General features: G+C 44.3%; 197 protein-coding genes, 3 pseudogenes and 1 riboswitch (2 of these 201 cut by a window edge). Of the genes and pseudogenes, 101 read left to right on the top strand and 99 right to left on the bottom strand.

Annotated elements, in window-relative coordinates:
* From ACHFJ9_RS06535 to ACHFJ9_RS06505, 7 genes are all read left to right on the top strand, one after another.
* Positions 1–1,305 carry the 3' portion of a tetratricopeptide repeat protein gene (locus tag ACHFJ9_RS06535; protein ID WP_047009573.1) on the top strand. 180 nt of this gene lie to the left of the window's left edge, so the window shows 1,305 of its 1,485 coding nt (coding positions 181–1,485); the start codon falls outside the window, past its left edge; it ends in the stop codon at positions 1,303–1,305.
* Positions 1,289–2,872: a diguanylate cyclase gene (locus ACHFJ9_RS06530; protein WP_167427747.1), complete on the top strand. Its 1,584-nt coding sequence runs from the start codon at positions 1,289–1,291 to the stop codon at positions 2,870–2,872. The genes ACHFJ9_RS06535 and ACHFJ9_RS06530 overlap by 17 nt, the downstream gene beginning before the upstream one ends.
* 243 nt (positions 2,873–3,115) lie before the next feature.
* Positions 3,116–3,496: a DUF3302 domain-containing protein gene (locus ACHFJ9_RS06525; RefSeq protein ID WP_006741936.1), complete on the top strand. Its 381-nt coding sequence runs from the start codon at positions 3,116–3,118 to the stop codon at positions 3,494–3,496.
* Entirely contained in the window at positions 3,496–4,626 is a 1,131-nt protein-coding gene (locus ACHFJ9_RS06520; RefSeq protein ID WP_301577331.1) for an HlyD family secretion protein, read from the top strand. The genes ACHFJ9_RS06525 and ACHFJ9_RS06520 overlap by 1 nt, the downstream gene beginning before the upstream one ends.
* Before the next feature lie 337 nt (positions 4,627–4,963).
* Complete coding sequence (locus ACHFJ9_RS06515) at positions 4,964–5,512, top strand: ECF-type riboflavin transporter substrate-binding protein (protein ID WP_005375133.1); 549 nt, start codon at positions 4,964–4,966, stop codon at positions 5,510–5,512.
* A gap of 6 nt (positions 5,513–5,518) precedes the next feature.
* Positions 5,519–7,243 (top strand): ABC transporter ATP-binding protein, encoded by a 1,725-nt coding sequence (locus ACHFJ9_RS06510; RefSeq protein ID WP_395354343.1) that lies wholly within the window; start codon positions 5,519–5,521, stop codon positions 7,241–7,243.
* On the top strand, positions 7,240–8,079 hold the full coding sequence (locus tag ACHFJ9_RS06505) for an energy-coupling factor transporter transmembrane protein EcfT (RefSeq protein WP_053808305.1): 840 nt from the start codon (positions 7,240–7,242) through the stop codon (positions 8,077–8,079). Before ACHFJ9_RS06510 ends, ACHFJ9_RS06505 begins: the two co-directional genes overlap by 4 nt.
* A 124-nt stretch (positions 8,080–8,203) precedes the next feature.
* Here the strand turns inward: ACHFJ9_RS06505 and ACHFJ9_RS06500 are convergent, their stop codons facing one another.
* The 4 genes from ACHFJ9_RS06500 to napG all read right to left on the bottom strand — a co-directional run bounded on the left by ACHFJ9_RS06500 (position 8,204) and on the right by napG (position 11,702).
* Positions 8,204–8,485 carry a YrhK family protein gene (locus ACHFJ9_RS06500; protein WP_053808304.1) on the bottom strand — a complete coding sequence of 94 codons (282 nt, stop codon included), beginning with the start codon at positions 8,483–8,485 and terminating at the stop codon, positions 8,204–8,206.
* Between the two features lie 206 nt (positions 8,486–8,691).
* The gene (locus tag ACHFJ9_RS06495; RefSeq protein WP_053808303.1) at positions 8,692–9,873 is read right to left on the bottom strand and encodes an MFS transporter; all 1,182 of its coding nucleotides are present in this window, start codon (positions 9,871–9,873) and stop codon (positions 8,692–8,694) included.
* Between the two features lie 204 nt (positions 9,874–10,077).
* Positions 10,078–10,932 (bottom strand): quinol dehydrogenase ferredoxin subunit NapH, encoded by an 855-nt coding sequence (napH, locus tag ACHFJ9_RS06490; RefSeq protein WP_047009578.1) that lies wholly within the window; start codon positions 10,930–10,932, stop codon positions 10,078–10,080.
* Positions 10,932–11,702, bottom strand: a complete 771-nt coding sequence (napG, locus tag ACHFJ9_RS06485; RefSeq protein WP_256955552.1) for a ferredoxin-type protein NapG — start codon at positions 11,700–11,702, stop codon at positions 10,932–10,934. Before napG ends, napH begins: the two co-directional genes overlap by 1 nt.
* Before the next feature lie 395 nt (positions 11,703–12,097).
* Between napG and ACHFJ9_RS06480 the strand changes: the two genes are divergently transcribed.
* On the top strand, positions 12,098–12,598 hold the full coding sequence (locus ACHFJ9_RS06480; RefSeq protein WP_164665886.1) for a GNAT family N-acetyltransferase: 501 nt from the start codon (positions 12,098–12,100) through the stop codon (positions 12,596–12,598).
* Positions 12,599–12,641: 43 nt separating this feature from the next.
* Here the strand turns inward: ACHFJ9_RS06480 and ACHFJ9_RS06475 are convergent, their stop codons facing one another.
* A complete protein-coding gene (locus ACHFJ9_RS06475; protein WP_395355347.1) occupies positions 12,642–13,616 on the bottom strand; it encodes a phosphotransferase in 975 nt (324 codons plus the stop codon).
* Between the two features lie 2 nt (positions 13,617–13,618).
* Positions 13,619–13,894 (bottom strand): GNAT family N-acetyltransferase, encoded by a 276-nt coding sequence (locus tag ACHFJ9_RS06470; protein ID WP_182033283.1) that lies wholly within the window; start codon positions 13,892–13,894, stop codon positions 13,619–13,621.
* Positions 13,895–14,021: 127 nt separating this feature from the next.
* Between ACHFJ9_RS06470 and ACHFJ9_RS06465 the strand changes: the two genes are divergently transcribed.
* Positions 14,022–14,768 (top strand): flagellar brake protein, encoded by a 747-nt coding sequence (locus tag ACHFJ9_RS06465; RefSeq protein ID WP_043884593.1) that lies wholly within the window; start codon positions 14,022–14,024, stop codon positions 14,766–14,768.
* A 122-nt stretch (positions 14,769–14,890) separates the two neighbouring features.
* On the opposite strand, the gene ACHFJ9_RS06460 is transcribed toward ACHFJ9_RS06465, so the two are convergent.
* The 3 genes from ACHFJ9_RS06460 to ACHFJ9_RS06450 all read right to left on the bottom strand — a co-directional run bounded on the left by ACHFJ9_RS06460 (position 14,891) and on the right by ACHFJ9_RS06450 (position 20,532).
* Positions 14,891–15,850 (bottom strand): porin, encoded by a 960-nt coding sequence (locus ACHFJ9_RS06460; RefSeq protein ID WP_104972902.1) that lies wholly within the window; start codon positions 15,848–15,850, stop codon positions 14,891–14,893.
* A 398-nt stretch (positions 15,851–16,248) separates the two neighbouring features.
* Positions 16,249–17,877 carry a methyl-accepting chemotaxis protein gene (locus tag ACHFJ9_RS06455; protein ID WP_258635268.1) on the bottom strand — a complete coding sequence of 543 codons (1,629 nt, stop codon included), beginning with the start codon at positions 17,875–17,877 and terminating at the stop codon, positions 16,249–16,251.
* Between the two features lie 294 nt (positions 17,878–18,171).
* Complete coding sequence (locus ACHFJ9_RS06450) at positions 18,172–20,532, bottom strand: Lon protease family protein (protein ID WP_005394880.1); 2,361 nt, start codon at positions 20,530–20,532, stop codon at positions 18,172–18,174.
* 187 nt (positions 20,533–20,719) lie between these two features.
* Between ACHFJ9_RS06450 and ACHFJ9_RS06445 the strand changes: the two genes are divergently transcribed.
* Together ACHFJ9_RS06445 and ACHFJ9_RS06440 are read left to right on the top strand one after the other, a co-directional pair.
* A complete protein-coding gene (locus ACHFJ9_RS06445; RefSeq protein WP_395354336.1) occupies positions 20,720–21,217 on the top strand; it encodes a hypothetical protein in 498 nt (165 codons plus the stop codon).
* 85 nt (positions 21,218–21,302) lie between these two features.
* Positions 21,303–22,934 carry an ABC transporter ATP-binding protein gene (locus ACHFJ9_RS06440; protein ID WP_395354334.1) on the top strand — a complete coding sequence of 544 codons (1,632 nt, stop codon included), beginning with the start codon at positions 21,303–21,305 and terminating at the stop codon, positions 22,932–22,934.
* Positions 22,935–23,175: 241 nt separating this feature from the next.
* Here ACHFJ9_RS06440 and ACHFJ9_RS06435 read toward each other — a convergent pair whose 3' ends face one another.
* Positions 23,176–25,209: a prolyl oligopeptidase family protein gene (locus ACHFJ9_RS06435; protein ID WP_395354332.1), complete on the bottom strand. Its 2,034-nt coding sequence runs from the start codon at positions 25,207–25,209 to the stop codon at positions 23,176–23,178.
* 120 nt (positions 25,210–25,329) lie between these two features.
* A complete protein-coding gene (locus tag ACHFJ9_RS06430; RefSeq protein ID WP_193447771.1) occupies positions 25,330–26,229 on the bottom strand; it encodes a LysR family transcriptional regulator in 900 nt (299 codons plus the stop codon).
* Between the two features lie 162 nt (positions 26,230–26,391).
* Between ACHFJ9_RS06430 and ACHFJ9_RS06425 the strand changes: the two genes are divergently transcribed.
* On the top strand, positions 26,392–28,083 hold the full coding sequence (locus ACHFJ9_RS06425) for an L-lactate permease (RefSeq protein WP_006741952.1): 1,692 nt from the start codon (positions 26,392–26,394) through the stop codon (positions 28,081–28,083).
* Positions 28,084–28,398: 315 nt separating this feature from the next.
* Positions 28,399–29,538, top strand: a complete 1,140-nt coding sequence (gene lldD, locus ACHFJ9_RS06420) for an FMN-dependent L-lactate dehydrogenase LldD (protein ID WP_005383962.1) — start codon at positions 28,399–28,401, stop codon at positions 29,536–29,538.
* Between the two features lie 90 nt (positions 29,539–29,628).
* Here lldD and ACHFJ9_RS06415 read toward each other — a convergent pair whose 3' ends face one another.
* On the bottom strand, positions 29,629–29,976 hold the full coding sequence (locus ACHFJ9_RS06415) for a helix-turn-helix domain-containing protein (RefSeq protein ID WP_005375109.1): 348 nt from the start codon (positions 29,974–29,976) through the stop codon (positions 29,629–29,631).
* A gap of 300 nt (positions 29,977–30,276) precedes the next feature.
* Between ACHFJ9_RS06415 and ACHFJ9_RS06410 the strand changes: the two genes are divergently transcribed.
* Complete coding sequence (locus ACHFJ9_RS06410; protein ID WP_395354328.1) at positions 30,277–31,380, top strand: mechanosensitive ion channel family protein; 1,104 nt, start codon at positions 30,277–30,279, stop codon at positions 31,378–31,380.
* Between the two features lie 72 nt (positions 31,381–31,452).
* Here the strand turns inward: ACHFJ9_RS06410 and ACHFJ9_RS06405 are convergent, their stop codons facing one another.
* The 20 genes and pseudogenes from ACHFJ9_RS06405 to dpdA (ACHFJ9_RS06310) all read right to left on the bottom strand — a co-directional run bounded on the left by ACHFJ9_RS06405 (position 31,453) and on the right by dpdA (ACHFJ9_RS06310) (position 59,430).
* A complete protein-coding gene (locus ACHFJ9_RS06405) occupies positions 31,453–32,172 on the bottom strand; it encodes a carbonic anhydrase (RefSeq protein WP_395354326.1) in 720 nt (239 codons plus the stop codon).
* Between the two features lie 141 nt (positions 32,173–32,313).
* Positions 32,314–33,285 carry a spore coat protein U domain-containing protein gene (locus ACHFJ9_RS06400; protein WP_395354324.1) on the bottom strand — a complete coding sequence of 324 codons (972 nt, stop codon included), beginning with the start codon at positions 33,283–33,285 and terminating at the stop codon, positions 32,314–32,316.
* The gene (locus ACHFJ9_RS06395; RefSeq protein WP_395354322.1) at positions 33,282–35,702 is read right to left on the bottom strand and encodes a fimbria/pilus outer membrane usher protein; all 2,421 of its coding nucleotides are present in this window, start codon (positions 35,700–35,702) and stop codon (positions 33,282–33,284) included. Before ACHFJ9_RS06395 ends, ACHFJ9_RS06400 begins: the two co-directional genes overlap by 4 nt.
* Entirely contained in the window at positions 35,695–36,453 is a 759-nt protein-coding gene (locus ACHFJ9_RS06390; protein ID WP_395354320.1) for a molecular chaperone, read from the bottom strand. The genes ACHFJ9_RS06395 and ACHFJ9_RS06390 overlap by 8 nt, the downstream gene beginning before the upstream one ends.
* A 39-nt stretch (positions 36,454–36,492) precedes the next feature.
* On the bottom strand, positions 36,493–37,029 hold the full coding sequence (locus tag ACHFJ9_RS06385; RefSeq protein WP_237309164.1) for a spore coat U domain-containing protein: 537 nt from the start codon (positions 37,027–37,029) through the stop codon (positions 36,493–36,495).
* Positions 37,030–37,524: a spore coat protein U domain-containing protein gene (locus ACHFJ9_RS06380; protein WP_225461342.1), complete on the bottom strand. Its 495-nt coding sequence runs from the start codon at positions 37,522–37,524 to the stop codon at positions 37,030–37,032.
* Between the two features lie 432 nt (positions 37,525–37,956).
* Positions 37,957–38,112 (bottom strand): annotated as a pseudogene (gene tdh / locus ACHFJ9_RS06375) (L-threonine 3-dehydrogenase); the annotation flags it as partial.
* 99 nt (positions 38,113–38,211) lie between these two features.
* The gene (locus tag ACHFJ9_RS06370) at positions 38,212–39,435 is read right to left on the bottom strand and encodes a hypothetical protein (RefSeq protein WP_395354317.1); all 1,224 of its coding nucleotides are present in this window, start codon (positions 39,433–39,435) and stop codon (positions 38,212–38,214) included.
* Positions 39,416–39,979: a phospholipase D-like domain-containing protein DpdK gene (gene dpdK, locus ACHFJ9_RS06365; protein ID WP_395354315.1), complete on the bottom strand. Its 564-nt coding sequence runs from the start codon at positions 39,977–39,979 to the stop codon at positions 39,416–39,418. The genes ACHFJ9_RS06370 and dpdK overlap by 20 nt, the downstream gene beginning before the upstream one ends.
* Positions 39,976–44,409 (bottom strand): protein DpdJ, encoded by a 4,434-nt coding sequence (gene dpdJ / locus ACHFJ9_RS06360; RefSeq protein WP_395354313.1) that lies wholly within the window; start codon positions 44,407–44,409, stop codon positions 39,976–39,978. The genes dpdK and dpdJ overlap by 4 nt, the downstream gene beginning before the upstream one ends.
* The gene (dpdI, locus tag ACHFJ9_RS06355) at positions 44,409–45,143 is read right to left on the bottom strand and encodes a protein DpdI (protein ID WP_395354311.1); all 735 of its coding nucleotides are present in this window, start codon (positions 45,141–45,143) and stop codon (positions 44,409–44,411) included. The genes dpdJ and dpdI overlap by 1 nt, the downstream gene beginning before the upstream one ends.
* Positions 45,133–48,309, bottom strand: coding sequence for a protein DpdH (gene dpdH, locus ACHFJ9_RS06350; RefSeq protein ID WP_395354309.1), 3,177 nt, complete (start codon positions 48,307–48,309; stop codon positions 45,133–45,135). The genes dpdI and dpdH overlap by 11 nt, the downstream gene beginning before the upstream one ends.
* 5 nt (positions 48,310–48,314) lie before the next feature.
* Complete coding sequence (gene dpdG / locus ACHFJ9_RS06345; protein ID WP_395354307.1) at positions 48,315–49,304, bottom strand: protein DpdG; 990 nt, start codon at positions 49,302–49,304, stop codon at positions 48,315–48,317.
* A gap of 2 nt (positions 49,305–49,306) precedes the next feature.
* Positions 49,307–51,625, bottom strand: coding sequence for a protein DpdF (gene dpdF / locus ACHFJ9_RS06340; protein WP_395355345.1), 2,319 nt, complete (start codon positions 51,623–51,625; stop codon positions 49,307–49,309).
* A 95-nt stretch (positions 51,626–51,720) separates the two neighbouring features.
* On the bottom strand, positions 51,721–54,828 hold the full coding sequence (gene dpdE / locus ACHFJ9_RS06335; protein WP_395354305.1) for a protein DpdE: 3,108 nt from the start codon (positions 54,826–54,828) through the stop codon (positions 51,721–51,723).
* Between the two features lie 300 nt (positions 54,829–55,128).
* Positions 55,129–55,761 (bottom strand): GTP cyclohydrolase I FolE, encoded by a 633-nt coding sequence (gene folE, locus ACHFJ9_RS06330; protein WP_395354303.1) that lies wholly within the window; start codon positions 55,759–55,761, stop codon positions 55,129–55,131.
* A 7-nt stretch (positions 55,762–55,768) separates the two neighbouring features.
* Entirely contained in the window at positions 55,769–56,446 is a 678-nt protein-coding gene (gene queC / locus ACHFJ9_RS06325; protein ID WP_263147852.1) for a 7-cyano-7-deazaguanine synthase QueC, read from the bottom strand.
* Between the two features lie 9 nt (positions 56,447–56,455).
* Complete coding sequence (gene queE, locus ACHFJ9_RS06320) at positions 56,456–57,148, bottom strand: 7-carboxy-7-deazaguanine synthase QueE (protein WP_263147855.1); 693 nt, start codon at positions 57,146–57,148, stop codon at positions 56,456–56,458.
* The gene (gene dbpB, locus ACHFJ9_RS06315) at positions 57,105–58,214 is read right to left on the bottom strand and encodes a DGQHR domain-containing protein DpdB (protein ID WP_395354300.1); all 1,110 of its coding nucleotides are present in this window, start codon (positions 58,212–58,214) and stop codon (positions 57,105–57,107) included. Before dbpB ends, queE begins: the two co-directional genes overlap by 44 nt.
* Positions 58,180–59,430: a tRNA-guanine transglycosylase DpdA gene (gene dpdA / locus ACHFJ9_RS06310; protein ID WP_395354298.1), complete on the bottom strand. Its 1,251-nt coding sequence runs from the start codon at positions 59,428–59,430 to the stop codon at positions 58,180–58,182. Before dpdA (ACHFJ9_RS06310) ends, dbpB begins: the two co-directional genes overlap by 35 nt.
* A 96-nt stretch (positions 59,431–59,526) precedes the next feature.
* On the opposite strand from dpdA (ACHFJ9_RS06310), the gene ACHFJ9_RS06305 reads away from it, so the two are divergent.
* The 5 genes from ACHFJ9_RS06305 to ACHFJ9_RS06285 all read left to right on the top strand — a co-directional run bounded on the left by ACHFJ9_RS06305 (position 59,527) and on the right by ACHFJ9_RS06285 (position 65,421).
* The gene (locus ACHFJ9_RS06305; protein WP_263147865.1) at positions 59,527–60,459 is read left to right on the top strand and encodes a DUF6884 domain-containing protein; all 933 of its coding nucleotides are present in this window, start codon (positions 59,527–59,529) and stop codon (positions 60,457–60,459) included.
* Positions 60,456–61,868: a tRNA-guanine transglycosylase DpdA gene (gene dpdA / locus ACHFJ9_RS06300; RefSeq protein WP_395354295.1), complete on the top strand. Its 1,413-nt coding sequence runs from the start codon at positions 60,456–60,458 to the stop codon at positions 61,866–61,868. The genes ACHFJ9_RS06305 and dpdA (ACHFJ9_RS06300) overlap by 4 nt, the downstream gene beginning before the upstream one ends.
* Before the next feature lie 3 nt (positions 61,869–61,871).
* The gene (locus ACHFJ9_RS06295; protein ID WP_395354293.1) at positions 61,872–63,089 is read left to right on the top strand and encodes a DGQHR domain-containing protein; all 1,218 of its coding nucleotides are present in this window, start codon (positions 61,872–61,874) and stop codon (positions 63,087–63,089) included.
* Positions 63,090–63,523: 434 nt separating this feature from the next.
* Positions 63,524–64,408 carry a 6-carboxytetrahydropterin synthase gene (locus ACHFJ9_RS06290; RefSeq protein WP_395354291.1) on the top strand — a complete coding sequence of 295 codons (885 nt, stop codon included), beginning with the start codon at positions 63,524–63,526 and terminating at the stop codon, positions 64,406–64,408.
* A gap of 56 nt (positions 64,409–64,464) precedes the next feature.
* Positions 64,465–65,421 (top strand): hypothetical protein, encoded by a 957-nt coding sequence (locus ACHFJ9_RS06285; protein ID WP_395354289.1) that lies wholly within the window; start codon positions 64,465–64,467, stop codon positions 65,419–65,421.
* 141 nt (positions 65,422–65,562) lie between these two features.
* Here the strand turns inward: ACHFJ9_RS06285 and ACHFJ9_RS06280 are convergent, their stop codons facing one another.
* The gene (locus ACHFJ9_RS06280) at positions 65,563–67,155 is read right to left on the bottom strand and encodes a DUF4145 domain-containing protein (protein WP_395354287.1); all 1,593 of its coding nucleotides are present in this window, start codon (positions 67,153–67,155) and stop codon (positions 65,563–65,565) included.
* Positions 67,156–67,241: 86 nt separating this feature from the next.
* On the opposite strand from ACHFJ9_RS06280, the gene ACHFJ9_RS06275 reads away from it, so the two are divergent.
* The 3 genes from ACHFJ9_RS06275 to ACHFJ9_RS06265 all read left to right on the top strand — a co-directional run bounded on the left by ACHFJ9_RS06275 (position 67,242) and on the right by ACHFJ9_RS06265 (position 70,380).
* On the top strand, positions 67,242–68,270 hold the full coding sequence (locus ACHFJ9_RS06275; RefSeq protein WP_395354285.1) for a helix-turn-helix transcriptional regulator: 1,029 nt from the start codon (positions 67,242–67,244) through the stop codon (positions 68,268–68,270).
* Positions 68,271–68,645: 375 nt separating this feature from the next.
* Entirely contained in the window at positions 68,646–69,953 is a 1,308-nt protein-coding gene (locus tag ACHFJ9_RS06270; RefSeq protein WP_395354283.1) for a hypothetical protein, read from the top strand.
* 88 nt (positions 69,954–70,041) lie between these two features.
* The gene (locus tag ACHFJ9_RS06265; protein ID WP_395354281.1) at positions 70,042–70,380 is read left to right on the top strand and encodes a hypothetical protein; all 339 of its coding nucleotides are present in this window, start codon (positions 70,042–70,044) and stop codon (positions 70,378–70,380) included.
* 484 nt (positions 70,381–70,864) lie between these two features.
* On the opposite strand, the gene ACHFJ9_RS06260 is transcribed toward ACHFJ9_RS06265, so the two are convergent.
* Positions 70,865–71,173 (bottom strand): hypothetical protein, encoded by a 309-nt coding sequence (locus tag ACHFJ9_RS06260; RefSeq protein WP_395354279.1) that lies wholly within the window; start codon positions 71,171–71,173, stop codon positions 70,865–70,867.
* On the bottom strand, positions 71,170–71,736 hold the full coding sequence (locus ACHFJ9_RS06255) for a recombinase family protein (RefSeq protein ID WP_395354277.1): 567 nt from the start codon (positions 71,734–71,736) through the stop codon (positions 71,170–71,172). The genes ACHFJ9_RS06260 and ACHFJ9_RS06255 overlap by 4 nt, the downstream gene beginning before the upstream one ends.
* Before the next feature lie 429 nt (positions 71,737–72,165).
* On the opposite strand from ACHFJ9_RS06255, the gene ACHFJ9_RS06250 reads away from it, so the two are divergent.
* From ACHFJ9_RS06250 to ACHFJ9_RS06235, 4 genes are all read left to right on the top strand, one after another.
* Positions 72,166–72,324, top strand: coding sequence for a hypothetical protein (locus ACHFJ9_RS06250; protein ID WP_395354275.1), 159 nt, complete (start codon positions 72,166–72,168; stop codon positions 72,322–72,324).
* A gap of 78 nt (positions 72,325–72,402) precedes the next feature.
* A complete protein-coding gene (locus tag ACHFJ9_RS06245; RefSeq protein WP_395354273.1) occupies positions 72,403–72,831 on the top strand; it encodes a hypothetical protein in 429 nt (142 codons plus the stop codon).
* A 328-nt stretch (positions 72,832–73,159) separates the two neighbouring features.
* Positions 73,160–73,495: a multiprotein-bridging factor 1 family protein gene (locus tag ACHFJ9_RS06240; protein ID WP_395354271.1), complete on the top strand. Its 336-nt coding sequence runs from the start codon at positions 73,160–73,162 to the stop codon at positions 73,493–73,495.
* Positions 73,488–74,894: a HipA domain-containing protein gene (locus ACHFJ9_RS06235; RefSeq protein ID WP_395354269.1), complete on the top strand. Its 1,407-nt coding sequence runs from the start codon at positions 73,488–73,490 to the stop codon at positions 74,892–74,894. Before ACHFJ9_RS06240 ends, ACHFJ9_RS06235 begins: the two co-directional genes overlap by 8 nt.
* A 425-nt stretch (positions 74,895–75,319) precedes the next feature.
* On the opposite strand, the gene ACHFJ9_RS06230 is transcribed toward ACHFJ9_RS06235, so the two are convergent.
* Both ACHFJ9_RS06230 and ACHFJ9_RS06225 read right to left on the bottom strand, forming a co-directional pair.
* The gene (locus ACHFJ9_RS06230; RefSeq protein ID WP_395354267.1) at positions 75,320–76,096 is read right to left on the bottom strand and encodes a hypothetical protein; all 777 of its coding nucleotides are present in this window, start codon (positions 76,094–76,096) and stop codon (positions 75,320–75,322) included.
* Between the two features lie 92 nt (positions 76,097–76,188).
* On the bottom strand, positions 76,189–80,616 hold the full coding sequence (locus ACHFJ9_RS06225) for a hypothetical protein (protein ID WP_395354265.1): 4,428 nt from the start codon (positions 80,614–80,616) through the stop codon (positions 76,189–76,191).
* Between the two features lie 774 nt (positions 80,617–81,390).
* Between ACHFJ9_RS06225 and ACHFJ9_RS06220 the strand changes: the two are divergent.
* Both ACHFJ9_RS06220 and ACHFJ9_RS06215 read left to right on the top strand, forming a co-directional pair.
* Positions 81,391–82,062, top strand: a pseudogene (locus ACHFJ9_RS06220) (Arm DNA-binding domain-containing protein); the annotation flags it as partial.
* 207 nt (positions 82,063–82,269) lie between these two features.
* Entirely contained in the window at positions 82,270–82,446 is a 177-nt protein-coding gene (locus ACHFJ9_RS06215) for an integrase (protein ID WP_395355343.1), read from the top strand.
* 216 nt (positions 82,447–82,662) lie between these two features.
* On the opposite strand, the gene tdh (ACHFJ9_RS06210) is transcribed toward ACHFJ9_RS06215, so the two are convergent.
* The 5 genes from tdh (ACHFJ9_RS06210) to ACHFJ9_RS06190 all read right to left on the bottom strand — a co-directional run bounded on the left by tdh (ACHFJ9_RS06210) (position 82,663) and on the right by ACHFJ9_RS06190 (position 89,876).
* Positions 82,663–83,694 (bottom strand): L-threonine 3-dehydrogenase, encoded by a 1,032-nt coding sequence (gene tdh / locus ACHFJ9_RS06210; RefSeq protein ID WP_005394871.1) that lies wholly within the window; start codon positions 83,692–83,694, stop codon positions 82,663–82,665.
* 44 nt (positions 83,695–83,738) lie between these two features.
* On the bottom strand, positions 83,739–84,932 hold the full coding sequence (locus ACHFJ9_RS06205) for a glycine C-acetyltransferase (RefSeq protein ID WP_395354263.1): 1,194 nt from the start codon (positions 84,930–84,932) through the stop codon (positions 83,739–83,741).
* 212 nt (positions 84,933–85,144) lie between these two features.
* A complete protein-coding gene (locus tag ACHFJ9_RS06200) occupies positions 85,145–87,475 on the bottom strand; it encodes a putative bifunctional diguanylate cyclase/phosphodiesterase (RefSeq protein WP_047009591.1) in 2,331 nt (776 codons plus the stop codon).
* Positions 87,472–88,404, bottom strand: a complete 933-nt coding sequence (locus tag ACHFJ9_RS06195; RefSeq protein WP_395354260.1) for a transporter substrate-binding domain-containing protein — start codon at positions 88,402–88,404, stop codon at positions 87,472–87,474. The genes ACHFJ9_RS06200 and ACHFJ9_RS06195 overlap by 4 nt, the downstream gene beginning before the upstream one ends.
* 62 nt (positions 88,405–88,466) lie before the next feature.
* Positions 88,467–89,876 (bottom strand): aminotransferase class V-fold PLP-dependent enzyme, encoded by a 1,410-nt coding sequence (locus ACHFJ9_RS06190; protein ID WP_006741963.1) that lies wholly within the window; start codon positions 89,874–89,876, stop codon positions 88,467–88,469.
* 541 nt (positions 89,877–90,417) lie between these two features.
* Here ACHFJ9_RS06190 and ACHFJ9_RS06185 point away from each other — a divergent pair.
* Entirely contained in the window at positions 90,418–90,933 is a 516-nt protein-coding gene (locus ACHFJ9_RS06185; protein ID WP_005394862.1) for a superoxide dismutase family protein, read from the top strand.
* A gap of 30 nt (positions 90,934–90,963) precedes the next feature.
* On the opposite strand, the gene ACHFJ9_RS06180 is transcribed toward ACHFJ9_RS06185, so the two are convergent.
* The 4 genes from ACHFJ9_RS06180 to ACHFJ9_RS06165 form a co-directional block, all read right to left on the bottom strand.
* Positions 90,964–92,337 carry a histidine kinase dimerization/phospho-acceptor domain-containing protein gene (locus ACHFJ9_RS06180; RefSeq protein WP_395354257.1) on the bottom strand — a complete coding sequence of 458 codons (1,374 nt, stop codon included), beginning with the start codon at positions 92,335–92,337 and terminating at the stop codon, positions 90,964–90,966.
* Positions 92,338–92,439: 102 nt separating this feature from the next.
* A complete protein-coding gene (locus ACHFJ9_RS06175) occupies positions 92,440–93,171 on the bottom strand; it encodes a response regulator transcription factor (protein ID WP_395354255.1) in 732 nt (243 codons plus the stop codon).
* Positions 93,172–93,355: 184 nt separating this feature from the next.
* Positions 93,356–94,051, bottom strand: a complete 696-nt coding sequence (locus tag ACHFJ9_RS06170; RefSeq protein WP_124008078.1) for a spondin domain-containing protein — start codon at positions 94,049–94,051, stop codon at positions 93,356–93,358.
* 9 nt (positions 94,052–94,060) lie between these two features.
* The gene (locus ACHFJ9_RS06165; RefSeq protein WP_124008079.1) at positions 94,061–94,744 is read right to left on the bottom strand and encodes a spondin domain-containing protein; all 684 of its coding nucleotides are present in this window, start codon (positions 94,742–94,744) and stop codon (positions 94,061–94,063) included.
* 288 nt (positions 94,745–95,032) lie between these two features.
* Here ACHFJ9_RS06165 and ACHFJ9_RS06160 point away from each other — a divergent pair, with 288 nt between their 5' ends.
* The 3 genes from ACHFJ9_RS06160 to ACHFJ9_RS06150 all read left to right on the top strand — a co-directional run bounded on the left by ACHFJ9_RS06160 (position 95,033) and on the right by ACHFJ9_RS06150 (position 96,927).
* Complete coding sequence (locus tag ACHFJ9_RS06160) at positions 95,033–95,506, top strand: hypothetical protein (protein WP_395354252.1); 474 nt, start codon at positions 95,033–95,035, stop codon at positions 95,504–95,506.
* 77 nt (positions 95,507–95,583) lie between these two features.
* Positions 95,584–96,513 (top strand): LysR family transcriptional regulator, encoded by a 930-nt coding sequence (locus ACHFJ9_RS06155; RefSeq protein WP_042601221.1) that lies wholly within the window; start codon positions 95,584–95,586, stop codon positions 96,511–96,513.
* 30 nt (positions 96,514–96,543) lie between these two features.
* Positions 96,544–96,927, top strand: a complete 384-nt coding sequence (locus ACHFJ9_RS06150; protein WP_074190384.1) for a VOC family protein — start codon at positions 96,544–96,546, stop codon at positions 96,925–96,927.
* Here ACHFJ9_RS06150 and ACHFJ9_RS06145 read toward each other — a convergent pair.
* The 5 genes from ACHFJ9_RS06145 to ACHFJ9_RS06125 form a co-directional block, all read right to left on the bottom strand.
* Positions 96,907–97,272 (bottom strand): hypothetical protein, encoded by a 366-nt coding sequence (locus tag ACHFJ9_RS06145; RefSeq protein WP_080619260.1) that lies wholly within the window; start codon positions 97,270–97,272, stop codon positions 96,907–96,909. The genes ACHFJ9_RS06150 and ACHFJ9_RS06145 overlap by 21 nt on opposite strands.
* Positions 97,273–97,448: 176 nt before the next feature.
* Positions 97,449–97,838 carry a cytochrome b562 gene (locus ACHFJ9_RS06140; protein ID WP_005394852.1) on the bottom strand — a complete coding sequence of 130 codons (390 nt, stop codon included), beginning with the start codon at positions 97,836–97,838 and terminating at the stop codon, positions 97,449–97,451.
* Positions 97,839–97,993: 155 nt separating this feature from the next.
* Positions 97,994–98,746: a phosphatase gene (locus ACHFJ9_RS06135; protein ID WP_041853158.1), complete on the bottom strand. Its 753-nt coding sequence runs from the start codon at positions 98,744–98,746 to the stop codon at positions 97,994–97,996.
* Between the two features lie 83 nt (positions 98,747–98,829).
* Positions 98,830–99,276, bottom strand: a complete 447-nt coding sequence (locus ACHFJ9_RS06130) for an SRPBCC family protein (protein ID WP_005394850.1) — start codon at positions 99,274–99,276, stop codon at positions 98,830–98,832.
* 99 nt (positions 99,277–99,375) lie between these two features.
* Positions 99,376–100,299 (bottom strand): DMT family transporter, encoded by a 924-nt coding sequence (locus ACHFJ9_RS06125; RefSeq protein ID WP_395354248.1) that lies wholly within the window; start codon positions 100,297–100,299, stop codon positions 99,376–99,378.
* 129 nt (positions 100,300–100,428) lie between these two features.
* Here ACHFJ9_RS06125 and ACHFJ9_RS06120 point away from each other — a divergent pair, with 129 nt between their 5' ends.
* Entirely contained in the window at positions 100,429–101,319 is an 891-nt protein-coding gene (locus ACHFJ9_RS06120) for a LysR substrate-binding domain-containing protein (RefSeq protein WP_006741976.1), read from the top strand.
* Positions 101,320–101,444: 125 nt separating this feature from the next.
* Complete coding sequence (locus ACHFJ9_RS06115; RefSeq protein ID WP_242446585.1) at positions 101,445–102,458, top strand: S1 family peptidase; 1,014 nt, start codon at positions 101,445–101,447, stop codon at positions 102,456–102,458.
* A gap of 4 nt (positions 102,459–102,462) precedes the next feature.
* Here ACHFJ9_RS06115 and fliJ read toward each other — a convergent pair whose 3' ends face one another.
* From fliJ to ACHFJ9_RS06075, 8 genes are read right to left on the bottom strand one after another with little or no spacing between them, the layout of a single operon-like run.
* Entirely contained in the window at positions 102,463–102,903 is a 441-nt protein-coding gene (fliJ, locus tag ACHFJ9_RS06110) for a flagellar export protein FliJ (protein ID WP_005394844.1), read from the bottom strand.
* Between the two features lie 24 nt (positions 102,904–102,927).
* Positions 102,928–104,274 (bottom strand): flagellar protein export ATPase FliI, encoded by a 1,347-nt coding sequence (gene fliI, locus ACHFJ9_RS06105; RefSeq protein ID WP_005394843.1) that lies wholly within the window; start codon positions 104,272–104,274, stop codon positions 102,928–102,930.
* Positions 104,267–105,022, bottom strand: a complete 756-nt coding sequence (gene fliH / locus ACHFJ9_RS06100) for a flagellar assembly protein FliH (RefSeq protein WP_301645852.1) — start codon at positions 105,020–105,022, stop codon at positions 104,267–104,269. Before fliH ends, fliI begins: the two co-directional genes overlap by 8 nt.
* A 4-nt stretch (positions 105,023–105,026) precedes the next feature.
* Positions 105,027–106,040, bottom strand: a complete 1,014-nt coding sequence (locus ACHFJ9_RS06095; RefSeq protein ID WP_005394839.1) for a flagellar motor switch protein FliG — start codon at positions 106,038–106,040, stop codon at positions 105,027–105,029.
* Positions 106,009–107,757, bottom strand: a complete 1,749-nt coding sequence (gene fliF / locus ACHFJ9_RS06090) for a flagellar basal-body MS-ring/collar protein FliF (RefSeq protein ID WP_031780427.1) — start codon at positions 107,755–107,757, stop codon at positions 106,009–106,011. The genes ACHFJ9_RS06095 and fliF overlap by 32 nt, the downstream gene beginning before the upstream one ends.
* Positions 107,758–107,760: 3 nt before the next feature.
* Positions 107,761–108,117 (bottom strand): flagellar hook-basal body complex protein FliE, encoded by a 357-nt coding sequence (fliE, locus tag ACHFJ9_RS06085; RefSeq protein WP_005375045.1) that lies wholly within the window; start codon positions 108,115–108,117, stop codon positions 107,761–107,763.
* 15 nt (positions 108,118–108,132) lie between these two features.
* The gene (locus tag ACHFJ9_RS06080; protein ID WP_395354244.1) at positions 108,133–109,464 is read right to left on the bottom strand and encodes a sigma-54 interaction domain-containing protein; all 1,332 of its coding nucleotides are present in this window, start codon (positions 109,462–109,464) and stop codon (positions 108,133–108,135) included.
* Positions 109,464–110,483: an OmpA family protein gene (locus ACHFJ9_RS06075; RefSeq protein ID WP_395354242.1), complete on the bottom strand. Its 1,020-nt coding sequence runs from the start codon at positions 110,481–110,483 to the stop codon at positions 109,464–109,466. Before ACHFJ9_RS06075 ends, ACHFJ9_RS06080 begins: the two co-directional genes overlap by 1 nt.
* Before the next feature lie 384 nt (positions 110,484–110,867).
* Here ACHFJ9_RS06075 and ACHFJ9_RS06070 point away from each other — a divergent pair, with 384 nt between their 5' ends.
* From ACHFJ9_RS06070 to lafA, 9 genes are all read left to right on the top strand, one after another.
* Entirely contained in the window at positions 110,868–111,686 is an 819-nt protein-coding gene (locus ACHFJ9_RS06070) for a FliM/FliN family flagellar motor switch protein (RefSeq protein ID WP_074190374.1), read from the top strand.
* Entirely contained in the window at positions 111,683–112,054 is a 372-nt protein-coding gene (gene fliN / locus ACHFJ9_RS06065) for a flagellar motor switch protein FliN (protein ID WP_005398044.1), read from the top strand. Before ACHFJ9_RS06070 ends, fliN begins: the two co-directional genes overlap by 4 nt.
* A gap of 18 nt (positions 112,055–112,072) precedes the next feature.
* The gene (gene fliP / locus ACHFJ9_RS06060; protein WP_005398045.1) at positions 112,073–112,831 is read left to right on the top strand and encodes a flagellar type III secretion system pore protein FliP; all 759 of its coding nucleotides are present in this window, start codon (positions 112,073–112,075) and stop codon (positions 112,829–112,831) included.
* 13 nt (positions 112,832–112,844) lie between these two features.
* Positions 112,845–113,114, top strand: a complete 270-nt coding sequence (gene fliQ, locus ACHFJ9_RS06055) for a flagellar biosynthesis protein FliQ (protein ID WP_005375036.1) — start codon at positions 112,845–112,847, stop codon at positions 113,112–113,114.
* On the top strand, positions 113,114–113,890 hold the full coding sequence (gene fliR / locus ACHFJ9_RS06050) for a flagellar biosynthetic protein FliR (protein WP_006741982.1): 777 nt from the start codon (positions 113,114–113,116) through the stop codon (positions 113,888–113,890). Before fliQ ends, fliR begins: the two co-directional genes overlap by 1 nt.
* A complete protein-coding gene (flhB, locus tag ACHFJ9_RS06045; RefSeq protein ID WP_006741983.1) occupies positions 113,887–115,014 on the top strand; it encodes a flagellar biosynthesis protein FlhB in 1,128 nt (375 codons plus the stop codon). The genes fliR and flhB overlap by 4 nt, the downstream gene beginning before the upstream one ends.
* A gap of 31 nt (positions 115,015–115,045) precedes the next feature.
* A complete protein-coding gene (flhA, locus tag ACHFJ9_RS06040; RefSeq protein WP_395354237.1) occupies positions 115,046–117,136 on the top strand; it encodes a flagellar biosynthesis protein FlhA in 2,091 nt (696 codons plus the stop codon).
* Between the two features lie 19 nt (positions 117,137–117,155).
* Positions 117,156–117,926, top strand: a complete 771-nt coding sequence (locus tag ACHFJ9_RS06035; protein WP_047009608.1) for an EAL domain-containing protein — start codon at positions 117,156–117,158, stop codon at positions 117,924–117,926.
* Between the two features lie 304 nt (positions 117,927–118,230).
* The gene (gene lafA, locus ACHFJ9_RS06030; protein ID WP_053807553.1) at positions 118,231–119,085 is read left to right on the top strand and encodes a lateral flagellin LafA; all 855 of its coding nucleotides are present in this window, start codon (positions 118,231–118,233) and stop codon (positions 119,083–119,085) included.
* Between the two features lie 59 nt (positions 119,086–119,144).
* Here lafA and ACHFJ9_RS06025 read toward each other — a convergent pair whose 3' ends face one another.
* Positions 119,145–119,432, bottom strand: a complete 288-nt coding sequence (locus ACHFJ9_RS06025; RefSeq protein WP_053807552.1) for a hypothetical protein — start codon at positions 119,430–119,432, stop codon at positions 119,145–119,147.
* Positions 119,433–119,846: 414 nt separating this feature from the next.
* Between ACHFJ9_RS06025 and fliD the strand changes: the two genes are divergently transcribed.
* From fliD to ACHFJ9_RS05980, 9 genes are all read left to right on the top strand, one after another.
* A complete protein-coding gene (fliD, locus tag ACHFJ9_RS06020) occupies positions 119,847–121,184 on the top strand; it encodes a flagellar filament capping protein FliD (protein WP_395354234.1) in 1,338 nt (445 codons plus the stop codon).
* 19 nt (positions 121,185–121,203) lie between these two features.
* Positions 121,204–121,590 carry a flagellar export chaperone FliS gene (fliS, locus tag ACHFJ9_RS06015; protein WP_005375014.1) on the top strand — a complete coding sequence of 129 codons (387 nt, stop codon included), beginning with the start codon at positions 121,204–121,206 and terminating at the stop codon, positions 121,588–121,590.
* Entirely contained in the window at positions 121,574–121,894 is a 321-nt protein-coding gene (locus ACHFJ9_RS06010; RefSeq protein ID WP_005398525.1) for a hypothetical protein, read from the top strand. Before fliS ends, ACHFJ9_RS06010 begins: the two co-directional genes overlap by 17 nt.
* Positions 121,891–122,964 (top strand): flagellar hook-length control protein FliK, encoded by a 1,074-nt coding sequence (locus ACHFJ9_RS06005; protein ID WP_395354232.1) that lies wholly within the window; start codon positions 121,891–121,893, stop codon positions 122,962–122,964. The genes ACHFJ9_RS06010 and ACHFJ9_RS06005 overlap by 4 nt, the downstream gene beginning before the upstream one ends.
* Before the next feature lie 22 nt (positions 122,965–122,986).
* Positions 122,987–123,487, top strand: a complete 501-nt coding sequence (fliL, locus tag ACHFJ9_RS06000) for a flagellar basal body-associated protein FliL (RefSeq protein ID WP_005398533.1) — start codon at positions 122,987–122,989, stop codon at positions 123,485–123,487.
* 12 nt (positions 123,488–123,499) lie between these two features.
* Complete coding sequence (locus tag ACHFJ9_RS05995; protein ID WP_005396579.1) at positions 123,500–124,228, top strand: FliA/WhiG family RNA polymerase sigma factor; 729 nt, start codon at positions 123,500–123,502, stop codon at positions 124,226–124,228.
* A 10-nt stretch (positions 124,229–124,238) separates the two neighbouring features.
* Complete coding sequence (gene motA, locus ACHFJ9_RS05990; protein WP_005396580.1) at positions 124,239–125,096, top strand: flagellar motor stator protein MotA; 858 nt, start codon at positions 124,239–124,241, stop codon at positions 125,094–125,096.
* On the top strand, positions 125,096–126,088 hold the full coding sequence (locus ACHFJ9_RS05985) for a flagellar motor protein MotB (protein WP_005396581.1): 993 nt from the start codon (positions 125,096–125,098) through the stop codon (positions 126,086–126,088). Before motA ends, ACHFJ9_RS05985 begins: the two co-directional genes overlap by 1 nt.
* Positions 126,089–126,166: 78 nt before the next feature.
* The gene (locus ACHFJ9_RS05980; RefSeq protein WP_031780567.1) at positions 126,167–126,454 is read left to right on the top strand and encodes a hypothetical protein; all 288 of its coding nucleotides are present in this window, start codon (positions 126,167–126,169) and stop codon (positions 126,452–126,454) included.
* On the opposite strand, the gene ACHFJ9_RS05975 is transcribed toward ACHFJ9_RS05980, so the two are convergent.
* The 4 genes from ACHFJ9_RS05975 to ACHFJ9_RS05960 form a co-directional block, all read right to left on the bottom strand.
* Positions 126,451–126,669, bottom strand: a complete 219-nt coding sequence (locus ACHFJ9_RS05975; protein ID WP_048625402.1) for a DUF6500 family protein — start codon at positions 126,667–126,669, stop codon at positions 126,451–126,453. The genes ACHFJ9_RS05980 and ACHFJ9_RS05975 overlap by 4 nt on opposite strands.
* Before the next feature lie 10 nt (positions 126,670–126,679).
* Positions 126,680–127,057 (bottom strand): PH domain-containing protein, encoded by a 378-nt coding sequence (locus ACHFJ9_RS05970; RefSeq protein WP_005396583.1) that lies wholly within the window; start codon positions 127,055–127,057, stop codon positions 126,680–126,682.
* 118 nt (positions 127,058–127,175) lie between these two features.
* Entirely contained in the window at positions 127,176–127,391 is a 216-nt protein-coding gene (locus ACHFJ9_RS05965; RefSeq protein WP_047009614.1) for a TIGR02450 family Trp-rich protein, read from the bottom strand.
* 139 nt (positions 127,392–127,530) lie between these two features.
* A complete protein-coding gene (locus tag ACHFJ9_RS05960; protein WP_005462762.1) occupies positions 127,531–128,004 on the bottom strand; it encodes an HPP family protein in 474 nt (157 codons plus the stop codon).
* A 98-nt stretch (positions 128,005–128,102) separates the two neighbouring features.
* Between ACHFJ9_RS05960 and ACHFJ9_RS05955 the strand changes: the two genes are divergently transcribed.
* The 4 genes from ACHFJ9_RS05955 (at position 128,103) to ACHFJ9_RS05940 (ending at position 131,495) form a co-directional block, all read left to right on the top strand.
* A complete protein-coding gene (locus tag ACHFJ9_RS05955; protein WP_301948351.1) occupies positions 128,103–128,648 on the top strand; it encodes a TetR/AcrR family transcriptional regulator in 546 nt (181 codons plus the stop codon).
* Between the two features lie 104 nt (positions 128,649–128,752).
* The gene (locus ACHFJ9_RS05950) at positions 128,753–129,190 is read left to right on the top strand and encodes a MerR family DNA-binding transcriptional regulator (RefSeq protein WP_395209199.1); all 438 of its coding nucleotides are present in this window, start codon (positions 128,753–128,755) and stop codon (positions 129,188–129,190) included.
* A 253-nt stretch (positions 129,191–129,443) separates the two neighbouring features.
* Positions 129,444–130,388, top strand: a complete 945-nt coding sequence (locus ACHFJ9_RS05945; protein ID WP_395354225.1) for an SDR family oxidoreductase — start codon at positions 129,444–129,446, stop codon at positions 130,386–130,388.
* 24 nt (positions 130,389–130,412) lie between these two features.
* Positions 130,413–131,495, top strand: a complete 1,083-nt coding sequence (locus ACHFJ9_RS05940) for a trans-acting enoyl reductase family protein (protein ID WP_152813206.1) — start codon at positions 130,413–130,415, stop codon at positions 131,493–131,495.
* A gap of 49 nt (positions 131,496–131,544) precedes the next feature.
* Here ACHFJ9_RS05940 and ACHFJ9_RS05935 read toward each other — a convergent pair whose 3' ends face one another.
* A complete protein-coding gene (locus ACHFJ9_RS05935) occupies positions 131,545–133,968 on the bottom strand; it encodes a formate C-acetyltransferase/glycerol dehydratase family glycyl radical enzyme (RefSeq protein WP_395354223.1) in 2,424 nt (807 codons plus the stop codon).
* Between the two features lie 2 nt (positions 133,969–133,970).
* Positions 133,971–134,900, bottom strand: coding sequence for a glycyl-radical enzyme activating protein (locus ACHFJ9_RS05930; protein WP_395354221.1), 930 nt, complete (start codon positions 134,898–134,900; stop codon positions 133,971–133,973).
* A gap of 214 nt (positions 134,901–135,114) precedes the next feature.
* Here ACHFJ9_RS05930 and ACHFJ9_RS05925 point away from each other — a divergent pair, with 214 nt between their 5' ends.
* Both ACHFJ9_RS05925 and ACHFJ9_RS05920 read left to right on the top strand, forming a co-directional pair.
* A complete protein-coding gene (locus ACHFJ9_RS05925) occupies positions 135,115–135,789 on the top strand; it encodes a fructose-6-phosphate aldolase (protein WP_006741998.1) in 675 nt (224 codons plus the stop codon).
* 343 nt (positions 135,790–136,132) lie between these two features.
* Entirely contained in the window at positions 136,133–136,645 is a 513-nt protein-coding gene (locus tag ACHFJ9_RS05920) for a DUF2799 domain-containing protein (RefSeq protein ID WP_053808269.1), read from the top strand.
* A 10-nt stretch (positions 136,646–136,655) separates the two neighbouring features.
* Here ACHFJ9_RS05920 and ACHFJ9_RS05915 read toward each other — a convergent pair whose 3' ends face one another.
* On the bottom strand, positions 136,656–137,111 hold the full coding sequence (locus ACHFJ9_RS05915) for a GNAT family N-acetyltransferase (protein ID WP_395354218.1): 456 nt from the start codon (positions 137,109–137,111) through the stop codon (positions 136,656–136,658).
* A gap of 25 nt (positions 137,112–137,136) precedes the next feature.
* On the bottom strand, positions 137,137–137,607 hold the full coding sequence (locus ACHFJ9_RS05910; protein ID WP_395354216.1) for a GNAT family N-acetyltransferase: 471 nt from the start codon (positions 137,605–137,607) through the stop codon (positions 137,137–137,139).
* A 132-nt stretch (positions 137,608–137,739) separates the two neighbouring features.
* On the opposite strand from ACHFJ9_RS05910, the gene ACHFJ9_RS05905 reads away from it, so the two are divergent.
* The 10 genes from ACHFJ9_RS05905 to ACHFJ9_RS05860 all read left to right on the top strand — a co-directional run bounded on the left by ACHFJ9_RS05905 (position 137,740) and on the right by ACHFJ9_RS05860 (position 148,939).
* On the top strand, positions 137,740–138,930 hold the full coding sequence (locus ACHFJ9_RS05905) for an MFS transporter (RefSeq protein ID WP_395354214.1): 1,191 nt from the start codon (positions 137,740–137,742) through the stop codon (positions 138,928–138,930).
* On the top strand, positions 138,905–139,873 hold the full coding sequence (gene yidZ, locus ACHFJ9_RS05900; RefSeq protein WP_005484231.1) for an HTH-type transcriptional regulator YidZ: 969 nt from the start codon (positions 138,905–138,907) through the stop codon (positions 139,871–139,873). Before ACHFJ9_RS05905 ends, yidZ begins: the two co-directional genes overlap by 26 nt.
* Positions 139,874–140,014: 141 nt before the next feature.
* Positions 140,015–140,884, top strand: coding sequence for a DMT family transporter (locus ACHFJ9_RS05895; protein WP_395354212.1), 870 nt, complete (start codon positions 140,015–140,017; stop codon positions 140,882–140,884).
* A 388-nt stretch (positions 140,885–141,272) separates the two neighbouring features.
* Positions 141,273–143,447 (top strand): FUSC family protein, encoded by a 2,175-nt coding sequence (locus ACHFJ9_RS05890; RefSeq protein WP_395354210.1) that lies wholly within the window; start codon positions 141,273–141,275, stop codon positions 143,445–143,447.
* Between the two features lie 10 nt (positions 143,448–143,457).
* Positions 143,458–145,101, top strand: coding sequence for a TolC family protein (locus ACHFJ9_RS05885; protein WP_301641114.1), 1,644 nt, complete (start codon positions 143,458–143,460; stop codon positions 145,099–145,101).
* Entirely contained in the window at positions 145,101–145,304 is a 204-nt protein-coding gene (locus ACHFJ9_RS05880) for a DUF1656 domain-containing protein (RefSeq protein ID WP_005462724.1), read from the top strand. The genes ACHFJ9_RS05885 and ACHFJ9_RS05880 overlap by 1 nt, the downstream gene beginning before the upstream one ends.
* Before the next feature lie 12 nt (positions 145,305–145,316).
* On the top strand, positions 145,317–146,207 hold the full coding sequence (locus ACHFJ9_RS05875) for an HlyD family secretion protein (RefSeq protein WP_005499907.1): 891 nt from the start codon (positions 145,317–145,319) through the stop codon (positions 146,205–146,207).
* Between the two features lie 16 nt (positions 146,208–146,223).
* On the top strand, positions 146,224–146,910 hold the full coding sequence (locus ACHFJ9_RS05870; protein WP_005396612.1) for a potassium channel family protein: 687 nt from the start codon (positions 146,224–146,226) through the stop codon (positions 146,908–146,910).
* Positions 146,903–148,051 (top strand): AI-2E family transporter, encoded by a 1,149-nt coding sequence (locus ACHFJ9_RS05865; RefSeq protein WP_005396613.1) that lies wholly within the window; start codon positions 146,903–146,905, stop codon positions 148,049–148,051. The genes ACHFJ9_RS05870 and ACHFJ9_RS05865 overlap by 8 nt, the downstream gene beginning before the upstream one ends.
* Before the next feature lie 216 nt (positions 148,052–148,267).
* Complete coding sequence (locus tag ACHFJ9_RS05860) at positions 148,268–148,939, top strand: DUF2057 domain-containing protein (protein ID WP_054866817.1); 672 nt, start codon at positions 148,268–148,270, stop codon at positions 148,937–148,939.
* 134 nt (positions 148,940–149,073) lie between these two features.
* Here ACHFJ9_RS05860 and ACHFJ9_RS05855 read toward each other — a convergent pair whose 3' ends face one another.
* A complete protein-coding gene (locus ACHFJ9_RS05855) occupies positions 149,074–149,838 on the bottom strand; it encodes a ferredoxin--NADP reductase (RefSeq protein ID WP_074190359.1) in 765 nt (254 codons plus the stop codon).
* A 210-nt stretch (positions 149,839–150,048) separates the two neighbouring features.
* Between ACHFJ9_RS05855 and ACHFJ9_RS05850 the strand changes: the two genes are divergently transcribed.
* Entirely contained in the window at positions 150,049–150,501 is a 453-nt protein-coding gene (locus ACHFJ9_RS05850; RefSeq protein WP_005374933.1) for an acyl-CoA thioesterase, read from the top strand.
* 958 nt (positions 150,502–151,459) lie between these two features.
* Here the strand turns inward: ACHFJ9_RS05850 and ACHFJ9_RS05845 are convergent.
* Positions 151,460–151,678, bottom strand: a complete 219-nt coding sequence (locus tag ACHFJ9_RS05845; RefSeq protein WP_395354204.1) for a VF530 family DNA-binding protein — start codon at positions 151,676–151,678, stop codon at positions 151,460–151,462.
* A gap of 150 nt (positions 151,679–151,828) precedes the next feature.
* Here ACHFJ9_RS05845 and ACHFJ9_RS05840 point away from each other — a divergent pair, with 150 nt between their 5' ends.
* Positions 151,829–152,752, top strand: a complete 924-nt coding sequence (locus tag ACHFJ9_RS05840) for a LysR family transcriptional regulator (RefSeq protein WP_047725363.1) — start codon at positions 151,829–151,831, stop codon at positions 152,750–152,752.
* On the opposite strand, the gene ACHFJ9_RS05835 is transcribed toward ACHFJ9_RS05840, so the two are convergent.
* Together ACHFJ9_RS05835 and ACHFJ9_RS05830 are read right to left on the bottom strand one after the other, a co-directional pair.
* Positions 152,749–153,039 (bottom strand): putative quinol monooxygenase, encoded by a 291-nt coding sequence (locus ACHFJ9_RS05835; RefSeq protein ID WP_021450535.1) that lies wholly within the window; start codon positions 153,037–153,039, stop codon positions 152,749–152,751. The genes ACHFJ9_RS05840 and ACHFJ9_RS05835 overlap by 4 nt on opposite strands.
* A 68-nt stretch (positions 153,040–153,107) precedes the next feature.
* Complete coding sequence (locus ACHFJ9_RS05830; protein ID WP_005374924.1) at positions 153,108–153,761, bottom strand: oxygen-insensitive NAD(P)H-dependent nitroreductase NfsB; 654 nt, start codon at positions 153,759–153,761, stop codon at positions 153,108–153,110.
* 167 nt (positions 153,762–153,928) lie between these two features.
* Between ACHFJ9_RS05830 and ACHFJ9_RS05825 the strand changes: the two genes are divergently transcribed.
* Positions 153,929–155,392: a helix-turn-helix domain-containing protein gene (locus ACHFJ9_RS05825; protein WP_395354202.1), complete on the top strand. Its 1,464-nt coding sequence runs from the start codon at positions 153,929–153,931 to the stop codon at positions 155,390–155,392.
* A gap of 129 nt (positions 155,393–155,521) precedes the next feature.
* Entirely contained in the window at positions 155,522–158,179 is a 2,658-nt protein-coding gene (locus tag ACHFJ9_RS05820; protein ID WP_395354200.1) for an alpha-amylase family glycosyl hydrolase, read from the top strand.
* 84 nt (positions 158,180–158,263) lie between these two features.
* Here ACHFJ9_RS05820 and ACHFJ9_RS05815 read toward each other — a convergent pair whose 3' ends face one another.
* On the bottom strand, positions 158,264–159,421 hold the full coding sequence (locus ACHFJ9_RS05815; RefSeq protein WP_226421296.1) for a D-alanyl-D-alanine carboxypeptidase family protein: 1,158 nt from the start codon (positions 159,419–159,421) through the stop codon (positions 158,264–158,266).
* A gap of 210 nt (positions 159,422–159,631) precedes the next feature.
* On the opposite strand from ACHFJ9_RS05815, the gene ACHFJ9_RS05810 reads away from it, so the two are divergent.
* Entirely contained in the window at positions 159,632–160,927 is a 1,296-nt protein-coding gene (locus ACHFJ9_RS05810; RefSeq protein WP_395354197.1) for an alpha/beta fold hydrolase, read from the top strand.
* A gap of 58 nt (positions 160,928–160,985) precedes the next feature.
* Here ACHFJ9_RS05810 and ACHFJ9_RS05805 read toward each other — a convergent pair whose 3' ends face one another.
* Entirely contained in the window at positions 160,986–161,477 is a 492-nt protein-coding gene (locus ACHFJ9_RS05805; RefSeq protein WP_395354195.1) for a GNAT family N-acetyltransferase, read from the bottom strand.
* Between the two features lie 323 nt (positions 161,478–161,800).
* Between ACHFJ9_RS05805 and ACHFJ9_RS05800 the strand changes: the two genes are divergently transcribed.
* On the top strand, positions 161,801–162,781 hold the full coding sequence (locus tag ACHFJ9_RS05800) for a rhodanese-related sulfurtransferase (RefSeq protein WP_085342522.1): 981 nt from the start codon (positions 161,801–161,803) through the stop codon (positions 162,779–162,781).
* 70 nt (positions 162,782–162,851) lie between these two features.
* Here the strand turns inward: ACHFJ9_RS05800 and ACHFJ9_RS05795 are convergent, their stop codons facing one another.
* Positions 162,852–163,157 carry a DUF6482 family protein gene (locus tag ACHFJ9_RS05795; protein ID WP_134646142.1) on the bottom strand — a complete coding sequence of 102 codons (306 nt, stop codon included), beginning with the start codon at positions 163,155–163,157 and terminating at the stop codon, positions 162,852–162,854.
* Positions 163,158–163,265: 108 nt separating this feature from the next.
* Here ACHFJ9_RS05795 and ACHFJ9_RS05790 point away from each other — a divergent pair, with 108 nt between their 5' ends.
* From ACHFJ9_RS05790 to gbpA, 3 genes are all read left to right on the top strand, one after another.
* Positions 163,266–164,747 (top strand): deoxyribodipyrimidine photo-lyase/cryptochrome family protein, encoded by a 1,482-nt coding sequence (locus ACHFJ9_RS05790; RefSeq protein ID WP_395354192.1) that lies wholly within the window; start codon positions 163,266–163,268, stop codon positions 164,745–164,747.
* Positions 164,748–164,827: 80 nt separating this feature from the next.
* Complete coding sequence (locus ACHFJ9_RS05785) at positions 164,828–165,328, top strand: fasciclin domain-containing protein (RefSeq protein WP_395354190.1); 501 nt, start codon at positions 164,828–164,830, stop codon at positions 165,326–165,328.
* Positions 165,329–165,601: 273 nt separating this feature from the next.
* A riboswitch (cyclic di-GMP riboswitch) is annotated at positions 165,602–165,702 on the top strand.
* 106 nt (positions 165,703–165,808) lie between these two features.
* Positions 165,809–167,272, top strand: coding sequence for an N-acetylglucosamine-binding protein GbpA (gbpA, locus tag ACHFJ9_RS05780; RefSeq protein ID WP_395354188.1), 1,464 nt, complete (start codon positions 165,809–165,811; stop codon positions 167,270–167,272).
* A gap of 53 nt (positions 167,273–167,325) precedes the next feature.
* Here the strand turns inward: gbpA and ACHFJ9_RS05775 are convergent, their stop codons facing one another.
* Entirely contained in the window at positions 167,326–168,198 is an 873-nt protein-coding gene (locus ACHFJ9_RS05775) for a patatin family protein (protein ID WP_005397800.1), read from the bottom strand.
* Between the two features lie 179 nt (positions 168,199–168,377).
* Entirely contained in the window at positions 168,378–169,019 is a 642-nt protein-coding gene (locus ACHFJ9_RS05770) for a MarC family protein (protein ID WP_046875716.1), read from the bottom strand.
* 195 nt (positions 169,020–169,214) lie between these two features.
* Between ACHFJ9_RS05770 and nfsA the strand changes: the two genes are divergently transcribed.
* The gene (gene nfsA, locus ACHFJ9_RS05765) at positions 169,215–169,937 is read left to right on the top strand and encodes an oxygen-insensitive NADPH nitroreductase (RefSeq protein ID WP_395354185.1); all 723 of its coding nucleotides are present in this window, start codon (positions 169,215–169,217) and stop codon (positions 169,935–169,937) included.
* A 68-nt stretch (positions 169,938–170,005) separates the two neighbouring features.
* Here the strand turns inward: nfsA and ACHFJ9_RS05760 are convergent, their stop codons facing one another.
* Positions 170,006–170,905 carry a hypothetical protein gene (locus ACHFJ9_RS05760; protein WP_048625431.1) on the bottom strand — a complete coding sequence of 300 codons (900 nt, stop codon included), beginning with the start codon at positions 170,903–170,905 and terminating at the stop codon, positions 170,006–170,008.
* Between the two features lie 458 nt (positions 170,906–171,363).
* Between ACHFJ9_RS05760 and ACHFJ9_RS05755 the strand changes: the two genes are divergently transcribed.
* From ACHFJ9_RS05755 to ACHFJ9_RS05720, 8 genes and pseudogenes are all read left to right on the top strand, one after another.
* Entirely contained in the window at positions 171,364–172,482 is a 1,119-nt protein-coding gene (locus tag ACHFJ9_RS05755) for a polysaccharide export protein (protein ID WP_006740798.1), read from the top strand.
* A 130-nt stretch (positions 172,483–172,612) separates the two neighbouring features.
* Positions 172,613–173,053, top strand: coding sequence for a phosphotyrosine protein phosphatase (locus ACHFJ9_RS05750; RefSeq protein WP_031780663.1), 441 nt, complete (start codon positions 172,613–172,615; stop codon positions 173,051–173,053).
* A 55-nt stretch (positions 173,054–173,108) separates the two neighbouring features.
* Positions 173,109–175,274, top strand: coding sequence for a polysaccharide biosynthesis tyrosine autokinase (locus tag ACHFJ9_RS05745; protein WP_048625432.1), 2,166 nt, complete (start codon positions 173,109–173,111; stop codon positions 175,272–175,274).
* 366 nt (positions 175,275–175,640) lie between these two features.
* The gene (locus ACHFJ9_RS05740) at positions 175,641–176,906 is read left to right on the top strand and encodes a DUF1835 domain-containing protein (protein WP_395354182.1); all 1,266 of its coding nucleotides are present in this window, start codon (positions 175,641–175,643) and stop codon (positions 176,904–176,906) included.
* Between the two features lie 402 nt (positions 176,907–177,308).
* Complete coding sequence (locus ACHFJ9_RS05735; protein ID WP_395354180.1) at positions 177,309–178,613, top strand: dicarboxylate/amino acid:cation symporter; 1,305 nt, start codon at positions 177,309–177,311, stop codon at positions 178,611–178,613.
* A 110-nt stretch (positions 178,614–178,723) separates the two neighbouring features.
* Positions 178,724–179,091, top strand: a pseudogene (locus tag ACHFJ9_RS05730) (IS3 family transposase); the annotation flags it as partial.
* Between the two features lie 645 nt (positions 179,092–179,736).
* The gene (locus ACHFJ9_RS05725; RefSeq protein WP_234702581.1) at positions 179,737–180,210 is read left to right on the top strand and encodes a DUF6795 domain-containing protein; all 474 of its coding nucleotides are present in this window, start codon (positions 179,737–179,739) and stop codon (positions 180,208–180,210) included.
* Positions 180,210–181,403, top strand: a complete 1,194-nt coding sequence (locus tag ACHFJ9_RS05720; RefSeq protein WP_237284479.1) for a lipase family protein — start codon at positions 180,210–180,212, stop codon at positions 181,401–181,403. Before ACHFJ9_RS05725 ends, ACHFJ9_RS05720 begins: the two co-directional genes overlap by 1 nt.
* Before the next feature lie 9 nt (positions 181,404–181,412).
* On the opposite strand, the gene ACHFJ9_RS05715 is transcribed toward ACHFJ9_RS05720, so the two are convergent.
* The 4 genes from ACHFJ9_RS05715 to ACHFJ9_RS05700 all read right to left on the bottom strand — a co-directional run bounded on the left by ACHFJ9_RS05715 (position 181,413) and on the right by ACHFJ9_RS05700 (position 184,291).
* The gene (locus tag ACHFJ9_RS05715; protein ID WP_395354177.1) at positions 181,413–181,787 is read right to left on the bottom strand and encodes a YkvA family protein; all 375 of its coding nucleotides are present in this window, start codon (positions 181,785–181,787) and stop codon (positions 181,413–181,415) included.
* A gap of 165 nt (positions 181,788–181,952) precedes the next feature.
* Positions 181,953–183,077, bottom strand: a complete 1,125-nt coding sequence (locus tag ACHFJ9_RS05710) for a M20 family metallopeptidase (protein ID WP_395354175.1) — start codon at positions 183,075–183,077, stop codon at positions 181,953–181,955.
* Between the two features lie 9 nt (positions 183,078–183,086).
* The gene (locus ACHFJ9_RS05705) at positions 183,087–183,554 is read right to left on the bottom strand and encodes a YjiG family protein (protein WP_005374849.1); all 468 of its coding nucleotides are present in this window, start codon (positions 183,552–183,554) and stop codon (positions 183,087–183,089) included.
* The gene (locus ACHFJ9_RS05700) at positions 183,554–184,291 is read right to left on the bottom strand and encodes a nucleoside recognition domain-containing protein (RefSeq protein ID WP_395354173.1); all 738 of its coding nucleotides are present in this window, start codon (positions 184,289–184,291) and stop codon (positions 183,554–183,556) included. Before ACHFJ9_RS05700 ends, ACHFJ9_RS05705 begins: the two co-directional genes overlap by 1 nt.
* 448 nt (positions 184,292–184,739) lie before the next feature.
* Here ACHFJ9_RS05700 and ACHFJ9_RS05695 point away from each other — a divergent pair, with 448 nt between their 5' ends.
* Both ACHFJ9_RS05695 and ACHFJ9_RS05690 read left to right on the top strand, forming a co-directional pair.
* Positions 184,740–185,027, top strand: a complete 288-nt coding sequence (locus ACHFJ9_RS05695; protein WP_049872671.1) for a hypothetical protein — start codon at positions 184,740–184,742, stop codon at positions 185,025–185,027.
* Between the two features lie 96 nt (positions 185,028–185,123).
* Positions 185,124–185,840, top strand: coding sequence for a DsbA family protein (locus ACHFJ9_RS05690; protein WP_005384623.1), 717 nt, complete (start codon positions 185,124–185,126; stop codon positions 185,838–185,840).
* Positions 185,841–185,907: 67 nt separating this feature from the next.
* On the opposite strand, the gene ACHFJ9_RS05685 is transcribed toward ACHFJ9_RS05690, so the two are convergent.
* The 5 genes from ACHFJ9_RS05685 to ACHFJ9_RS05665 form a co-directional block, all read right to left on the bottom strand.
* Positions 185,908–187,968 carry an alpha-amylase gene (locus ACHFJ9_RS05685; protein ID WP_395354170.1) on the bottom strand — a complete coding sequence of 687 codons (2,061 nt, stop codon included), beginning with the start codon at positions 187,966–187,968 and terminating at the stop codon, positions 185,908–185,910.
* Positions 187,969–188,148: 180 nt separating this feature from the next.
* The gene (gene mtgA, locus ACHFJ9_RS05680; RefSeq protein WP_395354168.1) at positions 188,149–188,826 is read right to left on the bottom strand and encodes a monofunctional biosynthetic peptidoglycan transglycosylase; all 678 of its coding nucleotides are present in this window, start codon (positions 188,824–188,826) and stop codon (positions 188,149–188,151) included.
* Positions 188,827–188,977: 151 nt separating this feature from the next.
* Positions 188,978–191,173: a 1,4-alpha-glucan branching protein GlgB gene (gene glgB / locus ACHFJ9_RS05675; RefSeq protein WP_395354166.1), complete on the bottom strand. Its 2,196-nt coding sequence runs from the start codon at positions 191,171–191,173 to the stop codon at positions 188,978–188,980.
* 282 nt (positions 191,174–191,455) lie between these two features.
* Positions 191,456–193,636, bottom strand: a complete 2,181-nt coding sequence (gene malQ / locus ACHFJ9_RS05670) for a 4-alpha-glucanotransferase (RefSeq protein WP_005396760.1) — start codon at positions 193,634–193,636, stop codon at positions 191,456–191,458.
* A 117-nt stretch (positions 193,637–193,753) separates the two neighbouring features.
* Positions 193,754–196,207: a glycogen/starch/alpha-glucan phosphorylase gene (locus ACHFJ9_RS05665; protein ID WP_005396762.1), complete on the bottom strand. Its 2,454-nt coding sequence runs from the start codon at positions 196,205–196,207 to the stop codon at positions 193,754–193,756.
* A gap of 735 nt (positions 196,208–196,942) precedes the next feature.
* Between ACHFJ9_RS05665 and malT the strand changes: the two genes are divergently transcribed.
* The 7 genes from malT to sstT all read left to right on the top strand — a co-directional run bounded on the left by malT (position 196,943) and on the right by sstT (position 205,674).
* The gene (malT, locus tag ACHFJ9_RS05660) at positions 196,943–199,651 is read left to right on the top strand and encodes an HTH-type transcriptional regulator MalT (RefSeq protein ID WP_005396763.1); all 2,709 of its coding nucleotides are present in this window, start codon (positions 196,943–196,945) and stop codon (positions 199,649–199,651) included.
* 579 nt (positions 199,652–200,230) lie between these two features.
* Positions 200,231–201,148, top strand: coding sequence for a DUF368 domain-containing protein (locus tag ACHFJ9_RS05655; protein ID WP_041853110.1), 918 nt, complete (start codon positions 200,231–200,233; stop codon positions 201,146–201,148).
* A gap of 251 nt (positions 201,149–201,399) precedes the next feature.
* A complete protein-coding gene (locus tag ACHFJ9_RS05650) occupies positions 201,400–201,825 on the top strand; it encodes a hypothetical protein (RefSeq protein WP_182019588.1) in 426 nt (141 codons plus the stop codon).
* A gap of 9 nt (positions 201,826–201,834) precedes the next feature.
* Complete coding sequence (locus ACHFJ9_RS05645; RefSeq protein ID WP_006740812.1) at positions 201,835–202,449, top strand: SCO family protein; 615 nt, start codon at positions 201,835–201,837, stop codon at positions 202,447–202,449.
* Positions 202,439–202,747: a PTS transporter subunit EIIB gene (locus ACHFJ9_RS05640; protein ID WP_046875700.1), complete on the top strand. Its 309-nt coding sequence runs from the start codon at positions 202,439–202,441 to the stop codon at positions 202,745–202,747. Before ACHFJ9_RS05645 ends, ACHFJ9_RS05640 begins: the two co-directional genes overlap by 11 nt.
* Before the next feature lie 275 nt (positions 202,748–203,022).
* A complete protein-coding gene (rsgA, locus tag ACHFJ9_RS05635; RefSeq protein ID WP_395354161.1) occupies positions 203,023–204,099 on the top strand; it encodes a ribosome small subunit-dependent GTPase A in 1,077 nt (358 codons plus the stop codon).
* 357 nt (positions 204,100–204,456) lie between these two features.
* Positions 204,457–205,674: a serine/threonine transporter SstT gene (gene sstT, locus ACHFJ9_RS05630; protein WP_005396770.1), complete on the top strand. Its 1,218-nt coding sequence runs from the start codon at positions 204,457–204,459 to the stop codon at positions 205,672–205,674.
* Positions 205,675–205,750: 76 nt separating this feature from the next.
* On the opposite strand, the gene pdxY is transcribed toward sstT, so the two are convergent.
* The 6 genes from pdxY to ACHFJ9_RS05600 all read right to left on the bottom strand — a co-directional run bounded on the left by pdxY (position 205,751) and on the right by ACHFJ9_RS05600 (position 213,204).
* A complete protein-coding gene (gene pdxY, locus ACHFJ9_RS05625) occupies positions 205,751–206,620 on the bottom strand; it encodes a pyridoxal kinase PdxY (RefSeq protein WP_301583213.1) in 870 nt (289 codons plus the stop codon).
* Between the two features lie 101 nt (positions 206,621–206,721).
* A complete protein-coding gene (locus tag ACHFJ9_RS05620) occupies positions 206,722–206,910 on the bottom strand; it encodes an AbrB/MazE/SpoVT family DNA-binding domain-containing protein (RefSeq protein WP_005396772.1) in 189 nt (62 codons plus the stop codon).
* A gap of 147 nt (positions 206,911–207,057) precedes the next feature.
* Complete coding sequence (gene potE, locus ACHFJ9_RS05615; protein ID WP_005396773.1) at positions 207,058–208,368, bottom strand: putrescine-ornithine antiporter; 1,311 nt, start codon at positions 208,366–208,368, stop codon at positions 207,058–207,060.
* Between the two features lie 61 nt (positions 208,369–208,429).
* Entirely contained in the window at positions 208,430–210,577 is a 2,148-nt protein-coding gene (gene speF, locus ACHFJ9_RS05610; protein WP_005396774.1) for an ornithine decarboxylase SpeF, read from the bottom strand.
* Between the two features lie 443 nt (positions 210,578–211,020).
* Positions 211,021–211,467, bottom strand: coding sequence for a helix-turn-helix transcriptional regulator (locus tag ACHFJ9_RS05605; protein WP_031780583.1), 447 nt, complete (start codon positions 211,465–211,467; stop codon positions 211,021–211,023).
* A gap of 540 nt (positions 211,468–212,007) precedes the next feature.
* Entirely contained in the window at positions 212,008–213,204 is a 1,197-nt protein-coding gene (locus tag ACHFJ9_RS05600) for a tetratricopeptide repeat protein (RefSeq protein WP_395354157.1), read from the bottom strand.
* 546 nt (positions 213,205–213,750) lie between these two features.
* Between ACHFJ9_RS05600 and pulA the strand changes: the two genes are divergently transcribed.
* Positions 213,751–217,740: a pullulanase-type alpha-1,6-glucosidase gene (pulA, locus tag ACHFJ9_RS05595; protein WP_395354155.1), complete on the top strand. Its 3,990-nt coding sequence runs from the start codon at positions 213,751–213,753 to the stop codon at positions 217,738–217,740.
* A gap of 99 nt (positions 217,741–217,839) precedes the next feature.
* On the opposite strand, the gene ACHFJ9_RS05590 is transcribed toward pulA, so the two are convergent.
* The 5 genes from ACHFJ9_RS05590 to ACHFJ9_RS05570 all read right to left on the bottom strand — a co-directional run bounded on the left by ACHFJ9_RS05590 (position 217,840) and on the right by ACHFJ9_RS05570 (position 224,526).
* The gene (locus ACHFJ9_RS05590) at positions 217,840–219,456 is read right to left on the bottom strand and encodes an endonuclease (protein WP_394630795.1); all 1,617 of its coding nucleotides are present in this window, start codon (positions 219,454–219,456) and stop codon (positions 217,840–217,842) included.
* Positions 219,457–219,787: 331 nt separating this feature from the next.
* Entirely contained in the window at positions 219,788–221,401 is a 1,614-nt protein-coding gene (locus tag ACHFJ9_RS05585; protein WP_395354152.1) for an alpha-amylase family glycosyl hydrolase, read from the bottom strand.
* A gap of 120 nt (positions 221,402–221,521) precedes the next feature.
* Complete coding sequence (locus tag ACHFJ9_RS05580) at positions 221,522–222,028, bottom strand: glycosidase (protein ID WP_395354150.1); 507 nt, start codon at positions 222,026–222,028, stop codon at positions 221,522–221,524.
* 316 nt (positions 222,029–222,344) lie between these two features.
* On the bottom strand, positions 222,345–223,154 hold the full coding sequence (locus tag ACHFJ9_RS05575; RefSeq protein ID WP_395354148.1) for a MalM family protein: 810 nt from the start codon (positions 223,152–223,154) through the stop codon (positions 222,345–222,347).
* Between the two features lie 100 nt (positions 223,155–223,254).
* Positions 223,255–224,526, bottom strand: a complete 1,272-nt coding sequence (locus ACHFJ9_RS05570; RefSeq protein ID WP_005374784.1) for a maltoporin — start codon at positions 224,524–224,526, stop codon at positions 223,255–223,257.
* A gap of 446 nt (positions 224,527–224,972) precedes the next feature.
* On the opposite strand from ACHFJ9_RS05570, the gene glgX reads away from it, so the two are divergent.
* From glgX to ACHFJ9_RS05550, 4 genes are all read left to right on the top strand, one after another.
* On the top strand, positions 224,973–226,943 hold the full coding sequence (gene glgX, locus ACHFJ9_RS05565) for a glycogen debranching protein GlgX (RefSeq protein WP_395354146.1): 1,971 nt from the start codon (positions 224,973–224,975) through the stop codon (positions 226,941–226,943).
* 160 nt (positions 226,944–227,103) lie between these two features.
* The gene (locus ACHFJ9_RS05560) at positions 227,104–227,748 is read left to right on the top strand and encodes a recombinase family protein (RefSeq protein WP_109169267.1); all 645 of its coding nucleotides are present in this window, start codon (positions 227,104–227,106) and stop codon (positions 227,746–227,748) included.
* Positions 227,745–228,929: a multidrug effflux MFS transporter gene (locus tag ACHFJ9_RS05555; RefSeq protein WP_258622663.1), complete on the top strand. Its 1,185-nt coding sequence runs from the start codon at positions 227,745–227,747 to the stop codon at positions 228,927–228,929. The genes ACHFJ9_RS05560 and ACHFJ9_RS05555 overlap by 4 nt, the downstream gene beginning before the upstream one ends.
* Positions 228,930–229,008: 79 nt before the next feature.
* Positions 229,009–229,653: an START domain-containing protein gene (locus ACHFJ9_RS05550; RefSeq protein WP_395354143.1), complete on the top strand. Its 645-nt coding sequence runs from the start codon at positions 229,009–229,011 to the stop codon at positions 229,651–229,653.
* A 16-nt stretch (positions 229,654–229,669) separates the two neighbouring features.
* Here ACHFJ9_RS05550 and ACHFJ9_RS05545 read toward each other — a convergent pair whose 3' ends face one another.
* Positions 229,670–229,879, bottom strand: coding sequence for a DUF3955 domain-containing protein (locus ACHFJ9_RS05545; RefSeq protein WP_226421268.1), 210 nt, complete (start codon positions 229,877–229,879; stop codon positions 229,670–229,672).
* A gap of 506 nt (positions 229,880–230,385) precedes the next feature.
* Here ACHFJ9_RS05545 and ACHFJ9_RS05540 point away from each other — a divergent pair.
* Positions 230,386–230,686: the beginning of a CehA/McbA family metallohydrolase gene (locus ACHFJ9_RS05540; RefSeq protein ID WP_395354140.1), read on the top strand. It continues 1,946 nt past the right edge of the window; the window shows 301 of its 2,247 coding nt (coding positions 1–301); it begins with the start codon at positions 230,386–230,388; the stop codon falls past the right edge of the window.

Raw genomic sequence — 230,686 nt, 5'->3', positions numbered from 1 at the left:
ATGGATTACCGACAAGGCTTAAAGCTAGTCAAAGACGCCTACAGCAAGCAAACCCAACTTGAAACCGACGACCACCTGCCCGAAATTCTTCATTTATTTGCTCTTCAATATTGGGGACAAGCAAAGTATTACTCAGCCCAACAATATTGGATTAATGCACTCGAACAATCCGCCCTCGTTGATGATATTGAAATTCAAATCGAATCTCTAATTGGGCTTGGCAACGTATGGCGCATCACAAATGAGCATCAACTTGCCGCTTCCACTCATGAGTTGGCCGTGAAAGTGGCAAACAACGTCCGTATTGCTTGGTTGGAAGGCAAAGCTCGTATCCTGTTGGCTTGGGACTATTACTTACTGAATAAATTTGTCGAAATGCTCACTGTGCTGGATGGTGCAACCGAAGTACTAAAAGATCATGATGACAGCACATGGCAAGCCGAAATCTGGGACTTTAAAGGCCTAGCGCTACTTGGGCTAGAACGCCTTGATGCCGCAGAAGAAGCCACACAAAAGGCCCATAAACTCGCTATTGAACATGATCTAATTTGGATGAAAGCACACTCGTTTATTAGCCGCGCAAGGCTCGAACTCTTGCGCAAAAATACGGATAGTGCAGCAAAGTTACTACTCGCAGCAGAAGAGTCCGCGCTTAGTTTTGACAACGGCGAGCTACTAAGTCAGATCTGCTTTCAGCAATCTCGAGTTGCTGAAGAGCAAGGTGATTTTGAATCAGCGTTTAACGCGTTTAAAAAATACCGTAAACATGCACTTAAAATGCTCAAAGAACAGACTCATCGAGTCAGTATGGATAAAGCACGCGGCTCCAAACGCCAGCTAGAGCAACGAGCGCGTAAGCTGATTAATCGAATCCGTTCTCAACATGAATATGACCCTGAAAAGCAGTTTTCTAATGTTGTGTCCGAGACCTACTGGTGGGAACAGTTAGTTCTGTTTAAAACAGAGCTCAAACGCTCCAACCACGCGATCATTATGATTCAGCATGCAAACCCCGAATTTCTCGATGTTTGTACTGAGCTAGTTCATGCATTGACGACCTCAAGTGATCTCATCTCACGAATTTCCAGTGACAGACTAGCTATGTTAATTGCAGAGAAAGGTCAAGCAGCAGAAGATGTCTATCGTACGGTTCAGGCAATGTTAGACATCTATCCATGGAAACGTCGCGGGCTAAAAGGTCCCAAACCGATACTGTATTTGCAAGATATCCTGACCTTCCCATTCACTTTGGAGCAACTCGAAGAAAGCTATATTGAGGTAATGAAGCATGGAACAACTGCTTAGCAAGGTGACTGACGCAGGCATCGATCCTTCTTCCGTCTCTGGTGAAGAAGCGATTACGCTGTGGGAGCACATCGGGTTACATATTGCATCCACGAACCGAGAAAAAGCACATTGCTATATCATTAGTGCCGAGTATCGACGAGAAATTAAACAGCTCAACGACAGCATCGAAGAACTACGACAAGCCCTTGAGTTGCTCGTTTTACCCGACGATGTAGAAGATATTCTGTCTGTAAAAGCAAGCTTGAGTGATCGTTTAGTAGAAGTAGGTGACTACAACGCAGCATTAACCGAGTATGTCGCTGCAACGAATATCGCCGTCGAATATGGCTATATTGATGAGTACGTACTGGCTATTATTGGAATGGGCAATTTGTGCGATGCCTATGGGGATCACCATCGCGCCTTGCGTTATTACCAAAAAATCGATGCGATCGATCACGCCATTAGCAGTCGCTCCCTACGTCTGCGCTACAAACTTTACATGCTTGCCTGTTACATCAGTTTGAACCGTACCGCAGATGCACAAGAATTATTGAGTGAGTGTGAAGAGCTAAGTATCCTCGTCAGTGATAAAAACCTTGCTGCGCAAATTCATCTCTACCGAGCCAAACTGCATCGTTTGCAAGAGGATTACCCTAACGCATTGCTTGCTATCTCGAATGTTCAGTATACGACGGGCAGTGCTACCACGTACTGGTTGTCCACAATGGTCAAAATCGAGACCGCATATTGTCTAAACGGTGTCGGACACATCTCTTTAGCCAACTTAGTACTGGACTCTATCGGTAAACGAATTCAGAAGCACTCGTCTCCTCTTGTCGCTCAGCATTTTTACAACGCAATGAGTCAAGTTTACGCTTCTCAAGGGTTATTTCAGAAAGCATTAAACTGTGAAAAAAAAGCGTTTCGCATTGAATCTGACCTTGTCAAACACATTCCAATTGGTGAGTTGGGTTCTACTCAATTACGTCGAATTTCTCGTTTTGAGCTACAGCTCAAACTCATTTTGTCAGAACTTGAAAACAAAGAACTCAAGGAAACCACCAAACAACATAAGAATACGGTCGCCCAACTACAGCAAGATGTCTTTACTGACCCGCTAACCTCTTTGCACAACCGGCGCTGGTTAGAAGTCAAACTCAAAGACCTGCTTTTGCACGATACTGAATTTGCGTTGATGGTCATCGATATTGACCACTTTAAGTCCATCAATGACGAGCTCAGTCACCTTGTTGGAGACAAAGCGATTAAACGTGTGTCTCAAGAATTAGCAGGATACTTCAAATTTAAAGGTGCATCGTGTGTGCGATTTGGCGGAGAAGAGTTTCTTGTCATTCTAGAGAATAGCAATCTAGAACGGGCAGAAATGCATGCCGAGAATTACCGCGAACGCATTTATCAATATGGTTGGGACGATATTCTTGGCGAGCGGGGGTTGACCGTATCGATCGGGATTACCTTACATCGAGAAGGAGAGAATACCCAACGTACCTTCTATCGCGCCGACAAAGCCTTGTACCGCGCCAAAGCCAATGGCCGAAACCAAGTCTGTACCGAACTTTAAACCATGCCCCAATCTTCACTTGGGGCATAACCGTGGCTTTGATTCTCTATTCCTTCCTTTATTACTACTTAGTTTGAATATAGTCGCCTTCACTTCTTATTGTCCTCGAATCGCAATCGATACGGATATCGCATAAACATAATTCAAGTACAAAATAACTTGATTGAACGATAGTTAAGACAAATACTTAAACTGTTCATTTACGTAAGATTTTCCATTAGGTAACAAGCACAGGCAGGTAAGATGTTTCTAGACTATTTTGCACTTGGGTTACTCATCTTCGTTGCTTTGGTGATCTTCTACGGGATTATCGTTATTCATGATATTCCGTATGAAATTGCTAAAGAACGCGAACACCCTCATCAAGACGCAATTCATTACGCAGGCTGGGTTAGCCTTTTCACTTTACATGCACTGTGGCCATTTTTATGGATATGGGCAACATTGTGGCGCAAGGAGCGAGGCTGGGGCTTCAAACAACTTGAGCAAGAAACGCACGACATTCATCACCGTCTTGAAGAGCTCATCGACGAAGTCAACGAACTCAAAAACGAAGTATCGATGTTGAAACAACAAAAGATTCAGCAAAGGCCTTTGACTGAACAAAGTAAAGAGGACGAATAATGGATTTATTGCTGATTCTGACTTATACAGCCCTTTGTATCGCCATTTTTAAAGTCTTTAATATTCCTTTGAACAAATGGACCGTACCTACAGCCGTACTTGGCGGCGTAGTGTTGGTGGGCACACTCGTCCTTCTTATGAACTACAACCACCCATTTACTCAGTTAGGTAACCAAGTGTTCCCAACTACGCCTATCGTCTCTGGTGTACGTGGCCGCGTGGTGGAAGTACCAGTCCAGGCCAACCAACCGCTCAAAACGGGCGATATTCTTTTCAAAATCGATCCTGTGCCTTTTGAAGCGGAAGTCGCACGCCTTGAAGCGAAAGTGAAAGAAGCAAGCCAAGGTGCGTTGGGTTTAGAGTCTGACTTGAGAGAAGCAGAAGCGGCGGTTTTGAAAGCGCAAGCCGATAGAGATAAAGCGCAAAGAGAATTTAGCCGATATCAAAGGGGCTTTGATCGCGGCGCGTTTACAGAACAAGATCTAGATACTCGACGCCAAGCGTACAAAGCGGCAGAAGCCATGCTAGACGTTGCCATTTTGCAGCAAGAGCAAGCACAGATCGCATTAGAGTCGGAAATCGGCGGTGAGAATACCCAAGTCGCGCAACTACTCGCTGAGCTACGTAAAGCAGAGTTCAACCTTGAGCAAACCATCGTTCGTGCGCCAACCGATGGTTACGTTACGCAATTGGCTTTGCGCCCTGGTGTGATGGCTGTGCCGTTGCCGCTTGCCCCTGCAATGACCTTCGTTCATACCGAAGACATTACGTACACCGCAGCGTTCAGACAAAACTCGCTACAACGTTTGAAGGCAGGCTTTGAAGCGGAGTTTATGTTCCGTGCGATACCGGGCAAGGTATTCCGTGGCGAAGTCATCGACGTGATTCCAGCTATTGGTGAAAGCCAAATTCAAGCCAGAGGTGCTCTGCTTGGTACCGATGCCCTGCGCACAAGCGGACGTGTATTTGCGAAGCTGAAAATCACGGACGATTTGAGCGAATACCACCTACCAATGGGTACCGCGGTTGAAGTCGCCGTTTACTCAGACAGCTTTACTCACGTGTCAGTGATGCGCAAAGTGCTGATTCGCATGAAGAGCTGGCAGAACTATTTGTACCTAGACCATTAATGAACAGCTAGCTCATTCATTTATCGATGAAAATAGTATCAGAAAGTGTAATCGGGGGCTGACAATCAGCCTCCGATTTCATTCTAGCCATCCAGACAGATAGCATTCCCACTTTTATCAATATTCTGTATAATGCGCGCCTTATTTTTAATGCTTGCTAAAAAACAAAGCCAGTCAAAGGGATACGTGAATCAAATCACACATTTCCTGAAGAAAAATAGAGCAAACAATAAGCAACTTGGTTGTTTTGTATATATGTTACACAATCAAATAACCAATGCTTTCCAACAATATAAATGAACGTTCTTTAAAATCGACCATTGAACTGAGGTTATCTATGAATCTTTCTGCTAAAACCGTTGTGGTTATTGCAATCGGTGCTGCTCTTTACGGCATCGGTGGCTTACCTATGTTTGGCATCCCTGTGTTTGCAAACACAACGCTAAAACCAGCCATGGCAGTATTAGCATTGTTCTCAGTACTATTTGGCCCACTTGTTGGCTTTTTGGTTGGTTTTATTGGCCACTGGGTCACTGACCTATTCGCAGGTTGGGGCGTATGGCTCACTTGGGTACTTGGTTCAGGTATTGTTGGTTTGATTATCGGTCTATTCCCTTCTCTAACGCGCTACCGTTTAGAGAAAGGCGATTTCAATATGAAAGACTTCGCGTTATTCGTAGTACTTGCGCTATTAGGCAACGTATTTGGTTACGGTTGCTCTGCATTCCTCGACACGATTTTATACGCAGAACCGTTCACTAAAGTGTTTACCCAGCTTTCAATTATCGCGATCGGTAACACTATTCTTATTGCTATTGTTGGCTTCTTCATTCTTAAGTCTGTCGCTAAACGTAACAAGCAAAGCCGTAACTTAACAGAGGCTTAATGTCGAATGACAATCGAATTTTCTAACTTCTCTTTTAGATATGAGTCGCTGGACAAACCGACGCTAAAAAATATCAATCTAAGGATAGAGAAAGGAGAGAAAATCGTCATTATCGGTCCAAGTGGTAGTGGTAAATCTACCCTTGGGCAATGTCTTAACGGACTGATCCCACACGCAATCAAAGGGGAAACCAGTGGAACACTGACCATCAATGGTCAAGACACCGCCCCTTTCGACATGCACCAATACACTGAGCAAGTTGGCACCGTACTGCAAGATACGGACAGCCAATTTGTCGGCTTGAGCATTGGCGAAGACATCGCATTTGCGCTGGAAAACCAGCTGACTTCTAACATCGACATGTACCCATTGGTCAAAGCAACGGCCAAAATGGTCGACTTGGAACAGATGTTAGATCGCTCTCCCCACGATTTATCTGGCGGGCAGAAACAGCGTGTTTCTTTGGCGGGCATTCTCGTCGATGACGTCGATATCCTTTTGTTTGATGAACCACTAGCTGCGCTTGACCCTAAAACGGGTAAAAAAACCATCGAGATCATCGATGAGCTACACCGCGAAACAGGCAAAACCATCGTAATCATTGAGCATCGTCTTGAGGACGTTCTGCATCGCTCAGTTGACCGTATTATCTTGATGGAAAGCGGCGAAATCATTGCCGATACAACGCCAGATGAAATTTTAGCGTCGCCTCTGCTAGAAGATTACGGTATCCGCGAACCGCTTTATATTTCAGCTCTGAAAGAAGCAGGCTGCGCGATTGAGGGCGATGCAAAACCTTCTAGCTTAACCACATTACCATTAGAGCAATATAAACCAGCAGTACAAGCATGGTTTGATGGTTCAACAGCACAACGACCTAAAACACCAGCCGAGACTTTACTTGAAGTCTGTGGCCTCACCTATTCTTACGACGGTGAGAAAAACGCGTTAGAAGACGTGAGTTTTGACATCAAGCGTGGCGAGTTTGTCTCTGTACTTGGTAAAAATGGCTCGGGTAAATCGACCATCACCAAACTGATTATGGGCGTTATTGAAGCGGATAGCGGCTCAATGAGCATGAATGGTCAAGATCTTAACGAACTGACCATCTTCGAGCGCAGCCAGAAAGTGGGCGTGGTGATGCAAAACCCGAATCACATGATTTTCGACGAAGTGGCCTTCGGTCTCCGTAATCGTGGCATTGAAGAGAAACAGATCGAAGCTAAAGTACTTAAAGTCCTTGAGCTGTGTGGTTTGAGCAAATACCGTCACTGGCCAATCGAAGCATTGAGTTATGGCCAGAAAAAGCGCGTGACCATTGCGTCAATTCTTGTCTTGGAACCAGAGCTTCTGATCCTTGATGAACCGACGGCAGGTCAGGACTACCGGAACTACACATCAATGCTGAGTTTCATCGAAAAGCTCAATCGCGAGTTGGGCGTAACCGTGATGATCATCTCCCACGACATGCATTTAGTGCTGGAATACACCACACGCTCTATCGTGATTGCAGACAGTAAATTAGTCACGGATGCACCAATGACGCAGGTATTCAGCAGTCCAGAGCTACTAGACCAAGCAAACCTCACCACAACAAGTCTGTTTGAGTTGGCTACGAAAGTTTGCATCGAAGACACCAATGGCTTTATGCAGCATTTTATCAATGTAGAAAAAGTGCACCGCCAACAAAAAAGCAGCGAAGTAAACCAACCAGAGAAAGCGGTGGCATGAAAGACAATAAGATGAAGTTTGGTATCAACTACATCGATACCCAATCGCCACTTCATAAGTTGAATGGCATTACTAAGTTCTTGCTTTTCATTGCTTGGATAACGGTGGTGTTGACCACGTTTGACTTGCGAATCATTGCACTGTTGATCGTGCTTGGTTTGGGCTTATTGAAAATGACCAAAGTGCCATTTCATGTCTACAAACCACTTTTACTCGGTACAGGCACGGTATTGCTGATCAATGCCCTGTTTATGTTCGCGTTAGCACCGCAACAAGGTACTGAGTTCATCGGCTCATCGACGGTTTTACTCTCGTTACCCGGTAATTACTCGCTCACTCAAGAGACGTTGTTTTACTTAGTAACAGTGACGTTGAAATACTTCAGCATGTTCCCAATCGCGTTGGTGTTTGTATTTACCACTCACCCGACGGAGTTTTCAGCCAGCTTGAACCGCTTGGGTGTGCCTTACAAAATCGCCTATGCCGTGAGCTTAACGCTGCGCTACTTGCCGGAAGTGAAAAAGGACTTTGTTAACATCATGCACGCGCAACAAGCACGCGGAGTAGAACTGAGTAAGAAGGCTCCGTTGTTCACTCGTATGAAGAACGTGGCGAAGATTCTTGGCCCTCTGATTTTCTCTAGTTTGGACAGAGCCGACCAAATCTCAAACGCGATGACGCTACGTGGTTTTGGCCGTCACTCATCTCGCACTTGGTACAGCCTAAAACCACTTACCAAAGCCGATATGATCTGCATGGCGGGGATTGCGGTGATAGTGATTGCTGCGATCAGCAAGCGTGTTATGGACACACAACTGTTCTGGTATCCGTTTTAAATTCTAAAGCTTCAAACTGAACATAACGTGGTTAGTGTTGTGACCACGTTATGTTTCCCTCTTTCCCCTCGATAACCCGCTCATTAGCCTCTTGCTTGCAGGTGCTCAAAATAGGCGTGTAATCTCAGCGGCTCGTTGATGTGCCAGAAAGTTGCTTATTTAAGCGACCAACATGAACTAAACTCATCAGTTTTATCAGGGGCTTAATGATCAACTGCGCGCTGCCTACGATGAACAGCCAAGTACCACTTTCAATCAACGAATCATTCAAAAAGAAAAAGCTACCAATTAAAAACCAAATAGCAATGAGTAGGTCGTTTGCAGCACCTAACGCCTCATAGCGGCGCTGAATAACGATGTGACGGCTTCCTAGATCTAAATCCAACTCTCTGCCATGTATCTGCACTGTATAGCTCCCCTCTTATTGTTTCGCGTCAGTTATGCCCAAGTTATTTCGAAATACTTAGTTCTAAACCCTAACGGACGTGGCATGCATTGACAACCATTGGAGGGATTATCTATTTGCAATAAAAAGAAAAGGGCGCATAAGCACCCTTTTTAGCGAGTCTAATTACAGGTATTCGCTTTAATGATTAGATAGTGAGTGCCAACTTAACTCCACTTCAACAAGCGAGTTTCGTTGCCTTCTTCCGGCTTCGCTGGAATATTGAGTGACAACAGCAAGCTCACTGCTGCCATACCAGCGCCGATGTAAAATACGCTCGCAGGTGAAACAAGCCAAATGACACCAAACGTAACAGGTATTACAACCGCCGCAATATGGTTAATCGTAAACGCAACGCCCGCGGTCGACGCCATATCGGCAGGATCGGCAATTTTCTGGAAGTAGGTTTTGATAGCAAGCGCTAGCGCGAAGAACAAATGGTCGACAACATACAATGCAGCAGCCCACTCCGCGGTTTGCACCAAACCATAACCGACGAATACGAAGATCAAACCGACGTACTCAAACATCAGCGCTTTACGCTCACCAACAACGCCGATAAAACGGCCTATTCGCTTCGCAAACAAGAAGTTAAAGACATAGTTGATCAAAAACAACAACGTAATGTCTGCGGCGGAGTAGCCAAACTTCTCTACCATCAAGAAGCCAGCGAATACCGTGAAAATCTGACGGCGTGCTCCACTCATAAACGTAAGCGCATAGTATAACCAGTAACGTTTACGCAGGATGAGCTTCTTATTCTGAGGAACTTTTGTCTTAAATTGTGGGAAGGCAAATGCCATCAACAAAATGAGCACAAAACCTAAACCACCAGCCATTAAATAGACCGTTTTAAAATCAAGTTTGAGCTGTTCGAGCGAAACCCAAATGGCGCCGTAGGTAAACAGAGAAGCCAAAGCCCCAACAGAAATAAATTTACCCAGCATTTCCGGGGCTTCTTCTTTCGATAGCCATTGTAAAGACAAAGACTGCTTTAGTGTTTCAAAGTAGTGGAAACCGGTGGACATTAACAAGGTGGTAAAAAGTAGACCGTACAAAGTGGGAAAATAACCTGTTAATGCCGTACCAAGCGTAAGCATCGCCAAAGAGACGAGCATAAAGCGTTGTTCACGGATAAAAAGTAAAACGAATACCGCGGTGAAAGCGAGAAAGCCAGGTACTTCCCTAACACTTTGAAGTAAACCGATATCAGCGCCATCAAAGTTCGCTTTCTCGATAACAAAGTTGTTCAACAACGCCATCCAGGTAGAAAAAGCAATGGGCACGATAATGGAAATTAACAGGAGGAAATTTTGCGGCGTTCTCCAGCCTTGCGATGAGGTAGTCATGATGTTTCCTTTAAATATGAAGGCATCATCATAGCTTCAAATGTAACAAATTCGCAATATCATTATTATTTTCAGCCCAAACCAAGCAGATATGGCATAGGGATATTGTTATGAAGATAAACATCGCACTCAATTCCTTGGCTAAGCGCGATGTTGAAATATCGAGAGAAATAGGTAGAAACGCCAGTGATGAGGCTCAGTAACTTAATCGATATTCTTTACTGTTAGACGATTCTTAAATTCAAACACATGTTCTGGACACACATCCAAACAGCGGCCACAGCTGATGCAGTTTTGATCCATAACTCGACGATCCCCCTCTTTCAATGGTTGTCGAAGCACCTCAGGTTCTGGACAGACGTAAAAGCAATCCATGCATTTGGTGCAATCTTCGCGGCGAACAGCAGTAACGCGCAACAGGCTTTTTCGGCCTATCACGCCATAGGTAGCACCCAGTGGACATAAGTGCCCACACCACCCATGCTCAACTAAGAGTAAATCCAGTACGAACACCAGTGCGATCAACACCCAACCTGCGCCCATACCAAACACCAATCCGCGATGCAGTGCCGCCACTGGATCTAACCATGTCCAAAGAATCGCGCCAGATAGCGCACTACCCAACATCAAAACAGGGATCAGCCAATAACGAATAGTAGGAGACCAACGATAGCTCGCTTTAATGTTGAGCTTTCTGCGCAGCCAAGCCGCCAAATCTGTCACGATATTTAACGGGCACACCCACGCACAAAATGCGCGCGGCGCTAAAATCGCGTAAAACACCACGACAATCACTACGCCTAACAGCGCATTAAACTCCGGAACATGCCCTGTCGCCAAAGCTTGAAGTAAAATTAACGGGTCACTTAACGGCACTGCATCGAGCAACATACTTGATGACAGGTTACCGGTTAGAATTCCCAGTGTCGGCCCAGCCATAAACAGCGCAATGATGGTGAGCTGGCATAGTCTGCGTAAAATCAAAAACCGATGCGCGCGCCACCAGCCAAGCTTTTCAACCGCTTCTTTGCCAGCATTTTGAGCTAAGTTCTTTGCCATTACTTACCTCCTTTTAGCGATTCAAGCGCACCTTCCGGTACAGGCGTCTCACTAGGGAGGATATTTTCGAGTGGTTTGTCGATCTCTTTCCAACCAAAATTGTAGTGACTACCCACTTTGCCTTTCGCCAAATCCGTCGGGACGACTTTAATAGCAGCGACATCCAACACACACGCTTGTTCGCACTTGCCACATCCGGTACACACTTCGGAATTCACTGTAGGGATAAGTTTGGCGTGATAGCCAGTTCGATCGTTGTGAACCATCTCTAATGTGATGGCTTCATCAATCAGCGGACAAACGCGATAACAAACGTCGCATCGTAGCCCTTGCCAGTTAAGGCAAGTTTCATGGTCAATAAGAACCGCTGTACCCATTCGAGCATCATCAATATCGGTTAGTTTCGGATCCAGCGCCCCACTCGGACAAGCGACAACACAAGGAATGTCTTCGCACATTTCGCAGGGAATATCGCGCGCAGTAAAGTAAGGAGAACCAGTGGCTACAGGAGAAAGTAATGTCGCGAGTTTCAATGTGTCGTAAGGGCATGCTTGAACACACAAGCCACATCGAATACAGGCTGATTCGAAATCGCCTTCTGGCAAAGCACCGGGTGGGCGAATAGGCACACCTTTCGTTTCTCGAGCTTGGCTTTGCAGCGATTGTAAGCCCAACACACACGCCGCTGCGCCAACGCCTGCCGCAGTTCGGACAGTATCACGCAAAAATCGACGCCGACTGTTCGATGTTTTAGACTGAGAGGATTTCATGCTATTTCCTCAACGAAACTCCTTTATCAAGTTAAGCATAAATAGCGCTAAACGTACCTCTTCCCCATACCTCATAAGAGGTAACTCCACCCTCAATTGATTCAAGTCAACTGATATACAGTGCCGTCGTCACAGTTTGAATAATTCCATTTATTTCCTCCAACATGAAATTCACCACGATACTCTGCCGTGCACGCCATTTTCAGTACAATAATTCAACGCCTTTGCAATCTATTCGCTAAATTCAAAGATAAATGACTACTAAAATTTAGAAAAACATCGCTATAACAACCTAATTTAAAAGGTGTTTATCTCTCAAACTTAAAAAAATACTATCCAAAATAAGGAACTGTGGTTAGATTGAAAATTAATACTAAAAAGCGAAGGAGAGAAGCATGGAAATTATCGTACGTCCAACAACCGTTGAAGACGCAGCGGCACTCGTAGAAATCTATTCACAACCAAAAGCACAACGTGAAACCCTGCAACTCCCAAAACCTTCGCTCGCAATGTGGGTAGAACGATTGTCAAATATGCCCGCTGGCGTTTACAGCTACGTCGCTGAAATCGATGGTAAAGTAGTGGGTAACATTGGCTTTCATCACTCGCAGCGTCCAAGAACGGCGCACACGGCCGCGTTTGGTATTGGCGTTCACGACCAGTTTCACGGCCTAGGCGTGGGAAGTAAGTTAATTGAAACCATCATCGAGTTGGCGGATAACTGGTTGAATGTAAGACGCATCCAGTTAGAAGTTAATGCCGACAACGAGACCGCCATTGGCCTGTACAAAAAGCATGGATTTCAAATTGAGGGCGAAGCGATTGATGGCTCCTTCCGAGATGGCGAGTTCATCAATACCTATTACATGGCACGTATCAGGCCAAGTAAAAAGTAAATCAAAGCCTCCTAATTGGAGGCTTTTCTTTTTAAACTTCTACTCACTTTCGTAAGTGAGCCAGCGCTCTGCGAGTCAATGCTTCTGTGTAAGGATTGATCTTCCAGTGATCGGGGCTCCAACCTTTCACAAATCGTTGAAAGTCAGCCCACGCAACCGCAAACAAAGGACGCCATTCGCGCTCGACTTCATTGGGGTCGAGATTCGGCTGATAAACCATTAACGCCTGTTGCAACTGAGCAAAATACGTGTCCAAAACCCAAACTTCCATCTCTGCACAACGTTCTGGCTTGACGGCGCTACTCATAAACAGTGCCACGTCTTTCATCGCACAACCATGTCCAACGTATTGAAAGTCGACCGCAGCAACGCTTGATTCTTCTCGATCAAAACAGAAGTTAGCCAATTTGGCATCACCGTGTACAAGCGTCTTGAACTTGGCTTGCGAAAGCGTTTGATCAATTAATTGAGCGGCATTTTTTAGCTCGGTGTCTTGCAGCACCTCAAGCTCATCGGGTCTGGTTGCCAAGTGCCAATACGTGCCGCTATGCCACAGCTTATCAGAGCGAACACCGATGTAGCGCGCATGAAAGTTCGCCAACCAAGCAAGGCAGGCTCGTAGATGTTCTAGCTTTGCATCGGTGATGACTTTTGGAAAGCCCGCCTCGGCGAGATCTTCCATCACGATGAGCCATTCATTCTCCGATTGGAACGTTTTTAGACCTTGCGGTACTCGGCAGCGAGTGCTCACCTCTCTGGAAAAATGCGTATACCAATTCACTTCCACCTGATAAGAGTGCAGCTTTCTTTGGTGAGATCGGTCAGTATTCCAACCTCTTGGATGCTCTGAAGGCTTAGGGAGTTTTACATGCTTAATGATCACCGAACAAGTTGAATAAGTAACTCGGACTAACTCACCATAGCCTCCCCATAGCGATTGTATGACTTCTACCGATTGATAATTCCCGAGCTTTAGCTCCTGGCCAATGCTTTGGTAACGTTGGTGGTTGTCGTTCATCATCATGCAAGCAGATGTGACCACGCTTGGTTTTTCTCCATATAATGAATGACATATGGACAGACTGGTTTGATTTTATAACCGAGTGCCTCAATTTCTGGCAATACCGCTTCCATCATCACTTTTCCGTACCCTTTACCTCGTAATGCTTCAGGAACTACGGTTGATGTGATGTGCATGACATTGTTCTCAAGCTGATAAACCACCTTGGCTTTATAACCTTGTTCTAAATCAACCCAAAATGTGTTGTTTTCAACTTCATGAGTTACTTTATGCATATCTTGCTCTCTAATTTTTGTTACGGATTGATTGAATCAAACTATATCACTGAATAGAATCAACACCATGCGGAAGTGCTCTATCACTTCACGCCATTACCTTCTCAAATCAGGTACGACAATAATAATGAGAAATATGAGCCCTATTGCCAGAGACGGCAAACTACCTCTGCAAAGCAAGAAGGCACCCGAACGTCAGGCAAGTACACTAAATAGCACCGATGCAATGGCAATGGTCGAACATGGCAGTGAAGTAAGTTTAAACGTCACGACACCTGTTGGTACCAAGTTTATTACAACCAGCACATTTGTCGGCTGTCACTCAAATAATACCGCATTGATAGAGGTTCCGAACATCTCCGATGAGGACTTGAAATTCTATTTTCAAGAAGGCTTTTGGATCAATGTAAAAGCGTACTCTCATCGAGGGGAAGGTGCTGTCATTCCTTTTCGGGCGCAATTGCAGCACCGACTCGGCGACCCGTATCCAATTTTGGTGCTAAGTCTACCCAACACCATGCAGGTCTTTCAGCTTCGTAAAGAAGTACGTTACGAAGTGAATTTGAGGGCGCGCGTTTGTTTAGAAGCCTATCGAACTGAATGCGAGATAAGAGATTTATCTCGTAGTGGGTGCCGCTTTGTGACATCACCAATGAGCCGACCACTTCAGGTTGGTGATCGCGTTTCATTGGACCTAACCATGCCCGGTGAAAGCCACATGCTCGCGCCATTGCGAGGTCGTATTTGTAACTTACAAAAATCGACACACCATGCTCGCTATGGAATGGAGTTTGATGAGGTTGGTAAAACCAACGCTAAAAGTCTCCTGAGTCACCTAAAATTTGATGGGACTAAACTCACACTAAAAAGGTAGCTTTGATAACGAGCACCAAGCATCGGCCAGTTTTGATACCCGGAAAACAAGAAACCCCTTACTGTAAAGTAAGGGGTTTTGTTTACTAAGAATAAGGCAGAGTCTTAGATAACAGTTTCGACTTAGAAGTCGTAACGTAGACCTAGCGCTAGCTCATCTTTTTCATCAGCGCCTTCGTTATCCATTAGATCGAAGTTGTATGATGCGTAGCCACGGAAGTTAGGCTTGAAGTAGTAAGTAACATCAACAGCTAGGTTTTCTACAGTATCTGCGTCTTCTAGCTCACCTTTGTTGAACGTAGAAGTAAATACAGTTTGACCCATAGTGTATGATGCAGCTAGTTCGTAGCCTTTGTAATCCGCAGACTCACCTGCAACATCCACGTCTGCGCCTGTGTAGTTACCAGCGAAGTAGAAATCACCTACAGAGTATGCAGCAGCAAGCATGAACTCATCACTATCGTTTTGGTCTGCATAACCAGCACCTAGTTCAAGGCCAGTATTAGCAAATGCGTAGATACCAGATAGAGAGAAGCCATCTTCGTTGTTATCTGCAAAACCATTCACGTCTGTTGTACGGTCAGCAAAGCGGTAGCTAGCACGTACAGCTAGTTGCTCGAATTGGCCTTTGTAAGAAAGCATGTTGTCTGTACGGTCAGATACAGGCAGCTTAAGTGCTGCAGTGTTACCGTGGTAAGCCATAATATCGGTAAAGTCAGTAAGAACGAATAATGCACCGTCGTTTTTACCGTAAGTTACTTCACCGTACTTACCGCCTAGGCCTGCGTAAGCGTAACGAGTTTCAAGATCACTGTTGTTATCTACGGCACCTTCTTCTTTTGTTTCGAACTCACCTTCCCAAAAACCAACACCGTATAGGTTTTCATTGATTTCCTGTTTGCCTAGGAAGTTAAGACGGATGCGAGTACGGTCTTTTGCCTTACCATCCATCATAGAAAGACGCGCTTCAGCGCGGCCGCCCATCTCAAGAGAAGTGCCATCTTGGTTGTATAGTTCTGAAGCGACAACTTGAGATCCTGATGCCATTAGCGCCACTGCTACAGCTAAAGTTTTTAATTTCATTGTTATTTTCCATATCATTGTTTTATATGTATTTTCTCACCAGAAAAACAGGACTTTTCTGTACCAACGAGAAAACTGGCGGCATAGTAGCAGCTGTTATTTTTCACGCAACGCGTTGAATAAACAGCACTTATAGAAGAAAACACCAAGTAAAATGACGATATGAATACCTTTCAACCATCAAGTTATCGGTTGAGGTAAAAAAATCGTTCGCGTCAAAAAAAAATTGACGCTAAAAACGTAAAAACAATCTCATTATATGTGATTTTGCTCGCAAAATATTTTCACTAAATGACTGTTTTAGATAGACTTCCTGATTTTAAATCAGTTTCTCACAAACAAAAAAATCCCCAAGCAATAGCTCAGGGATTTATACATTTTGTTAGGCGAATAGCGAATTAAAGCTTAAAGAAGCTCAATTGCTCTTTCTGCTTCTCTGCAAGTAATGAAAGCTCAGTACTCGCGCTTGCGCTTTGACTGATACCCGCCACATTCTGGTTAACCAGTTCAGACATGTTAACCACGTTGCGGTTGATGTCTTGAGTGACTTGAGACTGCTCTTCGGCTGCGGTTGCCACTTGCGTGTTTGAATCGTTAATGTTGGCTACCGACTCGGTAATACCAACCAGTGCCTCATTCGCTTGTTGCGTCAGTTCGTTGTTACGACTGAGCATGTCAAGGCTGACTTGCATGCTGTCATTCGCAAGCCCAGACTGCGCTTGAAGTTCTTCAATAATCGTTTGGATCTCTTGAGTCGAGTCTTGAGTCCGTGCCGCGAGCATACGTACTTCATCCGCAACAACCGCAAAACCACGACCAGACTCACCAGCACGCGCAGCTTCAATCGCAGCGTTCAATGCAAGTAAGTTGGTCTGCTCAGAGACACCGCGAATCACTTCAATAACGTCGTTGATCTGAACCGACTGCTCTTTTAAACGCAGTACGACTTGCGCTGCATCGTTCAATGCCTGAGACATCTGTGCGCTTGCTTCTGCGCTCTCTTGGAAGATAGCCAGACCTGATTGCGCAAGACCATCAGCTTCGCGAGCTGTCGAATCCGCAGACGTTGCATTATCGCTCACGTTGTTTGCCGTGCTAGCAAGTTCATTAACAGCCGATGCAACTTGTTCTATCTCAGCGAGCTCTAGCTGAGCATTCGCTTCTGCTTGCGTCATTACTGCGGCAAGCTCAGTCGATGCCGATGCAACCTCTTCACTGATGCGAGTAAGCTGGTCGACCGTGTTATAAAGCTGTTCTGCTGTTTGGTTAACATCTTTGCTCAGCTTCGCAATTTCGTTATCACCATCTACATCTGCGCGAACTGATAAGTTGCCCATTGCCAACTGACGCATCACTTCTTGAAGTTTTTGAATAGGCGTAACAATCATGCCTGATAAGATCCACGCCCCGACCAATGAGAACGCAAATACCGCAAGAACTGTCAGCATAGCGTTGTTTTGTACACGCTCATTCTGTTGATGGCTTCTTATAGTTGACTGCTCTGCTTGGTCATTCACATGCTTCGACAGAGTATTGATTTGTTGAACCATTTCTCGGCCAACATTACGGTACTCTTTAATGAATGCACGGTACTCACTGTCCGATTTCAAGCCTTGATCGTACTGGTTAAAGAAAGCCACTGAGCGCTCTGAATATCGAACATAGGCTTCGATCGCTTGGCGAACTTTAATCGCATCTTCACGAAACAGATTACGAGATTCAATCGCACTTAAATCTGCTTCAACCTGCTTTAAGCCTTCTTTCAATTCATTAAGAAAATTTTCACGACGGGAAGCGTCGTAGATAGCGTAAACCGCTGTAATACGAAGTGGATAAATTTCATCGTCAATACGCGCCAAAGTGTCTTTATGGAAAACCAAAGACTCTTGGTTGGAAGCAATAACATCTTGCTCAGCTTGAAGATTGTTTTTAGTAATCCACAAAGCAATAAACAAAACAATCGCGGTAAATAATACCGGAACCAAAATTTGCGTTCGTACTGACAAATTTTTCAGTGATAACTGCATGACTGGACCTCAGTTGTATGCGTGATGCCTATATCCAAACGAACTCAAGCAACTCTCAATACTGAAGCTGCATTTCGGTTATTTGAATATCTATGCTTCCTTGCGACGGGAAAGTTCCCAGACGAATAAACAAGTGGCGAATATTAGAGGTCGATCACACTTTTGTCTAGTACAAAAAGTCCCCATTTTCAATCTGTTATTGACAATATCCCGACAGTAGTGTCGGGATATTGTCGTCATGATGAATTATGATCACTTATGATGAGATACATTCACATTTAGGGCGGTTTTAGGCTATTTTCTCAACGAATTGAGCTTAGCTTGAGCAAGGCCAAAAATCGTATCTATTGGATAAGAACCTTCATCGGTTGGCTCACCGGCGACTTTCCCCGTGAACAGCTCGATGGCTTCAGTGACATGATCAATCGCCCAAATATTAAACTCACCTTTTTCTACTGCTTTCACGATGTCGGAACGGAGCATCAAGTTATGAACATTAGATTGCGGGATAATGACCCCCTGCCCTTCATGACGACCTTTAATCACACACACATCGTAAAAGCCTTCAATTTTTTCGTTCACACCACCAATCGGCTGAGCTTCACCAAACTGATTCATCGAGCCTGTAATCGCAATGTCTTGTCGGTTTGGTTGCTTTGAAAAAGCAGACACCACAGCACATAGCTCTGCCATGCTGGCACTATCACCGTCGACACCACCATAAGATTGCTCAAACGTAATCGTTGTGGTTAATGGTACTCGCGCCGTTTTACCAAACACGGAAGACAAGTAGGCCGATAGAATCATCACGCCTTTAGAGTGAATACTGCCGCCCAAATCCACACTGCGTTCGATATCGATAACATCCCCATCGCCGTAACACGTCGTCGCGGTGATGCGATTCGGCGCGCCAAACATGTAGTCGCTGGTACTTAATACCGAGAGGGCATTCACTTGACCGATAGCCTTCCCTTCAGTGCGAATCAAGGTTGTACCGTTAACAAATGTTTCCATCACGTTGTCGCGTAATCGGCTCACTCGCATTTCTTGGTTCTTGAGCGCCTCTTCCACATGACCGATACGGATCATGTTGGAGTTGGCTTGACGAGCAACGTAGTTTGACTCACGTAATAAATTCGCAATATTCGCAGAGTGGAGTGATAGCTTGGTTTGATCACCAGACAAGCGTGAACTGTATTCGATAATCCGTCCCATGGACTTTCTATCACAGTGCAGCATATTGTTGTCGTTCACGACGCTAGAAATAAAGCGCGCATAGTGCAGTTCCGACTCTGGCGTTCGCTTCATCTCATCTTCAAAATCTGCTGTCACTCGGAACAACTCACTGAACTCTGGATCGTAATGCTGCAGCAATTGATAAGTTCGGTAGTCACCAAACAGAATGATTTTAATATCGAGCGGGATAGGCTCGGGATCGAGTGATACCGCCCCTGTCAATGTCACTTCTTTTTCTAGGGAGGTAAAGCTCAATTGACGAGCACGCAGTGCGCGCTTCAAACCATCCCAAACGTAAGGCTGCTCAAGCACTTTCTGTGCATCCATTAACAGAACGCCGCCATTCGCCTTATGCAAACTCCCCGCACGAATCAGCGAAAAGTCGGTAAACACGGTTCCCTTGAAAGTGGCTGTCTCAATCGAACCGAAGAGCGAATGGTAATTGGGGTTTTCTTCAACAACGATAGGAAAGTCACTGCTGTTGCGGCTTACCAAGACGTTCACTTTATAACGACGTGGTAATTTTTTATCCAACGACGCCGTCGCAATTTCGCCTTGCTCACCACTTTGATCAAGGAAGATATCTGCGTTTTCAACAATATCTTTTTGCAGCTCAGTTAAGTACGTTTTGATTTCAGAATATTCCGCGTAATCCACTTTGAGCTTTTTAATGAAGTGAGTAATCACATCGAGCGTCACTTCATCATTAAGCTTTTTGATTTTGTCGCTGTAAGTTTCTTCCCACTCTGTGAGTTCACGGACCATCGAACGTAATCGTACTTCGAGTTCATCAATGGCATCGCTGAACTGCTCTTGCTCTTTCTTACTTAGTGCATCAAAAGACTCTTCCGTATGAAGCTCATCACCATTCATGGCAACAAACTGATAATCGCCTTGTGTGGTAAGCGTCAAGCTAATGCCTTTCTCTTTTGCCTCTCGGCTAATGCGGTCCAGTTCGTTTTGTTGCTTCGCCGCTAATTGGTTTTTTAATCGCTCAGCGCGGCTAAAGTACATTTCGTTGTCGAACGCTAGGGGTAAAGCATTCAGTAGTTTGCCCATTAAGGCTTCAATATCAACACGTAACTTATTCCCGATACCACAAGGCAGCTTCAATACCTTGGGTGTACGGGTATCTTCAAAGTTCGCAACGTAACACCAATCAAACAAGGCTGCTGCATCGTGCTGGTGACGATTCAGATAGCGCAGGATCATGGTGCGTTTACCTAGCCCATTCTGACCAATGGCGTAGATGTTATACCCTTTCTCTTTGATGGACATCGCAAACTCGACCGCTTTTTGCGCGCGCTCTTGGCCCACAATCTCATCAATTGGAGGTAACTCCTTGGTCGACTTACATGGCATATTCTCTAGATCTGCTACAGAATATAGCTGCTTAGCTTCCAATCTTAGTATTGCCATATCCACTTCCTTTTTTCTTATTTTCGTCATTTGAGTGTAGAGATTATTTGCTTAATTTTAAGTGATTTACCTTCCACCCTAGTTTGATTGGACATTTTATGAGCACAAAAGTGATATCAATACGCACTTGCAATTGATAATCAATTTCATTTAATATCAAAACAAATCAACTCTTGTGGAGATGGACATGAATATTGAGCAATGCTGGATGCGCTACTTGAAAGCAGAGCAATTGATGGAACAAGGCCACTGGCCCGAGGCACATCGTTTATACGACGATGTACTCAGCAATCTACCGAGCCACATTCATTCGGCGCTCGAAAATGCTCAAACCAAACCTTGTCAGTTTGTCTGTCTCATCACCGGGCTGAGAGATGCGTGCGTCGCACAATCGGAGATTCTCAACAAACTCGGATTGCAGCACGATGCTTTTTCAACACTCAATCAAACGTACGCACTATTCCAATTCTTGCAACTAGAGAATCATGAACTTATTGAGCGTGTGGGTCATTTACTTGGTCAACAAAGTGAAGACTTGTTAGCTCATATGGCGGCATTTTGCTCCGCTCAACGTAATGCTCAATGGATGATTGAGCTAGACCATGTGACGCGCGCACATGAGCAGTTTTTGCATTTGCAAGCGATGAGTTCGGCAAAGTCTTCGCCTTCTCACCTTTATAATTAATCTAAAGCCCAAGCATTGAGGCCAGCTAGGTTTGTGCTGTCCATTGCTTGAGTATCATTTGCTTTATCAACCACAAGGATCTGTGATGTCTTCTAAAACCATTCTTTCGGTGAATAACCTATCGGTCAGCTTTACGACAAACGATGGGATCGTCGATGCAGTAAAGAATGTTAGCTTCGATTTAAAAGCAGGCGAGACGCTTTCCATCGTTGGGGAGTCTGGGTCTGGCAAGTCAGTATCAACCAATGCACTGATGAAACTATTGCCAGACAACGCTATTTTGCATACGAACTCATCCATCATGTTTGAGGGTAGCTCCATCTTGGATAAAACGGAGCGTGAAATGCAAAGTATTCGCGGTGATCGTATCGGTATGATTTTTCAGGAGCCGATGACCTCATTGAATCCATACATGCGGGTGGGGATCCAAGTCGCTGAGGCCATCATGTGCCACCGTCCAGTGGATAGATGGAAAGCCAAAGCGAGAGTGTTAGAGCTGTTTGAACTGGTTCACATGCCAGAGCCAGAGAAAGCGTACAGCAAATATCCGCACGAGTTTTCTGGCGGTCAGTTGCAACGCATCATGATTGCAATGGCACTGATTAACGAACCCGATATTTTAATTGCCGACGAACCAACCACCGCGTTAGATGTCACGGTTCAAGCAGAAGTGCTGCACCTGATTAAAGAAATTCAGGCTCAGATGGGCATGGCGATACTTTTTATTACTCATGATTTAGGCGTTGTAAAACACTTTGCCGACCGTGTCATTGTGATGTGTAAAGGGGAAGTCGTCGAAGAAGGCGAAACGCAAACACTCTTCGAAGACCCAAAGCACGAATACACACGTATGCTGATCAACTCTATTCCAAAAGGCAGTAAGGACCCTATTAGCGAGAGTGCTACACAACTATTAAAAGCTGACGATATACGAGTCAAATTCTTGATAAAGCCGCATTTTATTGCCAGTAAAAATGAGTACTTCGAAGCCGTAAAAGGCATTTCTCTTGAGCTCAAACAAGGAGAAACACTCGGGATTGTTGGGGAATCCGGTTCAGGCAAGTCTACCCTCGGCCGCGCAGTGATAGGCCTCCTGCCATCCACAGGTAAAATCGAATACAAAGGCCAAGATATGGCTTTGCTAACAAACAAAGAACGTTTTGAGCTGAAAAAAGACGTTCAGATGGTGTTCCAAGACCCTTATGGTTCGCTTTCTCCTCGTATGACTATCGGCGAGATCATCACTGAAGGATTAACTGTCCACCAGCCAATGTTGAGTAAAAAAGAACGCATGCAGAAAGCACGCGACGTGCTTCGAGAAGTTCGCTTAGATCCCGCGTCCATCAACCGTTATCCGCACGAGTTTTCGGGAGGCCAGCGTCAGCGTATTGCTATCGCGCGAGCACTAATCCTTGAACCTTCGTTTATTCTGCTTGATGAGCCGACCTCTGCATTGGACCGCTCGGTTCAACTGACTGTGATTGATCTCCTGAAAGATTTGCAGAAAAAGCATAACATTGGCTACTTGTTTATTAGCCACGATCTATCAGTCGTCAAAGCCCTTTCTGATCGTGTTCTTGTCATGCAAAAAGGCGAGGTTATGGAACAAGGTACAGCCGAAAATATTTTCCAAAACCCTAAAAATGACTACACGAAAAAACTGATAGATGCCTCATTTGATCTTGAAAACAGTGAAAATCAGCACAATGCGGCTTAGGTTCATCACAGTTTCATATTCATAAGCTAGGATTAAGAAAAGGTGATGATTTCATCTTGTCTTAAGAATGGCGTAGCTGCCTTTCGGTTTGGCCGCCGAGACTGGTTGGTTCAAGAGTCAGACTTAGTCAACCTGGCTCACATACTGGCAAACAGTATGAATTGAGTTCCCCCAACCATGAAAAATGCCGCGACAGTGTCGCGGCATTTTTTATTCTCAGAAGCTGAGAGTAACTAGGGCATTAAATCGACTCAATACCCATATTATGTAACGTAAATGCATACACGTCTGTGGTGAGGTCAATTTGCTTACTCAGCGGCATCCCTGCACCATGACCTGCATTGACATCAATGCGTATTAATACTGGATTAGCGCCTTGCTGCTTGTCTTGCAGCTCCGCAATAAACTTGTACGAATGTGCTGGCACAACTCGGTCGTCGTGATCAGCAGTTGTCACCAAGGTAGCAGGATATTGCACGCCTTCTTTTACATTGTGAACAGGAGAGTAACCAAGCAAGTATTGGAACATCGCTTCACTTTGCTCCGACGTGCCATAGTCATACTTCCAGCCTTCTCCAGAAGTAAACGTGTGATAACGCAGCATATCAAGCACGCCAACCGCAGGCAGCGCGACTTTGAATAGTTCAGGGCGTTGCGTCATACACGCTCCAACTAACAAACCACCATTAGAACCACCGCGAATCGCTAGGCGATCCGAGCTAGTGTAGTCGTTTTCAATCAGGTATTCCGCCGCCGCAATAAAGTCATCAAATACGTTTTGCTTTTGCTGCTGAGTGCCTGCGTTGTGCCAAGCTTTACCATATTCACCGCCGCCTCGCATGTTGGCGACAGCGTAAATGCCACCCAATTCTAGCCAGTTGGCCACATTGCCAGAAAACATCGGAGTGAGGCTGATGTTAAAACCGCCATAACCATACAGCATGGTTGGCGCCCTACCATCAAGTGCGATGCCCTTCTTGTATGAGATGATCATCGGAACTTGCGTGCCGTCTTTTGAGGTGTAAAACACCTGTTTTGATTCATACTCACTGCGATCGAATGGCGCTTTTGATTCTTGAAACAGCGTCGATTCACCAGACTCAACATCAAATGAGAAGATCGTCGGTGGCGTCACGTAGTTAGTAAAGGTGTAATACAGCGTGGTTTCTTCTTTTTTACCCGCTAGACCATAAGCCGTGCCCTCTCCCGGCAGCTCAACATCTCGAATCCACTCACCTTGGTAGTTAAACTGCTGCACTTTAGAAAGTACATCCACCATATAAGTCGCAAACAGATAACCGCCACCTTTGCTGATTTCTAACGGCTGTTCTTGTTCAGCAATCACATCCATCCATTGCGCTGTTCGGGTGTTGTAGCTGACAACTTTGCCATTCGGCGCATCTAGGTTGGTGTAAAGCAGCAAGGTTTCGTCTTGACTATCAATCAAGTAGGTGTCGCCTTGCGTTGTATCACGAAGCGTCACAATCGCTTGGGACTCAGACTGTAAATCGATATAAAACAGACGATTACCCGATGTGGATTCTGCGCCAGAAATAATGAGGAAGCGATCGTCCGTCGTCGTGGTACCAGACACATAACGGTGAACCTGCGTATCCAACTCACCGAAAATCACTTTATCTTCAGACTGAGGTGTACCAAGTTCATGATAATAAAGCTTGTGATGTTCAGTTCGCGCAGATAACTCACTGCCTTGCGGCTTATCATAGCTTGAGTAATAGAAGCCTTTGCTGCCCAGCCAAGAAATCGACGTAAACTTCGCATCCACAATCTCAGGCTCTAACTGTTCTTTGGTTTCCGCATCAATAACAAAGATCTTGCGCCAGTCACTGCCCCCTTCCGAGATGGAATACGCGACCAAACGATAATCTTTCGAGAAGCTGACTTCGCCAAGAGAGGTCGTGCCCTCTTCAGAGAACGTATTTGGGTCAAGGAAGACTTCGGCTTCTCCCTCGCCTTTACGGCGATACAATACGCTTTGGTTTTGCAAACCGTCGTTTTTGTAGAAATAGGTGTAGTCACCACGTACAAATGGCTGGGAATATTTTTCGTAGTTTTGGCTGTTCGCGACCAAGTCACGGATTTGTTGGCGGTACGGGATCTGACCCAGGAAATCGAATGTTACCGAGTTTTGACCCGAAACCCATTGTGCGGTTTCTTCGCTGCGATCATTTTCTAACCAGCGATAAGGGTCGGCAATGTCGTGGCCAAAGTAAGTGTCCACGACAGAATCTTTACGTGTTTTTGGGTAATGCATAACGTCCGTGTTACTCCGTCGTTTTTATTAAGTTGTTTATCTTCAATCGTTTTATTGCGGTGATTACCTTAGAGCACCCAATATTGATTTCAACGACATTGTTTTAAATCTATGAAGAACCTAGAAATAATGAGATATCGTTAAGTAACGATCACGAATGTGCTCAATAAGCAGTTTCACTTTATTCGGTGGTTGACGAGTAAACGGGTACACCGCATAGATACCCAACTTTTTACCCACTAGTTCAGGAAAAATATCCACCAGTTGACCATTGCGAATATCGTGATACACCAAGCATCGCGGGACGTAAGCTATACCATGACCGCCCAGAGCGGCTTTACGTAATGCGGTCGCGTTATCAGTAGAAAAGCAGCCCGATACTTTGATGATGTAATTTCCGTCTTCGCCTTTAAACTCCCAATCTGTTGCACCTGTGGTTTGGTAAGCGTATTGCAGACAATTGTGCGTGGTGAGATCAATAGGCTCGATCGGCTTCCCATTTTTAGCGATATATGAGGGGGACGCGCACACCACCCATTGAGAATCGAGAATATGTCGTGCGATCAAACTGGAATCGGCTAGGTAGCCAGTTCGAATGACCAAATCGTAACCATCAGCCACCAAATCGACAAAGCGGTTATCCAATGACATGTCCACGGTCAGACCCGGATGAAGGTTACAAAATTCCGCAACGGCATCAGCAAGTATCAAATCTCCAGAGATACAAGGCACGGACATTTTTATGTGACCGCTCACATTCTCTCCAAAGCCTGCAACAGCGTCCATAGCCTCCTGAGTGGCCTGCTTCACATTTTTAGCACTGTGGAGTAACACCTTACCTGCTTCGGTTAAGGTCAATTTACGCGTTGTTCGATATAATAGCTGCGCCCCTATCTCTTCCTCCAACCTTGCCATTCTTTTGCTAACTACCGAATTTGTAAGGTTATTTGCTTCTGCAACCTTACTAAAACTGCCCAGTTCGATTACTTGAGAAAATAGGATTAAGTCGTCTGCTCTCATACGATTATGTCACTTTTGGAATTAATTATTTTCATTATTTCCCTATATCAACAAAAAATAAAGGAGTAAATTCACGCCAAATTAACAAAACCATTACAACAAAAAGTCACCTCTACAGCGGATTGACACCGTTCGAGAAGTCAGCGTACGAAGGATGTACAAATGAGTGAAACCCTACTTGCCCTAGTGGCATTTTCGCCAATTGTTGTTGCCGCCATCTTATTGGTTGGTCTCAACTGGCCTGCTAAAAAAGCCATGCCTGTTGCGTTCGGTTTAACCGTCGCTATTGCCCTAATGTTTTGGGATATGTCAGCCAATCGCGTACTGGCTTCTGTATTCCAAGGGCTAGGCATTACTGTCTCTGTTCTATGGATCGTGTTTGGTGCCATCTTCTTGCTCAACACTTTAAAACACACTGGAGCGATCACCACTATCCGTAATGGATTTACCGATATTTCAGCTGACCGCCGTGTGCAAGCCATCATCATTGCTTGGTGTTTTGGCTCATTCATTGAAGGCGCATCAGGGTTTGGTACCCCGGCAGCAATTGCTGCACCACTACTGGTTGCAATCGGCTTCCCTGCGCTAGCCGCTGTCCTAATGGGCATGATGATTCAGTCAACGCCTGTTTCATTCGGTGCGGTGGGTACACCAATCATCGTGGGTGTAAACAAAGGTTTAGACACGCATAACATCAGTGAGTCTTTGGCTGCACAAGGCGCAACATGGGAAATGTACCTGCAAGATATCACCGCGCACGTTGCTGTGATTCACGCTGTTGTAGGTACGATGATCCCTGTATTAATGGCGATGATGTTAACACGTTTCTTCGGCAAGAACAGAAGCTGGAGTGAAGGTCTGGATATTCTACCATTTGCTTTATTCGCAGGCGTCTCTTTCACTGTGCCATACGCGTTAACTGGTGTGTTCTTGGGTGCAGAATTCCCTTCACTTATCGGTGGTTTGGTTGGTCTTTCTATTGTTGTTACCGCAGCGAAAAAAGGCTTCTTAGTACCAAAGACTAAGTGGGATTTCGAAAGCGAAGACAAATGGCCTGCTGAATGGCTGGGCTCGCTAAAAGTCGATCTAAACGACAATCCAGGCAAGCCAATGAGCATCGTAAAAGCTTGGGTACCATATGTAATGCTGGCGGTAATTCTCGTCGCAAGCCGCGTAAGTCCGGAACTGAAAGGCTTTGTACAAAGCGTAAGTTTGTCGTTCAGCAATATTCTTGGTGAGACTGGTGTGAGTGCCGCTATTCAGCCATTGTACCTGCCAGGTGGCATTCTGGTGTTTGTCGCACTGCTTGCCGCAATGTTACAAAGCGGTAGCGCAAAGCCATTGCGTGAAGCGTTTGGCGAGTCAAGCAAAACACTGATTGGCGCGGGGTTTGTCTTGGTATTTACCATCCCGATGGTTCGTATCTTCATCAACTCTGGTATTAACGGCGCTGACCTAGCAAGCATGCCGGTTACAACAGCTAACTTTGCCTCTGACCTTGTTGGTTCTGCGTTCCCAGCACTGAGTGCCACCGTTGGTGCGCTGGGTGCGTTCATCGCTGGCTCAAATACGGTTTCAAACATGATGTTCAGCCAGTTCCAATTCGAAGTGGCACAAACACTGTCTATTTCGAGTGTGATTGTTGTGTCGCTTCAAGCCGTTGGCGCTGCCGCAGGTAACATGATTGCGATTCACAACGTTGTTGCCGCATCAGCCACCGTAGGTTTACTTGGTCGTGAAGGTGCAACATTGCGTAAGACGATTATCCCTACGTTCTACTACATTGTAATGACGGGCATTATTGGTTTGGTGTTGATTTACGGCCTCCAAATGACGGATGTCTTGATGAAGTAACGCGAAACGCAGGGTTTGTAGCCCTGCCAAATTTGACACAGCTGTCAGCACTACTACCCCGACATGTTGATTTAGCTTGCTACATCAATCCCCCCTGCAGCTGTGTCATCCTTTCCAATTTGTATAACTGATTGAGTGATTTAACAAAATTTTTCAATCAATTATGTAAATGAGTTACCAACATCAGCAGTTCAAACGTAAGTGAACCATAGGTAACTATACTCATTTTGATGCCTTCACTGCTTTGCGATGAAGGCTCAACGAAAGAGCAAATTGCTCCACAACTTTGCTTAGAATAACCGCTAGGACACCATTATGATTATCTCAGCTTCTACTGACTACCGCGCTGCCGCGAAAGCCAAGCTTCCCCCGTTTCTATTCCATTATATTGATGGCGGCTCTTACGACGAACGCACGCTGAAGCGTAATACTGACGATTTAGGTGATGTCGCTCTTCGCCAACGCGTCCTACGCGATATGACAGATTTGAGCCTAGAAACCGAGATCTTCGGTGAGAAACTGGCAATGCCAATCGCGCTAGCTCCTGTTGGTCTAACTGGTATGTACGCGCGCCGAGGCGAAGTGCAAGCAGCAAAAGCAGCCGAGAAAAAAGGCATCCCGTTTACTATGTCGACTGTTTCGGTTTGTCCGATTGAAGAAGTCGCACCTGCAATTGAACGTCCAATGTGGTTCCAGCTTTACGTGCTTAAAGACCGTGGCTTCATGAAAAACGTACTTGAGCGTGCAAAAGCAGCAGGCGTAACAACGCTGGTGTTTACCGTTGATATGCCAGTTCCTGGCGCACGTTACCGTGACATGCACTCAGGTATGAGTGGTCCTAACGCAGCCATGCGTCGTGTATTCCAGGCGATGCGCCACCCAAGCTGGGCGCTGGATGTGGGTCTACTTGGTAAGCCGCACGACTTAGGTAACATCTCAACGTATCGTGGCGAACCAACAAAGCTAGAAGATTACATCGGCTGGTTAGGCGCAAACTTCGACCCGTCTATCTCCTGGAAAGATCTTGAGTGGATTCGTGACTTTTGGGATGGCCCTATGGTCATCAAAGGCATCCTCGACGAAGAAGACGCAAAAGATGCGGTACGTTTCGGCGCGGATGGCATTGTGGTATCTAACCATGGTGGCCGTCAGTTAGATGGCGTACTTTCAAGTGCTAAAGCACTACCAAGCATTGCAGATGCGGTAAAAGGCGATCTTAAGATCTTTGTTGACTCTGGTATCCGTACTGGTCTTGATGTGGTTCGTATGCTCGCGCTGGGCGCTGACTGCACACTGCTTGGTCGTTCATTTGTGTACGCATTGGCTGCGCAAGGCGGCGCAGGCGTTGAAAACCTACTGGATCTGTACGATAAAGAAATGCGTGTAGCTATGACGCTTACTGGTGCGAAGTCTATCGCGGACCTTTCTCGCGATTCCTTGGTGAAAATCCCATAATCTTTGCAGGCGAGCAAAACAGAAACGAAAAAACGAGCCACAATTGGCTCGTTTTTTATTGCTCTTCAACCCGATAATTTGACGAGCAAGCTAACTAACTTGGTGAACGTACTCGATCACGACTTGGTTGCCGTCGATAAACACGTTACTGATATCGCCATCCACCGTCACACGATTTTGTAAATAAACCGTACCAGATGCAGATAGATCACGCTCCGTCAAAGACGGAATCACCTGACCAGGACGTACATGTAGCTGCTCGCATAGCTGTTTTACAAAACCTAGCGTCAGTGGAGAATTACCACGTAACAAGCCAGAAAACTCGTGTAGACTCAAACCAAGGCGCTTCGCCATTTCCATTTGAGTGATGTGCATTTTGGCTTTTTGTGACATCCAGATGTCGTAGAGCGCGTTTCGATCCAGCTCTGTAAATTCCATATCTGCCTCCGCTAATTCAAGAGCCAATACACTCTCACACTTACTTAAGATAAATGTTAGCGATAAGTCAGAGAAGTTATAATTGATCGTTCAAATATCAACGCACATCGGAGATGACGAAGCTCCGCACACGAATGGAACGGCGGCTCATCATCCAGTTTCGACCACTCACTTTTCACCTCATAAAATAGCCTACCTCAGGCGATTTATACATAAGTAAATGATTTAAAGGAAATCACTGGGGTGAAGGAGTAATATCTGCTACCTTTCCTTCCATGGTTCACTAGAAAGAAGTTACATATGTCACAGTGGTTTACCGATTTGCAAAGCTATATTGAAACATCTCATCAAGATTGGAGTGGGAGTGTCCTTTTCATTACACTCGCCAGCTTTATTGCTTGGGTAGCTTGGCGACTGATCCGCTCTCGTCTCGCAGTACTAGTAGAGAAAACCCCTTTCCACTGGGATGACATGTTGCTTGATGCGCTAAAAGCGCCAGTCAGTACACTCATTTGGTGTTGGCCAGCAACCGTCTCTATCGGCATCATATTAGAGAGCGAGCTCAACGATAAAATAAACTGGTTAAGCACGCTGAAACTGATTTTGGTGATCAGTATCTTCGTCTGGACCGTTATGCGACTCATCACCAATGTTGAAGAGTACGTCCTAGAACAAAAAAACCGAGATGAAACCACAGTGCAAGCGATAGCTAAAGTCGCGCGCTTGTTCTTTATTACCGTCGGAATTCTCACTGTGATGCAGGCGTTTGGCTTGTCACTGTCAGGATTGCTCACCTTTGGTGGTGTCGGTGGTTTAATCGTTGGTTTAGCGGCGAAAGATTTGCTGTCGAACTTCTTTGGCGGCCTTATGATCTACTTCGATCGTCCGTTTAAAGTTGGCGACTGGATCCGCTCTCCAGATCGCCAAATTGAAGGTACGGTAGAGCGAATTGGCTGGAGAATGACCATCATACGAACTTTCGACAAGCGCCCTCTTTATGTGCCAAACTCTGTGTTTAGCAACATAGTCGTAGAAAACCCATCTCGCATGCTAAACCGACGCATCTACGAAAAAATTGGACTTCGTTACGACGACGCCGAAAAAATGCCGCAAATCATTACAGCGGTGAAAGAGATGCTTAAGAATCACAAAGATATTGATGCACGCCAAACGCTTATCGTCAACTTCGATACGTTCGGTCCATCGTCACTGCATTTCTTCATTTATACCTTCACAAAAACCGTGAATTGGGTGAGATACCATGAGGTTAAACAGGATGTTCTTCTTCAAGTAATTAACATCATTAAAGAACACGAAGCAGATATCGCCTTCCCAACTCAAACACTCAAGCTCGACCCAGTTCAAATGATAAAAGCTGAAGAGCAAGAAGATCACGGCTTCTAATTTCCACCAATACCCAATAACAAAGCCCGCTTTATTCAAGCGGGCTTTTTCATTTTTATTTGCTTGGATTGGTTAGTGTTGCATTAACACCATACGAGCATTCAATGGTTGGATAGGACGATTGTTTTTCCCCATCACTGCCGTAAACGCTTTAATCTGCTCAGGGGAAATGGTTTGTGCTTCTTTCATCACTAACCAACGTACCCCTTCAGAGCATGGTGGTGTCGTTAGTGAGCCATTAAAGCGATAATACGCTTTGTCTTTTGGAAGCAACGCATCCGCTTCAAATGGCAATTTAATCTCTACACCTTGATCTTTACTTGGTATGTTTGCTAGTAACTTCGCTAAATCTGGGTTCGCTTTTCCGGATTGAAAAAACACGGCCACAACCGCCAAATGGCCAGTTGTATCAGCATGCACAAAGTGCGCTTCTAATGGGTATTCTTTGCCATCCACATGGTTTTCTGACGGAGTATGGAAGTGGAACTGCTTTAACGTGAATGCATTGCCATCAATCAACAGTGTGTTGTCACCCTCTAGGCTGGTTTGCAGGGTGTGGCCGTTATTGAGCAATGAGATTGCTTTGCCATGGTAGTCGAACTGCAATTTGTCTAACTTCGCTTCTGCTGCGGAGACAATATTAATTGGGCTTTGGTTTTGACCTTTGGAACATTCAGACGCAAACTCGCCCCAATGCTCAGGCCCGTGACTCCCCTCGTAACCCCAGCTTGCTGCGTAAGCTGTTCCTGTAAATACCAACGCCAAACCTAGTGCTGCCAGTGACTTCTTCATAGTTTTCCTTATTCCTTCAAGTTAAATGTTGTGAAAACAAAACCATACTAATCGCACAGAATTAAGCGGGAATAGAGTGAAAACTATGATTACAAAAGTTTTTTGGAATAGATGCCTCTAGTTATGCAATTGATATGATGCTCAAAATTGAACATCAACGATTATCGAGTCGGTATAAGTGCCAGCTGGTGGGGTGGTTTGGCTTGTTATTATCTCTGCGCGATAATTGAAGTTCTGCGGAGTGATGCCATCGGGAATGGTGTCACCCGTATCCACATCGCTCTGTTCACGACGTTCAGAACCAGTATCCCCCCACCGCTCCGTCGATGAGGATTTATAGATTTCATACTCCAAATAGTTACCGCCAGATGCCATCCTTCGTTGGCCTCCGGAGGCATTCACACCGTCGTTTAAACCAATGGTAAAAGCACTGTTCTTGGTACAGGTTAATGATATAACCTGACTGACAGGGTCAAAACCTGCCACCAATGGTGATGAACCAAAATTAATATCTGGCGCCGTGATCATACAATCGGGAGTGACTTCCAACTCTACCGGAATCAAGCTTTGTGCATTGCCTGTTTCTCGCCCAAGACATACGCCTCCAACTCCAATTCCTGAGCAATAATTCCAAATCCAAGACACCGTAATTTGGTCTCGATAAGTCCCTGCTGAGAGATTACTACCAGCTCCTGTCCGGGCATAAAGCGGAAATTCAGCTTGAGTGCCAAATAAACCTAGTAAATCGAGCAGCCCAATTTCAAAAAAATTGTAAGTTTGGCCAAAAATGTACTCTTGCGAAAGGCTTGGATCTCCAAAAATCTGATAGCTAAGTTCCGAACTAATATCCGCCGCATTAAGCAACCGCCCATCGTTAGTACTGTTAAACGTTGCAGACACATAGTCGCCACTCAACAAAGAAACAAGTGTAGAAAAGTCACACGTTATCCCTGCGTGAGGCTGGGCTGAGCTCTGTTGCTGAATAGTTGAAACGGTAAACGAGGAAACGCTTCCAAATTGAATCAAAGGCGTCGGCGCAGTGAGCTCACAAGCCATGTTACCGGACGATATAAAAAGAAGAAAAAACCAAAGATAACGAGAATACCGACTCATAATTGTACCTCTGCTTTTTGCTCTTTCGTGCAGACTTGTTTACCTAATGTCTGTATTTTCTCGCTCCGTGTTTGATAGAGTCCCGTTATAAATACTTTACATGGTGGAAAGCCTTCGGGGTAAAAGATAATGTACTCACCTACATTACGCCCCTCAAAATACGTCACTCCATCCCAACCAATTTGCCCTACCACTCCAGTATCTGATTGACCATAAGTTCCTAATGGCAAGTAGGCGTCATTTTCATCAACAACCTCCATGCTTAACGCAACTTGCAAAGCTATTGGGAACTCGAGCAAATAGCCGTACCCAGAATGTATCGACGCGTATTGTTCTGTTGTTGGGAAAAAAGCATTGGCTGGTAATCTAAGCGGATCAATTTCATATTTTGCGGTGTAATATGCCATTGCCCACGGCACAAGTAAGTAACCGTCATCATCAGTCAATCCAACGACTTGATTCTCATATTTGACGGGCACACCTTCAAAACCGCTAGTACTGACAACAGCGAAACTATCGTACACATTATTTGCAGGGAATATTTCACCATCGAGTGACGCAACCGAACCCGACATTTCGGCAAAATAATCGTAATTACCACTCGTCCCGTTTAAGCCCGCTCGGAACTCCGCCCAAGAGGCTCGGTAAGTAACATCGGCCTGCTTTCTATTGTCAGGCTTTTCATTAATATCATGCGCTAAGTTGATTCCCCAACCACCTCGAATCGGCGCAAGTCGACTAACACTAGCACGGCCACTAAGATGACCATCGCTTCCACGCTTCATGGTTAATCCCGCGCTACCAGAGAAAGCGCTCAAAGGTAATGAGAATTGTGCTAACGTAACGGCCTCCCCACCGATGTTTCGATTAAACGATAATGACATGTTGATATCGAACGGAAGCGAGCGGCTGTAAGTTACATTAAGTATTCTCGATCGAGAGTCGGTTTGCTGAACATCAAAGTATCCCCCTGACAACGAACCCAACTCATTCAGCCGGGCGCCAACATTTATCTGAGAGACATGCCGAGACAAATTCTCTCGCTCGTTAGTGCCGTCACTTCTCAAGCTCTCTGGTGTTTGGGAGAGCGTGTAAAATCCCTCGCTCTCAACTTGGGTACGAGCGGCAAAGCTAAACATTCGAGATTGATAACTATAACCAACTGAATAGGAACTCGCTCTCTGCTCATAATTGCTAAACCTTACCGCCCCATCAATCGTTCCCATATTGAATAGGTTGGTAACAAAACCGACTCCCGCAACAATTAAGTCATCTTTCGCTTCGGTTTGTGCCTCCAACGTTAGCCAGTTTGTCATTCCGTGCCTCGCAGCTGCGACAACAGCACCATCGACATAGTCATTTGAAGCGTTGCCATAGTTTCGGCGTAAAGCACCAAAACTGGCGTTGTAAGAGGTATAGTTAGCCTTTAGCAAGTTAGCTGAAAGGAAAAATGGACTGGTCATTGCAGTCCGCCTTCCCTGGGCATCCGTTGCAATCACTGTCGCTTCACCAGCTCCCGATACCATTGGAATATCATTGATAACAAACGGTCCCGGCCCCACAAACATTGAATCGGTTTTTAATCCGTTCACAAATAAATCTAACGTAGTGGGAGCAGTTACTTCGCCATAAAATGCAGGTAAAGGTGCGGTAACCACATCTGGACGCATAGAGAAGTCATGTGAGAGTTGAATACCAGCCATTCGAACTGGTTGACTCCACGCAAGGGGCCTCACAATGTAATCCCCTACTTCAAAGCGCAATCGACGACTTTGATCAACATATTCGTACCTCGTGTCGAAGCGCGTATATTTATTACTTTGTTGCGCTTGAACATCTCGATGAAGGTTAGATTTAAATATTCCCGTCGTAGAAAGTACGCCGAATTCGGAAAAGGCTCTCAATTCGTGGTTAATAGAGACTTCTTTTTGACTACTCTCGTGATCATAAACACCAAACACACTGTAATTAAATAACCCACCAGTTCCGAATTTAGCAGGGGAAAAACGCCTCCTGTTCTGCGCAGAAAAACGTTGCATCGGCAACCAATTCGGAGGCACTTTGATTGATAATTGCAGTAACGATTGCAAATAATCGACCTCTACACCCGATATTGATGTTATGTCTAACTTCTCTTGCGTCCTAGGTAATACATCCGCGACCACGCCAGCAGACAGTAAATCGTCTCTATACACGAAGTAACGCTCGCCTTTACGTTCAACATCCGCGATTAAACCAGTCGGTCGTTGATTAATAACTAGTTCTAACGACAAATGAATATTTTCAAAGTTCTCATAAGAAAAGTTTTCAGGACTAGGTAACTGCGATAAATGGGCCACTACGTTGTCGCACCAAACCACACTAGGCGTCATACTGGTAAATAAACATAAACAAGATAGATATAAAATCTTATTCATTGTGTTCGAGTGGAATAACGTAACGCTTACCTTCAATATCCGCCTTTACTTTTATATTTTTCATCTTGGAGTAAGAAATAGGCCACGTTTTATATTGCTCAGGTAATATATACCCTGCTAACCCTTTCGAAACGATAAAAGGCGATTGGTTTGGTGCGGTCACTGCTAGGTTGACTAATCTGACATAGTGATTACTGGTGTTTTCTATATGAATAAGGTCCTTATCTTTACTCTTTATAATCTTTGCCTGTAGTCCGTTCCAAACTTCATTTGTTCCTTGGGATTGTCTTTTCATCCCTTTACCGTACATAAACAATGGTATGGAATATCTCATTCTCACTTTTACTGCCAGATCATTTTCTTTATTTTCATCTTGAGGCCCTTTAGCTGGCGGGAGTTCGTCGATGATAATACGATATGCGTACTCTTTATTAGAAAGCGCTCCATCTTGATTTAATATACGAATAAGTTGCTTGGCACCAGGTGCAACTTTCACAAAAGGAGGCGTAGCTATCAGTTGTCGTTGCTGCGCATATGTATCCTGCCCATCCTTCTGTCCCCACTGAAAAATACGAACCTGCAAATAAAAATCTTCAGTGCCTTGATTAACCATCCAAATTGATGTCGCATTCGATTCAGAAGATATTTTAGGGTAAATAGGCCAAATAAGGAGAGAATTAGCATAGGCCTGTGAAGTTAACGTTGATAAGAAAATAATGACGAAAACCAGTCTTTTTATTATTAAATCCATTTAATTTCTCCGAAGGTTATCATTTCTTCGAAACAGCGCTTACCACTCAAGCGTTAAGGTAAGAGTATCTGTATAAATACCAGCGATTTCATTTCCATTTAATATCGCCTTTGCCCAAATTGGCACCTGAATGTTGTCAGGGTCTTCATTAGTACCAACAGAATAGGGGGTATCAATGTCTAATACTTGAGAGTGTTCTGCATCTTCAAATAATAAATAATCCACCGTACTCGACTTTTCTGTGTGCTTCAGCTTGCGTACCCCTACCGAAGCGTTCAAACCACCGTCAATCTTAATATTCATGGCTATGCCAGGGGTACAACTTAACGTAAGCCCACCGTTGTAGGTGATGCTGCCTTCTACTTCCGCAGCATAAATAGCAGAATGTTCACCAAAGTTTAACTCTCCTATTGTTCCAATTTGAGTGTTACTCTCTTCTGTCAGCGCACCATTGATCAGACATCCCGTATCAATGGTTGCTGACACTTGGAAAGTTTCACTCTGCGCGGCAAAAATAGGATAGGAAAAAGTGGCACAGGCGGTGAATAAAAATGCTTTGAGTAATATAGAGTTCACTTACCAACTCAGAGTTACGTTTAGTGTATCAACATAATTTCCTGCGACGCTGCTGGTACCGTATGCCGTGGCGTACAAATTAATGGTCTCTGAATCAACACCATTAAATGTAGAGAGTGCTATAGGGTTACTCGAGGTAAACTGGGTAGAACGATCTGAATCAGTGAAGAGAGTGTAATCCACAAACTCGGATCCGTTGGTCATTGCGTGATTACCTGTCGTCGAACTGGGATCGTTGGCACCACTGACTAAAGAGAAAGTAGGCGTGACTCCATTGCTGCAAAGTATTTCGATCCCCGTACCACCTTCCCCAGTCAAGACTGCTTCTTGCTCAGTAAAAATGGCCGGAACGTCACCAAAATTTAATGAGCCAAAACCAATATTACTGGAACCGTTCACCGCATTGTTGCCATTAATGACACAGCCTTCCACTAAATTGATCGAAACATCTATCGTACCGCTAATTGTCTCTGCCCTCGTTTGTAAGCTCAACACTGTAAATAACAAGGGAATAATCAAACAAAAAAATTTTCATATGAAGCTCCATTTCTATCTCTGTGAACTCTATACAGATGATTGTATTATTAGTTATAGCTCAACAAATAAAACAAAGTGCATATCAAGATTAAAAAGATAAAAAGAAGTCAGTTCATTGTAGTTGTCAAAAGAAAAGCAGAGCTTTACACCGAGATATTCTTTTAGGTTGGAATATAAAACCACCAATTAACCATATTAAATAGAAGGTCTTTAGTGTATTCTGCATACGTTGAAACACGAAGAAGGCAGTTTTTTCTGAATTAGACAGCTTTTAGAAACGAAAAGAGATAGGGTGTGAGCTAAATAATAAAAAATCTAAGCGTTTAAAAAATCTAAGCGTTTAAAAAACGAAAAAACGCCCCTTTCGGAGCGCTTTCTTATTTGAGCAGATTATTCCCAGTCAAGGATAACTTTGCCAGACATGCCTGAACGCATGACATCGAAGCCTTCTTGGAAGTCATCAATCTTGTAGTGGTGCGTGATAATTGGTGATAGATCCAAACCAGATTGAATCAGTGAAGCCATCTTGTACCATGTTTCGAACATGTTAGGCATGATAAGATGAAAGCTATTAAACATCAGTACCTTACAAGCGCCATAAATTTCTATGGGACCGATTTGGGACAAAATCAAAATAACACTGCCCTAGTCAATATTACCCAATTTATACTGCTCCAAAGCATTAGCTTCAAGTTTAGCCCACAAACGTTGGTACATATTCTCTTGCTTTAGTTTCATCTTCAAACTTAGTGGAGCACTCTCAACCCATTCATATATCGGTATCAGCTCATTTTCATGGCATGTTTGAGCAACATTGAGGACTTGCAAAATTGATTCTTCAGTATATTTTTTATCAATTAAATCAATCGGTTCTTCAACCTTAAAAGCAACTGCGCTAATACTGGTATCTTGTTGAATAAGTTGCTCCAACCACTCTCTGTTAACATTAGGTTTGGCGATTTCTAGTGCGTTTTCAATTTTGAGTACGTGTGACAACACTGCCCAGAGTTTCCATTGATACTCACTATTAAGTACAGGCGCCTTGATCAAAAGTGGCAAAAACTCAGTAGCTTGCTCATGTAAATTTGGCCAATCAATTTCAAATGAACCGGATAAATCAGAATCTGATGAGGATAATGAAACTAAGGCATGCATTATCGCGACAGTGACTCCGCTAGAAACAACCTGAGAGGAAACATTTCTTTGGTGAGCAAAATTAATGATATCATCCCATTTCCCCTCAATCTCAAGCAACATAAACTTTAATGCATCTTTGTTGCGACGCTCAATATCTTCACTGCTTGCAATTAAATCATAATTCTCAAGCATCGATTGATGATCTTCGTTGTTATAAGCATCAATAAATGACTTTACTAACATACCAACCGGTTTAGAGGACTCTCGGTTTATTGCCGGCGACACCTGATAACGGGCAATCATATTTTTTATTGCCGTTTCACTCTCCTTCATAGCTTGCGGCAAAAACGTTCTATACATTGAAGAATCTATACCTAAAGCCTCTACACTCCACATGGTTACTTTGAGGAACCCATGAGGCCAATACTCGAACAACCCCTCTTCAAAATCATATTCGGCTTTTTTATAAGGGCGAACATACTGGCAATAGTAGCGAGTTAAGGAGCAATTTAACCAATCTTTTGTATGCTCCATTAACTCTTCACTATCACAAAGTATATAGAAACTCGGTTGCGAACCTTCCGGATAGCCAATTAAATACTTAATCGCGCAACCACTCTCCAGTTGACCTTGAGAAATACTAATTTTTTCACGCCATTGACTGTGAGGAGTAATCTTATTCTGGCCTTGAAAAAAAACATGCAACACTTGCTTAGAATGGCCAATCATCATCTTCCTCCTCGTCGACCCGAGCTTCAATATTAGAGAAGTATAAATCTTCATAGGTATTCTTCTTCTCCGCTATCGCACCTGGGTTGGTAGTATAGGTAATACCTTCAAAGTTAACGCTCGCACCAAAATAGGTAAAGTTCATTGAACCACGAATTAGACCAGACTCTGTAAGTAGACCCTTTTCGTGAAGTTCTTTATGTTCAGCAACGATAAATCGATTCGGGTAATTCTTTAGCGCTCGCTCTAATGAGTATATTTTTTCTCTATTTTCACGAATCGCTAGCCTGAGCGTTGCACCGGCTTCAACACAATTTTGTAATAGCTCGAAAAAATGAATCTGACGATGCCCCCAAGAGGGATTAATCGAATCAAAGCTCCCGGAGGTATTATCTAAGACCGGGAAATCAGAAATCCAAGGGCTTAAAATGTAAATCTCACCTGGGTTTAATGACTCGGCAATTAATATTGAGGTGAGGAGATCTTTGACATGCGCTCGACCTATCGCTTCTTTTGTCTCAATAGAGCGCTCTGATTGGATCATCATTGTAAAATATCCCTTATTTCAACCGTGATATGCATTGCCGATAAGCGTGCTTGAACCTTTGTAATTCTCGGGTAAAAAATCATTTTATTGTACTCAATCATGCTTGCACTTAACTCGCTAAGCACTGCTTTAATTTGTGACCTATCGCCACCTGTAAATACAAGGATACCCTTACCTGACGACTTTAATTCGGAAGAGAGTTGCTCACGCCAAGTCCCTTCACTATCGTAATCGACTAAGACATCTTTCGAGGTAATGATCTTAGAGAGGAGAAGACGTTCAGTCTTATTTTGATCAGCACTAAACTGATTGTAGAAGCCTAGTTCTTGTTCGCGAATCATTGCGCCGCGCTGCCATAACGCAGATTGAGTGCGGTTTTTATTACGATAGATCTCGCTCGATGTTCCACCAGCATTACGTGATGTTAAGTAAGAGATAATATGCAATGGTATCTCAATGCCTACACTGGACTCATATTTACCCCACTCTTCAAGTAAACTGATGAGATGCTGGTCAGTCGATGAGTCAGCGCCCTTCTTAAGGATTCGTGAGTACAAGACACTATTCCAAGCATGAGACGGTAAGATACCTAATCGCGAGATCTGTAACTTAAGTGCTTTAGTCGCTTGTGAACGAAGCTCCAAACTGCTTGCATTTCGAACATCATCCAATCCTTGCTGTAGCGTGGTGTTGCCCGCTAATTCCACCAAGAAATGTTGTAAATCAAAGTTCACCTGTTCATATTCACCAGTCTCAAATGCATGACTGAGGTAACCGAGTGTGCGAAGCGGATCTTCTCTGTATGCCTCTCTGAATTTAGTGATGTAGCCAATACCACCCACTTCATTTTCGTTAAGCCAGATATTTAACGAATTCCCATCCCACTTGTGGTCGAGATTAAATGATTGCTCAGAAACATCAGCCACGAGTTTCAGGAACATGGCATTAATACCGCCACACAATGTCTGTCCTAATACTTTTTTACCCCAGTCAAAATAACGCTGAGACTGGTCGTAGTTAGGATCAAGGTCAAGAGCATTTCTGATAGCAATCATGTTAGCGTCATCTGCGAAGAATTCTGATAATTGCTGATGTAAGTCTTGTTCTTCATCACCCACTTCAGTTTCACGACGCTGGAACATACCATTGACTGCATCAATCAGTAATTCTTTACCTGATGCGGTATGCAGAACCTCCAAAGCATCATGCAGCGCTAGGTTTCGCTCTTGGCAGATAACAAACAGCGCAGACATCACACATTCAAACACCCAGTTCGCCAAGAAATACTTGTGTTCGAACTGATCTGCATTTAGGAAAGTGTCTTGTAGATATTGGTAATACACCGCTTGCTTATTGCGGTGATGCGAGAGCAGTTGTTTAATTTTCTCATCGGTAAACTCAAACTGAAATTTCGCACTATCAACCCATAGCTTGGTTCCTATACCTACTTGAGCATTGTTCTGTTGCCATTGGAAAAACACATTCGCAGCGTCTTGGTCTTTTTTAGCAAATGGAATACTTGCTTTTGCCCCGGTACAAAATCGGATCACTTCAACAGGAGACGAGCTATCATGAGTGAAAAAATTGATGGATTTTAATATGTCAAACCACTCACTATTTTGAGGCACTGGCGTCAATTGACTCACTTCGGGGTCACGAATATCAAAATGCCATTGAAGCATACTGCTGCTTTTATTGGTCAAGGTTTTACTTGTAGAGCAAGTTGTATTCATAAAACGAGGTTGATATACCGCTATCTGCTCACCGTTATGATCGACATAATCTTGCAGTACTTGTTTGCTCACATCGCCAAACGCATGCTCAATATCAAACCCTACAGCACCTGTTTGACCCGGCGTAGGTTCAAACCCTGCAGGCACCAACCAATCAGGCACATTTTTCGCTTTAACTGTATAGCGCTTAGACATTCGTCCCGGTGAAAACTCTTTGAGGGCTTGAAAGAAAGCCATCTCTTCTCGTTTAAAATTCGGCTCATTTTTAGTAGAACGGTCTAATACGATCGACAACCCCTGAGTATTAAGTTCAGAAAATAACTGAGCCGCAATATATTTCGGCATTGGCCCTGAATTGCTGTTAGTTAATCCATTCCAATATTGACCTTTTAATCCCCAGTTATACTGTAGGTTCTGTTCAAGTTCAGGCAAAAATGACATCATAATTGAGCGAGGAGGCGCCCACATCACAGTCTTAATTTGCTCATCATTCAGCCCTAACGTATCTTGGATATGAGCGGTTAGTTGCTTCAACTTTGTAGGATTGCCCAATAAGTCAGTCACTGCATGGTGTAACTTATCAAGTTTATCGGCATTTCTTTCCGGTGCCTTCAGTGCCGACCATACATTTAACCATCTCAGTTGAGGGTAGTTTTTGACTAGCCACTCCAACGTTGACAATGCCGCATGCATTTTGTGGATATGGGAGTTTTCAGTCGGTAATTTAGTCGTGCTAACTTTAGGGTCAATAAGTTGTTCATATTGTTGGAAAGCAATACGGTCGCGTCCAAAATCAGACAAAATGGTATACATCCATGGACGCATGCCACGTCGACGTCCTGCACGACCTTTACGCTGCAAATAGGATGCTACGTTTCTTGGTGCTTTATGCTGTATGACAGCACCGACTGTAGGGTCATTATAACCAACCTCAAGTGAAGCCGTTGCCACTACCACATTCGCGCCTTGATCGACCCCGCTATCTTGGCTCGAGGTACGCTCAATAATATTAGCTTGTTCTAAATTATGACCAATCTTTTCTGCAGCGAACCAATCCTGCCCTAATTCACGTTTGAGTGCTGGTGAACAGTTGTCATTGTTTGATGATCGTAAATCCGCTAGTGGTTTTTCATTTCTTGTGCTCGGACGCAATTGCCCATAGAAATCTTGCTTACCCTCGGCGTCGAGATAATCATTATAGAGACGGTTGATAACATCAAGATCATCAGTAAAAACAAAAGCTTTTTGACCAAATACATCGTCAGAAATATTTCGCTTATGACCGAAATGGCAATCTAGCATACGACTGCCAAGCATGGTTGCCTGAATGGTTGCAGAAAGAAGACCCGTTTGAGATGCAGGATCGCCTCGAAGTGCTAATAGATATTCGGCCCCCTCTTCTTCTATCTCACTCTCAAACGACTCAACCAGTTCTGTATGTTGTGACAATGTTCCCGTTAAGTCCGCAAAGAAGTTTTTTGCATCAGCTAGGGTTGCAGATAAACCAACAAAATGCGGTTTAATACCACTAAATGCCATCCAACGCTTCAGTAGGAAGGAGGTTTGAGCCCCTGTACTACCTTCATAGGTATGAACCTCATCAAGTAGAACAAGCGGAATAGCAGTGTTAGTATCATTGACCCCAAACAGATGATTGAAGCCTTTATCACTTAGGCGTTGGTTCAACATCTCTGTCGTTGTGAAGAGAATATCAGGCGGATTTTTTTGCGCAGCTTCTCGTGTGGTAATCACTTCATCAGAAGAGAGCACGGTATGACAGGTCGAACAAACTGTCTCGTTGGATTGTTGATTAAACTTTAAAGTACCGCCACAATCACCCTGCGGGCAAACCATTGGTGCAAATACTTTCCCATCCTCTGCAAAACGTTCTGAGAATGTATCGCCATAAAACGTGCCAATGGTGATTTTTCGTTTGCCTTTAGATGACAAGAAACCATCTAACTTGCGAGCTTCACTATAGGTTTCCGAAAACTGATCTTTTAGTAGTTCTTTACGAGGGTAAATCGCCAGAATACGTACTCGTGGTTTATCATCATCAATCAGATCTGCGGCCAATTTGGTCATTGCTGGCAGATAGAAAGAGAGTGTCTTACCGCTACCCGTACCAGCACAAACGATGGTTGCGCTGGCATTATAAGCTCTCTTACGTCTGTGCTGTTCATATTTGGAGAGGATGCGCTCTGTCGAACGTACTTGGAATCCTGACAATTGAAACCAGTCATCGCCTTTTTTTAGCAGGCTACTGAGAATGGCTTTCTCGTTAGGTGATTGGAATAATTTCTTTGTTCCCCACTGTTCAATTAATCCTTGGGCATCATTATCACGCTTAGGGTATTGGCGGGGGCGTTTCAGGAATCGAAAGTCTGAAATTAGCGGTTTTGCATCTTCAATATTTTGTTTGGCGAACCATTGACGAGACAGTACCTGCAATCGCACTGTCTCTGCCATTCGCGAACGATAACAATCATTACCAATTGGGAAAATAAAACAACGTTCGACAAGAGCAGCAAAGTAATCATTGATATAATGATCAGCAATACCAACCTCTTTGATGCTAGATTCTATTTCCTTAAGGCTAGAGAATACTTCGACATCCCCCCAGGCAAGTAACTCAGATTCTTTGTCTTCAATTTTATCTAATGCTTCAATAAGCTTAGTTTTATCGATTACAGTCATTACCTTTGTTTCACCATCAGTGTATCAAGTTTATTATTCTGTTCGAGCCATTCCATTACTTCTGGGGTCAGCATAGATACGAACGCCACTGCACCAGGATTTTGTAGGGCATCAAATAGTTTTTTCACACTTCCTGGCAAAGCCTCGGTATTCATTTGAGATTTGAACTCAACACACTGTTTTGCAAACTGCTGAATTCTGGCTAACTGCCCCTCATCAAAAGTAAAACCGTCCATTTGACTATCAAATTCTCTCTTTGCTCGTTTGTAATTGTTGTAGAGTTCAAAATTACCATGAGGGACTTTCTGCTGCTCTAAAATCACATCATTGACATTCGTTAAGCTATTTTGCTCTTCGGCCCACTCTTGCCATACAGTTTGGTGATTATTAGCAAATAGATCAGAGGCCTTGTTGATACTTTGAGTCATTTCAAAAAGCGTATTATCTTCATCAGACAAACTTTGGTGCTCGACCTTATGCCAAAGATCCTTGAATGCCCAATATTGCTTACTTGCAACCTCAAGAACTTCTTCGCCACCCTCACAGGTAAGATCAATCCCATCAATCAACGTTAAGCACTGTAACTTCTTGGCTTCTTGCTCAATACGTGAAGTTGGGTTGGCAATACGTGTAGAGATCGTCTTAAGTGCATTCATCTGATCTTCCAGGCTTGCACTATTATGAAAGTACTCAATTTGCTTGTTCAGTTCTGCCACTTGCTTTTTAAGACTCATGTGCTGCTCCCAGATGTTGCAAAGACTCTTCTACAGACGAAAGGCGATCATTGATAACGTTTTTATAAGTCTCAATTTGGTTGACCCCGTTTTTATCGTTAAACACTTTAATGCTGCTAACTACTCTTGGAGATATTACTTTCCAGTCATTAAGCACTTTCACCCAAAGGTCTAGCTCATCACCACTAATCTTATTCAGTAATTTTACAGGATCATCATGAGTTTGAATGAGTGCAATTGCGGACTTAGGTGTATACGAAGTCACTATTTCACTTAACTGCTTTATTCGAGAACGAACCGTTCCTATAGTCACGTCATGCTCTGGCATCATCTCTGCGGGAATGCTCTTATAAGTGCTATTGACGGATTCAAGCAACTCTAGTAATTCTTCTTTTGTTTCCGAACCTTCCAGATACTCTTTCAATAAAATACTCGTACTCTTTACTTCTTGAATAACGGGATTAAGTTCTCTAGTCGATCTGACTGTTTTATCTTTTTTTCTAAATACATTGCCAAACGTAACAGGATGAACGGCATTATTGGTTCCAATTAACATGGTATTCAACCACTGCGTTCGTAATTGGTCCCATTCAGCAAGCCATTTAGAAAACACAATACGATGTTTATCATTGATAGCTGGTGGCAATTCACTTTGAACCAGGTTTGCCGTTTTTACTAATTGGTTAAGTGCCTTATCTGGAGTTGATACATCAAAGCCCATGCTATTTGCCAACGCCACATGGTCACTCATAGGCACGTGAGCTGTTTCTTTTGCTAACTCCACACATCTCGCCATAGCGACTGGTACCCATTTTTGGGCGAATTGCATATATAGAGCGTAATCTTCTAAACCTTGCTCGTAAGACCAACCAACTTTTGGATCTTTAGCATTTACTCTGAAATGACGTAGAACTGCAGTCATTTGCATCTTCAGGGGCACTGAATCAAACGAGTCCGCTAACTCTTTATCCCCAAAGGCATTTACTTTTGCCTGATCATTGTTGGTAGGGGAGCCTGGTAGGCGAATCAACGTTATGCTTCCTTTCTTAAGAAAAGCATTTAATAAACTTTTACCTTTCCACACATTGTTTGTGTTTAACGAATAATCAGAAAATCCTTTTTGCTGCTCAAGCATTTGGAAAAGTGCTAGCCTCAATTCATTACTAGGTCCTTGTTCTAGTACTGAAACGCCAGAAAACCAATCATTCACTAACTCAACAACATCGTCTCTTTGTGGTTCTGGGACTACACTAGATTTGTCTTCAGGTTTTGGTTTAACGCCACTTCCTTTTTCGTCCACTTCTGGTTTTACGGCTCTAGACCTATCAGAAGTTTTCTTAACCACAACTCGGCCAGTCGCTGCTATTGAAATTTCTTCAGACAGTAACGAGGTATCCAACCCAAACGTTTCAGCTTGTCGCTTAGAGACTTGTTTAAAGCAATCTTCACTGGTTGCTGCGTCAGAATAAAGAGACATAAAACCAATTAGTCGTCTTGCTTGCTCTTTATCTTGTGTATTGCGATCAATTAATAGCGCAGTTTGATCATTACGGAACTCACTTAACTGCTCTTCAAACCAAGCGCTTGGGTAGCCATTTTGAACAAAGCGCTCTCGGTGATCTCGGAGAATTGACAGTAGTACTTCCTGAATAACAACACGCGGATTAAATCGAGTACGGCTATTGCCCATGAAAACATGCTTTTGTGCCAACTTCGTAATTGCTTGTTTGTTATACGGAAACAGTGGTATCCCCGTATCTTCAGCACTAGCAGACGTTGATGCTGTCGCAAAACCGAAATCTGATAATACAGCCACTTCCGCTTCATCAAGGTCTGCCTGCCATACTGGCAAGTGGATTTCGCTATCTTCCAAATCAATCAAATGATTAATTGCACTCATACCATGGCGAGCGGCATTGATATAACGAGCACAGAAATCTACCACCTCATCAGTAGAAAACTTAAGTTCAGGGAAGTTCTCAACATCAAAATCGGTTGGAAGGTGCCACTCAAAGCGGCCTCGAGTCCAAATTGTATTTCGGTGGCTCTTATAACTCTCGAGATCATCTGTCGTTGCAATCACGGACTTCATCGGACAAAGAACTTGAACACCATCATTTATATCTTGCTCGAGAAGACTCTCTATAAGGACATCATCAATAGAGGATATGGCGGCTAAATCTTCCACTAGAACCACTAGCGTTCTATTTTGTGCTAATAAGTATCTGCGGATTTCCTTAAACAAGTCTTGGAAGTTACCAGTACTAAACTGGAAAAGGCGGTTGAACATTAACTTAGAAGCACGCTCAATGGCTTTATTGGTCATCTCTGCCGCCATTTTGCGTTTGGAATCATCTGACTCTAACTGAAGGTTCGCATAAGCTTTTCGCGCTTTTGCTCCCAATTGAGTAGAAATCTCCTCACCACTCGTGAACTTAAAATCATCCTCAACAACGTAAAAATTATCTTCTAAAAGCTCTGCATAGGATTTAGTTTCAATCAAACGAGAAACACGGCTTCTGATCGCTGAATCATTTCCTGAGAAACTTTCTTTAATGTAGGGGTCGTCAAAAAAGTGCTTCAATTGGTCGGCAAAAGACATTTCTGCCATAAACTGATTCATTTTTTCTGGCGTCATCCCCCCTTCCGAATGCAATTCTTCACTTTGTTTATGCAATCTCGCAGGTACTTCTCCAAAGGCCTCTACAATATGGGCAAACATAAAGTTTTTAGTGGTTTCATAACCCAATGAGTTTGCCACTTTACCTACTTGTTCACGCGCCTTATCGAAGATATCCCCTTCTAAATCACGCAGTAAGATCTCCAGAACTTGGGACAAGCTTGCATTCTTGGGAATCCGAATGATATGCCACTGTTCTTGTTTTGCTTTAGGGTGATTATTAGCAACAGCATGCAGCCAACGTATCAAGTGAGACTTACCACTTCCTGATTCCCCAAGAAGAGGAATGATGGTGTTATTCGCTAATAGTTGTTCCAATAAGTCCTGCTGACTTTTTACAACCGGTGTTTTTGAACCATAAGCCGTCGCAACCAATTTCATTGGGTGGTGCACTGAAAGAAGCAACTTATCACTTAGTCGCTCCGCTTCGCTAAGAATACAATCTTCTATATTTTCGAGGCTAGGCCAATATGTTTGAATACCCATTTTTACTACGCCTTCATAAATCTGATGTGAGTTGCTTCGGTAAGTGTCGCCTTTGGTAAGGTGAGTTCAAAGCGCCTGCTACTGTCTGAACGCGCGTCCAAGCGAAGTACGTTCATCGACTCCAAGCGAAACAGTGCAAGACTCATTGACGAAGATAGGCGAACATTACCACTATGCGATACAAGCTCTGGTCTCTTGCTATTGAGGTACTGTGGTAGCTCATCTTGATATGGCCCAGTATCAAAGATGGGTAGAATATTGTTTAATTCATCCAGCAATTCTTGTAGCGACATTTCATCTTTTGAATCAAAAATACTGTCCAGATGCCAATATATAAATCGCGTTGGATCTGGCAGATAAGTATCTTTACCAACGGCTTCTAACAAACCAAGCAAGTGTCCATAATTAATGACTCCAGCTGACTCATTACTTTTGTTATAGGTAATCTTCGCCGCATCTGGAACCACACTACTTACCATCAATTCATAGGCACCACTAGCCGCAAAAGGATTGTTCTTGCCGAAAGTGATTTCTTCTTGATACAAGAAAAAACACATCGCTAATACAAACAGTGAGAAGTCTTTAGATAAATCATCATCCTTGAAGTAATCATTCAAGGAGATAGTCAATTCACCATCTTGAACGTACTGTTTAGAAATGACATCAATAATTCGTTTAGGTAGATTTGATGAGTTACACAGCGGACTGGTTGCTGAGTACGTTTTTTCTTGTTCTGATTCTGACACTTGCCAAAACCCATAATTTCCCCAAAAAGAGAGAGATTGACTCATCTTTTTCTGGGCATTTGGATTAAGTTTAAAAGAACCGTCTGACTCTTCTTTATAATAAAGGGCATCAGGCATAGATGAACTCAGTAATTTAGACTCTGATATTGTTGCATCTCTGTCTTTTGACTTCATGCTGTTCAACAATTCATCAATTAGTTGCAAGGTAGGGATATGACTACCTGGGTGTGCGTTGTTAATAATTGCCATAATTATATCTTCGCCAATGTATTGATATTCTTAATATTGTTGCTCGACTCCCACCATCTTCTATGGGAGGTCAACGGGTCCTTCAGTTCAGAACTTCCAAAGAAATAGTTTGAAAACTTCTCCATAAAGGTAAATGGCACCTTTATACTTGAATGTGCGTACACTTCATCCTGTACAATAAACTTACTGTATTCATATAAAGCCAAGTCATTGCCCTCGTACGCCTCAAATGGAGCATAAAACCAAACATTTCGGATAGAAGTATCCAAATAAGGCTTTGCTTGCTGTAAAAAGTTTTCGCTACATACAAGAGTGGTGACTTCACCGCTGTTTACTTTCTGCTTAAAGATATTCATTAAACGCTCAACAGAATTCGGGGTAGGATCAAAGTAATATTTTTCAAGGCTATTTGGGCCACCAGCAGGCTGAGATACGGTGAAAACATCGCCGACTAAGGTCTTACTTGTCGCCCTTCCGTTTTCAACATCACTTCGACCACACACCCTCAACGGCATGAAGTTATCTAACATAAAACTGACTTGCAAAACCTCACCAAGAGGCTTTTTATCTGTGATCCAATCAAGTAATAATTCAGCACGCTGTTTTAGAACGGTTTTCTCTAGAGCGCGGTGGGTATCGACAAGGCTTTCCCATGTCGTTTCGATCAAGTGTCGGTCATGAAGAATTTCTACTACAACTTTGTTGGTAAAATCTGACCAGAATTTCACCCAATCATCTTCGTTGTCGGGGACTAATGAGGCATCTGGATAGCATAAGCGCAATAAACCGGCTCGCTGCATAAGTAGGAGTGTTTTCCAATTCCAGTTTTCATTACCATCAGAGTTTTTTTCTATATGGTCGGCTTGATTATTTACTTGAATTTCAAATAAATCATCGCCAACCTCCAAACGTTGTCTCCACATTGAATTCCAACGTTTATAACCAAGTTTAATGCCTATTTTTTTACTTTGGCTATGATTGTTCAGTTGATCACGATGGTAAATACTTTCACAGTAAGAAGCTTTCCCATCACGACCACTACGTCCAATTTCTTGATAATAGCCATCAATATTTTGGCTCAAGCCAGCATGAATGACAGTTCTTACATCACCTTTATCCATACCGACCCCAAACGCTGTTGTCGCGACTATGATGTCTAGGTTATTCGCATCCCACTGTTCAATAATATCTAACCGTTGAGAGTCTCCAGTGTCACCAGTAAACAAGCGAACTCTATTGACCCCTTGTCCAGATAGCTCTTGATAAATATCATCACACTCTTTCTTTGTAGATGCATAGACTATGACTGGTTTAGGAGAATTAAGTACCTTATCCACCACGATGGAGATATAGTCTTTTTCTTCAACCTGCTGCTTCAAACAGATAGGCTCAGGGCGTAAGAAAGCACCATTAATCATTGTTGGGTGAGTGTCTGCATCACCAAACAACGCTCGTATAGTCATCAGAGATTGATCGGTAAAGGTGGCAGATAAAAATACTTTCCTAAAACAGCCGCCTTTCTTTTTAAGGGCTTCTAATAATGCACCAAGTTTTTGAAACTCTGGACGAAAATCATCACCCCATGTATCAATCAAATGGGCTTCATCAAACACGACATTCTTTAATATTTTTGATTCTGCCGCCTTAAACAAAGTCGGAAGAATCCCACTTACCATAGATTCCGGTGAAACAAACAAGACACGTTGCTTTCCAGATAAAATATCGGATTTAATCTGAGATTTGGTATCTTGACTCAACTCTCCTCGCCACGCATATTCTGCACATGGTTGATACCCCATTCTAACGATGGATTTTTTCATGCGTTTTGCCTGATCTAACGCCAATGCTGTGGTGGGGATGACGACAATCGTCAGTTCATCAGCACGACTAAACCCAGTCAATGTTTCTGTAACCAGAGTTTTTCCGCACCCCGTTGGTAAGTTGACGATGACCGTGGCATCTGATTTTGATGCGAGCGTTAAACGCACGGCTTCTCGTTGGGCCACCGTTGTGTAAGTGTTGAATGGCAAGTTCAGTTTAGCTAACACTGGATCATGTAGTGGTTGTTCTGAATAACGTTTAACCACCTGTTTATAAACCGGGTCTAGGTATTTATTCACTGCACCTGACTGCAAAAGCACAGAGTCTGAAACAGGATCAAACGTCAAGCCAACCTGAATTCCAGTAGCAAATTGTTCTTGAGTTGGCCTTTTCCCAAGACGCAAACTGGCACAGTCAGAATCTTTTTCAGTAGACAATAGATCTTTGGTTAAATACCAAAACTCTGTCAGTGTTAACTCCTGAGAGTCTAATGCTTGCAAAAAACGGCTCTTAAATTGTGAATCAAAGAAAAACTCGGTTTCTGACTTGAGTTTTTCTAACATATTGCTTGGGTAAAAATCACAAAACTTCATAACTAAGCACCAATCAACAGTACATACTTCAAGGTCAGCAATTGCGCTTGAGGGATAACCTCCCCAACTTCACTTTGTTGCTCAAACTGCTCTATAGCATCAGCCTTACTTTTCTCAAGAACGGTATCCAATGCGTTGATAAATCTGGTCTTGCTTACCAAAGGTTCAATCAACGGCCATACATCTGTATTACTTTCGTCAGATTGGATAGTGATATTTGTGTCCTGGTAAGGCACCTGATTACCGCCAATTTCTACTTGGCTAGGGTCCGAACTGTATGCAGCGCTCACTAGGGTTGCCATATTCAATGGCGTAGGGCTCCCGCTTTCGCCGAATACTCCAAGAGAAACAACAGGTGGATATTGTGCATCAAGAACGATTTGCTCTGATGTAGAGTGTGCTTTCCCTTCAACCAACCACTGTGGAATAAAAAATAGCATTGGCTCTTGTTGAATTGGGATCTTACGAATGATTGCGCTACTGTTTGCTAGCGTCGAGTGACGAGAGACCTCAGCAATAGCATCGACAAACGGCTGACCATATCTCAGTGGGTAGCTACCAGTTTCCACACTCTTCACTCTGGATAGAGACAATTCCTGCGTGACAGGTGACTTATAATCAGAGGCTTCGATATCTAGCCCTACAAGACATTTATCTATTAGTGTCGACGTCCGCATTCGAGTCGAACCGGAAAAGTATTTAAAACGATATACATCACTGGTTTCAGTGCCCTGAGACCTAAATAGCATCCCGTGTTCAATCCAATCGACAAGCGCAGTTGACTCTTCAAATCTTTCATCATCTTCGCGCATTTGGGTAAGGCGCTTTTCAGCCTCTTCTGCGTCGATATCGACGGTGGCAAGTTTTGCAATAATATCTAAATGGTTATAAGTACTATGCGTTTTATCTCGAAGTTTCTCTTCTGCATCCTCTAATGCCAAATAGCCTTCTTGTAAGACAGATGGCCAAATTTCTTGCTGAAGCAGAGTGTCTATTTCATCTTGGATATTCGCTCTGTAATGAGCAAAACAGCCAACACCTTCCATCAATGATTTCACCCATTTGCTATAAAATGTACTTCTCGAAGTAGAAAGAATCATTGTATCAATAGGATTTACACCCGTAGACAATGCACTATAGCGATTCAAGCGACCGTTACGTTGCTCAATTCGACTGATCGCCATTGGCATGCTGTAATGTATCGCTAATCGAGTCTTACCTTGTAGGTTAAGACCATCTTCTCCTCTTTCATCACAGACTAATACCCTGGTCTGCTCATCCAAGTTAAACGTTGGTGCTTGCCCCTGTTGATGACGTTCAACAACAACATCGATGCTCTCGGTAAGAAACTGATATACATTATCAGCCGTTAACCTATCTCCACAAAAAACAACGGCTTTGCCTTCAGGCCGTGATAATAGCCATACTGATAATGCTTCACTCAATGCATTGTTTTTAGACAACTGCTCACTCTCGACTTGCTCGAGCATATGTGTCCAATGAGAGAGTTCTAAATTGGATTTATTCGTGTTATTCAAGTGCTTCTCTACAGTTTCTGAGAAGCTAATTGGACTTGTAAGCAGCGACTCCACTATTTGTTTAAATTGGGTCAAATCTAGCGGATTAAATTCCTCACTAGCTATCATCTCGGAACGATACTGCTCAAAATGTTCATCAAGATACGCCTCGTCTTTTGGTGCATCCCAGACGATGGTTTGAACTGGATTTAAACCCGGGAACAAATTTTCGATCTGACTGACCTCATCTTCCACTATGCCTGTAGCTCTGGAAGTGCGAATCATTCTGTAGTCAAAAAGGTACTTATTGTTTAGGTATTCAGATAACTGTTGCAGCAAAATCTGACGTTGCTCTGGATCCTTGTCCATGGCAAACATATTGACGTGAGGTTGGAGAGTTTGAACTAACTCATCTAAAGTTTCATCCTCTATGTCCAAATCCATTAAGTCATTTAATGAAGTGAAAAGTAAGAAGTCTTCATTCTCTGGCACAAAAATACGGCTTAGCTCTCTAATACGATCTTGGATAGGAAGCAGTTGATTAAACAGTTCTACTGAACTATCCGTTAGTGGGAAGTGTTCAGAGTTGAGTAGATGTAGCAATGCCAGATAAGCTGAACGATGGTCTGCCATTGGAGTACCGGTCAACAACAAAGTAATCTCTGATTGATTAGTCAGTGCTGAAATTGAGCTAAATAACTCCTTTTCCATCAAATTACCATCGAATGGATGACTTGAAATCTGGTGCGCTTCATCTACCACTACCATGGTTGGCTCATGTTCATATGTCAGAGCCTGACTGAAGGTTAGAATATCGACGTTAGGTTTATCGTTATCTTCATCGGTGTTTAACACTGCACCTAAATGGAAGCGTTCTGTCAGTTCTTGCTGCCATTGCTGAATAAGAGCATCAGGCACCAAGACCAGTACTTTTGAATCACGCCCTTTTTCGAGTACGTGCTGTCTAATGATAAACCCGGCCTCAATAGTTTTCCCCAAGCCAACTTCATCACAGAGCAAGTATTTTTTGTCGGTATCTTTAAGTACTTCATATACTGCTGCCAACTGGTGCTTTTCTAATTCTACAGAGCTTGAAAGCAGTGCTGAGATTGAACGGCAAGAGCGGCGTTGGAAGTAATAATCGGAATAAAATTTTGAAAGCAGATTACAAAGGAACGGTGACGACGAGGCCTGGCCTTTCAAAAAATCGGCTACGTTAAAGTGTTTATTGGGATAAGCATTAGGCACATAAAGTTCCGTCAAATCATAGGTACCTTTCAACTCCTTGGAAAAAACGACTAGAGTTTGCTCTACAGGCATAACGCCTTGGTAGTACCCCATCTTCCAAGAGTTAGTGCCAGGAAATTGAACATAAACCTCAGTATTTAACTTCAAATCCGTTTTATCACCCAAAGCCGTAACTGCGATAAGATCTTTAGCCTGCACAATAAGTCTATTTGCCAAAGGAGCAAGTGGGGAAGCAAAAAAACCGATTTCTGCTGATTGCGTATGAGTATCTATCGATACAATCTTACCTACGCCAGTAAAAGAATTTGAACTTGTAACTAGAGAACCAACCTTTACAGAAGACATCCCATTTAACCCTTAAACTTAAAACGAACCTATACCAATGAAAATGATACCAAACTTAATGTATATTAATATTTGATATTACTAACATTATTCAAAGATAGACATGCGGCTCCAACAATGAATGGAGCACCATACTATATAAAAAGATAACTTCACTGTAACTAGATCAAGTTTAAGCACTCAAACTTTGTATCAAGCATGAACATCGAAGAATGGGGTAATTATATAGTGACAGGCGACATCATTTGTCGCCTGTCACTATAACTCTGAAGAATTTTATCGGAAGGGACTAGGCGAGATTCAAGTACTATCCATTTTTACTTTTTTAAAATAACCGCCTGTTTTGACGGTTGCAGTTGTGCTCGTGACGTCCTTAACACCGCGACTCTTAACACAATAATGCGTCGCTTCAAGCTTCACATAAATATCATCTACATCGAGAAGTGACTTCAAAGCCAAGTAAATCTGAGCAGTAAGTCGTTCTTGAACCTGAGGTCTTTGTGCAAAAAATCTCACGATTCGATTGATTTTCGATAACCCAATAACTTTGTCTTTCGGGATGTAAGCGACGGTTGCCTTGCCATCGAACACAACAAGGTGATGTTCACATGTACTCGTAAATGATATGTCTTTAACAACTATTTCTTCGTCTACATACATCTTATTTTCGATGGTAGTTATCTTTGGAAAGTTGCTATAGTCGAGGCCTGAAAAAATCTCATCGACATACATCTTAGCGATCCTAGAGGGTGTTTCTGCCAAGCTATCGTCCGTTAAATCTAGAGCAAGAGTTCCGAGAATGTCACGCGCCGCTTTTTCTATGACTTCAAAGCGCTCATCATGGCTTAACTCCTGATTGACCATAGGAGTTTCCAAACCCGCAGAAACCAAAGCATCGCGTACTATTGCAGCTTCATTTGATAATGTACACATTCTTTACTCAATTTGTATTTTCACTAAGGTACGCGTCTTTATTTTGCTCGTAAGTCGAAAGACCTTCCGCTCTTAGTTTGCATGACGGGCAGTCACCACAACCAGTGCCGACAACACCGTTATAGCAAGTCAGTGTTTTTTCTTTAACGTATTCTAATTTGCCATAGTTATCAGCCATCGCCCATGTTTGCGCTTTATCTAACCACATAAGAGGGGTAATCAACGATATGTCATATTCCATACCTTGTTGGAGTGCACTCTGCATTGCTTTTACAAATGAATCACGGCAATCTGGATACCCAGAAAAGTCTGTCTCACAAACCCCCGTAATCACTGATGCAGCGCCAATTTGGTACGCATAGATACCTGCAAGGGTTAGAAACAATATATTACGACCTGGCACGAAAGAGTTTGGTAAACCATTACTTTGCAGTTCATGTGACACTGGAATATCATCACGAGTCAATGAACTGATGGCTAACTCATTTAGCAAAGATACATCCAGTACCTTATGTGCCTTCACGCCTAGTTCTTGGGCAATATTTTGAGCAACTTCAATTTCTAGTTTATGCCTTTGCCCATAATCGAAAGTAATTGCATGTACTTCATCATACTTTTCTAATGCTTCGATAAGACAAGTCGTAGAGTCTTGACCACCACTAAAAACAACAACAGCTTTATTCATCATCTACTCCTAAGCTATTTGAAGGTATTTGTGTGTCTGAATTGATAGGCGCCAGTTGTTAACAATACAGTGTTGAATACACAACTCTGTCGCTCTTGGCTTTTGGCTAATCGGTTGAAGTGCAATGACAACATCTTTCTTTGTTTCATGCTCACCAAGCATTTTAACTAAATTTTCTATGTCTTTCTCTGTGCCAACCGGATGCTTGACTTCATTGGCACGCCCAACTGCAGAGCCCAGAATTTTGAAGCCACCTTTCATATTTACTTTTGGAGAAACGGTTACCCACGTATCAGGGGTTGTTTTGATCTCAAATGTGCCGCTCGTTTCGATTTGGCAAGAAAATCCATTTTTTTCTAACTGGGTGGTTAAGTCCGTTAGGTCATACATACAAGGCTCACCACCTGTAATCACGACATGCTTTGCGGTCCAGTGTTCTTGAAAATATGTAATTAACTCAGAGATAGTCGTATTCGACCAAGTATTAGAGTCTTGATCTTTATCTGCTACATCAACTAACGCCACTTGAGCGCAAGCATCCACTTCCCAAGTATGTTTTGTATCACACCACGCGCACCCTACAGGGCACCCCTGCAGGCGAAGAAAAATAGAAGGTACACCTGTGTAAACTCCTTCACCTTGAATGGTTTCAAAAATTTCATTGACTTTTAACAAGCGTAACCTCTCTTTCTTGTAAGTCATAAATGCGTGTCAGGTAGTCTGTTATCAGATTGATATCTTGAGATAGGTTTTGGATTTGATTCCATTTTCTGGTAATCGGTTGACCTTCAATATCGGCACCGAAATCCCAACTTCCACCACTCCATCTACAGAATGGCTTCAATCTGACTAACCTTTTCTTAGCGAAATCAAAAAAACTGCCCTGCTTACCATCAACTTCATATGAATAGAACATTTCATCAAACAACTGCCCCAACGCTAGTATACCCGCACCATGGAACAACCTGGATTCCTTAGGTTTTTTACCCCAATCATCGGGAAACGCTTCTTTGACGGCCAGGAAATAATCATTTAGCAGGCTAGTCATAATACCACAATCTTCTGGGCTATAACTTTCTTGTGCTTGGTTTCTAAATGCATATAGAGCACCTTCTCTTAAACTGTTGTCCAACATTTTCATTAAAGAATTATCAGCAATAACCCCTAATGGGTTTGTTACTAACTTAACTAACCCAAATAGTGGAGATGACTCATCAAAGTTAAGGATTTGGACTAACAATGAAGGGAGTTTTCTTCTCGTCAACTCTTGATTAAACACTCCATTTGCATGCGGCAATAGCTCATAAATCAAACTTTTCGGAAGTGGTTTAGCAGAGTTGATCAATAAAAACTGCTGCCTTTCAAAGTCTTGGTTGTCGTTTATAAATGCACATACAGGAAGATAAAAGTCTCTTCTATCTGCAAGCCTAAGTGCAGCCAAACGCTGCTGGCCATCGACAATCAAAGCACTTTTAGGTACATCCGGTATTATCAGATCGAATATCTCACCATCAATCTGTTGCAACTCGACATCACTAGAAAGACTCATGATAATTGAGTTTGGGATAATACCGTCTTCACTCCCTAAGTAATCTGCAATATTATTAATGTGGTTTCTAACCTCTGGCCTTTGATACCCTTCTAGAACTTTCTGCTTTCGTTCAATACGAGTAATCATTGACACAGACTCTAGCTCATCTAAGTTCATGTTAAATTGGAAGAGCTGAACGTTATTACTTTGCTGAATTTTCAATGCTTTTTTCTTCATGAACCTGCACCAAATTATTGTAGAAATCATGTAGATTATGAAATGCTCGTCGCTTGTTTCGTTCCGACCCCCGAAAGATTAACGCCTCGATACCTACGTGCTTGCAGATATTACAGCCACACATTTCCCAAGGCCGGTCTTGCAGTGTTCGTCGGTATTCTGAATTTAGATAACTATCTCTGCCAAGCACCAACTGCTCATATTCACTAATCGCATTGATTGTATCCTCTAGACCTAACTGACGCTTTTCGTAAAGGCGCAGTGCACAAAGAGCGCTTCTTTCTAATTTAGAGACTTGTTCCTGTTTAATCTTTCCTGATGAAATTGCGTTTTTAACTCTAGTATTACTACAAGATTGCGGTAATCGAATTGCACAGTACGTTTTACCATTTAGTCTATAGTTGCGCTTTTCATTTAAGAAAGATTGTTTGAGCGGAGTTGTACTATCAATGCTAATTACATTGCGTTTTGCCAAGTGAGGAATAATCTCTTCGCGACCGATTCCTAATAAATGAAGACCATAACCCCCAGGGACTTGCGTATGGATTTCATCCAAAAGCTCACATATTTGCTTTGAGTTCAAAGTTACGATCCCCCCTATAGTGATATGCCTATACCCCATATGCTTTAGCGCTCTCACAGAACGGATATAGCTAGATTTATCCCACCCTTGAGCGACACCGTAAGGAGTGAATGAGTAGTGTCTATTATGCCTTAAAAAAACTTCTGCATTATTGAGTGACAATTCAACGCGTGTACGATGACTTTCAAATGCTTCATCTGATATTGGCTTCTTTGATTGTGAGTCACTATAACCCATTACAACATGGTCAAGTGACACACCACTATTGACCCGGGATTTCACATAAAAGTCAATCAAGTCATCAGTACTATATGGAGGTACCTCTTCGTTAATGTATGAAAACGCACCACTATCCCCCATAATTTGGAAATCAGATGTTAGACGAAAAAATCGATGGGCACCTTCTCTAAACAATCTGTATTTCTGCCCTCTTGAGTAACGGGTTTTATCCGTTTTACCCGGTATCCCCTCAACAATTGCTTTAGAAATTAACAAGCCGTCATAAGGCCTCTCCAGCAAGTGGTGCGCATAAACATCGTCCCGCTGGGTAACCCTCAATTTTTTGTATTTTTCAGTTTCAAAATTGAAGTTTGGGTCGACAAAATCCTGACTATCTGGGAAAAAGTATTTCATTTGCGCCTCCTGATAAAACAAAGCATATACGAAGTTTCATCTTTCAGCTAGACTTCAAACATAAGAAAAATCGATACAGCACTCTAGGTAAACCTTATGAGAAAAATACACTTATTAGTTCCTTGCACCGCAAGAAAAACTCTAGAAGTTTCAACATCAATGAACATAAGTGAGCATCTCTCTAGTGACATCCAAGATACTCTTGAGAATTGGGAACGTGCCTTTTCAAAGGTAACAAGCAAGACTAAAGCTGAGGATTTATATTCTGGGCAAGCATTTACTAAGCTACGTAATTACAGCAAAGAGTACGGTCTACCGTTGAAAATTCTGTCTGCAGGTTTTGGCCTAGTTGATGGAGAAACTGAGTTGCCTGGCTACAATGCGACTTTCGCCCAAAACAAAAATAGAGTCCCAACGCCCAAAAACGACTGGTGGAATACAGTAACTCAATCCTCACTTCCTAGTACTTCAATCAAAGATACTGTTAAAGATCATCCGCATGACAACTTTGTAATTGTTGCGAGTAACGAATATTTGCAAGCGATTCAGGAGGACTTGCTTGAAGCACTCTCCAGTTCAGAAAGTGCTAATGAACGCTTTACTATCGTAGCAACTTCAGTTCCTAAAATTTTGTCTGCCTATACAAAATGCTTTGTGAAATGCTCCCGTAAAGTCCTTCAACATCAAAATGCCAAGGCTTTCGGACTTAGCCTTGCAGATAGAAGTATTACAACTATTGCTACTCTTATGTTTTTAGAAAAATTGGCGCTTACAAAACCTGACTTCAGTGGTACTATCTCCGCCCTAAATAGTGAGTTCGCCGACCTGAAAGAAGTGCAAAGACCAAAGAAAGTGAGCCCGTCTCCTGAATTTATTGAAAATTTCATTCGACGTGAGATCGGTAGTGTAGACCGACCTGCCTCTTCAACTTCAATGCTTCGTCAATTCAGAAATAGTGGTTATGCCTGTTCTGCTGAACGCTTTGGTGAATTCTATAAACAAGTTAAATCAGAAAAAGGTTTATCGTGACTCAGTTCCGTTTCTACTTTCCAGACAATAAAGACTTTGTTGACCCAGAATTTAATGGTCGTGACAACAGTCGCACTAAACATCACCGTGTCTACGATGATGACCATTACCCACATCAAATCCTAACTGAACTACCATTTGACGGTATGCTAGTGTCTCTTGCTGGTGTAGGTACGATGCAAAAACGTGGCAAGTACTACGAGCAGGAACTAACCGAAGACTTTTACTTCCTTGGAGCTCGCGAGTTTTTACGTCTTAATAAACCTAAGTTTAAAGACGTGAAGCTAATGGGAGACTGTGGTGCCTTTGACTACCACGCAGAGAAAGAGCCACCATTTACCATCGACGAATTGGTTGAGTTCTACGACCGTGGCGGTTTTGACTACGGCATTTCACTCGACCACATTGTTTTCCCCTACTTTCGTAATGAAGAAGCTAAAGACGAGTTTATCGAAAAAGCCGGCTCGCACACTTACCATGAACTAATTGAAGAGAGTGAGCGCCGCATTAAGATCACTCTAGATAACGCGAGAGTGTTCTTAGAGCGATCTCAGAATTACTCATTTGAGGCTTACGGCGTAGCCCACGGTTACGATAAAAATTCATTCCTACGTTCAGTAAAAGATCTGCAAGATATGGGTTACCGCCGTATTACCATCGGCGGTATGATCAAAGCAAAAACAGACGAGCTACTTGAACTGCTTGAATTGCTTGGTGAAGTTCGTCACCCAGAAACTCAATTCCACCTACTGGGTATTTGTCGTTTCGACAACATTCCTGCATATGTGGAAGCCGGCGTAACAAGCGCAGATAGCACCTCTCCACTAATGCAAGGCCTGAAAGGCGGTAAGTACTACTCATTATCTGAGGATAACAGCTCGAAACTTGAAGAGTCATTAATGATTCGAGTACGCCAGTGTGACCATGACAACGTACAAAAACACATTGAAAAGTATCGTGATGAATTGCAAAAGCACATTAGCGAAATGGGTCGTAACGGTGAATATGATATCGATCTATCTAACACCGCACTATCTGTAAATGAGTGTGTTAAACGACTGGAAGTAGACTGCCTCAAGAAACTTCAGCACTTTGATGAGACTGCACTCGATCTAGAAGGTACAGTTAAGGCTCTAATTGCTTATGAGAAAGTAACTAATGAGGCGTACTTGCCATCAAAGCTTACTCCTTCAAAAGTAGCCACACTTAAGCGAAGTGAAGCAAAATATCGTACTTTCCTTGAACAGCGCGAATGGCGCGTATGTACGTGTGGTATTTGTAAAGGCGGTCTGATGAATATTATCTTCAGGTCGAACCAATCTAACCGTCGCAGAGGTATTCACAACCTTGCGATTGTTATTAAGCACAAAAACCGTGTTATCAAATCACTAGAGTCAGCAGCGAAATAACTCATGTCAGAAGTATTAAAAATTAAAGTAATTCAAGAAGTCGTAAACGGCGTTACTGTTTATACTGGCTGGGTTGAAGGTAAAAAGGTTCGTGACGTAGCGAAGATCGTACACATCACACGTGAAGGTGAATACATTCACGGCTACCAACGTAGTGAACTGCCGAAACACATTGAGTCGATCACCGATTACGTTGAATCCAAAAACTCGACCATCCTAGCAAACCTAGTGATTGGCTTTGATCACACAGTGAAATTTGAACCTATCGAAGAAGGCTCAGAGTTTGGTTACTTAGTTGTGCCCTATGACCCAGAAAAGCCTTCAAGTGAACTGCCTGGTGCGATTGTAGATGGTCAGCAACGCTCTGGTGGCGTGAAAAACAGCCACCACGAAAGCTACCCATTACCGGTATCTATCTTTATCTCAGAGAATGAAGCAGATTACATTCAGCAATTTTTGATCCTGAATCTAGGTAAACCGCTGACCTCAGTTCAGCTTAACGCCCTTGCTCTTTACGATGAGATCTACAAGCCGCCTGCACTAGCAGAAAAAGCCTTTCCATTGTCGATGTGTGAAGAACTTGGCTTCCGTAACCCAGAATCACCTCTATTTGGGTTAATTAAGTCAAATGGTAACAAGGACGGGATGATTGCGGAGTCGTCTATCACTGAGTTCGTGACAAATGTTCAGCGTCAACTGCTTAACACCCTTAATGTGCGTGTATATCAAGACCTTAATGAGAAGACTCGCAAGCAGTTCATCCAAGTATTACAAAACTTCTGGAGTGCGGTAGCAACGGTATTTCATGAAGAATGGGTGAAAAAATCTCGCGACATGAAACGTTCATACATTACACACGGTACTTCAATTGTTGGCTTCTCATACCTGTGCCGTCACATGCTGCGCTTGTTTATGACGCCATCGAAAAACGTTAACAATGAGTCAACACTGAACTCAGAGTTGCCGTCACCGGCGTTTTTTATCAAGGAGTTATCGCTAATCAAAGATCAATGTCACTTCAGTAGTGAGCATTGGGAACTTGGTTTGCTACGCACCACCCAAGAAGATAGCAACGGAAAACAATTAGAGATTAAGTACACACGCCGTTGGAACGACTTTCAAAATACGACATCTGAGAAGCAATTATTTGCGACTAATTTACTGCGTATTTATGAAGTCAGTAAAGGGTGGAGAGAAGACTACGATATTTATATAGACTGATAGAAAAAGAGAAGGAGTTTCCTTCTCTTTTTTTAATCCATCTCATCTATCAACTCGAAAACAAGTGTCAGTCGCTCATAATTACAAAGCTTTGCTAATTCACGTAATTCCTGAGGAGCCAACTGGTTATTCTGAGCTTTGTTTTTTAACTCTCCCCACCTAGAGGACGACTTCTTGGGGGTAATCTGCCCACTTGATACCCCTATAATAAAAGGGGTCAACTCAAATTCAAGCAGTCGTGAACACAAAATGGTCAACTTCCTAGAATCCATTTAAATACCTCTGCCTTACTTATAATTGTTGAAACCCAATCAATCTAACATCAAACAGAACTCAAAGTAACTTCCAAAATGCATTATTAAGTAACTAACAAACGACCATTAGTGAACAGTTTGATACAATAGAATGTAATTAAAACTTTAAAGGACTTTGATGTGAACCTTTTTGTTCGTGACCTCACCGTTATTGATTCTTCTTACCTTTCTGAAACGCGAGGAATGGTAGGTGAAAGTTGGATTTTAGATATCAGTCTATCTGGCGAACTCAATGAAATGAGCATGGTGTTGGATTTCGGTCAAGTAAAAAAGCAAATCAAACGATTAGTTGATGAGAATGTAGATCATAAATTAATCATACCAATTCAAAGCCCTCAAATATCAATTGCCAAGACTAAGGAGGGCTACTCAAGTATAGAACTAATGCGTGGGGATCAGAGTATTCACCTTCACTGCCCAGACGAAGCTCTATGTTTGGTTGATGCAAAAACAGTTACTATTGCTAGTGTCACTGAACACCTTTATGCCATTCTCCAAACCCACCTACCGAAGAATGTAACAGGGCTTGAATTAACATTGAGAACTGAAAACATAAACGGTGCTTTCTATCACTACTCACATGGCCTGAAAAAGCACGATGGAAATTGTCAACGTATCGCTCACGGCCATCGCTCTCCAATTGAAGTAATTGTTGATGGTATACGCGATTCAAAGCGTGAAGAGCAATTTGCTGAACGCTGGAATGATATCTATTTAGGTTCACGAGAAGACCAAGTATTGATTACTGCTCTATCATCATGCGCTCAAAACAACCAGATCAATGATCAAAGCCACTATGCTTTCAAGTACACCGCACCACAGGGCGAATTTGAATTGGCAATAGCTAAAAATGAAACTGAAGTATTGAATTCAGACACAACCATTGAATTACTAGTTAATTTTATTGCAGATGAAATTAAGAAAGACCTTACTACAGGGCAGGCTCTTAAAGTTATAGCTTATGAGGGCGTTGGTAAAGGAGCAATCGCCCAACGTTTAGCTTAGAGAAAAGAAGGAAACAAACTAGTTAAATTGATAAATACCAAAATGTTAAATGACCAATGTGTGAAACAAACTTCAGTAAAATAGACATCCCTTTTAATTACAGATACACCTGCTGGTTTTGTGGTGAACCGTCCATCGATTACGTTGACTTCCCAAAGTCAGCGAATTCTATTACCAAGTTAGAGCACTCTCCAATAACAGTTCCAGCATGCGACGAATGCTACAAAGTAAACTACCCAAATGACGTCCATTCTGTTTGGGCGTTACGAGATCAAGTCAAACACTTTCTGATTACCAAATATGCTAAGCATCTAGGTATAGGTGAAAACTGGACAGAACAAGAACTAAAGGAAACTGAATTTTCAGGTAACATTCTTGGAGGGTTTGGCAAAAGTGCTTGGGAGATGTATCAAATTGCCAAATCCCGAGTCTCTTTCAAGGGTTGGGAGATTACAGTCGATGAGGTGCCTCTAAATGGTTATGATGAAACTTCTGGGTTTAGTTTTGGTGGAGTTCGCTATCTATCACTGAACGCCTGCATCGATTATTACGTCAAAGCTACTGGTATCGACCGTAACCTATTGAGTGGCTTAATTGATATCGTTACAAGTGACCGCTTTGGATATGCGCTCCGAATTGCACAATTGAATAAGAATATTTCGAACAGAGAACGGGATGAGATTCTCGATGAAATCTCGACTCAAGAGTATGAACAAGAAGAAATTGATAACCTAACACCTAGTCCCCTATATGAAACGGATTATCTAGAAGACGTTGTCATTTCTGGCACAACTGCTCCTGCATTTGCTATTCAATGGGCAATACATAAACAAGTTAAAAATCTTGATGACCTATGTGCGTTGGAAGATGACTACTTCAATGATTTTGAGCACCTTGGAGGCCCTTCTGCATTTACCTCTTACAATGGTTTGCAGCTATACCTTGAGGCTAGGGAAAACCAAGAATGGGCTGAGTCGAACGACCCCAACCAAGATGCATGGTCATCAATCTAAGCTCTTCCTCATGTTTACCTTCGTCAAAGTCGTCAAACTCTAAATCTTCATAGCCAACACTAAACACCGCACCCAATGATTCGATAGCGAGTCATGTCAACTGGCCACCGAAAGCAAATACACGATAGACATCACTCTCTCCTATTTACGCTTTGCTTTTTTCGCTAGCTTACGTTTACGCTTCGCCTTCTCTTTTTCGGCTGAGTTTTTCTGCATCTTACCTTGGTTGCTAAACCCGACACGTTTTAGTACCGCTTTACCTTCGGCGCTATTGACGTATGTACGAGCTTCACTGTGTCCAGCATCTGCTGCCTCTTGCAATAGCGTCGGGATTGGTTTTGGTGTTTTAATGCCATCACGCATTTTGAACTTTTCAGGCGCTTTACTTAACGCCTGATTAACCATTGCATACTTCACATCCGCCGCACCTAATTCGTCACTCGCTTGCTGCACAGCCTGGTGATACACCTCAACCATCAGGTCATAGTGTTTGTTATCTGACGAAATTTGCTTATATAGACGTAATTCAACCTCTAAATATCCAGGAACACTTTCATAGCTATCAGCCAGCGTTTGAATAAGACTTTCATTATCAGCTTCACCGTAAACCGTTAAATCAAGATAAGACTTTAAGAATGAGATTCCAGGCGCTCGGCGTGATTGGCCTGCAACCAACGCAGAACGTAACGCTTTTAGAGACTCATCATTTGGCTCACTTTCATAAGCTTCTAGCTTCATAAAAGCATCAGCGGTAAAGGCTTCTGGTAAACGATGCTCAAGCGCGTGATCTACCCAGAATTCTTTGTCTGTATTTGTACGAAACGCTAGGTCGACCTCATAAGCCAGCGCTGGGTGGTAACCTTGATTGGCCGCTTGTCGTAGATAATCAAGGCCGAGTTTCACTTCTTGGTGTTTAAGTAAATAGGAACCAAATTCATAGGCAACTTCACCATCGTCATCAGACTTTAACGCCTGCTTAAAACAGCTCTTTGTATTGCGGTTCACCTCTTCTTGAAGCAATTTATTAGCGTAGCACTTTGCAAACAGTAGCCAGCTTTGTGGGTGGCCTTGGCGGTGTGCTTTCTCTAGCCAGTAAGTAAGATCTGCTTGTTTATCTAAGTAATGCTCTTTCTGCCACCAGCGAGATTTACCAGTTTGCTCACTCATTTCTAGCAGCTCTGTGTAAAACTTATTTGCGAGGTAATAGCTTGCTTCTTTCGAGCCTTTAAGCGCCTCTGTAACTACAGCAGATAGTTCACACGACGTAGGCTCTTGCCAAGTGTATGAGCACTGAGATTGCTTACCAAGAATCGTATCACCAAGGTAGTGTGCAATAGAGTAAAGGCTGCTCATATGCTGCTTCATTCGAGAGCGAGAAACCTTAAGTGTCGCTACGTAAGAGCCGTTCACTTCTGTCATATGTACTGAACGGTTACCATCATGACGAAGGGTGTTCATCTCATCTAGCACCCATTCATCAATCAAACCAGACGATTGCAGCATTTTGATTTTGTTCAACAAATCTCCATGAACAGGTGGGCGAAGTTTGAAATGCTTACCTAACTCATGACAAGCAAGCTCTACAAACAAACGGATTTTCGCCATACTCGACTGTCGGTCAGTAAAATAGTAGCGCTCAGCAAGGGTTGCTTGGTTATACAGCTCCTCTAACCCCTCTTTCAGAAAAGCGAAATTATCGTGACGATCATTCTCAAAGTGTGCTTGTGCTTGCATTTTTGCGCTCCTAATTACTGTCTATGAACGCTATACTAATTATCTAAGCGACAAAAAGTGTCGCTAAAAGAAAATTGGAGTAAACGATGAGTAAGCAGATCCTCCGTTATCAAAAGGTTTTAGAATCTATCCCCTGCTATCCAGACACCGTCTCGAGCCTGGACTTGCGAGATATGCTCGTTTCAGCGGAGCTCCTCCCTTCGAACGCTGATGAAAAAAGCCAACTTCGTAGCGTGCAACGCTGTATCAATAAAGTCACTGCCGACAATGTCAGTATTGAGGTTCTTGATGAGTCTCGCCCCTATCGCTATCAAGTTGCCAAGGGACACCGCCACCCAGTCAAGCCAGATGGCATGTCTTCCGTCGTTTCGTTGCAAGTGATTGAACAAGAAATCAAATCAATGCTGCCACCGACTTTACGCGCTGATGTAGACGCTATCTTTTCTTCACTCAAGCAAGAAGATACAAAACAGACAAAATTATGGAGTGAGCGCTTTTGTTATTTTCAACGAGAACTCCCTCTTGAGCCTCCAATGGTTGATGGGGATTTCTTTAAGTTGATTGAGAAAGCGCTGCTGGATAAGAAAGATATTGAGTTCACTTACCAGAAGCGCGGGGCGGTTGAACCAAAGGCCTATGCTCTAACACCGCTCGGGCTCTTTCTTCACGGCAATAGCTTTTATCTAGTTGGGATGCTACCAAATAACCCAAACGAAAAACGGACCTTCGCCCTGCACCGAATACACACCCTAAAAGCCAGCTTCAGTAGTACCAAGACACTAGGAGAATTTAATGTCAGAGAGTATGTCGAACAAAACGCTCGTCATTTCTCTGGTGGAGATATGCAAACCGTCACGTTGAAAATTGAGAACTATAGAGGGCTTCACCTGATTGAAGAGACGCTACTCTCGCCGACACAAAAGATCCTTCACCAAGATGATGACTTCACAACTGTAGAGGCCGAAGTACGAGACAGCCATACCTTTGAATGGTGGCTAATGAAAAACGCCAATATAGTTGAAGTTATAGCTCCCATTGAGCTAAGAAACAGCGTTATTGAGAACCTCAAAGCGAGCTTAAGGCTATATGAGACGGACGACTTGTCGGTTATATAGTTTTCATAGAAACCGATTACTTAACTCAGTAAATCATAACATATCACGTACTTCGCTCTACCTCAGATTTTTCCAAACACCCTAGTTCGATTGGCGAAGTTAAATGATGATTCGCGGTAGGTCTGCTAACTTATCTGGATCACGAATGCCATCACTGCCCACATATCGATATCTTGATTAGCAAGATCACATTATTCAAATCAAATTGTGATTCGAATAAGTGTGTTAATCGAATCATTAACTAGTAAAACTAAGTTCTACTGCTAAACGCCACTCTTGTTGAGGTTATTACTCCTGCCGAACTGGGAATCAGAATTATTGAAAACCTCAAGGCGAGCGTGGTTAGACATCAAAGGGGATCAACAAAAGTATCGAATGGATGACCGAAACGACTCGGTAGGCTTGAAATTACAAGTAAAGAGAAGCTTCAATGTAGAGTTTATTGCTCACTGGAAAAGCAAAAAATATCAAAAAATGTTTTCGCTTATAGAGATACCCAATCAAAAAAGGTATCTCAAAATGGAACACAGCAATGACACAATTCAACAGACAGTAAACACTTTTACTCTTTTTTATACGGCTCTAAGTACCATTAATGGTATGTCATGCCACGCCGTACTCCTGCTTTCTCATTTACTAAAGTTGCTGTACCTCAACAAGCCTGAACACCATCAAATCACATTTGGGGCAATGGAGGCTTTTAACCAACTTGGTCTTAGCCAAAGCGAATACAAAACGGCTAAACAAAAATTAAAGGAGTTAGGGATTGTGAGTGTGCAATCCAACGGTATTGGGCTACGTAATACCATTGAAATTAAACTGGGTGAGATCGCTACTTTGGCAGGCTTAGAATCATCCGCCCCAATAGACTCGGCTGATATAGATTTAATTTTGGCTGAATTGAAAGACAAGCCAAATTCATCAGAAATGTGTGGTGTCATTCGCTTCTTTCCTAAATTAGTCACAGGTGCCGGTCTCTCCATTACTGAAGCACTGATATTCAATCAGCTGAAATACCGTTCAGACTTCAAAAAGACTGTTATGTATTCCAGCGTACGATTAGCTAGGGAATTTGCTTGCGGAAAGACTAAGATATCTAACGCCCGCCAATCTCTCATTAATAAAGGGGTAATCGCTACCGTTAAACACGGAATTTGTAACCACATTGTCTATAAGCTAACAGTTAAAGGCGCCTTGCTAAGTAGACAAACTCTTTCATCTATACCAAAGCCACTAGCACCAAAAGAGCAAGACGTCTCTACTGAGGACATGGGCAAAAACCACCTTCTACCTGACAGTAAAATCGGCAATTCCAAAGTCAATAACGGCAATCCCCCAGTCGAAACAAGCAAACTACCTAGCCAAAATATGCCATCCATTAATAGAGCCCAAATAGATAAAAAGAGCTTAGGTGAGCCAAATCAACTTCTTCCACCTTATTGCCGCTCAAAGGAATACTCCGCTCAAGGGCTCCTAGCATTCATCAAACGAGAACGATGGGCGGATGTTCACCTATGGCATATGACTGATTCGCAGGTACGCACTTTTACGATTTACCTGGAAACCATGGGCGCACAGCCTATATGTGATGAAAATAATCTCCATACTTGGCTATCTCGTTTTAAAAATAGCCAACGATTTAATCGTTCTTTATCAGTAAGTAGATTAAACAATGCTACATAACAGGGTTAAATATTCTAGGGCTGGAGTGTTTGTCGGCTCTAGAATCAACCACACAATACCAGCATCAACTGCTCACGAGGATGGTGCGATGAATCTCAACTATGTTGCTTCTGTCACGACAGAAATTTTGCTTATAACAATTGCTCAAAATGAAGGTCTACTGACCATCGAAGATGCTTGGCAATTAGAAGGAGAGTATTACCAACAATTCGGAGATGCTCTAGAGATCGGAAGGGCTGGGCACGAGAGTACAAAGCTTGAGCTTCACCTTCTCAGCACCGTTCCAACACTCCTTTGTTGTCTTACGATACTTTGCTTTAGCCACCCCGACTTAACTCGTGCAGACCTAAGAGTTTTGGTTCAAAACCAAATATGTTCGTTAGTGTATGCATTGTATAAAAAACATGGTGGGAAGTGGTTTAACTAGGCCTTCTAACAAATACATACATTTCTTGTCGGGTAAGAACGACGTCGGACAATAATGGTATTTCCCCAGTCAAGGAATGTATGTATGACTAAAACACCCCCTTCACACCACACAGCAATTACACGAATTAGCCCAGTGAGTGTCATCACAGCAAACTGGATCATTTCGATAATCAACAAGTCGGATTTCATCACGCTGACAGAAGGAAGTATCAGGTACCGTTATAGAGGCCAGTTATCCACCTACATTTCGAGCCATATCCAAATGCCGAAACAAGCGAGTCATCAACTCAGCCGGCTCTATTGGGACTTGGATAAAGTCACCTTAGAGATTTTGAATCTGGGCCTAAAAGAGAGGAATGCTCAACGGCCAGAGTATATGCTTCCACAAATACAGCTAGCCATTGAGCCACACTATCATGCTCTTGTTAAAATATACTCTGCTGATTTGCTCGGCAGAATCTTTTGAATCAAAGCTATGTGCATCACAAATCGGTATTCGTATCTAGACAGATCTCGATATGACCGATAAAGACGAGCTCGATGACATCTGACTGTATTGCCTCGCTATGAGTACGGCAGTCAATCAACACTTCAGCGATCTTCTTTTCTAACCCTAACATCAACCGCACCCGTTGATGGGTACTGATTGAGTTTTCGTCAGAAAATAGATTACTCACGAAGTGGCGGTAGATTGATAGATCTTCCCCACTCTTAACCTCATTCCAGTCGAATACCCAACGTTCGACTGAAATGTATTGCGCTATCTGCTTTGCATAGTGTGGGATATTCATGCTCTCCCTCCTTCTCGCGTTTCACCAGATAGAACTCGGTACACGGTTGTGCGGCTGCATTGCAACTCAATACTGATTTGCCGCTTGTTCTTTCCGTTTCGATGCAACTCTCTTACTTTCCTGTGTAGCTCATAGTCTGGATACCTTCCTAAATGACGACCTTCATCTTTGGCTTTTTCTCTTCCTTCAGCACATCGCTGCAAAATCCGCTTGCGCTCTAGTTGAGCAAATGCAGCGATTGTTGTGTAAATCACTCGACCGATATCAGAGTTAATATCCAACTCACCTAAATCGTGAGCAATCAGGCCCGCACCTTTACTATTTAGCGTATCGGCAATCTGCAGAGCATCTATCGTATTTCGAGCGAGACGGTCAACTTTGCAAACATGGACAACATCACCCTCACGAGCAAAATCTAGCAATTTATTCAACTCTTCCCGGTCAGCAGATTTTCCACTCACTTTTTCTTCAAATATTTTCTCGCAGCCAAATTTTGTTAACTGCTCAACTTGCAGATCAAGTGTCTGATCATCACTTGACACTCTTGCATACCCAATTTCCATTTTCTTGCCCTCGCTATGTAACAAAAGTCCGGCCACATTCAGGAACATGACCTATTAGTGAAATGAAGAGTAAATGGACACTTTGAGCCGACAAGTTTTCAGTGTTCCAAAAGGTACACCTTAAAGTACATTCAGAATTGTGAGAGATTTGAGAATCGTAGTTCTGACGAAATACACAGTGGTAAACGCTCACTTTGTAGTGTCAGAAATCTAGATGCTAGGGGAGTAAATATTTAAGGGATGATGGGTAGTAAAACTTGGCCAAGAAGCAGAACCAAACAACTGAAAACTAATTTAACGGAACAAAAAGGATTGAAGTAGCTTGGTTTCATTCAATATCCTAAAATCAACGCTATATTTCAGATTCAATGGTAGTAAAACTAACATTCTAGATTTTCTGATCTCTAAATATGATATGAGGAGAAGAAATTGGCGACATTAGCACAAAGAGCTGCACTAGCCCGTGCGAGAGCAATGAAAGAGCTTGGTAAAATTCCGAGCTCTCGAACAAAACCTATTGAGCGCGATCTGATTCAGCCGCAAAACCAAGGTAATCCAACAAACAAGGACAGCAAAGAAGCCCAATGATATCGCTTATTGGAGTCTGTAAACGCAATGCTCTAGACTGAGTAATGTTGATAGAGCAATTGCCATTAGGAGCACGCGATGGAACCCTTCGAAGAAGAAATAAAACGTTTCCCTCTACTCACAGAGACACAAGCAGCCAAATACTTAGGTGGAGCCGCATCTACTAATCCATCAGCATTTCTACTCAAAGCAAAACAAGAGAAGCAGTTATTCGTGTTCTACTTTAATGATCCTGACGTTGCGCTAATACCTGAGTTTCAGTTTAACCCTAGCACCCATACCGTATATCCCTCAGTGCCGAGGCTTTGCCAACTTCTGGAAGGGCTAAACGATTACGGTGTATATATATGGCTTATTAACCATGATGAAGATTTAGGTGCTAGTCCTGCTGAAGTTTTGGGGACGACGGAGAATGAACAACTGCAAGACGATCTTTTCTATATAGCGGGCCTTTTCAAGTCTGACAGCACACTACAACAATTAAATTTTATAGCAGAAGATTCATAGTTATAAAACGTACTCCGTTTGTAAGAAGCTTTTGGACATTTCTGGAATGTTGAAGAAAGCTTCACCATCACAGGTCTTCTCAATTTTAGCTTTCATTGCTGCCTAGAACCTTGTTCTTTTCACATGGTGATTTTATGACACGCTTACTCCAGTGTAGCAAAAACAGTTTGCCACTAATTTGAACGAACAGGCAACTAGCAAATCAATCATAAGTTACTTAAATTACACTTTTAAAGAGTTTCTTATACAGCCACTATAAAAGTGAGTTATAGTGGACTTATGTATCACAGCAAACCCAATAGTAGCAAAAGTACATTAAAAGGCACTTATGAAAAAAGGTAAGATGGTAAAGGCACAACCTATGCCTGATTTGAATACCGAGTTCAGTATGGAAACACTGGGGTCTGCCATTCGCTCAAAGCGCACCGCCAGAGGCTGGCGTATTGATGATCTCGCTTCAAGGGCCAACTTATCTCGTAAAACAGTCATGAAGGTAGAAAAAGGCGATACCAGCGTCACCTTTGCCAATGTGCTCGTCCTCATGGATATCTTAGGGCTGTCGTTACGCCTTATTGATTTAAACCTATTTGTTCGTCCACATAGCCAAATAGCCTCCCAAGTTGAAAACAGCGTGAGAAACAATGAGGACGGTTGGTATGAGTAAGTTACAACGGTTAGACGTGTTTATCGGTACGAGTACTAAAATTGGTTGTTTGACTCTTCCTGTCGGAACAGAGACAGAATTCTCATTCATCTATGAAGATGAATGGAAACACGCGGGTTTTCCAATTTCGCCACACATCCCTTTCGATGATCAGGCTTCGCCACGTAGTATCGAGAACTACCTCAGAAATCTCCTCCCTGAAGGAGAAGCCTTTGAAGAGATGATACAAAGCACCACTATCTCCAAAAGCAATACATTCGGGCTTATTCGCCAGCTTGGTGCGGAAACATCTGGCGCATTGTCTTTTCGAGTTCCAGACTCAGAACCTCAAGAAACTAGTTTTAGACCTGTGCGTGATGATGAACTAATAGAACGACTAGAGCGAAATCTAGCGCCATTAGTGTACTGGGACGGTAAGGTTCGCCTTTCGGTTGCGGGTGTTCAAAACAAGTTAAACTTACTTAAGCGTGGTGATAAATGGGGGTTTGGTGAAGGCAAATTAAGTTCGAACTACATTCTGAAGTTTGAAAGCGGTAAAGCACCATGTATTGCTGTTAATGAGTTCTTTTGTATGACATTAGCCAAGCTAGTAGGTGTGGACGTCGCTCATGTTGATTTAACTCGCATTGGGAAGACTAGGACACTGATCATAGAGCGCTTCGATCGTGCCTATATTGATGCTCGTGATGTCGTTCAACGAAAACATGTTATTGATGGCTGTCAGGCAACTGGCTTACCTCCGGGTTACAAATACGAGCGTCAGAATGGGGATGAAGGCGATGGCGTATATATGCGTGATGGCGTTTCTTTCCCACGCCTACTGAGCGTCAAAACCATAGATACGGTAATTACCAACCTAAAGCTTACCCAATGGATGCTCTTTAATCTAGCAACGCTAAACTACGATGCTCATGGTAAAAATATTAGCTTCTTCGTCACCCCTAAAGGCCTGGAACTTACCCCTTTTTATGACTTAGTAAACATAGAAGCTATCGCTCTAGAGGGAGCAAAACGCAACTTACGAAGCGGTAAATTGTCTGCTGATGAGGGTCGTGCCGCCAGTATCCCTCAATATTTTGCAATGTCGATAGGAGATTGGGAAAGCGAAAACTTTCAAAACCCACCGAAAGGCAACTTCAAACGTCCTATCACCAGTTATGATCTAGCTGAATTCGGCGCTCTGCTTGGCTATTCAGGTACCAAAATGGCTTCCATAATGATAGAAACCGTTGGGGCTATAAAAAATGCCCTGATGAAAGCGATTGAACTTACCGAGGCTCAAGGAATCGATGATGGAGAGCGTGAACACATAGAGCTATGTGTCTCACTCATCCAAATAGAGTGTGAATACTTGCTAGAGCAAGCCGACAGTGTGCCAGAAATGAGTGAACTTCTTTAATGGCGAATGCAAGGGCTATAGTGAGTGATTTATAAATTATTTTTGGTGTTTCTGAGTTACGAATGCCATCAGTATCTGCCTTGTTCACATAAATAAAATATGGAAAAACTCTATATCAGCGGCCAGTTTTAGTGAACCACTACAGTTGGGCCAGTTAAGTATCGAAGCTTTTTATTTTAATAATATGCCCCCCCATAAAACTCACCTATTACCAATAGCCAACAACTCAAAATAAATTTGACGGCGCGATAAGGTATTGAAGGCTGCGAACCCATTACCGATCCTCAAATTCACGATATGTGGCGAATTAGGAGTTAGTAAAACCAACATTCTCTATATGGATTGAAGAGAAGGTATTGAGTACCGAGTGAATTGGAGCCTGATACAACGTATCAGGCTCAATTGGGGGAAGGTCACTGACTTTCTTAACGTGTCACTGTATGTACTGATTGAACGTAAAAACGTTTGGGCTCACCAGTAAACGCTGCTGTAGCCACGATACCTCGAAAGACAAGAGCGTGCCCCCCATGAGTTGCTTCACGAAAAGCACTGTCAAACTCCTCTGAACTAATTGGCTCAAACTCAATGTCTTCTGGTAAATCATCAGGGGCTTCAAAACAATAAGGCACGCCATTTAGTTTACTATTAGTCTCCACAAATTTTGTACCTTTGTTCTCTGAGCGTGTTAAGTGATGTTTGCCAGAAAATACATTTTCAACAACCTCAACCTGGTTTACATAAACAACATATTGATTTTCAAACGGTGGGCTTGATAGTTCACCGTCTTCAGTTAACAAAGTATGGCGTTTAAGGTAATCATAATTCTTACCAACCTGCTCTGGCGAGGTATCCGCAAGACACTCTTCAACAAGAGCACACCTTTCAACATCATCATAATCCCCATAAACGATATCCATTAATTTACGACGACGTTCAATTAGCTCCAAGAACCAATCATTGAACTTTTGCTCCAACTCATCTTGAGAAGCATGGCGCCCAGTTTTGAAAGTGATATTCGTAATTATCAATTTACCCAATTCAAAATCGAAACCAAGTTCGAATTCCTTCAGACCAAAGACATCTTGCAAGATCAAACGTAAGGTTCGGCGCAGTCCATAGACTAAGTCGATGTCCTCCTCAGACACTTGATTTAGCAGAAGTTTATAACCTAAAAGCAGTGTAAGTCGGATTGAATATTCCATAAGGCTTTCCTTTTATTAATGAATTTCATCACTAATAAGCGAAAACCTATTTCCTTAATCGACCTGTGCTGAAAAGCTTAAATTGGACAAATCTAAGCTTCTGTGCTACCCCTACCAAATGACACTACGCATAACAAAGCCAAACAAAACTCATCAAAGCGACAAACCAATTGCGACTGTTCCCCCCCTCGCACTTCACTCTTGAAATGACACACTGACTTTCGGCTCAACCCTGCTTGACTCAACGCATTATCAGCCTTGCTCCGATATTGCTGATATTGAGAGTGAATAAGTCCATCACGAAAGCGATGAATCAAAAACCAAGATTCTTTTAGGGTTAGGAGAGCATCAAACGGAAGAGGCATCAACAACGAACACGCATCTAAACACCGTTTTTTTCCTGCATTTGTGAATGCAGATTTCCTTCTATTCGAATAGTTGAAGCCAACATCTTTTAGGTCGAATAGGCTTTGTGAGAAAAAATTAATGTCATAGACTGGCTTATTACTCTCCTTTTCCATTTGCTTGAGGAAATGCGTAAAGCGATGCTCCAGTGGTGCCTCTAATTGAATCAACTTATTGACTCTCGGTATGAGAATAGAGGTCGATTGGTAGTGTCGTTCGGGAGAGTTTTTGGTTACTTTTGTTACTGTGTAGTGAGCCCGATTTAATCCAACCTGCATGCACCAATATGTATCACCTAATTCAAAGCTATCTTGTTGATGCATGGCAACGACTAACGATGAAGTATGCACGTAACTTTTCACCAGTCCTGCTTCGTATTTATGTCCAGCACTCACTGCCAATGCATAGAGTGCGGTTGAATCTCTGTGATTGGGTGAGCAATTGGCATCAAGCCAGGCTTCGCGTATCAACGCCATATCAGATTGGTTCTTGGCAGAAAAATACCGTTGTACTGAGGGCAAGTAAACTTGATTAAGCATCAAGTAATGATAATTTACATAGCCCTTTCGCGCATCATAGAGTCGCATCAACGGCTCACCAGACACATCTTTTAGCAAGCGAGTAAGTCTATAGGACATTGCATCATGCTCACTCCTCGTGCGAGAAGCTATTAGGTAGTTAGAACCTGTTTTAACAGCTCTCTGGTACGCTTGAGTAACAATTTCTTTTTCTAGTGTCGAAAGGCTTGTTTCGGCAAAAATACAGCGATTAGCTGCAGGGCTCTTCGGTGTATATCCTGGATATTTGCACAGAGACAGATAGGTAAGACTATCCGCCATATCCGCGATTCTAAGGTGAGTGACCTCTTGATTTCGGTATCCAAGTTTAAACATCAAAATCAACTGGCATGCTAAATCCAGTTTATCTCCTTCATTTATTTCCGTGGCATTCGTTATCAAAGCAAGAGCGTCATCATACTCATGCTGAAGCAACATTGTGTTTGATACACTCTGCTGAACATTTGAAGCCTGTTCACCCGGCATAGGCACATTTTTTTCAGCATTCATCGCTTTAAACCAAAGATGTAATGACGAATAGCTACTGGTGGGCGTCAGTGCTTTCATTCGTTGGTAATACTCATTGACACTTACCGCATCAAGCTCTTTACTCTGTTCCTTATGTGCTCTCAAGTAAGCTTTAAATATTGGGCAATGCCGCTTAAACGTCCCTAAAGCATAATTTTTACGATTCCCTCTACCCTTTTGATAAGTCAAATACCAACAATAGGCATAGACATTGGCGACTTGTTCAGGAAGCATTGTTTGCAAAAATCTAAAAAAGTCATTGTCACAGAACTTTATACGTTCTTTATTCTTCACCTGAGCTTCAAGTTCATCAAGCTCCCCTTGGAGCTCTTCTACATCACTGAGATAACGATATAGAAGCTTGAGCAAAGACAAACGAATTTTAACCGCAATATTCCGTCCGGTAGACTGAATCTCTTCAATATCGTCAATCCACTGTGTAATCTCTGCTTCCAGAGCGGTATCTGAAAAGTCTGAAACTGGCGTTCGAGGCCAACTAGTACTAGATGGTTCAGATACGTCAGTTACGTTTCGAGAATGTCCTTTCAGTAAGCTTTCTATTCTATGCTGAGGGAGGCTGGTCGTTTCAATACTGTCAAATGCTAGGGCATTGACATGAGCAGAAAAGACAGGCTGGGTTTGAACGCCTTTTACATGATCAAATAGTGCAACAAGTTCTTTCATTCGCACTTGCAACATCACTTTCCAGCAACCTAAATATCTCTTCAACACTAATTGTTCAATATATCGCAATTGATACAACCGCCCAGCCCCTAGCTCTAAAGTGCATCGAGATAAACAATGCCGTTCAATTGAATTGAATACCTTTGAAACGGAAGTTGAATAGCATGTACTACTCATCACCTCAGAAACAAAGTTGAGCAATGTACTCTCTTCATCTGAAGACGCTAACTCGCTCAACTGATAGCGAGTAGCTACTACTTTCGACTCTGATGATAAATATCGTTTCAAAGCGACCTTATAGTCATACTCTTTATGACTCCATTCCGCTTTAAGTGCAGTCGCGTACGAGACCAGTTCAAAATTTCGAAGCCCATTATCCTGTAATATTTCAGTTATCGCTGTGCTTTTATCACTATCCGAAATTGTGCCCAAAGAAAAGTGACCAACAGAATGATGTCGGAGAGACTCGTGCCCTAAAATGCCTGGTGCCAACCGAGCTTTACTGTTATCAATTAAGCTTCTTGCCATAAAGTGGCGAAAAACATCCCCTTTAATAGTTAAATCATTGAATATTTCATTTATCAGGTGCCGAGTTGATAGGTCTTGCCACTGCCCATCAGACCACAGTGGGATTTTAGGCATCACTTCATGATCTATATTCAGCTTGTTGAGCATGTAGTTACGAAGATATTGCCATTGTGCGAGTTGGTGACTTAACTCCCGATCTAAGGGTATATATCGCTCTGGCCTATCTGACTTGACCTCTTTCTCACAAATAACCGAAAAATGACGTTCTAAATCAATAACAACGGACTGAGAAATATTACTTGTCGCTCTAAGAGCCACGTTTAACGCAAAATATGCAAATGTATAGAGAGTAAAGTGGTTGTAGAACGCTTTAAGTTCATGCATTGATGCCACATTTTTTCGCCATAACTTAGGGGACTCGGCCTGGTTTACTTCCCCACAATGGCTTTCTACTTTCAACTTTAGTTGCTCAAGACCAGCCTTGATGAAACTCCCTTTTACACAAAACTCATCACCATGATAAACCGACTCAGATTCACAGCTAAAATGCACCGGTGATTTAAACAACACAGACATACATTCGGCATAAACTTGTTGAGACTTAGATACCAAAGCACTAGAGTAAAAGTGTGTATGGAGGTTATTGAATACTTTATTGGAAAGAATCAGTGACGCATAACTCCCGCCCACCCTACTTTCTAGAGCACAAAACCCAAGATAGCGTTGATATGTTGAACCCCAATGTTTACGACTAGGGATCTGACTAATAAGCCATTTGGGAGACTCTCCAGTCAATTTACTCAGATCACCTAACTGCGAAAGTTTCAGTTCGCGCTGCCCTTCACTCTCGAGCCAAGCTCTTAAAGCCAAGACGACAATTTCAACTAATGGCAGATCAACCCAATGACTATGTGTTTCATAATACTTTTCCGTTAATGAGTGTTTAGCTCTGCAATAGGAACCTTCCAACAGTAAATCGCACCTTCGATATATCCCTAGATTGAGACATATACCTGCCTGCTCTTCAGCTAATTGATTCGAAACAACTAACTTACCCAAATCATCGGGAGTTAGAGCCGTTAAAAGCAGCAAACTTCTGGCTATCCCTTCATTACGCTTATCCTGAACATTAGAGCTTAGAAGCGAGATGACGTAAGACATAAATACATCTGTATCGTTTGGTGTTAAAACACAGTAACTTAAACGAAGCTTTGTAATCAGTTGCGGTGATAAACGGGTAGCGGTGACAAGATCAAGCCACTCAGGCTTTTGTCTAACCATCCAATTTCGAAATGTGTGATATATAGGGTGATAGATAGTTCGAAGGTCAGCCCCCTTTTTTGACTGCTTTTTAAAACTTTCGAGATAATATTTTTTCTTTCTTATATTGGGTTCAACTGCATTTTGGACAAACAATGAAACACAAAATACGACCATTTCTGGATTCTTCAACGCCCCGCTATAACCTTCAGCACTACTGCGATTCATCTGTTCGAATAGAAAACAACCAATTGGACATGAACCTGCTGGTGCAGTTGCCGTCAGTTGAGGCAGTAGAGGAACAAATTCCTCGAGAGTTACTCTCAGCGCTTCGAGAAATGGGGTATTTTCAAGGTCCTTTTGCTTAAGCAGCAATAAATAGCTCAGTAGAAGGTTCGTGAGTAAAAGCTTCTGATGTGTGTTCAACTTACTATCATTAAACTGCAACAGCTTTAAATAGGTTCCAGTTAAACCGGCAAGCTTAGTCTGTATCAAACTAAGAACCTTTTCTGGTTCTGGTTTAATTTCAGGTTGGTTTTGATCGATTTGATTACTCATAGCTAACACCTTTTTGGTTTTGTGTAGCTATATAAGCGAAAAAGAAATCTATGAAATTCTGTTACCAATAGCGTGGCTCGCCCGTGTTAATTCCATTCCTATTTCCTGTATGCCAAGACTTCATCGACGACTAAATCATGACAGTTATGAACAAGTTCAACGTTACGAAAAGCCCGATAAAACATAGAAGTCATTCAATATTCTAAAATCGGTTAGATCCTTACCATTTAACAATTTATACAGTTCAGGTGAACCTCTCACTTCACTGGCAAGCATAACTGACTCAAAAAAGAGGAATACACTTTTTGTTACAATCTTTTTTAAATTTTTTAATTGTTAATTTTCAGACATTTAGCCAATCATTCCTGTGCTTTTTCACCCATAGCGGCTCTATACCGAAAAAGTTTTCGCTTATAGGGCTGTTAGAAGCGAAAAAACAGCCTGAGTTCTAAGTAAAAACAACGGCTGATACGTGGCACTTTAACATCAAGTACTTCTCTCATTTAGAGCGTATTTGTCGGCTAAAAACCTCTTCGTATTCTAACTCCCATCAACTTCTTGCAATGCATATTTGCTTTGCATAAATGAAAAGGAGATCGATATGAGCGTTGCTAGAACAACTCACATTGACATTATTACGCTGAATAAGGCCGCTGAACTCATTGGCCTTTCCCCTAAGACGCTGCGAAACCGTATTCATGAAGGCGTTTATCCTTCAACTGTTTTTAAGAAGGTCAATGGAACTTGGATGGTAGATATAGAGGAGTGGAATCTATGGCACAGAAACCAGTAGAAAAAGCAAAGGTACCAACCGGAGTCGAGATTCATGGTGGTTATCTAAGAATCTCTTTTAACCTCAATGGCAAACGCTACAAAGAGAGCTTAGGACTTAAAGCAACTACGCAGAATATTAAACATGCAGCAGGTTTACGTGGGGCAGTAGTATATGCTATCAAAACAGGCAAATTCGATTATGGTCAGTATTTTCCGAACTCGAAACATGCCACAGGTAAAGTAGCAAACATCACCCTGAGGGAAGCAATAGATGAGCATCTAGAGGACAAAGCGCTATACAACTACCGTTCATCAATTGCCCGAATAGAAATAGCATTGAAGGGGTTTTCCAAGTCTCATGGCCCCAAGCGTCTCATAGAAACTATCGACCAGCGTAGCTTGAAGAAGTATCAAAAAGGCCTTGTTAAGGGGGTATCTGGGACAACCGTTAATAACCATATAACCTCTGTAAACCACTTTTTGGGCTGGCTATACGAGATGGGCTATGTCGAGTTAAACCTATCTAAGATCCTTAAAAAAGTTAAGGAGAATAAAAGAGTTGCAACGCCCTATTCATTTGAAGAAATCGAAAGAGCATTAGCAGTTTGTAACGTGCTTCAGCATAAAAATTTGATTACAATTGCTGTTCATACTGGACTACGAACAGGTGAAATCGCGGCTTTGGCGTGGGAAGATGTAAACTTCGAGAGTTGCACTCTCCTCATCCGCCGATCCGCTTATCCAGATCGAGGGTTTAAAGGTACAAACCATAATTATTATGGCCATAGAGCAATCCACCGAATCTGGCAGTCCATATGTAAAAAAGCGCTCATAGACTATAGAGAGCCCTACCAGCTTCGTCATACCTATGCTAGTTGGCTGATTACCTATTGCAACATAAACCTTAGTTATTTGGCTGATCAAATGGGGCATGCAGATGCCACAATGATTGCTAAGGTTTATGGAAAATGGTTAAAACAAGCAAATAAACATGAGTCTGAACGTGTATGGAACGAGCTAGATAGGGCTAAGGAGAGAATAAAAAATTCCAAGTAACGAGTATGAAGATAAGTATAAATCTAAACCTTTCATAAACTTAATACAAAAAGTGTCCCATAAATCTATGGGACACTTTTCTATTTCAGTTTACCTGTCTATGGGACAAATATGGGACATTTTAACGGGCAAAAAGAGGCTAACTTTACCATTCACCTGTTCGGATAACCAGTAGCCTGGTTAATAGAAACAAGATCACTTTAACCCTACCACACCCTATTCCCAGTCAAGAATAACCTTGCCTGACATGCCGCTGCGCATTACGTCGAAGCCTTCTTGGAAGTCATCAATCTTGTAGTGGTGCGTGATAATTGGTGATAGATCCAAACCAGATTGAATCAGTGAAGCCATCTTGTACCATGTTTCGAACATTTCACGACCATAGATGCCTTTGATAACTAGGCCTTTGAAGATCACTTGGTTCCAATCAATGCCCATATCTGATGGTGGAATACCGAGTAATGCAATACGACCACCGTGGTTCATTGTGGTTAGCATTGAGTTGAATGCCGCTGGGTTACCAGACATTTCTAGGCCTACGTCAAAGCCTTCTGTCATGCCTAATTCAGCCATTACATCTTCAAGCTTCTCTTCAGCAACATTTACTGCGCGTGTTACACCCATTTTACGAGCTAGCTCTAAACGGTACTCGTTTACGTCTGTGATAACCACATGACGAGCGCCGACGTGTTTCGCAACTGCGGCGGCCATGATGCCGATTGGGCCAGCACCAGTGATGAGCACGTCTTCGCCGACTAGATCGAAAGAAAGCGCAGTGTGTACCGCGTTACCGAACGGGTCGAAGATCGATGCTAGATCGTCAGAAATCTCGTCAGGGATCTTAAACGCGTTAAATGCAGGAATCACTAGGTATTCTGCAAATGCGCCTTCACGGTTTACACCCACACCGATCGTGTTGCGACACAAGTGAGTACGACCGCCACGACAGTTACGGCAGTGACCACAAGTGATGTGACCTTCACCAGATACGCGGTCACCGATTTCAAAGCCACGAACTTCCTGACCAATCGCAACCACTTCACCCACGTATTCGTGACCGACAACCATAGGCACTGGAATTGTCTTTTGTGACCATTCGTCCCAGTTGTAGATGTGTACGTCTGTACCACAGATAGCGGTTTTCTTAATTTTGATCAGAATATCGTTATGGCCAACTTCAGGTTTATCAACCTCAGTCATCCAGATGCCTTCTTCAGGCTTTAGCTTTGATAATGCTTTAATTTTCATAATGTAACCTTCATTAAAGGCCCTATTATCTAGGACCTAGAGTCTTAAATAAGACCCATGTCCTTACCAACTTCGATGAACGCATCAATTGCACGATCTAGCTGCTCACGAGAATGCGCTGCTGACATTTGAGTACGGATACGCGCTTGGCCCTTTGGTACCACAGGGAATGAGAAGCCGATTACGTAGATGCCTTTCTCTAGTGCTCGCTCAGCAAATTCTGCTGCCACTTTCGCATCACCTAACATGATTGGAATGATCGCATGGTCAGCGCCGCCCATTGTGAAACCAGCAGCTTCCATACGTGCGCGGAAGTGTGCTGCGTTTTCCCATAGACGGTCACGTAGGTCACCGCTCTCTTCTAGTAGATCTAGAACGCGGATAGAAGCGCTTACGATTGCTGGTGCAACAGAGTTAGAGAATAGGTATGGACGAGAACGCTGACGTAACCAGTCGATCACTTCCGCTTTACCAGACGTGTAACCGCCTGAAGCGCCACCCATTGCTTTACCTAGCGTACCTGTAATGATGTCGATACGGTCAACCACGTTGTGGTATTCGTGCGTACCTGCACCCGTTTTACCCATGAAGCCAACCGCGTGAGAGTCATCAACCATGGTCAGTGCGCCGTATTTTTCAGCTAGGTCACAAATAGCTGGAAGGTTCGCCACTACGCCGTCCATTGAGAACACGCCGTCAGTAACGATAAGAATGTGGCGTGCGCCTGCTTCTTTCGCAGCAATCAGTTGTTGCTCTAGCTCTTCCATGTTGTTATTTGAGTAACGGAAGCGCATTGCTTTACATAGACGAACACCGTCGATGATTGACGCGTGGTTTAGTGCGTCTGAAATAATTGCGTCTTCTTTACCGAGAATGGTTTCAAACAGACCTGCGTTTGCATCGAAGCAAGAGGTGTAAAGAATCGTATCTTCTTTACCTAGGAACTTAGACAACTTCTGCTCAAGCTCTTTGTGGATGTCTTGAGTACCACAGATGAAACGTACTGAAGCCATACCAAAGCCGTGTTCGTCCATACCCGCTTTACCCACTTCAATTAGCGCAGGATGGTTAGCAAGACCAAGGTAGTTGTTTGCACAGAAGTTTAATACTTCTTCACCGGTAGAGATTTTAACAGCCGCTTGCTGCTGAGACGTGATTACGCGCTCTGATTTGTAAAGACCTTCAGCCTTCACTTCTTCAATTTGCTGCTGAATCTGTTGGTAGAATGCAGAAGACATTTGAAATTCCTTCCTGGTTATTTTGGCGAGTATTTACTCGTTTAGAATTAGGTTGAGCCTTTATGTGACGGGCATCACGGGCTATGACTCATCAATTAATTGTAGTGTAATTCAAGGAAGGAAGAAGGATTATCCCTTAAGGTGGAAAAGCATTAATGAATTCAAGGCACGAATTCAATTAATGCTTTCCTATAATATTGTAATAAAAGGAGTTATCGCCCAGTTGGTTGTTTAAGTAGTGCTTCAAAGTCTTTAGCTGGTAACGGGCGGCTATAGTGGAAACCTTGCCCGAACTCACAGTTTAAGTCTTTTAGATAATCGACATGACGCTGTTCTTCAATGCCTTCAGCGACAATCTTAAGGTTCAGCGCTTTCGCCATTGCAATGATCACGTTGACGAGCTCACGATCGGAGTCGTTTTCGAACATATTTTGCATAAAGCTGCGATCAATCTTAAGGCGATCGAACGGAAATTTCTGTAAGTAACTCAACGCAGAATAACCAGTACCAAAGTCATCGATGGTAAGCTTAGTGCCTAACGCTCTTAAGTTATTGAGCATGTCTAATAGCTCTGAGTCGTGGTTAAAGAGAAGGCTCTCTGTCACCTCAATATCGAACTTATCTGATGGAAGACCAGATTCCTCAAGGCTCTTCTTAATAAACGCAAGTAAGCGATCACAATACCTAAATTGAACACTGGAGAAATTCACAGAAACAAACAGCGGCGTCAGATTTTGCCATTGCGCCGCTTGGCGGCACGCTTGCTGGATAGCGAATTCACCAATTTGATGAATCAAGCCATTTTTCTCAGCAATAGAGATAAACTCTTCAGGATTTACGAATCCGTACTTCTCATCATTCCAACGCATTAACGCTTCTGCGCCAACAATTTTACCACTGCTCAGCTCAATAATAGGTTGATAATACAACTCTAGTAATTGACTAGAGATGGCATTTCTTAGTCGATTTTCCAAATCCAAATAGCGTTGCAAGTCTTGGTTCATATTGTGGTTATAAAAACAGAAGGCATCGCGTCCATCTTGCTTCACGCGATACATCGCCATGTCAGCACACGCGAGGAGCTGCTCGGCATTATCTCCATCATCCGGAAATACGGACATTCCGACGCTGCTACTCAAGAAGAATTCATGGTTGTTCCATACAAATGGATCGTTAAACGCCGAAAGCACGCTTGAAGCAACGCGCTTCGCGGTGTCATTATCAGGCAAGTCAGGAATCACTAATAAAAACTCATCCCCACCAATTCTCGCCAGTAAGTCTGTTTTTCTCGCGACTTGATGCAGTCGTTGAGCACTAAGTTTAAGGATCTCGTCGCCAACAAAGTGACCCATTGAATCGTTAATCTGCTTAAAGTGGTCTAAATCAATAAACATGACCAATACTTTTGAACCACTACGTGACGCTCTAATCAACTCCAAAGCCAGTCTCTCAGAACCGTAGCTGCGATTAGGCAAGTTAGTCAACGTATCGTATTTAGCTTGGAAGGCGAGTTCTTTTTCAGACGCTTTTCGGCGTTCAATTTCGTTAGTTAGTTTTTGGTTCTGTTGAGAAAGAATGTCTTTTCGCTTTTTCTCTTCTTCAAGTTTAATTTTCAATTCAATTCTATTATTGTTTGTAATGAACGCATAACACAGCGCAATAACAACCATAACAGCAAGAATACTCAAACCGAGAATGAAGATCCGTGATGTGAAAATATCTCGCTCACTCAAAGGCTCAAACCAAGCCATAAGTTTGAAGTGATGTTTTTCAACAGGCACTTCAAAATATATCTTTCCATCAACGGCTTCAGATATTAAATAATTCTCATCTTTATTATGAGAAGACGTTTTATTTATTGTATCCCATACGACCATCTCAACGTCTTTTATTTTGAGCACCATCCGGCTATAACTGTCTTCGTGCTCTTGATTAGTGAGCTGATCAATAACAATGTTTTTATTGAGATCTGCAATTAGAAAGGCAACTGGCTTTCCAGAGAACTTAACTTGCTTGATGACTTGAATACGCACGTCGTCGTTATATCGAGTTGCACAAACCTCTTCGGGATGCCCATGTTGAGTCATTAAGGTTTGGATATCCATCTTATGCTCTATGTTGTCTTCAGAGCCCGTCGTGACAATCGTTGTGCCATCACTGCCTACCAGTGTGAGCTTTTTATAGATTTGGCTGCTATTAATTAACTTACCATCTATCTTTTCATCGAAACGACGCTTCAAGTTAATTAAACTCGCTCCTAATCCGTACTCCATTGACATGCCAGAGGCTAAATTAGCAAAGAATGTTTGTACTGTTTTATCTGTAGATAAATTATCAACATCTTCACTAGCAATGGTAAATAAATTATCGAGTGTGCTTGCGTAACTTTTTACTTTTAAACCGAGTTCCCTATGCTGGGATTCTTTTAATTTATTTTGCCCCAAACTTGTCACAACAATAAGCATAGCTAAATAAATAGAGACTAATATTGCGCTTATTGCAATAAATTTTTTACTGGATATTTTTTTAACGGCCTTTTTCATCGGATTTTCTTACTATCTTCTATGAAGTAATCGTTATAAAAGTAGTAAATAGATGGGTAGTATTTTTTTACTAATTTTTCGTAGGTTCCATCTTTCTTTATTGAATCTAAATAACGATCAAATGCTTTGCGTAATTCCGGCGAGTTTTTCCGGAATGCAACAGCCATTTTCTGATTTTCGGATACTGGACCAATGACTTTTATTTCACCTGGCCATTTTTCTAATGCAATTAACGTATCGGCGACGTCTAGTAATGTGCTTTCCGCATCATTTTTCATTATCGCTGGCACCATCTCATTAAGAAGACGAGCCCCATCAGGCAGTATGACTTTTGCGCCTGTGTCATATAAGTCATAAAGGTTAGGGTCCAAGCAAGAGTGCTCCAACGCTAACACTTCGCGACCATGAATAAGCTGCTTGACGGTTTTTACATCTTCATCAACCGAACCACTGGGTTTAATCGGACTCAGCGTGGAATCTGTTCTGGAAACTAACCAAACACCTGACGGGAAGTAATCTTGTGAAAAGTCTAAAACTTCAGAACGCCAGTCAAGAATGGTAACGCCATTTGCGATCAAGTCCCCCTCGATTGGAACACTTTCTCCCACGACGGCTTGCTTATTATGGTATTGAACATCTTGGCCCGTCAGCTTACCGATCATATCGCTCCACTGAGCTGGAACATATTGGTACTTAACGCCCAACGACTTGGCAAAGCCTTTTACTATCTCTACATCTAAGCCAGTCAAGGTTTCCACTTCACCTTGTTCAATATAAGAAACGAAGTTAGCGTACGGCACACCAATATGGCGCAACACTCCGCGATCACGGATCTGTTGTAAGTCGTCTGACCAAGCGGAAGAGGACATAACAGAGGCCGCCATAAGCGCCATCGCCGCTAAAGTTCTTTTGAATGTTTTGACTGACATAATAATATCCTTACCTTTCACAAAGCGCCCAATCATGGGCGCTTGAGTGATAAACAACGATGTTAGAACGACGAGTAATACAAATTCGTCATCGCCACCACGAGCCCTTCAACATCCTGCTCGTCATGGAACAAGTGCGTGGAGATACGGAGTGCGTAAGTATCAAAGTCATCATCTTTATGCAGCTTAAAGCTGGTTGTTCGAATGATATAGCCATATTCTTCACGCAGACGATCTCTGAATTCAGTCAATATGTCTTCATTCGTCACATCAGAGAATGGGTTAACTGTGGTTAAGCCACTCGTTAAACCTTCCACGTTTGGCGAGTACATTTGGGCTTGTGGCAAGTACTCTTGTAGTAAGGTTTTACACAAACTACCAAGACTTAGAACACGTTCCTCAATGCGGTCACGACCAATCTCATCCCACATTTTGCAGCTATCAACTAACGCTTGTTTCGCAGGATAGTTGTCGTTCCCGATGTACTGCATCTGTAACTGCTTGCCTAAGTAATCCGCATGAGAAAGTGAAGAGTTGATCAACCACAACGGGTTTTCACGATCACTCCAATACTCATTCAAGCGATTGGCGTTATCACGTACGTACAAAATACCGGTTGCGCCAGGACCACACTGCCATTTGTGACCAGAACCTGCATAGAAATCACAGTCCATATCATGGAAATCGAGGTCAAACATACCGACAGTATGCGCTCCATCTACAAGCGTAGGCACACCATATTCTTTCGCTAAAGCACAAATGGCTTTGGCTGGTAACGCCGTTCCCGTTTTATAGGTGATATGAGAGAACATGATGAGGCGAACGTTTTGATGCGCATCAAGCGCGTCGCGGAAAGCTTGGATGTAATCTTGTTCAGAAACGTCTTCAGTACCGGTAAATACTGGTAGTTGAATTTCAACAACATCGACGCCAAAACGATGTTTTGCGACGTTCATCGGTGATGTTGCAGCCATATGCTCATGGTGCGTCGTTAGAATCACATCGCCTGGTTCAAAGTGTAAGCCGTTAATGATCGAACATAGACCATCAGTAGTATTGCGGCTGAGAATGATTTCTTCTGGGTTAGCACCAAAGCCAGGCGCTACTTCTTGAACCATCTCAGAGACATAAGGCCAAGAGCCAAATTTGCCCTTCATATCCCAAGGATACTTAGCCACCAACTTGTTGTTATGCTCGTAATCTTGAAGAACTTGTCTTGGCATAGAACCCGTTGTGCCAATGTTCATGTAAGTCGTACGTTTATCCAAAACGAACTGTCGTTGCACTTTACGCCAAAAGCGCTTATCGTGTTTTCTACCTAGCCCGCGGCTGCTCCAATCAATTTTCTGTTCTCGTGCTTGAACTGCGCCCGAGAAAGCGGAAGCACTCACACCAGCAACAACAGCTCCTGTTGCGCCTTTCAGAAAATTACGGCGGCTGCTATTAGTCTGAATAGATTCCTTGTCTTTCATCTTTTTCAATCCTTGTCGGAAATTAGCCATATTATTAATTTTAAGTGCGTAACTATCTGTTACTAAAACATTATTACCCATTAAAACCAGAGTTTAATTTTTTCCTCTGCCATTAAGTGACTTTAGTTCCAATTTTTTATCTTATTTGATGATATAAGCAACAGTTTGACCACAAACCTATAAACAACCATATTCACATTAAAATATTCATTAAATTGATTATTTTTTATAGAAGACAATTCCGACAACTTCTTTATAAAACAATTATGAGCTTTGTTATAAAGTCATTAAAAATTTAACTTTGCGTTAATTTAAAAATATTCAGGCTATTTTTTGATTGACGTCTATTCTTTTTATATCTGAACAATCTCAATATGTTAAGTCTTAATAATGGAGAGCTGGTTTCGCAGATAGATACCAGTTTAAGACCATAGAGTGAGACACATCACTCTCTGACATAAACCCACCGCTCAACAGACATAAGGAAGAGAAGTTTTCACTAATATGTGCTTGAGCGTACAACCAAAAAGAAGGAAGTCCCATGTTAAAAGGATTGCTATGCATTTCAGTTGCTGCCACTCTCGTAGCCGCTCCTAACGTACTTGCGCAGACTGTCGCGATGACCGATCTCAACAGCAAGAAAAGCGCTGGCACCATTGAGATTTCACAAAGTGACTATGGCGTGGTATTTATGCCTCAGTTATCAGGTTTGTCATCAGGGGTGCACGGTTTCCATGTTCACACTAATCCATCGTGCGATAGCGCGGAGAAGAATGGCAAAACCGTCCTTGGCGGTGCAGCAGGTGGTCACTATGACCCCAGCAACACAGGGAAACATGGCTACCCTTGGACCGATGACAATCATTTAGGCGACCTGCCTCCACTCTACGTGGACATGGATGGTAATGCTAATCAGCCCGTTGTCGCGCCTCGCCTAAAATTATCAGATTTAAAAGGCCGAGCATTAATGATTCATGCTGGTGGTGACAATCATTCCGACCATCCTGCTAAATTAGGCGGCGGCGGTGCGCGCGTTGTATGTGGCGTTATTAAGTAGTCATTCGATAAGCCAAATTCGCGCTTCTCCTCAGGCAGCGAGAAGTGCGAATTTTTGTTGATACTCAGTGTCCGTCTCACACGTCTCTAAGTAGCTGTGGTGCAAAATTAAAATTGACTGCACTATCTTTGTACCAATTCCTAATGCGCCACCGACGGCATCTTTATCAATTCGGTTGACAAAAGTGAACAGGATTCGCGACTTATCCTCACTCAAATGCGCTTGGCAATGCACTTCCGAGCCGATTGGGCTGTGGCGCAACGCATTTTCAAGCAGGTTCAATACCAACCGCTCTAAGAGTCCTTTATCACCCACAGTTTGAATCTCGCTATCGATATCCACTTTCAACACCACTTCTTTACGAGAAAACTGGCTCTGCATCGTCTCGGCACATTCTGCCATCAACGCGCCAAGATCTATGGGGCGGTATTCGTAGTTTGGCATTGGTTCCTCTTTACGCGCGGCGTCTAATAAAGCATGCAATTGAGTTGAGAGCTTCTCACAATTTCGGAAAGCGACCTCAATCAAAGGATCGGATTCCGGATGTTGCAAACGCCACGTTTCTAGATAGCCAAGCACGCTCGATAACGGCGTTTTTAAATCATGACTGAGCTGCAACAAGCTCTGACGACGATGAGAAGACTGATACTCCAACTGTAAAAACTGCTGCTGAATGTGCTTCGCCATCATCTGATAAGAGTGCGCAATCGGCACGAGTTCCGGCACTTGGTGAGTAAAGTCAGGTTGCAGGTGAAAATCATGTTCGGCTTGCTGTTGAAGTTGCTTGGTCACGCGCTCAATCGGGTTCAATAGGCTACGTTTCACCAGCACATAAGCCCCTAGAGCAAAGCCTAAAATGGACACTAAGACCAATCCTGCCAGCGCGATGTAAGGGGTATCGACTTGCGCATTAGCAATGGCGTCATGTCGGGTACTGCCAATCACCACATAGAGATAACCGACCGTAGAGCCTAATTCCTCTATCGCCGCAACAGAAAACACTTTGTGTTCACCGCGATTACGAGGATCTTCGCCTAAGATGGGAAGCGGTTCGTTGTTTAAGAATTGCTGAATGGGGTTCAGATCCACCGAGTCCATAAGCTTTGCCCCATCTGGCGCAGCATGGGTGGTGATATTGCCTTGGCTATCGAGGAAATAGATTTCAAAATCAGGGCCGATCAGCATAAGGGTATGAAAGATCGACTTGAGCGCTTTAGGGTTGTAATCCGTACCAATCATCAGCGGATTATCATCGCGCATGTGGCTGGCTAGCTCTTTGTGCAGGCTTTGCTTAGTGCGTAACTCAATGGTTTCTTTTTGCCAATTGTAAGTCAGTGCAATCACCACCGCCGCGAGGCAGAACCACAAGCTGGTAAATACCACTAAGCGAGATTTGAAGCTCATCCTATCGCCTCCTTAAACAGCGATGTTTTTGAAACAACCGTGATGATTGAAAAATGACGGTGAAACAACTGCCGACTTACTACCTTGTCTTACTTTCTTGCACTAGTGTCTTGGTTGAAACTTATACCCAACCCCCCACACCGTTTGGATGAAGTGATGATCTGAATCAGACAAAGACAGCTTGCTGCGTAAACGGTTTATGGTGCTACACACCGTATGGTGATAACCAGAATGACTGGTGTTCCATACGTGATCGAGCAATTCATCTTTACTGTACACTCTGCCCGGACGAGTCGCGAGAAACTGCAGCAAAGTAAACTCTGTCGCGGTAAGAGTGACATCCTTGTCGTTTAGGGATACTTTGTGCAACTCCGGAATGATTCTCAGCGGACCAAAATCCATCGCATCGTCGAGGACTTCATTTGCTACTTTGGCCTCTGCGGTTTGACTGACTCGGCGCAGCACGTTACGTACTCGCGCTTGGAATTCTAATACGCTAAATGGCTTGGTAATGTAATCATCCACTCCCGCTTCTAAACCGTCAACCTTGTCCATTTCACCGTCTCTGGCTGTCAACATAAGCACTGGGATCCAATCTTGTTGCTGACGCAAATAATGGCAGATGTCTAGGCCATCACCATCTGGTAAACCTCGGTCAAGGATCAATAAATCAAAGGGGTGTTGCTGATATTGCGCTTTAGCATCGGCGACATTTGTTGCTCGCGACACTTGGTGTCCTTGAAACTTAAGATGCATCTGAACCAGTTCTGCCAAATCATCGTCATCTTCCACCAGTAAAATCTTCGCCGATAAATAGCTAGCTTGTCGTTCCATGATCCTTTCCCTAACTTACGTAAAGCCACTCTGCACATGACCGGAACAAACTAACATTTCTTTCATATCACCAAGTGCTCCCTTACTGCTATATTCAGCGAGTATCACCTTAGGTAATAAAAAGGTTCCGATGACGCCATAAGGGATAAAGCGCTTTGGAAAGGAGACGTCATCGGAGCCTGTGTTACTCGACTCGAGTGATGGTGACTTTCGCACCTGGGTTCAGGAAACGATGGTTCGCAGAAAGTGCTGAGTTTGCTAATCCATCATCTTGGCTAACAACCCCCGCATGGAATGCAACAACGTCATTGCTGTCATTACGTGCGGCATTGAAGCCCTCACCGCCACCTGCTGGGCCCGGAATGGTTGCGGCAAGCTCATCGTTAAGTTCCGTGCCGGAATCCCAAACGTTCATGCTCATTTCATAACTTTCACCCACTGCGAGCGATTTGAGCGATAGTCCCGTTTCGCCAACAAAGGCATCGTTGGTATTCACGAACATAGACGCCACAGACAAGTAACCGTAACGACTTGGGTCAACCGTGATGGTGACTTCGTCCGATGCACCCGGCAACACCAATCCATTGCCCGAAATACCTTGGTAAACACTGTCATTGCTGTTCATCAACTCAATCAGCTCAGCGTTACTACCGCCTTCGGCAAGGTGCTCAAGTTCAACAGATGCGGCTTGTCCAATTTCAAACAATTGGTAGTCACCATTGTGAGTGAGTACCGCAAGCGGAGACATTGGTTGATTCGCAGTCAAGTTCGCCACGTTGATGGTGTAGCGGTACGATTTCACTACGTCGTTATCATCATCGCTTGGACAACCGGCGAGCAAGCCGACTGAAGCTGCTACTAGTAAGATTCTGACTTTCATACATCCCCCTTACTTCACAACGATTGTGATGGTTGCGACTGGGTTTAACCAACGATGGCTGCTGCTGTCTAGGTCACTGATGCCGCCAGTTGGGTCGCTATCACCAAGGTTACCCGGATGCACGTGGACTTTATCGTTAGTTACCGTTACTTCAACGCCTGTGCCGCCAGTACCAAAGGTAATGAAAGGTGGGTTTGGCATGCTAGACGCAAGCTCATCGTTCGCTTCTGTACCAGCATCGTAACTTCTTAGCGTTGCTCGGTATGTACCCGCTTCCGTTGGAATCTTCCAGCTATCTAGACCGACGAAACCGTCATTGGTTGGCAGCAGCATCGCGCTCAAAGAAAGATAACCGTGGTCGCCACTGTCCAAGGTGAAGGTGGTTGCAACACCCGGATTCAAAATGCCACCAGCAGGATTCTCAACCACCGCACCACCAGCGTTACCAATCACACTAGCAAGACCAGAGATATCACCACCTTCTGCCATGGCTTCTAGTTCTGACGTTGCTGCTTGGCCCGTTCTGAACATTTGAAGGTCAGAGCCATGTGCAGCAACAATAAGTGGTGTAAAGTAGATGCCTTTGGTTGCGTTTGTCACGGTAATTTCCAATTCCGCCGCATTCACTGATGCAGCGCCTAGTGCCATAGCGACTGAAGTCATGACGAGTCCGAGTTGGGTACGTTTTTTCATTGTGATTCCATCCTTTAATGAGGGTTGAACTACCCAAGCCCATCTGTACGGCTTTACTTCTTTGTTCGTGACTTGAGTAGGTTAAGCATTACGTTTCGAACGTTTTGCGTTCTTGCCTCTAAGAATGACGAGCAAATCTATCAGTAACTTCATCGAATTCTCATAAAATTCTCACAAGTTCTGTTCGAATTCTATCAGCAGCACTTTTTTACTCTTAATCAGGTGTTTACACTTCGCGCGCTCCCCTCCTACAATACGGTATTCCCTGTTTAAATCACAATTCTCACCATGATTCATAACGTTCTGTCTGCCTACTATGGCGAAATCTACGGCATCGCTTTTTTCAACCACTACTTGAGCCATTGCGCCCAAAGTGAACAACAAACACTGTGGCAGACCTTTATTGAAGTGGAAGAACTCACCGCAGAAAAGCTCAAACCCGTGCTGCTAACAAATGGCATGGATATCGAAAATCGACACCAAGAGATGCTGGATAAAGGCTTGGCAGATGCAACCAAGTGGATTGGTTTACCATGGCAAGAGTTGGTGGCGACTCTTCTGAAATGGGTGGAGCCTTATGAGGTCAAATATCGAGAGTGGCATGAAGAAGTGAAAGCTTCAAAACAGTATTCAATCGCTGAGCGAGAAGCTATCGAATTGATTGCAGACCACGAAACGGCCATTTATCACTGTTGGCAGCAATACCATACTGGTGAATCTGGCTTGCCTGCACTCAATGCATTTTTGGCAAAATATCGTTAAAGCGAGACGGTGACACTTGAACCTCGTGAAACCGAACCAGACAATATCGTTATTCCGCTGCGCAGAACTGAACAATTATGGTTAATCCAAAACTCATTGCCCTACTTCCTGATCTTGCTTCGTTTATCTTGGTGGTAAACGAAGGCAGTTTTACCGCTGCAGCCAAACAACTCGGCGTGACGCCATCGGCTTTAAGTAAGTTGATCACCCGACTAGAGCAAGCGCTCTCGGTCAAATTGTTTGAGCGCACGACTCGTAAATTGATCATCACTCAAGCTGGGCAAAAGGTTTACGACCAAAGCATCGCAATGGTGAATGCCGCGCAGCAAGCCGTTGAGCTATCAGCGGAAGATCATGCCGAGCCAACAGGCGCACTCACAGTGGCAGCCCCCGAAGCATTTCTTAATTCGGTGCTTCAACCGTTTGTGTTGCCATTCCTAGAACGTTATCCAAATATTCAGCTTAAACTGCGTGCAGCAGATGGTGAGATCGATCTGTTCCGCCAAGGTATTGATGTCGCCTTTAAGCTCACCGACAAACCCGATGAGAATCTGGTACTCAAAGAGATCAGCAAAACCAATCTTGTTTTATGTGCTTCTCCAGATTACCTCACCAAACACGGTATGCCTGAGCACCCAACCGAGCTTGAGCAGCACGACTGTATTTACCTTGCAGAGAACGACAAAGACAACATCTGGTCGTTCTTTAAAGAGGAAGCGTTCCACTCCATTGCAGTGAGTGGCCGTTATGCCGTCAACCATTCACAAATGCGCTTAAATGGCGTTAAGTCTGGCTTGGGAATTGGGATCTTCCATGACTTCGTGATCAAAGACGCGTTAGAGCAAGGAGAAGTGGTAGAGGTGCTACCGGACTGGATGATCAAGAGTAACTACCACGGCGCTATCGCGATGCAGTATGCACAAACCAAATATATGCCTGCTCGCCTGCGCGTGTTTATCGACTTCGTTAAGGAGCATTTAGTCTCCGAGGACACTAACCATGCTTGAGGATACGAGCCATGTTTGAAGAGGTTAACCATGTTTAATGCCATTCATCACGTTGCGATCATTTGCAGTGATTATCCAAGGTCAAAACGCTTTTACACCGAATTGTTAGGGCTAAAAGTCATTGCTGAAAATTATCGTGAAGCCAGAGACTCCTACAAGCTTGACCTCGCTTTACCTGACGGCAGCCAAGTTGAATTGTTTAGCTTTCCGGACGCACCAGAGAGACCGAGCTTTCCTGAAGCTCAGGGGTTACGCCACCTTGCTTTTCAAGTGGATGATGTTGAGCATGTTAAAGAATATTTAGAAGCGAGAGAAATTGAGGTAGAGCCCATTCGCATCGATGAATTTACAGGCAAAGCGTTTACCTTTTTTAAAGATCCTGATGGCTTGCCGCTAGAAGTTTATCAACGCTAACTTTGGTGGGGCACGAGGAACTGGCGTTTCAAATCGTACACTTAGAGCCAAAAAAGTGTAGCTTTCAGAAATGACCAAGCTCAGTTGTGGAAGTATTGGTGTAGTTGGAAGTGAATCATGATGAAAAGTCGAGAAGTGGCTAAAAGGACAAGGTTTGCCTTTATGGCTGACGGCATTGTCACTTTCTTCGATTTGAACCAATTCAAAACCGTTAAGCGTACATAGCGTCGCCCACACACCCATGCTGTTACCATGAGCATTGATAACAGGCATCAGGGTCACTAGCACCCAACTTAGAGCACTAGCAAATAGCATGGAGCGATAAAAAGGAATTAATCTACGCATAACGGTGACTTAACAAATTTAATTCAGCGTAACTAATTCTGAGTGCTAGCTCAAAAACAGGATCAATAAGTGGTTGCCACCTCACAGCTTTTCTTCAATAACGCAATTGACAGACACAAAAAAGCCCACCAAAACGGCAGGCTATTTTCATATTCTATTGTCAGCTTTTATCGCGATTAGCCGAACAGCTTACTCCAAATACTTGGGTTACGCTTGTCATGGTATTCTTCACGTAGGCTATCAATTTCACGTAATTGTGCTTTCGCGTCTTGCAGGTTACCAGCGTCTAAGTCTGCTTCAATCTTGTCTAACGTTACCGTTAGTTTATTAAAGCCTTCTAAGTAGGTATCGAATTTCTCTGGTGGATAGTTACCGCGCTTAGATTGCTCGACGATTGCTTGCAAGCTATCAATTGCAGACTTCATGGTTTCAACATCCGACGCTTCTGCCGCCTGTTTGAATTCCATCTTCATCTGCTTCATGTTTTGTTTTAAATCAACCGCTTCCGCCATTGCGTATGTTGAGCCAAACGCAATCGCACACCCTAGGACTAAAGGACGTAACATTTTCACTTCTCCATTTATAGTGCCGAATTCTGTGTCGGCTTTATTTACCCAAGTAACCCACGCCATAAAAGGCGACAAACTAGCTTAGTTGAGTATTTCCGGGTCGCAGTGTAAAGCAATCTTACGCCAGGTGCATACCTAAAATGTAATCAAGTTTATGCGTTGCGAATGTCGTCATACTCTGGAATTGGCTTACGGCCTCTCAGAGCTAAGAAAGACAAAAACTGCTGAGCGGTGTGAGTAATCACTTTTTTGCTATCGATACCCACTTTATCCATTAGCTCTCCAACCAAATCCAGATTACCAACATCATGACAGAAATGTGCATCACTTCCTGTTGTGAAGAAGACGCCAAGCTCTTTACCGATTTGTGCAATCTCGTGGCAACGGTCTACACTACCCACTCGGCTATTCCCTTTTAGCGTGGTGTTATTGATTTCAATCGCAACATTATACTCTTTCGCGCACGCTAAAACGGCCTGAAAATCAAAGTCGAAATTTGGATTCCCAAGATGGCCAAGCGCATCAATACGACCGTTTTGAATCACATTAATGAGCGCTTCCGTATGAGTTTCTTTGTTTGCAGGACGAAAAACAGGTTCATGGAAACTTGCAATAACCCAATCTAGGTTACGATCGACACTCAGCGGAATATCGATGTCGCCTTCGGTATTAAGAATGTTGGATTCCACACCCCGAATGATCGCGATACCGTCTAAAAATCGAGGCAGGATTTTTTGGTTGGAGAAAAACCAGTAATGCGGCGCGCCCGGCATTGATTCTGCGTGATCAGTCGTACAGAACATATCCAAGCCGTTCTCTTTCGCCAATTTTGCATTTTCAATCAAGGTGCTGTACGCATGACCACTGGCGTACGTATGTGTATGGGTATCAACTTTAAATTCCATCATCCACTCTCTTAGGTGCGCTATCTTGCGTGCTATTGTATACCTACACGTGACGTACCGTCAGCCCAAGATGAGTATCAGACTTAAGCTTGCTCCTCACTGATGGCTTTTATTAGGGGCAACGCTTTTTCCCATCCGTGATTAAACATAGAAACAAAGTCGCTGTGCGTATGAATGGTGACATTGAGTAACAAACGATCACTGTTGGTGTCGATCTGATAGATCTCTCGTGATCCAATCCACTTAGATGCTAAATCTCCATCCAGTTGCTGCCTATTATCCGGATTAAAAATGGCAATGTGATGAAATTCAAGGCGCTGTTGCGGTTGCACGATATCGATAGTCGCTCGCGTTCCGCCCATATCGGGATCAAAAAAAGTGATGTCTTGCCCTTCTTCCCATATCCCATCAAATTGAGACTGGGGTGAGAAAGCCTGTGCCCAGCGTTTGTATAACTCAGCATCGGTTAGCACTTCCCACACCCGTTGCGGTGTAGCTGAAATTTCGACGTAATAATTTAGCGTAAGCATTATTTCTCTCCCTGAACCTTTCTTGACGCTAGTTCATTGTCAGAAAAAATCAAACCACACCTCTGATTTGCCTAACTTAATCCTCTATTTTCCGACAGGCTAAGAAGTTCTCGCTTGTAACCTGCCACCACGATGCGCCGTAAAGCGAACCCAACATGTGTTCAGTATGGTTGCGAGCACGATTAAACTCATCCCGATAGTTTGGCTTTGGCTCATTCGGTCATCGAAAAACGCACTCTGCCAAACCGCAGTGAACAGTAGGTTAGTAAAAATAAGTGGTGCAAGTTGAGAGCCGCTGCTTGCCAGTTGATACGCTTTGGAGCGGAAAACTTGGGTGTTAATGATCATCAGGGACATCACGCCGAGCCACAGCATATTAGAAGAAACAGTAGATTCCATCACATTGGCTTTGAGTAAAACATCGATGTCGTTAAACAACGTTAGCGGTAACAGAAATACGGCAGCAAACCCAAACGCCCAAAAGTTGATTTCTAATGGCGACATATCAGTTTTACTCACTTTATATAGCGTAAGCTGAGAGCCGGAATTGAAGAGTCCACCAGCTAGACCGAGTAATAAATCCGAGCGCCAAGTAAACTCCCCATCAACTCCCGCCAACATAACCACTCCAGTAAACGCCATTGCTAAAGCAGCCAATGTTGAAACGCGAATGTGTGCTCCCATAAACAGCTTTTCAACCAAAGGAATAAATAATGGGCCAGTGGCAAACAATACCACCCCTTCTACCAGCGTTAACGTTTGTAGTGACGCGATGAAACACAACTGTGATAAGCCGATACAGAAGGCGCGAAGCAAAATCGGTTTTAACGTCCCAGCTTTAGGAAAGGTAAGATTTTTGAAACGAAGTAAGACAAGCAAAATAAGTGCAGGAGCCAAAAAGCGTAAGAAACTAAACAGTGTGACGGAAAGTTCACCTGTCAACTGCTTTGCTAACAACCCAGTAACAGATAAGCTTAACGTAGACATCAGCATGAAAAGGATAGATTTATTTACTGCATTCATTCGATACTCCTTAATATGTGGAGTATTTTATGAGATATCACTTATTGTAAATAGCGAGTAATATTAACCATTAATGTAAGAAAAACTTACAGGTTAACTTACCTCTCATCATGTTACGGTTTCTAAAATATGCGTAAATTAGTCCCTCTAAAATCCATCTATGCATTTGTCGCTGTGGCGGAATCTGGCAGCATGACAGAAGCAGCGCAGATATTAAGTGTGAGTCATTCGGCGGTGAGTCAGGCGATAAAATCACTGGAGACTCAGGTCAACAAACCTCTGTTTGATCGCGTAGGCAGACAAGTTCAACTTAATGCTGACGGTAAAAAATATTATCGAAAGGTTGCGCCAGCTTTAGAACAAATTGTCGATGCCACAGAAGCGCTAATCCAAGACCAAAACTTGCAACGTATTACGCTGAATATGGTGAATTCCTTGGCGCTGCATTGGTGGATTCCGCGAATGTCGAGTTTGCAGGACTTTGCTCCGCAATTAGACGTTCGTTTATCAAACCTGTCTGGCAGGTTTAATCTAGAGCAAGAAGGTATCGACGCTGCCCTCGTGCATGGAAACACCGAGGAATGGCAAGATTATTACTGTGAAAAGCTCAGTGAAGATGAACTGGTTTTGGTGTGTAGCCCTGAATTGATAGCTAAGACGAATGACTCAAATATAGCTCAACTGTTAAAGCAGTATCCCATCATTGAAGTCACTAACGAACGAAGAAAAAATGACTGGAACGTGTGGCAGAATGCGACTGGCATCCTGCGACCTAAAAGCAAAAAACCAATCACTTTTAATATGTCGATACAAGCCGTGCAGGCGACGACTCGTCGTTTAGGCTTATTGGTGACTCATCGCTTGTTTGTGAAAGATGACATCAAATATGGCCAGTTAATCGAGCTGGGTAAACCCGTCATTAATCCTAACCAACAGTTTTACTTTGTTTGCCCACCACACAAGCTAAAGCTGGAATCGTTTCACCTTCTGCGCTCGTGGTTGCAACAATCATTCAATTAAAGAAACCTTTTGTTAAGCACATTCATTGAAAAATTAGTATAAAGTTAGAAAGAGCACTTTTCATCCAAGGATGGTTTATGAAGCGGTATCAAATATGGTTAAGCGTACTCTGCCTCGCAGTACCCATGAGTGCAGTCGCTGAAAGTGAAGACGCTCATTCAGAGCAAGGCATCTCAACGGCAATCATAGGCGGCCAACAAGCCACTCAAAATCAATTGCCCTTTTTCGCACGACTCATTCTACACAAAACTGGCGCTAATCAATTTGCCAACATCTGTGGCGGAACTGTTGTTAATGACCGCTTCATTTTAACCGCCGCTCATTGTGTAGAGCCGAGTGTTTTTTCTGACGGATGGACAATCAATGATCTGCGAGTCTTAGTAAAAAACCCGACAATGAACGATGTGTTTGTTGATGAATTCAAAGATGTTCGCTCTATCACTATCCATCCAAATTACGAGCCTAGTGATTTATGGATTAATGATATCGCCGTACTTGAACTTACCCACCCGATCACCGACAACGTTCAATCCATTACGTTGCCGCAAGATTTTGGTGATTACAGCAGCAAATCGGTTTATCAGATATTCGGTTTAGGGCAAACCTCGACCAACGATGAAAATGGACCAAACTATTTGCGATGGGCGGAAGTAAAACCACTCACCGATGCGCAATGTGCTTCTTTAGTGACCGGGTTTAATGCTCAAGAAAGCTTATGTGCCAATGGGTTTCCTGAGCGCAGTTATACCGGTATTTGCAGCGGTGACTCTGGTGGCCCTCTCACCTATCAAGACAACAACGGAATGTATCAACAAATCGGTATTGTAAGCTATGGTTCTTCTGTTTGTGAATCCGCTGCGATTCCGAGTGTGTTTACTGAGGTTCTAAATTACACAACATGGATTGAAGCCCAAACCAGCTCGGGAGTGAAGACTCGTTACAATGCTCTCTTAGCAAGCACAGAAGATTATCATAGTGAAGGTGATTCCGGCTTTGAACCAGAAGATACCAACACATCTGGCTTTGAGGATAATGGCAGTAGTGGTGGCGCACTTGGCGCAGGGATGATCATACTTGGAGGCTGGTTTGGTTGGCTAAGACGCCGCAGAAATTATTCGCGCTCCAAAGAGCTTCGATAAGACATTATAATATCTTGCGCTTAACACGAGAGTTGATGATGTCTTCTATTATTTTTTGCTCTTTTTTCGCTTTTTCATAATTTTGCTTAGTACGCCATCGTTCGAGCACTTTTTCTAACCCTTGAACACGAGCATGTTTGTGCTCCAGCGTTTTTTGTACAGACGCGCATTCCGCTTGCATGACGGCTTGTTCATGCTCATGGTGGCGAAGCATTTTTTGCAGCATTTGATCGACACGATTAAAGTTCATCAGTGCTGCGCTTGTCAGTGTTGGAACAGTTCTTGTTGATTGTCCCGCATGGCCTTTCAATGCTGACAATTGTTCCAACTGCATTGAAAGATGGGAGTGACGTTGACGCATGGCATCAAGTTGTTGACCCACACGATCACGTTGCTTTTCTTCCATTTGTTGCAGCTTACCCACTGCTTTTAACTTGGATTTCATCTCAACGATACCACTCCCACTTGGTTAAGCACTTTGAAAAAGCTGCGCGAGCTCGGTCAAACTGGTTGGGTAATCCACTGACTCATTGGCGGCTTGTTGTAAATACGCACGTAAGTTTGGATACATAGCAACAGATTGATCTAATTCAGGATCTTGCCCCGGTTGATAGCCTCCTAACGGCAGCAGTTCTTTCACCTGAAGATAGTTGGAGTACATCTGGCGGAAATTATTCGCGATCGTGCTATGCGCCTCCTGTGTACAGGTGCTCATACAACGGCTAATAGACGCATTAATATCAATGGCAGGATAGTGCCCTTGCTCGGCAAGTTGACGCGATAATACGACATGCCCATCTAAGATAGCACGCGCAGAATCCACGACAGGATCTTGCTGGTCGTCCCCTTCCGCCAACACGGTATAAATTGCGGTTAGGCTACCGTGCTGATTTTCACTGTTGCCCGCACGCTCAAGGAGTTGCGGTAACACGCTGAAGACAGAGGGCGGATAACCGCGAGATGCCGGAGGCTCGCCAAGCGAAAGAGCGATTTCACGTTGTGCCATGGCGTATCGGGTTAGAGAGTCCATCAGAAGTAGAACGTCTTTGCCTTGGTCTCGGAAATACTCTGAAACGCGATGACAAAGTAGTGTCGCTCTTAACCTCATTAGCGGGGATTCATCAGCAGGAGCCGCGATAATGATCGCTTTCTTGCGCGCTTCTGGGGTTAAGTTTCTCTCGATGAACTCACGTACTTCTCTGCCTCGCTCACCGATAAGCCCGACCACAATTACATCGGCCTCCGTGTTTTTGGTGATCATCCCCATTAACACACTTTTACCGACGCCACTGCCAGCCATCAAACCAATACGTTGGCCTTTGCCTACCGTCAATAGTCCATTAATCGCTCGCACGCCAACGTTGAGAGGGGTATCAACAGGACGTCGCTTCAAAGGGTTAATCGGTTTTGGTTCAAGTGAAACACGATCTCCCCCTTTTAGCGGTGCCCCGTCATCCAACGGCTCACCTAAACCATTCAGCACTCGCCCTAACCACTGAGCACTTAACTGCACGGTACTGTCACCGTCCAGAGGAATGACTTTCGCACCAGCAAATAAGCCACCTAAGCGCCGAATAGGCATTAGGTAAGCAATAGTGTGCTCAAAGCCCACCACTTGCGCTTCGATCATGTCGCCTTCTGCGGTTTCTACGAGACAGCGCTGCTCCAGTTTAAACCGGCACCCAACGGCTTGTAACATTAAGCCGTTTACTTTAATCAAGCGCCCTGTCACGCGAGCAACAGGGATTGAATCGAGCGAAGCCAATGCTTCGCTCAAACGCTCACTCAATAGCTCATGGCTTAAGGTATTACTCATGCTCTGATTCTACCTGCGGAATACTAACTTCATCCAAAAGGTGTTGTTTTACATTGTCCATACAGGCTTCTAAACGAGAGTCGCAACTTGCATCCGCCTCTGCATCATCGGTCACTAGTTGGCAGCCACCAATCGGAAGTTCCGTATTAGCCACCAGTTTCCAAGATTGTGGCAGATCAGCATTAATGTGAGTAATTCGTTCTAAATCCTGCGGATTTAAATGCACGGTTACGGTTTCCGCTTTGCCAGGCATGGCAGACAGTGTCTCATCCACCAAGGCAAGGATCTGTTGAGGCATTAAAGTGAGCTCAGCACGAATCACTTGCTGAGCCACTTTTTGTACCAGCTCACAAATCATATGGCGTTGCTGTTGCTCTTTTTCGTCTTGCCAACGAGACAGCGCATGAAAGAGCTCGTTCACGGGTTTCGCCGCCTCTAGAAAACTCTGTTTTCCCGACTGCTCACCAGACACAAAGCCTTTTTGGAAGCCTTCTTTTTGCCCATCTAGCAGACCTTGTTGCTTACCCTGCTCGATACCTTGACGTAAGCCTTCCTCATGCCCTTGCTGTAAACCTTGTTGAAAACCGGCTTCAAGCTGTTGTTGAATATCAACTTGCGGCTCTTGCCAACCCTGGTTATCTAGCCCGAATTCGTCTTCTATAGCCTTAGGCTGCGCCAAAGGCGGAAAACGGTGCAAACGGTATCTACTCGGCGGCAGTCGCATCGTACTTGATTTTGTCTCTACCATGACGTTACTCCACCGTTGGCTCTTCATAAAGAAGCAACTGAACTTCACCAGATTCATCCAACTCACGCACCATTTGCATGATGTCTTGACGCGCTTTTTGAACACGACTTAGCGCAACAGCCCCGCGCGCTTCCATATCGTCTTCCAGTGCTTTCACCATACGCTGAGGCATAGAACGTTTAATGGCTTGCTGTAACGTAATTTCTGAACCTTTGAGTGCAACTGCCCACAATTCTAGTGGGATCTGCTGCACCAGCATGTCCATGGTTTCTTCACGCTGACGACCAAGAACCATAAAGTCGAACATATTCTCTTCAATGGCATTAACGACATCTTCATCATGCAACTTCAGCATTTCCATCAACGACCCGCGATCACCTTCAAAGCGGTTAATGATGTCAGCAGCTTGCTTGACACCAGATAGCGGTGTGCTTTGGCTTGCAGATACTTTTTCAATGCAGCGCTCAACGAGCTCATGCAAATCAATAGCAACTTGATGATCGATGTCTTGCAGCTGAGCAATTCGGAACAAGATTTCGTCATGGTAATCTTGTGGCAGGTGCTTCAACACCGCTGAAGAGCTATCAGCTGGCAAATAGGCAAGAAAAATCGCTTGCATTTGCGGGTGCTCATTCACAATGAAACGAGCAAGCGTTTCTGCTTCTACCCACTGTAAGCGCTGCATATTGTTGCGAATTTCATCACCATACAGCGTATTCAGCAGCCCTTTTGCCAAATCATTACCCAATGCTTTACGTAGCGTATTAGACAAATATTCTTTAGAAGCTCCACGAATGCCACTGTGCTCACGAAAGTCTTCAAAGAAAGTTTGAATAACGCCGCGAGCGGAATCGCTCTTAATGCCATTCAACTTCGCCATTGCACGAGTCACCCGCTGGGTTTCATCACGGCTAAAGTGCTGTAAAACCTTCGCAGCGGCATCCTCGCCCATGCCTAATAGCACGAGCGCGGTTTGTTCTACATAACTAAGCGTCTGCTTTGATGGAACTGTGTTCATTGATGTTTACCCATTGTTTCAGTATTTCGGCTACGCGCTCTGGCTCTTCATTGGCAATAAGCTGTAGGTGTTTCAATTGAATCTCTAGTGGCGAACCGGCTGGAGGCAGCATGTCGCTGTTTACATCTAAACCGGAAGAGGCTGAGATACCTTTTTCTGATAGACGACGATCAAGCACTTCTTCATGCTCACGCTCTTCACGCGTTTGCAGGTTGTCGTAATCAGGCTCTTCTTGCGGCTCTGCAAAGTCTAACTCTGGTACTGGCTTATCAACGCCTGTGAGGTGCATGATCAATGGGCGTAGTACGAAGAAGATCATCGCCAAGCCTAACAAACCACCGATAACGTAACGTATTGGCTGCTGTACTGTAGGGTCTTGCCACCACGGCAGCGCAGGAGGCGCATCAATTTCAATTGGAGTGAAGTTGAAACTCATCAAGCTTAAGCTGTCACCTCGTGCCGCAGAAATACCGACAGCATCCATGATCATATTTGAAATCTGCTCTTTATCTGCTTCACTCCAAGCAACACCATCCGGAGAGGCTTTCGAGTTCAACAGTACCGACACGCTCATTTTCTCAATTTGACCTTGTTGGTATTGAGTACGACGAACACTACTCCCCACTGCATACTGACGGTTTACTTCAGAGCGTGCGTTGGTGTTTTGGCTATCGTTCGTTTCTACTTCTTCACCAGTTACTGGCGGTTGGTTGCTTAGAGAACCTGGTACGCCTAGCGCGATTTGGTCAACTGAGTTGTTGTGAATGGTGTGCTCGTTACGTACGACAGGTGCGTTATCCAAAATCTCTTGCGTTTCTTCAACTTGGCTAAAGTCCATATCAGCAGCGACCTGCACACGGAAGTTACTCGGACCCACAATTGGCGTAAGCATGTCTGCTGCGCGTTGAATGATCTGCTTCTCAACGTTCTTTTGATATTCAAGGTATTTTGCATTGACTTTACCTGCTTCCGCCGAAGCAACATCTGCACTGAGTAAACGGCCATATTGGTCGATAACAGATACAAATTCAGGCTTCATCGCCGTCACGCTACCAACCACTAGGTTGATGATTGCTTCAACTTGCTCAGACTTGAGGTCTTCGCCAGGTTTCAGCTCAAGCATCACTGATGCTGAAGGGTTCTCGCTGTTTTGACGAACAAATAAGGTTTGACGAGGAATAGCTAAGTGAACACGCGCATTCGCCACTGAATTCAGAGACATGATAGTGCGTACTAACTCACCTTCTAAACCATGACGGTAACGCGCCGTTTCCATAAATTGGCTTGTACCGAGAGAGCTGTCTTCTTTAAGCGAATCCAAACCTGTCGGCAGTTTGGCTTTAACACCTTTTGACGCAAGCAACATGCGAACTTTCGCAACTTCGCCTTCTGGCACAAGAACTTGGCCATTTTGCTCTTGCATACGGTAGCTCACACCTTCACTTTCTAATACCGAGACAATCTCTCCGATATCAAAACGTTCTTGTTGGCTATACAGTGGACGGAAGCTTTGTGAGGAACTCCAAAGAGCGACCACAATGATTGCCGCAACAATCGCAGCGAGTACGGCAGATAACACTAGGTTTCTCTGGCTACTCGACCAGATTTGCTTCAGCTTCGTTGTTACATCGTCCATGCTATTCGCAGTAGAAAATGTCTGTGCTGAGCCGGAGGTCATGGCTGTATTTCCGGCGACTTGGGGGGTTAGTTCTGACATGAATTACACCGGCATCTTCATAATATCTTCAAATGAGGTCACGACTTTGTTGCGCACTTGCATCAAAGCATTAAATGATAAGCTGGCTTTTTGGCTAGCGACCATCGCACCAACTAGGTCATCACTTTTTCCTGTTTCTACGGCCGTCATTTTTTGACTAGCCACTGATTGATGTTGATTCACTGTATCCAACACATTTGTCATCGCTTGTGAGAACGATAATGGTGCGTTTAGTGATTGTTGATCTAAAGGATTTGCACTCACGATAAACTCTGGCGGCTGCACTTGTGCCTGCATCGCCTGCATTTTTGACAACATAAGTTGCTCTGCCGAGACCGCATGAGTAGGTTGACTTGCCATCTATTTTTTCTCCTATTAGGCAGCCGAGCCTAGTGCCGACTGTAAATCAATACCATGTTCTCGCATGGCTGCGAGTTTGTAGCGTAGCGCTCGAGTTGATACTCCAAGCGCGTTTGCGGTTTTCGTTCGGTTTCCACCAAACTGACGTAATTTTTCTAAAATAAATTGATATTCAGCCTGCTTCTTCGCTTCTACATGACCAAAGCTTGAAGCTGGCTCAGCGGATGGAACTGGCGCAACAAGTTCAATAGGCAGCATCAGATCATGGGCAGTAATGTAGTCACCATGACGCATGACCAATGCACGCTGAATGACATTTTCCAACTCGCGAATATTACCTGGCCAGTGATACTGACTCAGCGCACTGATCGCATCTTGGGATAGATGACAGCGACTGCTATCTTGATACTTTTCAATAAAGAATTGGCTGATCGGTAAAATGTCTTCTTTTCTTTCACGCAAAGGAGGCCAGTGCAGAGGCAAAACATCCAATCGGTAATAAAGGTCTTCACGGAATGTGCCTTTTTGAACTTCTTCACGTAAGTCTTTATTGGTTGCCGCAATAACACGAATATCAAGCTTCACCGCCTTGTGGCTGCCTACGCGTTCCACTTCACGCTCTTGAAGAACGCGTAATAACTTGGCTTGAACTGCAGGGGACATTTCACCGATTTCATCTAGCAAAATCGTCCCGCCATTCGCTTCTTCAAACTTACCGCTTTGAGAGTTAGTCGCTCCTGTGAAGGCACCTTTGACATGACCAAATAGAACCGCTTCTAGCATCGACTCTGGAATGGCAGCGCAGTTAACCGCCACAAATGGACCATCAATACGTGGAGAGTGCTCATGCACATATCGAGCCAGCACTTCTTTACCCGTTCCCGATTCGCCTGTAATTAACACACTGGCGCTGGTGCAAGCGGCACGATGCGCCAATTGCAGTACCTGTTTGCTTCGCCAAGATTCCGCAACAATGTTGGCCATTGGCTTACCTAACGCTTCAACGCGCTTCAGTAAATTGAGCAGCTGATTCGCTTCAAATGGGCGTAATAGATAATCGGTTGCTCCCGATTTCATCGTCTCAGCCGCCAAGATTCCCTGCTCTTGATCGACAATAGCGATAACAACACCAGAGTTACGTTGCTTTTGGTGGCAAGCAACAAACTCGCGGACACACATGTCCGGTAAAGTAGAGCTCACAAGAGTGATTTCTGCTCGCTCTTCAACTAATGCGCCTCGGCCAGTACGAGTGTGTTTTGCGGTGTAACCTGCATTTTGCAACACATCCAATACTGGTTGAGCAAGAGCTTCATTCGGCTCAACCAACAAAATTTTCGTTTTCGTCATCATTGAACCTTAACTTTCGTTTGTTGATTTTGTTGTTGTACATCAGGGTGGTGTTTCACTGCCGTTCGCTCGTTATCTCTCACTAGGCGCAACGTTACGCGTCGATTTTTCGCTTGGCCCTTCGTCGAACTATTGCTGGCAATTGGGTAACGAGAACCATGCGCTCTTGTTTCGAGCATCGATTTATCAATACCAAGTTCAACTAAGGCCTCGGCAACTTGCTCTGCTCTAGTACGTGATACTGAAAGGTTCGCCAAACTAGAACCAACGTTATCGGTGTGGCCATCAATTAAAATCTTGGTCACACGATCATCAACAGATACATAGCTATTTAACGCTGCGAGCGTTTCTTGCTGCTTACGACTTAGCGCCCTCTGACCAAAGTCAAAAGACAGAACAAGATTTCGTGCCTCTGAAAACGAAAGCTTAGGCAAACGCGCTCGACAGGCATTAAATGACTTGAGCGCGTTTTGAATTTGAATAGTCGGAATTACAATCTCTGACAAAGAGGAAGCATCACTTCCCTTTAGTGACAACGTCACCCAATTACCAGTAGCAATTAAATCCATGAGTTCATCAGCACCTTTGCTGAAGACAAATCGTTGGGATGGCTTAGTAAAATCAAGGGTGGCAAACTCTTTTCTATAAAGCTCACCAGACCAAGGAGCACTTTGACTTATTAGAGCAATCGTTTTCCATTTATTATTTTCATAATGTATATCGGAAATAAAATAAGTTTTATTGTTAGGTTCCGAACGGAAATAAAACTTCCCATACGGCGTGCTTGAGTGCAATAAGTTGCATTCAAAGTTGTTTCCTTTATATGTCCACTTTGAAAGGTCCATGGGGATGGTCACAACTTCACCTGAATATGTCACCTTAGACACTAGCAAACTGACAAAAATAAATATTTTACAATTTATTAAACCGTTAGGGTTCATGTATATCTTACAATTCCATGACCTTATCAATTTAATTAAATATGCCACTAAGCCGTGATAACTGGCATAGCTAATCATGTTAATTACCTATTCTGAATATTGAAACTGGTTACAAAATACTCACAAGAGCATAGCCAAACCTTTAAAATCAAGATTTAAGCTTTAAAAACAATGTCTTATATTTTAATTATCTAAATTAGCCGTTACACCATGAAGATGGTTTTAAAAAGTTAATAACAACTAAAAACGCTTAATATTTTTATATTTTCTTATTAAGCAATTTATAAAGGAAACTAACCCTTTTTAAATTTTATTAAAAGATTAAGACTATATGCTCAAGGCAACATGTGAACTAAAGTCACAATCTTAGAGTTTGAAACTAAAAGATCATTAAAATTTCTGTGTAGACTACACGCCATTAAGTTAAAACAGTTTCGATTGTTAACGCACGGTAAAATATAAATGGAAAATAGAGTTAGCGAGCCTATTTCTGATATTCAACTACTTGATGTAGAATTATTAGGCAAACCTATTCATATCATTCGTGAAAAGCTTGAAGGCTTGATTTCAGAGTCTTGTTCCAGCCTTACGATTGAATTACAAAATTGGCTCAGTACGAGTAAAGTGGAAGCTAGCTTAACCTCTGTAGACTTGCATCGCTTTACACCGATAAAAATGGATAAAGACCAAACGTCAACCTATCAACACCAAGAAGGCGGCATGGTATTTGTTCATGGAGATTCTCACACGTTAATAAAACTGGCAGATCGGTTCTATGGCGCCAGCACTGAGCGTTCAGCAACAACACTGACAGCAAGTGACCTCCGCTTACAAGAGCGAATCAGTCGTATCATTATTGGTTGGCTTGCACCTGGTGAGATGTGGGAAATGGGTGAGTACGAAGCGCCCCGAGGGATTGGAATTAACGTGCAATTAAACATCGCGTTTGACGATCACCAAGGCTCAATTCATCTCAAACTAGATAGCCACCTTATTCAAACACTGATCGAGCAGCTTGAACTGCAGCCCGATACAGATTTGTACCAACCATTCTGTCGCTCTTTAGAGGCAACGCCTGTTCGACTGAATGTTGTTTTAAGTAAAAAGAAGATGCCGTTGAGCGACGTTGTAGGCTTACAACCTAACGATATTTTACCAATTGAGCTTCTTAATACGGTTCCAGTCAGCATTGGTAACCAATCTTTATTTACAGGTCGTATTGCTGAGCAAGACGGCCAACTTGTTTTGATCTTTAACCCTGATAAGGAACCGCAGCGATGAGCGAAGCGCCAGAAACGAATGCATTCGACGCAGAAGAATTGAACTTTGACGACTTTCAATTAGAAGACTTTGAAGCTGAAAGTACGCTCCAACAAGAACCAGCAACTGCGGAACGTGATCTTAGCTTTTTCAAAAGTATTCCCGTCACTGTCACGCTGGAAGTTGCAAGCAAAGAAATCCCACTTGGGGACTTAATGAAAGCCGGAGAAGGCACGGTTATCGAACTTGAAAAGCTCAATGGTGAGCCTTTAGACGTAAAGGTAAACGGCTCTCTAATGGGTCACGCTGAAGTCGTCGTCGTTAATGATAAGTACGGACTTCGTCTGATCGATGTACATGACTCTGCATTGAGTGGCGTTGGTCAATAATCTTAGGTAGGCATCACAATGAAAAATCTGAGCGCTTGGCACCGTTGGTTACCTCTTTTGGTACTGGTGTCACTTTTGTTTGCTTTCCCAACCATGGCGGCAGACAACGGCTTAACTATCTTGTCCGTTTCTGATGGCGACACACAGCAAGAATACAGCGTTAAATTGCAAATTCTGTTGTTGATGACGGCGCTCAGTTTTCTTCCAGCATTCATTCTGATGGCAACGAGCTTTACTCGGATTATCGTCGTCCTCGCGATTTTGCGCCAAGCCCTTGGTCTTCAACAAAGTCCTCCTAACCGCGTATTGGTTGGGATTGCTTTGGCATTGACCTTGCTGATCATGCGACCTGTTTGGAGCGATATTCATGAAAATGCATTTCAACCATATGACAATGGTGAAATCACGCTAATACAAGCGTTCTCTGTAGCAGAGAAACCCGTGAGAGAGTTCATGCTGGCACAAACTCATCAAAGCTCTCTTGAGCAAATGCTGCGTATTGCCAATGAACCACTCGACCAAAACGTTGAAGATATTTCTTTTGCGGTTGTCTTGCCTGCGTTTGTCATCAGTGAACTAAAAACCGCCTTTCAAATTGGCTTTATGCTCTTCATCCCCTTCTTGGTTATCGACTTGGTTGTCGCCAGTGTGCTCATGGCAATGGGTATGATGATGCTATCGCCTTTGATTGTTTCACTCCCTTTTAAACTGGTGGTGTTTGTACTCGTGGATGGCTGGGCAATGACGGTTGGCACATTATCTGCCAGTTTCGGTTAAATAGGAGCATGCTATGACCCCTGAACTAACCGTAACGTTATTTTCCGATGCAGTATGGCTGATCATTCTGATGGTTGCGGTACTGGTTGTTCCTGGCCTAATTGTCGGTTTGTGTATCGCCGTTTTCCAGGCCGCCACACAAATCAACGAGCAAACACTCAGCTTTTTACCACGTTTGCTCGTTACGCTATTGATGGTGATTTTTGCGGGTCATTGGATGCTCCGAAAAATCATGGAACTGTTTGATTTCTTATTCCACAACATACCGGGGATGATTGGCTAATGGCCATCACATTTGCAGAGCTCTCAGCGATACTCGGTCAACTCTGGTGGCCGTTTTTTCGTGTGGGAGCCGTATTTATTTCGATGCCCTTCTTTGGTGATGCAATCATTCCCGTTTGGATCCGTACCTTACTGGCACTTTCGATCGTCGTGATTACCGCACCATTGATGCCACCAATGCCACAAGTCGAATTATTCTCCATGACGTCTCTATTCCTTGCTTTTGAGCAAGCGATTTGGGGCGTGATGTTTGGGCTAATTTTGCACATGCTCTTTAACGTTTTCACCATGCTTGGTCAGGTCGTTTCTCTGCAAATGGGATTGGGTATGGCAATGATGAATGATCCTATCAACGGACTTTCTGTCGCCATTTTGGGCCGCATATTTCTTATATTTTCAACCTTGTTATTTCTCGCGCTAGAAGGACATTTGCTCGTTATTGATATCGTGATTCAAAGTTTTGTCGTGTGGCCGGTCGGTTCAGGAATCACATCGCTTTCTCTGCAAGGCGTTGTAAATATTTTCGGTTGGATGTTTGCCTCTGCTTTAGCACTAGCGTTACCTGCTATTGTTTCAATGCTCCTAGCCAACATCAGTTTTGGTGTGATGAATCGCGCCGCCCCCTCACTCAACGTGTATGCGTTAGGTTTTCCAATGACGATGCTTCTTGGCCTGTTCAGCGTATTAATATCAGTATCTGGTGTGCCGGGTCGCTACACCGCGCTTGTGCACGACACCATCAGACACTTGAGTAACTTTATGTTGGGGGGCGCATGAGCGATCAATCGTCTCAGGACAAAACTGAAAAAGCCTCGCCGCAGAAAGTAAAAAAAGCACGTCAGGAAGGACAAATTCCTCGTGCGAAAGAGTTTACTACTGCGGTGATATTTCTAGCGGTGGCGCTCTACTTTTACTCTCAGCTCAATAGCATTTGGGAAAGTATGTCAGGCATTTTTCGCTACAACATGATGCTGACGCGAGCCGACCTAGAAAACCCTAAACAGCTTGTAGAGCAATTGGGACAAAGTTTAGCGGTCATCATCGACATGTTATTACCGTTGTTTACCGTCATTATTATCGTGACCTGTGGTAGCAGCCTTGTACTAGGCGGTTGGATGTTCCGTCCGGCGAACGTGATGCCAAAGCTGAGCAAAATTAATCCTTTAAGTGGGATAAAGCGCATTTTTTCGACACGCTCAGTGGTTGAGCTCTTAAAGTCCACATTCAAAGTAGCCGTTATTTTCGGCATCTTATATGGCTATTTAGACAACCACTTACAGCCTCTGCTAGGTATGCAAAACTTACCTTTAAGCCAAGGCTTTTCCCTCGTGATGTCTATTCTCTTTGAAGGCTTATTGTTGATGGGGTTTGCGTTGTTGTTATTTGGTGTTGTAGACATTCCCTACCAACGTTGGGAGCACCTAAAAGAGCTGCGTATGACCAAACAAGAGCTGAAGGAGGAATTCAAGAACAACGAAGGCCGCCCTGAAGTAAAGCAGCGAATCCGTCAAATTCAACAGCAGTTTGCACGCCGTAAAATCGATAAGATGGTACCAACGGCTGACGTAATCATCACTAACCCAACTCACTACGCTGTCGCTCTGAAGTACGAACCTTCACTTTCTGATGCTCCATTTGTGGTTGCAAAAGGCGTAGACGAAACAGCCATGCACATTCAACGAATCGCCCGAGAAAACAAGGTGGAGATCATCAACTCACCACCGTTGACTCGTTCGATCTATCACACCACGGCGATTGAACAAGCAATCCCAAGCCAACTGTACATTGCCGTGGCACATATTCTTACTTACGTTTTGCAATTGAAAGCCTTCCGTAAAGGTGAAGGAAAAGAGCCAACTCCTTTGCCTCATTTTTCGATTCCAAAACATTTGCAGCACTGATTAACCCGCGTTTATCCAAGGACACGAAAGTATGCTTAACCGGTTAAAACAACTTCAAACATCAACCAAAGGCTACATTGGCATTCCAATTGTCTTGCTAATGATTTTGGCAATGGTGATTTTACCTTTGCCTCCCCTGCTATTGGATGCGTTGTTTACCTTCAATATCGTCTTAGCAATCCTAGTATTGCTGGTCAGCACTACCGCAAAGCGACCATTAGACTTCTCAGTTTTTCCAACGATTTTGTTAGTCGCGACATTATTACGTCTTACACTGAACGTCGCTTCCACACGAATCGTACTCCTAGAAGGACATAATGGGGGGGATGCGGCAGGTAAAGTCATCCAAGCGTTCGGTGAAGTCGTTATTGGCGGTAACTACGTCGTTGGTATGGTGGTGTTTGTTATCTTGATGATCATCAACTTCGTCGTTATTACCAAAGGTGGCGAACGTATCTCTGAGGTGTCAGCGCGCTTTACTTTGGATGCCTTACCGGGCAAACAGATGGCGATTGATGCCGACTTAAATGCCGGTCTTATCGATCAGGAAACCGCTCGATTGCGTCGTAAAGAAGTCGCTAACGAAGCCGATTTCCATGGCTCGATGGACGGTGCCTCAAAGTTTGTGCGAGGCGATGCTATCGCTGGTTTGCTGATTCTTTTTATCAACATCATTGGTGGTATCAGCATCGGCGTCTTTGAACATGGACTCGCAGCATCTGACGCCTTTAAAACCTACGCACTACTTACAATCGGTGATGGCTTAGTAGCTCAAATTCCGTCACTTCTATTGGCAACGGCTGCAGCGATTATCGTTACGCGAATTAATGATAGCGATAATGGCATGTCGGAAACCATGCAAAAACAATTGCTGGCGACCCCGGCGACACTGTTTACCGTCGCAGGCATCATGGCTGTGATAGGCATGGTACCAGGCATGCCACATTTGGCCTTTTTTGCTTTCGCGGGTGCTTTAGCTTTCGCGGGTTGGCGTCAAACGAAAAAGCCCGTGCAAGACTCCCAAATCGAGGAGGTCGAAGCACTTTCACAAGCCATGCAAGAGGACGATACACCACTTACGTGGGAAGATATTCCTCATGTTCAAACGTTGTCGCTTTCCCTGGGTTACCGTCTCGTTCACCTAGTCAACAAAGAACAAGGTGCACCTTTATCACAGCGTATTCGCGGTGTGCGCCGTAACCTATCTGAACAAGTCGGCTTTTTATTACCAGAGGTGCGTATTCGAGACAACCTAAGCCTTAAACCGAATCAGTATACAATTTCTCTCAATGGCGAAGTGATCGAACAAGGCTTTATCGAGCCAGAACGTTTGATGGCGATTGCAGTCGGAGAAACGTACGGTGAGGTAGATGGTATTTTGGGCAGTGATCCTGCCTACCAATTACCAGCAGTATGGATTGAACATCAAGACAAAGCGAAAGCGCTGAACATGGGTTATCAAGTGGTCGATGATGGCACGGTCATCGCGACTCATATTAGCAAGATAATGAAAACAAACCTTGCTGAGTTGTTTACGCACGACGATGTTGAAGCCATGACGCAACGTTTGACACAGCAAGCACCGAAGTTAGCCGAAGCCCTAGCCGCGGCACTTAACCCTGCGCAGCAACTCAAAGTATATCGCCAGTTGTTACTAGACCAAGTGCCACTAAAAGATATTCGTACGATTGCTAACACGATGCTGGAGTCCGCGGAAAACACTAAAGACCCAATTTTACTGGCATCTGATGTGCGTTGCGCACTAAAACGCACGCTCGTAAACCTGATCGCGGGACAGAAAAACGAATTAAATGTCTATGCTCTCTCTGATGAACTAGAACAAATGCTACTGAATTCGCTACAACAAGCACAATCTTCTGGTACAGTAATGTTAGACAGCTTCCCAATTGAGCCGAATATTCTTGGTCAGTTCCAACAAAACTTGCCACTGATAAGACAACAGCTCAAACAACAGGGATTACCTCCGATTCTTCTCGTTATGCCTCAGTTACGTCCACTTCTGGCTCGTTACGCACGCACATTTACGCAAGGACTGGCAGTATTGTCTTACAACGAAATTCCAGAAAACAAACAAATCAATGTGGTAGGAAACCTTGGTTAATCTTATTTCAACACATGCGATGTACGAACATTTGGTTGGTCTCGCAGTACAACATATCGTCACGGATGACGATCAATTAGTATTTGATGCTTTAAAGCACAATGACATTCAACACGCGTGCCAAGCCATTCGCGAGACTCAATCAGGAGAGGTAGAATTCCAACACCTGACGTTGAGATTTGGCACGCGTGGCGAACAAAGCGTCTATCAATTCGAACTCTCTGAACAAATGCAGTACTGCCTAGATTTGTTCAGCCTTTATCTCGCATTGCGACAAACACAGTTTCAGCTAGAAGCCTTTCACCCCGACTTAATCAGTAACGTCGTCGTGCCGATAAGAATTGACGCATTACTATGGGAACCAGGCATATACTTTCTCGAACAGATGATTCAGTTTCACTCTTGCGCTTTTCAACATGTGATTCCTTCTCTTCAAGCAGACAAAACGCTATGCGCCTATGATAAAGTCTCAGCGCTGATAGAGAAGTTAAGAGAAAACGCTTACTCACTTTGGTTTGAAGTCGCGACATCACAAGTGAACTTCGAGCGAGTCGCTGACTTTAGTCCCGATATGATCAAACTATCAGTCACGTTAGAGGATAAAGAAGAAAGACATGCTTTCCTACCGATTGCTAAGTTCTTAAGAAAGCACAAATACCCTTGGGTAGCCGGGCGGGTAGCGAGCCAAACAGAGCTAAACCGCTATCGCTTGTTAGGGGCCAATTATTACTTTGGTTATTTCAGTGACATCCCGACCTCCCTCTCTTTTCAATCTTTTGGTGAGGAATGACAGAATCCTAACTATTAATCTTTATAAAACAGCGCGAATTATTCGCGCTGTTTTTTTATTTATAACGAAGAACGACAATATTGATAGATGACTGCTTCCCAGATTAAGTCAGGCTTATTCAGGTTATTTGATGTTATATCTGTATTTTCATGGAATACAAGTCACTAAAAATCATCAATTTTGATCTTTTTTAGGAATTTTTTAATTTTCAAATTAATCATTAAAGCTGACCGACCGCCTCTAGTTAGTGACTAGGGAATATCCCGAGGCCTGAAAGATATAGTGACTAACTAAGGAGACTAAGATGGCTTTATCAATGCACACTAACTACGCATCGCTTGTAACTCAAAACACTCTGAACAACACAAGCGGTCTTCTAAACACCGCAATGGAACGTCTAAGCACAGGCTACCGTGTAAACTCAGCTGCAGATGACGCTGCTGGTCTTCAAATTGCTAACCGTCTAGAAGCACAAACGCGTGGTATGTCAGTAGCAATGCGTAACGCTCAAGACGGCATCTCTATGATGCAAACAGCTGAAGGCGCAATGGATGAGATGACTAACATCACATACCGTATGAACGACCTAGCAACACAGTCTTTGAACGGTTCAAACAGCGATAAAGACCGCGCGGCAATGGACGCAGAATTTAAACAGCTGACAGCTGAACTAAAGAACATCGTGGACAACACCTCTTTTGGTGGCCAAAAACTACTAGCAACTGGTGGTGGTTTTGAAGCTGGTGCAGTTACCTTCCAAATCGGTGCTTCTTCTGCTGAAACTCTAGATGTTGACGCATCTGCAAGCATCCAGAAAGTTGCAGCGACTCTTGCTGACGCAGCAATCACAGACGGTATCGGTGATACAACTAAAGCGAAAGCAGCTCTTGATAAAATCAGTGGCGCAGCTGGTCTAGTGGAAGATATCGGTGCTACTCGTGCTCAGTTTGGTGCGAACATCAACCGTCTTGAGCACACTATGACTAACCTGGGTAACATGGTTGAGAATACTTCTGCTGCTAAAGGCCGTATCATGGACGCAGATTTCGCTGTAGAATCTTCAAACATGACTAAGAACCAAATGCTAATGCAAGCTGGTACGACAGTTCTGTCTCAAACTAACCAGCTACCTGGTATGGCAATGTCTCTACTTCGTTAATAACGAACTAGAAATAAAATATACCAAAATAAAAAGCCTCCCTATAGGAGGCTTTTTTATCACCTGCGAATATAAATATAGCTTTTATTCCCACGTTGCTCTTCCGGTACTCTAAAACCTATTTTCCGCATTATATTATGAAGCACTTTATTAAATAGCTCCAACTCAACTGTCTCGCTTCCCTGTCCTTGCTGATATGTTTTCAACTCAGGGAACTTGGATATCGCTTCTTGTAGGATACTTGCTAGTTCATCTGAATTAATATTTTGTTTGCTCAGTAACTTAGCACTAATAAACGTTTCGTAAGATCGAGCACATTTCATCAGTCGCAAAACAAATTCATTCATTTCTGCCGTTCTTATCTAAGTGTTAAACTAACGTTGGAAAAATATCTTCAAACACCAAATACATACCAAGTTAAAGATACCAAAAAGCGACATCCCACTATGTAGGAATAGTCCCAATAAAATAGCAGGAAGAACCTAAAATACCGCACTATTGATAGTTTACTTAAACTCCCTCCCCCCTAAAGTGGATTAAATAATTTAGTTTTTTAGTCGCCTTGTCTTATAAGGAAACACTAGATGTTTTCTAGAGGAAGGCGGAACACACTAGGTGGAAAATCTACTTCCTCTCAAATCCAGATAACATCGTAAGCTTATGTTTTAAAAGCTCATTTCAATTGGGCACGTATCTTGCGATAAGACATATATTCCAGGCATAGAGTTACGCCAATTACCGATGAGAGAGGGAATAAGCTCGTGAGTTCATTAGATCCAATATCCATGGCAACTAAGTTGGCTACGTACGACGTTCAACCATTTAAACAGCGCTATCAGCTACAAGCCGATAAATACCAATCTCAGTTATCTGCCTTGGGCAAAGTTGAAAGTGCAATGCGTGAGTTCCGAACTGCTCTCAAAGAGATGAACAGCAGTACTAGCAGCATCATTAAAAACTCAACAAGCATTTCTCAAGAAGGTTACTTTACAGCTAATGCTGACGCAAAAGCGCTATCCGGTAGCTACCAGATTTTCGTTGAACAAGTTGCAACATCACATCAAGTCTCTACAGGCATGCCTGCAGACCTTGACGCCACTACAGAGGTTCCGACTTCAGGAACTCTCGAATTCACCATCAACGGTGAAACGATGACACTTGATCTATCAACAGTCGATACCGACGGTGATGGTACAGCAACAATAAGTGACTTAGCGACTGCAATTAATAACGACAGCGATAACCCAGGTGTAAATGCAACCTTAGTACGCTCAAACGGCCAGACTCACTTTATGCTTTCAAGCACTGAAACAGGTGTTGCTAACCAAATCAACGTATCAGCGTCTGGTACTGGCCAAGCCTGGTTTGAAGATGCATTCACAAACCTCAATCAGATAAGTGCTCCACAGGATGCTGTGATTTGGTTAGGAGCAGAAGGAACTGGGCTAAAACTAACAAACTCAAGCAATACGTTTGAAGGTGTTATCGATAGCGTAGATATTACCGTTACCAAAGCTCAAACCTCAGGAGAAACCGCTATTGGTTTGGGTATCGGAGCTGACGACGAAGCAACAAAAGAGCAGCTCAATAAGTTCGTAGAAGCCTACAACACATTGATATCTGCGATTGATGAGCACACGCAAATCGGCGGCGAAGATAAAAAGCGAGGCGCTCTGGCAAGCGACCCAACTATGCGTTCGATTGAAAGCCAGTTAACCAGCCTGGTTCGAGGTGAGCACGGCGGCATGCGCTTGAGCGAAATCGGTGTGACATTGGACCGCAATGGCAAAATGAAAGTGGACCAAGAAAAGTTTGCCGAGGCACAAAAAAACAACGGTGCGGGCTTGGAAGCGATGTTCAATGGCGACGGCGCTTTACTCGACTCTATTGATGCTATGGTCGAACCATTCCTCAAATTCTCTTCTGGAGCGTTCAAATCTCGTAAAGAATCGCTACAAGCAAACATTGATCGCATCTCAGATAAACAAACTACTTTAGAGCGTAAATACGACATGTCGTACAAGCGTTACCTAAAACAGTTCACTCAAATGAATACATTAATGACCCAAATGAACCAAACCATGTCAATGTTTGGCTAAGGCTTTAGGAGAATATCTCATGCTTATGGACTCTGGCTATGACTCGTACCAACAAGTCGATCTCGACGCGCAAGCGGCAGCAGCAAACCCACACCAATTAGTCATTATGTTGATCGATGGCTTACTTGATGAAGTTGAACGTATTCGTGGCCATTTGGCTGCGAATCGCTTGGCTGAGAAAGGTAACGGAATCAACAAATGCATGAACATCTTGATTGGGCTCACAAGCGCTCTAGATGATGAGAATGGTGGCGAAATTGCTGAAAACTTACGCCAGCTGTATGACTTCTGCCAAGTTGAGCTTTATTACGCCAGCGTGCAGAACGATGCGAATCGCTTGGTTAATGTCGAGCGTGTAATGGGTAACATTCGTGAAGGTTGGATGAATTTTGGACAACAAGCATAAAGTGTCGCCAGAGCGATTTCGTCATTTATCTCAGCTCATCCAATTCGCTACAAAAACAGCAGATTGGCATGCGCTTAAGCGCTATGACTTGCAGTTGCGAGAGCTATTGATCAGTCACAAACCTTTTTTGAAGGATCCTAAGCTTGCACCTGAAATTCAACGCGCCAAAACCGTTCATGCAGATGCATTCGCTAGATTAGAAAAGTCGAAGAACGAGTTAGAAAAAGAGATGAATATGGTCAATGACCATCAAGAGCGCGCTATGGCCTATCAATTAGCGATGACCATGGAGCTAACTCAATGATCGTATCTCCTTCAACTCAAATATCCGGCAATTCATCATCTGGCCATGAAGGCAACATAAAACAAGCAAGAGCTGTACACGGTTTTTCTCATAACCCTATGTCTGAGCATAGCCAGTATGACGGCCAAGGTTTCGCCTCAGCTTCAACCGTGCCGAGTTTTCATCTTACCGCTCCAGCTTTGGACAGCGAAGAAAAAGCGCATGCTCGTGGTTTGGATACTGACGAACACTCTGCTTCTGAAGCAGATGCTCACCTGACAAGTACACTGGGTTCAAAAGAATCACCTGATCTTGCTATGCAAGCTCAGGCTCTAACCCAGAGTATGCTCACTATGGCAGAAAAGCAGTCGGGTCAGTTCGGAAAAACTCCGCCTTTATCGGTAGCTAACGATGTTAAGTCTACAATACAAGACTCCAATAACGCCTTGCTAAACACCTCTCCAAAGCAACAAGAGGTGCAACAAAGCCAACCGATGTCATCGAACTCGCGTCTATCAATCTCCAATGCCGACTTTCAGACCCTATTGAGTCAACCAGCTCAAGGGCAACCAACGGCCTCACCACTCCAAGGACAAACACCAACGCCACAAGCCCCGAACACCGGCATTACCACGAGTCATATTCAAACTCAAGGCTCTGAATGGGCGGCTGTGCGCGTTGACACCAGTGCTGGGAAATGGGGAGAGCAAATGATGCAAGTTCTGCATGACCGTGTGACTCTTCAAGCGCAACAAAATGTACAAGAAGCCAAAATCCGCCTCGACCCACCGGATTTAGGTAAGCTGGATTTACTTGTACGCGTTGAAGGCGACCGACTAAGCGTGCACATCAATGCCAATGCAGCCGCAACACGAGAAGCTTTAATGCAAGTGTCTGAGCGTCTACGCACAGAACTGCAAGAGCAGAACTTCGTCCATGTCGATGTCAACGTGGGCTCTGATCAAAGCCAGAGTCGCAATGACCAACATACAAATGAAGAAGACGCCACTATTTTCGCAGCACGAGAATCTGGTGCATTCCAAACTACAACAACAAACTATTCAGAACACTGGCTGAACACTCAAGCCTAGTTAATCCTCGAGGAAAAAGGTTATGACCAAACAACAAATGATCGCCCTGTTTATCGCCATGATCATCACCAGCGCCCTCGTTTCGGCCGCCACGATTATGGGCGGAATCTGGTACTTAAACAAACACGCTCAAGAGTCACCTGACTCTGGTTCCTTGATCGATGATTCTCCATTGTCATTTTTAGTCACAGAAGAACCGACAAGCAAAGGTCCTAGCTTCCATCCTTTAGACAAAGTCGTTTTAACCGTAAAAGGTAAAAAGCAGACTCACTTTGTCATGCTAGAACTAGCGATTGAAACACGCCGTCCTGAGCGCATCAAAGACATTGATGAATACATGCCAATGGTACAAAACTCATTATTAAAATTGTTTAGCGACAAAACATTTGATGAGTTACAGCAAGCGGGTGCCATCGATATTCTGCAAAACGAAGTAAAACAAACGCTTTTACTGGCTTTTGCTAAGACAGACATCGTTCGCGAAATCGACGATGTTTTGTTGACTAAATATGTTGTGCAATAACGGAGCACAACCATGTTAGACATGAATATACAAGACACCTATACCACAGAAGAGGAAGTGACGACGCCATCACGCCCAATTGACGAAAATGCACTGCTGCAACGTCATCAAGTTATGGTGAAACGCGTCGTTAACCAGCTACGTGTTCATGCCACTTCTCACTGTAGTATTGAAGATATGCAGCAAATTGGCCTTATCGCTCTAGTTGAAGCTGGACGCCGATACGGCGATGTTGACGATCCTCATTTCCCTGCCTTTGCCGTGTGTCGCGTTCGAGGTGCAATTTTAGACGAATTGCGCCGGCTAGATTGGCGCTCACGTAAAACTCGCCAACAGGCTCACGAACTCAACGACGTGACTCGAGATCTCACACGCTCTTTAGGTCGGATGCCTACGGATGCAGAAATCATCCAAGCCTTGGGGACGAATGAGCAGGACTATTACAACCGCCAAAATGCCGCCCTTGCGGGAGAGATGCAAAGCCTTGACCAACTGATGGAAAGCAGTGGTGATAGCTATATTGGCGGGCAATATGATGGCATGGAACATGAGCATATTCGTCGCAGTTTAGATAGCGCTTTAGGCAAATTGCCGAAGCGTGATCAATTGCTGCTTACTCTGTTCTATCAACATGAACTCAACTTACACGAAATAGCTCTGGTATTGGATCTGACACCACCTCGTATATGTCAGCTTCACAAACAAGCGCTGAAACAACTCAACCAATTAATGTCCTCTTAGGAGTCACAAGATGCAAAAGTTTTTTGGAGTCCTCACTATCCTGGTGTGCGTCTTCGGTGGATACATGTGGGCCGGCGGTAACTTAGGCGCTATCTGGCAACCAGCCGAATTCCTTATCATCATTGGCGCTGCTGCTGGTTCTTTGATCATCGGTAACCCACCTCACGTACTGAAAGAAATGCGTCGCCAAGTGCCTGCGACCATTAAAGGCCCGACAGAAGAGCATGAGTACTACATGGAATTAATGGCGCTACTCAATAACTTGCTCGAGACAGCGCGCAACCGTGGTTATAAGTTTCTCGACTCTCACATTGAGTCGCCAGAACAGAGCTCTATGTTTCTCGCTTACCCGACGATTGCTGAGGATCATCGCCTAATTTCTTTCATTACTGATAATTTACGTTTAATGGCAATGGGACAAATGTCGCCTCATGAATTAGAGGGACTGCTAGAGCAAGAAATTGAAGCTATCCAAAACGAAATGCTTTTGCCTTCACGCTCACTACAGCGTACAGCAGAAGCACTACCTGGCTTCGGTATTCTTGCAGCAGTTGGTGGCATCATTATCACCATGCAGGCCATTGATGGCTCAATCGCTATGATTGGTTATCACGTTGCAGCAGCTCTCGTAGGTACATTCATTGGTATTTTCGGTTGTTACTGTGGTTTAGACCCACTAAGTAACGCCATGGCTCAGCGAGTAAAACGTAATATGACTGCTTTTGAATGCGTACGCGCAACCTTGGTTGCCTACGTAGCGAAGAAGCCGACATTGCTCGCCATTGACGCTGGTCGTAAACATATTCAGCTAGACATCAAACCAACATTCAACCAAATGGAGAAGTGGTTAGCTGAACAGGAGGGATAATGCAAAAACAAGAGCATGTAGTGTTCAAACGTGCCAAAGCACACAGCCATGATGAACCTCATGGCGGCGCGTGGAAAGTCGCGTTTGCTGACTTCATGATCGCCCTAATGGCGCTGTTTCTTGTGCTTTGGGTTATGCAGGTGGTAGACAAAGAAGAGCGTAAAGCAATTGTCGCCCACTTACATAGCTCAAGCGTATTCGACAAGAGTTACGGTAATCCATTTGATACTTCACAAAGTATCTCTCCTATTGACTTGGCACAGGACTCTTCTGTGCCAAGTAAACACAATTCCAACCACGTGGTAAGCTCATACTTTCGAGGTGACGGCGATGGGCCAGAAATCGACTCGTTGATTCCTGGTAACTTCGATACTCAGGAGCAACTTGCAGCGCTGGCGAAAGTCATTGAACGAATGACCGCTCAGATTAACGCACAAGGAAATGTCAACGTCACCGTGACCCCACAAGGCCTACGTATCGTCCTTCAAGATGATTACAAACAGCATATGTTCAGTCGTGGTGGCGCAGAGCTGACCCCTTTCTTCGAAGACTTATTACTTGCACTTGCGCCTGTATTTCAGCGTGTGAACAACCCACTGATCATCAGCGGACATACGGATGCGATTCCATTTAAAAAACGCTTTGGTCGTCAATCAAACTGGGCGTTATCTGCATCTCGAGCTGATGTCGCAAGAAATACGCTGGTTGAAGGTGGCATGCCGGATGATCGCGTCATGCAGGTCACAGGCATGTCGGATAGAGCACTGCTTAACCCTGATGAACCAGATTCAAGCGAAAACCGCCGTATCGAGCTGTTCGTTTTAACGACGCCAGCAGCCAAAGTACTCGAAACTCTTTTTGGTAACCACCAAGAAAGTGAACTGCAAAAAGCGAAAGATAAAGCCGAATTTAACCAACCAGTCATTCGACAAGAAGTCATCAATTACTCGGGTGATACGGCCACCAACGAAGTAAATATTCAAGAATTATAACCTCAAAAGGTCACCTCGCCTGATGGTGACCTTTCTAACTGAAACCTCTGTTACTGTGACTTTTTAGTTGAGTTCTATATGCACATAACACCTTCCGAAAACAAAAAACGCGATCTGTTGAAGAAAGCCTTTTTATGGTTAATTGTCTTCGACTACCTTTTATTGGCGTTTTTCTTAACTCAGCTGTCCAGTTTAACGCTTAACAGTGGGACCATGATTAGTATGCTGCTCGTCGTCTACAACGTCTTACTCGTTTCTCTGTGTTTTCAAAGAACCAATAAACAGGATTCTTATATTATCTACCCTGTTTTATCCGCGACGTTGTTGGCATTTGTCTGCTTTCTTTATTTCTTTTTTTTAATTTAGATACCTGACTCCACCATTGACTTTATTTTTACTGCTTTTTCGAAGTGGTCGAGCCGATGGGTCTGAATCCACCACGTAGCCGCCTCCATCAACTGTTCTGGATCATCATTTTTGTTGGCGAAAAACGCATAAAATGAGAGCCCAACCTGCTCACCTTTGCTTGCGATCTTTTTGTCACAGACCTCTATTATTTTGTCTCTCAGTGAAGCTCTCATTTCTATTCCCTTACGCTAGTACATACTCACTAACCATACGGTTGAAAGAAATCAGATCAAACGAACCTTTAATTTCAAAACGTACTCTTCCCACCTCACTCATGAAGAACTCAATTTCACAATCTAAGTCAAAGGTACCAGACGTCTCGATAGAAAATGCATTGATCTTGCTATAAGGCAGCGACGTGTAATCCACTTTTGAGCCCGTAATCCCTTGCACATTCGCCGCAATCACTCGCTTGTTGGTAAACACCACTTGGTCGCGAACCGTTTTAAAGCCCGCAAATACCGACTCGCCATCAATAAGAAACTTGTGAAAATCTTCCCTAACTTTTGATACCTCAATGGGTTTAAGCTTAAACACTGATGAATTGTCGAAATCGATCATAGTCATTCCTTTTTAGTTGATAGCGAACAAACTCAACGTAGCAGATACACAGACCGTTGCCTATCAGTTAAGTATCATCTTTCGATTTCAAACCCAGGAAAAAATTCAACAAAGTGCGTTACTTCCACCCTTGCCGCCATAGCTCTGGGTCTTTCAGATCTTGCCAGTTCATCTCTTGCTCACGTTTACTCATAACGGCTTCAATAACACATTTCACAACATTGCCTTCTTCATCCAGCTCCATTTCTGTTACGACAAAGTGCTTCTCTTTATTTTTAGGTGACGTCGCCGTCCATTTGCTGTGCAATAGCTTCTTGGGATGAATTTTATTCATAGTGGTATACCAATTTAACTAACACCTTTATGTATACGACTGAATACCAAGAGAGAATCAGATTTTATTTTTAAGCATCCACGCAAAGAAAAAGCCGCAAAAGAGGTCATCCCCTAATGCGGCCTTACTTGCAACCCTATTAGGTCTTTTGACCGTTCAAACGAGGGTTTAAGTACTGACTCTGTAGCAACTGCAACGCCTTACCAACCAGCACAATCACCACCGCGCCGATCAGTACTGGCGTGAACAGAAAGCTCCACCCCTGCCCAGATGCCATGATCAAGATAGGATTTGCGCCCGCAGGTGGATGCGTTGTCTTCGTAATCAGCATCGCTGACACACCTAACCCAGTCGCAATCGCAAGGGTGATTGGCGTGATCTCAACGTATTGGCTAAACGCAATACCGATAGATGCCGTAATGAAGTGACCAATGATCACATTTTTTGGTTGAGCTAGAGGGCTGCTAGGCACCCCAAACACCAACACCGCAGTAGCACCAAATGGCGCCATGAGAAGTACAACCTCAGTAAGAGATACCTCGGCGTAAGACAACACACCAATAGCCAATGTCGCACCAAGCCCCGCGACCAAAGATAAAATTAAATTATTCATAAACACCTCAAAGTAGACCGAATTGTCTACAAATTAAAATAGACAAATCTGTCTACCTTTGTCAATATGTGTTTGTAGAACTTTTTGAGGACGTAGTTATGAACAAAAAGAAACAGTTATTGATCGATACCGCGTTGTCGCTGTTTTACAAACAGGGCATCAACTCCATTGGCATCAATGAAGTCCTTAAAGTATCTGGCGTGGCTAAACGCACGCTGTACAGCCATTTTGAAAGCAAAGAAGCGCTCATCCTCGCCGCACTAGAACAACGCCACCAAATCTTCATGGCGTGGCTAGAGGAGAAACTATCACCAGCACAATCGAGCACAGACGTGATCGACCAGTTGTTTACCGCGCTTAACGGCTGGTTTCATGGTTCTGAGGAAAAGTTGGGCGAGTTTCGCGGCTGTTTCTTCATCAACACGTCCGCCGAATTCAGTGACGACAGCAGCGAGCTCGCAACGTATTGCCGCCACCATAAACAACAGGTTCGAGAGCTAATTCAACGCTATCTCAAATCAGACAACACATCATTACTCGATGCCATTTGCATCATGAAAGAAGGTGCCATTACCACCGCTTACATGACAAAAGAGTACGACGACGTCACAAAGAAATGCGTGGAAATTTTGCGCAAACTGTAACCGCAACTGTAAGAAAGCAAGAAACGAAACGACCAAGCACCAAACTGGCGAGAATGTTCAGAAATGGTAAGGTTATTTTATCAACCTAATGAGACACGCTTGATATGAAAATTGGCGAACTGGCGCAAAAAACTGGCCTTGCTCCCTCGCGTATTCGATTTTACGAGCGCATCGGGCTGCTAAAAACCGTGACCCGTAAAGCCAACGGGTACCGCGAGTATCCGCAAGAAGCACTAATGATTCTGGACATAATCACAACGGGTCAGCAAGCTGGCTTCAGTTTGGATGAACTAAGTGCGTTACTGCCATCCGACCTTTCTAACTGGGATCATCATCAGTTATTGACAACCTTGCAGCAAAAAGTCCAAGAGCTCGACGAGCTTGAGCGAAAAATTGCCCAGAGTAAAAGCAAGTTAAAAGAAGTACTTAAAGAGATTGAGGCTAAGCCAGATGATATGGACTGTGCAATGAATGCAAAACGCGTCATGTCTCAGCTTGGACAAACGATTCTGACCAAAGAAAACCCCTCAAATAAAAAGTAAAGCCATCACTAAATCAAAGCAATGTTAACAAGCGAAACTTTACTCTTGATGTTGGGTTAGAGATTCGCCAATTTCCCTATCTGCCACTAAATTGAGTCTGTCAAAACCATTCGCCCTTAGCTCAGGTGTGCCATCTCCTTGTTTCTATACTCAATAAAAAATCAATCCAATTTATCTTCAAAATGCGGGTTGACCTTAAACCTAACTTTAACGTTAGGATGAATATCAAAGTAACACAGCAGGAGATTGGTGAATGCAAACGATATTGGGTGCAAGTGGGCAAATTGGCCGTGAGCTGGCATTAAGCCTAAAACGAAACTTTACGAGCGACATACGTTTGGTGAGCCGCAATCCGCATCGAGTCAACGAGACGGACCAACTGGTAAAAGCGGACTTGCTGGACGCGAAACAAACATCAGATGCCGTAAAAGGTTCTAGTATCGTTTACCTTACTGCAGGGCTACCAATGGATACCCAACTGTGGGTGGAACAGTGGCCAACAATGATGCGTAATGTCATCGCCGCATGTAAAACTCATCAAGCAAAGCTTGTTTACTTTGATAATACCTACATGTACCCGCAAACGGATACGCCTCAACAAGAAGATGCACCATTTCAACCCAATGGAGAAAAAGGTCGAATTCGTGCGGTCATTACTGACATGCTGCTAGAATCGATGAATCAAGGAGAAATCGAAGCCGTTATCTGTCGTGCTCCGGAGTTTTACGGCCCGGGGAAAACGCAAAGCATCACTAATTCCGCCATTATCGATAATCTACTTAACCAAAAGAGCGCAAAAGTGTTTTTACGTGATGACACCAAACGCAGCTTAATTTATACGCCAGACGCAAGCCGAGCGATGGCGCTAATTGGGAATACGCCCGATGCTTACGGACAAACTTGGCATTTACCTTGCGATGATCGTCGACTGACGTATCGGGAGTTTATCGCTGTTGCAGCAAAGGTTTTTAACGTTCAACCGAAATACAAAGTCATCAAGCGCTGGCAATTGTGGCTAGCTGGGCGATTTAATCAAACCATTCGAGATGCAGCCGAGCTTTTGCCTCGCTACGAATCTGACAACCTTTTTGTTTCGGATAAGTTTCAGACTCGTTTTCCAGATTTTCAAATCACCACATTCGAACAAGGCTTGACCACAATTCAACAAGAAAAAGCCAATGACCAGAAACCTCTTTAAGCAGGCATTGATAGGAGCTTTTTGATGAAAGATAACACACCGGCATCATCCCCAGATCGTTGGATCATATACGGAGCCAATGGTTATACAGGCGAGCTGATTGCGAGAGAGGCCGTAAAACGGGGTCACCACCCAATCCTTGCAGGTAGAAGTTTAGAGAAAGTACAAAGCCTAGCGGCTGAACTAGGGCTGCAAAGTCTTGCTTTTTCTCTTGAGGATAAAAGCAGCGCGGTCCAACATATTTCGGGTTCCTCACTGGTATTAAACTGCGCAGGGCCCTTTTCTTCGACGGCAAAACCGATGATGAAAGCGAGCCTAGAAGCTGGCGCACATTATCTCGATATTACAGGTGAGATCTCTGTATTTGAGTTTGCACAAACGCTGCAATCACAAGCAAACGAAGCTGGTGTCGTATTGTGCTCCGGTGTTGGTTTTGATGTTATTCCAACGGATTGTATTGCAGCCACATTGAAAGCTGCGCTACCAGATGCAACACATTTGTCTCTCGGTTTTGACTCTCGCTCTGGTTTTTCTCCGGGCACGGCGAAAACGTCTGTCGAAGGTTTGGCTCAAGGCGGTAAAGTGCGGCTTAACGGAAAAATCACCACCGTTCCGCTAGCGTATAAAGTTCGCAACATTGATTTTGGTGACGGCGAAAAACTTGCGATGACCATTCCGTGGGGCGATGTTTCAACCGCCTATTACACCACGGGGATTGAGAATATTGATGTTTTTATTCCCGGATCGCCGAACATGATAAAAAACGCTAAACGAGCGAATTGGGTTCGCCCCCTTCTCGGCATAACCTGGGTACAAAGTCTCATAAAAAGCCGTATTGAAAGAACCGTAAAAGGACCAAATGAGGAGCAAAGAAACCAATTACCCACATATGTGTGGGGTAAAGCAAGCAACAAACTCGGACAAAGCAAAACAGCACGAGTACAAACGGCCAATGGCTACAGCTTAACCGTAACGGGATCTCTGGCGATTGTAGAACACCTGCTACATACAAAGCCTGAAGCCGGTGTATACACACCCTCTAAGCTCATGGGCTCCAATTTTGTGTCGCAGCTTCCCGGCTCTAGTGGCATAACCATTGAAGAGTAAACCAAAAGGCACCAATCGGTGCCTTATGCATTAACAGGGGTTGAGACCATCACAACTCGTGTTCGGTACGAGCGATGATGTCATCCTGCGCGTCTGGTGACAGCGCGGTAAAGAAGGCTGAATAGCCCGCAACTCGCACGACAAGGTCACGATATTGCTCAGGGTTCTTCTTCGCTGCCAGCAAGGTTTCACGAGAGACGATGTTGTACTGCACGTGCCAACCTTTATGGTGATTAAAGAAGGTACGAATCAGCATCGATAGCTTGAGCTTATCTCCTTCTGAAGCGACAGCCGCTGGGCTTAACTTCTGGTTAAGCAGCACACCACCCAAGATTTTATTAGCTTGAATTTTACCAACTGAGTTATACACCGCAGTTGGTCCCAAACGGTCAGAGCCCGATGCTGGACTTGCGCCTTCCGCCAGTGGCGTTTTCGCTTTTCGACCATCTGGTGTTGCCATCGTGGATGCGCCAAATGGCACGTTGGCAGAGATGCTTGATGTTCCCGCGTAGTAGCCACCACCAATTGGACCGCGCCCATGACGCGTGTTGACAAATTGCGCCAACTCATCGATATAAACTTGGTAAGCATCAGCCAGCAATTGGTCGACATAATCGTCGTCATTGCCGTATTTTGGCGCGAAGTTGATTAAGCGTTGGCGAAGTTGTTCGTTCTCAATACCATCGAAGTCTTCTTCTAATGCTTTTGCCAGTTCCGTTTGGCTGATTTGTGCTTCTTCAAACACCAAATGTTTGATCGCAGCCAAACTGTTACCCAAATTGGCGATACCCACTTGCAGGCCAGATACCCAATCGTATTTCGCTCCGCCTTCTTTTACTGTTTTACCACGCGCCAAACAGTCATCCACCAGCGATGAGCAGAAAATATCTTGCGCTTGCTGCTCAAGCACACTGTCGACTACGGTATCGATCTCTATCGATTTACGTGTGTAGTAGCGAATTTGCTTCGCCCAAGAAGCGGTGACTTGCTCAAAGCTCTCGAAGTTGCCTTTTGCCAACGACTTATCATGCGGCAAGAAGGCTTTGCCCGTCGTTGCATCCACACCTTCGTTAAGCGCAGCCAGTAAAATACGCGCAAAGTTAATGAAGCTCATGCCCGTGCAACGGTAACCCCATTTGCCTGGAACAGCGGTTTCAATACAGCCAATAGACGCATAGTTGTAAGCGTCTTCTTTCTCAACGCCAAGCTTGATGAACTCTGGAATGACGATTTCATCGTTGTTGAATGCAGGCATACCGAATCCGCATTTGATCACTTCAATACAGCCCATCAAGAACTCTTGATTCAGACCTTCATGATAGCGAACACTCAAGTTCGGTTGCGTGGAACGTAGCTGACCACAAGACTCTAAAATCGCCCAAGATAGCGGATTTACGGCGTCTTCAGGTTCTCCATTCTCATTCAGCTTTTGGCCACCGATACAGACATTTTGATACAGAGGAGAACCTGCCGATGCTTTTGAGTGCGCGCCAGAGCGAATCTTGTTTACTTCAAGCAATTTCAACCAACAGCTTTGCAATAACTCAAGGGCGAACGCTTTGTTCATCGCGCCACTTTCAAGATCACGCACGTAGTAGTCGTTTAGGAACTGGTCCATCCGACCGAATGAAACAGAGTGGCCATTCGATTCAATTTGCAACATCAACTGCACAAAATAGCTCAGTTGCAGAGCTTGCCAGAAGTTGGTTGGCGCATAGAAAGCCACATGACGACAGTTTTCTGCGATTGTCTCCAGTTCCGCTTTCCTCTCTGGTCGAGTTTCGTTTTGTGCCATTTCCAGAGCGAGATCGGCGTAACTCACCATGTGCTCCTGAATCGCAAGCAAGACAATTTCGACGGACTTATAAAACTGCTCTTTCTTCAACCCTTCATACGTCGACATTTCGTTATTAGCGCGATGCTGACGAACCTCATCCAGCAGACCGTTCATACCGATCTTCAGGATTTTTTCGTTATCCACCGCAAGGTGCGCGTCGCCCGAAGTCATGTTGCCCTCGGCTTTAATGATGGTGCTGGCTAGGATCTCTTGTTGCTCGTCGGTAAAAAGTCCATAACAGCGATCTTGAACCGTTTTACCGCGCCAGTATGGCGTAATGGCGTGAATGCTTTGTTTGTCTTCTTCACTTACCGCAAAACCAGCCCCAGGTCGGTCGGCCAGTTCGTCGATTTCCGCTTCAATCCAACGCACCGTGTATTCAGGGAAGATCGGGGCAGCGCGTACTTTGCTCGCTTGGTTGCCTACAATCACCTCGTCGTGCTTAATCCAAATGGTGCGAGTGCGTAAGTGCTCTTGTAACGCCAACGCTCGTTGCACAATCACAGGTTTGTCTTCATTTGCCTGATACGCTCGAGTATAAGCCTCTGCGCGCTCAGTACAGATAGGCGGCGTTACGATGTTGACCAGTGCCGATTTGTGGGCTTTGATTCGCTCTGGAAGGGTATGTAGGTCCATGGTTAACCTCTAACAATCACGTTAAGTTGAGTATGTTCGCTTGCGTATTGCATTGCGTTTTCTAGCAGTTCTGGATTATTTAATGGTTTGTCAGAACACTCGTAAGGCATATCGAGCAAACGGTATTTATTGATGCCGAGGGTGTGATACGGCAGCAAGTGAAGTTCTTGACAGCTTTCTAAAGAAGCAGCGAAATCAATGATCGCTTTGAGCTCATCAATGGTGTCATTGAAGCCCGGCACAACCGGCACGCGAATCACAATGCGTTTGGCAATTGGTGCCAATTTTCTAAAATTGTCTTTGATGCGTTTTAACGATCCCTTCGCCCAGCAGAGAAACTTTTCTTCGTCGGTGTGTTTAAGATCTGCTAACCAGCAATCGATATACGGCGCGACTTTTTCTACGTTTTTCCACGGAACATGCATGCACGACTCCACCGCCGTAGACACATGGTTTTGATGCAAACGTTCGGCAAGTTCTGCCACAAGACTTGGCTGCATCAGCGGCTCGCCACCAGAAAACGTCACGCCACCTTGGCTTTGATCGTAGAAAGGCTTGTCTTTCATCAACACTTCAAACAGGTCGTCCGATTTCGCCGCTTCTCCACATATGCTGAGCGCTTGTGTTGGACATACGTTTCGCAGCGCTATGATCTGCGCTTCGCTCATGGCTTTTCGATTGATGATGATTTGATCGTCAATGCGTCGGATACCATCGCTCGCCATGTCGCCGTTTACGGTTTGTTTATAAACCGACACACAAAGCTGGCAGTCAGCCATACAACTGCGCTCATCAAACAGTAGAGAGTGCTTTTCATTGCGGCTTTCTGGGTTTTGGCACCAAGGACAGGACAGACTGCATCCCTTCAGAAACAGAATGGTGCGAATACCATCACCATCGTGGGTCGAGAACCTCTGAATATTGAAATACATTGCTGTCCGCCTCTTGGTTTGCTCTTCTACTTTTCACGCTTTTCTTTTGCTGAAAGCTTCATTTGATAATGAAATATTGCCACTCAACTTTCGTTTTGTGAAATTATTATAATTTCAATTGAAATTTCAATTGATCAAAATCAAGATCTCAGCGGATTGTCAGATCTATAGTGATCCCATCATCAAAACGAAGATTTTGTATAAGGTAGAACCCATGATCGAACTCTATTTAGATACTGCTGACGTGGCAGAAGTAAAACGCTTTAACCAATGCCTACCTCTGAAAGGGGTAACCACAAATCCAAGTATTTTGGCGAAATCAAAACAAGGCTTGAACCAAACCTTAGCTGGCATGCAAGAAGCGTTAGGGGGAACACCCCGTTTCCATGCTCAAGTGGTGAGTACTACTGTAGAAGGCATGGTGGAAGAAGCACGCCAAATCCATGAATTACCCTATGATATGGTCGTCAAAGTGCCAGCAACCGAAACGGGCTTAGCGGCAATTAAGTTAATGAAAAAAGAGGGAATTCAAGTGCTCGCCACTGCTATTTACTCTGCTCAGCAAGGTTTCCTTGCGGCATTGTGCGGCGCTGACTATCTTGCGCCTTATGTGAACCGTATTGATGCGATGAACGGAAACGGTGTAGAAGTGGTCGCAGACCTGCAATTGCTACTGGATCAAAACCAACTGCCTGCAAAAATTTTGGCAGCGAGTTTTAAAAATACCCAACAAGCGATGGAAGTGATGAAGTTGGGCATTGAAGCGATCACCTTGCCTGTCGATGTGGCCGCGCAGATGTTTTCTCATCCAGCAGTTCAGCCGGCTGTCGATCAATTTGATAAAGACTGGAAATCCGCGTTTGGCAACAAACTTTCATTTGAAAGTTAAGCATAAAATTATCGAAAGTCCCGTTCCTCCTCGATCGAGGGGCTTTTGATATGGGAATCTCTGAGAAAAAGTAACATTCGCGCAGGCAACTGTTTGTAGATGCGGCTTACGAAGAGATTCCCAGCCCACTAGTCTCACCTCTCCCTTCACGCAAAGCACTCTATTCGTAACATCACTACTGACGAACAACGCTCGTTCCACAAGCAAAAAATTTTTGCTTCAAGCCGACAAACTCACAAGCGAAACGCATCAATAACTCGGTAATTATTAATTTTATCTATTGGAAATGAACACTGTTCATTTATAATCAGCGAACCTAACGCAGTAACAAGGAATCCACTTCATGAAACGCATTGCGCTTCTCTTTGCCATATTTGCATTACTTTCTGGTTGTAGCAGCATGTCGCCAGAACAATGCCAAACCGCAGACTGGTATCGCGTCGGCTACCAAGATGGCCGATCAGGCAACAACCCAAACATTTTGTACGAATACATTAAAGACTGTCGCGAAGCAGGCGTAACGCCAAATCACGTTGAGTGGCAAGACGGTTTTGATAAAGGCACCATTCTTTACTGTTCGCCAGACAATGGTTACACGGTGGGTGTAGAAGGAAAAACCTACTATGGCGTTTGCTCTAACGATCTTTTCCTTAAAAACTATCAGTTAGGCCATCAAGAATATCAGCGTCAACAACGCATTAACGCGTTAGATGCGGAGATATCACGCCTTGATCATCAATTGGATGCAAACTTAGATAAAGACAACGCGAAGCGTATTAGAGAGAGAAGAAAACAACTGGCGCGTGAGCGTGCATCACTCATCTCGCCAGGAGCTAATTACTACTTTAACTTTTAGTCGCGACGGGCTACAACGCTAGGGTCATAAAGCGGCTGTTTGGATCAGGTTGATAGTCACCAAACAGCTCGCAGTACGCGAAGCCATGTTTTTCATATAGGCGATGCGCGGGTTCAAAAAATGCCATCGACCCAGTTTCCAAACTTAGACGTTGTATCCCCTGATGTTTCGCTTGCTCAATCACGTGATTGAGTAAGCGGGATGCCACGCCCTGTTTTCTCGCCGACGGCGTCGTACGCATCGATTTCAACTCTGCGTGACCATCTTCTAGTTGGCTCATTGCCACACATCCCAATAGCTGCTCACCATCCCACCCCGTCCAAAACGTGATTGAAGGCAGCTTCAACTTGCTTACATCTAACGCATGCACGCTCTCTGGTGGCGATGTAGCGTACATGTCCTGCAAATGCTCTTCCAACAACGCAAGCACCTGCGGCCGTTCTAAATCGTCGATTTCAATTCTCATATATCCATCCTTGGTGTTTTCCTAGTTAAAGCGGCTGTCTCATAATGTGCTGCGGTCCAACGGGGCCGCCGTGGTAAAGCTCATTGGTATCTTCAAACCCTGATTTTAAATAGCACTGATAAGCAGGTATGTTGCGGCAATTCACGGTGAGATAAAGCGCATCAAACTCGGGATAATGGCGTTTGGCGAAATCGGCAAACTGTTGAATGGCTTGCTTGGCGATGCCTTTGCCTTGATGACGGTGATCCACCAGCAAAGCACGTACGCCTAAGCTGTTTTTCGGGCAAAAATCGTATTTCTCGCTGCAAGCAGCATCGAACAGAAAAAAACCAACAACGTCATCGTCTGCCAAAATCAGATGCGGAAGTTCTGTAGGTTTAAGACGTGTCAGCATTTCACCCACATCCGCGACCGTAAACTGCGATTGCTCTTCTAGCACGCTAAGTTCGCAAGTTTGTTCATGTCGCTCAGGCGAATACTTTTCAATGGTAATCATAATCTTCCTTGTTGTTTTTATGCTCAATTCATACAGGGTATGTCGTAAATAGAAATACCTAGTGTCGTATTTCCCACTCGCAGGCAAACGTTTAGCACTCTATTATCCTCGCCATTCGATAGAGAGGTTTCCATGTCCCGTTTTTTACTTTGTAGTTTTGCACTCGTTTTACTCTACCCTACTGCCATTGATTTGTATCTTGTTGGTTTGCCTCAAATTGCGTCAGATCTCAACGCCAGTGAATCTCAGTTGCATATTGCGTTTTCGATCTATTTAGCTGGCATGGCTACCACCATGTTATTCGCGGGGAAAGTTGCAGACTCTGTGGGACGAAAGCCTGTTGCCGTCGTCGGCGCGATGATCTTCGTGCTCGCGTCTTTTCTCGGCGGGATGGCTGAGCAACCAAACACTTTCTTGATTGCTCGCTTTTGCCAAGGCATCGGTGCTGGATCTTGCTATGTCGTCGCGTTCGCGATTTTACGCGACACGTTAGACGATGAACGCCGCGCGAAAGTATTGTCGATGCTCAATGGCATCACCTGTATCATTCCAGTGATCGCCCCCGTGATTGGTCACTTGATTATGCTGAAATTTCCTTGGCCGAGTTTGTTTACCACGATGGCAGGAATGGGCATTCTCGTCAGTGTATTGGCCATTTTTGTTCTCAAGGAATCACTACCCAGCCAACAAGGTGAAGAACAGACAGCGCCAGAGAGCCATCAAGAGACTTTCTTCGAGCGATTTTTTATCAGTAGGCTGATCATTACTGCATTTGGAGTGACCACCATTCTGACCTTTGTTAACGCTTCACCAATTGTCGTGATGAGCATGCTTGGTTTTGATCGCGGTGGCTATTCTTCCATCATGGCTGGGACTGCGACGATCAGTATGTTGATTTCGTTCTCGGCGCCATTGGCATTGGGGATTTTTAAGCAGCGAACCTTAATGATGACCTCTCAAGTATTGCTCGCTTGTGCAGCCATCGTGCTCAGTGCAGCCCATTTCCATGATGGACAATCTCATTACTATGTGTTCGGACTTGGGCTGATTTGCGCTGGCTTCGCTTGTGGCTTTGGCGTGGCCATGAGCCAAGCGCTCAGCCCATTCTCTCAACAAGCTGGCATGGCAAGCTCGTTACTGGGCATTGCTCAAGTTTGTAGTTCAGCGTTCTATATTTGGTTTATGGGTTTCATCGGCGTTAGTGCACTGAATATGTTGGTGTTTATCTTAGTGTTAGGTAGCGTAATCAGCCTTGCTCTAATACTATTGATTCCAAAGCCTGTTCACGATACTCATTATGAAGAAATCCCTAGCGCGACTTGATTTAAACTTACTGTTCACTCTGCAATTATTGTTGCAAGAGCAAAGCGTCTCGAAAGCCTCGAAAAAGCTGAACGTTACGCCCTCTACCGTAAGTAAGTCGCTCAACAAACTTCGTCATTGGTTCGATGATCCTTTGTTTGTCAAAACACCTAAAGGTCTTGCGCCAACGCCTTTGGCGCAAAGCATGGAGCAAGATCTTGCAGAATGGCTGCAAATTGGCAGCCAGATTGCAGAAAAACGCAGCGATATTACGCCTAAAGGAGTGCGTTTTGATATCACGATTGAGTCGCCATTAGTGCTCACGGTGCTGGACAGACTCATCGTCGCTATCCACCAGCGATACCCTGAAGCGAAAGTAAAAACCAGTAACTGGGATTACGATTCACTCGACGCCATCATTCGAGGCGAGGCGGATATCGGTTTTACCGGCCGAGAAAGTCACCCGAGATCGAAAGAGTCGTTGGATCTTCTGCCGTATTTCTTGGATTTTGAGATTCTATTCTATGACCTGCCGATGGTGTATTTGCATAAAGATCATCCGGCATTACAGCAAGAGTGGAATCTCGAGACCTTTCTGAGCTACCAACACATTAATATTGTTTGGGAAAAAAGTGAAACTTGGGCGTTGGATGAAGTGTTAACGGAACTAGGGCTACAGCGCTCTATCGGGCTGACGATGTCCAACTTTGAGCAATCCCTTTTTATGGCAGCGCAGCCGACGCATGGCATGATCACCACCGCGCCGCACTATTGCAAAAGCTACACAGAAAAGCTGCATCTCGATTTGGTGTGCTTGCCAATTCCGTTAGACCAAACTCAACAAGACAAGTTACTGATTCCATTTACCATGATTTGGCATAAACGCAATGCGTACAATCCCAAATTGCTATGGTTGAAAAACACCATCAAGTCATTGTATGAACAACCTTCCCTACCACAGTAACACTTAGGCTAAGATCAGGTTTTCTCTGGTGATTTTTGATGATTTTCTCGCTCTGACAGCTATAACTAATCACTTTATCAACTAATGAAAAAGGTCGTTTGACGCTACACTCAATCCATATTTCTGCGTTAAGGGCCAAGGATGTCGACCTTTTTACTCACTGCTATTACGATGCTGGCGTTCGCCGCCAATTCATTATTGTGCCGACTTGCATTGGCCGAAGGGTTGATTGATGCAGGAAGCTTCACTCTCGTTCGATTGGTATCTGGCGCGATTACCTTAATCGCATTGCTTGTCGTGAGAGGTCAGTGGAAAACCGATCGGCCAACTTCTCGCTTTCGCTTTTTTGCTGGCGTGGCGTTATTTGGTTACGCTGCCCTTTTCTCTTTCGCGTACTTACAACTGGCGACAGGAACCGGAGCTTTGCTTTTGTTTGGTGCCGTGCAACTTACATTACTGGCCATCTATTGGTGGCAAGGTGAGCGCTTTCAGTTTCTCGAAATCATCGGTATCGGCCTTTCGATTGTCGGCTTTGTTTGGTTAATGTTGCCATCTGCCACTCGCCCCGATATCAGTTCTGCATTTCTCATGTTGATTTCTGGCGTTTGTTGGGCTGCGTTTACTGCGCTCGGCAAACAAGCGCCTTCTCCAAGTAGTGGCATCACATGGGGGTTTATCGCTGCATCTATCATTGGCATACTCCTATCACCATTGATGCTGTCCTCAATCCATCTCTCTCTGAGTGGAATCTTGCTCGCTATCACGTCTGGCGCCATTGCATCTGGCCTTGGTTATACGCTTTGGTATCAAGTCATGCGTAAGCTCTCTTTACTTCAAGCCGCAGTCAGTCAACTTTCCGTGCCAGCCATTGCTTTGCTGCTAGGTACCGTCGTACTCCACGAGCCTCTTTCACTACACACACTTTTAACCAGTGGCATCATTCTTGGTGGCATCGCTTTGGTTTTTTTATCTCGATCCAAAAAAGCAAGCGAACAATCGGCAAGCCGATAAAAAATAATAACTTTCCCTCTCAAATACCCATTCATCATCTATGCTTTTTAAAGCAGCAAAGCTCATTGCAGATGGTACGAGTGGCCTGCTTTAGTATCAGGCGAAGGATATAAGGTGAGAATTGGCTCACACAACACAACGATTTTGTTTCAAAAGTGAGAATCGTCACAGATCGAGATTTTGCTCGTTTTAGCCGTTTCGTCAATAACGCCAAGGGCTAGCGCGAGATCGAGCCAAATACGCACTTTGTGTTTTGACAAAGGGTTTACAAAGCACACTTTTTCACCCGCTATATTCCGCCCCCCGAATTTATTCAGAACAAGATTCTGATTATTCATATAAGAAATTCATCAACTTATAACGATAAGCCTGAGCAAACTTTGACACTATGAACGACAAAATAAAATTCGCTATTAAAGTATCGCTTAGCCTGACTCTGGCTTATCTAATCCCGTTTGCCATGGGTTGGCCGCAAGCATCGACGGCCGCAACCACAGTGATGCTGATTGCATCCACAGGCAGTCGTCGTGAATCACTCGCCAAAGGTACCTTACGCGTGTTCGGTACGTTGGTTGGCGCCGTCGTTGGCTTGTTACTGGTGGGATTGTTTGCTCAAGACCGCTTGCTGTACATGCTGAGCGTGTCGGTTGTGGTCTCTTTCATTTTTTACTTCCGTAATGCCTATCAAAAAGATCCAACGTTACTCATGCTGACCGGTGTGATGACGCTGATGATGTCCAATGGCGGTGACGCAGAAGGCGCGTTTCTTTATGGCGTTGACCGCGCTTATATGACGGTGTTTGGGGTGGTGGTTTACACACTCGTGGGAACTTTCTTATTCCCGACCAAAACAGAACAAAACCTAAGACAACTCATCGAACAACTCAACCAAGCACAACGCGCGTTGTTCACCGCTATCTTGCAAAATTTCGAGCAAAAATCGGCAGGGCAAGTCTCTCCTCAAGAAAAAAGAGAAGAAAATCCAGAAGCAGGAGAGCCACAACCTAGCGTAGATTCTCTTATCGAGCAGATGTTTGCCGCCCAAAATGCGCTCGAACAGCGTTTTGCCACAGTCAGTGTGGAATGCAGCGACGTGTCGGCCTACATGAAAGAGTGGCGCTTGGCGGTTCATTTGAACAAGCAGGTAACGCAACAATTGACCGTCGCGGCGCACAGCCACTTTAGCCACCAGCAAGACCGTGAAAGCATCAGCAACTTTGATCAAGCCGTTGCGGAAATTGACGCGCTATTTGATACCTGCCAACAAGTCTGGGACGAAAAAGAGCCCGCTTTTCGTGCTCAAGAGTTCAAAGTCGAATACAACCAGGCGTTGCTTGAAGACGCGGCGCACCTAGAGAAAGGCTCTGCGCTTATGCTGGGGCACCTCTTGGGGCTCATGCATCAAAACTTGTCGCGTTTAGCGGAGAGCATTAGCTGCATTGACTCTGTGACGAACAATGTCTCCTTTGACGTGCCGCTGCCGAAACCGAAAGGCAAGTTTCTATGGTGGGACGCAGAAAACTTTAAAACCGCGGTCAAAACCTTTGTCACTTATTGGGTTGCAGGACTGATTTGGATTTATTTCAATCCACCAGGCGGCTACTCGTTCGTGGTCTTCTCGACCATGTTTATGTCTTTGCTGTCGTTCGTGCCTGTGCACCCGATTTTGTTGCTTGTGCTGTTCACTTTCGGCTTTTTGTTCGCGGTGCCTTCTTACGTCTTCATTCTTCCCCAATTGGATCTCGGGTTAGAGCTTGGCCTATTCATCTTTATCTACACTTTTATCGGCTTTTATCTGTTCAACGGGCCAGTGACGATTTTCTACATGGTGGGCTTGTTTGTTCTCGGTTTAGACAACAACATGTTCTATCACTTCGGGATCCTCATGACGATCATGCTGCTGTTCTACATGGTGGTGTTCATGATCATTTTCGCGCACTACTTCCCGTTTAGCTCACGACCAGAACACCTCTTTTTGACCATAAAAGAGCGCTATTTTAGGCACACTCGGGATCTGTTTGACTCCTATCAGAAGCAGTCCAGCTCGATTATCACGCCGCTCAAACGGGCCTTGCACTTGGTGACGCTCAACGTTTCATCGAAAAAGCTCAAGGTGTGGGGTTCGAAAATCAACCACAAACACTTTGACAAAACCACGCCAGAAGCGATTGGCGCGTTTAGCAAAGCGTGTGATGTACTCAGTAATCACATCAACATCTTAATGGCCGCCGAGAAAAAGTTGCTGACCAATCCGCTGATTACTCAACTTCGCCAACAACACCGCGATTCCATCATTCCTTTGATGGCGGGCGCTTTAGCCAGCCATCAAGCAACACAAGAACTCGATTCCGTATTCGACCAATACAGTCAGGATTACCAAACATTCGAAGATAAACTGGAAGATTTTTTTAGTGAGTTAGATTTATCTGACTACGCTTATTCAGAGATAGCCGGTTTTTATATCTTGCTGAATTTAAAACGGAACGTGTTCGAAGCAATCAAGCATTGCAAGCAAACCTACGAGGATATCGATTGGGTGAACTTACAACAGAAGCGTTTTTAAAGGTGGGGATATGATGCTTCCAAAACTAACTAAACCAAGCCTCGCCATACTTTCTCTGCTCGGGCTCAGTGCGTGTACCACTGTCGGACCAGATTATGTTCATCCAAAGCAGGCGCCAATGCCAAGTGACTGGTCGGTGCAAAAAGCAGCCAAAGATACGCAGCAATCAGAGCAACAGCTACAACAATGGTGGCAGCAATTTAATGACTCAACTCTCAATCAACTGGTTGAGTTGGCGAGCAAACAAAACCTCGATTTAGAAGCCGCGGGACTGCGCATTGTCCAAGCTCGTTCATTGCTTGGCATTTCGACTGGCTTGCAATACCCGCAAGTTCAAACCGTGTCAGGAAATCTAGCACGTGCCTACGTGAATGATCAGGGTGTAAACAACGCCGCTCTGTCGTTTGATGCTGCGTGGGAAATGGATATTTGGGGCAAATACGCTCGTGGCATCGAATCAGCAGAAGCCGGTTATTACGCATCCATCGCGTCGTATCACGACATCATGGTCACCATCACCGCAGAAGTGGCGCGTAACTACATTAACTATCGCACGTTCCAAGAGCGCATTTTGCTGTCTCGCCGCAACATCGAAATTCAAGAGCGTGTCGTCCGCATTACACAGGTGCAGTTCGACTCTGGCAACGTTACAGAGCTAGACGTACAGCAAGCGAAAAACCAGCTTTACACCACAAAAGCCGCGCAACCAAGCCTCGAAGTGGCGATGAAGCAGTCGCGCACGGCACTTGCTTTGTTACTGGGCGTATTGCCTGAAGAAGTAGAGAAATTGCTGCAATCGGACGGTTTGACACAGCAAATTGCTGACTACGAAAAACAGTTCAAATCGACAGGCAGAAAATCGGCGTTATCGGGCACCGACGAGCGCTCCATTGTGCCGCGCCCACCGCTGTTGGATACCCAAGTGGACGCAAACTTAGTGATGCGCCGCCCGGATTTACAAGTCTCTGAGATGCAAGCTCGCGCGCAGAGTGCGCAAATTGGCGTGGCGGAAACCGCTCTTTACCCAAGCTTTTCACTGTTCGGTTCCATCGGTATCGACAGTACGGTTCCCGATGGCAGCAGTTTCAGTTTTAGCGATTCGCTCACCATGGTGGTTGGCCCAACGTTCAGTTGGAATATTTTCCAATACGGACGCGTGAAAAATAACATTCGTTTCGAAGATGCTCGCTTCCAAGAAACGCTGACCAACTACAACAAAAAAGTGCTGCAAGCCGTGAACGAAGTGACCAATGCAATCGAAGCGTATGACCTGTATTTGCAACAAAAAGATTTACGCTTGCAATCGGTCAACTCTTCCATTCGTGCATTCAACATCTCCATGACGCAGTACGAAAACGGCCAAATCTCTTTTGAACGTCTGCTCAACTCGGTAGAGAAAATGACCCGTGCGGAAGACAGCTACGCAACGATCAAAGGGAACGTCGCGAACCAAGTTGTAGCGCTCTACAAAGCCCTAGGTGGAGGCTGGCAAACCCAAACAGGAAAACCCTTCCTCAGTGAATCTATTGCCAAGCAAATGACAGAACGAACTGACTGGGATGGTTATTTAAATGAAGAAAACCGCGTATTGCCGCCTTTGCGCCTCGAAACTCCGGATGAGACCAGAGATGAGAACAAAACGGAGGATCTCTAATGCCTCATGAACTCTCTTGGGGAGACATTTACTTTTCTCCCACGTTACTGGTGCTCTTTCTCGCCGTCACGGCAACGTGGATAACGGTGATGATATTGAACAAGACACGTCTGTCTCGCTTCATTGCTTTTCCGTCTCTGACGTTTATTGCCATCATGGTCGGTTATGTGGTGGCCATCGACAGCTTTTATATTCAATTTTAGGTGCCAAACAAGATGAAAAAACTATTCGTAATCGCACTCAATCTTGTCATTCTTGGTGGCGCAGCTTGGCTCGGCTATCAAAAATTTGAAGAGTATTTTAATAATCCATGGACACGCGATGGCCAAGTACGCGCGAACGTCATCAAGGTCGCACCGCGAGTGTCTGGCCCAATTGTGAATGTTTCGGTGCAAGACAACCAAGAAGTGAAAACGGGCGATTTACTGTTTGAAATCGACCCAACCACTTACGAAGTCGCACTATCTCAAGCCGAAGTGGCGTTGGAAAAATCCATCGTGAGCTCTCGCGGTAAAAAAATCGAATACGATCGCCTTAAAGACATTCGCGCGAAAGACCGCGGCGCTGTTTCTCACAAGGATCTGATTCGTCGTGAAATCGCTTACGAGGAATCGCTACTGCAAATCAAATCTGCAGAAGAGCAATTAAAGTCAGCGCGCCTTAACCTCAGTTTCACCAAAGTTTATGCGACCGTCGATGGTTTTGTGTCTAACCTCGATATTCGAAACGGTACACAAGCGGTCGCAAACCAACCGCTGCTCGCACTGATCGACAAAAACAGTTTCTGGGTATTTGGCTTCTTCCGCGAAAACCAACTCGCGCAAATCGAACCGGGTAGCCAAGCACGTGTCACCTTGATGTCTCACCCAGACACGCCTATCGACGCAACCGTTGACTCTATCGGTTGGGGTATTGCGCCAAAAGACGGCACGGTCGGTTACAACCTTCTTCCAAACGTGAACCCTGTTTTTCAGTGGATTCGCTTAGCACAACGTATTCCGGTACGAATCTCCATCCAAGAGCTTCCTGAAGATGTTGATCTTCGATTCGGGCTTTCTGCGTCCATTATGGTGATGAAAGATTCATCGGCAGAAAATGAACAGTAACTAAGTGAGAAGAACCATGGTCATTGGTAAAAAACTCAAAAACATTAATGAAGAAAACAACTTCTTCTATCTAACCTTAGCGCTGGTGATTTTGTTGCTAGGGAGTGCGATGGCACAAGTGGTGGGTGAAGGGACGATTGAACACATACTGCAGGCGTTCACGGTTCTCACGTTCATTGTCTGTTTTGCCAGCCTTCGCTTCGACAAAATGTGGTCTCGTTTCCTCTATACCCTGTTTGGCGTTTGGGTTCTTGTGATTGTTATCAAGACCGTTTTCAACATCCGAGAGATGAATGTAGTGATGCTTGCCCTCACCTTCGCGTTCTTTTTCGGCACTTTTAAATCCATCGCAAGGCAGATTCTTTTCACTGGTCACGTCAATAGCAACAAAGTCATTGGCTCAGTCGCGCTTTTCTTGCTGCTTGGTCTGATGTGGGCAATTGCCTATCTCATTCTTCTAGAGTTCTCGCCAACCTCATTCACTGGGATGGAAGCCATTTCTTGGGGGCAGAATTTCTCTAATGCGGCGTATTTCAGTTTCGTCACCTTAACCACGCTTGGTTATGGCGATATCAGCCCTCTAACGCCATTGGCTCAAGTCGTGGTGTATTTAGAGGCCATTACAGGTGTGTTCTATATGGCGATTGTTGTTTCAAGTCTCGTCAGTTCTAACATTGATCATCAGGTAAACAAAAATGGATAAACAATCGGTAAAAATCGACAGTAAGCTTTTCATCAGTAATATGGTGGAATCAGCAATACGCATTGGCTTGATCTTCGTCTTGCTGATGTTTACGTACGACATCATCAAACCCTTCATTCTTCCCGTTATTTGGGGTGCAATTATAGCCGTCGCTTTAATGCCACTTACAAAAAAGCTGGAGCGTGCATATGGCGGTCGCAGAGGGCTGGCAGCCACGACGATTGCTTTACTTGGTATTGCACTCTTAGTCACACCACTTGTTATGGTGTCAGGCTCCATTGTAGATGGTGCAACGCATGCGCTTGAAGTATTGCAAAACGGACAAGTGAAGATCCCAGGTCCAAAACCTTCCGTTGCGGATTGGCCTGTCGTAGGTGATAAGCTCTATGAGGTGTGGACCCTATTCGCGACTAACCTTGAACAAGCGATTCAAACCTTTATGCCGCAGATAAAGTCCGCGCTCACTTCTTTGCTAGGCACACTTGGCGGTGTATTGGGCAGTTTACTGCTTTCAATCTTGTCACTTGCGATTGCAGCAGGTTTTATGACGTACTCTGAATCTGCAGCATCAGGGCTAAGAACCATCGCTATTCGTACCGCTGGTGAAAACGCTAAAAGCTGGACCACGCTTATCGCAGCAACCATTAAAAGCGTACTGCTTGGCGTAGTCGGTGTGGCGGCGATTCAAGCCCTATTGATCGGTGCTGGTTTCTTTGTATTTGGCGTTCCGGCAGCTGGTTTGCTCACTCTGATTCTGATGATCTTGTGTATCGCTCAGCTACCAGCGCTGCTTGCCGTACTACCAGTGATCGGCTTTATGTACATGACTCAAGATACAACGACAGCAACCATGTTTACTGTCTGGGTAGTAGTTGCAGCACTTTCTGAAAACCTGTTTAAACCAATGTTAATGGGACGTGGTGTCGACGTACCAATGCCTGTGATTCTGCTCGGTGCCATCGGTGGTATGCTTTTCTACGGCATCGTTGGTCTGTTCTTAGGTGCTGTTATCCTGGCGATTTGGTATGAGTTATTTGTTTGGTGGTTGAGCATTGAGAAAGCACAACAGCAAGAAGAAATGGCAGAACAACAAGACGCTTCTGATGACCAATCAGAGCCTGGACACGGTGCTGGCATATAATAAATCAATAAGTTAGAAAGAAATTTAATCTATAACTTATGATATCAAACCGCTCTATTGCAGCGGTTTGATTCTATTTGGATCACAGTTTCCCCGTAATAAATGCGATAAAAATGACGTTCTTGTTAAATTTTCATACTTCTTACACTTGGGAGTTGCAATCGGGCAATGAACGATGCACTCTCGATGACCACTAATTTGCTTAGGATAAAAACAATGAAATTGATCAAGCCTTTAACTTGTGCGCTTGCTCTCGCAATGAGTGGCATGGCATTCGCAGATGTAACCGTGAGTGTTCCTGACAACGTTTCAGTATTAGCGGCTAACGGTGAAAAAGCAGACCTTTCGGGTGGTTTTTTCGCCTCGGAAAGAACACTAACGTTACCTGATGGCGTTAACCAAGTCGTATTTCGCTTCGCCCCTTACTTTAACCAAGGTAATGACCGTTTAAGTGTTGAAAGCGATGTTATCGTTACACGATTTGACGCTGCCAATGCCGAGCTGACGCTACAAATGCCAGAATACCGCAACCTTCGCGATGCGGAAGAAAAGATCAAGGACTTAGATTGGAAACTGGTTGATGATTCAGGCAACACCGTCGCCGTTGAGCAAGACAAATTGATCAAACCGGGTATGCAAATCGGTCGTGATTACGTGCGTGAAGTGGAAAGCTACAACAAAACAGGCGGCGTTGCTGCTATCGCTGTTGCTGGTGCAGCCGTTGCTCAACCAGTCACACTGCCAGCAAAGATTCCTGAAGATATGAAACAAGCGAGAGCGACTGCGGTTAAATCAGATTCGACAGCAGAAGAGATGCTGCACTTCTGGTACCAAAAAGCAGACGCAGAAACCAAAGCTCGCTTTAAAGCGTACGTTAATCAACAATAAGTCTGATTAACTCTATCGATATTAAAAAAGCCACTTCATGTGGCTTTTTTGATCGAACAAGCTAGGACGTTTGAACGACTTTGGTATTGGTGATCATCATGTCTTCAATATGGTTATATCAATTTAACCAAACGCTACCAGTAACGCTCATAGATGATATTGCCTCCTGTTTTAGGACGATACTTTTCCAACCCAAGCCCTTGTAAGACTGGCAAGGTATCTTTGATCATCTGCGGGTTCCCACACATCATGACAAAACTACTTTGAGCAGAGAATGGCACATCAGCAGCGTTGGACAGTCTACCCGATTCAATGAGTTCGGGAACTCGACCTTGTAACTGGCCATCCACCACTTCCCTACTGACTATCGGGATGTACTTTAATCTGCCTTCATATCGTTGCTGTAGTTGCTCAATCAGATATTTGTAGACCAGATCTTTTTCGTAGCGAACCGCATGAACAAGCACAATTCGCTCATTATGGGGTGGTAAGTTTATATCATCCAGTAGCGATAAAAACGGTCCAATACCTGTACCTGTAGATAGCAGCCACAGATCATGAGCCTGTTTAGGAATAGAGTCGTGGATTAAGTCACCATGTGCGGTCTCACCAACATAAATACTATCACCAGATTTAAGCTTTTGGAGCCTTGGGGAAAGTTGTCCTTGAGGGTCCGCTACTATTAGGAACTCCAACCAATCGAACTGTTCGCTTGGTGCATTAACCACAGAGTAAGCACGGCTGATCGGCTTGCCCTCATCATCTAGCAAAGCAAGCTTGGTGAACTGGCCGGCTTTAAAGGTAAGAGGCGCGCCTGAGACCCTTAAACTGAACAGCTCGCCAGTCCAGTCAATGCGTTTTTCCACCTTGGCTAGATTGAAACCTTTCAGCTCAGTCATGAGACACCTCCTATTTGGTTACTCTTAGTTAAACTTACGCCTTCAACTCGATTATGTAAAGTTTCTAGTTTACATAATAAGATTGCTATTTCATTTCACATTTTAAAAACAATTTTATTACATATTAAATGATTACATCTAGAATAAATGCTCAAAGTGATAAGTCGCGTCGCAATTTGTGGCAAAGCAGATGAAAAAGGAGCACTAAAAATGGACACACTGTTAAAGGACTTTCCCGTTATCACAGAGATCAAAGTCGCATGGGGTGAAATGGATGCTCTGCAACACGTCAATAACGTTGTCTATTTTCGCTACTTCGAGACGGCGCGTTTAGATTACTTCAACAAAATTAATCTGCTAGTCGACCTGCAAACCTCGCAAATTGGGCCAGTACTCAGCGAGACGCAATGCCGCTACAAGCTTCCTGTCACTTACCCAGACACGTTATTAGTCGGCTCGCGCGTAATCGACATGCAAGAAGATCGCATCACGATGGAATACCAAGTGCTGAGTAAGAAGTGGGGTAAGATTGCGACCATCGCGACCGCTACTGGTGTGATGTTTGATTTTAAGAACAACGTAAAAGCTGCGATTCCAGACCACGTTCGCCAGTCGATTTTAGACTTGGAAGGAACTGTGGGTAGCACGCATCATTTAGAGTAGCAAGAAACGAGAGATTAAAGGCGAGGTTCTCGACAGCGATTCTTCCTCGCTGTTCAGAATGACGGTTCGAGTTTAGCTCTGACCTCTATAAAACCATCTAAAAAGCTATTCCAGACAAGCCTAAGTGACCATCCGGAATCTCGCCTTAAATGTAACAGCATAGCGACTCTTCCAGCCTACGCGATAAGAAAAACTTCGTCATTCTAGCAAGCCAAAGCGCGACGAAGAATCTACTTGCCGCTTGCTGCAGACCATAAAGCCATGAATAAACTCAATACAATCTGAGAGTAGATTCTGAATCACGCTCGTTCCTCTCGGTTCAGAATAACAGTTCGAGTTTGGCTCTGACCTCTACAAAACCATCTAAAAAAGCGATTCCAGACAAGCCTAAGTGACCATCCGGAATCTCTCCTTAAATGTAACAGCAGAGCTACTCTTCCAGCCTACGCGATAAGAAAAGCTGCGTCATTCTAGCAAGCCAAAACGCGACGAAGAATCTACATACCGCTTGCCGCAGACCATAAAGCCATGAATAAACTCAATACAATCTGAGAGTAGATTCTGAATCACGCTCGTTCCTCTCGGTTCAGAATAACAGTTCGAGTTTGGCTCTGACCTCTACAAAACCATCTAAAAAAGCGATTCCAGACAAGCCTAAGTGACCATCCGGAATCTCGCTTTAGACGTATCAGTAGAGCGACTCTTCCAGCCTACGCGATAAGAAAAGCACGTCATTCTAGCGAGCCAAAGTGAGACTAAGAATCTACCTACCGCTTGCTGCGAGCCCATAGAGCTATAAATAGACTCAATACAATCCTGAGGGTAGATTCTGAATCACGCTTTAAACGTAACAACAGAGCGACTCTTCTAACCTACGCGATAAGAAAAACTGCGTCATTCTAGCGAGCCATAGCGAGACTAAGAATCTACTTACGGCTAGCTGCAGGCCATAGAGCGATTAGCAAAACGTCTCGATATACAGCGCTTCGACTTTGTCTCTTGCCCATTGCGTTTTACGCAAAAACTTCAGAGAAGATTTGATCGACGGATCTTTCTTAAAACAGTTCACTCGAACGCGCTCATACAGGCTATTCCAACCAAAGTGTTCAACAAGTCGGGTGACGATTTTTTCTAAACTCAACCCATGCAGAGGGTTATTCGGCTGTTCGTTGCTCATGTTGTTGATCCAGTAACGATGTAAGTGGCGGGCTAATCTAACTCAAAGTGACCACTTAACCTAATGTTTTCACCTTCAAAGGCGTTTAGCTTGAATTACTCTGCTCATCTCCCCTATAGTAGCTCAAACTTCACAAACATCCTTTTCACGATGAAAGCCCTCAACGACCTCAATATTTTTGTCGAAACAGCGCGCCAAGGCAGCTTTTCAAAAGCCGCTAACAGCATGGACATGACACCTGCCGCCATTAGCGCATCGATTAAGCGTCTTGAAGGGCAAATCGGTTTCCCGCTGTTTGTGCGTTCCACCCGAAGCCTGCGTTTAACCTCAGAGGGCGAACTGTTTTTAGACAAAACCACGCAAGCGTTGGCAACATTGCAAGAGGGGTTGGATCAGATCTCAAGTGCACGTGGCGAGTTATCTGGTCAACTGCACATTACTGCGCCCTCCGATTTTGGTCGCAATATGTTGCTCGATTGGGTGGATGAGTTCATCGATCTCTACCCAAATGTTTCCATCAAACTAGAGCTGTCCGATAGCTTGACGGATATGTACACCAAGCCTGTCGATATTGCGATTCGTTACGGCGAGCCGGCCGACTCCAATCTGGTCGTATTGGCATTGTGTGGGTCAAACGAACGGATCTTATGTGCATCACCAGAGTACGTAGCTACACATCCAGAACTCACCTCTCCTGCCGATTTAATGCAACACAACTGCTTGTGCTACATGGTCGCGGATTCGGTCTACAACAAATGGACGCTCACGCGTGACGGTGAGAAAGAGCAAGTCGTGGTCAGCGGTAACTTGATGAGCAACGATAGTGACTTGCCACATCGGTTAGCGATCAAAGGCAAAGGCATTGCGAATAAATCGTTGATGGACATCAGCCGAGACTTAATCGAGGGAAGATTGGTGCGAGTGTTACCAGAGTGGGATTGCGGCCCAGTGCCACTCTACATGGTGTGTGCCGATCGTCGCTTACTGACGCCAACGATTCGGACTTTCCGCGACTTTATCCAACAAAAATGCTGCCAACAACGCGCCAACGTGCTGGCAACCTTCTGTCATTAGGCGATAAATCGAAGAGGACGAATCTGGGTATATTCAACCCAATCGTTCTCTTCTAATGTTTCAAGAAACGTCGACATGTGCGGGCTTTGCAAATGCTTATCCAAGGCCTCTTGCGATGCCCAAATCTCTTGGAACATAAATAGGCCTTCAACTTTTTCGTCGAGATACAACTCGTATTGGCAACAGCCTTCTTCTTTGCGAGTTGGCTCTAGTAAACCAGCAAGCAAATTCACCACCTGATCCTTACTGTCTGGATAGGCTTTCACTTCTGCAACTAAGTGGATCATCGTTTTATCACTCTTTGCGATTTATATATTGATTGCGAGATTCTACATAACCTGCAAGTAAGCTCGAATTAGATCTCGGTGAATACGGTTTCTGCGTCCCAGCGAGACTTTGGCGTTTTCGCGTTGAAGTCATCTTCCGCGTGGTAGCCCAGCGGCACGATCACAACGCTGGTGTAACCTTTTTCACGCAAGCCAAATTCTTCATCCAGCACTTTGGGATCAAACCCTTCAATTGGCACTGCATCAATTTCTAGCGTCGAAGCACCCAGCAGCAACGTACCCACGTTGAGGTAAACTTGTTTCTCCATCCAATGGTTCGCATCTTTCAGATCAAAACGGTGCATGTTCACAAAGTAGCTACGACCACCGCGCACAGCCGCTTTCGCTTCTTCAGTTGGGAATCGGCCATCTTTTTCTTCTTGCACCATTAGCGCTTCAATGTAGTCGTTATCGATGCCTGTTTTTGCACAAAACACCAATACGTGAGAAGCGTTGAGAATCTTCGCCGCGTTAAACGCGTAGTTCTCTTGCGCCGCTTTAGCGATGCGCTGTTTGCCTTCTTCTGTGCTTGCCAGAATGAAATGCCAAGGTTGAGAGTTCACACTCGATGGACTAAAACGAATCAGCTCTTTAACTGCATCGATTTTTTCTTGAGGTAGCTTGCGCGTTGGGTCAAACACTTTCGTTGAGTAACGAGATTTTGCAGCTTGTACGATATCCATGAGGTTCTCCAATTAATGAATTTAAGCTGAGTAACAGCATAACCTCATGAGATAAAGGGAAAAACCGATTTCGATTAAAAACATTTTCAAAATAAATTTGAAAATAAAACGATAAGAAAGGCTTTGAGCGTTCTCACTGAACTTCTTCATCTTTTCGGCAATAATGCATGTTTGCTCGCAACCTAACTCAACTTATGCTGCCTCAAGATAACGTTATTACATCCTATCTATGCAAAAAGCTCGGTCACAATCACCTGAGAATTGCCGGCGAATATTGGCACATTGAGAAGTTGGTGGCCTTGCAATGTATGATGTTGAAAGAAGCGCTTAACCTGCAAGAAGGGCTGCTTTGGTGGAGTAAAAGTGTTTCATTATTCGACCGCCGTTTGTACGTCACATTGCAACATGGAGAGGCCCAAATCCATCTGCAAGTCGAATGCAGAACGGCCGATAAGCCAAGTTGGGCCGAGTCGGTGTTTAGCTTGCTCAAAATGCAGTTGGAAATGCTTGAGTTAAGCGAATCAATACAGGTACAAGTTCACGCCAACAATCCACTCGCGGCCGATATTTTTCTAGAGGAAACGCGAGATTCTAAAACGAGTTCAAGCGTGTTTGAACTGGTGAAACATGTTTATTTGCTGCTTTCTCACCAGCCAATTGAGCAACCCGAATTGCTGAGTGTTTTGAACGCCTTGTTCATCAAAAACAGCAATTACGCGCTCAAGTTAGAGCAAGCGGCAAGGCAACTGGGCGTCTCCAAACGCACCTTGCAACGTCGACTGCAAGAGAAGCAAATGAGCTACTCTCAATGCGTTGATTTCGCTAAAAGAAAGCAAGCACTCACTTTGCTTGCCGACACCCAACTCACAACGCAGCAAATCGCCTATCAACTTGGTTATGAAGAACCTTCGAACTTTCACCGCACTTTTCGTCGTTGGTATCCGTTTTCACCCATGCAGTATCGCCAACAATGTTTGGATAACCGAACTCAGCTAAATCAGCAACCGATCCGCTTGTACTACGCCAAAGCCAATACCTTCGACGATAACCACATCGACCAACCTGTCGGCAAAATCTGGATGGAAGTGGACAATATTGCGTTTGAAAAAGTGGTCTCGGTAGAATGCCGTGACCGTGATGGCGCATGGCGGCGCTATCCCGCTTTCTTCGAGCGTTTTTTAAGTCATGGCACCGAACTCTGGGCAACGACCGAACTTCCGGTGGCGCATCCCCTTACCTTTCGCCTGTGTTATGAAGTCGATGGGGAACGTTACATTGAGAATAACCACCAGCGTGACTATGTGGTTTCTAAGGGGCTTTTAATTGGCGCAACGGAATACATTGTCCCGACTCGGCAGCTTATTAATATTGGGGCGCAATACACGCTCTTTGTCGAACTGGCATGCCGACTTGAAAACGTTGTGAGGATTGACGGTTACGTCGATGATGGCCCCACACCTCACGCAATGCGCTTGACCCAACACTCGCAACATTATGCTTGTTGGGTGCTGCAATTATCGCTCACTCAAACTGCAAAGCAGTGCCGTTTCCGCCTTTATGATGAATCCGACAACGAGCTCGCGAAAGAGCATTACCCGATACAATATCCTATTGTGCAACCGCTCAATTAAAACTGTCGGTCAGATCAAAGTCACCGCTTCGTGACATCATTTCACGTCTTTTTTGGCGTAAATTGACACTCTCAATTTCAAACCTTTGCTTTATCGTTTCTGCATTGCTGCATAACGGAGGCAAAAACTGTGTTTGAAACTCTACCTAACCCAATGAATAAAATAAAAATACTTCCTTTAGCGATCACTCTTGCTCTTTCTGGCTGTGGAAGCGACGAAACCACACCAATCGATACAGGCAGCCACGTGGCATCTCCTGATTGGCAAGATCAAATCATTTACTTCCTGATGATCGACCGTTTTAACGACGGCGACAACGCTCTCAATGATCAAGGGCAAAACGAATTCGATCCGACGTCGGATAAAAAATTCAGCGGCGGCGACCTCGTTGGTGTGAGTGATAAGTTAAGCTACATCGAAGATCTCGGTGCCACATCGATCTGGATTACTCCGCCAGTTGCAAACCAATGGTGGGATGCAGAGCAAAACTACGGTGGCTACCACGGGTACTGGGCGCGCGATTTCCAAAAAGTGGATGAACACTTTGGTGACATGGAAAGCTACCAAGCGTTAGCACGCGAAGTGCATGCGCGTAACATGTTCTTAATTCAGGACATCGTGACCAACCATGTAGGCAACTTCTTTACCTACGATGATCCTTACAGTTATGATCCAAGCCTACCTTGCCAAGGCTTCCGTTTGATTAAAAATGCACTGCCCGCCGGACAAGAACTGCCGTACCCACTCAACATGAACGAGTGTAAAACAGACGGCACAGGCAGCTACCACAGGACGCCAACCATCACCGACCACAACGATCCGGTACAAGAAAAAACCTGGCAGCTCTCTGATTTGGATGACCTTAATACGTCCGATCCTGAAGTACGCGCTTATCTAAAAGAGAGCTACCGAAAATGGATTCGCGAAGTCGGCGTCGACGGATTCCGTATCGATACGGTGAAGTTTGTTGAACACGATTTCTGGAACGATTTCCTACACGCCGACGATGGTGTGATGACGCAAGCGGTTGATACCGGTCGTGACAACTTCCTCACTTTTGGTGAAGTATTCGAAACATCTACGCCTTACCACACCGAAGGCGAAGAGAAGATGCTGACTTACATCGGTGAAAGTGGCTCGCCGAAACAACTAACCTCGGTACTGAACTTCCCATTGCAAGCGACCATGACGCGCGTATTTGCATCAGGGCAACCGACCGACTATTTGCGTTTCCGTCTTGAGAAAATGATGGAGATGTTCCCGAATCCATACATCATGCCGAACTTCATTGATAATCACGACATGCCGCGCTTTCTGTCGCAAGGTAGCGTGAATGACATGAAACAAGCACTGATCACCATGATGAGCGTACCGGGTATTCCTGTGATTTACCAAGGTACAGAGCAAGCAATGTCAGCAGCGCGCGATGCGATGTTCGCCGGAGGGTATCGTGAAGATGGCAACTACGTAGACTCATTCGACCAAAACAGTGAGATGTACTTGTTTATTCAAGAACTTGCCAAGCTACGCACTGAAAACAAAGTCATGACACGTGGCGAAATGAAAGTGATTGGCAGCGATAAAGCGGGCGCGGGCGTGTTCGCCTTTACCCGAACGTTGGATAACGACGAAGTCTTGGTGGTAATGAACACATCGAATTCCCCAATGTTGATGAACCAACTCGATGTAGAGCAAGCGGGCGGCACCGTTTTCCAACAACAAATCATGTCTAACTGGGCAGACGCTCCAGAGCAGTTAATCGCAGGTGAAAATGGTCACGTAACCCTTGAGCTGCCAGCCAAGTCAGCAGTGATTTACTCAAAAACAAGCAGCAACCAATCTGTAAATACCCCAGACCTCAACATCCAATTGGCGCAAGATTGGGAAGGACAAACCATCACTGGTGATATTGTTATCGCGGGTAGTGCGAACGCCAACGAGAAGTTGAACCTTGTCGTCGATGGTAACTTGGAAACAGCGCAAGCCATTACTGTAGGCGCTGATGGTCAGTTTAGTGTCACACTGTCGACTCGTCACTTTGCTATTGGCGAACAACAGCACCGCTTCGCGATTTATTCCACCGAGAAAAAAACAGGCATCGAGGACGTGAATTTTGTTTCGAACCTAAGCTGGTCAAGCTCGCCGGATGACACCATTGATGATGCGGGCGATGCACAAGACGGCATGGGCGGTCCAAACGGTAACTACTCATTACCAACCGATCCAACGTTCGACAAAGACAACAGCCAGCTCGCGATCAACAAAGCAGAAGTGTTTACCGTTGGCAGTAACGTACGTTTGACCTTCACCATGGACAAAATCACCGACACTTGGTTGCCACCAAACGGCTTCGACCACGTGGGTTTCACCATCTTTATTGATTTACCGGAAGAAGCCGCAACCAACTTGTCTGAGCTACCGAAGGTCAACGCTTCTATGCCAAGCGGAACCTGGAGTCGCAATGTGGTTGTTTTTGGCTGGCAAAGCTCGATTTACAACACCAAAGGAGCAAATGCGACGACATGGGGAGAAGCCGTAACGCCAGCACCAATGGTCACGGTAGACAAAGCCAACAACACCATTTCGATGGACTTTGCTAGCGATGCACTAGGCCGCCCAGATTCGCTCGATGGTATCCGCTTCTATGTCACGACTTGGGACTTAGACGGTCTTTCAGCAACTTACCGTCCGCTAGAGCAAGACAAAGGCCCTTGGAACTTCTCCGGTGGCGCATCGGATGAAAGTAAGATTTGGGACGATTTACCAATCATCACCTTGTCGGAATAAACCGTTAAATAAAACACCGCCCAGCGTTTAGCTGGCCGGCTATCAACAAAAGAATGCAGAAAGACACTTCTGCTCGTTTTTATTCTAGTTAAAGAACGATTTCACCCACAGCACCAGACTGTCCCAAAGCTGACCGAACCACGAGCCCTCTTCTACCGCTTGGCTGCTGACCAAGGGATAACTCGCCACGGTACTGTCATCGCTTTTCCAAACGACCTTACCAATCTCATCTCCTTGCGCGATCGGCGCAATCAATGGTTCATTTAACACCACACTCTTATCAAGCCCAGCCGTCATAGAACGAGGCAGAGTGAGATAGGCATCTTTGGCGAAGATCGCCTCAACTTGATTGGCATTTCCCTTCCAAACGCGAACTTTAGACTCAACCTGCCCTTGTTTGGCAACTTGTTTGGTGTCATAAAAACGAAAACCATAACTGAGTAAATTCTTGGATTGGCTCGTTCGAGCCTGTTTACTTGGCGTGCCCATCACTACCGAAATCAACCGCATTTTCCCTTCTTTGGCGGAGCTCACCAAACTGTATCCCGCATTGCTGGTGTAACCGGTTTTGCCCCCGTCGACATCAATGGAATTGTCCCACAGTAATTTATTGCGGTTGTACTGCGTAATGTCGTTCCACTTGAAGACTTTCTCACTATATAGCGCATACACTGCGGGAACATCGTTGATGATCGACTGCATGAGTTTTGCCATATCGGTGGGTGAGGTTTGGATGCCTTCACTATCGAGACCATGGGAGTTTACAAAATAAGTGTCTTGCAGCCCTAACTTCTCCGCCCAGCCATTCATCAAGGCGACAAAGCCGCGTTCACTGCCAGCAACGTGCTCAGCCAGTGCAACGCACGCGTCATTTCCTGATTGGATGATCACACCGCGCATTAAGTTCGCAACACTAATTTCATCTTTCGGTTTGATGAACATTTTAGAAGATCCGGGAAACTTGGCCGACCACGCGTTTTCGCTCACGGTGACAACATCATCCCATTTCAAACGCCCCGCTTTGATTTCTTGTCCAACGACGTAAGCGGTCATCAACTTGGTTAAACTCGCCGGAGCAAGGCCTGCTCGCCCGTTATGCTCGGCAATAATAGCACCGGATTGAAAGTCCATTAATACGTAACCTTTCGCCTTTAATTGAGGTGGGTTGGGCGTAACAACGGCAAAAGTAGGTACGCTTATTAAACAAGTCACAATAATCCATCGAGCCAGTGACACTTTCATCCGACTTCCTCCATGCTCTCACTTTGTCGCAACTCTATTGAGCATAGCTCACTCAACCAGTTGCACCAGTCGCTAATCGTTTCATTTTCTTGAACTTACATTGATTTGACCAAGGTATAGAACTGACGAAGCGATTTGGAAATAGCATTGGTTCTTCACGCCATTCGCAGTAAAGTAGCGCTACCCCTCAATAAGGAAATCAAGATAACAATGAACGCTCAATCATTTATCGACGCAGGATTGCATTACACTCCCCACAGTTTTACCGTTCCTCTGGATTACCAAGACGCGAGCAAAGGCACCATTGAAGTCTTCGCTCGTGCGGTTTGCCTAGTTGGCGATGAAGAATCGACCAAACCTTGGTTGGTTTACTTTCAGGGCGGCCCGGGCTTTCCCTCTCCGCGTCAAAACGGCAATAACGGCTGGGTAAAACGCGCGCTGCAAGAGTACCGTGTTTTGCTTCTCGACCAGCGCGGTACGGGCAATAGTTCGATGGTTAATCATCAGACTCTGGCTCATTTCACGCCGCAACAACAGGCCGAGTACTTAAGCCACTTCCGAGCGGATAACATCGTGCGCGACGCGGAGTACATTCGTGAGCAATTTGGTGTCGAAAAATGGGCGATCTTAGGTCAAAGCTTTGGTGGTTTTTGCTCCCTCACCTATTTGTCTTTGTTCCCAGACAGCTTGCTACAAAGCTACATCACGGGTGGCGTGCCATCAGTCTCGCGTCATGCTGACGATGTGTATGAAGCCACCTTCAAACGCACCATGGAGAAAAACCAAGCGTTCTTCCAGCAATTTCCAAAAGCGCAACAACTCTGCCAAAACATTGCGAATCACTTGCTGGAAAACGAAGAGTACCTACCAAATGGTCAACGCTTCACGGTGGAGCAATTTCAGCAAATCGGTATCAACTTTGGTGTGAGTGATACTTTCTTGCCAACTTACTATTGGCTAGAAAGTGCATTGATTGAAGTGAACGGCAAACAACAACTTCGTTATGAGTTCTTGAACGATATGTTGGCGCAGCAAAACTTCCAAACCAACCCGATTTACGCCATTTTGCATGAATCGATTTACTGCCAAGGCTTTGCGTCGAATTGGAGTGCACACCGTGTTCGCCAAACTCGACCAGAGTTTAATTATGAACCTGGCCAGCCATTTTACTTTACGGGGGAAATGGTCTTCCCGTGGATGTTCGACCAATACGTCAACCTCAAGCCACTAAAAGACGCCGCAGAAATATTGGCCGCGAAAGACGATTGGGCTGCGCTGTACGATCAAACACAATTGGCTCAAAATAAAGTTCCTGTCAGTTGCGCCGTTTACGCCGATGATATGTTTGTTGAAATGGATATCAGCCGAGAGACACTCGCGTTAATCCCAAATTCAAAAGCGTGGATCACCAACGAGTACGAGCACAACGGTTTGCGTGCCGACGGTGAGCGCGTTTTAGATAAGTTAATTGCGATGGGGAATCAAACCGCCGCTAATTTGAAATAAATACTATAAAAACGCCTCTTCTAGAAGTAAGAGGCGTTTCATTCCTACCATCTTGTTTTTACGAATCTCTTACGCGCTTGGTCATACGTTTCGTCATCACCCGGTAGCCCATTTTATGATAGAAATCCTCACCTTCATGGTTAAATGACGCCACGGTTAAGCCGATTTCTTCTATTCCTTGAGCACACAAATCACTTTCCATCTTATCCATCAGCGATAAACCTATTCCTAAGTTTCGATGGTTCTCTGAAACAATAAGCTCATTAATAAAGCCAACGCGTTTTTCTGGTGAAATCAGCGACTGAACGTTACGAACCGAACCAGAGATAAAACCGACGACCTTTCTTTGCGAGCAAGCAATAAAAGCGCTCACGCTCCCGTCAAAATACTTTTCGAAGGTGCTATATGATTCTCTTAGTTGCGCCAATTCCTTGGGTGGACGATAGAAGTTCGGTTCAGCTTCATAGTGCGATGTATCGAGTTCAACGAGTAATTGTTTGAGCAAGGGAACATCTTCTTCCCTCAGCCGCCTGATATAAAACTGCTGCATGTCCTTTCCTTGCCAACTGATCCGATTATTATTTTGTAGCTCTTGCGCACAACTTTAATGAAGAGCCGAAGAAGGAATCACAGTACAAATTTAAACCAAAAGTGTCGAGTTCAACTTACCTTGTTCTCTACAATTTATGCTTATAATTTGAACACATAGCGATTTTACCCGCGTGACGCTTTGCCGCATCAAAACACCGCTACATCCTGCCTAGCCATAATATCCGCATAATTTGTCCGTATTTCCGACTAATTTAGTCAGGTATACTTCGTGCCGCTAAAATTTTAAGGTCGTTGACCACCTGTATTTTTAAAGGAAACCTCATGAGTCAGTATGTAGTTTGTGCGCTGTACAAGTTTGTTGAGCTGAATAACTATCAAGAACTACGCGAGCCATTACTTGCGTTGATGGAAAAACACCATATTCGCGGGACATTACTGCTGGCAAGTGAAGGCATCAACGGCACTGTTGCCTCTGATCGTGCAGGTATTGATACGCTACTGGAGTGGCTAAACAACGAGCCTCGTTTGACAGGCACTGTATACAAAGAGTCGTACTCTGAGACCCAGCCATTCAATCGCACCAAAGTGAAACTGAAAAAAGAGATCGTAACATTAGGTGTTGAAGGCATCGACCCTCGCCACGTAGTGGGTACTTACGTGAAACCTCAAGAGTGGAACGATCTTATTGCTGATCCTGAAGTGTTTGTTGTCGATACACGTAATGATTACGAAATCGAGATCGGCACATTCAAAGGCGCTGTAAACCCAAATACTGAAACCTTTCGTGAATTCCCAGACTATGTAAAAGAAAACATGGACCCGGAAAAGCATAAGAAAGTGGCGATGTTCTGTACCGGTGGTATCCGCTGTGAGAAATCAACTGCTTACATGAAAGAACAGGGCTTTGATGAGGTCTACCACTTAGAAGGCGGCATTCTTAAATATCTTGAAGAAGTTCCTCAAGAAGAGAGCATGTGGGAAGGTGACTGCTACGTTTTCGATGGCCGTGTTGCAGTAAACCACCAGCTAGAAAAAGCAGATTACGATTTATGTAACGCTTGTCGTCTACCGATCACTGAAGAAGACAAACAGTCAGAATTGTTCGAGCAAGGCGTGAGCTGCCCGAAATGTCACGGCACACACTCAGAAGAACAAATTGCTCGATTCCGCGAACGTGAAAAACAAATTGTTCTTGCAGAACAACGAGGCGAGCAGCATGTTGGTGGCGAAAGTGCCAAGCAAAGAGAAGCTCGACGTGCCGCTAAGTACGCACAAAAAGAAGCTCAGCGTAAACAAGACTAAGCTCGACTCTAATTCTATTTTAAGCGAGCTGCCGTAAGGTGGTTCGCTTTTACTATGCACCAACACTCTTTCAATACAATTTTGTATCCTTCACCAAAACCTCTAGTTGATTGTCTCTTTTGCCTTCGGGTAGCCCCACCATCTCATCATAAGCACTTTGATGTACTAAAACCTGCTTATTTGCTTTGATATTCTTGCACTTCTTTTGCATCTCGATAAGGGAATGAGCCCTCAAAAAGATACCGTTGTCGTCAGTGATGAATTGCGCTTTTCCATCAACTACGACAGATGCTTGATACAATGCGAGATCAAGCGAGTGAATGATCAATTTATCTACGTAGAAGAACTTTTCTAACTTACTCAGTGGTATCGACATGTCTCACCTCCTTGTGAGCAACCTCTACGTTTTAATGAACAAAACCGATCATTAGGTGAGATCTCTTCGGATCATTTGCGTACAACATCGGAAACAAAGAGGATTCCGATGCAAACAATCAATGTCGTGTGGTTAAAACGAGATTTAAGACTGACTGACCACCAGCCCTTAACACAAGCATTGTCGTCAAAGCACCCAACGGTACTTTTATATATTGTTGAACCGTTGCTGTTAAACAACCCTCACTATTCTGAGCGTCACTGGCGATTTGTTTGGCAATCATTGCAAGACATGAATGAGACGCTCAAAGCCTATGGACACCGCATCACGGTTCTGTTTGGCGATGCCTTAGCATGTTTTCAATCAATTCAAATGCAATATCAAATCAACGCTGTGTTTTCTCATCAGGAAATAGGGCTCAACTGCACCTTTGAGCGCGATAAGCAAATTGCCGACTGGCTGCATGAGCAGAACATCACGTGGTTTGAGTTCGAGCACGGTGCTGTTATTAGAGGAGCAAAAGACCGGCAGGGTTGGGACAAACATTGGGATTTGGTCATGAGAGCCTCCATAAGCCCTCTTGAGCTGCAAACCAACTTGTTGCATTCATTGGATGCAGAATCACTCGGCTGCGCGTTTTCGCCACCTTCATCCTGGCTATCAAAATGCAAAGGAATGCAAACGGGAGGAAGCCAACTCGCTTGGAAAACACTGGAAGATTTTTTCAATCGTCGAGGTCGCGATTATTATCGAAGCATCTCTAATCCTACGGCCTCACGTACAGCCTGTACTCGCCTTTCTCCATACCTCGCTTGGGGTAATATATCCTTGCGTGAAGTTTATCAATACCTATTGAAACACTGGCAAGTAGCTGGGTTTCGTCGCAGCTTAATTGCGTTGTCTTCACGGCTGCATTGGCACTGTCACTTCATCCAAAAATTCGAGTCGGAATACGACATGGAGTTTTACTGTGTTAACCGGGCTTACGAACCGTTGATTAAACAAAGTAGCACTTTCGATGAAGAAAAGTTAGCAGCATGGAAATCTGGATATACAGGCATACCTTTGATCGATGCCTGTATGCGCTGTTTGCATCAGACTGGCTATATAAACTTTCGCATGCGTGCCATGCTGGTTAGTTTTCTCACTCATCACATGAACACGGATTGGCGAACTGGCGTGACGCATTTAGCGCAACTATTCCTCGACTTTGAGCCTGGTATTCATTACCCACAATTCCAAATGCAAGCCGGGGTAACTGGGACCAATACAATCCGGATTTACAACCCGGTTAAGCAAGCCCAAGAACATGACCCTGATGGCGCGTTCATCTATAAATGGGTGCCTGAATTGCAAATGGTCCCCACCCCACTATTGTTCGAGCCCTGGACAATGACACAGATGGAAACCGTCATGTACCACTTGAAACCGGATAGCCGTTACCTAGCGCCTATTGTCGACCTAAATAGCGCAGCTAAAGACGCAAGGGAGCGTCTATGGGCATGGCGGAAACGGGCCGATGTAAAACAAGAAGGCAAACGGATTTTAACGCGACACGTGAGGCCATCGAAAGAAAGCAGGGCTCGTTGATCATCTTTTCATTTAGATGCGTACAAACGAAGACATTCTCTAGGGAAACCGTTGTACCCCCAACTCGTAAGGAACATATTATGTTTAAACGTATCTTGGTTATCACGGCTACATTGATGGCGACTTTATCTTTTATGCTTCCCGTCAAGGCTCATGAGCATGGCATGATGAAGGCTGATATTGTCGACGTTGCCACTGAAAACGGCTCTTTCAATACACTTGTCGCTGCAGTGAAAGCGGCTGATCTAGTCGATACACTCAAAGGAGAAGGCCCATTTACTGTTTTTGCACCAACGGATGACGCTTTTGCAAAACTGCCTGACGGTACAATCGATACGCTCTTAATGCCGGAAAACAAAGACAAGTTAGTATCCATTTTGACTTATCACGTCGTCCCAGGGAAAGTAATGGCTGCCGATGTTGTTAAGCTGGACAAAGCGACTACGGTTCAGGGGCAAGACGTGATGATTAAAACCATGGGTGATAAAGTCATGGTCAACGATGCAAATGTAATGGTAACCGATGTGAAAGCTAAAAACGGCGTCATTCATGTTATTGATACCGTCATTATGCCTAAATAACATGATTCAGAGGGCGGTATATTCCGCCCTTTAAACGGTGCTTCTTCTATCCTTAATATTGCCCCTTCCCTACCTTCGACCCAACAACCAATCACTCATTCACTCCAGCTATCAAAAAAGACAAAACAACATCAAAACCAATACCTTAGAAACAAAACAGCACAATATCAATGAGGTTGGCGTACCGTTACCTTTCAATTTGAGAACATGATTCCATGTCAGTGTCGTTTACTTTTCCACATGTAAATTCTTGAGCTAAATTTTGGCTGCTCAATCACATTTCGGCAAACCACTCGAAAGGGTGGGACGCAAAGCTTCCGGTCTGTCAGCATTCCATCATCAAAAGTAATGCTCATGATAGCGGGGTTGCCATGTTGCAACACTACATTATCCAAATGTATGGATTCATGCAGCGTTGCTTCGTGCTCAGCATGCGCCGAGGTGTGACATTAATTTGTCAGCCATAACAGAGGACATGTGATGAAATCCTTTCCAACCAAATCCGTACTTACGTTAGCACTTGCAAGTATTAGCTCAGGTGCTACGGCTCACGGCTACGTATCAGAAACCAATGATGGTGTCGCTGCAAGTCGCGCGGCACTATGTAAGTATCCAACACCTGATACTAACGAAAAAAATAATAACTGCGGTGCCATTCAATACGAGCCACAAAGTGTTGAAGGTCCTGATGGTTTTCCACAAACAGGGCCTCGCGATGGAAAAATAGCAAGTGCCGAAACCGCTCTAGCTGCCGCTCTTGATGAACAAACTGCCGACCGCTGGGTTAAACGTCCTATTCAATCAGGCACACAGACTTTTGAATGGACATTTACAGCCAACCATGTGACGCGTGACTGGAAATATTACATCACCAAACCTGATTGGAACCCAAATGCCTCACTATCACGCGACTCGTTTGATCTGACTCCTTTCTGTGTAGTCGATGGCAATATGGTTCAACCTCCAAAACAGGTGAGCCATCAATGTAATGTGCCTACGCGCGAGGGGTATCACGTCATTCTGGCGGTATGGGATGTTGGCGACACAGCGGCTTCATTTTATAACGTGATCGATGTGAAATTTGATGGTGACAGTCCAGTCATTCCAGATTGGACGCAAGGCGGTCAAATTATTCCGACGATGGATTTAAATGTTGGAGATTCGGTTTATACACGCGTATTTGATCAGGCGGGTGAAAACATAGCTTATCGAACCGAGCTAGAAATTACCGATGCAGTCATGGGCAAAGCGAAAAATTGGTCTTACGCTCTAGCAACGAAGATCAACCAAGAGCAAACTAAACTGCAAGCTGGACAGTATGCCGAGGATAAATTCACTCCTGTTTATGGTACTAACCCGGTGTACCTGCAAGCTAATAGCGGCCTTGAGCGTGTAGAAATCGGCTACAAGATAGAAACTCCCGCTCCAGAGTACTCACTCACAGTAGATGGCTTAACAGACGAGTATATCATTGAGTCAACACCGACAACGTTGGATCTGACACTAACTGCTGAAGGCGATTTAAACGCAGAACTCACCGTGTACAATCACCACCGTGAGCCACTTGCAAGCTGGGCAGACGAAATGAAAGACGGTTCTGTGGAGGCTGTATCGCTCGCTTTAAGCAAATCAGAGCCTGGTCACCATATGCTCGTGACTCGTATTAAAGACAAAGATGGCAACTTGGTGGATCAGCAAACGCTCGACTTTCACTTAAAAGAAGAGTCAGTAACGCCACCACCATCTGGCGAGTACGATTTTGTCTTCCCTGAAGGGCTATCTAGCTACACAGCGGGCACAAAAGTGCTTGCAAGCGACGGTGCCATTTACCAATGTAAACCCTTCCCATACTCTGGTTACTGTGTACAGTGGAAAGAAAGCGCAAACCAATACGAACCAGGAACAGGTTCACACTGGGAAATGGCTTGGGATAAAGTCAACTAAATCGCCCTTTGAATGTTAAGTAAAAAGAGCCTCGCTATGAGTCTCTTTCATTATCAAACGCAAAAATGGCAGTTTTCCCGATCTAAACCATGAACACCTGACAAATTGGCCAAATGAGCCCGCCCTTCAATCAGCCCCATTTCATAACCTTCCAATAGAACGGTTTGCCGCATTGATAAGCGCTGAACAGGAAAATTATCTGGTGGTGCAATCACTCTGACATGCGTTCCCGGTGGAGGGTTACGAATAAATTCCAACGATTGATTGTAGTTATCTGCACGTCTTAACATCGCGTCCGCCATTTTAGGATGTTCGGCAAATAACTTCTTCATCAGCCATGTGGTTTTTACTGGCTTCTTGGCATAATTTAGCGGGTGAGAAAGCACAACGGTTATGTCGCGAGCTCCGCGACGATAAGCCTCACGCACCGGGATAGAATCTGCAACCCCGCCATCGGTATAGCAGCCTCCAGAAAAGCAAGGGGTATGCTTGTATGCAATGGGTAACGCTGTTGTCGCTTCAATCGCATGGTGAAAATTATCACGCGTCACGCGATAATAATCTGCCTGTCCTGTATCTACATTCGTCGTCGCTGCCAGAAAAGGAATGCCATTAAACAGTTTATTTTCATCGACGGGATACAAACGATTAGACTCTTCAAACAGCCACTTCACATCAATGAGGTCCCCACCTTTAACGAATCGAGTCGGATCAAAAAAGCGTTTACTCGTTGCCAGCTTAGTAATGACATTAATGCTGCGATGCGGATAGTCGGTCAAATAACCAATCAAGTTTGATGCGCCAGCAGATACACCAATGGCAAAATCAAACGGTTTATAACTCTGCTCTAAAAACGCATCTAGCACTCCGCTTGCGAAGACACCTCGCATCGCGCCACCTTCCACTACAATTGCTTTTGTTGCCATATTTCCCCCATTATTCTTGCCAAAAGAGTAATGAAATTCGTGCAATCAAAACAATTGAATATTCTTATTATTGAAATAGGTGAAGTCTATTTATTTCTTTCTTAGAAAGTGAAAACTAAAGTTCAAAAAATCCACACCAGCTAGAAATGTAGGTGTGGATTTAGACGAGATGGAGACGCCTATGAGAAAACAGTTTTATAGGCTTCGCCCGCGCCATCAATAAACATTTGAGTACCGATAACCGCTAGGATTAAGCCCATCATTTTCGTCACGACGTTCAGAGCACTCGGTCCAACTGCTTTGACCAATTTGTCTCCAAATAAAAACAGTATATAGGTAATAACACACAACACAGCAAAAGAAACGATGGTAATAATGGTTTGATCAAAACCACCCGCCGTAGCAAAGTTCATCGCGGTAGCAATCGTTCCAGGCCCTGCTAATATCGGCATTGCAAGTGGAGAAACGGCAATGCTCAACGCCGCCTGCTGCTGCGCTGGAGAATACGCTTTCTCTTTAGTTTTCTGATGCGTCGAATCACCTTGAAGCATATTAAAACCGATCAAAAACACCAAGATACCGCCCGTTATTCGCAAGGCGTACAGCGTGATACCAAACAAATCAAAAATTAATTTACCGGCGATCGAAAATATCGCAATGATGACAAATGCAATAAAAACCGAACGAAGCGCCATGGAACGTACGGTTTCCCTGTCCTCATCAGCCGTTAAACTCAAAAAGATAGGAATATTGGCGATGGGGTTCATGATCGCAAAGAAGCCCATAAACACCGTGACTGTATGAACGATGAGTTCTTTCATATTTTCCACTGCAGTTAAATTGTTGATTCTAAAAACAGTATATACGCTCTCAAGCAGAACGAGTGATGTATTCTCTATTCATCTTCACACTTATGCGCTAAGCATTGTTTTTCTTTTGAGATAGTTTACCGACTCATTAAATATCGCTAAGGTGAGGCTTCAGCCTTTACATGTAACAGGGGATGTTAAGTCACCATGAACAGTACGATACAAACAATTCTCAATCACCGCTCAATTCGAAATTTCACCTCACAACCTATTGAGAGCGAACAATTAGAAACGATTCTACAAGCTGGCCTTGCAGCGTCTTCATCAAGTATGTTGCAAGTCGTCTCAATTATCCGCGTGACTGATAAAGAAAAGCGTACGCTATTGGCACAATATGCGGGGAATCAAGGGTACGTTGAAAGCGCGGCTGAGTTTTTGGTGTTTTGCATTGATTACCAGCGCCACGCCAGTATCAATCCTGATGTGCAAGCTGATTTCACCGAGTTAACACTTATCGGTGCTGTTGATTCTGGCATCATGGCACAAAACTGCTTACTTGCGGCAGAGTCTATGGGACTAGGAGGCGTGTATATTGGTGGCTTACGAAACAATGCTCAAAAAGTCGACGAGTTATTAGGCTTACCTAAAAATACCGCCATTTTATTTGGTATGTGTCTTGGTCATCCAGATCAAGCCCCTGAAGTTAAGCCACGTCTACCTGCTCATGTCGTGGTGCATGAGAATCAATATCAAGACCTAAATTTGGATGATATTCAGGCTTATGACCAAACTATGCAAAACTACTATGCAAACCGTTCGAGCAATCAAAAACAAAGCACTTGGTCACAAGAAGTCACCAGTAAACTAGCTGGCGAATCACGTCCGCACATCCTGCCTTACTTAAACAGTAAAGGGCTCACTAAAAGGTGATGACCACAGTACGATAGGATCAAAAAAGGCCTCTGAGAGGCCTTTAGAATTTATTAGCAAAAACTCGCTTAGTTACCACCTGTCGCGCCAGTGCCATCTCCAGGTTGTGGTTCTGGTTTAATTGGCTTACCAGGTTTCGCTTCAGGAATGGTAGGAACAGTTGGTTTAATTTGATCTACAGGTTTACCTTCAGCGATATCTTTTTCAACCTGCTCAACAACGTTCTTTGTATCTTCTTCAGAAATCTCTACGTAAATCACTTCATCAGAACCCGCGCTAGCTTTAGGGTAATGTGGATTCTTCGCAATCACTTCTTCGGTAATCGATTTTGCAGCAACTGCTACAGCTTCAGGTGCAGCTGTTGGGGTTGCTTTAATGATATCCGATACAACGTTCGCTGTAGCAACTAACTTCGTAGCAAGTTCACTATTACCGCCTTCACCTTGAAGATCTTCAACTACTGACTCTGTATCACGAAGGATTTCATCAACCGTTTTACCACTTGCATTGATATCAATACCTAAGTTCTCGAATACTTTTTCGGCGATATCAGAAGAGTAAACCTCACCTTCTTTCAAAGAGTTAGAAACCAAAGTCGTAAATGGAGAGCCTGTTACTAATGAATCCGCCTGCGCTAAGCCTTGAGGGATTTTGTAGTCAGATGTAATAGGTTTGCCATTTGATGCGTCTTTACTCTCATCAGTATGCGTCAATACGAAAGCACAGTCACCTGGCGCATTTACGACATTGATATTTTCAAAACGCGCTTCACCAACCATACCTTCATAGTTTGTTGTATTTTCAATCGCGTCGTATGTTTCACCACCACATACAGCTTGAACCTTCATGCCGATAACAGCTGGGTCATAAGCCTGTACTGAGTATGTTTTTACCTCAGGATCGCTGTCACTACCACAACCTGCTAGTAGGACTGCTGCCACACTTGCCGTTAAAAGTTTGATTTTCAAAATTAGCTCCAATATTTGTTGTTATATCCGACCGCAACAGGAAGCATAACGGCAGTTGCATATGGTGTAAATAGTATACATACAACTTTGGCATGAGTTTTTTCACATTCCCGCCTGTTTACTTGTGCAAAATCATGCATTCATCTCAATAACGTTAAATAGACACAATTTTGTCATGTATTCGTCAGTATTTTTTTAAGTATCTTGTTGCCTTTATTGCAACCAGATGGATAATAGTTGACTATTTTTTGTGGGTCAGATTTTTACACCTTCATTAATGAAACTAAGAGCTCTAAGTCGCTAGCAGCCATTTGGAGTGTTTATTACACAAATAATTCTGAATGGACTCGCTTTCTAAAGGCTTAAAACTGCAGTAAATCGTCAACATTGATGAAATGCAGTTCAATTAGAATGAACCAATTTCAGTCGGCAAACTTTCTTTCGGTAGTTATAAACCAATGAACACATTTAATAAATTTTTGGGGATATCAGTACTTCCTATCCTTCTTACAGGGTGTACTCTGCCTGGTAGCCACCTTTCGGTCAGTGACAAAACAGTAATGAGCACTGAATCGAGTGATATAGAATCGCAGGTTACGGTTTATCCTTTAACTTTGGAGCGAGTGACCTCTTTAAATTCAATAGATCCTTTTTCAAAGCCAAATCCAGAGTTAGATATTGAAATCGCCAAGTATGAATACGAAGTAGGACCTGGCGATATCTTAAATATTACTATTTGGGACCACCCAGAGCTCACGATCCCAGCTGGCTCATATCGTAGTTCAGCCGAAGCAGGTAACTGGGTGCACTCAGATGGCACGATCTTCTACCCTTACATTGGCGTTGTACACGTTGAAGGTAAAAACGTTCGCCAAATTCGTGCAGACATTGCCAACCGTCTTGCAAAATACATTGAGAGCCCACAAGTCGATGTAAGCGTTGCAGCTTTTCGTTCTAAAAAGACTTATGTGACTGGCGAAGTGAACAAGCCAGGGCAACAACCAATCACAAACATTCCTCTTACACTTCTTGATGCCGTAAATAGAGCAGGCGGACTGGCAGCCGAAGCCGATTGGCGTAATGCAACACTGACGCGAAACGGTGTGGTTGAAAATGTCTCTTTATACGCTCTGATGCAACAAGGCGACTTAACTCAAAACCGTCTTCTAAAGCCAGGTGATATTGTTCATATTCCCCGTAACGATGCGCAAAAAGTATTTGTTATGGGCGAAGTTAACGATCCGAAGCTACTCAAAATTGATCGCAGCGGTATGAGCCTTACTGAGGCTCTAAGTAGCGTTGGTGGCATTAATGAAATCTCCGCCGATGCCACTGGCGTTTTCGTCATCAGACGTTCAAAAGAAGAAGCTAAAATGGCGGACATCTATCAGTTAGATGTTTCTGATGCTTCTGCTTTGGTGATTGGAACAGAGTTTGATCTCAACCCATACGACATAGTCTACGTAACAGCTGCGCCTGTTAGCCGTTGGAACCGCGTTATTGCTCAACTTGTTCCAACCATTTCCGGCTTTAACGAATTAACCGAAGGTGTACTACGAGTACGCACTTGGCCGTAAAAACGACGTGCCGCAAGAAAGTTATCTCTTGCGGTACGCATTCAATAGTTACGTAGCTCAATTGTGCAATATAAAGAAGCAAGCAATTCAGTTGGGATCATAGGCATACAATTTAAAATAGGGTAAGCATTTGTTTTCTAATATTCTTGTCGTCTGTGTAGGTAATATTTGCCGCTCTCCAACAGGAGAGCGGCTTTTGCAGTCTTTACTACCAAACAAACATGTCGCGTCAGCGGGAATCGCGGTGGATAAAAGTCATTTAACAGGAAAAGCTGCTGATGATATGGCAACCACCATCGCGAACGAACATGGCGTAAGCTTAGATGGACACGAAGCACGACAATTAACACCTGAGCTTTGCGCTCAATACGATCTGATATTGGTTATGGAAAAAGGTCATTTAGAAGCCTTAACCAAAGTCGCTCCTGAGGCACGAGGCAAAACGATGCTGTTTGGACAATGGATAAGTGAAAAAAACATTCCTGATCCATACAGACAAAGTAGAGAAGCCTTCGAACATGCTTATACGCTTATAGAAAAAGCAGCAAAAGCGTGGTCTCAAAAACTATAAGCCGCAAGGCTAAATAAATAAACGCCAATGGCAAGGTATTTAAGAAGTTAAAGTAATGACAACACAAACTATTAAGCAATCACGTCAAGCCGACGATGAGATCGATTTGGGAAAGTTATTTGGGATCATTCTTGATGCCAAATGGCTCATTCTATGTACCGTAGTCCTATTTTCAATTATAGGCGTCGGCGTTGCCATTCTATCAACACCTATCTACAAAGCTGACGCTCTTATCCAAATTGAAAGTAAGAGCTCCGGTGGTATTTCAGCGATGGTTGGTGATATGGGAGAGCTGTTTTCAGCAGAGTCATCAGCGACAACAGAAATTGAGATCATTAAATCTCGTATGATTTTGGGTGGTACCGTTGATAAGTTCAACTTAACCACGGTCGTCTCTCCGAATTACATGCCTATCATCGGTAAGGGCTTAGCTCGACTGCAAGGCGAACAAATCAGTCTGAGCGTTTCACGATTTAATACCCCTTCCTACGCAGTTGGAATTCCTCTAACTCTCGAAGTTATTGATTCTGAAAAACAGACGTTCAGACTTATAGAAGATGACAATAACGTCATTTTAGAAGGTAAGGTTGGCGAGCTAATTGAAAAGAACGGCTATCAATTCTTAGCTACAGAAATGATAGCGCAAGACGGCGCATCGTTTACCGTGAGTAAAGTCAGCAAATTAGATGCAATTAATAAACTTCAAGAAAACTTATCGATAAGCGAACGTGGTAAGCAAACCGGGATTATTTCTTTAAGCTTCTCTGGTGAAGATCGCGCTAAGATTCAAGCTATCTTGAACGACATTAGCCAGAACTACTTCTTGCAAAACGTTCAAAGAAACTCAGCAGAGGCAGAGCAAAGTCTCGAGTTCTTGAAAGGTCACCTTCCAGACATCAAAACAAAACTGACCGCTTCTGAAGACGTTTTAAATCGATTCCGTCAAGAAAATGAATCTATCGACTTAGGCCTTGAAGCTCAATCAACGCTGAAAGTGATGGTTGAATTAGAAGCGCAGTTAAATGAGCTGACATTCAAAGAGAGTGAAATCAGCCAGCGCTTTACACAAGATCACCCGGCTTATAAGTCTCTGCTTGATAAACGTGAGACGCTACTCAAAGAGAAAGAGCGTCTTAATAAACAAGTTCAAAAGTTACCGAAAACACAGCGTGAAGTTCTACGCATGACGCGCGATGTAGAAGTAAACCAACAAATCTACATCCAGCTATTGAACAAGGTTCAAGAGCTCAACATCATTAAAGCAGGAACCGTTGGCAACGTTCGAATCTTAGATAACGCTCAATCGTTCTCTAAGCCAATCAAGCCGAAAAAAGCGCTTATCGTTGTGCTAGCAACACTGCTTGGCGGCATGGCAGGCGTGGCTTTCGTATTAATTCGTGCGGCATTCCACCGTGGTGTAGAAACACCAGATCAAATTGAGCAGATTGGTATGCCTGTTTACGCTAGCGTTCCAAAATCTATTCAACAACTGGAATTTGCAAACAAGCTTAAACGAAACAAAGGCAGCAACGATGAGCTAGTCCTTCTTGCTGAAGCTAACCCGGCCGATCTTTCCATCGAGGCCCTGCGTAGTCTTCGTACTAGCCTGCACTTTGCGATGATGGAAGCGAAGAACAATGTTCTTATGATTTCAGGTCCAGCACCATCTATCGGTAAAACGTTCGTATCGACAAACTTTGCAGCCGTCGCTGCGAAAACAGGTCAGAAAGTACTGCTTATCGATGCGGATATGCGTAAAGGTTATTTGCAGCAATGTTTTGGTTTACGTTGGGATAACGGTCTTTCTGATTATTTGAGCGGCAAGACATCCCATAGCAATATCATTAAATCAACATCCATCGACAATCTAGATGTGGTTACTCGTGGCCAAGTACCACCAAACCCGTCAGAGCTTTTGATGCATCCTCGCTTTAAGAGCTTTGTTGACGAAATGTCGGCGCAGTACGATCTTGTGATCATCGATACGCCGCCTGTACTCGCGGTTACCGACCCAAGCATTGTTGGTGCAATCGCAGGAACAACACTGATGGTAGCTCGTTTTGATCAAACGACTTTGAAGGAAATTGAAGTCGCACAAGGCCGCTTTGAACAATCCGGCGTGGAAGTAAAAGGCGTGATTCTAAACGCCGTAGAGAAGAAAGCGTCAAACTCATACGGATATGGTTACGGTTACTATAACTACGCTTACAAGAGCGAGTAATTAATATCTACATGTATTACAAAGCCCTGCTAGACCTAGCAGGGCTTTTTTATTACTGGATCCTGTAATGCATATCTACTAGAAAACGGATGGTCGTTAACATCTACATAGGCATTGGCTGTCAAACTATTCAGCACTTCTTTAATGGGGCTGATATTTTGTGATGCGGTTCTCTCATGAATAGTTGCATGATGGATTGTGAAACCCTACTATCAGTCTGCTCACGCCTAAAGCCCCCAACACTCGCGGAAAGAACTTGGTTCACGGCAACTCTTCTACCCTGCTCTATGTAGCAGGCACAATCTGTTTTTACCTTCTTTTTAGCTTCTATTTAGGCGAGTGTGGAAGAGATAAGAAAGGTGAAAAATGAACTCTACAAATAGCTTCTTAATCAATATTAACCAACAAAAATCCGTTGCTAAAAAAAGGCTCAAAGCTATACGTCAACACGATGATGAGATGTTGGATCTAGTTAAGCGATTTCACTCCAAACCAGAGTCATTGGCTGCCAATACAATTCAATTAGCTGACGTTCAACATTCGCTAGCCAGAGAATTAGGCTTACCAAGTTGGAGTAAATTAAAAGCGCATGTCGAAGAGTTAGAAGCTCACAAAGACGCCATCAAAAAACAATTCCCTCCTCTTGATAGCGAGCTAAAAACGCTCCATGTCCGCTGTGGGCATGATATTCAGCAACGGCTTAAAGACAGCGGATTCGAGGGAACATTTTTAGCCTTAATAGATCCGCTTTGTATTGGCCCCATACCAGCAACACCACAAAACTTCCTTGCCATTCGTGCCCAATATGTCGTAGAGACTCTGCTGCCCGTGATGAAGCGTGAAGATTCAGTGCAAGATATTGTCAAATTTGAGCAAGCTAATATTGATACGCTGCTCAGTGATACATTTGAACGAATCGTCTTTTGGGTCGAACATGACAGCTATGACCAATTAATGCTGCTTCGTGCCCTAACCTTGTTAGAGAATGTAGAAAACAAGGTGATAGAGATCATTGAGTTGAACCAGTTCCCTGGCACTGAGCGATTCATCGGTTTGGGGCAGTTGCCTAAAGAGGCTATTCGCGCTTGTTGGCAATACCGTAACCCCGTGACAGCCAAATTATTCAGTCAGGCTAAACATTCCTGGCACGCTGTCACATCACCGACACCCATCTCTATGGTTAATTTGATCGAGCAGCATGATCTAGATTGCTTACCCAATATGCTCAACGTGCTCATACGCCATATGCAAGAGTTACCTCATTCACAAACAGGATTAAGCTTGACTCAGCAGATTGCATTAGAGGTCCTAAGTTCTCAAGGTCGTTCAATTCTCATCAAAGATTGGTTTGAGCAATATCAACAACGTGAACCTCTACCTTACTTGAGCGATGTGATGTTTTACGCCTTACTCCTCCCTCTAGCACAATGTCAAACGCCTTTAATCACGATTGAGTCACGTGAAAGGGACTGGTGGGAACAGAGCGTCCATATCACTGAGGCTGGTCAGCATTGTTTGGAAGGCTTCATGCTAGCGAAGCAATGCTATTGGGTTGGGGGTATTAGCAATACCAATCAGAATTATTGGTGTTGGGAGCACCTCCAATTATCTACATTGATCAACCATCATTGATTCAGCGGATAGGTAACATAAGCAGGGGCATAGAAGGCTCGTTAGCCCCTTGTGTTCAGCCCAATACAAAAACAGTCAAAAAGAGACGGCTTCTAGCCTGAATAAAATCTAGATAGTTATGCAAGAGCAACATTCCTTAGAGATAATATGCACTCCATTTACTACTAAAAATAAATGTAAACACTCCTTCTTATCGGTTGTATGTTCGATAAAAGTGTTAAAATACAAACTTTTCGACCAGTCAAATAGTTAAGATTTGGTTAAAACTCTATTTTTATTAGTGATAAAGTTCACATCTATTAACCATTTAGAGGATTATTCTTTCGTATTTTCTCACTCCACTGCTACTCTGCTCGCCGCTTTGAAGTGAACTCAAGGTGCATAACTATAAGGAGTGTTCTCATGAATACCAAGAAACCGATGTCGCTAACCAGCCGCGTAATTTTGGGTATGGTAGCGGGTATCTTGACAGGATTTGCAATTCGCACACTTTTTGCCGGCAACGGATTTGTCGACGCATACATTGTTAATGGATTATTTGAAGTTGGTGGACAGATCTTCGTCGCCAGCTTAAAAATGCTCGTAGTCCCTCTAGTGTTTGTTTCACTAGTTTGTGGTACTAGCTCCCTCAAAGACCTTTCTACACTGGGTCGCATGGGTGGTAAAACCCTCGCTTTCTACGTTACAACAACGGCTATCGCGATTACGCTTGCTCTAACTATGGGTACTCTGTTCCAGCCAGGTGCTGGCGCTGACCTAACCGCAGCAAGTTCATTCAAATCAGCAGAAGCACCATCTTTGGGTCAGGTGATCATCGATATGTTCCCAACCAACCCTATCAGTGCAATGGCTGAAGGTAAAACCCTGCAAGTTATTGTTTTCGCAGTGCTATTTGGTATTGCGATCAGCGCAGCAGGCAAACCTGGTGAACGTATTGCAGCGTTCTTCTCTGATCTGAATGAAGTGATCATGAAACTGGTAGCGATTTTGATGAACTTAGCGCCTTATGGTGTGTTCTTCTTAATGGCGAAGCTATTTACTGGTCTTGGTCTGGGCGCAATCGTCAATCTGGCAGAGTACTTCTTAGTACTGGCGGGTACGCTTGTCCTGCACGGCCTAGTCACTTACAGCTTAATGTTAAAAGGTTTCACTGGTCTAAATCCAATTACGTTCCTACGTAAGATGGAAGATGCGATCATGTTTGCTTTCTCGACCGCATCATCAAACGCGACGATTCCAGTGACAATGGAAACGGCTAAGCACCGTATGGGGGTTGAGAACCGCGTATCATCGTTCACAGTACCACTTGGTGCAACCGTGAACATGGACGGTACGGCGATCATGCAAGGTGTCGCAACCGCCTTTATTGCTCAAGCCTTCAATATTGATTTAACTATGGGCGATTACCTAATGGTAATCATGACAGCTACATTAGCATCTATCGGTACTGCGGGTGTCCCTGGTGTTGGCCTTGTAATGCTAGCCATGGTATTGAATCAAGTTGGTCTGCCTCTTGAAGGTATCGCGCTCATCATGGGTGTTGACCGTCTTCTTGATATGATTCGTACCGCGGTAAACATCACTGGTGACAGTGCAGTAACCGTCATTGTCGCAAAATCAGAAGGCGCATTGGATGAAGCTCGCTTCAACGATCCAATGGCAGGCGTAGCCGAAGAAAAAGTGCATCTTAAACGCGCTGACGCCTAAATCGTTTTACGATTAAGTTATCCTGTCTAAGAAAAAACCACCTTATTCTAAGGTGGTTTTTTTGTTTCCATGTGTTGTCCTGAAATGTATTTACACATTGAGGACAAATTATGACTACTGCACATAACCCCTACGTTAAGCGAACCCCGCGTGAAAGCACACTATGCTTTAAATTACAGGTCGTCGATGCTATTGAAAAAGGCTACATGAATTACAAACAAGCCCAAGCAACCTATGTTATTCAAGGGCGTTCAACGGTTTTAACCTGACTAAGAAAATATGGAAAAATGGATTGGATACATAACCCAAGGAAGAACACCATGCATAAAAAACGAAACCGAAAGAGTCTCCGGCTAAAAAAATCCAACGACTTGAAAGAGAATTGGAAGATGAACGGGTGAAGAACCTCTCCTTTAACGAGTTAATTGATATTATCGACTCTGAACATGGGACGAATCTCATAAAAAAGTATCTCGCCTACTATCCTTTGCTTCTCACCATAGAACACCTGCCTTCATACTTTGGTGCAAAAACTACATGATATTTATAATTCCATCGCGTGTGCGCTAAGCTCTTTTTGTATCCATTGGGACCCCTTTCAATTCTTAATTAACTCTGCAATTGCCAGACCACAAAACGTTTTTATCAAATTGAAAGGGGTTATATAACTGACTTATAGCTGTAAGCTTTACGAGAAATCCAGCCTAACTGGAGGCCTCTATACAAAAAGCCAACAGCTAACGAAGTTGGCTTAGTGTAAAAAATGTCAACGCATTTTAATACGAGATGCCCCCGCTAAAGGTGCTAATGTACAGATATAATTGCTTCTAGACTTTTCTTAGTTACGAATCGGTAAGTAGCTAGGTTATGATAATAATTCTTCTGAAGAATTAGAGTTTTACTAGTCTATGTTTATCATTTTGAAAATGACATAAGGGACATTTTCATCATATAGAGATACAAATTCCATTATTAAATTAAAGATCAAAACCAAATCGCGATAGGTAGTAGTCTGATAATTAAGTTGGTACTAAGATACATACATCATAAATTCATGTTTAAAAATAGTCTTTTTTTATTCAGTTTCTCATTTCCAATACTTGCATTAGGTTTCAACGAAAGTATGTTCGGTTTTTTTAAGAAATTTAAATACACATTAAGCCCAGAGATAAAAGGTACTTTAGTTCTTGAGCAAAGACCTCTAGAAAATGTAACCGTTTACTTAGAAGCTAATTTTTTAAAGAATAATTACAAAAGGAGTTCAAGTACTAATGAGTTAGGTGAATTTCACTTTAAACCAGTCATACATTCTCAAAGGTTCAAAGAATCAGCTTTGAATCAAACATATTCATATATCGGAATATATACCTATATAAATGAAGAAAAGAAGTACATTTGGGAGTCCCAGTTAAACTACGTTTCACCGCCTATATTTATAAAAGATAACTTAAATAACCTTTACTGTGAGCTTAAAAATAAAGAATTCCGATATTTTTTCAAAAATATCAATCTAGATAATGCTCGAGATCTAATGGTTATTAGCAATTGCAATTTAAATGGATTTTTATATAAAACAGAGTTTACGGAGGATACATAATGCCGTCTTTAACACCAAAACTTGCATCAGAGATCGCGAATATACCGTATGGAGTATATCAGGGGCAAGGGAGACTAGCGTTCAAGGGACAAGGAGGTTTTGAAAAACACTTTGCATTTTCGCAGCAAGATGTTTTTAGTGGCCGAACTGGAGGTATCACAGGATTAGATCGTATACCATTGTTTAGAAAAGTGATACCTGGTGTAATGAGAACATCTGAAGCGTTTGCGGTAATTGGTGTTGGGAAAGGAAAATATAAGGGAGATTTAGTAATTTCCATTAGAGGGACGCAAAACGCCAATGATTGGGTAACCAACCTAAATGTAGGCCTTAAAGGCTCTCCAAATGGCTCTATTGCTCATGCTGGATTTATTAATTCATTTTCAAGTATCAAACCAAGTATAAAACAATATTTACAGCAATTCCAAAGTTTACCTAACCGAATTCATTGTGTTGGGCATAGTTTAGGAGGGGCTCTAGCTTCATTATGTTCTGATTGGCTGAGAGAAGAGTATTCATTAAGAGTGAATTTATATACTTTTGGCGCACCTAGAGTTGGTTTAGAACAATATTCCCGTAAATCTAGTAAAAGCAACGACAAAGTATACCGCTGTACTCACGGCGCAGATCCTGTACCTAAAGTACCTGTCTGGCCATTTATTCATGCGCCACATAATGGCGATGAGTACCGCTTAGACGCTAGTACTGGCTTTAATTTAAGTGCTCATAGTATGTCTAGCGAAACAAGTTTAGGGTATTTAGATAATGCTAACTCCGAAACGTGGGGAGCAATAAAAGTCAGATCTAACAAGTATTTGTATACTCCTACTAGATTTAAGTTTGAGCACAGAAACCAAGCATCATTTACAGAGTATTGGTCAGAAAGAATTCAAGCAGCATTAATAACATTATTAAAAGATACTGGCTTGTATTCAGCAATAGCAGCCCAAGCCACAGTATCTACTGGAATGACATTTTATGACATACTCGCTAGAAATATAGAAAAAGTAGCTAAAGCATCTAAAGTAAGAGAATTACAAGTCAAAGGGCTTTTAGGCCATATGCTGGTGTTTATTGGAAAACCAGTAACAGCAATTGAAGATATGTCTGCAAAATTTATTAGAAATGTTTTTCTTATGGTATTTGGAAAACTTTATCGAGCAGCACAAATGGCTATTAGCGCTGTACAATAAATTTTCAACTTAATCCACCATCGAATTCAATTTTTCTCTGGCTCGTTCTTCGTGTTCTTCAGTAATGGCATTGCCGACTGAGTTAGCGGCTAAGGTAAGCGCTGCCATGTCATCGGTAAAGCCGACGCCTGCTAACACATCTGGCACCATATCGGTGGGTAATACGAAGTAAGCCAATGCGCCACCTAAAATCGCCTTATGGCGAACGGCGGTGTTGGAATCTGTCATCGCGAGCCATGATTTTATGCCCATTACGGCAATTTCTTCACCCGCTTTCTTAACCGACCCTTTCATTTTGCGCCAGAATGTTTTCTCATCTGGCGCTTGCATCGTTTGATCTTTGGCGTCTTTCGGCGCCGATTTTACAGACATTGTTGTGCTCATCGTTGCCTCCGAAATTTATGACTGTGGCCAACATATTAATAAATCGAACCTGAACGCAAGATTAATAACAAGAAATGATAGTAAAGTGAAACAAAAACACAGATAGAAAAATCCCCAAACCGAAGTCTGGGGATCGTGATGTTGGGAACTAAGTTGTCGAGTTCGCTACTGAGCTATCTTCTCCAGTACACGCATCAGCATTTTGATACGTGGTTCGATAGACTCAAGCAACAAGTACTCTTGGTCACTGTGGAAACCTGCACCGATAGGTCCTAGACCATCCAAAGTTGGAACGCCAAGAATTGCCGTATTGTTTGCATCAGAGCCGCCACCCACTTCTTTCCAGTTGATGTCGATAGCCAGTTCACTTGCTGCGTCTTCAACTAATGCCATCAGGCTTTCGGTTTGCGCGCTTGGCACCATAGAAGGTTTGTAAGCTTCACGAACCAACTCGATGCTAACGCCATCAACAAATGGTGTCTCCAGCATACCGTTTAGCTTGCTATCGACATCATCGTACTCATCGTTATTCCAGAAACGCACATCCACGATCGCTTCAGCGTGCTCAGGGACGATGTTTGCGCCGTTACCGCCAGACACAATACCCACGTTTAATGTGGTGCCAGATTCGAAGTTCGTCATAGCATTGATTGCTAGAATCCAGTTCGCCATCTCGGTAATTGCACTGCGGCCATTTTCTGGCTCGTTGCCAGCGTGGGCTGCAATGCCATTAAACGTGATTTTGTAACGCGCCATGCCTTTGCGCGCTTTGACTAAACCTCCGTCTGCACGTGCTGCTTCTGCAACCAGTACATTCTTTGCGTTTTTCGCTACTGATTGAATCCAATCCACAGAGTCCAGAGAACCCGTTTCTTCATCTGGGTTCATGCAGATAGCGATAGACAGCTTATCCAACACCGCTTGGTCTAGATTGCGCATCGCGTATACGATGTTCAGCAAGCCAGATTTCATGTCCGAGACGCCCGGACCGTAAGCTTTCTCTGCATCTTGAGACATTGGACGAAGCTCAGCAGTACCCACAGGGAACACGGTATCCATATGACCAATCAGCATCACATCGATTTGCTCAGCTTCCGGCTTATTTCGAACTTCGAGACCGATGCCCGCTCTGCCACAGTCGATGCGTTTTACGCTCCAATCTGACATCGCTTGGTACTTCTCTTCAAATTGAGAAGCGATAAACTCGATACCATCAGTAGTGTAAGTGCCACAATCCACATTAATTAGGGGACGTAGCTCTTCTAGATATTCATTTAGAGAGAATTGCATGACTCACTCCTAGACAAACAGATTCATCACCAGCATTGCGCCAAACGCGTTCAATACTGAGATTGCAATCATAACTGGGATGTAACGACCTTCAGTACCGATTGGGCCCATGATACGACCCATGTACTGAACTTGAGAGCCCATAAGATAGATGGCAGGCGCTAGAATCGCAATGTGCGTGCCGTTAAGGATACCTTGGTCAAACAGCGTGATAACCACACCCACTGCGCCACCCATCGACATCCAAGCACCGATCAATACCGCTGCAGCTTCACCCGGAAGACCAAACACCGCCATGATTGGAGAAAACACAGTGCCCATCAGATCCAACGCGCCAGTGATTTGCAGCGCTTTGATGATTACGAACGCCATCAATACGTTAGGCACCGTAGAGGTAGTCGCAATCACCCAACCTTTCTTAGCACCTTCGACGAAGATATCCGTCACCATTGGTTTTTTCGCTTTAACGTCACCCATTATGCCGTCTCCTCTTTTAAGTTCTCTGATTTGTTTTGGTCTTGCTTGTCTTCTTTACTTTCCGTCATGTTCAGGTAGATACGGAACAGGTTCGCGCCGATGATCTTAAATGCGAACATCACCACAACTGCTAAACCAATAGAAGACGTTACTGCTAGAGAGCCGTCAGCCATCGTCAGTGTGAACAGCACAGCACCCGATGAGAAGAAGTTCACGATGGTTGCACCTGCAGTGAACTGGAACATGGTAAATACGTCCGTTTCACGCTTAGTTAGGTGACCTTCATCTTTTAGCTGACGCGTCATTGCCGCACCTGCATCGGTACTTTGTAGAGAAGCAATTAAAGCCAGACCAGAGTTACCAGGGATGCCCATTAGAGGACGTAGAAGAGGAGTAAGAAGCTTACGAGCTGCTTCAAGTGCACCGTAGTGCTCAAGTACGTTGATCATACCTAAGGCGAACATAACAGTTGGAATCAAAGTAAGTGCGAAAATGAAACCGTCGCGAGCACCGCTACCACCAGTACCGCGAAGCGACGTTGTTGCAACTTGCACACCGTCAGCCGTTTCGGTGACACCATACGCCACCTTGCCGAAAGAGCCATTGAGCGTTGTAAAATCGAATACACCGTACCATTCGCTAGATTGCATCAGGCCAGAAAAGAACACAACCGCAAACGCCAGAGCAACGTAGCACCCCAGTGTAACTTTACGCTCAGTTTGAACAGGAATTTTCATAACATTACCTACACATGTGGAACTTAACACATATGTTCACCTGAATAATGTGCTAGAGAGATGATCAAAATCAATCCGCCTGCCGAACATTATCGCGACTCAGTTATGAAGTTTTGTTTTATGATTCCAATCACAATTGAAAGATAATAAAAATTTGTGCTAACAATTAGGTATATTAACCTATGTCGATAGCTCACGACTTCTTCATCAACTCAACAAATGATTCTGACGAATATTGCTTTCTACAACATTCATGACGTACTTCATACTTTGGCATTGAGGCAATATCGATTAACTCGAAAGTAACATTCAGCCACGAAATTTAGGTTAGGATGGCCCGGTCATATGTAAACGGCATAAACCAGAATTAACAGGACTATACGACCCATTGTTACGCTCACAATATAAAATAGCCAAATGGACACTCACCCTCGTGCTTTGGGTGGTGATGATATGCTTAAGCCAAAATTCTGGTTTCTCGAAAAGCTGCCCGAAGGCTCACCAAATACAGAGTCAGCAAGATGAGAGTGTGAATTTATCACCATCTTGCGACCTTTCAGAAAAGCTGGTTCAAGCGTACCAACATCAGTTTGATCATATTCTTATTCCATTTTTTCTGTTTGCTTTGATTGTGGCGCTGCCGATGACAACCACAGCAATTCGTTATCTGGAATACACAGAACCGATACCGGAAAAGTATCGGGTTCACCTAAAACTTTGCGTGTTTAGAGAATAAAGCCAGCAAGGCGAGAGACCTTTCTGCCTGACTTTTGTACATATTTTATTCACTTCACATAACAAACAACGAAATTTAAAAGTTTTAGGAAATATTATGACATTCACTCGTACACTTTTGGCGTTAACGATGGCTATCGTATCTGCCGTATCTTTCGCATCAGAAAAGACCGCAGAACAAAAGCTAGAGGAAGTTAATCAGATACTAAAAGATAACCCTCAAATTCTTGATTCATTGCACCAAAACCTTCAAGAGTACATTGCGTATCAACAGTCATTTGGCGACACCTTGAAGGAGGTTCGTCAATATCTAAGTGATGGCAAACATTCCTCTTTTGGTGCTGAAAACCCTGAGTTAACCATTATTAACGTAACAGACTACAGCTGCCCTTTTTGTAAACGTTTAGAAGGAGAGCTGGTCAAAGTTGGTAAGGAATATCCGCAGGTAAAAGTGCTTAACCTCAATGTCTCTTTTAAAGAACAATACGAGAAAAACGGCTACAACTCGGCAAGTTACGCATTAAATGTTTGGCAAAACCAGCGAGATAAGTACGAACAAGTGCATGAATTATTGGTGAAAAAACCGGGCGCACATGACGCACGTTCCTTAAATCAAATCGCGAAAAAAACGGGGACAGAAGCGCAGCTTGTCGACGACAAAGAGACCAAGGCGTTGCTTGATAAAAACTATCAGTATTTCACGCAACTTGGTTTACGCGGCACGCCTGCGTTGATCATTAATGATCAAGTCATTCCTGGCTATGTGCCGTTTGACGAGCTAGAAAAAGTTATCGACCAAGAACTGGCGAACTAATACAACAAAGCCCTTCCCTGATAACTCAAGGAAGGGCTTTTTATTTATCGACATAAAGAGCGTTTAGTTACTTATCACGTCCTACAAACGCCACGACGACTTTGTCATTGCCAAGCGAACGAGAGAAAACGTACGCGCCTTCCTGTTCAATCACTCGATGCTGACCTGCGCCAATGGCAGGGTGTGCTTGACGGAACTGACCAAGGGTTTGCCAATGTTTGAGCAGCGCTTGCTTCTCATCCGATAGTTTCCAAACCATGTCTGAACGTGTGCCTTGGTGGAAATCATCCGCGTAAGGGCCAATGTTACGACCTACTTCATCACCATAATAAACCTGAACCGCACCTGGGCTAAGAAGCAATGCGTTCGCCGCGTTACGTTGCATGCCGTAATCTTTAAAACGTGAGAAAAACAACTCCGTATCGTGAGAAGACATGTAACTGACTGGGTTGAAGTCTTTCTCGTTCGCGATAGTTTCCGCATAGCTTTGGTAAGTGTCTGCCATTTGGCTAAAGCACGCCGCGCCTTTGTCTAGCTTCTTCTGCATATCGAAGTTGATCAACGCGTCAAAACCATCATCGAAATAAGGGCTGCGATACGCGGTGTGTCCCCAGACTTCGCCCATCATCCAGAACGGCTGACCTGATTTGCCATTTTCTTTACGCCACTGTTCAAGACTGCTTGATGCCTCTTCTTTCAAGCGTTTCCACACATCACCTTCAACGTGCTTCACCGTATCGACACGGTAGCCATCAATGCCAAAGCGTTTTACCCAATCAGTTTGCCACTCAATTAGATAATCCGAGACGGTGTAATTGTCACGCGCCTTTACGCGAGTACCAGGGTTATCCAATAACCATTGCGCTGGCTTCACGGTTTTGTCTGATTCGGTGATAAAGTCAGGCAAACCCGCCAATGACATAGTGATATCACTGCTACCCGGAGCTGGGTATCCCGGTAGACCTGTTCTTACCCAGTCACCGCCCCACCATTTCGACCAGTTAGGACTCTGATAATCAATATTCTGGTGATAGCTATGCCAATTTTCATCCGCTTTTGGTTGCCAGTCGCCCCATTTCTTGGGCAGATCGGCATTAGGCTTTAACACATCGATACCGTCGAACTGTAGATCCGCCAATGTTGAGTAACCAGAATGGTTGATAACCGCATCCATCAAGACTTTGAGGCCTCGTTTGTGCGCCTCTTCCACCAGCGTTTTTAAATCTTCTTCGTTACCGAAGTTCTCATCAATCTTGGTGAAATCGCGCGTCCAGTAGCCGTGGTATGCATAAAACGGAAATGAACCACTATCGCCACCACCGACAAAGCCGTGCACTTGTTCAACGATTGGCGACAACCAAATCGCGTCTGTACCTAGGCTCTTAATGTAATCCAGTTTCTCAATCACGCCTTTAAGGTCACCGCCGTGGAAAGTACCTATCTCTTCTTTGCCGTCTTTTTTGCGACCATAACTGTTGTCGTTACTTGCGTCTGCGTTGTTGAAACGGTCAACCATCACGAAGTAAATGTTCGCGTTTCGGTAATCAAATGGCACCGCTTCTTTGGTTTTCGGTACAGGCTCTAAAAGCACTAGGCCTCCAGAGTCTTTGCTTGGCGTCAGTGATACTTGCTGATCTTGCACTTCAACCATTTGCCCCGAGTAAGCATCTCGCAACTTGGTGCCATCCGGGAAACTATCACCTAACGCAATGGTGACTTCTCCGCCTTGGTAAACCTCACATTGCACTTGTGGGATTGGGCGTTTGAACTCACTCTTGGCGGCTTTCTTAGGTTCACGCTTAAAACGCAGTGTTTTGGCTTCTGCATCAAAAGCAAAAGAGTAATCGCCGGTAAAGCGGATTTTTAACGGTAGTTCCGTTGGTTTTCCGCAGTTCAGCGCAAGAGGTTTATTGAACTTCACTTTCTGACCATCGGGGGCAATGCAGTCGCCTTCAACGCCCGTGATTTTAAGCGTGTATCCGTCTTTGGTTAGAGGCACAACCAAAGGCTGTTCTGCACTTAGCGGGAAGTCACGGCTGTTGGTCGTGGTAGAAATGGTGATGTTAGGCTCGGCGATAGCACTTGCCGACGCAAGCAATAAAGTAGTGGTAATCAGGTTCAGTTTCATCGTTCAGTCCATTGGCAGCACATGGTAACCATGCACATTTATTAGTTTTATTCACACTAATTGTGCCTAGATAAGAAACTGAACACATCATTCTAATTGCCTACGCCCCAAAGGTTGTGACGCTTCACATTTTATTGATATAGGGGCGTAGTTCTATTTAAGCGCAATGGATTGAGGGACTTAAAGTTGCACGCTGCCAAGATTGCTCATTTGGTTCATCGCCCATCTTGTGCGGCGAGCAGTGTAATCACTTTGTGGATAGACTTTGATTCGATATGGGTTTGGCAACACCACGGCTAAACGCGCTGCTTGCCACTTCGAGAGTTGCTTTGCACTGACACCAAAATAATTCTGCGCCGCCGCTTCTGCACCGTAAATACCGGGACCAAATTCAACCACATTTAGATACACTTCGAGAATGCGCTCTTTACTCCACATCAGCTCCATCAGCAAAGCAAAGTAAAGCTCGTAAGCCTTGCGAGCGTAGGAGTGAGAAGGAAACAAAAACACATTTTTCGCAGCTTGTTGGGTAATGGTGCTCGCGCCTCTCGACGGACCATTATCATCTGCCTCGGAAATCACGTCGAATAGCGATTCGAAATCGACACCATAATGATGAGGGAATTTTTGGTCTTCGGTCGCAATCACCGCTAACTGCATATTTTTTGAAATACGCGACAAGGGTACCCATTCGTGTTGGCTGCTGTCTGGATAGTTCTTTGGTGGCACAACAATGCGGCTTAACTTCCATCCCCATATTGGTGGATCGACATATTTCACCACACCAACCAAAACGACTGGGGCGATCAGCAATATCAACACCATTTTAAATAGGAATGACTTAAGCCTTTTCAACATGTGTGGCTCCCCAATGCATTAGCGATTGATGATAAACAAACCAGCGAGCTTGCCTGATTCAATCAGGAACAACAAGTTTTCGAGGTAAAAAATAGGTCAAAAAAAGCCCGATTTACATTGTAAAACGGGCTTAGAATTTGATTAGGTTGAATTATTTGTTCAGCTTGTAGAACACGGTTGAAAGTGGTGGTAAACGAAGCTCAAGTGATTGAGGCAGTGATTCACTTTCGACTTTTTCCGTTTTCACACTGGTCTGCACTTTAAAATCGCTGCCGCCGTATTTGCTGTCGTCCGTGTTCAGCAGCAGTTCGTATTGACCTGCATTTGGAACACCTAAACGGAAACGCTCGTGTGGTACGGGCGTAAAGTTGGTGATGATGAGAATACGCTCACCCTCTTTACTGATACGCTCGTGCGCTAGGATGCTTGCATCTGCCTCGTCTTGTAGACGCCACTCAAAACCAGCAGGAACACAATCTTGATCGTGCATCGCCGCTTCATTGCGGTACAAGTGGTTCAAATCGCGCATCAGCTTTTGAACGCCTTGATGACGTTCGTATTCCAGCAAGAACCATTGCAACTGATCATCGTGATTCCACTCCGCCGTTTGGCCGATTTCCGCGCCCATGAAGTTCAGCTTTTTGCCCGGTTGACCATACATGTAACCGTAGTAAGCACGTAGGTTTGCGGTTTGCTGCCATTCATCGCCCGGCATCTTGTTATGGATAGAACCTTTGCCGTACACCACCTCGTCGTGAGAGAGAGACAAGACGTAGTTTTCGCTGTGCGCATAAACCAGCGGGAAGGTGATAGTATTGTGGTGGTATTTGCGGTGAACAGGATCTTCTTTGATGTATGAAAGACTGTCGTGCATCCACCCCATATTCCACTTGAAGCCAAAACCTAAACCACCCATAAAGGTTGGCGCAGACACCCCCGGAAACGCCGTTGACTCTTCCGCAATCGTCATCGCATTCGGGAAGTGCTTGTACACTTCTTCGTTCATCCATTTTAAGGTTGCGATTGCGTCGTAGTTTTCGTTGCCACCGTCGACGTTCGGTACCCACTGATCGTGGCTACGTGAGTAGTCGAGGTAAAGCATCGATGCGACAGCGTCCACGCGAATGCCATCAATATGGAATTGTTCAAACCAGTACAGCGCGTTCGATACAAGGAAGCGACGCACATGTTCACGGCCTAAATCGTAGATGTATGAGTTCCAATCTTGGTGCCAACCGCGACGTGGGTCCGGGTCGTGGAACAGAGGCGTACCATCAAAGTTTGCTAAACCGTGATCATCCGATGGGAAATGCGCAGGAACCCAATCCAGCACCACACCGATGCCTGCTTGGTGACACGCATCCACGAAGAATTTGAAATCATCAGGTGAGCCAAAACGGCTGGTTGGCGCAAACAAGCCAACGGGTTGATAGCCCCATGAACCGTAGAATGGATGCTCAGACACAGGCATCAGCTCAACGTGGGTGTAGCCCATATCCACAAGGTATGGCACCAACTGCTCCGCGAGTTCGCGGTAGTTGAGGAAATCGCCTTTCTCGTTGCGCTTCCATGATCCAGCATGCAGCTCATAAAACGATAACGCTTCATCACGCTTTTGTGTCACTGCGCGGTTTTGCCATTTCGCATCTTGCCATTGGTAACGCTTGTGATCGTAAGTAATGGATGCGAACGATGGGTATTGCTCAGAGTAGAAACCCCAAGGGTCTTGTTTATGTGGCAGCCCTTCCCCATTTGGCCCTTTGAGCTCAAATTTGTACTGAACGCCTTCTTCTAAGCCAGGAATGAACAAACCCCAAATGCCATAATCTAAACGTTGCATTGGGTGACGACGACCGTCCCATTGGTTGAAGCAACCCACAAGGCTAACAGCCGATGCATGCGGTGCGTAGACAAGGAAGCGAACACCGGAGATGTTTTCACCGCCACGTTCTAGCGTGACAAAGTGTGCGCCCATATAGTGATACATGTCTTTGGGCGTATGCAGATGCTCGTACTCTTGGTAAATATTGTGGTACTGGTACGGGTCATCAATAATTTGTTCAACACCATTCCAATCGACCGCCAAACGGTAGTGGGTCAGGTGTAAATCGCGTTGCTCTTTTAAGATGAAACCGCTGTCGCCATCACGCTCAAGCGCCACGCGAGGTTCGCCATTAACAAGCAGTTCAATCTTGTTTGCGCCCGGCATCCACACTCGCAGCGATCCTTCGCCATCATCAATGAATGGCCCCAACGCCGAAAATGGGTCTGAGTAAGCCGCCTCAGCAAGCAGTTCATATGCGCGTTCGTGTTGTTTCTTTATTTTCTTGGTTTTGGTGGTTTTCAAATCTTTCTCCCTAGAGCCAATATCCTTTTCAAGACCAGAAATCTGAATCAAACATCGGTTTCTCCACAGCCAACGTTGTGAACTCACAAAAGACTTCGCTTAAAACATGTATGCATCAAGCGATGTCAAAAACAAAAAATGCCCGCTATTGTCGCGGGCATAATAACGGTACTTCATCCTAACGGATTGTGTTTTCGGAATGAGTGACCTAGACGGAACTTTCGTACCTCTGAGCTAACAAAATTGGTAATCCGCTCATTCATCTACGTCACTCTACGCATCTTATTTGCTCGCCTGTGCGCGAACTTCAGTGAGGCGTTTAGAAATGCGATTCACATCTTCACGGCTGAAGATTTCATCTAGGTTCATCGACAATTTACGACGCCAGTTTGGATACTCATCCACCGTGCCAGGAATGTTGACCGGTTGATCCATTTCTAGCCAGTCTTCAAGCTGAACGCTAAGCAGTGCAGAGTCACCCGCTGCTACGTGCAGTTGCAGCGCTTCGCTTAGGTACGAGTCCATCGGTACGTACTGAGCATCATGACCAATGCCTTCTGGCAAATAGCCGTGCCAGCGAACGCTGTCTAAGATGCCTTGCTTGCACTTCAAGCGATCAGCAAATAAGCCTTCCAACTGTTTTTCATCTGGGTACAGGCCAATCTCACGACCCATTTTCAAATCATCGCAGTGCCAGAAACCACGCAGGGTTGGCATGTCATGCGTACACAGTGCCGCCATCGATTGCTCTGCGTAGTGCTTCGGAGAAATGAACCCACCGTCTTCTTTCGAAGTTTCGAAGAAGAACACTTTGTATGAGTGCACACCTGCATCACGAAGGATATCGACGATTTCATCTGGCACAGTACCTAAGTCTTCACCAATCACAGAGCACTGATGACGGTGCGACTCAAGCGCTAGGATTGCGAGCATGTCTTCCACTGGGTAGTACAAGTAAGCGCCTTCTGTCGCCTTCTCGCCTTTTGGAATCCACCAAAGGCGAAGCAGGCCAAGTACGTGGTCGATACGCAATGCACCACAGTGCTTCATGTTGGCACGTAACAACTTGATGTACGCGTCGTAACCCGTCGCTTCTAAAACTTGAGGGTTAAGCGGTGGCAGACCCCAGTTTTGACCCAGAGGACCAAGTACATCCGGCGGCGCACCGATACTTGCGTCTAACACTAAGTTACCGTCGTCGGCCCAAGTTTCACTACCTGAGTCGGCAACACCGACAGCAAGGTCACGGTACAAGCCCACAGCCATGCCTTTTTCTTCTGCCAGTGACTGCGCTTCTTTGATTTGATCGTCTGCGATCCACTGTAGGTACATGTACAAGTGAACGCGGTCTTGGTTGTCTTTGATGTATTTCTGAGTACCGGCTGCGTCGAATGTGCGGTATTTCTCAGGGAATACAGGCCAACCCCACATGTTTGAATCTTCTGCGTGTAAATCAGCATGAAGCGCATCGAATGCAGCTTGGTGTAATAAGCTGTCGCCACCTTTTTCTACAAAGTCCAAGAATGCACGAGCGCGGTCGGTGTTTTTATCTAAATGGCGAGCTTTAAACTCACTAAACAGCAGTGGAAGAACGCTCATTTTCAGTTGCGAAACTTCTGTGTAGTTCACCCAATGAGAGTCACGTGCTTTTTGTAGGCGCTGTTGAAACTCTGCACTGCCAACACGTTGCTGAGCTTCAGCGCTCAGTGCGAATTCAGGTACAGAACTTACGTCGATATACATGATATTCAACCAACGACGAGAAGAAGGGCTGTATGGGCTCGCACCTTCTGGGTTCGCTGGGAACAGCGAGTGAATCGGGTTCAAACCAATGAAGTCACCGCCACGAGAAGCGATATCGCTCACCAACTGTTTTAGGTCACCAAAATCACCGATACCCCAGTTGTGCTGAGTACGCAGTGTGTAAAGCTGGATACTAGGACCCCATAGCTTTTTATGTTGGTTTAGATCGTCTTGTTTGAAACACGCTTTTGGCGTGATGATCAATGACATCTCGTAAGGCGTTTTACGACGCTTACGGCTGACAATCAATTTGTGATAACCCCAAGCCAAGTTCTTTGGCAATGCAAACACTAGAGGGCCACCCTCAGCACGCTCATCACGAACAATTTGGGACTGAAGATAGCCTTCAAGTACCTCTCCTTGTTCTGTTTCTAAACGCCAGCTGAATTCACTCTCACGAGCACTCGTACCTAGGTTTAGTTCCACTTCGACTGGTTCGCCGTCGCGTAAAACAAGAACAGGGGCTAGTACGTCTTTTTTATGTTTCTTTTCAGCAGAAGCCAATAGTTTTTCATCGCTGCTAGTATCGTAGCCAAGCGAAGCGAGCAAGCGGCGTAGCGTCTCCTCAGACACTTTTGCCTCATCTCCCCAAGCACTGACATAGCTATCAGCCAATCTCGCCATTTCCGCGACTTTCTTTAATGCTGTTTGTTCTTTCATCGCTTTCTCCGAAGGTAATACCAACACCTTCCATGTAGGGTTTTATTGTTATCAATAACTTCTTTTGGAAAATGACCAAAGGTAGCGCTTGGCTACCTTGGTCTTAACTCTGTTCTATTAACGGTGAACCGCTTTTAGTTTCCAGATGTTGTTCACATAGTCGCGAATTGAGCGATCTGAGGTGAACTTGCCGACAAGGGCGGTATTAAGAATGGCTTTCTTCGCCCAGCCAGCTTGGTCTTTGTATTGTTCGCTCATGTCTTCGTGCGCTTTCACGTAAGATGCGAAGTCCGCAAGACATAAGTACGGGTCACCACCATCTAGTAGGCTGTCGTACGTTGCACGCAGTAAGCCTGGTTGACCTGGAGTGAATTCTTCACCCAGTAGTAGGTCCATAGACGCTTTGAGTAGATGATCCGCATTGTAGTAATCAAATGGGTTGTAACCTTGAGCTTTCAGCGCTTTCACACCTTCAACGTCTAGACCGAAGATGTAGATGTTCTCATCGCCTACTTCTTCACGAATCTCAACGTTAGCACCATCCATCGTACCGATCGTTAGGGCACCGTTAAGCGCCATCTTCATGTTACCAGTACCTGATGCTTCTTTACCCGCAAGTGAAATTTGTTGTGATACGTCCGCCGCAGGAATAATAATTTCAGCCATGCTCACGCGGTAATCAGGAATGAAGACCACTTTCAGCTTGTTGCCGATGCGAGGGTCGTTGTTCACTTTCTCAGCAATTTTGTTAATAGCGAAAATGATTTCTTTCGCTAGGTGGTAACCCGGTGCCGCTTTCGCTGCGAAGAACACAACGCGAGGCACACATTCGAAGCCTGGTTCGTTAATAATGCGATGGTACAGAGACAGTACGTGTAGAAGGTCTAAGTGCTGACGCTTGTACTCGTGCAGACGCTTGATTTGAACATCGAAGATCGCATTAGTATCGAGTTCGATACCCATGTTCTCTTTCACCCAGTTAGCTAGGCGTTCTTTGTTCTCTTTCTTCACTGCCATGAATTCTTTCTGGAATTTCTCGTCAGTGGCGTACTTAGCGATGCCTTCTAGTTGCTCTAGTTTCGCTGGCCATTCTGGGCCGACTTTCTCTGTGATTAGCTTAGAAAGACCTGGGTTACAGAACTTCAACCAACGACGTGGCGTAATACCGTTCGTTACGTTGTGTAGACGTGTTGGGTACATTTCGTGGAACTCTGGGAATAGGTCTTTCTTAACCAATTCAGAGTGAAGTGCCGCTACACCGTTTACTGCGTAAGAGCCAATTACACATAGGTTTGCCATGCGAACCATGCGGTGGAAACCTTCTTCGATGATAGAAAGCTTCTGTTGTTTCGCGACATCACCCGGCCACATTGCACGTACGTCTTGTAGGAAGCGGTGGTTGATCTCGTAAATGATCTCCATGTGACGTGGTAGTAGGTGCTGAATTAGCGACTCCGGCCATGTCTCTAGTGCTTCTGGAAGTAGCGTGTGGTTTGTGTACGCGAAGGTTTGAGAGCTGATTTCCCAAGCCGCTTCCCAAGTTAGACCTTTTTCGTCCATCAGGATGCGCATTAGCTCAGGAATCGCAATCGTTGGGTGCGTATCGTTCAGCTGAATAGTCTCTTGCTTCGGTAGATCCGCTAGCGAGTAGCCAGCTGCTTCGTGGCGACGTAGGATGTCACGTACAGACGCAGCAGAGTGGAAGTACTGTTGCATTAGACGCAGTGTTTTACCTTTCTCGTGGTTGTCATTCGGGTAAAGTACTTTAGTGATGTTGCCTGCGTCGATCAGTGCGTGCTGCGCTTCGAAGTAGTCACCGTTGTTAAAACTTGCTAGCGAGAATGGTGCAATTGCCTGACATTCCCAAAGACGTAGCGGGTAAACCGTGTCTGATTCGTAACCCACGATTGGTAGATCCCAAGGCATTGCTCTTACAGACATGCCAGGAACCCATTTGCGAACTTCTTTACCGTTCTCGTTAACCACTTCAACGTGACCGTAGAAACCGATCTCTTGTGCAAGTTCTGGACGAGCAATTTCCCAAGGGTAGCCTTCTACACCACGCCATGCGTCAGGAGCTTCTTGCTGGCGACCATCTTTAAAAGACTGTTTGAACAAACCGTATTCGTAGTGCAAGCCGTAACCGACGGTTGGGAATTCTTGCGCCGCACATGAATCCATGAAACATGCCGCTAGACGACCAAGACCACCGTTACCCAATGATGGGTCACGTTCTTCTTCTAGCAGGTCAGTTAGGTTGTAACCCAGTTCAGCCATTGCTTCTGTTACTTGTTCGTACAGACCCATGCTGATTAGGTTGTTACCCGTCAAACGACCGATAAGGAACTCTAGCGAAAGGTAGTTAACGCTCTTCGCACTTTTAATGCGTGGATCTTCTTCAGTAGCAAGCAAATCTAAAGTAGTGAACTCAGCCAGTGCATGACCCATTGCTAGGTACCAAGCGCGGCTGTCTGCGTTTTCAATCGTGTGAGCGTAAGTTACAGATAGGTGTTTCTTTACGCTTTCTTGGAACGACTTCTTGTCAAATTGTTTTTGTTGAGTAGGTTTCATTACGAAATTCTCACGTCTTTTGGTAATTCATCTGCCATACATCGTGCATTTACCTCTGTGAATAAACATCCTCCTAATTCTCATCCTTTGAAGGAGGAGGGCTGAGGGCGTAGAGGGGGTACCATTGCTAGGTTAGTGATCCAAATCTCAACAAAGTGAGCTTTGCTCCAGTTCTTAGTGATTTTGATCACAATGGAATATGAGAAAGGTTAAAACCCGTTCATGACTCTTTTTATAGCCCACTCATCTGATGATGTGAAAATTGTAATATTGGTCACATTAACTTGGTTAACATGGAAAGATTTTTCATAATCGATGTGCAACGAGATCTTAATACACTCGACACAAAAGATATTTAAGTGACAAGAATCACAAATAAAGGGCGTAGTTGATGGTAAATCCATCAACCCTTGAGAATTAGGAAGTGGATCAAAGTAACGGACATTTCTGATGTCGTACCATCCCACACGGCTCACAGGATTGTACGCTTTTTATACAAACTAGAATTAGGCGGTGTGAGTTATTTCTAGTTTTCGCTAGCTTTTATATCTAAGTGACCGTATGGAATGGTTTTTCAGACGGATGCAAGCCCCAACAAGAGGCGACATCAACCGGCATTCAAGCAGTTTTTGATGCCGGTGAAATCATTCAGTAAGACGAAGCTTTCGAGGGGGCCTTACTGAAATGATCACGTCGTAATCACTTGGGTATACATAAATAAGGACATAATTACTAATGTGGATTCCATCTAAGCTTACTCGACCAGGACGCCTGCACAATGCCATCGTGCGCCCACGAGTGTTGGACTTACTACAGCAAGCGCCTTACTACAAATTGGTTTTATTCCGCTCCCCAGCAGGTTACGGAAAAACCACCATGGCAGCGCAGTGGCTATCCGATAAACCAAACGTCGGTTGGTACAGCATTGATGACAGCGATAACGACGGCTTTCGTTTTGTGAACTACCTGCTTCAAGCATTAAACAAAGCCACCAACTTCAGTTGCTCTAACGCACAAAAACTGGCGGAAAAACGCCAGATCTCTTCTCTACGTTCTTTATTCAGCGAAGTGTTCGCGGAAATGGCTGATTTTCATCAAGAGTGCTATGTGGTGCTTGATGACTATCACTTGATCACCAACGATGAAATTCATGAATCCATGCGTTTCTTCTTAAAACACATGCCAGACAACCTCACCGTTGTGGTAACAAGTCGTGCAGCGCCGCCTCTGGGTACTGCAAACTTACGTGTTCGTGATTTAATGATCGAAATCGGCAACGAGATGTTGGCGTTCGATACCGAAGAAACGACTCGTTTCTTTAATCAGCGTATTGCCGATGGCATCGACGAAGACATGGCAAACAGCCTCAGAACCTATGTGGAAGGTTGGCCATCGGCGATGCAGTTGATCGCGTTGCAAGCGCAACATCAAAACCGTACATTGGCACAAACCGTAGAGTCGGTATCTCAGTTCAATCACGCGCATTTGTGGGATTACCTGGTCGAAGAAGTATTTGACCTACTCGATCACGAAACTCGTCATTTCTTGATGCAAGTTTCCGTGCTTGACCACTTCAATGATGAGTTGGTGTTTGCCCTCACCCAACGCGAAGATGCGCTTGGTTTGATCGAATCATTAAACCGCTACGGCTTATTCATTTACCCGCTCGAAGGGGAGCAAAACTGGTTCCGATTCCATAACTTATTTGGTGAGTTTTTGTCTCATGAGCGCCAAGCGCGTATTCCTCAGCAAGAAAAAGATCTCCACCGCAATGCAGCTGTTGCCTGGTTACAACAAAAAGCACCGCACCAAGCGATTCACCATGCACAAAAGTCGAACGATAAAGACTTGGTGGTAGAAATTCTAAACGAATTCGGCTGGAAGATGTTTAACCAAGGCGAGCTCAGCACACTGGAAAGCTCAATTAATAAGTTGGATGCTGAGCTTCTGTTCAGCCACCCAAAACTTACAATGCTCCGAGCTTGGTTGGCTCAAAGTCAACACCGTTATAACCAAGTAGGCCACTTGCTTGAAGAAGCGGAAGAGGAGCATAAAAAGCGTAACATTGAGTTAGATATTCATTATCAAGGTCAAGCAAACGCGCTGCTTGCTCAAGTGGCTATCAACAGCAACCAGCCAGAGAAAGCACTCGAATTAGCGGAGCTAGCACTTAGCCAACTTGATAACACAATTTACCGTAGCCGCATTGTGGCAACTTCGGTTGTTGGCGAAGTTAACCACGTGCTAGGTAAACTCGACCGCGCGTTACCGATGATGCAACAAACCGAAAAATTGGCGCGTCAGTACCAAGTTTACCACCAAGCGTTATGGGCGATTTTACAACAAAGCGAGATTTTGATTGCGCAAGGTTACGTACAAGCCGCCTTTGAGCTGCAAGATTCCGCATTCCGCCTGATTGAAGATCAGCAACTTCAACATGTTCCTCTGCACGAGTTTTTGCTGCGTATTCGAGCGCAAGTGCTTTGGTGCTGGAACCGACTTGATGAAGCAGAAGAATGTGCCTACCGAGGTCTACAAATTCTCGAAAACCATTCGCCAAGTAAGCACTTACATAGCTACTCGATGCTGGCGCGTATTGCGGTTGGCCGTGGCGAGCTAGACAAAGCCGGTAAATTCATTGAGCACATTCAACATTTGATGAAGCAGTCGACTTACCATGTAGACTGGACAGCAAACGCTTCACTATCGTTGATCCTATTTTGGCAAGCGCGCGGTAACACCGATGCAATGCAAGAATGGCTCAACACTGCGGTTCGTCCTGAATCGGCATGCAACCACTTTTCACAATTGCAATGGCGTAACATTGCACGCGCACACATCAACTTAGGTCAATATACCGAAGCGCGCGCAGCATTAGATTTCCTCCAAAGTGAAGCTCGTCGAACCAACCTGATCACAGATACTAATCGCAACTTAGTGGTCGAAGCGGTGTTTGCTGCTCGCCAAAAAGACGAAGAGCAAGCAAAAGCTTTGCTAAAAGAAGCGTTAGTGATGACAAACCAGACGGGGATGGTAGGTAATTTCCTCATTGATGGCGCCACCATTGGCGGGCTACTGGAGAAGTTAAGCCTCCGCCATGAGTTAGGCGATCTAGAACGTCACCGCGCTCAACAATTGATGAAGGATATTTCCTCCAATCAGCGCAGCCGCTCTATTCACTTTGATGAAGACTTCATTGAGAAGCTGGTAAACCACCCTAACGTACCGGAACTGGTTCGCACAAGCCCACTGACTCAACGTGAGTGGCAGGTGCTTGGTTTGATTTATTCTGGTTTCAGTAATGAGCAAATCGCGCAAGAGCTTGATGTGGCAGGCACCACGATTAAAACCCACATTCGCAACTTGTACCAAAAGCTCAATATCGCCAATCGTAAAGAGGCCATTGTAACAGCTGAAAATTTACTCCAGTTGATGGGGTACTGATCAGCTCAAGAAAACAGATTAAAACCTAAAGTGAAATACAAGGGGTTGGCGTGATGCGTCAGCCCTTTTTATGAGTCTAGAACGAGGGAAGTGCAATTTGCAAAGCACGTAAGTAACGTTGTTCATATAAAAAAATAGCCAACCGCAATAATCGCGATTGGCTTATATTTAGTGTGAACAAATTGTATTCACTAACAACGTCAGTTGGCTAGGTGACCCTCGGCTTAAGAAGGGTCGAGCAGTATTATGCATTAATCATGCCAAAATGCAAAGACTTATTTTTGGGCACAGGATCTCATATAAAGTGAATTTGCCTATATAAAATATAGCAAAACGCAAATTCAATTATCAAATTGCATTTGCATAATGCAACAAACGTAGCCATTGATAGTACAGTTAATCATCTCAATAATGTAAACCAAACATTAAGATATCGTTGCATTAGAATCACCTCATAACCTGTAACAAAAATAAGCAATTACTTGGATATAAAACCCAGTAGCTACAGCACTATTTCATACTTTTTTCGTCGCAATGTTTGTATACTCTGTGCCATCGAAACGACTTAGCATTAGAGCAATGAACTACTTAATTACTTTCTTCAAAGGAATCGCCATGGGCGCAGCAGATGTTGTTCCTGGCGTATCAGGCGGCACCATCGCGTTTATCACCGGCATTTACGATACGCTGCTTGAGAGCATTCGACGCATTAACCCATCACTTTTCTCTATTTGGCGAAAAAAAGGGGTTAAAGCCGCCTTTAATCACATCAACGGTTTCTTCCTTATCGCTCTGTTTGCCGGTATTTTCACCAGCATTGCTACGCTAGCAAAGTTGATCACTTGGCTTCTTGACACACACCCCATCCCACTTTGGTCATTTTTCTTTGGTCTGATTTTGGTATCGGTCTATCACATTATTCGTCAGGTTGAACAACGTGATCTTATCCGCTTTGTGACTCTACTTGTTGGTGTCGGGTTTGCTTACAGCATCACCGTGCTTAAACCTCTGCACATGGAACCAACGGCCATTAACACATTGTTCGCTGGTGCTATCGCGATTTGCGCGATGATCTTACCGGGCATCTCTGGCAGTTTTATCTTGTTATTGATTGGGATGTATGCGCCAGTATTAGCCGCCGTGAAAGGCTTCCAAGTCGATACATTAGCGCTGTTTTTGTCAGGTTGTGTGATTGGTTTGCTGTCCTTTTCGCATCTATTGTCGTGGTTACTACGCAAGTTCCGCGATTTCACTCTGATGTTTTTGACAGGCTTAATGATTGGTACGTTACCAAAGATTTGGCCTTGGAAAGAAACCATCACTTGGCGCACCAATTCAAAGGGTGAGCAAGTGCCCTTGCTACAGCACAACCTATCACCATTTGAATTTGAACACGTGACATCACAACCTTCTCAGTTAGTGCTTGCCGTTGTGATGATGCTTGCTGCCATTGCGCTGGTTTTGAGTCTCGAAAAATTCGCAGATTCAGACAAGTAACTGCGGTATCAAATCAATACGGAATCAACAAACAAGAACGGAGCCAATTGGCTTCGTTTTTGTTTGTTGGCTAAGAGAAAATCATCGCAATTGAAAATCTTTATGGGCTTGATTCAACAACCCCTACACCGCGCGGTTATTTTGATCTCTGGCATCGAGGCACAACGCACAATTTATCTAGGCCACGAGTTGGCGAATGACGCTTCTGTGATACGATGCAGGCAATGTTAAGTGATAAATGCTGAACCTTAATGAAAGTGTTACAAATCGCCGCTGTTTCAGCCGCACTGGTTGCGGGATTTTATGCCCCGACTTTACTAAAAAGCTTTTCTTCATCCACTCCGATCAAACCGATAGATGAGTATTGCTTTCTCTCTACTGCCTCGTGCGTTCAAGAAAATGTTACGATGACGCTCAACGCAGATACTGCTCAACCCTTGGTCCCTACTACTCTGAATGTTGAGTGGCGCACAAGCGATGCTGAGCAACTCGTCCTAAGCCTTTCAGGAAGAGAAATGGAGATGGGAGAACCCAAGTTTTTACTGAAGCAAGTCGCTCCCGGTCGATATCAAGGTGACATCATTCTGCCGGTTTGCACTCAAGACGCCATGACCTGGGTTGGTGAACTCAGTGATGGAGAGAGTACCGTTTACCCTGCTATAAAAATGCAAAGATAAGGAATCGTTATGAGCCGCAATTGGTCCCTATTTCTCGTAGTTGCTTTCGCCCTAGGGTTTGGCGTAAAAAGCTATTTAGATAATCAGAAAACGAAGCCAGAGCAAGTGGATAGTTCCACCTCTCAACAAACGGTATTGTTTGGGGAAAATAACCAAGCCGTCAATATCTTCGATGTGAATGACCCTCGCATTCGAGTCGTCTATTTTGGCTTTACTCGCTGCCCAGATGTTTGCCCAACTTCGCTTGCTATGCTAGCAGGAGCCCTAAATCAGATCGATGAAGCGCAAAAAGCGCAACTGCGCCCAATGTTCATTTCTTTAGATCCAGAGCGTGATGAGGCCGATGCCTCGGCGAAATATGCCCATTACTTCCATCCAATGATTGAAGGCCTATCGGCACCGCTTGATGTAACCACACCTTTGGCACACAACTATGGTGTTATTTTCCGAAAAACCGAATTGGAAGGCTCGGAGCTCAAATACACGCTTGATCACAGCTCTTACTTTTACTTCTTGAAGCCGGATGGCACGTTAATCACCAAGGTACCGCATACACTCTCGCCGGCACCGATTGTTGAAGCCATTTCAAAACTGACGACTGAAGGCTCCTCAAATGACAGTTAAGTCAGTGCTGAAACAGTTTTTCAGTTTCCTAACTCAAACCAACCCCAATGTCGAACAAGACGTCGATACGATCATTGACGCCATTGGGGGGATAGAAAACCTGCTAGAAACTGGAGCATGCGCGACTCGGCTACGTCTTACCCTCAGAACGACGTCCATCATAGATAAAAATGCACTCAAAAATCATGGCGCACATGGCGTCGTGATACTGGATGAGCGTCATGTCCAAATCATATACGGCTTAAAAGCCAACACGTATTCGCAGATAATGGAAGAGCGCATCAACAAACAAAGCTAATATTTTCGCAGTATAGCTACCCTCTAAGAAAAAGGGCGGCTATACTCTCTTGGCTTAATTAATTCACTTATTTATTAACCAACGAAGAGGACAAATGATGATTGTATTGAATAACACTAACTGGGCATCGCAAGGGTAACCCTAACCGCACCTATTACGTGGCATAGCCACAACTCCCCTTCTCTGCCCGGTCTTCACCGGGGTCAACTCTATCCGAATTAGACCCTAATGCGATTTGTATTAAGGCGCTTTTTTGCGTCTGGGATAATTCAACAATGAATCAAACACATACTTTTTGTGACACATTAATTTCAACTTCAAACCCACTAAAACGATTGGGTTGGAAACCATTTTTTCAGCAACAACTGACACTAGACGATTACGACGACACTATCTTTGCACGTGTGATTGCGCATCACCGAAGTGGTTACCTATTGGCGACAGAAACGGGGCAAGTTCACCTCAATGCCCACCACTCTCTACCCAATATGACCGTCGGAGACTGGGCTATCTTAAATGACGATCAGCAATTTGTTCGTTTACTGGATCGCTTGAGCCTCTTTAGCCGCAAAGCAGCAGGTAGCAAAGTGTCAGAGCAGCTCATCGCCGCAAATGTGGATACCGTTTTTATCGTCTGTTCCCTTAACGACGACTTCAATTTAAGTCGTATTGAACGCTATCTCGCCTTGGCCCATGAAGCCGAAGTCGAACCCGTCATCGTGCTTTCCAAAGCCGATTTGTGTGACAACATTGATGAACTAAAAAGCCAAGTACTGAAGCTCGACCCTCTATTAGTCATAGAGACAGTCAACGGCTTAGAAACAGAGAGTGCTTCTAAACTCATGAGCTGGTGCGAAGAAGGACAAACCGTCGCTTTTATCGGTTCTTCAGGCGTTGGCAAATCAACTCTTGTGAATGCATTACTCGGGCAGCAAGAACAGGCGACTGGGCATATTCGTGAAGACGATAGCAAAGGGCGACATACAACCACATCGCGCTCTATCCATCTATTACCTGATGGCGGCATCTTGATTGATACTCCGGGAATGCGCGAGCTTCAACTAGCAGACTGCGAAGTGGGCGTCAGTGAAGCATTTTCTGACATTGAGGGTCTCGCTCAACGTTGTCGCTTTGGTGATTGCCAGCATCAAACTGAGCCGGGTTGCGCAGTTCAAGCTGCGATTGAAAATGGCACACTGGAGGTTCGTCGTTTCAATAACTATCAAAAACTATTGCGAGAACAAGCCTTTAACGGCGCGACTTTGGCAGAACAACGAGCTCAAAGTCGACAGTTCGGGAAACTCACTCGAAATGCCATGAGTGATAAGCGCAGGCGCCAACAAAGTTATTGATTTGTTACGTTTGAGTTGTCAATAAAATCAAAGGAGACGAAAGTCTCCTTTTTAACAACTTTATTAAAAACCATTACTCATAACTAATGATAATTTTCAACATAAAAATCTTATTTAAATAACATTGAGCAAACATTTAATCCAAAAACAAACTAAAACTAGACACAAAATATTACCAAGCTAAGATATGTGATATTCAGCAAGAAAATGGCTGAATTTATAAAAACAGGATAATTGATAATCATGTGTCTTAGTGACCAGAAGCAATGCTCACCCCTTGCAATACAAGGGCATTATCGCCGTGTAATGATGGACTATTGCCCTGCTCGCTCTGGCATAAAATTGCAGGAATGATGTATGCAACACAACAGCCTCGTTGCCCGATTTGCTCGTGGTAACCTCGTCGTCCAGATCCTTGTCGGTATTGTCTTTGGTATTTTGCTCGCCACAATTTCCCCAAGCCATGCCGAAAGTGCAGGATTAATTGGTAGCCTTTTTGTTGGTGCTCTTAAAGCGATCGCGCCAATCCTTGTGTTTATTTTGGTTGCCGCTTCAATTGCGAACCAAAAGAAAAACCAGCACACGTACATGCGTCCAATCGTTGTACTGTACCTGATGGGTACGTTCTTCGCGGCGCTATCAGCAGTGGTTCTAAGCTTCCTTTTCCCGACCAATTTAACGCTTGTCACCGGCGCTGAAGGTGCAACGCCGCCTCAAGGTATTGCTGAAATTCTACGCACACTGTTGTTTAAACTGGTCGACAACCCAGTAAATGCACTAGTAGAAGCAAACTACATCGGCATTCTTGCTTGGGGTGTGGGTCTGGGTCTTGCGCTACACCACGCATCTGCAACAACGAAAGCCGTGTTTGAAGATCTCAGCCACAGCGTGTCTCACATTGTTCGCTTTATCATTCGTCTTGCACCATTTGGTATCTTTGGCCTAGTTGCTTCAACGTTCGCAACAACAGGCTTTAGCGCACTAGCAAGCTACGCACACCTTCTGGCGGTTCTTCTTGGCGCAATGATGATCATCGCTCTCGTTGTAAACCCGGCGATCGTGTTCGTTAAAACTAAGCAAAACCCTTACCCACTTGTATTCCGTTGCCTACGTGAAAGTGGTGTAACCGCGTTCTTCACTCGTTCAAGTGCGGCGAATATCCCGGTAAACATGGCACTATGTGAGAAGCTAAAACTGGACGAAGATACGTACTCAGTATCTATCCCACTAGGTGCGACCATTAACATGGCTGGTGCTGCAATCACTATCACAACGCTAACGCTTGCAGCTGTGCACACTATGGGTATTGAAGTTGATCTACTGACTGCGCTACTGCTCAGTATTGTGGCTGCGGTTTCTGCATGTGGCGCATCAGGTGTTGCAGGTGGCTCGCTACTACTTATCCCACTTGCGTGTGGTCTGTTTGGTATCTCAAACGACGTAGCAATGCAGGTTGTAGCGGTTGGCTTCATCATCGGCGTGATTCAAGACTCTGCTGAAACTGCACTAAACAGTTCAACAGACGTTGTCTTCACTGCAGCAGTTTGTAAGTCAGAACAGCAAAAAGCTCAGTAAGACTGACAGAACAAATAGAAAGGGGAGCCGATGATGGCTCCCCTTTTTTGTTTAAGTACGGATGCTTTGCGCTCAATTACGCGGTGGCCAGAGCCACCTCTTCAATTGAGAAATGCTTACTTGGCTCAACAAATTCTTGCTGTGCCGCGATAGTTTGCAGCTCCCACTCCCCAGCATGGTAAGTGGCGCTTAATACCCCGTAGCACGCGTCATGGCAGTGTTGGAAAGCTTGCTTAGGAGACCACCCCTTCAATAATCCAGCGGTGAAGATAGCCGAAATAAGATCACCCACACCCACAGGCTGTTTGGCAAACTCAAACTGAGGGCGCTTCGCTAAGTAAATGCCTTCTTGCGTTGCCAGTAACATGTTGAAGCTGCCATTCTCTAGGCAGTAAAGGTGCTTCACTAGCACTATTTTTGGACCTTTCGCTAGTGCACGTTGGCATGCCGTGATCGCATCGTCTAACGAGTGGATTTCCATCTCAGCAAATTGACTCAGCTCGAATTGGTTCGGAACGATCACATCTGCCATTGGCATCAGACGGTTTAACAAGTTTTCTGCAATACCCGGCGCCACAATACAGCCTTTGTCTGGCGCGCCCATCACAGGGTCGCAAACATAAAGTGCCTTCGGGTTCGCTTGCTTCACTTTCGTCACGGTATCTTCAACAGCAAGGCACTGCTCTGCGCTGCCTTGGTAGCCTGTCAACACCGCTTGGCATTTTTCCAATGCACCGATGTTTCCAAGACCACGAACTAACTCGCTGATGTCTTCAGCCGCAAACGCTCGCCCAGCCCAGCCTTCTTGATACTGCGTGTGGTTAGAAAATTGAACGGTATGAATCGGCCATACTTCGAAGCCCATGCGTTGCATTGGGAAAACGGCACTGCTGTTACCAGCATGACCAAAAGAAACATGAGATTGTATAGAGAGGATACCTTGCATAGTACCTTACCTCTTATTGTTGTTATCGATAGTTCAAAGACAGCGGCAAGCGCCAGTTTTGCGAAACCAGTAGTGTATCCGACAAACCAAGATTCTCTAACTCAATTCTCGTTAACTTCTTCAGAGTAAGTTGGAGCGCTGGTTTTCAACACCATCTTCTTGATTTCCATTTTGTCTTTATTCAGTGCGATTTCTAGGGTATCTCCTTCCCTTATCCCGAGTTGAGTCAGGATTACGCTTGGAATGACTACGGCGGTATCGTCACCGATTTTAACAGGTTGACTTATCATCTTTCGTCCTCCAAATGTCGAAAATGAGTTTTCACATCATTGGATATTTATTCCCAAGAGCCTTGTTCTGACTTGGGCTTGGCATAAGCGCCTAAAAACAAAGAGCCTTCCACACCGCGTTTGGGAAGGCTCTTTCATTATTATTTTTTAATTTGCTAAAGGCTCATGCTTGGCAGCAATCAGACCGTAAGCACTCCAGCCTAGGAAGGTGACGATTGAGCCCCACATCATCGCTTCGTAGCCAGAACCATATAGCGCGTAGAAGCTGTATAGAGAACCAATCAGAGCGATAATGTTGGTGGTTTTCATCTCGCGCTCTGGCACGTGCGCCACTTGCTGCATGATGAAAATTGCGCCCATACATAGGATGTAAGGAATAACGTTCGTTACTACCGCTAGGTTAACCAGCGCTTCGAACTGCTCGTTCAGCGTTGGAGAAATAGTCATTAAAGACAGCACCGATTGGATAACCGTGATGGCCACCATACCTTTGATTGGCGTACCACGTTTATCCACTTGAGAGAACAATTTAGGGAAGAAGCCCGCATCAGAAGATGATTTGAACACTGACGCGATAGTGAACTGCCAACCTAATAGAGAACCCGCACAAGCCAATACCGCCATACCAGCAACCGCTTTACCTGCTGCTGAGCCAAGCATCACAGACCATACGGTTGAGAATGGTGCGGTAGAAGCGGCAAGCTCAGAGTTTGCAACGATACCAGAACAGATGTTTGTCGATACAATGTAAACCACCGCAGCAATCAACGTACCGCCCAATACTGCGATTGGTACGTTCTTCTCTGGGTTTTCTACCGCTTCTGAGTTCGCACAGGCCGATTCAAGACCAAGAAAGGCCCATAGTGTCATGGCAATAGAAGCACTCACAGCTTCACCAAATGGTAGGTGGTGTGGGTTCCAAGCTTCTATGTACATGGTTGGGTTAAACCAGAACCAACCAACAATACCTAGCGAACATACCGGTAGGATCACACCCCATACCGTGAAGGTACCGATTTGACCTGTGATTTTCGCACCACCGAAGTTAGCGAAAGTACAAATCCAAAGAATGGCGATGGTATACAAACAGGTTTCGACCGGAGATAGGGTCACTTCAAAAAATGCGGAGCCGTAACCCACACAGGTAATCGCGATCGCAATATTCGCAATAAGGAGCGACAAACCGTAAGTCCAGCCCGCCATAAACGCACCCGATTTACCGAATGCGTAAGACGCGTAACCGTTCATACCGCCGTCACGTTTACTAAAGCGACCACATTTTGCAAACACATAAGCCAACGCCAAAGAGCCCGCTGCCGTGATCAGCCAAGACAACACAGAAATGGTGCCCACCTGCGCCAGTTTACTTGGCAGCATGATAATACCGGAGCCAGCCATATTGATGAACGTCAGAATGGTTAACTGCACCACCGACATTTTTTTAGTTTCAGTACTCATAAATTATTCTCCACGAATAAGCGGTTCGCACCGACGCCGGAGCGTGGTGCGAACGGGTAGATTAATCTTTTAGGACATAGCAATGTGCGGTAGTGCGACCGTCGACATCTTCAAGGTACACACCTTGGATTTCTGGCGCGAAGCCTGGGAATCGGTTGATGCCTTCTTCTAGAGATAAGAAGTAATCCACCACCTGTTGAGTCCAGATTTCACCAGTGATCACACAGATAATGCCTGGAGGGTAAGGCAGTGCACCTTCGGCGGCTACGCGGCCGACGGCCTCTTTAAGTGGTAGGTAATCGCATTCACCGCGGAAGTATTTACGTGTTGCCACGTCTGGTTTGTGAACCATTTGTGGGAAGTATTCACTGCGGAACATCGCTTTTTGTAGCTGTTTCACGTTCAGCTCTTTGTACATGTCATGCATTTCCTGACATAGCTGACGGATGGTGTAACCACGGTAGCGCTCTTTGTTCGCTTCGTAGACGCCTGGTAGCACGATACTGAGAGGTGCATCATCACGAATGAATTTTTCAAATCGGTTGATTTGCGCGACAAGGTGACGGATCTTACCCATATCTTCGGCAGGAGTGAGTAGGAACAAGATGGAGTTCAAGTCGCACTTCTCAGGGATGATGCCGTTTTCTCGAAGGAAGTTCGCCAATAGCGTTGCCGGAATACCGAAATCTGCGTAGCTGCCGTCTTCGGCAATGCCTGCCGTGGTTAGCAACAATTTACATGGGTCAACAAAGTATTGACCTTCGCCATAACCTTCAAACTTGTGCCAGTTTGCATCTGGCTCGAACATAAAGAACTTCTTGTTGGTCGCGATCACATCCGTGTCGTAACTGCCCCAAGGTTGACCTTCAATTTCATTTGGAATGAACGGACGAATTAACTCACAACTTTTGAGAATTTCTTTACGCGCTTCGATACCTGTCTTAACTGCGTCGCTCCATAAACGTAAGCCTGCTTCACCATCGTGGATCTTCGCGTTCACATCCAATGCAGCAAACAACGCATAGAAAGGAGATGTCGATGCGTGCATCATAAACGCGTTGTTAAAGCGTTTGTGATTGCAGTAACGAGCTTGACCTTTGATATGGCGGTCTTTTTTGTGGATTTGCGACGTTTGAGAGAAACCAGCTTGTTGCTTGTGAACAGACTGGGTCACGATCACACCCGCATCTTCTGGTTTCAGATCCAGTAGCAGTGGCGAACAATCTTTCATCATAGGGATGAACTGCTCATAGCCTACCCATGCCGAGTCAAACAAGATGTAGTCACAAAGGTGGCCGATCTTATCCATGACGTAACGAGCGTTATAAATTGTACCGTCGTAAGTCCCCAACTGGATGATGGCCAGGCGGAACGGACGTTCATCTCGTGCACGCTCTGGAGATACTTTCGCGATTTGAGCACGAATGTACTCTTCATCGAAACAGTGCTCATCCATACCACCAATGAAGCCCCAAGGGTTACGCGCCGTTTCTAGATAAACTGGCATACCACCCGCTTGGATTAACGCGCCGTGGTGATTTGACTTGTGGTTATTGCGGTCGAACAATACCAAATCGCCTTCAGTTACTAGCGCGTTACACACCACTTTGTTTGAAGCAGAAGTGCCGTTGAGTACGAAGTAAGTTTTGTCAGCGTTAAATACTTTTGCAGCGTGTGCTTGCGCTTGGTGTGCAGAACCTTCGTGGATCAGTAAGTCACCTAAGTCCACGTCCGCGTTACACAAGTCGCTACGGAATAGGTTTTCGCCAAAGAAATCGTAGAATTGTTTACCAGCAGGGTGTTTTTTGAAGAACTGACCACCTTGGTGCCCTGGACAGTCAAACGCCGAGTTACCCATCTCAACGTAGTGCGTTAATTGCTTGAAGAAAGGAGGGAGCAGACGACACTCATATTTAGTCACGGCTTCATTAATTTGACGGCAGTAGTAATCGATAGATTGTCTTTCTAAATCAATAACCCCTGTTAACCAAACGTAATCTTCTGCCGAAACTGGAGTTTCATCGGTCACTAAGAAAACAGGAATTCCGTACCCTGTTTCCGAAATCATTCTGTGCAGACCCGCTTTAATGTCTGCTGACGTAATAATAGCTGCACCAACGTCGGTTAATTCAACTTGTTCTAAAGGCAGTAAGTGACGATTAAATTGTTCATCTAAAGATTCAGCTAATAAGCTAAAGTCTTCAGGCATGTAATTACTAACACCTATAATTAAACGTTTCATTTGAAATATCTCTTTTTTGTTCTTTAAAAATGACAAGGACAGATATTACAAACGAAATATTTATTTAAAATTCAAATTACAAATTTCGTGATTAAATTTTCATATTTAAAAGACTTATTTTATCGAATTAAACTTTAGAGACTTTCATCACTTTCCAATTTCTATCTCAATGATATTGAAACGCACCTAAAAAGAAAGATCCGTCAATAATTATGTGACAACGCCCATTATTAAAAAGAAGGTTATTATAAGAAAATAAAGTTTTGAGATTTACATCACTATATAATAAGTTAAATTATATTATTGCAGTTTAAAACACCCCCGATTTTAACCAAATTTAAACACATAATAAAAGAGCCATCAACACATGTATTGATGGCTCTTTACTTTGGATATAAAGAAAAAACAACTTAATTGAATAAATGACTATCTAGCTTGACTCCACCATTCGACCATTGCTGATAACGCTTTACAGACATGCCTGACGAGTACATGGTATGTTTACAATCCATACACTCAACAAAATACAACCCACTCATTCCTGCCATAACGTGCAGCCTTCGGCTATCGCAGCGCTTGCAGGACAGGCGCTTTACTTTGGTGTTGACGTCAATACGCCGAGCAAAGTTTAACGTTTCGTGAGAGCATAAAGCGTCAACAGCACTATCTTTAAAAGGATGCTCACTAAGTAAATAATTAATGGCGTAATCGTACACCGGGGGGATTGAAGATTTTCCACTTTCAATATTACTTATCTTAGCAACGGAAACGCCTAATAAAGAAGCGAACTCAGCCTTACTGTACTCTAAGATAAATCTTGAAGAGATGAATTTATCTGCACTAATGATTCTCAACATACACAAATCTCTAATAGAAATAAAAACAGAGCAAACTAATTCGCTCCATTTCTGCTGAAACATGTAATGAAAAAGTTACTTCCTAGTGTAATTCTGCATATTATCTATGCTATTTTATTTTGTACGTCATCTTGCGCCTAATTAATTATAAAATCAATAATCCATGCCTAAATATAAAAACACAATTTAAGATTTATAATACAATTTTTAATTTACATTATTAGATAAAGTAATGAATACTATTCACCTATTACTCTGGGCATCAAGTATTGCTCTTCAATCATTATTACTATCAATTGAAGAGACTTGATTTGAGCCCAACAGGAGAAGTAGATAAAGAGGGAAATCCCTCTATTTGAAGATAAACATATCCCGCCTTAGCGAAGTACTAAAGATGTGTTGAAAAATCGAATAAATAGTATGCAATCCAGTAAATAAATCGCTTAGATAAGTTTACAGTCTGTAATTGTGATCGACAGAGATACTGAGACAGAAAGGCAAAAGAAAAGCCTCAATTATGAGGCTTATGGATAAGATAAATTATGGTTGAAGGAAATTCTGCGTGAAATCGAGCGCCTCTTTAGAGAGCTTTTTTTCGGTGGACGATGTGGTTGTCTGTCCCTCCGTCGTTGCGGTCGTCATGTCAGGCTGGAAGTTCGGCGCCGATGCTTCATACCATGCGTTAGCATCGTCTTTATTTTCGTCACTCAACACCGCGTTAAGTTCCTCCTCTGCAGGAAAATACGCTTCGCGTTTGTACACCTTGTTCAGCGCCCGAATAATGGAATGCTTTCTCACCATCCCTGACGCAAGCTTTCTTTGCAACGGTTTCGCTATGGATTGCAATCCAACGACGACATCAACACCAATATTGGTTGCCACTTCGTCACGCAACGTACGCGCTGGCTGATACCCCATATTGGCAGCAAGAAACAACCAAACATAAGCAATCGCATTGCCTGTTTTACCTTTGTCCTTCCACGCTTCGCCAGCATGATACATCGCCACGGCGCTACCACCTTCTGCGGCTCTTTCAAGCCAATAGCAGCCTTTGACCATGCTTTTTTCTGTACCAACACCATTTAGGTAACATAAGCCAACTTGGATCTTTCCGTCCGCACTGTCTTTTTCAGCCGCTTTCATAAACCAATAAAGCGCATCTGCACTGCGTCCTGCACTATTGTCTGGTGAAAGTTGCCATTCACCCATGTAAAGCATGGCATCAATGCAGCCTTCTTCGGCTGCTGTTTCAATCAGTTGGTTACCTTTGGGAATATTTTTTTCCGTTCCGCGACCAAAAACCAACGCTTTGCCTGTCGCAAATTTCGCTTCGGTATCCCCTTCCATTCCGGCAATGGCGGTACGCCAAAAGTTTGCCTGCTCTTTTAAAATCACATCTTCACGCATGCGCTCACTCAAGCGAACAATACCGTACATTCCCGTCACATTGTCCAACTTAGCGGCTTTATCATACCAATACAGCGCTTGACGAATGTTGTCCTTCTCAGCTTCTTTCGCTAGAAATAAAATGGTGGGGATATGTCCGGTTTCTGCTTTGAACTCACGCTCTTTACGCTCTTGCTCTCGCGCTTTATGCATCGCCTTTCGATAAGCGGCTTCGCGAGCTTTCCTCTCTGCCTCGAGTCTCTGTTTCCGCATCGACAACGAGATCATCCACACAAATATCAGGACGAGTGAAAGGCCAGTTGCCGCAATGGCAATGCCCATACTACTCATAAATAGCCTCTTTTGGTTTCAGGGCCCAATTCAACTCCCTTTCAGGGAAATCTTATGATTACGCGCCGACATAACGCCGACTACCTTCATTATATAACGACCACTTAGCGAAAATCTGAAGCTTGCGAAGACTTAATGGCGGTATTTTATTCAACATCACTGCAACTTATTTTTAAAAGAAAAATATAGCCCTCATTTTTATAGAACTTAATCACGGTTTTGGGGCTGAGACATTCTCATCCCCTATCATCCCCCCTTACTCATCCCATAAAAATTTACATTTTAATGATGTGCAGAATCTCTCACTATGCGCCTGTTTTATTATTTAATTTGTGAACAAAATCGACTGTGACAGAAAATTTGCACCTGTAAAAAACTTAACAGCCTGCTCTCACATTTTGCTGATGATTCAGTGTATTAGCATCTAATTGAACATTTCCTTTTTTGGCATCTGCCTTTCTAGCGTGTGCAAAACCTTCTTGATGATTGAGTCAGCGAAGGCAGCGCGCAGCTCAATATCAATTCAATAACAATGGATTTGTAAACGTGGACAATAAGACATTTAAATTATCAACAATTGCCAAAACCGTACTGCCTTTGATTTCCGTCGCGGTAATCAGCGGTTGTGGTAGTGATAGCACGAACGAAGATACGACGAACCCTGGCTCAGGCTTGTACCCTGCGGGAGAGAACGAAGTCGTCATTTATTACAAACGTGACGTAGCATCAGCTTCAACAGCAAGCGACTACGAAGGTTGGGGCTTGCACCTATGGAACGGTGAGGGCTGTACCAGCACAGATTTAGACGCAATGGGCATTCCGGGAACAGGAACGGATTGGTCTGCGCCACACCCATTCGATGGCATCAACGACACCTACGGTGCTTACTACGTACTGAAAATAAACCCTGACGCCTCTGACCCACACGAATGCATGAACTTCATTCTGCACAAAGGTGATGAGAAAGCATTCGGCAGTGCAAACTCAAAAGTGGAGCTGACGAAAATCGGCGAATCTAAAGGGTTGTTTGGCTTCCACGGCAGCAGTGAGCTTTACTACGAGCCAATCGAAGAACGCCCTGTTGATATTGATGGTCAAAAAGCGCATTGGCTAGATGCCAACACCATCGCGTGGGAAGCGGCGGCCAATGCGGATTCCATGAAGCTGTTCTACAGCCTCAGCAACGACATTAAAATGGATGAAGATAAGCAAATCTCTGGCGGTACAGCGGTTGAGCTGACAAAGGCTGGTGAGTTGTCTGATGGTCTGAAATCACGCTTCCGTCACCTTGCTAGCCTTCAAGCTGCGGGTATCGATGTCGATGACGCGACCTTGCGTACGATCCTGAAGTCACAAATCGTTATGGTGGCTTACAACGCAAATGGTGACGTCATTTCTGCAACTGAAGTGCAAAAACCGGGCGTTTTGGATGCGGTGTTTGCCGATTCCAAGGCAGGTAACGCGATCGGTCAAGAACTCGGTGCGATTGTGGAAGGCGGTGCTGCAACCTTCAAACTATGGGCACCAACTGCCCAAGATGTTGCTCTGATAATCTACGATGAAAACTTAGCAGAAGAAGCGACCGTTGCCATGACGGAAGACCCAGCAACAGGTATCTGGGTTTCTGAGGCACAAAGCAACGTTGTCAACAAATACTATCGCTACCAAGTTAAGGTATACCACCCAACAACTGGCGTCGTTGAAACGCGTTTGGTAACAGACCCATATTCAATGAGCTTGTCTAAGAACTCACGATACTCGCAAGTGGTTGATTTAGATGATCCAAGCTTAATGCCTCAAGATTGGAAAAACTACGCACGCCCAACGGTTAAAAAAGACGAAGACCACGTCCTTTACGAGTCACACATTCGCGATTTCAGCTTTAACGACAGCAAAGGCACACCAAGTCTTGATGGCAAATATCTGGCGCTTACAGAACCTGAGCGTGAGTCTGTATCTCACTTACAAGCCCTGAAAGATGCTGGCCTAACAACGCTACATATCCTGCCTGCGTTTGATATTGCAACCGTGGATGAAGACGCTGACCAGCGAGTCGATATCACCGACACCGTGGGTAAGCTTTGTGGCATCAAGCCAGAAGCCTCCATTTGTGAGACCGAAGATGACGGCAAAGTGATTGAAGAGGTATTAAATAGCTACGACCCAACAACGGGCAAAGCACAAGCGTTGATGAACGATCTTCGCATGCTAGACAGCTTCAACTGGGGTTACGACCCTTACCACTACACCGTGCCAGAAGGCAGTTATGCGACCGATCCTAACGGGTCTAAGCGTATTCTTGAGTTCCGCGAAATGGTTCAAGCGACGCATAAAATGGATCTGAAACTGGTCATGGACGTCGTGTACAACCACACAAATGCATCTGGTGTGAACGAAAAATCAGTACTGGATAAGATTGTCCCTGGGTACTACCACCGCCTAAACGTCAACACTGGCGGAGTCGAAAACTCAACCTGTTGTGATAACACCGCAACCGAGAACTTGATGATGGGTAAACTAATGGTTGACTCATTGATGGTATGGGCGGATGACTATAAAGTCGATGGTTTCCGTTTTGACCTTATGGGCCACCAGCCGAAAGATGTGATGGTTTACGCACTTGAAAAAGTCCGTGAAATTGATCCGAATACTCTGTTCTACGGCGAAGGTTGGGACTTTGGTGAAGTCGCGCAAAACGCTCGCTTCGATCAGGCGACACAAGTCAACATGGCAGGGACAGAAATCGGTACTTTCTCTGATCGTCTGCGTGACGCAGTTCGTGGCGGAAGCCCGTTTGATGGCGGTGTAGATTCAGAAGGTAAGCACCCACTTCGCTTTAACCAAGGCTTTGGTAATGCTGCTTACCCTAACGAAGAAACCAAAACTGACGCAGAATCGGTGAATGGTCGTTTACACAACCAAGATCTGGTTCGTCTAGGTATGGCTGGTAACTTGGCTGACTACATCCTTCTTGATTACAAAGGCGAAACCAAGCTGGGTAAAAACGTTGATTACAATGGTGCGCCTGCAGGCTACACAAAAGTGCCATCAGAGAACATCTCTTACGTGTCTAAGCACGACAACCAAACATTGTGGGATAACAACGCCTACAAGATTGCGACAGGCACTTCATCTGCCGAGCGTGCACGTATGCAGTCTGTGTCCCTATCAACGGTGATGCTTGGTCAAGGCATTCCATTCATCCACATGGGTTCTGAGCTATTGCGCTCTAAATCCATGCAGCGCGACTCGTACGATTCTGGTGACTGGTTCAACCGTGTATTCTTCGACGGAAGCGACAATAACTGGAACGTTGGTCTACCACGTGAAGACAAAGACGGTGCAAACTGGGAGTTGATCAAAACCATCGTTGGTGACAGCACGGCGAAACCAGACTCAACCGACATCGAGCTGACTAAGCAACAATTCCTAGAGCTACTAAAAATCCGTAGCACAAGCGAACTGTTCCGCCTAGATACCGCGCAAGAAGTGATGAACCGTGTGGACTTCCGCAACGTAGGGAAAGACCAAGTGGAAGGCTTGATTGTGATGTCTATCGACGATGGTACATCAGCAGGTGCCGATTTAGATTCGAACTACGATGCTGTCGTGGCCGTTGTGAACTCAACATCAACTGAGAAGTCTTTCAAAGTTGCTGGCGCAACTGGTTTCGAGTTACATGAAGTTCAACAAAACTCTGCGGATGACATCGTGAAAGGTGCAAGCTTCACCAATGAAACGTTCACAGTACCAGCACTGACAACAGCGGTATTCGTGCAGCCACAAAACGGCGCACAAGGTGCTGGCCTACCAGTAAACACGGATAACAAAGACGTATCGAGCATTCCTCCTTACGGCGAAACCGTTGTTTACGTGAAAGGCACGATGAACGAGTGGTCTGATAGCAGTGATTGGGCGATGACCTTTATTGGCAACGGTATGTACTCTGTAACTGGCGTTCTTGAAGCTGGTGAACACGAGTTCAAATTCGCGGACTCTGGTTGGGCAAATCCAAACATCGGTTGTGATATTGCGAATATAGCTTCTGGTTCACTAGACTTAGGTTCAGAAGGTAACTGTAAGCTGTCTGTTGCTGAAACAGGTAAGTACAACTTCACTCTGAACGCGCTGCATGTTCAAGATGAAAGCGTAGAAAAACCGGTCGTGTCAGTGACCAAATCAGCAGATGCACCAACATTCGGTGAAACAGCACTTTACTTACGTGGCACTATCACTACATGGGATGCTCCAGCACAAGACTCAACAGCGAAGTTCAGCTATGTTGCAAATGACGTTTATTCGCTAGACATTGACCTAGCGGCGGGCAACTACGAAATGAAAGTTGCGAGCGCAGACTGGGCAGCAGACACCAACTTCGGTGGCGAAGGCAGTGTTGAGCTTGGTAAAGCGCTAACGATGGAAGTCGGTGGCGGTAGCGCAAACCTAAAAATTGCGATTGCAGAAGCAGGAAATTACAACTTCCACTTCAATGCAGCTGACAAGTCAGCGCCAATCGTGACGGTAACGAAAAACTAGTTTCATTTAAAAACATCCATAATGAAAAAGGGGAAGCATCACGCTTCCCCTTTGTTTTATTGGCGTCAATAAATGGCGGATACCAAAATCAAGAAGGTGTTAGTTTCCCCAAATCTGTTCAACAAACTCAGGGTGATCAATGAATGGGTTGCGGTTGCCTTGAAAATCAAACACTTGTTGATTGCGATTTCGTTCTTTTTCACTAACAGGATCATTTTTGTGCCAACGTTTCAGCATGTTTAACACCCAAGGTTCAAAAACCGTTGAACTTGAACCATCAAGGACAGCATCCGCATTGCTTGAGTTACCTTCCCAATTACCTACAACATTTTCATAACGGGTCGCCATGTAGAAATAAGCACGGGCGAAGTCGCCCTTAAACTCATCAATCGGCTCAAACACCGTACCGGAGTAGCCCAGACTTGTGCTTGCTTGGCCAAGTTTAGAGCCATTACTAGACACGTAGGTCGCGGTGCCCACTTCACCAAATGGCCAATTACTGCGCTTCGCGTTTACATAACCATCAGTCGCAAACAAGTGATGACCGTCTGAGTTCATCGGCTCAACCTTACCGCCAAACCAGCTTTTCGGAAAAGAGTGCTCACGGTTGTAGCAATCCCCTTCCGTTTTGTATTGGCCACATTGGTCTGTGACTTTGGTAAAGCTTACTGTATCGCTACCAGATGGCTTTTCAGAATACATATCGAGAATAGAGCCATCATTTTCGTAATAACGATCAATATCGGCATCTTTTACCAAGGTCCAGACCGCAGAATAGCCTCGGCTGGAGTGATTATTGATAATGTTAAACAACGCTGTTTTTAGAGCGTAGCCCGTCTTACCAGATGCCGCTTGATAGTAACCATCAACCACTGGTGGGGTCGTCGTTGTGTCACCTAAGTTAAAATCGGTGGTTTCACTTTTCGAGAATTCAGCGCCAGAAGCAAGAGTCTTATCTCCCTCAGTCAGCGTGTACGACCCCGCGCCACTGCCACAACAAATGCCGTCACCATACTCGTCTTGAATCGTGAATTGGTAGTTACCGTCAGCTAAGCACATGCTCTTTTCAATGGTGGTTGCTGACTCGTACCCCTGACCAGAAAACAGCACTTCGGCTTGGTTGTTTTTTAACGTCCAGCTAGTTTCTGAACCATAGTCATCTGTTGTGAGAGTCAAGACCACTTGGTGATCACTACAACTTTCTACAGGAGGTTGTGTACTCGTCTCAGTCGGTTGAAAATTATCGACGAAGACAACTTCTGAGCCATCAAAACTGGCTTCATCGTAAAAACGCAAACCGACGTTGATGGTCTTGTTCGAGCTCGCTGTGTAGTTATGCGCCAGCTCTTGCCACTGGTTTATCTGTTGTGGGTTCGAGTAATTGTGATAACCATCAACCACCAGACGTGCTTTTACATTTCCTTCGGTATGATAAACCGAGACAGAAAACGGATAGGTTTTCCCTTGCTCCACATTAATGGTTTGCAAAAAGTCGGTGTTGCTTTGGGTACCTGTATTCACGACGACCTGGGCAGCCAGACCACCCGATTTGATTTGCTCGCTGCTTGGCGACACTGTAATGCCCGCGTCAATCTCTGACCACTGCGTAGGTACATTGCCATTCCACTGTTCAAAGTCACCGTTGATAATTTGGCTATATGCAAACGGAGAGCTAACAGCAGCAAGGAGACAGAGGGAGTTCGTTATGGATTTCATTATACTTTTCCATTAGTTATATAAATCCCAGACACGATAAACATATTAGTGGGGCATAAATAATCCTTCAGTCACATTTTTACGTTGCACAAGTGTTAATTTACTTTTTAATGTGCAGCTTATCTCACAAATATCCATCTGCTGAAAACAAACGCCAATACAAAAAGCGAAGCAACTTGTTGGCTACATCGTCGTAAAACCATTAAGGGAAAAGTAAAACAGACAGAAAAAAGCCAAGTGTGCGCCTATGGGGGTCAGCAACAACACTTGGCTTGTTTATAAGAAAGCTTGTGGTCAGCTCAACTGGTGAGCATCAATTCTGGATAATTCCTTAAGGTTTTACCGCAAAGAATCGTCCTTGTAGTGGCGACATCAGAATCTGATATTGACCATTGCTCGGAGTAATTTTTTCATTCGTGAGCAAATCCACCAACTCACCAGTACCAACACTCTCCTGAGTAAGAGTGACGCTTCTAGCGCTCTCTAAGGTATTTAGCGCAAACAAGACTTTGTCCGAACCAGATTGTTTCAAGTCCACATAACTGCCGTTACTCGCAACTAAATTCGTGCGTGCCCCCTGATAAAGTGCAGGATGCGCATCGCGCATTGTCATCAGCGATGTCACATAAGATTTGAGATCGGCTTGGTTTGCATCAAGCGTCGCCGTCACGCCTTCAATTTTCGCACTGCTGCGCGCAACGTGATCATCGCACAAACCTTGAATGGCGCAGGTGCTGTTGTCTTCTTTTACGGCAAAACCATCCACTTGATCCCCGATTTCATCACCGTAGTACAACGTGATTGGCCCGGTGTACGCCGCTTGGAAAGCAAACGCGGCTTTATGGCGTAACCAATATTCTGCATCATTCACATCCGCTAAATTTCCGCGCTGTAACAAGTCACCAAAGCGCACTAAATCATGGTTGCCGATCATCAAATTCGGCTGCGCATGTGTTGGATATTGGTTGTGTGTGCTGTAGCCGTTGTCTAACCAATCCGCACCGCGACTACCCACGCCGCTCTCATTCACGGCCAAAGTTTCAACGAGGCGATATCGCATAGGGAAGTCAAACGCAGAGCACAATGCTGGATCGCTGTTCGATCCATACGCCTCATTCGCGATTTCAGACTCCCCTTTCCAAATCTCTGCCACCATGTAACCCAACGGATTCACTTGTTCGCCTTTGCTATTGGTGTACGTCACACTTTGTGAGGCTTCATCGACGGCTTTACGAATTTGTGTCCAAGCGTCTGTCGGAACTTGATAGGCTTGATCTAAACGCCAGCCGTCAATCTTCAGTTCTTTGATCCAATACGTTGCCACTTCTTTGTAGAAATCGAGACTGGCCGGGTAATCAACGGAATTGCTTGAGCCTGAAGGCAACAAGCCGGAAGGCGAGGGTTTGATCAAACCATTCTTATGGTGGCCAAATACGCCATCAAAAAATACGTACAGACCGCGTTTGTGTGCTTCTTCGACTAAAGTTTTCGCGGTCGCTAAGTCACCAAATTTGGGGTCGATTTTAAAGTAATCTGTCGCAAAATAGCCGGTGGCGTCCAAACGATCCGCCCAATGATCTTGTCCTGCTAACGCTTCTGACTCAAAAACTGGCGTCAACCAAATCGCATTCATCCCTAAGTCTTGGATGTAATCGAGTGAATCAATCACTCCTTGCAAATCGCCGTTATGATGGCTGGTGCCATAACCTGTACCGTGACCAATGCTCGCATCACCATCCACAAAACCCTCTACCATGATTTGATAAGTACGAAGTTGGTTACTTTGCGCCATGACATTGGCTTGGCAAGCATAACTGGTATCCGGTAGCGGAGTGCTGCTATTAGTGTCGCCACCACCAGAAGAATTACACGCAGATAAAGCACCAATCACACTTAACGCAAGCAACGAGCGAGACAGGCGATGGCTACGTAGGATATTACGCATTTTATTCTCCCTAACTTACTCAAATAAACTACGGAAATTTGAGTAATAAAATTAACCCCGACATGTGTTTCATGCAGGGGTTAATAAGTAAAAATAGATTTTAAATAATTGAATGGAATATTATTGACACTTATTTACCATGACATGAACAGGTTTGCCTTTTCCTTCAAACTGAAGACTCCATACATATTTACCATCTTCTTTAATATCAACCGAAGTATCCGTACCGTAACCACCAAATGTTAATGGTGTTAATTCACCAACGTTCATTCGATTGCCTTTTGCGGTAAATTGTGGGAACCATAATTCGGTCGCATACTGCATTTTGTAGGAGCCTACTTTTTCTTGAACCACGGCTTGGTAGAAATTATTCCCTTTGTAGGTGTATTGACGCTGAGGCACGTGTTTCCAACCGGAATCCGCAAACGTACCCACCACAAATAGTGGTTTAGAAATAGGTCCTTTCGCCATGCTGTCTGGGTTGTCACACGCTTTCATGAAAGCAACCACTTCGTCTTGAGACATATTAACAACTGGCTCTGTGGCCGCTTCAGGTTCTGCCGTCGATTGACAACCTACTAAGGCAACAAGTAGGGCAGCAGCAAGAGAGGTCTTCATCATGTTCATTTCACGTAATTCCTTTTTAGTATATCCAAAGCAAAATAAACTCAACGGTTAAAAGAAATATTAATCGTTATTAAAATGGAAATATCAAACGCCAAATAAATATCGTCAGATTGCGAATTTAAATCACTTCGAGAAGTTTGTTTATTTCCTAAGTACAAAAAATAAATTAGGAACTGCCATTAATTATTGATCCAACCTATATAAAAAACAAAGTAATAAAAATAATTATGTGAATAAGGTAACTCTATGTAGGGGTATTTTTATTGGTTTATTTTCTATGAAAAAGGTCAGCATTTCGCTGACCTTTTTTATCTAATTATTTTCTATTTACGGCTTTCACAAACACTTGTTGTGCGCCTTCAATACCTAGCTCTTTTGCTTCATCAAGCAAAGTGAGCGCTTTCGGAATATCATTCGCTGCGACTGCCGCTTCAATGGAGCTGTAGTAGTAGCTAGTAAGGTCCGTACCTTGGGGAATGTTGTCGTTTTTCGCAACAATCTTAGTATTCACAATATCATTTGCGGATACCGACAAACGGAACTGACCCAGTGGGCTGTGTTTCGCTAAAGGGTCTGCAATATCTGGCGGCTGAGTGTGACGCGCCATGGCGAAGGCTTTTGCAGGGTGTAAAACTTGTGAACTTCCTTTTAGATCGGCGGAAGTAGTGTAAACCAACACATGCAGATCGTTACCTGTCATGTCTGGAATCACATTGAGATCAAGTACGAATTTATCGTTGTCCAACAGCTTTGCTGGTTCGTACTTAAACTTTGAAAAATCTGCTTGGTAAATGGTTTCTCCTGCCGAGTTCATCACTGCAACATTAGGAGCATAAAATTGAAGTTCTTTACTTACGAATGTCTCTAATTTGATATCGAGACTGCCACGGTTACCTGGAAGAGCAAACGCTGCAATAGCGCCAGCACTGTTACCATCCAACAACATTTGGCTTTTATCAGTCAAAGCGAACTCAGTAACCACAGGCACGTTAAGCGGTACCCATTGAATATCACCCGATTGCGTGATCACTTGTTGCTGACCTTTTGGACTCATCTCTACTTGTTCTACAGACGCACAACCAGTAGCCAACATGCCCAGCAGTACGGGAGCAAGCCATTTTTTCATTACTGTCTACCTCGACTCTTTATTGTTTTTTAAATAAATACAGCCAGATAAGTTCTGGCTGTATCATTCTAGGACAATTTAGGACTTAGTGGTTAGATGATTACCACCAAGCTTCAGCTTGTACACCGAATTGGAACGTATCGTCTGAACGACCGTTGTCAAATGTGTTTGAGTTGTCTTCTTTGTCAGCCGTTAGGTAAGAAGCGTAAACACGGATTTCAGGACGAGCCCAGAAGCTAGAGCCAGCAGACCATGCTTGAGCAACAGTTAGCTTACCGTATTTGTTTTCTTCGCCGTCGTTATCGTCGATAGCGTAACCAGCTTCGAAAATAGTTTTGTGGTTGTCATCCCATTTGTACATTGGACGAACAACAACAGACATTGTTTCCCACTTGTCTTGGCCAGCCCACATGTCTTCACCAACACCGTACACTAACTGGTGACCCATTTCCCAGCTGTCGCCCATGCCGATTACACCCCAGTTGATTAGGCGGTAACCAGATGCACCGTTGTCAGCTTCTGCGCCGTACCAGCTACCGTCGCCGTAGAATGCCATTGTTTTAGAGTAACCTTCAGTACCGTACTGAAGCACTGTTTTGTTGAAACCAGCGTCTAGACCTTGAGTCAATTCTGCTGTGAACATTACGCCGTTTTTCGCATCTTTAGTGCCGTTTGGCGCAGCGTCAGTTTCGTTAAGAATTGCGTAGTTCAAGCCCATTTCTAGAGAGCCGTTGTCCCATAGAGGAAGACCTGCGTAACGTACGTCTAGAGTGTTTACGTTTGTTGCGCCACCATCGTTGCCTGGGTCTGCGATATCGCCGCGGTCGTTACGAACCCAAGCGAAAGAAACTTTACCAGGACCAGCTTCGATACCTTCAACACCCGCGCCCGCGCCAGAGATGTTCCAGTAGTAGAAGTCAGAGATATGAATGTCGTGACGTTGGTAGTAGCGTTTACCTGCCCAAAGCGTTGCTTCAGGAGCAAAGTTTAGTAGGCCTTTAGCTTGAACGTTGAACTGACGTAGTGCGAATTGTGCATCGTCTACACATTTCACTTCGCCGTTATCCAAACCACAGTTAGCAGAAGTGCTTTCCCAGTCGTTTGAACCGTTAGAAGTCATTGCAACCATAGAGTCTACGTAGAACGTTTTGCCGTTGTTGTTGTAAACTTCTTTACCTAGTTGAATCTCGCCGTAGATATCGCTTTCATTACCTAGACGACCGATCTTGTTCTTTTCGAATGTTAATTGTTGACCACCGTCAGCGTTCACGCCAACGCCAGCACGCATGTAACCGTGGAAATCCACTGCGAATGCAGAACCAGCAGCTAAAGTTGCAGCTACAGCAGCAGCAATTGCACTTACTTTTTTCATTCTTAACTCCATTAAGGGTATTTATAATTCTGTCTTCCCTGCTCACTCTTTTAGGTGAATATAGGCAGTAAAAACACACCTAAAGAAAGAGAGGTAAGATGGGAACGAATCCCCGTTTGTTTCAACAGTTGTGAGATTACCCGAGGCGTACAAGGATGACTTCCTCCGCCCTAAACTAATTTAAGGGGGATGAGAAGGGAGTAGAAAATTTACCGAATGGTGTTTTTTCGAGTCAGATCACCAATCTAGGGAGGAATTAGTAAGTTTGTTCGGTTTTGAGCCGCTACAAAGTGATAGCCATTTCATATTTTTGACTCTAAGCCGTCACATAAAGTAATTAAATTACACGAATATTTTTATATTTAGGGTGGTTGACCTTAGTAAGACAAAGTTTTTAACTTATAGTTTCCTAAAGGTAGCAATAAATATTAAATAAAGTATCTCCGATGACACGACTTCTCTCTCGCCCCTACCCCCTGGGCGCAACATTGAATAAAGAAGGCTGTAACTTCTCTATTCATGCTCCGGGCGTAAAAGACATTCAACTGGCATTGTTTGCAGACGATGGCAGCTACGAGCTTCGCGGTTTACCGAATGAATACGCTGGCATACGTCATACTTTTATTCCAGATATTAAGCCAGGGCAAAAATACGGTTACCTTGTCTCCCACAGGGACGAGCCACTGTTAATTTCTGATCCGTACGCAAAATCAATAGATAAAGCCCTCCACTATCATCCTCCCTACTCTCCAGCCAAAAGTTTCGATATGCCGAAGTGCGTCGTTATCGAAGATGATTTTGACTGGCAAAACACGGATCACCCGCGCATACCCAGAGAAGAGATGGTGTTGTTTGAGACGCACGTCAAAGGGCTTACCCAACGCCACCCAGAGGTTGAGGACAAGCTGAAGGGGCGCTATTTAGGTCTTGCATCACCTGAAATGCTGGCCTTTTACAAACAGCAAAACATCAACACGCTGCAATTGCTACCTGTCGCAGCATGCATGCATGAGCCTCACCTACTAGAGATGGAAAAGGTCAATTATTGGGGATACAACCCTTATCTCTTTATGGTGCCCGATCCGCGCTACGCAGAACAAGACGCCGTTACGGAATTAAAAACAACAATTCGCGAATTGCATAAAAACGGCATCGAAGTGATTCTCGACGTGGTTTACAACCACACTGCTGAAGGTGGTGAAGGGCCTACAATTTTCAACCTGAAAGCGCTCGATTCCCGTTTTTACATCAAACATGGCAACCACTTCGCAAATTACACTGGTTGTGGCAACACGGTCGATCTCACCTATCAACCCGCTTTAAATCTTGTAATGGATACATTGCGCTACTGGGTTAGCGAATTTAAAGTCGATGGTTTTCGTTTCGACTTAGCCGCAACGTTAGGGCGTCAAGGCGATGATTACAACCCTGAAGCAGCTTTCTTTAAAGCCGTCGCGCAAGACCCAATTTTGCGTGAAACTAAATTGATTGCCGAACCTTGGGATATTGGTCCAAATGGCTACCAAGTGGGTAACTTTCCATTTGGTTGGAACGAATGTAATGACAAACTGCGTGATATTTCCCGCAGTTTTTGGCGCGGTGATCAAGGCTATTTAAAAGAGTTTGCCACTCGATTAATGGGCTCTCGTGATATTTATAGTGCAGCGAACTGGCCATACAAACTCACGGTGAATTACATCACGTATCACGATGGCTTCACACTGCAAGATTTAGTGTCTTACAAGCACAAACACAATGAAGCTAATGGCGAAGAAAATCGCGACGGCCACGGTGACAATCGCTCAGAAAACTACGGTGTCGAAGGCGAGACAGAAAATCTGATGATCATCGCCACGCGTGAGAAGCAAAAACGCAACCTTATTGCCAGCTTGCTGTTTGCTTTTGGAATCCCACACATCCTCACTGCTGACGTGCTGTCTCACACCCAAGGCGGTAACAATAATGCCTATTGCCAAGATAACGAAACCAGTTGGCTTAACTGGGGAGAAACGGAGCGTAAGCAACATTTCAAAACGTGGATGTCACAAATGGTCGCCAACCGAAATCAATACATGGTGCCATTTATCCGAGCTTTCAGTGGCGAAAACCGCAATAACAACCGTATTTTCTGGCGCCGTACAGACGGTCGCTTAATGGAGCACGATGATTGGAACCGTTTAAGCTCTGTCGCACTTCACCTTGGTATCGGTAAAGAAGGACAAGAGCTGGTCTATCTCATCAACCAAACTAACGCCACAGCGCGCTTTAAGCTCCCTAATGAGCGAAAGCAAGAATGGGTAACGATCTGCGACACAAACGTACGTAACCTCAACCCAGGGCATGCTGAAGGCGAGGTTTTGCTATCACCTACTTCGATGGTGATTTTGCATTACCACCCGAAATCAGATCAATCATAGAACAATAACCCGGAAAGTTTATATACACGACTTTAATAGTAAAAGACCCGAAGTCCGTTAACGACTTCGGGTCCATTTAGTGTTGTAAGCATTAATGAACCTCTGTATATTTATGAGCCATTACAGTATATGAGCCAAATTAAAAAGGCGTATAGTCCATATGGCTACTTATCTTTACACACGTTACTCGCCAAAGAATCGAGCTTATCAAGAGCACCTCGGTGTCCTAAAAGCGTTCGTGCCTGACGCCCAACATTTTGAGGATAAGGTTCGCGGTTGCATGCCTCCGGCAGAACGAGAAGCTTTCCAACAGCTACTCAATATCGTCAAAGCAGGTGATACGATTGTGCTCTGGTGGCTAACGGCATTTGGTCGAGATTTTAGTCAGGCGTTAAATACAATAAAAGTATTACTAGCAAAAGGGGTCACACTGAAAACCGTTTGTGAACCACTCACATTTGAACCGGATTCTGTTCAAACTCAAACGCTACTCACCGTGCTATCTGGATATGGAAAAGTGCAGACTGAGCACCGCCTGTTTGCAGCAGAGCAAGGACGGCAAGCCATTAAAGATCAACCAGATTTGTGGAAACAGAAATTTCGCGGACGCCCAGCAGACAAAACTAAACACCAACAGATCGCAACGCTGCTGTTAGAAGGCTATACGTTGAAGAGTGTTTCGGAGCAGTGTGATGTCAGCCTATCTACCGTAAAACGCGTCAAATCTAAGTTAAATGAAGTGGATGATGAAGGCTGCCTCAGAACACGAAAGCAAAGAGGTTATTCTGATGGTGATCCATCATGAGTCGCCCAATCAACTTTCGCACTATCTTACTCGCCTGTCTTATTATCAGTGTTGGCCAATTGAGCATGGGGCTTGTTATGCCCTCTTTGCCATGGATCGCAAAAGACTTTTCTATCTCCCTTGATCAAGCCCAACTACTTGTGAGTATTTACTTACTCGGTTTTGGTCCCTCTCAGTTCATTTACGGTTCGGTATCGGATGCTTTGGGTCGAAAAAAAGTACTATTGACGGGTTTGCTCATCGCGATGTCTGGTCTATTAATGATCATTTTCCTCAGTGACACCTTCACAGGCATGGTGATGGGGCGTTTTCTACAAGGCTTAGGAACTGGGTGCTGCGCGGTACTCGCGAGAGCATCGACTCGAGATAGATTTAGTGGCGATGAGCTCCCTGTCGCCATGTCTTATATCGCTATGGCAGCTTCGATCACGCCACTCATTGCGCCTGTGATTGGCGGCTTTATCAACTTCCATTTTGGTTGGATCATGGTGTTCATTTCACTGCTAGGTTATGTCTCACTCGCTTGGGTAATCATCGCCTTTAAGTTTACAGAAACCATTGCAAAACGATCTGTTATTCCGTCACCACGCAACATGCTTTTCCAGTATCGAGACTTGGTGACGTCACGTTACTTTATGAGTTTTGCCAGCATCAGTTGGTTAAACTTCAGCCTGATGATAACGACCGTGTCCGTGATGCCATTTATCATGCAAGACCAAATTGGCATGACATCCGATCAATACGCAATGTGGGCACTCATTCCCGCTTTAGGTATGTTAGGCGGCACCACGATTTGTAACCGAGTAAGGCCAATTATCGGCAACAAAAGAATGCTACTTTGTAGTCCATTCCTGCATCTCAGTGCTGCAATATGGTTGTTCTTCTGCCCGGTAGAACCGCTGTATTTAATGCTGGGGCAACTATTAATGATCTTAGGTAACGGCATTGCCCTACCTTGCGCGCAAGCCATGGTAATGCAACCTTACAAAAAGCAGGCTGGTGCTGCAGCAGCCATGTCTGGAGGTGGACAAATGATCGTATCCTCATTGGTCAGCTTAACATTGGTACAGCTTGGTTTAAGCCAAGCCTGGCATCTATCAATCGTTATTGTGGTATTTGCAGCAATAACGCTCACCAATATTCAACGAGGTTTTGGAGCAGATCAACCTTCAGAACAGTAACGAAAAGACTTACTATTGTCCTTATAATTAAGAACACATCGTATAAGCTTTAACTAAGGATAAGTTGGCGGGTACTAACATGATGTTGCATTTACGAATTGGCGCACTACTAGTCGCCACTTTTATATCCGCTGGCACCACCGCGAAAGCCAACGAGTACTGGCAATTTGATAGTGACGATAACGGAATCACTATCTACTCTCGAGAGCATACCGACGGTTTAGTTGAGATTCGTGCTCGGATGTTCACACCCACCAGCTATGGCGCATTTTTAACGCTATTGGAAGATAGTGACAATATCCCGAACTGGATTGACAATGCCAGTCATAGCCGGGTTTTAAATCAAATATCAGCCACCGAAAACATCGTTTATACCCAATTTACGGCGCCATGGCCTGCAAAAAATCGTGATATGCTCACCTACTCTGAATATTGGGTCGATGAGCTTGGGTTCACGATAAAAATCAAAAGCGCACCAGACTCATATCTTGCTGAACAAAAGGGCTATGTTCGCATTCGTTCGGTTGATGCAACTTGGGAATTACAAAAGCTCACTAATGGCACGACACTCATTGACTACAAAGCGTTTGCTGACCCCGGAGGCCTTTTGCCAATCTGGCTAATCAACAAACTATCAAAACAAAGTGCACGAGCAACATTTAGTAACCTAAGAAAAGAGTTACCAAAATATCAGCAATACTCCCATCCTCAGATAAAGGAGTAAACTTCACGTTTGCTCTTTAATTACGATTACGGTGTTTGACAAAAGAGCCCACAAAAGAGGCGAAGGCTAACCCCAAAAAGAGCCAAAACAAAGGGATAAACCCAAATGACTCTACTAATAAGCCATTTTCATCTACGTAAGAGCCCTGAGCGTGGTACGCAATTAAACATGCCACACCGCTCAAAAATAAAACTACGCTCAGTTTATATTTACGAATAAACCCCATCTAAACCTCAAGCAATCAATTGATATGTCTTCGACATATTGCCACCGTATATAGTTCACTCAAAAAACATATTGTCTCTATATTTTCTCCAATCTTTATTAAAGGTCTTTTAGCCAGACATAATATAAAAAAACCAAACATAATGCATAAATAGTCAAATCAAACTCAAAATATTATATGCGTTCTCAGAGCTATCTTGACCCTTTTTCTCACATACACAGTGTAATTGTTATCATTTTGTTTGCTCAATGCTGCCAAAAATCGTTCATATCCCTCTCAAAATAATTAGTGTTCTAAATATTTTTATCACTCTATGCAAAAACAAACCAAACAATAAAAAACCTTCAAAATCAGAATTTAATGTTTAACAGTCAATTGTAAAACAATAATAGCAACGAGTTGACCTCTTCATCTCTTTCGCTTTTTTAATTGAACGTCTAATCAAGTTAACGCACAATGCCATCGACAACTCACATAATAAATCATGAAAAAAAGGAAGTGTCTTCATGCATAATTTTTCAAAAAGTGCAGTGGCAACTTTAATCTCTGGCCTTTTGCTTGGAACTTCAGCGCATGCGGGAGTGAGTATCACACAAGGAAAGACCACGATCCCCGATGGCGAAGCTACACACGCTCAAGACATTACCGTTCAAAACGAACATGTCGCCTTCGCTCTCGCTGTTGAATCCGCACCACCATGGGGCGTACCGCGAGGAACATTGGTCGATTTGGCAGCAGTAAAGAATGGCAAAGTAGACCTTGACCGGGTTGCCTTTGCTGACTTCATTCCTAACAGCTGGTCCGCGT

It is taken from the genome of Vibrio sp. D3 (genome assembly GCF_043995865.1).
Classification (GTDB): domain Bacteria; phylum Pseudomonadota; class Gammaproteobacteria; order Enterobacterales; family Vibrionaceae; genus Vibrio; species Vibrio diabolicus.
Note: the sequence above shows the minus strand (reverse complement) of the source record. Positions and strands in the feature narration are given on the sequence as shown.

Bases quoted from the DNA above. Each gene is read 5' to 3' on its own strand.
- ACHFJ9_RS06430 (WP_193447771.1), bottom strand. From the start codon at position 26,229: ATGAGAGCAGACGACTTAATCCTATTTTCTCAAGTAATCGAACTGGGC.
- ACHFJ9_RS06400 (WP_395354324.1), bottom strand. From the start codon at position 33,285: ATGAGTCGGTATTCTCGTTATCTTTGGTTTTTTCTTCTTTTTATATCG.
- ACHFJ9_RS06415 (WP_005375109.1), bottom strand. From the start codon at position 29,976: ATGGAATTTACAGAGCTGGATCGAAACGCGCTCTACGACATCTGGATG.
- ACHFJ9_RS05755 (WP_006740798.1), top strand. From the start codon at position 171,364: ATGAACACATTTAATAAATTTTTGGGGATATCAGTACTTCCTATCCTT.
- ACHFJ9_RS05895 (WP_395354212.1), top strand. From the start codon at position 140,015: ATGTCGACCTTTTTACTCACTGCTATTACGATGCTGGCGTTCGCCGCC.
- ACHFJ9_RS06200 (WP_047009591.1), bottom strand. From the start codon at position 87,475: ATGAAAAAGGCCGTTAAAAAAATATCCAGTAAAAAATTTATTGCAATA.
- ACHFJ9_RS06530 (WP_167427747.1), top strand. From the start codon at position 1,289: ATGGAACAACTGCTTAGCAAGGTGACTGACGCAGGCATCGATCCTTCT.
- ACHFJ9_RS05915 (WP_395354218.1), bottom strand. From the start codon at position 137,111: ATGAGAATTGAAATCGACGATTTAGAACGGCCGCAGGTGCTTGCGTTG.
- ACHFJ9_RS05815 (WP_226421296.1), bottom strand. From the start codon at position 159,421: ATGAAAGTGTCACTGGCTCGATGGATTATTGTGACTTGTTTAATAAGC.
- ACHFJ9_RS06190 (WP_006741963.1), bottom strand. From the start codon at position 89,876: ATGAAAGACAAGGAATCTATTCAGACTAATAGCAGCCGCCGTAATTTT.
- ACHFJ9_RS05700 (WP_395354173.1), bottom strand. From the start codon at position 184,291: ATGAAAATTCCTGTTCAAACTGAGCGTAAAGTTACACTGGGGTGCTAC.
- ACHFJ9_RS05840 (WP_047725363.1), top strand. From the start codon at position 151,829: ATGAAAGCCCTCAACGACCTCAATATTTTTGTCGAAACAGCGCGCCAA.
- ACHFJ9_RS05890 (WP_395354210.1), top strand. From the start codon at position 141,273: ATGAACGACAAAATAAAATTCGCTATTAAAGTATCGCTTAGCCTGACT.
- ACHFJ9_RS05880 (WP_005462724.1), top strand. From the start codon at position 145,101: ATGCCTCATGAACTCTCTTGGGGAGACATTTACTTTTCTCCCACGTTA.
- ACHFJ9_RS06145 (WP_080619260.1), bottom strand. From the start codon at position 97,272: ATGCGTAGATTAATTCCTTTTTATCGCTCCATGCTATTTGCTAGTGCT.
- ACHFJ9_RS06155 (WP_042601221.1), top strand. From the start codon at position 95,584: ATGGTTAATCCAAAACTCATTGCCCTACTTCCTGATCTTGCTTCGTTT.
- fliL (WP_005398533.1), top strand. From the start codon at position 122,987: ATGACCAAACAACAAATGATCGCCCTGTTTATCGCCATGATCATCACC.
- ACHFJ9_RS05650 (WP_182019588.1), top strand. From the start codon at position 201,400: ATGAAAGTGTTACAAATCGCCGCTGTTTCAGCCGCACTGGTTGCGGGA.
- ACHFJ9_RS05665 (WP_005396762.1), bottom strand. From the start codon at position 196,207: ATGAAACCTACTCAACAAAAACAATTTGACAAGAAGTCGTTCCAAGAA.
- lldD (WP_005383962.1), top strand. From the start codon at position 28,399: ATGATTATCTCAGCTTCTACTGACTACCGCGCTGCCGCGAAAGCCAAG.
- ACHFJ9_RS06470 (WP_182033283.1), bottom strand. From the start codon at position 13,894: ATGCATAAAGTAACTCATGAAGTTGAAAACAACACATTTTGGGTTGAT.
- dpdA (WP_395354298.1), bottom strand. From the start codon at position 59,430: ATGAAATACTTTTTCCCAGATAGTCAGGATTTTGTCGACCCAAACTTC.
- ACHFJ9_RS06305 (WP_263147865.1), top strand. From the start codon at position 59,527: ATGAGAAAAATACACTTATTAGTTCCTTGCACCGCAAGAAAAACTCTA.
- motA (WP_005396580.1), top strand. From the start codon at position 124,239: ATGCAAAAGTTTTTTGGAGTCCTCACTATCCTGGTGTGCGTCTTCGGT.
- ACHFJ9_RS05830 (WP_005374924.1), bottom strand. From the start codon at position 153,761: ATGGATATCGTACAAGCTGCAAAATCTCGTTACTCAACGAAAGTGTTT.
- ACHFJ9_RS06150 (WP_074190384.1), top strand. From the start codon at position 96,544: ATGTTTAATGCCATTCATCACGTTGCGATCATTTGCAGTGATTATCCA.
- fliH (WP_301645852.1), bottom strand. From the start codon at position 105,022: ATGGTAGAGACAAAATCAAGTACGATGCGACTGCCGCCGAGTAGATAC.
- ACHFJ9_RS06140 (WP_005394852.1), bottom strand. From the start codon at position 97,838: ATGTTACGTCCTTTAGTCCTAGGGTGTGCGATTGCGTTTGGCTCAACA.
- ACHFJ9_RS05695 (WP_049872671.1), top strand. From the start codon at position 184,740: ATGATATGCTTAAGCCAAAATTCTGGTTTCTCGAAAAGCTGCCCGAAG.
- ACHFJ9_RS06175 (WP_395354255.1), bottom strand. From the start codon at position 93,171: ATGGAACGACAAGCTAGCTATTTATCGGCGAAGATTTTACTGGTGGAA.
- ACHFJ9_RS05945 (WP_395354225.1), top strand. From the start codon at position 129,444: ATGCAAACGATATTGGGTGCAAGTGGGCAAATTGGCCGTGAGCTGGCA.
- queC (WP_263147852.1), bottom strand. From the start codon at position 56,446: ATGAATAAAGCTGTTGTTGTTTTTAGTGGTGGTCAAGACTCTACGACT.
- sstT (WP_005396770.1), top strand. From the start codon at position 204,457: ATGCAACACAACAGCCTCGTTGCCCGATTTGCTCGTGGTAACCTCGTC.
- ACHFJ9_RS06115 (WP_242446585.1), top strand. From the start codon at position 101,445: ATGAGTGCAGTCGCTGAAAGTGAAGACGCTCATTCAGAGCAAGGCATC.
- dbpB (WP_395354300.1), bottom strand. From the start codon at position 58,214: ATGAAGAAAAAAGCATTGAAAATTCAGCAAAGTAATAACGTTCAGCTC.
- ACHFJ9_RS05825 (WP_395354202.1), top strand. From the start codon at position 153,929: ATGTTTGCTCGCAACCTAACTCAACTTATGCTGCCTCAAGATAACGTT.
- nfsA (WP_395354185.1), top strand. From the start codon at position 169,215: ATGAACAGTACGATACAAACAATTCTCAATCACCGCTCAATTCGAAAT.
- ACHFJ9_RS06170 (WP_124008078.1), bottom strand. From the start codon at position 94,051: ATGAAAGTCAGAATCTTACTAGTAGCAGCTTCAGTCGGCTTGCTCGCC.
- ACHFJ9_RS05855 (WP_074190359.1), bottom strand. From the start codon at position 149,838: ATGACTGAGCTGAAAGGTTTCAATCTAGCCAAGGTGGAAAAACGCATT.
- ACHFJ9_RS06025 (WP_053807552.1), bottom strand. From the start codon at position 119,432: ATGAATGAATTTGTTTTGCGACTGATGAAATGTGCTCGATCTTACGAA.
- ACHFJ9_RS06180 (WP_395354257.1), bottom strand. From the start codon at position 92,337: ATGAGCTTCAAATCTCGCTTAGTGGTATTTACCAGCTTGTGGTTCTGC.
- fliI (WP_005394843.1), bottom strand. From the start codon at position 104,274: ATGAGTAATACCTTAAGCCATGAGCTATTGAGTGAGCGTTTGAGCGAA.
- ACHFJ9_RS05740 (WP_395354182.1), top strand. From the start codon at position 175,641: ATGAACTCTACAAATAGCTTCTTAATCAATATTAACCAACAAAAATCC.
- speF (WP_005396774.1), bottom strand. From the start codon at position 210,577: ATGCCTGAAGACTTTAGCTTATTAGCTGAATCTTTAGATGAACAATTT.
- ACHFJ9_RS06525 (WP_006741936.1), top strand. From the start codon at position 3,116: ATGTTTCTAGACTATTTTGCACTTGGGTTACTCATCTTCGTTGCTTTG.
- ACHFJ9_RS06165 (WP_124008079.1), bottom strand. From the start codon at position 94,744: ATGAAAAAACGTACCCAACTCGGACTCGTCATGACTTCAGTCGCTATG.
- ACHFJ9_RS06455 (WP_258635268.1), bottom strand. From the start codon at position 17,877: ATGCAGTTATCACTGAAAAATTTGTCAGTACGAACGCAAATTTTGGTT.
- pdxY (WP_301583213.1), bottom strand. From the start codon at position 206,620: ATGCAAGGTATCCTCTCTATACAATCTCATGTTTCTTTTGGTCATGCT.
- ACHFJ9_RS06095 (WP_005394839.1), bottom strand. From the start codon at position 106,040: ATGAACACAGTTCCATCAAAGCAGACGCTTAGTTATGTAGAACAAACC.
- ACHFJ9_RS06520 (WP_301577331.1), top strand. From the start codon at position 3,496: ATGGATTTATTGCTGATTCTGACTTATACAGCCCTTTGTATCGCCATT.
- ACHFJ9_RS06160 (WP_395354252.1), top strand. From the start codon at position 95,033: ATGATTCATAACGTTCTGTCTGCCTACTATGGCGAAATCTACGGCATC.
- ACHFJ9_RS05955 (WP_301948351.1), top strand. From the start codon at position 128,103: ATGAACAAAAAGAAACAGTTATTGATCGATACCGCGTTGTCGCTGTTT.
- ACHFJ9_RS05560 (WP_109169267.1), top strand. From the start codon at position 227,104: ATGGCTACTTATCTTTACACACGTTACTCGCCAAAGAATCGAGCTTAT.
- ACHFJ9_RS06070 (WP_074190374.1), top strand. From the start codon at position 110,868: ATGGAAAATAGAGTTAGCGAGCCTATTTCTGATATTCAACTACTTGAT.
- ACHFJ9_RS05875 (WP_005499907.1), top strand. From the start codon at position 145,317: ATGAAAAAACTATTCGTAATCGCACTCAATCTTGTCATTCTTGGTGGC.
- ACHFJ9_RS05715 (WP_395354177.1), bottom strand. From the start codon at position 181,787: ATGAGCACAACAATGTCTGTAAAATCGGCGCCGAAAGACGCCAAAGAT.
- ACHFJ9_RS05585 (WP_395354152.1), bottom strand. From the start codon at position 221,401: ATGCGTAATATCCTACGTAGCCATCGCCTGTCTCGCTCGTTGCTTGCG.
- ACHFJ9_RS06510 (WP_395354343.1), top strand. From the start codon at position 5,519: ATGACAATCGAATTTTCTAACTTCTCTTTTAGATATGAGTCGCTGGAC.
- fliF (WP_031780427.1), bottom strand. From the start codon at position 107,757: ATGTCAGAACTAACCCCCCAAGTCGCCGGAAATACAGCCATGACCTCC.
- ACHFJ9_RS05795 (WP_134646142.1), bottom strand. From the start codon at position 163,157: ATGTCGATACCACTGAGTAAGTTAGAAAAGTTCTTCTACGTAGATAAA.
- ACHFJ9_RS05950 (WP_395209199.1), top strand. From the start codon at position 128,753: ATGAAAATTGGCGAACTGGCGCAAAAAACTGGCCTTGCTCCCTCGCGT.
- ACHFJ9_RS06390 (WP_395354320.1), bottom strand. From the start codon at position 36,453: ATGGATTTAATAATAAAAAGACTGGTTTTCGTCATTATTTTCTTATCA.
- ACHFJ9_RS06125 (WP_395354248.1), bottom strand. From the start codon at position 100,299: ATGAATGCAGTAAATAAATCTATCCTTTTCATGCTGATGTCTACGTTA.
- lafA (WP_053807553.1), top strand. From the start codon at position 118,231: ATGGCTTTATCAATGCACACTAACTACGCATCGCTTGTAACTCAAAAC.
- ACHFJ9_RS05835 (WP_021450535.1), bottom strand. From the start codon at position 153,039: ATGATCCACTTAGTTGCAGAAGTGAAAGCCTATCCAGACAGTAAGGAT.
- ACHFJ9_RS05850 (WP_005374933.1), top strand. From the start codon at position 150,049: ATGGACACACTGTTAAAGGACTTTCCCGTTATCACAGAGATCAAAGTC.
- dpdE (WP_395354305.1), bottom strand. From the start codon at position 54,828: ATGTCTTCTGTAAAGGTTGGTTCTCTAGTTACAAGTTCAAATTCTTTT.
- ACHFJ9_RS06475 (WP_395355347.1), bottom strand. From the start codon at position 13,616: ATGAACGACAACCACCAACGTTACCAAAGCATTGGCCAGGAGCTAAAG.
- ACHFJ9_RS06275 (WP_395354285.1), top strand. From the start codon at position 67,242: ATGAGTAAGCAGATCCTCCGTTATCAAAAGGTTTTAGAATCTATCCCC.
- ACHFJ9_RS06005 (WP_395354232.1), top strand. From the start codon at position 121,891: ATGATCGTATCTCCTTCAACTCAAATATCCGGCAATTCATCATCTGGC.
- ACHFJ9_RS05930 (WP_395354221.1), bottom strand. From the start codon at position 134,900: ATGTATTTCAATATTCAGAGGTTCTCGACCCACGATGGTGATGGTATT.
- dpdG (WP_395354307.1), bottom strand. From the start codon at position 49,304: ATGGCAATTATTAACAACGCACACCCAGGTAGTCATATCCCTACCTTG.
- fliS (WP_005375014.1), top strand. From the start codon at position 121,204: ATGCTTATGGACTCTGGCTATGACTCGTACCAACAAGTCGATCTCGAC.
- ACHFJ9_RS05775 (WP_005397800.1), bottom strand. From the start codon at position 168,198: ATGGCAACAAAAGCAATTGTAGTGGAAGGTGGCGCGATGCGAGGTGTC.
- fliN (WP_005398044.1), top strand. From the start codon at position 111,683: ATGAGCGAAGCGCCAGAAACGAATGCATTCGACGCAGAAGAATTGAAC.
- ACHFJ9_RS06075 (WP_395354242.1), bottom strand. From the start codon at position 110,483: ATGATTAGCTATGCCAGTTATCACGGCTTAGTGGCATATTTAATTAAA.
- mtgA (WP_395354168.1), bottom strand. From the start codon at position 188,826: ATGTTGAAAAGGCTTAAGTCATTCCTATTTAAAATGGTGTTGATATTG.
- ACHFJ9_RS06230 (WP_395354267.1), bottom strand. From the start codon at position 76,096: ATGGAATATTCAATCCGACTTACACTGCTTTTAGGTTATAAACTTCTG.
- ACHFJ9_RS06130 (WP_005394850.1), bottom strand. From the start codon at position 99,276: ATGCTTACGCTAAATTATTACGTCGAAATTTCAGCTACACCGCAACGG.
- ACHFJ9_RS05690 (WP_005384623.1), top strand. From the start codon at position 185,124: ATGACATTCACTCGTACACTTTTGGCGTTAACGATGGCTATCGTATCT.
- ACHFJ9_RS06245 (WP_395354273.1), top strand. From the start codon at position 72,403: ATGGAACCCTTCGAAGAAGAAATAAAACGTTTCCCTCTACTCACAGAG.
- ACHFJ9_RS05600 (WP_395354157.1), bottom strand. From the start codon at position 213,204: ATGAGTAGTATGGGCATTGCCATTGCGGCAACTGGCCTTTCACTCGTC.
- ACHFJ9_RS06280 (WP_395354287.1), bottom strand. From the start codon at position 67,155: ATGCAAGCACAAGCACACTTTGAGAATGATCGTCACGATAATTTCGCT.
- ACHFJ9_RS05590 (WP_394630795.1), bottom strand. From the start codon at position 219,456: ATGAAATCCATAACGAACTCCCTCTGTCTCCTTGCTGCTGTTAGCTCT.
- ACHFJ9_RS06295 (WP_395354293.1), top strand. From the start codon at position 61,872: ATGTCAGAAGTATTAAAAATTAAAGTAATTCAAGAAGTCGTAAACGGC.
- ACHFJ9_RS05620 (WP_005396772.1), bottom strand. From the start codon at position 206,910: ATGATAAGTCAACCTGTTAAAATCGGTGACGATACCGCCGTAGTCATT.
- ACHFJ9_RS06505 (WP_053808305.1), top strand. From the start codon at position 7,240: ATGAAAGACAATAAGATGAAGTTTGGTATCAACTACATCGATACCCAA.
- ACHFJ9_RS06395 (WP_395354322.1), bottom strand. From the start codon at position 35,702: ATGAATAAGATTTTATATCTATCTTGTTTATGTTTATTTACCAGTATG.
- ACHFJ9_RS05905 (WP_395354214.1), top strand. From the start codon at position 137,740: ATGTCCCGTTTTTTACTTTGTAGTTTTGCACTCGTTTTACTCTACCCT.
- ACHFJ9_RS05805 (WP_395354195.1), bottom strand. From the start codon at position 161,477: ATGCAGCAGTTTTATATCAGGCGGCTGAGGGAAGAAGATGTTCCCTTG.
- ACHFJ9_RS05960 (WP_005462762.1), bottom strand. From the start codon at position 128,004: ATGAATAATTTAATTTTATCTTTGGTCGCGGGGCTTGGTGCGACATTG.
- napG (WP_256955552.1), bottom strand. From the start codon at position 11,702: ATGAAATCCTCTCAGTCTAAAACATCGAACAGTCGGCGTCGATTTTTG.
- ACHFJ9_RS06235 (WP_395354269.1), top strand. From the start codon at position 73,488: ATGAGTAAGTTACAACGGTTAGACGTGTTTATCGGTACGAGTACTAAA.
- dpdK (WP_395354315.1), bottom strand. From the start codon at position 39,979: ATGATGATCCAATCAGAGCGCTCTATTGAGACAAAAGAAGCGATAGGT.
- ACHFJ9_RS05550 (WP_395354143.1), top strand. From the start codon at position 229,009: ATGATGTTGCATTTACGAATTGGCGCACTACTAGTCGCCACTTTTATA.
- ACHFJ9_RS05725 (WP_234702581.1), top strand. From the start codon at position 179,737: ATGTTCGGTTTTTTTAAGAAATTTAAATACACATTAAGCCCAGAGATA.
- ACHFJ9_RS06255 (WP_395354277.1), bottom strand. From the start codon at position 71,736: ATGGAAATTGGGTATGCAAGAGTGTCAAGTGATGATCAGACACTTGAT.
- ACHFJ9_RS05645 (WP_006740812.1), top strand. From the start codon at position 201,835: ATGAGCCGCAATTGGTCCCTATTTCTCGTAGTTGCTTTCGCCCTAGGG.
- ACHFJ9_RS06080 (WP_395354244.1), bottom strand. From the start codon at position 109,464: ATGACGAAAACGAAAATTTTGTTGGTTGAGCCGAATGAAGCTCTTGCT.
- ACHFJ9_RS06445 (WP_395354336.1), top strand. From the start codon at position 20,720: ATGAATATTGAGCAATGCTGGATGCGCTACTTGAAAGCAGAGCAATTG.
- gbpA (WP_395354188.1), top strand. From the start codon at position 165,809: ATGAAATCCTTTCCAACCAAATCCGTACTTACGTTAGCACTTGCAAGT.
- ACHFJ9_RS05710 (WP_395354175.1), bottom strand. From the start codon at position 183,077: ATGCAATTCTCTCTAAATGAATATCTAGAAGAGCTACGTCCCCTAATT.
- ACHFJ9_RS06370 (WP_395354317.1), bottom strand. From the start codon at position 39,435: ATGATGATTGGCCATTCTAAGCAAGTGTTGCATGTTTTTTTTCAAGGC.
- glgX (WP_395354146.1), top strand. From the start codon at position 224,973: ATGACACGACTTCTCTCTCGCCCCTACCCCCTGGGCGCAACATTGAAT.
- ACHFJ9_RS05770 (WP_046875716.1), bottom strand. From the start codon at position 169,019: ATGAAAGAACTCATCGTTCATACAGTCACGGTGTTTATGGGCTTCTTT.
- ACHFJ9_RS06410 (WP_395354328.1), top strand. From the start codon at position 30,277: ATGTCACAGTGGTTTACCGATTTGCAAAGCTATATTGAAACATCTCAT.
- ACHFJ9_RS06240 (WP_395354271.1), top strand. From the start codon at position 73,160: ATGAAAAAAGGTAAGATGGTAAAGGCACAACCTATGCCTGATTTGAAT.
- ACHFJ9_RS05970 (WP_005396583.1), bottom strand. From the start codon at position 127,057: ATGATCGATTTCGACAATTCATCAGTGTTTAAGCTTAAACCCATTGAG.
- ACHFJ9_RS06460 (WP_104972902.1), bottom strand. From the start codon at position 15,850: ATGAAATTAAAAACTTTAGCTGTAGCAGTGGCGCTAATGGCATCAGGA.
- ACHFJ9_RS05580 (WP_395354150.1), bottom strand. From the start codon at position 222,028: ATGAACATGATGAAGACCTCTCTTGCTGCTGCCCTACTTGTTGCCTTA.
- malT (WP_005396763.1), top strand. From the start codon at position 196,943: ATGTGGATTCCATCTAAGCTTACTCGACCAGGACGCCTGCACAATGCC.
- ACHFJ9_RS05655 (WP_041853110.1), top strand. From the start codon at position 200,231: ATGAACTACTTAATTACTTTCTTCAAAGGAATCGCCATGGGCGCAGCA.
- ACHFJ9_RS05735 (WP_395354180.1), top strand. From the start codon at position 177,309: ATGAATACCAAGAAACCGATGTCGCTAACCAGCCGCGTAATTTTGGGT.
- ACHFJ9_RS05685 (WP_395354170.1), bottom strand. From the start codon at position 187,968: ATGAAACTGAACCTGATTACCACTACTTTATTGCTTGCGTCGGCAAGT.
- ACHFJ9_RS06120 (WP_006741976.1), top strand. From the start codon at position 100,429: ATGCGTAAATTAGTCCCTCTAAAATCCATCTATGCATTTGTCGCTGTG.
- ACHFJ9_RS05810 (WP_395354197.1), top strand. From the start codon at position 159,632: ATGAACGCTCAATCATTTATCGACGCAGGATTGCATTACACTCCCCAC.
- ACHFJ9_RS06480 (WP_164665886.1), top strand. From the start codon at position 12,098: ATGGAAATTATCGTACGTCCAACAACCGTTGAAGACGCAGCGGCACTC.
- ACHFJ9_RS05790 (WP_395354192.1), top strand. From the start codon at position 163,266: ATGCAAACAATCAATGTCGTGTGGTTAAAACGAGATTTAAGACTGACT.
- ACHFJ9_RS05975 (WP_048625402.1), bottom strand. From the start codon at position 126,669: ATGAGAGCTTCACTGAGAGACAAAATAATAGAGGTCTGTGACAAAAAG.
- ACHFJ9_RS06270 (WP_395354283.1), top strand. From the start codon at position 68,646: ATGGATGACCGAAACGACTCGGTAGGCTTGAAATTACAAGTAAAGAGA.
- ACHFJ9_RS06265 (WP_395354281.1), top strand. From the start codon at position 70,042: ATGAATCTCAACTATGTTGCTTCTGTCACGACAGAAATTTTGCTTATA.
- ACHFJ9_RS06285 (WP_395354289.1), top strand. From the start codon at position 64,465: ATGTGTGAAACAAACTTCAGTAAAATAGACATCCCTTTTAATTACAGA.
- ACHFJ9_RS05870 (WP_005396612.1), top strand. From the start codon at position 146,224: ATGGTCATTGGTAAAAAACTCAAAAACATTAATGAAGAAAACAACTTC.
- flhA (WP_395354237.1), top strand. From the start codon at position 115,046: ATGCTTAACCGGTTAAAACAACTTCAAACATCAACCAAAGGCTACATT.
- rsgA (WP_395354161.1), top strand. From the start codon at position 203,023: ATGAATCAAACACATACTTTTTGTGACACATTAATTTCAACTTCAAAC.
- fliP (WP_005398045.1), top strand. From the start codon at position 112,073: ATGAAAAATCTGAGCGCTTGGCACCGTTGGTTACCTCTTTTGGTACTG.
- queE (WP_263147855.1), bottom strand. From the start codon at position 57,148: ATGACTTACAAGAAAGAGAGGTTACGCTTGTTAAAAGTCAATGAAATT.
- ACHFJ9_RS06465 (WP_043884593.1), top strand. From the start codon at position 14,022: ATGAGAAATATGAGCCCTATTGCCAGAGACGGCAAACTACCTCTGCAA.
- yidZ (WP_005484231.1), top strand. From the start codon at position 138,905: ATGAAGAAATCCCTAGCGCGACTTGATTTAAACTTACTGTTCACTCTG.
- ACHFJ9_RS06035 (WP_047009608.1), top strand. From the start codon at position 117,156: ATGTACGAACATTTGGTTGGTCTCGCAGTACAACATATCGTCACGGAT.
- ACHFJ9_RS05920 (WP_053808269.1), top strand. From the start codon at position 136,133: ATGAAACGCATTGCGCTTCTCTTTGCCATATTTGCATTACTTTCTGGT.
- ACHFJ9_RS06515 (WP_005375133.1), top strand. From the start codon at position 4,964: ATGAATCTTTCTGCTAAAACCGTTGTGGTTATTGCAATCGGTGCTGCT.
- folE (WP_395354303.1), bottom strand. From the start codon at position 55,761: ATGTGTACATTATCAAATGAAGCTGCAATAGTACGCGATGCTTTGGTT.
- ACHFJ9_RS05925 (WP_006741998.1), top strand. From the start codon at position 135,115: ATGATCGAACTCTATTTAGATACTGCTGACGTGGCAGAAGTAAAACGC.
- ACHFJ9_RS06195 (WP_395354260.1), bottom strand. From the start codon at position 88,404: ATGTCAGTCAAAACATTCAAAAGAACTTTAGCGGCGATGGCGCTTATG.
- ACHFJ9_RS06450 (WP_005394880.1), bottom strand. From the start codon at position 20,532: ATGGCAATACTAAGATTGGAAGCTAAGCAGCTATATTCTGTAGCAGAT.
- ACHFJ9_RS05860 (WP_054866817.1), top strand. From the start codon at position 148,268: ATGAAATTGATCAAGCCTTTAACTTGTGCGCTTGCTCTCGCAATGAGT.
- dpdI (WP_395354311.1), bottom strand. From the start codon at position 45,143: ATGAGTCTTAAAAAGCAAGTGGCAGAACTGAACAAGCAAATTGAGTAC.
- ACHFJ9_RS05980 (WP_031780567.1), top strand. From the start codon at position 126,167: ATGCACATAACACCTTCCGAAAACAAAAAACGCGATCTGTTGAAGAAA.
- ACHFJ9_RS05845 (WP_395354204.1), bottom strand. From the start codon at position 151,678: ATGAGCAACGAACAGCCGAATAACCCTCTGCATGGGTTGAGTTTAGAA.
- ACHFJ9_RS05785 (WP_395354190.1), top strand. From the start codon at position 164,828: ATGTTTAAACGTATCTTGGTTATCACGGCTACATTGATGGCGACTTTA.
- ACHFJ9_RS06260 (WP_395354279.1), bottom strand. From the start codon at position 71,173: ATGAATATCCCACACTATGCAAAGCAGATAGCGCAATACATTTCAGTC.
- ACHFJ9_RS05910 (WP_395354216.1), bottom strand. From the start codon at position 137,607: ATGATTACCATTGAAAAGTATTCGCCTGAGCGACATGAACAAACTTGC.
- ACHFJ9_RS06135 (WP_041853158.1), bottom strand. From the start codon at position 98,746: ATGGAATTTAAAGTTGATACCCATACACATACGTACGCCAGTGGTCAT.
- ACHFJ9_RS05575 (WP_395354148.1), bottom strand. From the start codon at position 223,154: ATGAAAAAATGGCTTGCTCCCGTACTGCTGGGCATGTTGGCTACTGGT.
- ACHFJ9_RS05570 (WP_005374784.1), bottom strand. From the start codon at position 224,526: ATGAAAAAAGTAAGTGCAATTGCTGCTGCTGTAGCTGCAACTTTAGCT.
- ACHFJ9_RS05865 (WP_005396613.1), top strand. From the start codon at position 146,903: ATGGATAAACAATCGGTAAAAATCGACAGTAAGCTTTTCATCAGTAAT.
- ACHFJ9_RS06205 (WP_395354263.1), bottom strand. From the start codon at position 84,932: ATGTCTTCTGCATTCTACCAACAGATTCAGCAGCAAATTGAAGAAGTG.
- ACHFJ9_RS06495 (WP_053808303.1), bottom strand. From the start codon at position 9,873: ATGACTACCTCATCGCAAGGCTGGAGAACGCCGCAAAATTTCCTCCTG.
- fliR (WP_006741982.1), top strand. From the start codon at position 113,114: ATGGCCATCACATTTGCAGAGCTCTCAGCGATACTCGGTCAACTCTGG.
- flhB (WP_006741983.1), top strand. From the start codon at position 113,887: ATGAGCGATCAATCGTCTCAGGACAAAACTGAAAAAGCCTCGCCGCAG.
- potE (WP_005396773.1), bottom strand. From the start codon at position 208,368: ATGAGTACTGAAACTAAAAAAATGTCGGTGGTGCAGTTAACCATTCTG.
- ACHFJ9_RS05935 (WP_395354223.1), bottom strand. From the start codon at position 133,968: ATGGACCTACATACCCTTCCAGAGCGAATCAAAGCCCACAAATCGGCA.
- malQ (WP_005396760.1), bottom strand. From the start codon at position 193,636: ATGAAAGAACAAACAGCATTAAAGAAAGTCGCGGAAATGGCGAGATTG.
- fliE (WP_005375045.1), bottom strand. From the start codon at position 108,117: ATGGCAAGTCAACCTACTCATGCGGTCTCGGCAGAGCAACTTATGTTG.
- fliJ (WP_005394844.1), bottom strand. From the start codon at position 102,903: ATGAAATCCAAGTTAAAAGCAGTGGGTAAGCTGCAACAAATGGAAGAA.
- ACHFJ9_RS05800 (WP_085342522.1), top strand. From the start codon at position 161,801: ATGAGTCAGTATGTAGTTTGTGCGCTGTACAAGTTTGTTGAGCTGAAT.
- ACHFJ9_RS05555 (WP_258622663.1), top strand. From the start codon at position 227,745: ATGAGTCGCCCAATCAACTTTCGCACTATCTTACTCGCCTGTCTTATT.
- ACHFJ9_RS05705 (WP_005374849.1), bottom strand. From the start codon at position 183,554: ATGGGTGACGTTAAAGCGAAAAAACCAATGGTGACGGATATCTTCGTC.
- ACHFJ9_RS05720 (WP_237284479.1), top strand. From the start codon at position 180,210: ATGCCGTCTTTAACACCAAAACTTGCATCAGAGATCGCGAATATACCG.
- ACHFJ9_RS05745 (WP_048625432.1), top strand. From the start codon at position 173,109: ATGACAACACAAACTATTAAGCAATCACGTCAAGCCGACGATGAGATC.
- ACHFJ9_RS06425 (WP_006741952.1), top strand. From the start codon at position 26,392: ATGAGTGAAACCCTACTTGCCCTAGTGGCATTTTCGCCAATTGTTGTT.
- dpdH (WP_395354309.1), bottom strand. From the start codon at position 48,309: ATGGGTATTCAAACATATTGGCCTAGCCTCGAAAATATAGAAGATTGT.
- ACHFJ9_RS05995 (WP_005396579.1), top strand. From the start codon at position 123,500: ATGTTAGACATGAATATACAAGACACCTATACCACAGAAGAGGAAGTG.
- ACHFJ9_RS06405 (WP_395354326.1), bottom strand. From the start codon at position 32,172: ATGAAGAAGTCACTGGCAGCACTAGGTTTGGCGTTGGTATTTACAGGA.
- ACHFJ9_RS05605 (WP_031780583.1), bottom strand. From the start codon at position 211,467: ATGTTGAGAATCATTAGTGCAGATAAATTCATCTCTTCAAGATTTATC.
- ACHFJ9_RS05985 (WP_005396581.1), top strand. From the start codon at position 125,096: ATGCAAAAACAAGAGCATGTAGTGTTCAAACGTGCCAAAGCACACAGC.
- ACHFJ9_RS06225 (WP_395354265.1), bottom strand. From the start codon at position 80,616: ATGAGTAATCAAATCGATCAAAACCAACCTGAAATTAAACCAGAACCA.
- ACHFJ9_RS05640 (WP_046875700.1), top strand. From the start codon at position 202,439: ATGACAGTTAAGTCAGTGCTGAAACAGTTTTTCAGTTTCCTAACTCAA.
- tdh (WP_005394871.1), bottom strand. From the start codon at position 83,694: ATGAAAATTAAAGCATTATCAAAGCTAAAGCCTGAAGAAGGCATCTGG.
- dpdJ (WP_395354313.1), bottom strand. From the start codon at position 44,409: ATGACTGTAATCGATAAAACTAAGCTTATTGAAGCATTAGATAAAATT.
- ACHFJ9_RS06440 (WP_395354334.1), top strand. From the start codon at position 21,303: ATGTCTTCTAAAACCATTCTTTCGGTGAATAACCTATCGGTCAGCTTT.
- ACHFJ9_RS06185 (WP_005394862.1), top strand. From the start codon at position 90,418: ATGTTAAAAGGATTGCTATGCATTTCAGTTGCTGCCACTCTCGTAGCC.
- ACHFJ9_RS05885 (WP_301641114.1), top strand. From the start codon at position 143,458: ATGATGCTTCCAAAACTAACTAAACCAAGCCTCGCCATACTTTCTCTG.
- ACHFJ9_RS06435 (WP_395354332.1), bottom strand. From the start codon at position 25,209: ATGCATTACCCAAAAACACGTAAAGATTCTGTCGTGGACACTTACTTT.
- ACHFJ9_RS05965 (WP_047009614.1), bottom strand. From the start codon at position 127,391: ATGAATAAAATTCATCCCAAGAAGCTATTGCACAGCAAATGGACGGCG.
- napH (WP_047009578.1), bottom strand. From the start codon at position 10,932: ATGGCAAAGAACTTAGCTCAAAATGCTGGCAAAGAAGCGGTTGAAAAG.
- fliQ (WP_005375036.1), top strand. From the start codon at position 112,845: ATGACCCCTGAACTAACCGTAACGTTATTTTCCGATGCAGTATGGCTG.
- ACHFJ9_RS05940 (WP_152813206.1), top strand. From the start codon at position 130,413: ATGAAAGATAACACACCGGCATCATCCCCAGATCGTTGGATCATATAC.
- ACHFJ9_RS05545 (WP_226421268.1), bottom strand. From the start codon at position 229,879: ATGGGGTTTATTCGTAAATATAAACTGAGCGTAGTTTTATTTTTGAGC.